This window comes from Streptomyces sp. NBC_00691, from assembly GCF_036226665.1.
GTDB lineage: Bacteria > Actinomycetota > Actinomycetes > Streptomycetales > Streptomycetaceae > Streptomyces.
Map to the genome: position 1 here is coordinate 2187317 of NZ_CP109007.1, position 229427 is coordinate 2416743.

The 229427-nt window shown below is 72.4% G+C and carries 205 protein-coding genes, 1 pseudogene and 2 riboswitches (1 of these 208 cut by a window edge); of the genes and pseudogenes, 81 read left to right on the top strand and 125 right to left on the bottom strand.

Annotated features, from left to right (window positions below):
- The 6 genes from OG392_RS09825 to OG392_RS09850 all read right to left on the bottom strand — a co-directional run.
- Positions 1–494 carry the 5' end (the start) of a lysine N(6)-hydroxylase/L-ornithine N(5)-oxygenase family protein gene (locus OG392_RS09825; protein ID WP_329277660.1) on the bottom strand. It extends 919 nt beyond the left edge of the window, so the window shows 494 of its 1413 coding nt (coding positions 1–494); the start codon lies at positions 492–494; the stop codon falls past the left edge of the window.
- A complete protein-coding gene (locus tag OG392_RS09830; RefSeq protein ID WP_329277662.1) occupies positions 491–1879 on the bottom strand; it encodes a pyridoxal phosphate-dependent decarboxylase family protein in 1389 nt (462 codons plus the stop codon). Before OG392_RS09830 ends, OG392_RS09825 begins: the two co-directional genes overlap by 4 nt.
- A 134-nt stretch (positions 1880–2013) precedes the next feature.
- Complete coding sequence (gene pepN, locus OG392_RS09835; protein ID WP_329277664.1) at positions 2014–4497, bottom strand: aminopeptidase N; 2484 nt, start codon at positions 4495–4497, stop codon at positions 2014–2016.
- Between the two features lie 93 nt (positions 4498–4590).
- Positions 4591–5577 carry an asparaginase gene (locus OG392_RS09840; protein WP_329277666.1) on the bottom strand — a complete coding sequence of 329 codons (987 nt, stop codon included), beginning with the start codon at positions 5575–5577 and terminating at the stop codon, positions 4591–4593.
- On the bottom strand, positions 5577–5918 hold the full coding sequence (locus OG392_RS09845) for a chorismate mutase (RefSeq protein WP_329277668.1): 342 nt from the start codon (positions 5916–5918) through the stop codon (positions 5577–5579). The genes OG392_RS09840 and OG392_RS09845 overlap by 1 nt, the downstream gene beginning before the upstream one ends.
- A gap of 11 nt (positions 5919–5929) precedes the next feature.
- The gene (locus OG392_RS09850) at positions 5930–6817 is read right to left on the bottom strand and encodes an AraC family transcriptional regulator (RefSeq protein WP_329277670.1); all 888 of its coding nucleotides are present in this window, start codon (positions 6815–6817) and stop codon (positions 5930–5932) included.
- A gap of 118 nt (positions 6818–6935) precedes the next feature.
- Between OG392_RS09850 and OG392_RS09855 the strand changes: the two genes are divergently transcribed.
- Positions 6936–8696, top strand: a complete 1761-nt coding sequence (locus OG392_RS09855) for a glycoside hydrolase family 35 protein (protein ID WP_329277672.1) — start codon at positions 6936–6938, stop codon at positions 8694–8696.
- 163 nt (positions 8697–8859) lie between these two features.
- Here OG392_RS09855 and OG392_RS09860 read toward each other — a convergent pair whose 3' ends face one another.
- Complete coding sequence (locus tag OG392_RS09860; RefSeq protein ID WP_329287178.1) at positions 8860–9627, bottom strand: S1 family peptidase; 768 nt, start codon at positions 9625–9627, stop codon at positions 8860–8862.
- Positions 9628–9797: 170 nt separating this feature from the next.
- Here OG392_RS09860 and OG392_RS09865 point away from each other — a divergent pair, with 170 nt between their 5' ends.
- Positions 9798–10682 carry a hypothetical protein gene (locus OG392_RS09865; RefSeq protein ID WP_329277674.1) on the top strand — a complete coding sequence of 295 codons (885 nt, stop codon included), beginning with the start codon at positions 9798–9800 and terminating at the stop codon, positions 10680–10682.
- A 10-nt stretch (positions 10683–10692) separates the two neighbouring features.
- Here OG392_RS09865 and OG392_RS09870 read toward each other — a convergent pair whose 3' ends face one another.
- The gene (locus OG392_RS09870) at positions 10693–11208 is read right to left on the bottom strand and encodes a GNAT family N-acetyltransferase (protein ID WP_329277676.1); all 516 of its coding nucleotides are present in this window, start codon (positions 11206–11208) and stop codon (positions 10693–10695) included.
- A gap of 160 nt (positions 11209–11368) precedes the next feature.
- Here OG392_RS09870 and OG392_RS09875 point away from each other — a divergent pair, with 160 nt between their 5' ends.
- Positions 11369–12916, top strand: coding sequence for an ankyrin repeat domain-containing protein (locus tag OG392_RS09875; protein WP_329277678.1), 1548 nt, complete (start codon positions 11369–11371; stop codon positions 12914–12916).
- A gap of 15 nt (positions 12917–12931) precedes the next feature.
- On the opposite strand, the gene OG392_RS09880 is transcribed toward OG392_RS09875, so the two are convergent.
- The 3 genes and pseudogenes from OG392_RS09880 to OG392_RS09890 all read right to left on the bottom strand — a co-directional run.
- The gene (locus OG392_RS09880; protein ID WP_329277680.1) at positions 12932–13351 is read right to left on the bottom strand and encodes a ribonuclease; all 420 of its coding nucleotides are present in this window, start codon (positions 13349–13351) and stop codon (positions 12932–12934) included.
- Positions 13352–13644: 293 nt separating this feature from the next.
- Positions 13645–14520 carry an SDR family oxidoreductase gene (locus OG392_RS09885; protein WP_329277682.1) on the bottom strand — a complete coding sequence of 292 codons (876 nt, stop codon included), beginning with the start codon at positions 14518–14520 and terminating at the stop codon, positions 13645–13647.
- A 202-nt stretch (positions 14521–14722) separates the two neighbouring features.
- Positions 14723–15475: pseudogene (locus OG392_RS09890) on the bottom strand (SDR family oxidoreductase); the annotation flags it as partial.
- A 66-nt stretch (positions 15476–15541) separates the two neighbouring features.
- On the opposite strand from OG392_RS09890, the gene OG392_RS09895 reads away from it, so the two are divergent.
- The 5 genes from OG392_RS09895 to OG392_RS09915 are packed head-to-tail and all read left to right on the top strand — an operon-like array spanning position 15542 to position 19906.
- The gene (locus tag OG392_RS09895; protein WP_329277684.1) at positions 15542–16291 is read left to right on the top strand and encodes an enoyl-CoA hydratase family protein; all 750 of its coding nucleotides are present in this window, start codon (positions 15542–15544) and stop codon (positions 16289–16291) included.
- Positions 16288–17154, top strand: a complete 867-nt coding sequence (locus OG392_RS09900) for a CoA transferase subunit A (protein WP_329277686.1) — start codon at positions 16288–16290, stop codon at positions 17152–17154. Before OG392_RS09895 ends, OG392_RS09900 begins: the two co-directional genes overlap by 4 nt.
- Positions 17151–17897 carry a CoA-transferase subunit beta gene (locus OG392_RS09905; RefSeq protein ID WP_329277688.1) on the top strand — a complete coding sequence of 249 codons (747 nt, stop codon included), beginning with the start codon at positions 17151–17153 and terminating at the stop codon, positions 17895–17897. Before OG392_RS09900 ends, OG392_RS09905 begins: the two co-directional genes overlap by 4 nt.
- A complete protein-coding gene (locus OG392_RS09910) occupies positions 17897–18949 on the top strand; it encodes an NAD(P)H-dependent flavin oxidoreductase (protein WP_329277690.1) in 1053 nt (350 codons plus the stop codon). Before OG392_RS09905 ends, OG392_RS09910 begins: the two co-directional genes overlap by 1 nt.
- A 54-nt stretch (positions 18950–19003) precedes the next feature.
- Positions 19004–19906: a tyrosine-protein phosphatase gene (locus tag OG392_RS09915; protein WP_329277692.1), complete on the top strand. Its 903-nt coding sequence runs from the start codon at positions 19004–19006 to the stop codon at positions 19904–19906.
- Here OG392_RS09915 and OG392_RS09920 read toward each other — a convergent pair.
- The 5 genes from OG392_RS09920 to OG392_RS09940 form a co-directional block, all read right to left on the bottom strand.
- Positions 19831–21564 (bottom strand): DEAD/DEAH box helicase, encoded by a 1734-nt coding sequence (locus tag OG392_RS09920; protein ID WP_329277695.1) that lies wholly within the window; start codon positions 21562–21564, stop codon positions 19831–19833. The two genes, OG392_RS09915 and OG392_RS09920, sit on opposite strands and share 76 nt — an antisense overlap.
- A 256-nt stretch (positions 21565–21820) precedes the next feature.
- Positions 21821–22978 (bottom strand): acetyl-CoA C-acetyltransferase, encoded by a 1158-nt coding sequence (locus OG392_RS09925; RefSeq protein ID WP_329277697.1) that lies wholly within the window; start codon positions 22976–22978, stop codon positions 21821–21823.
- A gap of 58 nt (positions 22979–23036) precedes the next feature.
- Positions 23037–23666 carry a TetR/AcrR family transcriptional regulator gene (locus OG392_RS09930; RefSeq protein WP_329277699.1) on the bottom strand — a complete coding sequence of 210 codons (630 nt, stop codon included), beginning with the start codon at positions 23664–23666 and terminating at the stop codon, positions 23037–23039.
- 15 nt (positions 23667–23681) lie between these two features.
- Positions 23682–24509, bottom strand: coding sequence for an SDR family oxidoreductase (locus OG392_RS09935; RefSeq protein WP_329277701.1), 828 nt, complete (start codon positions 24507–24509; stop codon positions 23682–23684).
- On the bottom strand, positions 24506–25642 hold the full coding sequence (locus OG392_RS09940) for an acyl-CoA dehydrogenase family protein (protein ID WP_329277703.1): 1137 nt from the start codon (positions 25640–25642) through the stop codon (positions 24506–24508). Before OG392_RS09940 ends, OG392_RS09935 begins: the two co-directional genes overlap by 4 nt.
- 57 nt (positions 25643–25699) lie before the next feature.
- Here OG392_RS09940 and OG392_RS09945 point away from each other — a divergent pair, with 57 nt between their 5' ends.
- Positions 25700–26845 (top strand): acyl-CoA dehydrogenase family protein, encoded by a 1146-nt coding sequence (locus OG392_RS09945; protein ID WP_329277705.1) that lies wholly within the window; start codon positions 25700–25702, stop codon positions 26843–26845.
- On the top strand, positions 26845–27888 hold the full coding sequence (locus tag OG392_RS09950; RefSeq protein WP_329277707.1) for an acyl-CoA dehydrogenase family protein: 1044 nt from the start codon (positions 26845–26847) through the stop codon (positions 27886–27888). The genes OG392_RS09945 and OG392_RS09950 overlap by 1 nt, the downstream gene beginning before the upstream one ends.
- A gap of 96 nt (positions 27889–27984) precedes the next feature.
- Here OG392_RS09950 and OG392_RS09955 read toward each other — a convergent pair whose 3' ends face one another.
- From OG392_RS09955 to OG392_RS09970, 4 genes are all read right to left on the bottom strand, one after another.
- Positions 27985–28500, bottom strand: a complete 516-nt coding sequence (locus tag OG392_RS09955) for a pyridoxamine 5'-phosphate oxidase family protein (RefSeq protein ID WP_329277709.1) — start codon at positions 28498–28500, stop codon at positions 27985–27987.
- Between the two features lie 90 nt (positions 28501–28590).
- Positions 28591–29019 carry a VOC family protein gene (locus tag OG392_RS09960; protein WP_329277711.1) on the bottom strand — a complete coding sequence of 143 codons (429 nt, stop codon included), beginning with the start codon at positions 29017–29019 and terminating at the stop codon, positions 28591–28593.
- A 114-nt stretch (positions 29020–29133) separates the two neighbouring features.
- Positions 29134–29853: a VWA domain-containing protein gene (locus OG392_RS09965; RefSeq protein WP_329277713.1), complete on the bottom strand. Its 720-nt coding sequence runs from the start codon at positions 29851–29853 to the stop codon at positions 29134–29136.
- Positions 29844–30437 (bottom strand): PadR family transcriptional regulator, encoded by a 594-nt coding sequence (locus tag OG392_RS09970; RefSeq protein ID WP_329277715.1) that lies wholly within the window; start codon positions 30435–30437, stop codon positions 29844–29846. Before OG392_RS09970 ends, OG392_RS09965 begins: the two co-directional genes overlap by 10 nt.
- A 96-nt stretch (positions 30438–30533) precedes the next feature.
- On the opposite strand from OG392_RS09970, the gene OG392_RS09975 reads away from it, so the two are divergent.
- Genes OG392_RS09975 through OG392_RS09985 form a run of 3 tightly spaced genes read left to right on the top strand, consistent with a single transcriptional unit; the run spans position 30534 to position 33282 of the window.
- The gene (locus tag OG392_RS09975) at positions 30534–31661 is read left to right on the top strand and encodes an LLM class flavin-dependent oxidoreductase (RefSeq protein WP_329277717.1); all 1128 of its coding nucleotides are present in this window, start codon (positions 30534–30536) and stop codon (positions 31659–31661) included.
- Positions 31658–32380 carry a glucose 1-dehydrogenase gene (locus tag OG392_RS09980; protein WP_329277718.1) on the top strand — a complete coding sequence of 241 codons (723 nt, stop codon included), beginning with the start codon at positions 31658–31660 and terminating at the stop codon, positions 32378–32380. Before OG392_RS09975 ends, OG392_RS09980 begins: the two co-directional genes overlap by 4 nt.
- Complete coding sequence (locus tag OG392_RS09985; RefSeq protein ID WP_329277720.1) at positions 32377–33282, top strand: alpha/beta hydrolase; 906 nt, start codon at positions 32377–32379, stop codon at positions 33280–33282. The genes OG392_RS09980 and OG392_RS09985 overlap by 4 nt, the downstream gene beginning before the upstream one ends.
- 124 nt (positions 33283–33406) lie before the next feature.
- Here OG392_RS09985 and OG392_RS09990 read toward each other — a convergent pair whose 3' ends face one another.
- The 3 genes from OG392_RS09990 to OG392_RS10000 all read right to left on the bottom strand — a co-directional run bounded on the left by OG392_RS09990 (position 33407) and on the right by OG392_RS10000 (position 40693).
- Complete coding sequence (locus OG392_RS09990; RefSeq protein WP_329277722.1) at positions 33407–34867, bottom strand: glutamate synthase subunit beta; 1461 nt, start codon at positions 34865–34867, stop codon at positions 33407–33409.
- The gene (gltB, locus tag OG392_RS09995; RefSeq protein ID WP_329277724.1) at positions 34860–39425 is read right to left on the bottom strand and encodes a glutamate synthase large subunit; all 4566 of its coding nucleotides are present in this window, start codon (positions 39423–39425) and stop codon (positions 34860–34862) included. Before gltB ends, OG392_RS09990 begins: the two co-directional genes overlap by 8 nt.
- Positions 39426–39964: 539 nt before the next feature.
- Positions 39965–40693 (bottom strand): VIT1/CCC1 transporter family protein, encoded by a 729-nt coding sequence (locus OG392_RS10000; protein WP_329277725.1) that lies wholly within the window; start codon positions 40691–40693, stop codon positions 39965–39967.
- A gap of 253 nt (positions 40694–40946) precedes the next feature.
- Between OG392_RS10000 and OG392_RS10005 the strand changes: the two genes are divergently transcribed.
- Genes OG392_RS10005 through OG392_RS10035 form a run of 7 tightly spaced genes read left to right on the top strand, consistent with a single transcriptional unit; the run spans position 40947 to position 48877 of the window.
- On the top strand, positions 40947–41942 hold the full coding sequence (locus OG392_RS10005) for an ADP-ribosylglycohydrolase family protein (RefSeq protein ID WP_329277727.1): 996 nt from the start codon (positions 40947–40949) through the stop codon (positions 41940–41942).
- Positions 41942–43309, top strand: coding sequence for an ADP-ribosylglycohydrolase family protein (locus tag OG392_RS10010; protein ID WP_329277729.1), 1368 nt, complete (start codon positions 41942–41944; stop codon positions 43307–43309). Before OG392_RS10005 ends, OG392_RS10010 begins: the two co-directional genes overlap by 1 nt.
- Positions 43266–44444, top strand: a complete 1179-nt coding sequence (locus OG392_RS10015; RefSeq protein WP_329277731.1) for an ADP-ribosylglycohydrolase family protein — start codon at positions 43266–43268, stop codon at positions 44442–44444. Before OG392_RS10010 ends, OG392_RS10015 begins: the two co-directional genes overlap by 44 nt.
- Positions 44441–45823, top strand: coding sequence for an ADP-ribosylglycohydrolase family protein (locus OG392_RS10020; RefSeq protein WP_329277733.1), 1383 nt, complete (start codon positions 44441–44443; stop codon positions 45821–45823). The genes OG392_RS10015 and OG392_RS10020 overlap by 4 nt, the downstream gene beginning before the upstream one ends.
- The gene (rbsK, locus tag OG392_RS10025; protein WP_329277735.1) at positions 45820–46758 is read left to right on the top strand and encodes a ribokinase; all 939 of its coding nucleotides are present in this window, start codon (positions 45820–45822) and stop codon (positions 46756–46758) included. The genes OG392_RS10020 and rbsK overlap by 4 nt, the downstream gene beginning before the upstream one ends.
- A complete protein-coding gene (locus OG392_RS10030; RefSeq protein ID WP_329277737.1) occupies positions 46755–48026 on the top strand; it encodes a CaiB/BaiF CoA transferase family protein in 1272 nt (423 codons plus the stop codon). Before rbsK ends, OG392_RS10030 begins: the two co-directional genes overlap by 4 nt.
- Before the next feature lie 5 nt (positions 48027–48031).
- On the top strand, positions 48032–48877 hold the full coding sequence (locus OG392_RS10035; protein ID WP_329277739.1) for an HpcH/HpaI aldolase/citrate lyase family protein: 846 nt from the start codon (positions 48032–48034) through the stop codon (positions 48875–48877).
- Positions 48878–48978: 101 nt separating this feature from the next.
- On the opposite strand, the gene lgt is transcribed toward OG392_RS10035, so the two are convergent.
- The 11 genes from lgt to hisI all read right to left on the bottom strand — a co-directional run bounded on the left by lgt (position 48979) and on the right by hisI (position 58248).
- Positions 48979–49983 (bottom strand): prolipoprotein diacylglyceryl transferase, encoded by a 1005-nt coding sequence (lgt, locus tag OG392_RS10040; protein WP_329277741.1) that lies wholly within the window; start codon positions 49981–49983, stop codon positions 48979–48981.
- Between the two features lie 88 nt (positions 49984–50071).
- Positions 50072–50929 carry a DsbA family protein gene (locus OG392_RS10045; RefSeq protein WP_329277743.1) on the bottom strand — a complete coding sequence of 286 codons (858 nt, stop codon included), beginning with the start codon at positions 50927–50929 and terminating at the stop codon, positions 50072–50074.
- Between the two features lie 63 nt (positions 50930–50992).
- The gene (gene trpA / locus OG392_RS10050) at positions 50993–51811 is read right to left on the bottom strand and encodes a tryptophan synthase subunit alpha (RefSeq protein WP_329277745.1); all 819 of its coding nucleotides are present in this window, start codon (positions 51809–51811) and stop codon (positions 50993–50995) included.
- Complete coding sequence (gene trpB / locus OG392_RS10055; RefSeq protein ID WP_329277747.1) at positions 51808–53103, bottom strand: tryptophan synthase subunit beta; 1296 nt, start codon at positions 53101–53103, stop codon at positions 51808–51810. The genes trpA and trpB overlap by 4 nt, the downstream gene beginning before the upstream one ends.
- A gap of 300 nt (positions 53104–53403) precedes the next feature.
- Positions 53404–53664 carry a tryptophan biosynthesis modulator TrpM gene (trpM, locus tag OG392_RS10060; protein ID WP_329277749.1) on the bottom strand — a complete coding sequence of 87 codons (261 nt, stop codon included), beginning with the start codon at positions 53662–53664 and terminating at the stop codon, positions 53404–53406.
- 7 nt (positions 53665–53671) lie between these two features.
- A complete protein-coding gene (trpC, locus tag OG392_RS10065) occupies positions 53672–54481 on the bottom strand; it encodes an indole-3-glycerol phosphate synthase TrpC (protein WP_030314603.1) in 810 nt (269 codons plus the stop codon).
- Positions 54482–54636: 155 nt separating this feature from the next.
- Positions 54637–55194, bottom strand: a complete 558-nt coding sequence (locus OG392_RS10070) for a DUF2752 domain-containing protein (protein WP_443054734.1) — start codon at positions 55192–55194, stop codon at positions 54637–54639.
- Positions 55195–55298: 104 nt separating this feature from the next.
- Positions 55299–55547 (bottom strand): HGxxPAAW family protein, encoded by a 249-nt coding sequence (locus OG392_RS10075; RefSeq protein ID WP_266890799.1) that lies wholly within the window; start codon positions 55545–55547, stop codon positions 55299–55301.
- Between the two features lie 159 nt (positions 55548–55706).
- On the bottom strand, positions 55707–56357 hold the full coding sequence (locus OG392_RS10080) for a TIGR02234 family membrane protein (RefSeq protein WP_329277752.1): 651 nt from the start codon (positions 56355–56357) through the stop codon (positions 55707–55709).
- Positions 56358–56371: 14 nt separating this feature from the next.
- The gene (locus OG392_RS10085; RefSeq protein WP_329277753.1) at positions 56372–57862 is read right to left on the bottom strand and encodes an anthranilate synthase component I; all 1491 of its coding nucleotides are present in this window, start codon (positions 57860–57862) and stop codon (positions 56372–56374) included.
- A gap of 11 nt (positions 57863–57873) precedes the next feature.
- Positions 57874–58248: a phosphoribosyl-AMP cyclohydrolase gene (gene hisI, locus OG392_RS10090; RefSeq protein ID WP_329277754.1), complete on the bottom strand. Its 375-nt coding sequence runs from the start codon at positions 58246–58248 to the stop codon at positions 57874–57876.
- Between the two features lie 84 nt (positions 58249–58332).
- Between hisI and OG392_RS10095 the strand changes: the two genes are divergently transcribed.
- Positions 58333–58968 carry a TIGR03085 family metal-binding protein gene (locus OG392_RS10095; protein ID WP_329277755.1) on the top strand — a complete coding sequence of 212 codons (636 nt, stop codon included), beginning with the start codon at positions 58333–58335 and terminating at the stop codon, positions 58966–58968.
- Between the two features lie 31 nt (positions 58969–58999).
- Here OG392_RS10095 and OG392_RS10100 read toward each other — a convergent pair whose 3' ends face one another.
- The 10 genes from OG392_RS10100 to hisD all read right to left on the bottom strand — a co-directional run bounded on the left by OG392_RS10100 (position 59000) and on the right by hisD (position 66696).
- Positions 59000–60250, bottom strand: a complete 1251-nt coding sequence (locus OG392_RS10100; protein ID WP_329277756.1) for an MFS transporter — start codon at positions 60248–60250, stop codon at positions 59000–59002.
- Positions 60247–60834 (bottom strand): ArsR/SmtB family transcription factor, encoded by a 588-nt coding sequence (locus OG392_RS10105; protein ID WP_329277758.1) that lies wholly within the window; start codon positions 60832–60834, stop codon positions 60247–60249. The genes OG392_RS10100 and OG392_RS10105 overlap by 4 nt, the downstream gene beginning before the upstream one ends.
- 118 nt (positions 60835–60952) lie before the next feature.
- The gene (gene hisF, locus OG392_RS10110; RefSeq protein WP_329277760.1) at positions 60953–61708 is read right to left on the bottom strand and encodes an imidazole glycerol phosphate synthase subunit HisF; all 756 of its coding nucleotides are present in this window, start codon (positions 61706–61708) and stop codon (positions 60953–60955) included.
- Entirely contained in the window at positions 61705–62103 is a 399-nt protein-coding gene (locus OG392_RS10115) for a RidA family protein (protein ID WP_329277761.1), read from the bottom strand. The genes hisF and OG392_RS10115 overlap by 4 nt, the downstream gene beginning before the upstream one ends.
- The gene (priA, locus tag OG392_RS10120; RefSeq protein ID WP_329277763.1) at positions 62100–62831 is read right to left on the bottom strand and encodes a bifunctional 1-(5-phosphoribosyl)-5-((5-phosphoribosylamino)methylideneamino)imidazole-4-carboxamide isomerase/phosphoribosylanthranilate isomerase PriA; all 732 of its coding nucleotides are present in this window, start codon (positions 62829–62831) and stop codon (positions 62100–62102) included. Before priA ends, OG392_RS10115 begins: the two co-directional genes overlap by 4 nt.
- Before the next feature lie 2 nt (positions 62832–62833).
- Positions 62834–63481 (bottom strand): imidazole glycerol phosphate synthase subunit HisH, encoded by a 648-nt coding sequence (gene hisH, locus OG392_RS10125; RefSeq protein WP_329277765.1) that lies wholly within the window; start codon positions 63479–63481, stop codon positions 62834–62836.
- Positions 63478–63642, bottom strand: coding sequence for a hypothetical protein (locus OG392_RS10130; RefSeq protein WP_329277767.1), 165 nt, complete (start codon positions 63640–63642; stop codon positions 63478–63480). Before OG392_RS10130 ends, hisH begins: the two co-directional genes overlap by 4 nt.
- A 2-nt stretch (positions 63643–63644) precedes the next feature.
- Complete coding sequence (gene hisB / locus OG392_RS10135; protein ID WP_015032911.1) at positions 63645–64238, bottom strand: imidazoleglycerol-phosphate dehydratase HisB; 594 nt, start codon at positions 64236–64238, stop codon at positions 63645–63647.
- Complete coding sequence (locus OG392_RS10140; protein ID WP_329277769.1) at positions 64235–65347, bottom strand: histidinol-phosphate transaminase; 1113 nt, start codon at positions 65345–65347, stop codon at positions 64235–64237. Before OG392_RS10140 ends, hisB begins: the two co-directional genes overlap by 4 nt.
- The gene (hisD, locus tag OG392_RS10145; protein WP_329277771.1) at positions 65344–66696 is read right to left on the bottom strand and encodes a histidinol dehydrogenase; all 1353 of its coding nucleotides are present in this window, start codon (positions 66694–66696) and stop codon (positions 65344–65346) included. The genes OG392_RS10140 and hisD overlap by 4 nt, the downstream gene beginning before the upstream one ends.
- A gap of 214 nt (positions 66697–66910) precedes the next feature.
- Between hisD and OG392_RS10150 the strand changes: the two genes are divergently transcribed.
- From OG392_RS10150 to ybaK, 4 genes are all read left to right on the top strand, one after another.
- Positions 66911–68515, top strand: coding sequence for an oxidoreductase (locus OG392_RS10150; protein ID WP_329277773.1), 1605 nt, complete (start codon positions 66911–66913; stop codon positions 68513–68515).
- Positions 68516–68626: 111 nt separating this feature from the next.
- Positions 68627–69661, top strand: coding sequence for a hypothetical protein (locus OG392_RS10155; RefSeq protein WP_329277774.1), 1035 nt, complete (start codon positions 68627–68629; stop codon positions 69659–69661).
- A gap of 10 nt (positions 69662–69671) precedes the next feature.
- A complete protein-coding gene (locus OG392_RS10160; RefSeq protein ID WP_329277776.1) occupies positions 69672–70409 on the top strand; it encodes an LON peptidase substrate-binding domain-containing protein in 738 nt (245 codons plus the stop codon).
- Positions 70410–70423: 14 nt separating this feature from the next.
- Positions 70424–70921: a Cys-tRNA(Pro) deacylase gene (gene ybaK, locus OG392_RS10165; protein ID WP_329277778.1), complete on the top strand. Its 498-nt coding sequence runs from the start codon at positions 70424–70426 to the stop codon at positions 70919–70921.
- Between the two features lie 84 nt (positions 70922–71005).
- Here the strand turns inward: ybaK and OG392_RS10170 are convergent, their stop codons facing one another.
- From OG392_RS10170 to OG392_RS10185, 4 genes are all read right to left on the bottom strand, one after another.
- Positions 71006–71647 (bottom strand): DUF2567 domain-containing protein, encoded by a 642-nt coding sequence (locus OG392_RS10170; RefSeq protein WP_329277780.1) that lies wholly within the window; start codon positions 71645–71647, stop codon positions 71006–71008.
- Positions 71648–71681: 34 nt separating this feature from the next.
- Positions 71682–72488, bottom strand: coding sequence for an ABC transporter permease (locus tag OG392_RS10175; RefSeq protein WP_329287184.1), 807 nt, complete (start codon positions 72486–72488; stop codon positions 71682–71684).
- Between the two features lie 121 nt (positions 72489–72609).
- Positions 72610–73581 (bottom strand): ABC transporter ATP-binding protein, encoded by a 972-nt coding sequence (locus tag OG392_RS10180; RefSeq protein ID WP_329287187.1) that lies wholly within the window; start codon positions 73579–73581, stop codon positions 72610–72612.
- 20 nt (positions 73582–73601) lie between these two features.
- Positions 73602–74963, bottom strand: coding sequence for an NYN domain-containing protein (locus tag OG392_RS10185; protein ID WP_329277782.1), 1362 nt, complete (start codon positions 74961–74963; stop codon positions 73602–73604).
- 216 nt (positions 74964–75179) lie between these two features.
- Here OG392_RS10185 and OG392_RS10190 point away from each other — a divergent pair, with 216 nt between their 5' ends.
- Positions 75180–75353, top strand: a complete 174-nt coding sequence (locus OG392_RS10190) for a hypothetical protein (RefSeq protein ID WP_167346844.1) — start codon at positions 75180–75182, stop codon at positions 75351–75353.
- A gap of 103 nt (positions 75354–75456) precedes the next feature.
- Here OG392_RS10190 and dnaE read toward each other — a convergent pair whose 3' ends face one another.
- Entirely contained in the window at positions 75457–78996 is a 3540-nt protein-coding gene (gene dnaE / locus OG392_RS10195; RefSeq protein ID WP_329277784.1) for a DNA polymerase III subunit alpha, read from the bottom strand.
- 158 nt (positions 78997–79154) lie between these two features.
- Between dnaE and OG392_RS10200 the strand changes: the two genes are divergently transcribed.
- From OG392_RS10200 to OG392_RS10220, 5 genes are all read left to right on the top strand, one after another.
- Entirely contained in the window at positions 79155–80480 is a 1326-nt protein-coding gene (locus tag OG392_RS10200) for a DUF2252 domain-containing protein (RefSeq protein WP_329277786.1), read from the top strand.
- A gap of 119 nt (positions 80481–80599) precedes the next feature.
- Positions 80600–81286 (top strand): hypothetical protein, encoded by a 687-nt coding sequence (locus tag OG392_RS10205; RefSeq protein ID WP_329287189.1) that lies wholly within the window; start codon positions 80600–80602, stop codon positions 81284–81286.
- Positions 81287–81346: 60 nt separating this feature from the next.
- The gene (locus OG392_RS10210; protein ID WP_329277788.1) at positions 81347–82162 is read left to right on the top strand and encodes a DsbA family protein; all 816 of its coding nucleotides are present in this window, start codon (positions 81347–81349) and stop codon (positions 82160–82162) included.
- A 311-nt stretch (positions 82163–82473) separates the two neighbouring features.
- Complete coding sequence (locus OG392_RS10215) at positions 82474–84123, top strand: alkaline phosphatase D family protein (RefSeq protein ID WP_443054736.1); 1650 nt, start codon at positions 82474–82476, stop codon at positions 84121–84123.
- Positions 84124–84459: 336 nt separating this feature from the next.
- Positions 84460–85434, top strand: coding sequence for a zinc metalloprotease (locus tag OG392_RS10220; RefSeq protein ID WP_329277790.1), 975 nt, complete (start codon positions 84460–84462; stop codon positions 85432–85434).
- Positions 85435–85500: 66 nt separating this feature from the next.
- On the opposite strand, the gene OG392_RS10225 is transcribed toward OG392_RS10220, so the two are convergent.
- The 6 genes from OG392_RS10225 to OG392_RS10250 form a co-directional block, all read right to left on the bottom strand.
- Positions 85501–86070, bottom strand: a complete 570-nt coding sequence (locus OG392_RS10225; protein ID WP_329277792.1) for a dienelactone hydrolase family protein — start codon at positions 86068–86070, stop codon at positions 85501–85503.
- 157 nt (positions 86071–86227) lie between these two features.
- A complete protein-coding gene (locus OG392_RS10230; RefSeq protein WP_329277793.1) occupies positions 86228–87814 on the bottom strand; it encodes a Na+/H+ antiporter in 1587 nt (528 codons plus the stop codon).
- A 109-nt stretch (positions 87815–87923) separates the two neighbouring features.
- Positions 87924–88391, bottom strand: coding sequence for a GNAT family N-acetyltransferase (locus OG392_RS10235; protein WP_329277795.1), 468 nt, complete (start codon positions 88389–88391; stop codon positions 87924–87926).
- The gene (locus tag OG392_RS10240) at positions 88388–89329 is read right to left on the bottom strand and encodes an RluA family pseudouridine synthase (protein WP_329277797.1); all 942 of its coding nucleotides are present in this window, start codon (positions 89327–89329) and stop codon (positions 88388–88390) included. Before OG392_RS10240 ends, OG392_RS10235 begins: the two co-directional genes overlap by 4 nt.
- A 51-nt stretch (positions 89330–89380) precedes the next feature.
- Positions 89381–90004 (bottom strand): signal peptidase II, encoded by a 624-nt coding sequence (gene lspA, locus OG392_RS10245; protein ID WP_329277799.1) that lies wholly within the window; start codon positions 90002–90004, stop codon positions 89381–89383.
- 174 nt (positions 90005–90178) lie between these two features.
- Positions 90179–90964 carry a TraR/DksA family transcriptional regulator gene (locus OG392_RS10250; RefSeq protein WP_329277801.1) on the bottom strand — a complete coding sequence of 262 codons (786 nt, stop codon included), beginning with the start codon at positions 90962–90964 and terminating at the stop codon, positions 90179–90181.
- A gap of 539 nt (positions 90965–91503) precedes the next feature.
- On the opposite strand from OG392_RS10250, the gene ileS reads away from it, so the two are divergent.
- Positions 91504–94647 carry an isoleucine--tRNA ligase gene (gene ileS, locus OG392_RS10255; RefSeq protein ID WP_329277803.1) on the top strand — a complete coding sequence of 1048 codons (3144 nt, stop codon included), beginning with the start codon at positions 91504–91506 and terminating at the stop codon, positions 94645–94647.
- Between the two features lie 190 nt (positions 94648–94837).
- On the opposite strand, the gene OG392_RS10260 is transcribed toward ileS, so the two are convergent.
- The 16 genes from OG392_RS10260 to rsmH all read right to left on the bottom strand — a co-directional run bounded on the left by OG392_RS10260 (position 94838) and on the right by rsmH (position 112554).
- The gene (locus OG392_RS10260; RefSeq protein WP_329277805.1) at positions 94838–95956 is read right to left on the bottom strand and encodes a DivIVA domain-containing protein; all 1119 of its coding nucleotides are present in this window, start codon (positions 95954–95956) and stop codon (positions 94838–94840) included.
- A 55-nt stretch (positions 95957–96011) separates the two neighbouring features.
- Positions 96012–96302: a YggT family protein gene (locus OG392_RS10265; protein ID WP_017238790.1), complete on the bottom strand. Its 291-nt coding sequence runs from the start codon at positions 96300–96302 to the stop codon at positions 96012–96014.
- Between the two features lie 81 nt (positions 96303–96383).
- Entirely contained in the window at positions 96384–97007 is a 624-nt protein-coding gene (locus OG392_RS10270) for a cell division protein SepF (RefSeq protein ID WP_329277807.1), read from the bottom strand.
- A gap of 140 nt (positions 97008–97147) precedes the next feature.
- Positions 97148–97867, bottom strand: coding sequence for a YggS family pyridoxal phosphate-dependent enzyme (locus OG392_RS10275; protein WP_329277810.1), 720 nt, complete (start codon positions 97865–97867; stop codon positions 97148–97150).
- 8 nt (positions 97868–97875) lie between these two features.
- Positions 97876–98604 carry a peptidoglycan editing factor PgeF gene (gene pgeF / locus OG392_RS10280; RefSeq protein WP_329277813.1) on the bottom strand — a complete coding sequence of 243 codons (729 nt, stop codon included), beginning with the start codon at positions 98602–98604 and terminating at the stop codon, positions 97876–97878.
- Complete coding sequence (gene ftsZ / locus OG392_RS10285) at positions 98601–99815, bottom strand: cell division protein FtsZ (RefSeq protein ID WP_329277815.1); 1215 nt, start codon at positions 99813–99815, stop codon at positions 98601–98603. The genes pgeF and ftsZ overlap by 4 nt, the downstream gene beginning before the upstream one ends.
- Positions 99816–100093: 278 nt before the next feature.
- The gene (locus tag OG392_RS10290; RefSeq protein WP_329277817.1) at positions 100094–100909 is read right to left on the bottom strand and encodes a cell division protein FtsQ/DivIB; all 816 of its coding nucleotides are present in this window, start codon (positions 100907–100909) and stop codon (positions 100094–100096) included.
- Positions 100910–100937: 28 nt separating this feature from the next.
- Complete coding sequence (gene murG / locus OG392_RS10295) at positions 100938–102032, bottom strand: undecaprenyldiphospho-muramoylpentapeptide beta-N-acetylglucosaminyltransferase (RefSeq protein ID WP_266890857.1); 1095 nt, start codon at positions 102030–102032, stop codon at positions 100938–100940.
- A 6-nt stretch (positions 102033–102038) separates the two neighbouring features.
- On the bottom strand, positions 102039–103379 hold the full coding sequence (ftsW, locus tag OG392_RS10300) for a putative lipid II flippase FtsW (protein ID WP_329277820.1): 1341 nt from the start codon (positions 103377–103379) through the stop codon (positions 102039–102041).
- Between the two features lie 55 nt (positions 103380–103434).
- Entirely contained in the window at positions 103435–104874 is a 1440-nt protein-coding gene (gene murD / locus OG392_RS10305) for a UDP-N-acetylmuramoyl-L-alanine--D-glutamate ligase (RefSeq protein WP_329277822.1), read from the bottom strand.
- Positions 104856–105926 carry a phospho-N-acetylmuramoyl-pentapeptide-transferase gene (gene mraY / locus OG392_RS10310; RefSeq protein WP_329277824.1) on the bottom strand — a complete coding sequence of 357 codons (1071 nt, stop codon included), beginning with the start codon at positions 105924–105926 and terminating at the stop codon, positions 104856–104858. Before mraY ends, murD begins: the two co-directional genes overlap by 19 nt.
- Positions 105923–107347, bottom strand: coding sequence for a UDP-N-acetylmuramoyl-tripeptide--D-alanyl-D-alanine ligase (locus OG392_RS10315; protein ID WP_329277826.1), 1425 nt, complete (start codon positions 107345–107347; stop codon positions 105923–105925). The genes mraY and OG392_RS10315 overlap by 4 nt, the downstream gene beginning before the upstream one ends.
- A gap of 4 nt (positions 107348–107351) precedes the next feature.
- A complete protein-coding gene (locus OG392_RS10320; protein WP_443054738.1) occupies positions 107352–109040 on the bottom strand; it encodes a UDP-N-acetylmuramoyl-L-alanyl-D-glutamate--2,6-diaminopimelate ligase in 1689 nt (562 codons plus the stop codon).
- Between the two features lie 16 nt (positions 109041–109056).
- Positions 109057–111039: a peptidoglycan D,D-transpeptidase FtsI family protein gene (locus tag OG392_RS10325; protein ID WP_329277830.1), complete on the bottom strand. Its 1983-nt coding sequence runs from the start codon at positions 111037–111039 to the stop codon at positions 109057–109059.
- 7 nt (positions 111040–111046) lie between these two features.
- Entirely contained in the window at positions 111047–111601 is a 555-nt protein-coding gene (locus OG392_RS10330) for an FtsB family cell division protein (RefSeq protein WP_443054739.1), read from the bottom strand.
- Complete coding sequence (gene rsmH / locus OG392_RS10335) at positions 111598–112554, bottom strand: 16S rRNA (cytosine(1402)-N(4))-methyltransferase RsmH (protein WP_329277832.1); 957 nt, start codon at positions 112552–112554, stop codon at positions 111598–111600. Before rsmH ends, OG392_RS10330 begins: the two co-directional genes overlap by 4 nt.
- Before the next feature lie 328 nt (positions 112555–112882).
- On the opposite strand from rsmH, the gene OG392_RS10340 reads away from it, so the two are divergent.
- The 4 genes from OG392_RS10340 to OG392_RS10355 all read left to right on the top strand — a co-directional run bounded on the left by OG392_RS10340 (position 112883) and on the right by OG392_RS10355 (position 118386).
- Positions 112883–113446, top strand: a complete 564-nt coding sequence (locus OG392_RS10340; protein ID WP_329277834.1) for a beta-class carbonic anhydrase — start codon at positions 112883–112885, stop codon at positions 113444–113446.
- Positions 113447–113591: 145 nt separating this feature from the next.
- Positions 113592–114608: an AAA family ATPase gene (locus tag OG392_RS10345; RefSeq protein ID WP_329277836.1), complete on the top strand. Its 1017-nt coding sequence runs from the start codon at positions 113592–113594 to the stop codon at positions 114606–114608.
- On the top strand, positions 114608–115960 hold the full coding sequence (locus OG392_RS10350; protein ID WP_329277837.1) for a DUF58 domain-containing protein: 1353 nt from the start codon (positions 114608–114610) through the stop codon (positions 115958–115960). The genes OG392_RS10345 and OG392_RS10350 overlap by 1 nt, the downstream gene beginning before the upstream one ends.
- Complete coding sequence (locus OG392_RS10355; protein WP_329277840.1) at positions 115957–118386, top strand: transglutaminase TgpA family protein; 2430 nt, start codon at positions 115957–115959, stop codon at positions 118384–118386. Before OG392_RS10350 ends, OG392_RS10355 begins: the two co-directional genes overlap by 4 nt.
- 334 nt (positions 118387–118720) lie before the next feature.
- On the opposite strand, the gene OG392_RS10360 is transcribed toward OG392_RS10355, so the two are convergent.
- The 3 genes from OG392_RS10360 to OG392_RS10370 all read right to left on the bottom strand — a co-directional run bounded on the left by OG392_RS10360 (position 118721) and on the right by OG392_RS10370 (position 120826).
- Positions 118721–119131: a DUF3040 domain-containing protein gene (locus OG392_RS10360; protein WP_030314489.1), complete on the bottom strand. Its 411-nt coding sequence runs from the start codon at positions 119129–119131 to the stop codon at positions 118721–118723.
- A 272-nt stretch (positions 119132–119403) separates the two neighbouring features.
- Positions 119404–120192 (bottom strand): class I SAM-dependent methyltransferase, encoded by a 789-nt coding sequence (locus tag OG392_RS10365; RefSeq protein ID WP_329277843.1) that lies wholly within the window; start codon positions 120190–120192, stop codon positions 119404–119406.
- 115 nt (positions 120193–120307) lie between these two features.
- Positions 120308–120826 (bottom strand): SAV_6107 family HEPN domain-containing protein, encoded by a 519-nt coding sequence (locus OG392_RS10370; RefSeq protein ID WP_329277845.1) that lies wholly within the window; start codon positions 120824–120826, stop codon positions 120308–120310.
- Between the two features lie 165 nt (positions 120827–120991).
- Between OG392_RS10370 and OG392_RS10375 the strand changes: the two genes are divergently transcribed.
- The 5 genes from OG392_RS10375 (at position 120992) to OG392_RS10395 (ending at position 127139) form a co-directional block, all read left to right on the top strand.
- Positions 120992–122014 carry an ATP-binding cassette domain-containing protein gene (locus OG392_RS10375; RefSeq protein WP_329277847.1) on the top strand — a complete coding sequence of 341 codons (1023 nt, stop codon included), beginning with the start codon at positions 120992–120994 and terminating at the stop codon, positions 122012–122014.
- Positions 121986–124082 (top strand): YhgE/Pip domain-containing protein, encoded by a 2097-nt coding sequence (locus tag OG392_RS10380; protein WP_329277848.1) that lies wholly within the window; start codon positions 121986–121988, stop codon positions 124080–124082. Before OG392_RS10375 ends, OG392_RS10380 begins: the two co-directional genes overlap by 29 nt.
- 43 nt (positions 124083–124125) lie before the next feature.
- On the top strand, positions 124126–124734 hold the full coding sequence (locus tag OG392_RS10385) for a TetR/AcrR family transcriptional regulator (protein ID WP_329277851.1): 609 nt from the start codon (positions 124126–124128) through the stop codon (positions 124732–124734).
- A gap of 272 nt (positions 124735–125006) precedes the next feature.
- Positions 125007–125654 (top strand): DUF4126 domain-containing protein, encoded by a 648-nt coding sequence (locus tag OG392_RS10390; RefSeq protein WP_329277853.1) that lies wholly within the window; start codon positions 125007–125009, stop codon positions 125652–125654.
- A gap of 42 nt (positions 125655–125696) precedes the next feature.
- Positions 125697–127139 carry a phytoene desaturase family protein gene (locus tag OG392_RS10395; protein ID WP_329277855.1) on the top strand — a complete coding sequence of 481 codons (1443 nt, stop codon included), beginning with the start codon at positions 125697–125699 and terminating at the stop codon, positions 127137–127139.
- 42 nt (positions 127140–127181) lie between these two features.
- On the opposite strand, the gene OG392_RS10400 is transcribed toward OG392_RS10395, so the two are convergent.
- The 5 genes from OG392_RS10400 to OG392_RS10420 form a co-directional block, all read right to left on the bottom strand.
- On the bottom strand, positions 127182–128018 hold the full coding sequence (locus OG392_RS10400) for a hypothetical protein (protein ID WP_329277857.1): 837 nt from the start codon (positions 128016–128018) through the stop codon (positions 127182–127184).
- Between the two features lie 54 nt (positions 128019–128072).
- Positions 128073–128987, bottom strand: a complete 915-nt coding sequence (metF, locus tag OG392_RS10405) for a methylenetetrahydrofolate reductase [NAD(P)H] (RefSeq protein WP_329277859.1) — start codon at positions 128985–128987, stop codon at positions 128073–128075.
- A gap of 149 nt (positions 128988–129136) precedes the next feature.
- Positions 129137–129796: a thiamine phosphate synthase gene (gene thiE, locus OG392_RS10410; RefSeq protein ID WP_329277861.1), complete on the bottom strand. Its 660-nt coding sequence runs from the start codon at positions 129794–129796 to the stop codon at positions 129137–129139.
- 141 nt (positions 129797–129937) lie between these two features.
- Entirely contained in the window at positions 129938–130303 is a 366-nt protein-coding gene (locus tag OG392_RS10415) for an Rv2175c family DNA-binding protein (RefSeq protein WP_266965117.1), read from the bottom strand.
- A 43-nt stretch (positions 130304–130346) separates the two neighbouring features.
- Positions 130347–131573: an NAD(P)/FAD-dependent oxidoreductase gene (locus OG392_RS10420; protein WP_329277866.1), complete on the bottom strand. Its 1227-nt coding sequence runs from the start codon at positions 131571–131573 to the stop codon at positions 130347–130349.
- Positions 131574–131655: 82 nt separating this feature from the next.
- Positions 131656–131769: riboswitch (TPP riboswitch) on the top strand.
- On the opposite strand from OG392_RS10420, the gene thiO reads away from it, so the two are divergent.
- From thiO to OG392_RS10450, 6 genes are all read left to right on the top strand, one after another.
- Positions 131767–133041 (top strand): glycine oxidase ThiO, encoded by a 1275-nt coding sequence (gene thiO / locus OG392_RS10425; RefSeq protein WP_329277868.1) that lies wholly within the window; start codon positions 131767–131769, stop codon positions 133039–133041. (Overlaps the previous riboswitch by 3 nt.)
- A complete protein-coding gene (gene thiS, locus OG392_RS10430; protein WP_329277870.1) occupies positions 133038–133238 on the top strand; it encodes a sulfur carrier protein ThiS in 201 nt (66 codons plus the stop codon). The genes thiO and thiS overlap by 4 nt, the downstream gene beginning before the upstream one ends.
- A gap of 5 nt (positions 133239–133243) precedes the next feature.
- On the top strand, positions 133244–134038 hold the full coding sequence (locus tag OG392_RS10435; RefSeq protein ID WP_329277872.1) for a thiazole synthase: 795 nt from the start codon (positions 133244–133246) through the stop codon (positions 134036–134038).
- 110 nt (positions 134039–134148) lie between these two features.
- A complete protein-coding gene (gene pknB, locus OG392_RS10440; RefSeq protein ID WP_329277873.1) occupies positions 134149–136068 on the top strand; it encodes a Stk1 family PASTA domain-containing Ser/Thr kinase in 1920 nt (639 codons plus the stop codon).
- Positions 136069–136074: 6 nt separating this feature from the next.
- Complete coding sequence (locus OG392_RS10445) at positions 136075–136926, top strand: deoxyribonuclease IV (RefSeq protein WP_329277875.1); 852 nt, start codon at positions 136075–136077, stop codon at positions 136924–136926.
- A gap of 83 nt (positions 136927–137009) precedes the next feature.
- Entirely contained in the window at positions 137010–137582 is a 573-nt protein-coding gene (locus OG392_RS10450; protein WP_329277877.1) for a DUF4396 domain-containing protein, read from the top strand.
- 34 nt (positions 137583–137616) lie between these two features.
- On the opposite strand, the gene OG392_RS10455 is transcribed toward OG392_RS10450, so the two are convergent.
- A complete protein-coding gene (locus OG392_RS10455; RefSeq protein ID WP_329277879.1) occupies positions 137617–138261 on the bottom strand; it encodes a sulfite oxidase-like oxidoreductase in 645 nt (214 codons plus the stop codon).
- Between the two features lie 177 nt (positions 138262–138438).
- On the opposite strand from OG392_RS10455, the gene bfr reads away from it, so the two are divergent.
- On the top strand, positions 138439–138915 hold the full coding sequence (gene bfr / locus OG392_RS10460; RefSeq protein WP_329277881.1) for a bacterioferritin: 477 nt from the start codon (positions 138439–138441) through the stop codon (positions 138913–138915).
- Between the two features lie 10 nt (positions 138916–138925).
- Here the strand turns inward: bfr and OG392_RS10465 are convergent, their stop codons facing one another.
- Together OG392_RS10465 and OG392_RS10470 are read right to left on the bottom strand one after the other, a co-directional pair.
- Complete coding sequence (locus OG392_RS10465) at positions 138926–139165, bottom strand: (2Fe-2S)-binding protein (RefSeq protein ID WP_329277883.1); 240 nt, start codon at positions 139163–139165, stop codon at positions 138926–138928.
- Between the two features lie 132 nt (positions 139166–139297).
- On the bottom strand, positions 139298–140650 hold the full coding sequence (locus tag OG392_RS10470) for a class II 3-deoxy-7-phosphoheptulonate synthase (RefSeq protein ID WP_443054740.1): 1353 nt from the start codon (positions 140648–140650) through the stop codon (positions 139298–139300).
- 153 nt (positions 140651–140803) lie between these two features.
- Here OG392_RS10470 and OG392_RS10475 point away from each other — a divergent pair, with 153 nt between their 5' ends.
- The 3 genes from OG392_RS10475 to OG392_RS10480 all read left to right on the top strand — a co-directional run bounded on the left by OG392_RS10475 (position 140804) and on the right by OG392_RS10480 (position 145729).
- The gene (locus OG392_RS10475) at positions 140804–143584 is read left to right on the top strand and encodes an N-acetylmuramoyl-L-alanine amidase (RefSeq protein WP_329277888.1); all 2781 of its coding nucleotides are present in this window, start codon (positions 140804–140806) and stop codon (positions 143582–143584) included.
- Between the two features lie 100 nt (positions 143585–143684).
- Positions 143685–143741 carry a trp operon leader peptide gene (locus OG392_RS37520; RefSeq protein ID WP_073917353.1) on the top strand — a complete coding sequence of 19 codons (57 nt, stop codon included), beginning with the start codon at positions 143685–143687 and terminating at the stop codon, positions 143739–143741.
- A gap of 104 nt (positions 143742–143845) precedes the next feature.
- Positions 143846–145729 (top strand): anthranilate synthase family protein, encoded by a 1884-nt coding sequence (locus OG392_RS10480; RefSeq protein WP_329277889.1) that lies wholly within the window; start codon positions 143846–143848, stop codon positions 145727–145729.
- 151 nt (positions 145730–145880) lie between these two features.
- Here the strand turns inward: OG392_RS10480 and OG392_RS10485 are convergent, their stop codons facing one another.
- From OG392_RS10485 to OG392_RS10500, 4 genes are all read right to left on the bottom strand, one after another.
- The gene (locus OG392_RS10485; RefSeq protein ID WP_329277891.1) at positions 145881–146891 is read right to left on the bottom strand and encodes a 2-hydroxyacid dehydrogenase; all 1011 of its coding nucleotides are present in this window, start codon (positions 146889–146891) and stop codon (positions 145881–145883) included.
- 121 nt (positions 146892–147012) lie between these two features.
- Complete coding sequence (locus tag OG392_RS10490) at positions 147013–147687, bottom strand: response regulator transcription factor (RefSeq protein WP_329277894.1); 675 nt, start codon at positions 147685–147687, stop codon at positions 147013–147015.
- Positions 147684–148898, bottom strand: coding sequence for a MacS family sensor histidine kinase (gene macS / locus OG392_RS10495; protein WP_329277896.1), 1215 nt, complete (start codon positions 148896–148898; stop codon positions 147684–147686). Before macS ends, OG392_RS10490 begins: the two co-directional genes overlap by 4 nt.
- Before the next feature lie 47 nt (positions 148899–148945).
- Positions 148946–149677 carry a lysophospholipid acyltransferase family protein gene (locus OG392_RS10500; protein ID WP_443054741.1) on the bottom strand — a complete coding sequence of 244 codons (732 nt, stop codon included), beginning with the start codon at positions 149675–149677 and terminating at the stop codon, positions 148946–148948.
- A 200-nt stretch (positions 149678–149877) separates the two neighbouring features.
- Between OG392_RS10500 and OG392_RS10505 the strand changes: the two genes are divergently transcribed.
- Together OG392_RS10505 and OG392_RS10510 are read left to right on the top strand one after the other, a co-directional pair.
- A complete protein-coding gene (locus tag OG392_RS10505) occupies positions 149878–150660 on the top strand; it encodes an alpha/beta hydrolase (protein ID WP_329277900.1) in 783 nt (260 codons plus the stop codon).
- Positions 150653–151330 (top strand): hypothetical protein, encoded by a 678-nt coding sequence (locus OG392_RS10510; RefSeq protein ID WP_329277902.1) that lies wholly within the window; start codon positions 150653–150655, stop codon positions 151328–151330. The genes OG392_RS10505 and OG392_RS10510 overlap by 8 nt, the downstream gene beginning before the upstream one ends.
- Before the next feature lie 66 nt (positions 151331–151396).
- Here OG392_RS10510 and OG392_RS10515 read toward each other — a convergent pair whose 3' ends face one another.
- The 6 genes from OG392_RS10515 to OG392_RS10540 form a co-directional block, all read right to left on the bottom strand.
- Positions 151397–152143 carry an endonuclease/exonuclease/phosphatase family protein gene (locus OG392_RS10515; RefSeq protein WP_329277904.1) on the bottom strand — a complete coding sequence of 249 codons (747 nt, stop codon included), beginning with the start codon at positions 152141–152143 and terminating at the stop codon, positions 151397–151399.
- A 72-nt stretch (positions 152144–152215) separates the two neighbouring features.
- Complete coding sequence (locus tag OG392_RS10520) at positions 152216–153157, bottom strand: ROK family glucokinase (protein ID WP_266890944.1); 942 nt, start codon at positions 153155–153157, stop codon at positions 152216–152218.
- 66 nt (positions 153158–153223) lie between these two features.
- Positions 153224–153745 carry a DUF5304 domain-containing protein gene (locus tag OG392_RS10525; protein WP_329277906.1) on the bottom strand — a complete coding sequence of 174 codons (522 nt, stop codon included), beginning with the start codon at positions 153743–153745 and terminating at the stop codon, positions 153224–153226.
- Positions 153746–153788: 43 nt separating this feature from the next.
- Positions 153789–154928: an ArsA family ATPase gene (locus OG392_RS10530; RefSeq protein ID WP_329277908.1), complete on the bottom strand. Its 1140-nt coding sequence runs from the start codon at positions 154926–154928 to the stop codon at positions 153789–153791.
- Positions 154929–154959: 31 nt separating this feature from the next.
- Complete coding sequence (locus OG392_RS10535) at positions 154960–155403, bottom strand: SRPBCC family protein (protein ID WP_329277910.1); 444 nt, start codon at positions 155401–155403, stop codon at positions 154960–154962.
- A gap of 89 nt (positions 155404–155492) precedes the next feature.
- Positions 155493–156260, bottom strand: a complete 768-nt coding sequence (locus OG392_RS10540) for a metallophosphoesterase family protein (protein WP_329277912.1) — start codon at positions 156258–156260, stop codon at positions 155493–155495.
- 256 nt (positions 156261–156516) lie between these two features.
- On the opposite strand from OG392_RS10540, the gene OG392_RS10545 reads away from it, so the two are divergent.
- The gene (locus OG392_RS10545; RefSeq protein WP_329277914.1) at positions 156517–158313 is read left to right on the top strand and encodes an AMP-dependent synthetase/ligase; all 1797 of its coding nucleotides are present in this window, start codon (positions 156517–156519) and stop codon (positions 158311–158313) included.
- Positions 158314–158395: 82 nt separating this feature from the next.
- Here the strand turns inward: OG392_RS10545 and OG392_RS10550 are convergent, their stop codons facing one another.
- A complete protein-coding gene (locus tag OG392_RS10550) occupies positions 158396–159538 on the bottom strand; it encodes a glycosyltransferase family 4 protein (RefSeq protein ID WP_329277916.1) in 1143 nt (380 codons plus the stop codon).
- A gap of 88 nt (positions 159539–159626) precedes the next feature.
- Here OG392_RS10550 and OG392_RS10555 point away from each other — a divergent pair, with 88 nt between their 5' ends.
- Together OG392_RS10555 and OG392_RS10560 are read left to right on the top strand one after the other, a co-directional pair.
- The gene (locus OG392_RS10555; RefSeq protein ID WP_329277917.1) at positions 159627–160892 is read left to right on the top strand and encodes a glycosyltransferase family 87 protein; all 1266 of its coding nucleotides are present in this window, start codon (positions 159627–159629) and stop codon (positions 160890–160892) included.
- 196 nt (positions 160893–161088) lie between these two features.
- Positions 161089–162438, top strand: a complete 1350-nt coding sequence (locus tag OG392_RS10560) for a DUF2079 domain-containing protein (RefSeq protein WP_329277919.1) — start codon at positions 161089–161091, stop codon at positions 162436–162438.
- Positions 162439–162540: 102 nt separating this feature from the next.
- Here the strand turns inward: OG392_RS10560 and OG392_RS10565 are convergent, their stop codons facing one another.
- The 5 genes from OG392_RS10565 to OG392_RS10585 form a co-directional block, all read right to left on the bottom strand.
- Positions 162541–163770, bottom strand: coding sequence for a hypothetical protein (locus OG392_RS10565; protein WP_329277921.1), 1230 nt, complete (start codon positions 163768–163770; stop codon positions 162541–162543).
- Positions 163771–163852: 82 nt separating this feature from the next.
- Positions 163853–164863, bottom strand: a complete 1011-nt coding sequence (locus tag OG392_RS10570; RefSeq protein ID WP_329277923.1) for a C40 family peptidase — start codon at positions 164861–164863, stop codon at positions 163853–163855.
- Between the two features lie 199 nt (positions 164864–165062).
- Positions 165063–166112: a C40 family peptidase gene (locus OG392_RS10575; RefSeq protein ID WP_329277925.1), complete on the bottom strand. Its 1050-nt coding sequence runs from the start codon at positions 166110–166112 to the stop codon at positions 165063–165065.
- Positions 166113–166379: 267 nt separating this feature from the next.
- A complete protein-coding gene (locus OG392_RS10580; RefSeq protein ID WP_329277927.1) occupies positions 166380–167744 on the bottom strand; it encodes an NYN domain-containing protein in 1365 nt (454 codons plus the stop codon).
- Positions 167745–167777: 33 nt separating this feature from the next.
- Positions 167778–168020 carry a hypothetical protein gene (locus OG392_RS10585; protein ID WP_030314394.1) on the bottom strand — a complete coding sequence of 81 codons (243 nt, stop codon included), beginning with the start codon at positions 168018–168020 and terminating at the stop codon, positions 167778–167780.
- Between the two features lie 157 nt (positions 168021–168177).
- Between OG392_RS10585 and OG392_RS10590 the strand changes: the two genes are divergently transcribed.
- Both OG392_RS10590 and OG392_RS10595 read left to right on the top strand, forming a co-directional pair.
- The gene (locus tag OG392_RS10590) at positions 168178–168921 is read left to right on the top strand and encodes a rhomboid family intramembrane serine protease (protein ID WP_329277929.1); all 744 of its coding nucleotides are present in this window, start codon (positions 168178–168180) and stop codon (positions 168919–168921) included.
- Positions 168918–169199: an Lrp/AsnC family transcriptional regulator gene (locus OG392_RS10595; RefSeq protein WP_015033007.1), complete on the top strand. Its 282-nt coding sequence runs from the start codon at positions 168918–168920 to the stop codon at positions 169197–169199. The genes OG392_RS10590 and OG392_RS10595 overlap by 4 nt, the downstream gene beginning before the upstream one ends.
- Positions 169200–169269: 70 nt before the next feature.
- Here OG392_RS10595 and OG392_RS10600 read toward each other — a convergent pair whose 3' ends face one another.
- The 6 genes from OG392_RS10600 to ctaE all read right to left on the bottom strand — a co-directional run bounded on the left by OG392_RS10600 (position 169270) and on the right by ctaE (position 176519).
- Entirely contained in the window at positions 169270–170691 is a 1422-nt protein-coding gene (locus tag OG392_RS10600; RefSeq protein ID WP_329277932.1) for an aminotransferase class V-fold PLP-dependent enzyme, read from the bottom strand.
- 253 nt (positions 170692–170944) lie between these two features.
- Positions 170945–171061: riboswitch (SAM riboswitch) on the bottom strand.
- Positions 171062–171148: 87 nt separating this feature from the next.
- Positions 171149–172213: an anthranilate phosphoribosyltransferase gene (trpD, locus tag OG392_RS10605; RefSeq protein WP_329277934.1), complete on the bottom strand. Its 1065-nt coding sequence runs from the start codon at positions 172211–172213 to the stop codon at positions 171149–171151.
- A gap of 132 nt (positions 172214–172345) precedes the next feature.
- Positions 172346–173968: a cytochrome bc1 complex cytochrome b subunit gene (qcrB, locus tag OG392_RS10610; RefSeq protein WP_329277936.1), complete on the bottom strand. Its 1623-nt coding sequence runs from the start codon at positions 173966–173968 to the stop codon at positions 172346–172348.
- Positions 173965–175017 (bottom strand): cytochrome bc1 complex Rieske iron-sulfur subunit, encoded by a 1053-nt coding sequence (gene qcrA, locus OG392_RS10615; RefSeq protein ID WP_329277938.1) that lies wholly within the window; start codon positions 175015–175017, stop codon positions 173965–173967. Before qcrA ends, qcrB begins: the two co-directional genes overlap by 4 nt.
- A complete protein-coding gene (qcrC, locus tag OG392_RS10620) occupies positions 175014–175823 on the bottom strand; it encodes a cytochrome bc1 complex diheme cytochrome c subunit (protein ID WP_329277941.1) in 810 nt (269 codons plus the stop codon). Before qcrC ends, qcrA begins: the two co-directional genes overlap by 4 nt.
- 75 nt (positions 175824–175898) lie before the next feature.
- Positions 175899–176519, bottom strand: coding sequence for an aa3-type cytochrome oxidase subunit III (ctaE, locus tag OG392_RS10625; RefSeq protein ID WP_189830686.1), 621 nt, complete (start codon positions 176517–176519; stop codon positions 175899–175901).
- Between the two features lie 202 nt (positions 176520–176721).
- On the opposite strand from ctaE, the gene OG392_RS10630 reads away from it, so the two are divergent.
- Positions 176722–177123, top strand: coding sequence for a hypothetical protein (locus OG392_RS10630; protein ID WP_073916676.1), 402 nt, complete (start codon positions 176722–176724; stop codon positions 177121–177123).
- A gap of 5 nt (positions 177124–177128) precedes the next feature.
- On the opposite strand, the gene OG392_RS10635 is transcribed toward OG392_RS10630, so the two are convergent.
- The 4 genes from OG392_RS10635 to ctaC form a co-directional block, all read right to left on the bottom strand.
- Positions 177129–178382: a L,D-transpeptidase gene (locus OG392_RS10635; RefSeq protein ID WP_329277947.1), complete on the bottom strand. Its 1254-nt coding sequence runs from the start codon at positions 178380–178382 to the stop codon at positions 177129–177131.
- 119 nt (positions 178383–178501) lie between these two features.
- Entirely contained in the window at positions 178502–178900 is a 399-nt protein-coding gene (locus OG392_RS10640; protein WP_329277949.1) for a cytochrome c oxidase subunit 4, read from the bottom strand.
- Positions 178897–180633 carry an aa3-type cytochrome oxidase subunit I gene (gene ctaD / locus OG392_RS10645; RefSeq protein WP_329277951.1) on the bottom strand — a complete coding sequence of 579 codons (1737 nt, stop codon included), beginning with the start codon at positions 180631–180633 and terminating at the stop codon, positions 178897–178899. Before ctaD ends, OG392_RS10640 begins: the two co-directional genes overlap by 4 nt.
- Positions 180630–181595, bottom strand: a complete 966-nt coding sequence (gene ctaC, locus OG392_RS10650) for an aa3-type cytochrome oxidase subunit II (RefSeq protein WP_329277953.1) — start codon at positions 181593–181595, stop codon at positions 180630–180632. Before ctaC ends, ctaD begins: the two co-directional genes overlap by 4 nt.
- 682 nt (positions 181596–182277) lie before the next feature.
- On the opposite strand from ctaC, the gene OG392_RS10655 reads away from it, so the two are divergent.
- Positions 182278–183675: a cysteine desulfurase/sulfurtransferase TusA family protein gene (locus OG392_RS10655; RefSeq protein ID WP_329277955.1), complete on the top strand. Its 1398-nt coding sequence runs from the start codon at positions 182278–182280 to the stop codon at positions 183673–183675.
- Positions 183676–183947: 272 nt separating this feature from the next.
- Here OG392_RS10655 and OG392_RS10660 read toward each other — a convergent pair whose 3' ends face one another.
- On the bottom strand, positions 183948–184922 hold the full coding sequence (locus tag OG392_RS10660; protein WP_329277957.1) for a carbohydrate kinase family protein: 975 nt from the start codon (positions 184920–184922) through the stop codon (positions 183948–183950).
- 133 nt (positions 184923–185055) lie between these two features.
- Between OG392_RS10660 and OG392_RS10665 the strand changes: the two genes are divergently transcribed.
- Complete coding sequence (locus OG392_RS10665) at positions 185056–185262, top strand: hypothetical protein (RefSeq protein ID WP_148004440.1); 207 nt, start codon at positions 185056–185058, stop codon at positions 185260–185262.
- 66 nt (positions 185263–185328) lie between these two features.
- Positions 185329–186855 (top strand): hypothetical protein, encoded by a 1527-nt coding sequence (locus tag OG392_RS10670; protein ID WP_329277959.1) that lies wholly within the window; start codon positions 185329–185331, stop codon positions 186853–186855.
- Positions 186856–186940: 85 nt separating this feature from the next.
- Here OG392_RS10670 and OG392_RS10675 read toward each other — a convergent pair whose 3' ends face one another.
- Positions 186941–187297 (bottom strand): HesB/IscA family protein, encoded by a 357-nt coding sequence (locus tag OG392_RS10675; RefSeq protein ID WP_015033024.1) that lies wholly within the window; start codon positions 187295–187297, stop codon positions 186941–186943.
- A 271-nt stretch (positions 187298–187568) separates the two neighbouring features.
- Between OG392_RS10675 and nadA the strand changes: the two genes are divergently transcribed.
- Entirely contained in the window at positions 187569–188777 is a 1209-nt protein-coding gene (gene nadA, locus OG392_RS10680; RefSeq protein WP_329277960.1) for a quinolinate synthase NadA, read from the top strand.
- A 72-nt stretch (positions 188778–188849) separates the two neighbouring features.
- Here the strand turns inward: nadA and OG392_RS10685 are convergent, their stop codons facing one another.
- The 5 genes from OG392_RS10685 to OG392_RS10705 form a co-directional block, all read right to left on the bottom strand.
- Positions 188850–191978: an efflux RND transporter permease subunit gene (locus OG392_RS10685; protein ID WP_329277962.1), complete on the bottom strand. Its 3129-nt coding sequence runs from the start codon at positions 191976–191978 to the stop codon at positions 188850–188852.
- Between the two features lie 189 nt (positions 191979–192167).
- Positions 192168–192857, bottom strand: coding sequence for a response regulator transcription factor (locus OG392_RS10690; RefSeq protein ID WP_329277964.1), 690 nt, complete (start codon positions 192855–192857; stop codon positions 192168–192170).
- A complete protein-coding gene (locus tag OG392_RS10695; protein WP_329277966.1) occupies positions 192854–194095 on the bottom strand; it encodes a sensor histidine kinase in 1242 nt (413 codons plus the stop codon). Before OG392_RS10695 ends, OG392_RS10690 begins: the two co-directional genes overlap by 4 nt.
- Before the next feature lie 114 nt (positions 194096–194209).
- Complete coding sequence (pspAA, locus tag OG392_RS10700; protein WP_329277968.1) at positions 194210–194488, bottom strand: PspA-associated protein PspAA; 279 nt, start codon at positions 194486–194488, stop codon at positions 194210–194212.
- A 74-nt stretch (positions 194489–194562) separates the two neighbouring features.
- A complete protein-coding gene (locus OG392_RS10705; RefSeq protein WP_329277970.1) occupies positions 194563–195360 on the bottom strand; it encodes a PspA/IM30 family protein in 798 nt (265 codons plus the stop codon).
- 272 nt (positions 195361–195632) lie between these two features.
- On the opposite strand from OG392_RS10705, the gene OG392_RS10710 reads away from it, so the two are divergent.
- The 3 genes from OG392_RS10710 (at position 195633) to OG392_RS10720 (ending at position 198236) form a co-directional block, all read left to right on the top strand.
- The gene (locus OG392_RS10710; protein WP_055599508.1) at positions 195633–196235 is read left to right on the top strand and encodes a DUF3043 domain-containing protein; all 603 of its coding nucleotides are present in this window, start codon (positions 195633–195635) and stop codon (positions 196233–196235) included.
- 65 nt (positions 196236–196300) lie between these two features.
- Positions 196301–197077, top strand: coding sequence for a class I SAM-dependent methyltransferase (locus OG392_RS10715; RefSeq protein ID WP_329277973.1), 777 nt, complete (start codon positions 196301–196303; stop codon positions 197075–197077).
- 91 nt (positions 197078–197168) lie between these two features.
- Positions 197169–198236 carry a S1C family serine protease gene (locus OG392_RS10720; protein WP_329277975.1) on the top strand — a complete coding sequence of 356 codons (1068 nt, stop codon included), beginning with the start codon at positions 197169–197171 and terminating at the stop codon, positions 198234–198236.
- A gap of 106 nt (positions 198237–198342) precedes the next feature.
- Here OG392_RS10720 and OG392_RS10725 read toward each other — a convergent pair whose 3' ends face one another.
- Complete coding sequence (locus tag OG392_RS10725; RefSeq protein ID WP_329277977.1) at positions 198343–198549, bottom strand: hypothetical protein; 207 nt, start codon at positions 198547–198549, stop codon at positions 198343–198345.
- A gap of 91 nt (positions 198550–198640) precedes the next feature.
- Here OG392_RS10725 and OG392_RS10730 point away from each other — a divergent pair, with 91 nt between their 5' ends.
- From OG392_RS10730 to OG392_RS10745, 4 genes are all read left to right on the top strand, one after another.
- Positions 198641–199843 (top strand): bifunctional adenosylcobinamide kinase/adenosylcobinamide-phosphate guanylyltransferase, encoded by a 1203-nt coding sequence (locus tag OG392_RS10730; RefSeq protein ID WP_329277979.1) that lies wholly within the window; start codon positions 198641–198643, stop codon positions 199841–199843.
- Positions 199844–199888: 45 nt separating this feature from the next.
- The gene (gene cobT, locus OG392_RS10735; protein ID WP_329277981.1) at positions 199889–200965 is read left to right on the top strand and encodes a nicotinate-nucleotide--dimethylbenzimidazole phosphoribosyltransferase; all 1077 of its coding nucleotides are present in this window, start codon (positions 199889–199891) and stop codon (positions 200963–200965) included.
- 106 nt (positions 200966–201071) lie between these two features.
- Positions 201072–202850, top strand: coding sequence for a phosphatidylglycerol lysyltransferase domain-containing protein (locus tag OG392_RS10740; RefSeq protein WP_329277983.1), 1779 nt, complete (start codon positions 201072–201074; stop codon positions 202848–202850).
- Positions 202847–203557: a hypothetical protein gene (locus tag OG392_RS10745; RefSeq protein WP_329277985.1), complete on the top strand. Its 711-nt coding sequence runs from the start codon at positions 202847–202849 to the stop codon at positions 203555–203557. The genes OG392_RS10740 and OG392_RS10745 overlap by 4 nt, the downstream gene beginning before the upstream one ends.
- Here OG392_RS10745 and OG392_RS10750 read toward each other — a convergent pair.
- Positions 203497–204261 (bottom strand): hypothetical protein, encoded by a 765-nt coding sequence (locus tag OG392_RS10750; RefSeq protein ID WP_329277987.1) that lies wholly within the window; start codon positions 204259–204261, stop codon positions 203497–203499. The genes OG392_RS10745 and OG392_RS10750 overlap by 61 nt on opposite strands.
- Positions 204262–204328: 67 nt before the next feature.
- Between OG392_RS10750 and cobS the strand changes: the two genes are divergently transcribed.
- Entirely contained in the window at positions 204329–205093 is a 765-nt protein-coding gene (gene cobS, locus OG392_RS10755; protein ID WP_329277989.1) for an adenosylcobinamide-GDP ribazoletransferase, read from the top strand.
- 52 nt (positions 205094–205145) lie between these two features.
- On the opposite strand, the gene OG392_RS10760 is transcribed toward cobS, so the two are convergent.
- Genes OG392_RS10760 through OG392_RS10775 form a run of 4 tightly spaced genes read right to left on the bottom strand, consistent with a single transcriptional unit; the run spans position 205146 to position 210951 of the window.
- Positions 205146–205763 carry a spherulation-specific family 4 protein gene (locus tag OG392_RS10760; protein ID WP_329277991.1) on the bottom strand — a complete coding sequence of 206 codons (618 nt, stop codon included), beginning with the start codon at positions 205761–205763 and terminating at the stop codon, positions 205146–205148.
- A 12-nt stretch (positions 205764–205775) separates the two neighbouring features.
- A complete protein-coding gene (locus OG392_RS10765; RefSeq protein WP_329277993.1) occupies positions 205776–207263 on the bottom strand; it encodes a hypothetical protein in 1488 nt (495 codons plus the stop codon).
- Positions 207260–208819, bottom strand: coding sequence for a GT4 family glycosyltransferase PelF (pelF, locus tag OG392_RS10770; RefSeq protein ID WP_329277995.1), 1560 nt, complete (start codon positions 208817–208819; stop codon positions 207260–207262). Before pelF ends, OG392_RS10765 begins: the two co-directional genes overlap by 4 nt.
- Before the next feature lie 26 nt (positions 208820–208845).
- On the bottom strand, positions 208846–210951 hold the full coding sequence (locus tag OG392_RS10775; RefSeq protein ID WP_329277997.1) for a hypothetical protein: 2106 nt from the start codon (positions 210949–210951) through the stop codon (positions 208846–208848).
- A 316-nt stretch (positions 210952–211267) separates the two neighbouring features.
- Between OG392_RS10775 and OG392_RS10780 the strand changes: the two genes are divergently transcribed.
- From OG392_RS10780 to OG392_RS10805, 6 genes are all read left to right on the top strand, one after another.
- Positions 211268–212782, top strand: coding sequence for a leucyl aminopeptidase (locus tag OG392_RS10780; RefSeq protein ID WP_329277999.1), 1515 nt, complete (start codon positions 211268–211270; stop codon positions 212780–212782).
- A 298-nt stretch (positions 212783–213080) separates the two neighbouring features.
- Positions 213081–214469, top strand: coding sequence for a dihydrolipoyl dehydrogenase (gene lpdA, locus OG392_RS10785; protein WP_329278001.1), 1389 nt, complete (start codon positions 213081–213083; stop codon positions 214467–214469).
- A gap of 62 nt (positions 214470–214531) precedes the next feature.
- Positions 214532–216361 (top strand): 2-oxoglutarate dehydrogenase, E2 component, dihydrolipoamide succinyltransferase, encoded by a 1830-nt coding sequence (sucB, locus tag OG392_RS10790; RefSeq protein ID WP_329278003.1) that lies wholly within the window; start codon positions 214532–214534, stop codon positions 216359–216361.
- Positions 216362–216491: 130 nt separating this feature from the next.
- Positions 216492–217115 (top strand): GntR family transcriptional regulator, encoded by a 624-nt coding sequence (locus tag OG392_RS10795; protein ID WP_030314321.1) that lies wholly within the window; start codon positions 216492–216494, stop codon positions 217113–217115.
- Positions 217116–217418: 303 nt separating this feature from the next.
- Positions 217419–220124, top strand: a complete 2706-nt coding sequence (aceE, locus tag OG392_RS10800; RefSeq protein WP_329278008.1) for a pyruvate dehydrogenase (acetyl-transferring), homodimeric type — start codon at positions 217419–217421, stop codon at positions 220122–220124.
- Positions 220125–220164: 40 nt separating this feature from the next.
- Positions 220165–221124 carry a helix-turn-helix transcriptional regulator gene (locus OG392_RS10805; RefSeq protein WP_329278010.1) on the top strand — a complete coding sequence of 320 codons (960 nt, stop codon included), beginning with the start codon at positions 220165–220167 and terminating at the stop codon, positions 221122–221124.
- A gap of 3 nt (positions 221125–221127) precedes the next feature.
- Here OG392_RS10805 and OG392_RS10810 read toward each other — a convergent pair whose 3' ends face one another.
- On the bottom strand, positions 221128–222111 hold the full coding sequence (locus tag OG392_RS10810; protein ID WP_329278012.1) for an SDR family oxidoreductase: 984 nt from the start codon (positions 222109–222111) through the stop codon (positions 221128–221130).
- A 99-nt stretch (positions 222112–222210) separates the two neighbouring features.
- Here OG392_RS10810 and OG392_RS10815 point away from each other — a divergent pair, with 99 nt between their 5' ends.
- A complete protein-coding gene (locus OG392_RS10815) occupies positions 222211–222732 on the top strand; it encodes a DUF4240 domain-containing protein (protein WP_329287192.1) in 522 nt (173 codons plus the stop codon).
- A 55-nt stretch (positions 222733–222787) separates the two neighbouring features.
- Here OG392_RS10815 and OG392_RS10820 read toward each other — a convergent pair whose 3' ends face one another.
- On the bottom strand, positions 222788–223582 hold the full coding sequence (locus tag OG392_RS10820) for an SDR family NAD(P)-dependent oxidoreductase (RefSeq protein WP_329278014.1): 795 nt from the start codon (positions 223580–223582) through the stop codon (positions 222788–222790).
- Between the two features lie 111 nt (positions 223583–223693).
- Here OG392_RS10820 and OG392_RS10825 point away from each other — a divergent pair, with 111 nt between their 5' ends.
- Positions 223694–224437 (top strand): TetR/AcrR family transcriptional regulator, encoded by a 744-nt coding sequence (locus tag OG392_RS10825; RefSeq protein WP_329278016.1) that lies wholly within the window; start codon positions 223694–223696, stop codon positions 224435–224437.
- Here OG392_RS10825 and OG392_RS10830 read toward each other — a convergent pair.
- Complete coding sequence (locus OG392_RS10830) at positions 224409–224912, bottom strand: GNAT family N-acetyltransferase (RefSeq protein WP_329278018.1); 504 nt, start codon at positions 224910–224912, stop codon at positions 224409–224411. The two genes, OG392_RS10825 and OG392_RS10830, sit on opposite strands and share 29 nt — an antisense overlap.
- A 39-nt stretch (positions 224913–224951) precedes the next feature.
- Between OG392_RS10830 and OG392_RS10835 the strand changes: the two genes are divergently transcribed.
- Together OG392_RS10835 and OG392_RS10840 are read left to right on the top strand one after the other, a co-directional pair.
- The gene (locus tag OG392_RS10835; protein WP_329278020.1) at positions 224952–225872 is read left to right on the top strand and encodes a TIGR01777 family oxidoreductase; all 921 of its coding nucleotides are present in this window, start codon (positions 224952–224954) and stop codon (positions 225870–225872) included.
- Between the two features lie 237 nt (positions 225873–226109).
- Positions 226110–227462 (top strand): NAD(P)/FAD-dependent oxidoreductase, encoded by a 1353-nt coding sequence (locus OG392_RS10840; RefSeq protein ID WP_329287194.1) that lies wholly within the window; start codon positions 226110–226112, stop codon positions 227460–227462.
- Between the two features lie 285 nt (positions 227463–227747).
- Here OG392_RS10840 and OG392_RS10845 read toward each other — a convergent pair whose 3' ends face one another.
- Entirely contained in the window at positions 227748–229265 is a 1518-nt protein-coding gene (locus tag OG392_RS10845) for a regulator (protein ID WP_329278022.1), read from the bottom strand.
- Positions 229266–229427 lie beyond the last annotated feature (162 nt).

The following is a 229427-nucleotide window of genomic DNA, read 5'->3' on the forward strand; positions in this document are numbered from 1 at the left end:
ACGTTGCGGGTGTACGCGCGGCCCAGGGCCTCGGCCTCGCCCTCCGGGTCGAGCTGGGTGAAGTCGACTTCGAACAGGCGCCGTTCGGGGTTCCAGCGGACCGAGTCGACCTGGTGGCCGAAGTGCAGGCCGGGGAGCCGCTCGCTGACCCAGCGGCAGTAGGCGTCGTACTCGGCGCGCTGGATGTGGAACTTCTCGGCGAAGTAGAACGGGAAGAGGCGCTCACGGCTCTTCAGGTAGTTGAGGAAGGTCCACGGGCTGGCCGGGTCGGCCAGGGTCACCAGGTCGGCGAGGAACGGGACCTGGAGCGTGGCTCCCTCGATGAGGAGGCCCGGGTGCCAGTGGAAGGCCGGCTTCTGCTCGTAGAAGGCGGTGGCGATGCCGCCGGGGACCCCGTGCGCGAGGGCGGCGAGCGAGAGGTTGAAGGGGCCGATGCCGACGCCCACGAGATCGAGGGGGCGGTCGAGGTCGTCCTGGGGGGTGCTGCCGGTCATCGCTGCGCGCTGCCTTCCACGAGGGTGATGAGCTGAGCCAGGTCGCCGGGGGTGGCGTGGGGGTTGAGCAGGGTGGCCTTGAGCCAGAGGCGGCCGTCCGCCTCGGCGCGGCCGAGGACGGCGCGGCCCTCGGCGAGCAGGGTGCGGCGGACGGCGGCGACGGTCTCGTCGGTGACGCCGGGGCCGTTCGGCCGGAACAGGACGGTGGTGAGGGTGGGCCGGGCCCGCAGGTCGAGCTCCGGTGCCTTCTCGACCAGGTCGGCGAGGTCCTGGGCTCGGTCCATGCAGGCGTCGACGAGCGCGCCGAGGCCGTCGCGGCCGAGGGCCCGGAGGGTGACGGCGGTCTTGAGGACGTCGGGACGGCGGGTGGTGCGCAGGGAGCGGCCGAGGAGGTCGGGCAGGCCGGCCTCGGTGTCGTCGTCGGCGTTGAGGTAGGCCGCGGTGTGCCCGAGGGCGGCGAGGTCGGCCGCGTCCCGGACGGCGAGGAGTCCGGCGGCGGCCGGCTGCCAGCCCAGTTTGTGCAGGTCGACGGTGACGGTACGGGCGCGGGCCAGGCCGTCGAGGAGGGAGCGGTGGGTACGGCTGAAGAGGACGGGGCCTCCGTAGGCGGCGTCGACGTGGAGGTCGGCGTGCCGCTCCTCGCAGAGGCCTGCCAGGGCCGGGAGCGGGTCGATAAGGCCCTCGTCGGTGGTGCCGGCCGTGGCCGCGACGAGGACCGGGCCGGTGAGGCGGGTCAGGTCTTCGCGCAGGGCGGCCGGGTCCAGGGTGCCGCGCGGGGTGGGCACCACGACCGGCTCCGGGAGGCCGAGGAGCCAGGCGGCCCGCCGGAAGGAGTGGTGGGCGTTCGCGCCGACGACGGTGCGGACGGCGGGGCCGAGGCGCTCCCTCGCGAGCAGCAGGGCGAGCTGGTTGGACTCGGTGCCGCCGGTCGTGACGAGGGCGTCGGGGTGGGTGGCGTCGGGGTAGACCTCGGCGGCGAGGGCGGCCGTGATCCGGTCCTCGATCGCGGAGGCGGCGGGGGCCTGGTCCCAGGAGTCCATGGACGGGTTGAGCGCGGAGGCCGCGAGGTCGGCGGCGGCGGCGAGGGCGAGGGGCGGGGTGTGGAGGTGGGCGGCGCAGAGGGGATGGGCGGGGTCGGCGGCGCCGGCCGCCAGTGCGCGGACGAGGGTGGTCAGGGCCTCGTCGGGTCCTCGTCCCGTCTCGGGGAACGGGTCCCCGAGGGCCTCTCGCACGTGGCGCGCCACGGTGTCCGGGCCGCCGGCCGGGAGGGGGCCGCCGCGGTCCTCCGCCCCTGCTCTGAGGGCGTCGAGGACGGTACGGAGGAGGGGCGCGAGGGCGTCGGAGCCGGGGGCGCCTCCGGCGAGGGGTGGGGGTTCGGCACGCATGGACGACAGAGTGCCGGGGGTTGTGGGGGTATGTCCGAGGAGTCTGCGGCTGTAACCCGAACGGGTTACGTGGGCCGGCGGGTCGCGGCCCGGCCGGTGCGGGCACCGGTCGGGCGCGGACCCACGGCGGGGCGTCAGGCCTCGCGGGCCTTCAGGGCTCGGCGGAGGTCGTCGAGCTGGTCCACCAGTCTGCGGTGGAGGGCCGGGGTCATGTCGTCCGTCAGGTGTCGCTCGCCCAGGGCCAGGGACTCCTGGTCGATGGCGTACGACGGGAAGGCGTACCGGCCGGCCGCCTCGGCCATGGCCGCGCCCCGGCGTCCGGCGAGGGCGATGGCCGCCGGGTAGAAGCGGGGGACGTACGCGCCGACGAGTTCCGCCTGCTCCGGCTGCCAGAAGCCCTGGGCGGTGGCCGTGAAGAGGTAGTTGGAGAGGTCGTCGGTGTCGAAGAGGGCGGACCAGGCCGTCGCCTTCGCCTCCGCCGTGGGGAGCGCGGCCCGGCAGCGGGCCGCGCCCTCCTGGCCGGTGGCGCTCGGGTCCCGCTCCAGTTCGGCCGCGATCGCCGGCTCGTCGGTGGCGCCGAGGACGGCGAGCCGGGCCAGGATGCGCCAGCGCAGTTCCGGGTCGAGTTCGGGGCCGCCGTGGACGGTGCCCTCGTCGAGCCAGGAGGTGATCTGGTCGGGGGTGGTGGCGCTGTCGATGAGGGCGCGGACGGCGGTGAGGCGCAGACCGGGCGCCTCGCCGTCCTCGGTGCGGCGCAGCAGGGCGCGGGCGATCTGCCGGATCGTGGAGAGGGCCGCGGGGCGCGCCTCCCCGGTGACGTACCGGTCGGCGATCTGGGCGCGGGCGAAGCCGAGGACGCCCTGGACGAGGGCGAGTTCGGTCTCCTGGGTGAGGTGCGCGAGGGCGACCTCGAGGTAGTCGGCGGGGAGGAGGTCGCCGTCGCGGACCATGTCGCGCATCGCGTTCCAGATCACCGCGCGGGTCAGCGCGTCGGGGATGCGCGAGAGGCCGCGCAGGGCGGACTCCTGGGACGTCTCGTCGAAGCGGAGCTTGGTGTAGGTGAGGTCCTGGTCGTTGAGGACGACGAGGGCCGGGCGCGGGCCGGTGAGTTCGGCGGGTTCGGTCTGGGGTACGTCGAGTTCGCGGCGCTCGCGGAGGACGAGTTCGCCGGAGGGGTCTCGGTCGTAGAGGCCCGCGGCGACCCGGTGCGGGCGGCTGCCCGCGCGGTCGACCGTGAGCTGCCAGCGGAGGCCCTCGCCGGCGAGGGCCGGGGTGAGGGTGTCGACGCCCGTCGTGCGGAGCCACTGCTCGGCCCAGGCGTGGACGTCGCGGTCGGTGGCGGCGCCGAGGTTGTCGATGAAGTCGGCGAGGGTGGCGTTGCCGAACTTGTGGCGCTTGAAGTGGATGTTGATGCCGGCGAGGAAGTCCTTCTCGCCGAGCCAGGCGACGAGCTGGCGGAGGGCGGAGGCGCCCTTGGCGTACGAGATGCCGTCGAAGTTGAGGAGGGCGGAGGCGGTGTCGGGGACGGCCTCCGGGTCGGGGGCGACGGGGTGGGTGGAGGGCCGCTGGTCGGCCTCGTACCCCCAGGCCTTCCTGGTGACGCCGAAGTCGACCCAGGTGTCGGGGAAGAGGTCGGAGCAGGCCTCGTTGACGGTCTGGTAGCCCATGTACTCGGCGAAGGACTCGTTCAGCCAGATGTCGTCCCACCAGCGCAGGGTGACGAGGTCGCCGAACCACATGTGGGCCATCTCGTGGGCGATGACCATGGCGCGGGTCTGCCGCTCGGTGACGGTGACGGCGGAGCGGAAGACGAACTCGTCGCGGAAGGTGACGAGGCCGGGGTTCTCCATGGCGCCCGCGTTGAACTCGGGGACGAAGGCCTGGTCGTACGAGTCGAAGGGGTACGGCTCGTCGAACTTCTCGTGGAAGCGGTCGTAGCAGGCCTTGGTGACGGCGAGGATCTCGTCGGCGTCGGCGTCGAGGTGGGCGGCGAGGGAGCGGCGGCAGTGGATGCCGAAGGGGAGCCCGGCGTGCTCGGTGCGCACCGAGTGCCAGGGGCCCGCGGCGACGCACACGAAGTAGGTGGAGAGCGGCGGGGTGGCGGCGGAGCGCCACCGGCCGTCGGGCTGCTGCTCGGTGATGCCGTTGGCGAGGACGGTCCAGCCCTCGGGGGCCGTGACGGCCAGCTCGAAGACGGCCTTGAGGTCGGGCTGGTCGAAGGCGGCGAAGACGCGCTGGACGTCCTCCATGAAGAGCTGGGTGTAGACGTACGACTCGCCGTCGCTGGGGTCGGCGAACCGGTGCATGCCCTCGCCGGTACGGGAGTACCGCATGGTCGTACTGATCCGCAGGACGTGCTCGCCCTCGCTCAGGCGCAGCGGGAGGCGGTTGCCGTCCAGGGCGGTGACGTCGAGGGGTTCGTCGTCCAGGAGGGCGGAGTGCAGGGTTTCGGGCTTCAGCTCGACGAAGGTGTCCCCGGCGGTGCGGGCGGTGAACCTGATGAGGCTGGTCGACTCGAAGGTCTCGTCGCCGGTGGTGAGGTCGAGGTCCACGCTGTAGTGCTGGACGTCGAGGAGCTGGGCACGGGTCTGCGCTTCGTCGCGCGTCAGTACGGACATGGCCCTATGCTGCCCGATGCCTTCGGCCTCGGGCAGGGGTGGTGGGGTCCGGACCTGCTCCGGGTCCGTCCGGTGGGGTGTTTCCCGCCGTCGTCAGGCGAGTCCCGAGCCGTTCAGGTGGGCGAAGGCGGCGGTGATCCGGGGGCGGTCGTAGCCGGCCGGGCCGGCAGCTCCGCTGGACAGCAGGGTGTGGAGCAGGATCCGGGCCTTGGCGGGGTCGAGGGGGCCGGCCGGGATCAGTCCGCGGTGCAGGAGGTCGTACTCCGAGCCTGGGCCGCGGTAGGTGTCCGAGAGGGTCGCGCCGCTTCCCGTGCGGGAGGCGAGGACGACCGGGATGCGGTGGGCGAGTTCGGCGAGGGGTTCGACGAGCGGGGCGGGGACGTGACCGGCGCCGAAGGCGGCGACGACGAGGCCCTGGAAGCGGTGGTCGACGGCGTCGAGGAGTTCGCCGCGGTCGCCCAGGGAGAGGGTCACCAGGGCCACCCGTACCTCGGGGTCGAGCGTCAGCGGGCAGAACGCGGCCTGCGCGGCGGGGCGGAGCAGGATGCGGGGTTCGCCCTCGACGACCGTGCCGAGCGGCCCGGCGCCGGGTGAGGCGAAGGTGGCGACCGAGGTGGTGTGGGTCTTGCGGGCGAAGCGGGCGGCGTGGATCTCGTCGGCGAGGACGACGAGGACGCCGAGGTTCCGGCCGGCCTGGTGGGCGGCGACCGCGAGCGCGGCGGCCAGGTTGGCGGGGCCGTCGGCGCCCGGCAGGTCGGGGCGGCGCATGGCGCCGGTGACGACGACCGGCTGCTCGGTGGTGCAGAGCAGGTCGAGGAGGAAGGCGGTCTCCTCCAGGGTGTCGGTGCCCTGGACGACGACCACGCCGGAGCCCGCCGCGACGGTGGCGCGGACTTCGGCGGCGAGCGCGGCGAGGTCGGCGTGGGTGAGGGTGGAGCTGGGGACGCGGCGGAAGTCGTTCAGGACGACGTCGTGGTCGCCGCCGAGTTCGGCGAGGACCTCCTGGCCGCTCATCCGGGCCGCGTCACCGCCTCGTGCGGAGATGGTCCCTCCGAGGGTGAAGACCGTGACGCGGGCCATCAGCGTGCTCCGTCCGCAATCGTCTCGTGGTGGCGGATGACCTCCGCGATGATGAAGTTCAGCAGTTTCTCCGCGAAGGCCGGGTCCAGTTTCGCGCTCCCGGCGAGTTCCCGCAGCCGGGCGATCTGGCGGGCCTCGCGGGCCGCGTCGGCGGGCGGGAGCTGGTGCTCGGCCTTGAGGACGCCGACCTGCTGGGTGCACTTGAAGCGCTCGGCGAGCATGTGCACGACCGCCGCGTCGATGTTGTCGATGCTTTCGCGCAGTCGGGTCAGCTCGGCCCGTACGGCCTCGTCGACCTGGGCGGGGGCGTCGGCCGGCTGGGCCTCGGTGGAGTCACTCATGATCTGCGAGCTTAGACGGATCTCGGGAGGATCGTGGGCGGGTGTTCGGGATCCGGAACGGTGTTGCTCCAGCCGCCGTGGACCGACCGTCCCTGCTGCTCGCGGAAGCGGATGGGGGCGGTGCCGACCCGGCGGGTGAAGAGCCGGGAGAAGTAGGCCGGGTCGTCGTAGCCGACGCGGCGGGCGACGGCGGCGACGGGCAGCTCGGTGGCGGCGAGGAGTTCCTTGGCGCGGCCGAGGCGCACGGTGAGCAGGTAGTCCTTGGGGCTGCAGCCGGCGGCCCGGCGGACGGCCGTTCGCAGCTCGGCGGCGGTCATGCCGTGCCGGGCGGCGTGTTCGGCGACGGAGAGCGGCTGGAAGGCGTCGCGGGCGAGGGCGGCGAGGACGGGGTCGCCGTCGGCGTTGGTGTCGGCGCGGGCCCGGCGGAGCGCGACGAGGAGTTCGTGGACGGCGGCGCCGGTCTCGACCTCCAGGAGGGGGTTGCCGGCGCGGGCGGCGCGGGCGATCCGGCCGATGGCCGCGCGGGCGGGCGCGGCGTCGGCGAGGGGGACGACCGGCCGGTCGGGTTCGATGTAGCCGAGTTCGGTGTAGGTGGCGGTGGCGGGCCCGGAGAAGTCGACGAAGGCCTCGTCCCAGCCGGTGCCGGGGTCGGCGCCGTAGTGGTGGGGGGTGCCGGGCGTCAGCCAGAGGAGGGCGGGCGCGGTGACGGTGGTGCGGCGCCCGTCGGAGCCCCGGTACCAGCCGCTGCCGGCGGAGACGACGACGGCCACGTGGTGGTCGAGGGTGCGGGGCCCGACGGTGGGCAGGGTGCCGTGCTGGAGTCCGACGCCGAGGCAGACGAGGCCGAGGCGGTGGTGGACGGGGCTGGGCGTGAAGTAGCGCATCCAGGTGTGGTACATGCGGTGGTGCCCCTCCCCAGGCCCCTCCGGCGGATCGGGGCCGGGCGGGCTCTAACGTCCAAACTGCGACGATCTTTGTCCATGGACCGGTTCGCCGCCAGAGGGCGAGGGTGAGGCCATGAGCACGTTCGCTGTGGGTGACGAGGACTTTCTCCTCGACGGTCGGCCGGTACGCCTCCTGTCGGGGGCGCTGCACTACTTCCGGGTGCACGAGGAGCAGTGGGAGCACCGGCTCGGGATGCTGCGTGCGATGGGCCTCGACTGCGTCGAGACGTACGTCCCCTGGAACCTGCACGAGCCGGAGCCGGGGCGGTACGCCGACCCGGACGCCCTCGGCCGGTTCCTGGACGCGGTGGCGCGGGCCGGGATGCGGGCGATCGTGCGCCCGGGGCCGTACATCTGCGCCGAGTGGGAGAACGGCGGTCTGCCGCACTGGCTGACGGGCCCGCTGGGGCGGCGGGTGCGCACGCTGGACCCGGGGTTCCTGGTCCCGGTGGAGGACTGGTTCCGGCGGCTGCTTCCGCAGGTGGTGGAGCGGCAGATCGACCGGGGCGGGCCGGTGGTCCTGGTGCAGGTGGAGAACGAGTACGGCAGCTACGGCAGTGACCGGGGCTATCTGGAATGGGTGGCGGAGCTGTTGCGCGGCTGCGGGGTGAGTGTCCCGCTGTTCACCTCGGACGGTCCCGAGGACCACATGCTGACGGGCGGCTCGGTGCCGGGAGTGCTCGCGACGGCGAACTTCGGCTCGGGGGCGCGGGAGGGTTTCGCGACGCTGCGGCGCCACCAGCCGTCGGGGCCGTTGATGTGCATGGAGTTCTGGTGCGGCTGGTTCGACCACTGGGGCACGGAGCACGCGGTGCGGGACGCGGGGGACGCGGCGGAGGCGCTGCGGGAGATCCTGGAGTGCGGGGCCTCGGTCAACGTCTACATGGCGCACGGGGGCTCGAACTTCGGCGGCTGGGCCGGTGCGAACCGGTCCGGTGACCTGCACGACGGGCCGCTGCGGTCGACGGTGACCTCGTACGACTACGACGCGCCGGTGGACGAGGCGGGGCGGCCGACGGAGAAGTTCTGGCGTTTCCGCGAGGTGCTCGCGGCGTACGCGGACGGGCCGCTGCCTGAGGTTCCGGATCCCCCGGCCCGGCTCGCGGGCCCGGTGTCCGGCATCCTCGACGGGTGGGCTCCGCTGGAGACGGTCCTGGAGGTGCTCGGCGACGAGGAGGCGGTGACGCCGGTGCCGCCGACCTTCGAACAGCTCGGTGTGGACCGGGGCCTGGTGCGCCACCGGGTGGCGGTGCCGGGTCCGCGGCAGCCGTACCCGCTGGGGGTGACGGGGCTGCGGGACCGGGCGGTGGTGTACGTCGACGGGGTTCCGGCGGGGGTGCTCGACACCGCGGACGGCGAGAACGTGACCCTGCCCGGGCCGGTGGCGGGTCCGGCGGTCGTCGACCTGTGGGTGGAGTCGCTGGGCCGGGTCAACTACGGGCCGCGGCTCGCGGAGCCGAAGGGGATCAGCGGGGGCGTACGGCACGAGCGTCAGTATCTGCACGGCTTCCGGTCCCGGGCGCTGCGCCTCGACGCCTTCGAGGCGGCGGCCGTGGACAAGGTGCGCTTCGCGCCGGCGGCGGACCGGGGAGGGCCGGGGCTCCACCGGGGGACGCTGGAGGTGACCGGGGCGGGGGACGCGTGGCTGCGGCTGCCGGGCGGGACCCGGGGCTACGTGTGGGTGAACGGTTTCTGCCTGGGCCGGTACTGGTCGGCCGGTCCGCAGGAGTCGCTGTTCGTGCCGGGCCCGGTGCTGCGGGAGGGCGCGAACGAGGTGTGGGTGCTGGAGCTGGAGGGGGCCGGGGTGCCGGGCGTCGAGCTCGGCGTCCTCTGAGTCCCGCGGAGAGGAGTCGGCGGCCGCTGGGTCCCCCGGAGAACGCGGCACCCGCCGGGTCCCGCGGAGAGAATGCGGCGGCCCTTGAACCCCGCGGAGAGAGCGGGCACACGACGGTGCCCCGGAGCCGAGGCCGCTCCGGGGCACCTGGTCGTACGGTCCGCTACAGCGTGGCCGCGGCCGACTTGATCGCGGCGGCGAAGGTCGAGACCTCCGTGTAGACGCCCGGGTAGCCGGCGCGGGCGCAGCCCTCGCCCCAGCTCACGATGCCGACCTGGACCCACGCTCCGGCGTTGTCCTTGCGGAACATGGGGCCACCGGAGTCACCCTGGCAGGTGTCGACGCCGCCCTGGCTGTAACCGGCGCAGATCTCCTCGGCGGGGACGAGGTCGCTGCCGTACGAGTTCTGGCAGGAGGCGTCCGAGACGAAGGGCACGTTCGCCTTGAGCAGGTAGCGCTGCTGCCCGCCGCCCTCACGGGCGGCGCCCCAGCCGGCCACCGTGAAGGTGCCGCTGTTGTACGCCGTGGTCTCGGCGATCTTCAGGTTGGGCAGCGAGGTGATCGGGCTGGCGAGCTTGATCAGCGCCCAGTCCTTGCCCTTGCCGTTGTATCCGGGGGCCTGGAGGACCTTGGTGGACTTGACCTTGATCGCGCTGCTGCTCTGCAGGTCCACGACTCCGGTGGTGGCGGTGATGCTGGTGTTGTTGCCGGAGCCGTTCACACAGTGGGCGGCGGTGAGGACGACCTGCGGGGTGATCAGCGAACCGCCACACCCCATGGAGAGCCGGACCATCCAGGGGAACTCGCCCTGGGCGGCACGGGTGCCTCCGACGACGGGGGCGGGGGCGGCGGAGGCGGTGGTGGGCTGGAGGCTGACGGCCGCCAGGACGACGGCGCCGGCCGCGGCCAGCTTCTGGAGCGCACGGACCATACGGTTCTGATTCACGTGTCTGCCTTCTCTCATGGGGGGTTGCCTCGACGAGTGATGACATGCGCCCGTCAAGTCATGTCCGGATTATGGACAACTCTCAACTGCCGCCACAAGGAAGCCTTTTCGGCCACGCCGCACCGGACCGTAAAATACGCCGGAGGGGGTCCTGTATGCCGAACCGTCAGGAGGGCGACCGCGTCGCCCACGGCTTTCCGCACCGCACCGCCGTCGGGGCCTCGCTCACGGCGCTCTACCAGCGCCTCTCCCCCGACGGCGTCCACCGCTACCCGACGAGCGTCGCGCCCGCCGACGTCGCCCTCGGGGACGACGAGGACCTGCACCTCGGCACCCAGCGGGTGGCCGGCGCCCTGGTCCGGCACCTGCGGCTGCCCGAGGCGCGCCTGGTGGTGAGTTTCCGCCGGATGGAGCACGCGGCGGCCGTGGAACTCGCCGCGGGCCCCGAGTACTTCGTGGAGCTCAACGAACGCTTCCGGACCCGCCGCCGGGACATCGGCGCGGCCCTCGCCCACGAGATCACCCACGTCCTGCTGCACCGCCTCGGCCTCGGGTTCCCCGGGACCGCGGAGAACGAGATCCTCACCGACGTGGTCACCACGTACCTGGGCGCGGGGTGGCTGCTGCTCGACGCCTACCGCCGGGACGGCGTGGAGAGCCAGAAGCTCGGCTATCTGACACCGGAGGAGTTCGGCTACGTCCTCGCCAAGCGGGCCGAGGTGTTCGGCGAGGACCCGTCACCGTGGTTCACCAGCGCGGTGGCGTACGAGGCCTGGGTGCGCGGCCGGGCCGAGGCCGACCGGGAGCGGGCGGCGCCGCCGCTCGCCGGGGCGGGCTGGGCCGAGCGCCGGCGGTACGGCTGGGAGCGGCGCCGGGGCCGGGCCGGCGAGGGCGCCCCGTACGCCTTCCAGGGCGGGGCGCCGGCGACCGGGGTCGCGTTCCTCTGCCCGGTCTGCCGGCAGCGCCTGAGGATCCCGGCGGGCCGGGCGCTGAAGGCCCGGTGCGGGGTATGCCGGACGGTGCTGGAGTGCGCGGGTTAGCTAGGGCCCGTCAGACGGGGCCTGGGGTCCGAAGGGGCCTGGGGTCCGAAGGGGCCTGGGGTTCCGAAGGGGCCTGGGCCAGGCTCTTGTGGAGGTGGACGTCCTCGGCGCCGCCGGGGATGCCGAGCGCCCGGCCGGTCTCGACGTAGCCGTGGCGCCGGTAGAAGTCCGGGGCCTGGAAGGTGAACGACGAGACGTTGGCGCGGTCGCAGCCACGCCGCCGCGCCTCGTCCTCGGCGGCGCGCAGGAGCCGGCTCCCCCAGCCGTCCTGCCGGCTGTCCTCACGGACCCACAGCAGGTCGATGGCGAAGAGGCCGCTCCAGGTCGAGCCGGTGAGTCCGCCGATCAGCTCGCCGTCCTCGTCGACCGCCTTCACGGACAGCTCGCCCCGGTCCTCGGGGGTGGTGTTCGTCGCCGCGGAGTTGAAGGCCTCGAGCCCCTGCTCCAGGGCCTCGGCGAGGGCGGTGTCCCCGTGGCCGACGCTGAGCGTCGGGCCGTTCTGAGGGTGATCCTGATGGCGCGTCATGCGGTCCGATTCTGGCACAGGCGTACGAGCGGGTCACGGCACCGGGAACGGGTGGGGAGCAGGGCCGGGCATGGCCCGGGAAGGGGGGCGAGGACCGGGGCGGCGCGCGGGGGTGGGAATCGATTTGCGCCAGGACCGGACGGCGGGTCAGGGTCGGCGCATGAGCACGCTGTTCGACGCCATCCGTGACGGGGACGAGGACAGGGCCGTACAGGCCCTGCGGGACGGGGCCGACCCCGAGGGCCGGGAGGACGGGGAGACTCCGCTGTACCGGGCGGCGGTCGGCAACGCGGCCGGAATCGTACGGGTGTTGCTGGCCGCCGGGGCGGATCCCGGCCGGGGCAGCGGCGAGGGGGGCGACGATCTGCCCCTGTGCGGGGCGGCCGTCGGCGGGCACGCCGAGGTGGTGCGGGCCCTGCTCGCGGCGGGCGCCGCGCCCGACCAGGAGGAGGCGTACGGCTTCACGGCCCTCGCCTGGGCCCTGCGGCTGGGCCACACCGCCACGGCGCGGCTGCTGCTCGAACACGGCGCCGATCCCGACCGGCGCGGACCCGACGGGATCCTGCCGCTGGTGGCCGCCGCCCGGCGCGGGTCCACCGGCTGCGTACGGGCGCTGCTCGACCACGGGGCGGACTCCCGGGAGGCCGCGCTGCGGGAGGCCCGGCGCTGGATCGGCGTCGACATGGCGGCCGAGCTGCGGCGCGGGCTCGTCGCGGGGAACGAGGGCGGCCAGACGTACGAGGCGGTGGTCCGCCGGGTCCGCGAGGACGGCGGGGTGACGGTGGTCGTCGAGCTGCTGCGGGAGGACGGCGCGCCCGGCCGCGGCGACGACCGGCAGACCGGGCACGCGGCGATCGCCACGCTCGTCGAGGCGGCGCTCGGCCTGCACACCCCGCACGAGGAGCTGGCGGCGCGGGCGCTGCGCTGCGGCGATCCGGAGCTCGACGACTGGACGACGGCGGTGACCGAACTCGCCGGCCGGGCGGACGAGGAGACCTTCGTGGCGGCGGCCGCGTGGTGCGCGTACCGCGATCCGCTGCGCCGGGCGCTGGGTGCGCGGGTGCTCGGCGCCCTGCCGGGCTTCGCGCCGAGCGCGGTCCCGGTGCTGCGCCGGCTCGCGGCGGAGGTGACGGCGCCGGAGCCGCCACGGGGGCCCGGAGCCGCGGGGCGCCGCCTGGTCCCGGCCGCCCGGGAGCCGGGTCCCGGACCGGTGCCGGCGCGGGAGCCGGTCCTGTCGGTGGTGTCGGCGCTCGGGGAGTGCGGGTCACCGGCCGCCGTGCCCGAACTCCTCGCCGCGGCCGGGCATCCCGACGCGGCCGTGCGGCGGGCGGTGGCGGGTGCCCTCGCCGGGATCGTCCCGGCCGGGCACCGGGAGGCGCTCGGGGTGCTGCTCGCGCTCAGCCGGGACGGGGACGCGCGGGTGCGGGACTGGGCGACGCTCGCGCTCGCCGAGCTGCCCGACGACACCCCTCTGGTGCGGGAGGGGCTCGCCGAGCGGCTCGGCGACACCGATCCGGAGACGGCGGCGGAGGCGGCGCGGGGACTGGCGATCCGTCAGGATCCGCGCGCCGTGGACGCGCTGGCCTCCGCCCTTGCGGACGGCGACCCGGAGGGCGCGGCGCGGGAGACGGCGCTCGCCGCCCTGGAGTACGTCCACGATCCCCGGGTCAGGACCCGTCTGGAGTGGACGTCCCCGCGCCGTGCCTGACCTTTTCGGACGGGCTCAGCAGCCGTAGTCGACCAGGTCGAAGGACGCGTAGTGGTCGGCCGTGTAGTAGTCCTCCTGCGCCGAGTCGCCGGTGACGATCCGGCGGGCGCCGCGGGTGGAGGAGCCGGGGGTCTCGACCGTGTACTCGTGGTAGTAGCCGAGCGAGTGGGCGGGCAGGACCTGCTCGCGGTTCTGGAAGACGGAGCCGTCCTGGCTGTACGGGAAGGGGCCGCCCGCGTCGATCAGGCGCAGGGTCGTGTACGCCTGGCTGGGGAGGTCGGAGTAGCAGATGTCCCCGACGGCCGCGGTGGCCGCGACCGAGGTCACGACGGTGGCGGCCGGGGCGGCGGCGGTGGCCGGAGCGCCGAGGAGGAGGGAAGAGACGAGGGCGGCGGCAACACCGCCGGCGAGGGTGAATCGAGGGGGGATTCGCATGGCTGCGATTTTGACGCGCGTAGATCCGGCCGGGAAGGCCAACTCCCTTCAATTCGCCGGACGTTAACTCCTTGCCCGCGAACGTGCGGATCCCGTGTACGTGGGAGTGCCCGCGGTTCTTCGGGGAACGGGGTCCGCCCGCCGCGGAGTTCACGGCCGACGGCCCTCACGAAGGGATCGGGGCGGCGGCGCCGTACGGCCGGGGGCTGCGTACGGCCGGGGGTGCCGTACGGCCGGGGGTGCCGTACGGCCGGGGGTGCCGTACGGCCGGGGGTGCCGTACGGCACCGCCGCTCAGGCTCCGTACACCGGGTGCGGCGGCTCAGCCTCCGACAGGAGGCGCCGGGCGGTCTCCCCCGCCTCCGCCGGGGTCCGCCGCGCACCCTTGTCCGCGGTCGGGCCCGGCCGCCAGCCCTCCATGACGGTGAGGCGGCCGCCCTCGGCCTCGAAGACCCTGCCGGTCACGCCGTCCGAGGCGGCCGATCCCAGCCACACCACGAGCGGCGACACGTCCTCGGGCAGGGCGTCGAGACCGTCGAAGACCTGCTCGGTCATCCGGGTCCGGGCCGCCGGGGCGATCGCGTTGACCTGGACTCCGTACCGGGCGAGTTCCGCCGCCGCGACGAGGGTGAGGCCGACGATCGCGGCCTTGGCCGCCGCGTAGTTGCCCTGACCGACGCTGCCGAGGAGTCCGGCGCCCGAGGTGGTGTGGACGACCCGCGCGACCGGTGTGCGCCCGGCCTTCGCCTCGGCCCGCCAGTACGCGCCCGCGTGCCGCAGCGGCAGAAAGTGGCCCTTGCCGTGGACCCGCATGACGGCGTCCCAGTCGTCCTCGTCGAGGTTCACGAGCATCCGGTCGCGCAGGAAGCCGGCGTTGCTGACGAGGGTGTCGAGTCGGCCGAACGTGCCGAGGGCGGTCGCGACCAGTGAGGCGGCGCCCTCGGTCGTCGCGATGTCGCCGCCGTGGGCGACGGCCTCGCCGCCGGCCGCCCGGATCTCCTCGACGACCGCGGCCGCCGGGCTGTCCGGCCCGGGGCGGCCGTCCAGGCCGACCCCGAGGTCGTTGACGACGACCCGGGCGCCCTCGGCGGCGAAGGCGAGCGCGTGCGCCCGGCCGAGTCCCCGGCCCGCTCCGGTCACGATCACCACTCGTTCGTCACACAGACCCATCTCGGCTCTCCTTGTCGGCGGTCTCGACATCGGCGGTCGCGACATCAGCGGGCGCGACATCAGCGGTCGCGGAAGAAACGGTCGCGGCGTGGCCAGGCGCGGCGTGGCCAGGCGCGGCGTGGCCAGGCGCGGCGTCGGCGGTCGCGGTGACGGTCGCGGTGACGGCGGTCGCGGTGGCGGTCGCGGCCCTGACCGTCGCGGAATTCACGGTCGCCGCGTCCAGGAAGGCGGGGCGCTCCCCGCCGCCGTGCACGAGCAGCGAGGCGCCCGTGACGTAGGCCGCCCGGTCGGAGGCGAGGAAGACGGCGGCCTCCCCGATCTCGTCCGGCGCGGCGAGCCGGCCCAGGGGTACCGTCCGGCCGACGGCGGCGATCCCGGCCTCGTCGCCGTAGTGGAGGTGGGACAGTTCGGTCTCCACCATGCCGAGGACCAGGGTGTTGACCCGTACCTCGGGGGCCCATTCGACGGCCATCGAGCGGGCGAGGTTCTCCAGGCCCGCCTTGGCCGCGCCGTAGGCGGCCGTGCCCGGGGAGGGCCGGGTGCCGCTGACGCTGCCGATCATGACGACGGCGCCGCGTGAGGCCCGGAGGAGCGGGTGGGCGGCGAGGCTGACGGTGAGCGGGGCGGTGAGGTTCAGCTCGACCACGCGCGCGTGGCGTTCGGCGCCGTCCTCTCCCAGGAGGCGGTACGGGGTGCCGCCCGCGTTGTTGACGAGGGCGTCGAGCCGTCCGTACTCCCTGGCGAAGCCGGTGAGGAACTCCCGTACGGCGGCGGGTTCCCGCAGGTCGACGGGGTGGAACGCGGCGGTGCGGCCGGCCGCTTCGACCGGTGCGTCCGGGTGTCTGCGGGCGCAGACGGCGACCCGGGCGCCGGCCCGCAGGAAGGCGCGGGCGATGCCCGCGCCGACGCCGCGGGTTCCGCCGGTGACGAGCACGACCCTCCCGTCCAGCTCCATCGGCTGCTACCTTCCTCCCCAGAGGGTACCTAACAAACGTTTGGTGGAAAGGTAGCTGATCCACTCATGGGTGTCTGCACCTCGCGCCCCACTCCGGGCGTGGCCCTGGTCACCGTCGACTTCCCGCCCGTCAACGCCCTGCCCGTGAAGGGCTGGTACGCGCTCGCCGACGCCGTCCGCACCGCGGGCCGCGACCCCGAGGTCCGCTGCGTCGTGCTCACCGCCGAGGGCCGCGGCTTCAACGCGGGCGTCGACATCAAGGAGTTGCAGCGCGACCAGGGACACACCTCCCTGATCGGCGCCAACAGCGGCTGCGCCGAGGCCTTCGCCGCCGTCTACGAGTGCGAGGTGCCGGTCGTCGCCGCGGTCGCCGGACACTGCCTGGGGGGCGGCATCGGGCTCGTCGGCAACGCCGACGCGATCGTCGCCGCCGAGGACGCCGTCTTCGGACTGCCCGAGCTGGACCGGGGCGCGCTCGGCGCCGCCACCCATCTGGCGCGGCTCGTGCCCCAGCACCTGATGCGGACGCTCTACTACACCTCGCGGACCGCGACCGCCGCCGAACTGCAGGCCCACGGCTCGGTCTGGCAGGTGGTGCCGCGCGCCGGACTGCTCGACGCGGCCCTCGGGCTGGCGGGCGAGATCGCCGCCAAGGACGGCAGTCTCCTGCGGCTCGCCAAGGCCGCGCTCAACGGCATCGACCCCGTGGACGTCCGGCGCAGCTACCGCTTCGAACAGGGCTTCACCTTCGAGGCCAATCTCAGCGGTGTCGCCGACCGGGTCCGCGACACCTTCGGGAAGGAGAGCTCCCCGTGAACCGGCGGACAGCGAGGACGGACAAGGTACTGACCCCCGAGGACGTGGTGGCCGGGCTCCGCTCCGGCATGACGATCGGGATCGGCGGCTGGGGCTCGCGGCGCAAGCCGATGGCCCTGGTCAGAGCGGTGCTCCGGTCCGGGATCGGCGATCTCACAGTGATCTCGTACGGCGGCCCGGACGTCGGACTGCTCGCGGCCGCCGGCCGGATCCGGCGGCTCGTCACGCCCTTCGTGACCCTGGACTCCATCCCCCTCGAACCCCACTACCGGGCCGCGCGCGAGCGCGGTGCCTTCGAACTCACCGAGCTCGACGAGGCGATGTTCATGTGGGGGCTGCACGCCGCCGCCAACCGGCTGCCCTTCCTGCCGGTACGGGCCGGCCTCGGCTCCGACGTGATGCGGGTCAACCCCGGCCTGCGGACCGTCACCTCCCCCTACGAGGACGGCGAGGAGTTCGTCGCCGCGCCCGCACTGCGGATGGACGCCGCCCTGGTCCACCTCAACCGCGCCGACCGGCTCGGGAACGGCCAGTACCTCGGCCCCGACCCGTACTTCGACGACCTGTTCTGCGAGGCGGCCGACACGGCGTACGTCTCCTGCGAGCGGCTGGTGGACTCTTTCGGGGCCGACACCGTCCCCCAGACCCTCCTCGTCAGCCGCCACAGCGTCACCGGCGTCGTCGAGACCCCGAACGGGGCCCACTTCACCTCCTGCGTCCCCGACCACGACCGCGACGAGCCGTTCCAGAGGCTCTACGCGACCACCCCCTGGCCCGAGTTCGCCGAACGCTTCCTCTCGGGCAAGAACGAGGACGACTACCAGGCGGCCGTCCAGGCCTGGCACAAGGAGCAGCGGAAGTGACGACCGACGCGACGACGACGGCGACGGCGACGGCGACCAGCCGGGCCGAGTACTGCGTGATCGCCTGCGCCGAGGCCTGGCGCGACAACGGCGAGGTGCTCGCCAGCCCCATGGGCCTGATCCCCTCCTTCGGCGCCCGCCTCGCCCGGCGCACCTTCTCCCCCGACCTCCTCCTCACCGACGGCGAGGCGCTGCTCGTCGGCCTCGACGGGCGGCCCGAGGGCTGGCTGCCGTACCGCAGGCACCTCACCATGGTCACCGGCGGCAAGCGGCACGTGATGATGGGCGCCAGCCAGATCGACCGGTACGGCAACCAGAACATCTCCTGCGTCGGGGACTGGGAGCGGCCGACCCGGCAGCTCCTCGGCGTGCGCGGCGCGCCCGCCAACACCCTGAACAATCCGGTGAGTTACTGGATCCCCAGGCATTCGACCCGGGTCTTCGTCGAGCGGGTCGACGTGATCTGCGGTGTGGGTTACGACCACGCCGTCGGGCCGTACCACCGCCTCCCCCGGGTGGTGACGGACCTCGCCGTCCTGGACTTCGAGACGCCCGGGCACGCGATGCGGCTCGCGTCCGTGCATCCGGGCGTCACCGTCGACGAGGTCCGTGCGGCCACCGGCTTCGAGCTGGTGATCGGCGAGGACGTGCCCTGCACCCGCGAGCCCACCGCCGAGGAACTCCGGCTGATCCGGGAGGTCATCGACCCGGGCGGGCTGCGCGACCGCGAGGTCAGGTCCTGATGGAGACCGCTCTGACCACGCTGGTCGGGGTCCGCCACCCGCTCGTGCAGACCGGTATGGGCTGGGTCGCCGGACCCCGGCTCGTCTCCGCCACCGCGAACGCGGGCGCGCTCGGCGTCCTCGCCTCCGCCACGATGACCGTGGAGGAGCTGCGCGCCGCCGTCCGCGAGGTGCGGTCCCGCACCGACCGGCCCTTCGGCGTGAATCTGCGTGCCGACGCCGGGGACGCCCGCGAACGGGTCCGGATCATCGTCGACGAGGGCGTACGGGTCGCCTCCTTCGCCCTCGCGCCGTCCCGGGACCTGATCGCCGAGCTCAAGGACGCCGGGGTCGTCGTGATCCCCTCGGTCGGCGCCCGGCGGCACGCCGAGAAGGTGGCCGGCTGGGGCGCGGACGCGGTGCTCGTCCAGGGCGGCGAGGGAGGCGGCCACACCGGCGAGGTCGCGACGACCGTCCTGCTGCCGCAGGTGGTGGACGCCGTCGACATCCCGGTGATCGCGGCGGGCGGCTTCCGCGACGGACGCGGACTGGTCGCCGCCCTCGCCCACGGCGCGGCGGGCATCGCCATGGGCACCCGCTTCCTGCTGACCTCCGACTCGACCGTGCCGGAGGCGGTGAAGGCCCGGTATCTGGCGGCCACCGTCAAGGACGTCACCGTGACCACGGCCGTCGACGGGCTGCCGCACCGGATGCTCCGCACCGAACTCGTCGCCTCCCTGGAGCACGCCGGGCGGGTACGGTCCCTGGCCCGGGCGCTGCGCCGGGCGGCCGGCTTCCGCAGGATCTCCGGACTGTCCTGGCCCGCGATGATCCGTGACGGCCTGGCCATGCGCCACGGCAAGGACCTGTCCTGGAGCCAGGTCCTGCTCGCCGCGAACACCCCGATGCTGCTGCGGGCGTCCATGGTCGAGGGCCGCACCGACCTCGGCATCATGGCCGCCGGCCAGGTCGCGGGGGTGATCGACGACCTGCCCAGCTGCGAGGAACTGGTCACCCGGATCATGGCGGAGGCCGCGCAGGTCCTGCGGACGCTCCCGCACCCCGAGAAGTGACCCACACGCCGCACCGCAACCCTCAACCCCCCTGAGCCGCAAAGGAGTCCGGCCGTGCACCTGTCTCGACGCGCGCTGCTCACCGCCACCGGCGCCACCGCCCTGCTCGGCGCCCTGCCCACGGAGGCGGTCGCCCGCCCCCGGTTCCCGCAGACGCCCCCGATCCGGCGGATCCCGCTCCAGGGCGCCGTCAACGTCCGCGACCTCGGCGGCTACCCCACGTACGACGGGAGCCGGGTCCGGTACGGCCTCGCCTACCGGGGCGACCACCTCGCCAAGCTGACCGACGCGGACGTGACCACGCTCGCCGGGCTCGGCCTCGGCACCGTGGTCGACCTGCGGATCCCCCTGGAGGTCGGCTACGACGGCGCCGACCGGCTGCCGGCCGGTGCGGTCCCGGTCCCCCGGCCCGTCACCGACAACGGCCTGTTCGGGCAGCTGCTCACCGCGATCGGCTCGCGCGACCCGGTACGGCAGGAGGAGATGCTGGGCGGCGGACGGGCCGCCGCGTTCATGCGCGAGGTGTACCGGACGTTCGTCACCGACCCGGCGAACCGGGCCGCCTTCGCGGCGACCCTGCGGGACCTGGCCGATCCCCGGCGGGGGCCGCTGCTCCTGCACTGCACCTCGGGCAAGGACCGCACGGGCTGGACCGGCTGGCTGCTGCTCACGCTCCTCGGCGTGCCCGACGCCTTCGCCCGCGCGGACTACCTGGCCTCCAACACCTTCCGCGCCGCGTCCGACGCACGGGTGCGGGAGGGATTGAAACAGGCCGGGCTCATGCAGAACCCGGCCCTGATCATTCCGCTCCAGGAGGTGCGGGCGGAGTACCTCGACACCGCCCTGGAGCAGCTGCGCTCCTCGTACGGGAGCGTGTTCCGCTACGTGTCGGACGGCCTCGGCCTGGAGTTCCGCGCGCTGCTGGCGCTGCGCGAACGGCTGGTGCCCGCGGCCTGACGCCCGGAGCGGCCCGCACCGGCGCCCGCGGCGGCGGCACGTCCGCCGCCCGTGCCGGAGCCGGCACCCCGGCCGCCGCCGGACGCGCGGCCCGAGCCACCGGCGGAGCCGGCGGTGCGGCCCGCGGAGCCCGACGCACGGCCCGAGGAGCCCGCGGCGCGGCCCGAGGCCGTGCCCGTGGCTCCGGAACGGCCCGCGCCCGTGCCCGTACCGGCCGTGCCCCCGGCCGGGGCGGAACGGCGACGACGACCGGAGGAGGAACGGCCACCGGCGGCACCGGACCCGGCCGGCTTGCGCGGCTGGGTCGGCTGCGGGATCTCGACGACGACCGGGACGCCCGAGGGCTCCCGCGCGCCGGTCAGCTCGGCGAGCTGCTCGTCGCTGGACTTGATCTGCGCCGTGCGGGGGCTGATGCCCGCGTGCGACATCAGTCGGCCCATGTCGCGCTTCTGCTCGGGCAGCACCAGGGTGAAGACGCTGCCGGACTCACCGGCGCGGGCGGTGCGGCCACCGCGGTGCAGGTAGTCCTTGTGGTCCATCGGCGGGTCGACGTTGACGACCATGTCGAGGTCGTCGACGTGGATGCCTCGGGCGGCCACGTTCGTGGCGACGAGCGTGGTGACCTGGCCGCTCTTGAACTGGTCCAGGGTCCGGTTGCGCTGCGGCTGCGAGCGGCCGCCGTGCAGGCCGGAGGCCCGTACACCGTTGGCGAGGAGCCGCTTGACCAGCCGGTCCACGGACCGCTTGGTGTCCAGGAAGAGGATCGTGCGGCCGTCGCGGGCCGCGATCTTCAGCGTGACGGCCTTCTTGTCGGTCTCGTCCATCACGTACAGGACGTGGTGCTCCATCGTCGTGACCGCGCCGGCCGACGGGTCGACGGAGTGGACGACCGGGTCGTCGAGGAACATCTTGACCAGCCGGTCGACGTTCCGGTCGAGGGTGGCCGAGAACAGCAGGCGCTGCCCGCCCGGCTCGACCTGCTTCAGCAGCTTGGTGACCTGCGGCAGGAAGCCCATGTCGGCCATCTGGTCGGCCTCGTCGAGGACGGTGACGGAGACCTGGTCCAGGCGGCAGTCGCCGCGGTCGATGAGGTCGTGGAGCCGGCCGGGCGTGGCGATGAGGATCTCGGCGCCGCGCCGCAGCGCGGACGACTGCCGGCTGATCGACATGCCGCCGACGACCGTGGTGATGCGCAGCCGCAGCGCGGAGGCGTACGGGGTGAGCGCGTCGGTCACCTGCTGGGCGAGCTCGCGGGTGGGCACCAGGACGAGCGCGAGCGGCGCGCCCGGCTCGGCGCGGCGGCCGGCCGAACGGGCCAGGATCGCGAGTCCGAACGCGAGGGTCTTGCCGGAGCCGGTACGCCCCCGGCCGAGCACGTCACGGCCGGCCAGCGAGTTCGGAAGGGTCGCGGCCTGGATCGGGAACGGCTCCGTGACGCCCTGCTCGCCCAGGGTCCGCAGCAGGCCCTCGGGCATGTCGAGGTCGGCGAAGGCGGCCACCGCGGGCAGGGCGGGCGTCACCGTCTCCGGCGGCGTGAACTCGCTCGGCGGCGGGGGCGCGGAGGGACGGCGCCCTCCGCGGGAGGCCTTCGGCTGTGACGTGGACTTCGCCTGGGCGGTGCGGGGGCTGCGCTTGTGAGGGCGTTCGGAGCGGGTCATGCGTGCCTTTCTGGCCGGTGCTCGCGGCACAGCCAGGGCCCGCACCTGCACGGTGCGGGCCCCGGCTGCTCTACCCGGAACACGCGATACGGGCCCCGGCTGTTTCTCCCGGAACGCGCGGTACGAGCCCCGGATGTCTCTACCGGAACAATAGTGCGCCCCGGAACCTTCCCGCCCCTCCCGACCGATGCCCGGACGGATCAGACCTGCCCAGCGCGGTGCGACGTGGTCGACCTCACAGCGGAACGGTGCCGGATCAGAGCCTTTCGATGATCGTGACGTTCGCCTGGCCGCCGCCCTCGCACATGGTCTGGAGGCCGTAGCGGCCTCCGGTGCGCTCCAGCTCGTGGAGGAGGGTCGTCATCAGCTTCGCGCCGGTCGCGCCGAGCGGGTGGCCCAGGGCGATCGCGCCGCCGTTGACGTTGACCCGGGCCGGGTCGGCGCCGGTCTCCTTCAGCCAGGCGAGGACGACCGGCGCGAAGGCCTCGTTGATCTCGACGAGGTCGATGTCGTCGATGGTCAGACCGGTCTTCTTGAGCGCGTGCGCGGTCGCGGGTATCGGCCCGGACAGCATCCGGATCGGATCCTCGCCGCGCGCCGAGAGGTGGTGGATCCGGGCCCGGGGGGTGAGCCCGTGCTCCCGTACGGCCCGCTCGCCGGCCAGGAGCAGTGCCGCCGCCCCGTCGGAGACCTGGGAGGAGCAGGCGGCGGTGATGGTGCCGCCCTCGACGACGGGCCGGAGCCCGGCCATCTTCTCGGCGCTGGTGTCGCGGCGCGGCCCCTCGTCGACGGTGACGTCGCCGTACGCCACGGTCTCCCGCGCGAAGCGGCCGCCGTCGATCGCGCGGAGCGCCCGCTCGTGCGAGCGAAGGGCGAATTCCTCCTGGTCGTGGCGGGTGATCCGCCATTTCTCGGCGATCAGCTCGGCGCCGTGGAACTGGTTGACGGGCGCGTCGCCGTACCGGGCGCGCCATCCCTCGCTGCCGTGGAAGGGTCCGCCGGTGAGGCCGAGGGGCTCGGCGGCCTGCCGGGAGGCGAAGGCGATGGGGATCATCGACATGTTCTGGACGCCGCCGGCGACGACGAGGTCCTGGGTGCCGGACATCACCGCCTGGGCGGCGAAGTGCACGGCCTGCTGGGACGAGCCGCACTGGCGGTCCACGGTCACCCCGGGGACCTCCTCGGGGAGGCCGGCGGCCAGCCAGGCCGTCCGGGCGATGTCGCCGGCCTGCGGCCCGACGGTGTCGAGGCAGCCGAGGACGACGTCGTCGACGGCGGCCGGGTCGATCCCCGACCGGATGACGAGGGCCTTGAGGGCGTGGGCGCCGAGGTCCGCCGGGTGGACGGCCGAGAGGCCGCCTCCTCGGCGCCCCACGGGTGTGCGGACCGCTTCGACGATGTAGGCCTCGGGCATGGCGACTCCTCCGGTGGGTCGGGTGGGGCGCACGGGCCGGTGCCGGGACCGTGCGTGGTCACGTGCGTACGGCGATCCCGTCCAGGACCATCGAGAGGTACTGGCGGGCGATCTCCTCGGGGCTGTGCAGGCCGCCGGGCCGGTACCAGGACGCGGCGACCCAGACGGTGTCGCGGACGAACCGGTAGGTCAGGCGGACGTCCAGGTCGGTGCGGAAGGCCCCGGCGGCGACCCCGCGCTCCAGGGTGCCGAGCCAGGCCTTCTCGAACCTGCGCTGCGAGTCGGTCAGGTAGTGGAAGCGGGGCTGGTCGGTGAGGTGCCGGGACTCCTTCTGGTAGATGGCGACGGCGGCGCGGTGCCGGTCGATCTCGCGGAAGGACTCGGTGACGAGGGCCTCGATGGTCTCGCGGGGCCCGAGTCCGGCGTCGAGGACGGCGTCGTACCCCTCCCACAGCTCGTCGAGGAAGGTGGAGAGGATCTCGTCGAGCATCGACTCCTTGGAGTCGAAGTGGTAGTAGAGGCTGCCGGCGAGCATGCCGGCGGCGTCCGCGATCTTGCGGACGGTGGTGGCGTTGTACCCCTGGGCGGCGAACACCTCGGCCGCCGTGTCGAGGAGTTCACGGCGCCGCTCGGGCCCGCCGCTCACCGGGGTCTTCTTCTTGCTGGAGCTCTGGGGAGTGTTCGGCACGCGTCCATTCTGGTCCTACGGGTGCTGGCTGCTGACGGAGACCGTCTCGCCGGTCATGTAGGAGGAGTAGTCGCCCGCGAGGAAGACGATGACGTTGGCGATCTCCCAGGGCTCGGCGTAGCGGCCGAAGGCCTCGCGTGCGGTCAGCTCGTCGAGGAGTTCGGTGGTGGTGACCTTGGCCAGGTGGGGGTGCATGGCGAGGGAGGGCGAGACGGCGTTGACGCGGACGCCGTACGCGGCGGCCTCGACGGCCGCGCAGCGGGTGAGGGCCATGACCCCGGCCTTGGCGGCGGCGTAGTGGGCCTGGCCCGCCTGGGCGCGCCAGCCGACGACGGAGGCGTTGTTGACGACGACGCCCCCGGTACGGGTGCCGTCGCCGGTACGGGTCCCGTCGCCGGTGCCCGCGGCGCGGAAGTGGCGGAGGGCCGCGCGGGTGCAGCGGAAGGTGCCGCCGAGGGTGACGTCGAGGACCCGGTCCCACTGCTCGTCGGTCATGTCGGCGAGTTCCGCGGTGCCGCCGAGGCCGGCGTTGTTGACGGTGATGTCCAGGCGTCCGTGGAGCCGGACGGCCGTGTCGTACAGCGCCTGGACCTGGGCGTCGTCGGTGACGTCACAGGGCTGGGAGGCGACCGCGTCCGCGCCGAACTCCGCGGCGAGCGCGGTCTCGGTCTCCTTGAGGCGCCGGGTGTGGGCGTCGCTGACGAGGACGCGGGCGCCCTCCTCCAGGAAGCGTCGGGCGGTGGCGCCGCCGATGCCGGCCCCGGCGGCGGCGGTGATCACGGCGGTCCGCCCGGCGAGGAGTCCGTGGCCCCGCACGTAGGGCGGCGCGGGGGGACGGCTCATGGGCGCGGCTCCTTCGGCAGGCCGAGCACCCGCTCGGCGATGATGTTCCGCTGGATCTCACTGGATCCGGCGTAGACGGTGTCGGCGCGGGAGAAGAGGAACAGCCGCTGCCAGTCGTCGAGTTCGTACGGGGCTCCGGCGGCCAGCGTGGCGGCGGGGCCGCACACCTCCAGGGCGAGTTCGCCGAGGTCGCGGTGCCAGTGGGACCAGTACAGCTTGGCGGCGGAGGGGTCGGTGCCGCGCAGGGCGCCGGCCCGGAGCGCCTCCAGGCCGGACCAGGCGCGGGTGAGGCGGTCGCGGATGTCGGGGTCGGCGGCGGCGCCGTTGCGGCGGGCCAGGGCGACGAGGGCGTCGAGTTCGCGGCGGAAGCCGACCTGCTGGCCGAGGGTGGAGACGCCGCGTTCGTAGCCGAGGGTGGCCATGGCGATCCGCCAGCCGTCGCCGGGCGCGCCGACGACGTTCGCGGCGTCGGTGACGGCCCCGTCGAAGAAGACCTCGTTGAACTCGCTGGTGCCGGTGAGCTGGACGATGGGCCGGATCTCGACGCCGGGCTGGTCGAGGGGGACGAGGAGGTACGAGAGCCCGGCGTGGCGCCGCGAGCCCGGTTCCGTCCGGGCCAGGACGAAGCACCACTGGGACTCGTGGGCGAGGGAGGTCCAGATCTTCTGCCCGTGGACCACCCACCGGCCGTTCTCCAGGGCGGCGCGGGTGCGGACGGCGGCGAGGTCGGAGCCGGCGCCGGGTTCGCTGTAGCCCTGGCACCAGAGTTCCTCGACGGCGCGGATCGGGGGCAGGAAACGGGCCTTCTGCTCCTCGGTGCCGTGGTCGACGAGGGTGGGGCCGAGGAGCTGCTCGCCGATGTGGTTGACGCGGGCGGGGGCGTCGGCGAGGGCGTACTCCTCGTGGAAGGCGATCTGCTCCTCGACGCTCGCGCCGCGCCCGCCGTACTCCTCGGGCCAGCCGACGCAGGTCCAGCCGTGGGCGGCCAGGTGCCGCTCCCAGGCGAGGCGTTCGGCGAAGGCCTCGTGCTCGCGGCCGGGCCCGCCGCGCCCCTTGAGGGCGGCGAAGGAGCCGCTGAGGTGGGTCTTCAGCCAGCCCCGTGTCTCCGCCCGGAACTCCTCGACGCTGCTCATGGCCGTACGTTAACCTACCAAACACTTGTTAGGGAACGGGTGAGGGCGGGGCGACCGATGGATCTCTCGTACACACGGACCGAGGAGGCCTTCCGGGCGGAGGCCCGGGAGTGGCTGCGGGACCATGTCCCCGCCGAGCCGCCGCCCTCGCTGGAGACGGCCGAGGGCTTCGCCGCCCACCGCGCCTGGGAGGCCGAACTGGCCGCCGCCCGCTGGTCGGTGGTCTCCTGGCCCGAGGAGTACGGGGGCCGGGGCGTCGACCTCGCCCGATGGCTGGTCTTCGAGGAGGAGTACTGGGCGGCCGGGGCGCCCGGCCGGGTCTCGCAGAACGGCGTCCAGCTCCTCGCGCCCACCCTCTTCGACCACGGGACGGCCGAGCAGCGGGCCCGGATCCTCCCGCCGATGGCGACCGGGGAGACGATCTGGGCGCAGGCCTGGTCCGAGCCCGAGGCCGGCTCCGACCTGGCGTCCCTGACCTCCCGGGCGGTCCGCACGGACGGCGGCTGGCTGCTCTCCGGACTGAAGACCTGGTCCTCACGGGCCGCCTTCGCCGACCGGGCCTTCGGCATCTTCCGCAGCGACCCGGAGGCGGACCGGCCGCACCGGGGCCTGACCTACCTCATGTTCGACCTGCGGGCGCGGGGGGTGACCGTCCGGCCCATCGGCCGGCTCGACGGGAAACCGGCCTTCGCCGAGCTGTTCCTCGACGAGGTGTTCGTCCCGGACGAGGACGTGATCGGGGAGCCGGGCCAGGGCTGGCGCATCGCGATGTCCACGACGGGCAACGAGCGCGGACTGATGCTCCGCTCGCCCGGCCGCTTCCTGGCCGCCGCCGACCGACTCGTACGGCTCTGGCGGTCGGAGGGCGACCCGGGGGACCCGGCGCTGCGGGAGCGGGTGGCGGACGCGGTGATCGGGGCGCGGGCGTACCAGCTGTTCACGGCGGGCGCGGCCGCCCGGCTGGCGGCGGGGGCGCCGTCGGGGGCCGAGTCCAGCCTCAACAAGGTCTTCTGGTCGGAGTACGACCTGGCCCTGCACGAGACCGCGCTCGACCTCCTCGGCCCGGAGGGCGAGCTGGCGGACGGCGCCTGGGCGGAGGGATACGTCTTCTCCCTCGCGGGCCCCCTCTACGCGGGCACGAACGAGATCCAGCGCGACATCATCGCCGAGCGGCTGCTCGGCCTCCCGAAGGGGCGCCGCTGATGACCTTCCTGCCGACCGGCGAGCAGCTCGCCTTCGCCCGCTCCCTGGACGCGATGCTCGCCGCCGCGGACACTCCGGCGGCCGTACGGGCCTGGGCGGGCGACGACCCGGACCCGGGGCGGGCCCTGTGGGGACGGCTCGCGGAGGCGGGGGTGTGCGCGCTCGCGGTTCCGGAGGAGTACGAGGGCATGGGCCCGCTCCCGGTCGAACTCGCTCATGCCTTCGTCGCGTTGGGCCGCCACGCGGTGCCGGGCCCGGTGGTGGAGACGGTGGCGGCGGCGGTGCTCCTCGGGGAGCTGGCGCGCCTGGGCGACCGGGGCCCGGCGAAACGCCTGCTGCCGGCCCTGGCCACGGGCGAGCGGACGGCGACGCTGGCACTCGCCGGAGCGGAGGACGTACGAGGGGGGACGGAGGACGTACGAGAGCGTGCCCTCCCGTACGCCCTGGACGCCGACCGGGCCGACACGGTGCTCGTCGTGCGGGGTGAACGGCTGTGGCGGGCGCCCGGTCACGGCCCCGTCCGGGCCTCCGCCGACCCCGCGCGACGGCTCGCCCGTCCGGCATCCGGCGGGGAGCTGCTCGCCGAGGGCCCCGCGGTGGCCGTCGCGGCGGAGCGGGCCCGGCGCTGGGCCATGCTGGCGACGGCGGCCCAGTCGCTGGGCGTGGGCCTGGCCCTGCTCGACCGGACGGTGGCGTACGCCCGGCAGCGCTCCCAGTTCGGTACCCCGATCGGCGCGTTCCAGGCGGTCAAGCACCGCCTGGCGGACACGTTGCTGGCCCTGGAGTTCGCGCGCCCGCTGCTGTTCGGGGCGGCGGTGGGACTGGCGGACGGGCACGCGCCGGACGGCGACCTGGCCGCGGCGAAGGTGACGACCGGTGAGGCCGCGTACACCGCGGCCCGCACCGCCCTCCAGATCCACGGCGCGATCGGCTACACGGAGGAACTGGCCCTGTCGCTGTGGCTCCGCAAGGCCCGCCCCCTCAGGGACGCCTGGGGCGACCCGGCCACCTGCCGGGCGGCCGTGCTGCGCGCCTGCTCCTGACCGGGGGCGCGGCGCGGGAACGGCAGCCGGGCCGGTGCGGGTCGACAGGACCTAGGGCCAGGCGTCGCGGGGCAGACGGGAGTGTGACGACAGGCCCTAGGAGACCTGCCGGGGCGGGCTGTCGTCGTTGCCGCGCCGGAAGGTGCGGGCCGGGCGGCCGGCGGACCAGGTGCGGACGACCAGCTCGTCACCGTCCACCCAGGTCCGTACGACCTCGGTCGGGTCCACCCGGAAGAGGTGGAACGGCTGGGGCTCGCCCGCGTCGGCGACGTACCGGGCGACGGTCTCCGGGTCGGTCACCTCGACAGCCCGCCCCGAGACACGGACGTCCCCGCCGCCCATGCCGGTGCCCGCGCCCAGGTTGGCGAGGAGGGTGAGCCGGGGGTCGCGGCGCAGGTCGCGGGCCTTGCGGGAGCCGGGCATCATGCCGAGCCACAGCTCGCCGAAGCGGAAGCCCACCTCGATGCCGCTGAGCCGGGGCGAGCCGTCCTCGCGCACGGTGGCCAGGGCGTGGTGGGTGTACTGCCCGAAGCGCTCGCGCACGGTCTCGGCGAAGGCGGGTTCGGCGGCCTCGAAGGCCGACCAGGTGGTTCCGGTTCCGGTGTCTCCCATGCGTCCAGGAAACACCGGATACCCGACATCTACTGTCCGGATTACTCCGGATCACTCCGGATCACTCCGGATGCCGGATGCCGGATGCCGTCAGGAGTCGGTGGAAACGGCGGACGCGGCGGCCGCATCGGTGGAAGCGGCGGACGTGGCCGCACGCTCCGCCTCGCTGCGCTCGACGCAGAACTCGTTGCCCTCCGGGTCGCCCAGGGTCGCCCAGCCGGTGCCGTCCGGGTTCCGGCGGTCGTCGAGGAGGGTCGCTCCGAGGCCCAGCAGCCGCTCGATCTCCTCGTCGCGGGTACGGTCCTGCGGCTGGAGGTCCAGGTGGACGCGGTTCTTGACCGCCTTCGCCTCGGGGACCTGGATGAAGAGGAGGCCGGCCCCGGGCGTCTCGACGAGTGCCTCCTCGTCGCCCGGCCGGTCGTCGTCGGAGACCTTGGAGTCCAGGACCTGCGCCCAGAAGGTGGCGAGGGCGTAGGCGTCGGAGCAGTCGATGGTGACGTGTCGTACGAGAGAGGTCATGCGGCCATGTTCCACCGGAGGTCCGGCCGAGGGCCAACGCTTTCCGGCGCAACAGGCCGCCCGCTCGGCCGAGTCGAACGAGCCCCACGGGCTCGACCGGTGGGTCTCTCCTGTTCAGGAGCGGACGATTCCCTGCCGCCGCGCCGCCGCCAGCCATACCGGGAACTCCGCGACGAGCCTGTCGTACAGCTCCGCGTCCGGGACCCGGCTCGGATCCTGCCCCGCGTGGAAGAACCCGGAGTTGTCCACGGGCCGCCTCGCCGGCACGTCCAGCTCGTCGAGCCGGCGCAGGAACTCGAACTGCCGGCTTCCGGGGTCGCCGAAGCCGATGAACTGCCAGAAGATCGGCAGCCGGGCCGCCTTGCACACGTACCGCTCGGCCGCGAGCTTGTTGACCGGCCCGCCGTCGGTCTGGAAGACGACGAGCGCGGGTGCGGTGGAGCCGCTGTCGAGGTAGTGGTCGATCACGGCGTCCATGGCCAGGTGGTAGCTGGTCCTGCCCATGTGCCCGAGCCCGGCGACGATGCGGTCGATCCGGCCGGCGTGGTCGTCGAGCCGGATCTCGGTCTCGGCGTCGATGTCGGTGGAGAAGAAGACGACGGGCACCCGACCGTCGTCGTCGAGCTGCGCGGAGAGCCCCAGCACCCGGTCGGCCAGGGCCTGGACGGCGCCGGAGGCGTAGTACGGCTTCATCGACCCCGAGTAGTCGACGACGAGGTAGACGGCGACGTGCTGCCCGTCGATCCCGTGCCGCCGCAGCGACTCGCCCGCCTGCCGGTAGAGGCTCACCAGCGCGGGCGCGGTCTCCTCGACCTTCCGCAGACTCAGTGCCATGGCCCCTCTCCCTCCGGACGCTCCAGCCGGTCGATGTCCGCGAGCATGGCGTCGGCCAGGTCGCGCTCGGCGGCGTAGTACCGCTCGGCCCAGGTGAGGGTGAGCCGGGGGTACGTCCAGGCCTCGTCCGCCGCCGCGTCCGCCACGTCCGCCTCGGCGCGCAGCCGCATGCCCTCGGCGTGCTCCCGGTGGGTGGCGAGGACCTCCCGCATCCGCTCGGGTTCGAGGAGATGGCCGAGCCAGAGCCGGAGCATCGGCCCGTGCTTGAGGACGGGCGGGTCGAGCGGGGCGGTGCGGGCCCAGAGACGGACGGCGGCGAGGCCCTCGCCGGTGATCCGGTAGACGCGCTTGTCGCGCGAGCCCGCCTCGGGGGCGACCAGCCGCGAGCCGGCGTATCCGGCCTTCTCCAGGCGCTTGAGCTCGCTGTAGATCTGACTGAACGACGGGCTCCAGTAGAAGAGCCCCAGCGACCGGTCCGACCACTTCTTGAGGTCGTAACCCGACAACTCCCGCCCGAAGGACAGCAGTCCGAGCACGGCCCAGCTGGTCGCCGGAAGCGCCGGCACGATCTCTTCGTCCGCCACGGTCGGCAGTCTACGGCCCTTCCCTCCCCTACCTATGCCTGCTAGAAGTATTTCGATTAGGCATAGCTGCCGTATCCCTCCGGGAGGAGCGCCCCCGTGAAGTTCTCCATGATCTTCGAAGCACAGCTCGTCGACCCGACCCCCGCCCGCGAGCACCGCGTCATCCACGACTGCGTCGAACAGGCCGTCCTCGCCGAGGAGATGGGCTTCGACCGGATCTGGGCGGTCGAACACCACTCCCTCACCCAGTACGCCCACATGAGCGCGTCCGAGATCTTCCTGACCTGGGTCGCCGCCCGCACGAGGACGATCCGCGTCGGCCACGGCGTGGTCACCATGCCCTTCGGCTACCAGCACCCCGTCCGGGTCGCCGAGCGCGCCGCCATGCTCGACGTGCTCTCCGGCGGCCGGGTCGACATCGGAGCCGGACGCGGCGCGACACGCCAGGAGATGCGGATGTTCGGGGTGCGCCCCGAGGACACCGCGCCGCAGACGGAGGAGGCCCTGCGGATCCTCGCCGCCGCATGGCGCGAGCCGGAGTTCGAGTGGCACGGCTCGCTCGACATCGGCCCCGGCGCGATCCTGCCCCGCCCGGTCCAGCGGCCGCACCCGCCGCTCTTCATGGCCTGCTCGCAGCACGCCTCGCTCCGGCAGGCGGCCGAACTCGGCATCGGCGCCCTGGTGATGGGGTTCGCGGGCGCCGACGACGTCCGCGCGATGCGGACGGTGTACGACGAGGCTCTCGCCGCACGGGACGGGGCGCGGTTCGTCTCCACCGAGGCCAACGACCACTTCTCCGCCCTCTGCCCGACCGTCGTCCTGGACGACGCCGAGCGCGCGCTCCGGCTCGGCACCCGGGGCCAGCGCTTCTTCGCCGAGTCGATCGCCCACTGGTACGGCGGCGCTCCCGCGCCCACCGGCTACGCGGAGGACGAGGACCACGCCGGCGCCCTCGCCCGCGAACGGGACGAGCTGATCGCCAGGCTGCACGAGGCGAACGTCCCCGCCCGCCCGGTGGACACCGGCACCTACAACACCGACCACGCGTACGGGGACGCCGCCACCGCGATCGCGTACGTCGAACGGCTCCGGGAGATCGGCGTCGACGAGGTGATGTGCCTGATCCAGATGGGAACCGTGCCGCAGGAGGCCTGTCTGGAGACCGTCCGCCAGTGGGGCACGAAGGTCATCCCGCACTTCCGGGCCCTGGACGCCGCCGCGTGAACGCCCTGGACGGCAAGGCCGTGATCGTGACGGGCGCGGCCCGCGGCCAGGGGGCCGCCGGGGCGCGGCTCCTCGTGGCGTCCGGGGCGCGGGTGGTCCTCACCGACGTCCGGGAGGAGGAGGGCCGGGCTGTGGCGGCGGACCTCGGCGGGGCGGCGGTCTTCGTCCGCCACGACGTGACGTCGGCGGACGACTGGCGGAGGGTGACGGACACGGCGGTCACCACGTACGGCGGGATCGACGGCCTCGTCAACAACGCGGCCCTCTGGCGGACGGCCCCGGTGGAGTCGGAGACGTACGAGAACTTCGAGCTCCTCCTCAGGGTCAATCTGCTGGCCCCCTTCCTCGGCATCCAGGCCGTCCTGCCCGCGCTGCGCGAGGCGGGCGGCGGCTCGATCGTGAACGTGTCGTCCACGGCGGGCCGCGTCGGCGTCCCCGGTCACGCGGCGTACGGGGCGGGCAAGTTCGGCCTGCGCGGCCTCAGCCGCTCGGCGGCACGCGACCTCGCCCCGTACGGCGTCCGGGTCAACTCGGTCCATCCCGGCGCCGTCGACACCCCCATGACGGCGGCGGTCGCGGACCGGGACTGGTCGCACATCCCCCTCGGCCGGATGGGCCGGCCCGAGGAGGTAGGGGAACTGGTCGCGTTCCTGCTCTCGGACGCGTCGGCGTACGTCACGGGCGCCGAGTTCACGGTCGACGGGGGCCTCACCGCATGACGACGTCCGACGCACGGCTCCCCGACCCCCTCACCCCGGCGGCCCGCGCGCTCTGCGACGCGATGTCGGCGGGCTTTCCGCCCCCGGAGGCGGGCGCGGAGGCCCTGAGGGCGGCGGCGAGGGCGCGGCTGGGCGAGATCCCGCCGGCGTCGTCCGCCTCGGCGGACGGCGTTCCCGTACGCCTCTACGAGGGGCGGGGGGACCCGGTCGTCGTCTTCGCCCACGGCGGCGGCTGGGTCCTGGGAGACCTGGACACCCACGACCGCACATGCCGCGCGCTCGCCGCCCGCACCGGCGCCACCATCGTCTCCGTCGACTACCGCCGGGCGCCTGAGCACCGCTTCCCGGCGGCCGAGGACGATGTGTGCACGGCCCTGGCGTGGGCGGCCGACCGCCGTCCGGGGCGCCCCCTGGTCCTGGCGGGCGACTCCAGCGGCGGCAGTCTGGCAGCGGCCGCGGCCCTCCGCGCCCGCGACGGAGGCGGCCCCCGCCTGACGGGCCAACTCCTCTTCTACCCGGCCCTCGACCACCGCCTGGAGGGACGCTCGGCCCACGACTTCGCGGAGGGCTACTTCCACACGACGGCGCACATGCGCTGGTACTGGCGGCAGTACGTGGCACCCGGGAGCGACCCGGCGGCGGCCTCCCCCGGTCTGACCCCCGACGTCACGGGCCTCTCCCCGGCCCTCCTCGTCCTCGCCGACTGCGACCCCCTGCGCGACGAGGGCCTCGCCTACGCCCGCCGCCTCTCCGCGGCGGGCGTCCGGACCGAGGTCCACCTGCACACGGGCATGTTCCACGGCTTCCTCGGCGGCACGGGCCTCCTGCCTGAGGCGGACGCGGCGCTGGACGGGGCGGCGGCGTGGCTGAAGGCCCTGTGCCCCAGGGCCGGCCGCCCCTGATCCCCCGCGCGCGTCCGGACGCGCGACAGCGCCCACCCAGTCGTCCGGTCGGGGACATTCGGGGGGCGCCGTGCTCAGTTCCGTACGTCGTTGTACGGGACGTTCTCGGGGTGATCCGGTCGGATCAGACCATCAGCGAACGGTCCGTCGGGCGGATCGGGGCCGGCAGGGAGCTGGCACCGGTCAGGAAGCGGTCCACACCCCGGGCGGCCGAGCGGCCCTCGGCGATGGCCCAGACGATGAGCGACTGACCGCGGCCGGCGTCGCCGGCGACGTACACGCCATCGACGTTGGTGGCGAAGTCCGCGTCCCGGGCGATGTTACCCCGCTCGTCGAGGTCCAGACCAAACTGGGCGACCAGGCCGTTCTCCACGTCCGTGCCGGTGAAGCCCATCGCGAGCGTGACCAGCTGGGCGGGGATCTTGCGCTCCGTACCCGGCTTCTGGGTCAGCTTGCCCTCGACGAACTCGACCTCGACGAGGTGGAGGAACTGGACGTTGCCGTCCTCGTCGCCCTCGAAGTGGGTGGTGGAGACGGAGTAGACCCGCTCGCCGCCCTCCTCGTGCGCGGAGGTGACCTTGTACAGCATGGGGAAGGTCGGCCAGGGCTGCCCCGGGTTCCGCTCCTCGCCCGGCCGCGGCATGATCTCCAGCTGCGTGACCGAGGCCGCGCCCTGGCGGTGGGCCGTACCGACGCAGTCGGCGCCGGTGTCGCCGCCGCCGATGACGACGACGTGCTTGCCCTCGGCGGTGATCGGCGGGGCGACGAAGTCACCCTCGACGACCTTGTTCGCCAGCGGCAGGTACTCCATCGCCTGGTGGACGCCGTTCAGCTCCCGGCCCGGGACGGGCAGGTCGCGGGCGGCGGTGGCGCCGGCGGCGATGACCACGGCGTCGAACCGCTTGCGCAGGTCCGTCGACGTGAGGTCACGGCCGATCTCGATGCCGGTGCGGAACTTGGTGCCCTCCGCGCGCATCTGCTCGATGCGGCGGTTGATGTGCCGCTTCTCCATCTTGAACTCGGGGATGCCGTACCGCAGCAGGCCGCCGATGCGGTCGGCGCGCTCGTACACGACCACGGTGTGGCCGGCCCGGGTCAGCTGCTGGGCGGCGGCGAGACCCGCCGGGCCCGAGCCGATGACGGCGGCGGTCTTGCCGGAGAGGCGCTCGGGCACCTGCGGCTTGACGTCGTTCGCGTCCCACGCCTTGTCGATGATGGAGACTTCGACGTTCTTGATGGTGACGGCCGGCTGGTTGATGCCGAGCACGCACGCGGACTCGCACGGCGCCGGGCAGAGGCGGCCGGTGAACTCCGGGAAGTTGTTGGTGGCGTGCAGGCGCTCCTGCGCCGCCGACCAGTCCTCGCGGTAGGCGTAGTCGTTCCACTCGGGGATCAGGTTCCCGAGGGGGCAGCCGTTGTGGCAGAACGGGATGCCGCAGTCCATGCAGCGGCCGGCCTGCTTGCTGATGATCGGCAGCAGGGAGCCGGGGACGTAGACCTCGTTCCAGTCCCTGACGCGCTCGCCCACGGGGCGGGTCTCGGCGACCTCGCGACCGGTGGTCAGGAAGCCCTTGGGGTCAGCCATGGGTCGCCGCCTCCATCATCTTCTCGGTGGTCTCGGCCTCGGAGAGGCCGGCGAGCTCAGCGGCGTCCTTGGCGGCGAGCACTGCCTTGTACGTGGTGGGGATGATCTTGCTGAACCGGGCCGCCGCGGCGTCCCAGTCGGCGAGGAGCTTCTCGGCGACCGTGGAGCCGGTCTCCTCGAAGTGGCGGCGCACGACATCGTGCAGCCACGCCTTGTCGCTGTCCGACGGGGTCTCGATGGCGCCGAGGTTGCCGGAGTTGACGTTGTCCCGGTCCAGGTCGACGACGTAGGCGACACCGCCCGACATGCCGGCCGCGAAGTTGCGTCCGGTCTCGCCGAGGACGACCGCCGTGCCACCGGTCATGTACTCGCAGCCGTGGTCGCCCACGCCCTCCGAGACGACCAGGGCGCCGGAGTTGCGGACGCAGAAGCGCTCGCCGGTGCGGCCGCGGAGGAACAGTTCGCCGCCCGTCGCGCCGTACCCGATCGTGTTGCCCGCGATGGTCGAGTACTCGGCGAGGTGGTCGGCGCCCCGGTCGGGGCGGACGATCACACGGCCGCCGGAGAGGCCCTTGCCGACGTAGTCGTTGGCGTCGCCCTCCAGGCGGAGGGTGACACCGCTCGGCAGGAAGGCGCCGAACGACTGGCCCGCGGAGCCGGTGAAGGTGATGTCGATGGTGTCGGCCGGGAGGCCGGCGCCGCCGAACCGCTTCGTCACCTGGTGGCCGAGCATGGTGCCGACCGTGCGGTTGATGTTGCGGATGGAGACCTGGGCGCGGACCGGCTGGGCCTCCTCGGCGGAGGCGGCGTTCAGGGCCTCGGCGGCGAGCTGGATCAGCTCGTTGTCGAGGGCCTTCTCCAGACCGTGGTCCTGCTCGATCAGGGCGTGGCGGACCGCGCCCTCGGGCAGCTCCGGCACGTAGAAGAGCGGCTCCAGGTCGAGACCCTGCGCCTTCCAGTGGGTGACGGCGCGGCTGGTGTCGAGCAGCTCGGCGTGGCCGACGGCCTCTTCGAGGGTGCGGAAGCCCAGCTCGGCGAGGAGCTCGCGGACCTCCTCGGCGATGAACTCGAAGAAGTTGACGACGAACTCGGGCTTGCCGGAGAAGCGGTCGCGGAGGACCGGGTTCTGGGTGGCGATGCCGACCGGGCAGGTGTCCAGGTGGCAGACGCGCATCATGACGCAGCCGGAGACCACGAGCGGCGCGGTCGCGAAACCGAACTCCTCGGCGCCGAGCAGCGCGGCGATGACGACGTCACGGCCGGTCTTGAGCTGACCGTCGGTCTGGACGACGATCCGGTCGCGCAGGCCGTTGAGCAGCAGGGTCTGCTGCGTCTCGGCGAGACCGAGCTCCCAGGGACCGCCCGCGTGCTTGAGCGAGGTGAGCGGCGAGGCGCCCGTACCGCCGTCGTGGCCGGAGATGAGGACGACGTCCGCGTGGGCCTTGGAGACACCGGCGGCGACCGTGCCGACGCCGACCTCGGAGACCAGCTTCACGTGGATGCGGGCGACCGGGTTGGCGTTCTTGAGGTCGTGGATCAGCTGAGCCAGGTCCTCGATGGAGTAGATGTCGTGGTGCGGCGGCGGCGAGATGAGGCCGACGCCGGGCGTCGAGTGACGCGTCTTGGCGACCCACGGGTAGACCTTGTGGCCGGGCAGCTGGCCGCCCTCGCCGGGCTTGGCGCCCTGGGCCATCTTGATCTGGATGTCGTCGGCGTTGACCAGGTACTCGCTGGTGACGCCGAAGCGGCCGGAGGCGACCTGCTTGATCGCGGAGCGGCGGGCCGGGTCGTAGAGGCGGTCCGAGTCCTCGCCGCCCTCACCGGTGTTGGACTTGGCGCCCAGCTGGTTCATGGCGACGGCGAGGGTCTCGTGCGCCTCGCGGGAGATGGAGCCGTACGACATGGCGCCGGTGGAGAAGCGCTTGACGATCTCGGCGGCCGGCTCGACCTCGTCGACGGAGATCGCGGGGCGGCCGGAGGTGAAGCCGAAGAGGCCGCGGAGCGTCATGAGGCGCTCGGACTGCTCGTTCACCCGGTCCGTGTACTGCTTGAAGATGTCGTACCGCTTGTTGCGCGTGGCGTGCTGCAGGCGGAAGACGGTCTCCGGATCGAACAGGTGCGGCTCGCCCTCGCGGCGCCACTGGTACTCGCCGCCGATGTCCAGGAGGCGGTGTGCCGAGGCGACGCCGGAGACGGGGTACGCCTTGGCGTGGCGGGCGGCGACCTCCTTGGCGACGACGTCGAGACCGGCGCCGCCGATCTTGGTGGCCGTGCCGTTGAAGTACGTGGCGACGAAGGTCTCGTCGAGGCCGACGGCCTCGAAGACCTGGGCGCCGCGGTAGGAGGCGACGGTGGAGATGCCCATCTTGGACATGACCTTGAGGACGCCCTTGCCGAGCGCGTAGATCAGGTTCCGGATGGCCTGCTCGGGCTCCAGGCCCTCGATGAAGGTGCCGGCGCGGACGAGGTCCTCGACGGACTCCATGGCGAGGTACGGGTTGACCGCCGCGGCGCCGTAGCCGATGAGCAGGGCGACGTGGTGGACCTCGCGGACGTCACCGGCCTCGACGAGCAGACCCACCTTGGTGCGCTGCTTGGTGCGGATGAGGTGGTGGTGGACGGCCGCGGTGAGCAGCAGCGAGGGGATCGGCGCGTGCTCGGCGTCGGAGTGCCGGTCGGAGAGCACGATGAGGCGGGCGCCGCCCTCGATGGCGGTGTCGGCCTCGGCGCAGATGGCGTCGAGGCGGGCGGCGAGGGCGTCGCCGCCCCCGGAGACCCGGTAGAGGCCGGAGAGGGTCGCGGCCTTCATGCCGGGCATGTCGCCGTCGGCGTTGATGTGGATGAGCTTGGCCAGCTCGTCGTTGTCGATCACCGGGAACGGCAGGGTGACGCTGCGACACGACGAGGAGGTCGGCTCGAGCAGGTTGCTGCCGGGGCCGAGCGAGGAGCGCAGCGAGGTCACGAGCTCTTCGCGGATGGCGTCCAGCGGCGGGTTGGTGACCTGCGCGAACAGCTGGGTGAAGTAGTCGAAGAGCAGCCGCGGGCGGGCGGACAGTGCCGCGATCGGCGAGTCCGTTCCCATGGAGCCGAGGGGCTCGCCGGCGGTGCGGGCCATCGGCGCGAGGATGACGCGGAGTTCTTCCTCGGTGTAGCCGAAGGTCTGCTGGCGGCGGGTGACCGAGGCGTGGGTGTGCACGATGTGCTCGCGCTCGGGGAGGTCGGAGAGCTCGATCTCCCCGGTCTCCAGCCACTCCGCGTAGGGGTTCTCGGCTGCGAGGGCCGCCTTGATCTCGTCGTCCTCGACGATGCGGTGCTCGGCGGTGTCGACGAGGAACATCTTGCCGGGCTGGAGGCGGCCCTTGCGGACGACCTTGGCGGGGTCGATGTCGAGGACGCCGACCTCGGAGGAGAGGACGACGAGGCCCTCGTCGGTGACCCAGTAGCGGCCGGGGCGCAGTCCGTTGCGGTCGAGGACCGCGCCGACCTGGACGCCGTCGGTGAAGGTGACGCAGGCCGGACCGTCCCAGGGCTCCATCATCGTGGAGTGGTACTGGTAGAACGCGCGGCGGGCGGGGTCCATCGTCTCGTGGTTCTCCCACGCCTCCGGGACCATCATCAGGACCGCGTGGGGCAGGGAGCGGCCGCCGAGGTGGAGCAGCTCCAGGACCTCGTCGAAGGAGGCCGAATCGGAGGCGTCCGGGGTGCAGATCGGGAAGATCCGGTCCAGCGAGCCCTCGCCGAAGACGGTGGAGTCGAGCTGGGCCTCGCGGGCGGTCATCCAGTTCCGGTTGCCCTTGACGGTGTTGATCTCACCGTTGTGGGCGACGAAGCGGTACGGGTGGGCCAGCGGCCAGCTCGGGAAGGTGTTGGTGGAGAACCGGGAGTGGACCAGGGCCACGGCGGTGGCGCAGCGGCGGTCCGACAGGTCCGGGAAGAAGGGCTCCAGCTGGCCGGTGGTCAGCATGCCCTTGTAGACGATGGTGCGGGCGGAGAGCGACGGGAAGTACGTCGCGGCCTCGCGCTCGGCGCGCTTGCGCAGGACGAAGGCCTTGCGGTCGAGCGCGATGCCGGTGGCTTCGCCCGCGGCGTCCGCGACGAAGAGCTGGCGGAAGACCGGCATGGTGGAGCGGGCGGAGGCGCCGAGCAGTTCGGGGGCGACGGGGACCTCGCGCCAGCCGAGGACGTTCAGGCCCTCGTCGGCGGCGAGCGCCTCGATCGCGGCGGCGGTCTCGTCGGTGCCGTCCTCGGGGAGGAAGGCGATGCCGACGGCGTACGCGCCGGCCTCGGGGAGCTGGAATCCGGCGACCTCGCGGAGGAAGGCGTCCGGGACCTGGAAAAGGATGCCGGCGCCGTCACCGGAGTCGGGCTCGGAGCCGGTGGCGCCGCGGTGCTCGAGGTTGCGCAGTACGGTCAGCGCCTGCTCGACCAGCGCGTGGCTGGCTACACCGGTGAGGGTGGCCACGAACCCGACACCACAGGCGTCGTGTTCGTTACGGGGGTCGTACATCCCCTGCGGAGCAGGGCGACCGTCCATGGGCGACCAGGCGTCGGAACGCATCGGCTCTCCCGTCGTCGTCGTGGCTGGGGGCACCTCCCAGACCACGTCTGGGGGAGCTGCTGCCGAGGGACGACGTTGGCCCTCCGCGAAATTTCGTGCAGGTTACATGATGGCCGGTTTCTCGCTAAGTGGATAGCGCATTCCAACATGCGGACACCACCGATACGGAGCGGTGGTGTGGGTTCACCTGTGGTTTACGAGGTCAGAGGCCTGCCTCGCGGGGACGGATCGAGGCGATCCGGAGGATCTCCGGGCCGTCGGCGACCCGTCACTGTGTGGGCTTCGTTGCCCAGCGACGCTCATGCCTCATTCCCGTTGGTCACGGGTTCGAAACCGCCGAGTAACCGGCTACATATGTGGCGTCGTGCATAGTGTCTCATCGCTTCGGCGGATCCGGCCAGGGATATACGTCACAGCCGAAAGGGGGCTCTTGCCCCGAAAAGGTGACCCGAAAAGACCGAGAGGCCCCTTTCAGGAGCCTCTCGGTCTTCTGTGGGGGTACGGAATCCGCACCCGGCCCCACATCCGTACGGGACCGGCTACAGCGCCGCCCCGAGGAGCATGCCGAGCCCGTACGTGACGGCCGCGGCGGCGCCGCCGAGGACCAGCTGACGCATGCCGCTGAAGAGCCAGCCTCGCGCGGTCACCCGGGCCACGAGCGCGCCGCAGGCGAAGAGCCCGACGAGCGCGAGCAGCACGGCCGGCCAGAGCGCGGTCGCCCCGAGCAGGAACGGGAGGACGGGGAGGAGCGCGCCGAGCGCGAAGGAGGCGAAGGACGAGACCGCGGCGACCGTCGGCGACGGCAGGTCGTCCGGGTCGATGCCGAGTTCCTCGCGGGCATGGATCTCCAGGGCCTGCTCGGGGTCCTTCGACAGCTGCATCGCGACCTCGCGGGCGAGCTCGGGCTCGACACCCCGGGAGACGTAGAGCGCGGCGAGCTCCTCCATCTCGTCGATGGGGTGCTTGCGCAACTGACGGCGCTCGACGTCCAGTTCCGCCTCGACGAGTTCACGCTGCGAGGCGACGGAGGTGTACTCGCCGGCCGCCATGGAGAAGGCACCGGCCGCGAGTCCGGCGAGACCGGTGATGACGACGGTCTGCGTGGAGACCGCGCCGCCGGCGACACCGGTCATCAGGGCGAGGTTGGAGACGAGTCCGTCCATCGCGCCGAACACCGCCGGACGCAGCCAGCCTCCGTTCACATCACGGTGCGTGTGGTTGTCACGGTGGGCCTCGTGCAGTGGCGCCTGAGCTTCGATGATGGACATGGCTCTCCCCTCGTTCCGGCGGGCCGGGTTGCTCCCGCCACCCCCAACACCCTCGAAAATACGCGCTATGTAAGGGGCGTGCCAGCAAGGCAGGCCGTACTTACTAAGGCGTGCCTTGCTGCGTGAACCACTTCTGGCGAGGTGTCAGGCGGGTGACAGAGACGTTTCTTCTGCGAGTTCGCGGCCCGCCGTGGCACAGATCCAGGCATCGGGGCGCCATCGACGCGCCCCCACCGAGGAAGGGGCCACGGAGATGGCGACCACCACGGCATGCGATACGCGCGAACGGGCGAGAGGGGCGCTCCTCGGCCTCGCCGTCGGTGACGCGCTCGGCGCGCCCGCCGAGAACATGCGCCCCTCCGAGATCCGCCGCCGCTGGGGCCGGATCGAGGGCTTCGTGACGGACAGCCCGGCGGGCACGGACGACACCGAGTACGCCATCTTCTCGGCGCTGCTGCTCGCCCGGCACGGCTCGGCCCTCACCGTCCACCATGTCGAACGGGCCTGGCACCACTGGATCGCGGACCTCGACGAAGGCCCGTTCCGCGGCGCGGGCTTCTCGGAGCGCGGCACCCTGGAGAACCTCCGCCGCGGTCTCGCCGCGCCGATCTCCGCCCAGCACCGGCACGCCTGGAGCGACGGTCTCGCCATGAGGGCGGCGCCGTTCGGGGTGTTCGCGGCGGGCCGCCCCGCGGAGGCGGCCCGGCTGGTCGCCATCGACGGCAGCGTCAGCCACGACGGCGAGGGCATCTACGGCGGCCAGGCCGTCGCAGCCGGCGTCGCGGCGGCGATGGCGGGCGCGGGGGTGACCGCGGTGATCGCGGCGGCCCTCTCCGCCGTCCCGATGGACTCGTGGACGGCCCGGTCGCTGCGCCGCGCGGTGGTCGCCGCCCAGCGCGTCCAGCCCGACGCACAGACCCGCGAGCGCCAGGTCCGCTCGGCGGTCGTCATCGGCGGCTACCCGTGGACGGATCTGGCGCCGGAGGCGGTGGGCCTGGCGTTCGGCGCCTTCGCGGCGGCACGGGGCGACTTCCGTACGGCGGTCCTGACGGCCGTCAACATGGGCCGCGACGCCGACACCACGGCGGCGGTGGCGGGCGCGCTCGCGGGCGCGGCCGGCGGACTGCGGTCGATCCCCGAGGAATGGGCCTCGGCCATCACCCCGGTCACGGGCAGCTGCCTCCCGTCGATGCGCGGCTACCACGTCCTGGACGTGGCGGACCTTCTCACCCCGGAGGGGGAATCCTGATGAGCGGCGACGACCCGAGGAACACCGCGGTGGGCGAGCGCCCCGCGGGGCGGGGCGGCTGGGCACAGCAGACGGTGCCGGGTTCCGGCTTCCTGGCCGGTGCCGCGCCCGAGGACCCGGCCGGTTCCGGCTTCCTGGCCGGTGCCGCGCCCGAGGACCCGGCCGCGGCACCGGCCCCGCGCACACCGCCCCACGCACCGGCGGCTCGCGACGCGGTCGAGGGCCTCCTCCTCGGCCTCGCCGCGGGCGACGCCGCCGGCTGGCCGGCCGCCCGGCACCGTGCCGCCCGGATGCCCGAGTGGACCCGCCGTCTCACCCGCGAGCTCGACACCTTCGCCGAGCAGAACGCCACGACCACCCTCCCCGTCCCCATCGCCCTCAACCAGCCCCCCGAGCCGCTCCGCCTCGGCCCCTCCGACGACGCCGAATGGGCGGCCTTCACGGCCGAGGCGATCCTCACCGCCGCGGGCCCGGTCTTCACCGGCCTCCCCCGGGAGCGCCGGCTCCGGGCCGCCGTCGACCTCGCCTGGAACTCCCTCGCGGGGCAGGTCGCCGCCGCGGCGGACCGCGCACCCGAAGTCGAGTCCGCCGTGCTCCCGCTGCGCGCCCGGATCTCCGTCCGTGCGGGCCTCGGCAATCTCGCCACCGGTCTGCGTCCGCCGGCGACCGGCCACGACAACCCGCACTTCTTCGACGACGCGGCCTGCGTCCGGGCCGTGGTCCTGGCCGTGGTGCACCCCGGCGACCCCCGCGCCGCCGCCGAACTCGCCGAGTTCGACGCCCGGTACACCCAGGACGGCGACGGCGTCCACGGCGCCCGCGCGATGGCGGCGGCCGTCGCCGCGGCCCTCGGCGGGGCGACGGTCGACGAGGCCGTCGAGGCGGCGCTCGCCGAACTCCCGCCCGTCACCGAGATCGGCCGCAACGCCCGGTACGCGGTGAAGCTGGCGCAGACCGCCGCCTCGGCCTTCGAACTGGTCCCCCTCCTGGAGCACCAGATCGTGGACCACGTCTACAGCTACGGCATCGCCGCCGCCGAGACCGTCCCGGTGGCGCTGGCCCTCACCACCGCCGCCCGGGGCGAGATGACGGCCGCGGTCCCGGCCGCCGTCTGCCTGTCGCGGGTCGCCGACTCCGCGCCCGCGCTGGCCGGAGCGCTCACCGGGGCACTGGGCGGGGGCCGTTCGGTGCCGGCGACGTGGCGCGAGGCGTGCAGGACGCTGGCGGGCTGCGCGCTGCCGCGGCTCGCGGGCACGGATCTGGTCGAACTCGCCGGGCTGCTCGCAGCCACGGAACCACCCACCCCGGGTGGACAATCCAGACATGAAACCCACAACGCCCTCGCAGGTGACGCCCCCACTGGATGACCGGATCATCGGAAGTCTCCTCGGGGCCGCCGTCGGCGACGCGCTCGGCGGCCCCGTCGAGGGCTACACCCCCCAGCAGATCCTGGAACGCCACGGCGGCCGCGTCAGCGGGATCGTCGGCCCGTGGAACGGCGACGAGTGGCGCACCGCCCGCCCCATCGCCCCGTACCACAAGGGCGACGGACACGTCACCGACGACACCTTGATGACCCATGCGCTGATCCGGGTCTACGAGAAGGTCCGCGGTCACCTCGACGCGTACGCGGTCGCGGACCACCTCGTCCCCGACCTCATGGGCAACCCCGTCTGGATCCCCGAGCTCGAGGCGGAGGCGCTCCCGCTCCAGCGGATCTTCCTGGCGGAGAAGTGGCTGGTGACACGCATCCACTACGCCCATGTGGACCCCCGCGAGGCCGGCGCGGGCAACATCGTCAACTGCGGCGCAGCGATGTACATGGCGCCGGTCGGCCTCGTCAACGCGGCCCACCCGGAGGCCGCGTACACCGAGGCCCTCGACATCGCGGGCGCCCACCAGTCCTCCTACGGCCGCGAGGCGGCGGGGGTGTTCGCGGCCGCCGTGGCGGCGGCGTGCGTCCCCGGCGCCACGCCGGCGACCGTGGTCGACACGGCCCTGTCGCTGGCGAAGGACGGGACGCGGGCGGCGATCGAGGCGGTGGCGGACGTCGCGGACCGGCACCGGGACTTCGAATCGGCCCTGACGCCGCTCCGCAAGGCGGTGGCCCAGTTCGACTCCGTCGGCCCCGACTACCGCTCCCCCTCCCTCGGCGCCCGCCGCCCGTCCCGCCTCCACGCGATCGAGGAACTCCCGATCGCCCTCGGCATGCTGCTCGTCGGGGAGGGCGACTACCGCCGTACGGTCCTGGGCTCCGTCAACTACGGCCGTGACTGCGACTCGATCGCCACCATGTCGGGCGCGATCGTGGGCGCGCTGCACGGGGAGCAGTCGGTGCCGGCGGAGTGGGCGAAGCGGGTGGCGGAGGCGAGCCGCCTGGACCTGCACGCCCCGGCGAGGGCCCTGACGGACGTGGCCCAGGAGATCTTCGCCCGGGACCGGAAGCTCCGTCGGAGCCACGAGCAGGCGTTCGCGGCCCTGACGGGCACGGCCGCCCGGTGAACCTCCGTCTGACCTGGGTCCAGCCGGAGGACCTCCTGGGTCATGAACTCCGCCAGGCCGCGGAGGACGGCCGCGACGCCCGCGCCGTCGCGGCCCGCTGGGCGGCGGCGGGCGGCCCGCCCGCCCCGGACACGGCCGGCGCGTCCGAGGTGCCCCTTCCGGAGCTCCGGCCCCTGGCGGACTCCCTCCTCGCCGCCCTGTCGGCCCTCCCCGCTCCCCTGTCGGCGCGGGAACCGGCTGACCTCGCCGGCATCCACGCCGTGACGACCCCCCGCACCGCCCCGACGCCGCCGGACGGAGCGGCGGGGGCGGGCGGGGACACCGCCCTCCGCGACCGTCTCCACGCCGCCTGGCTCGGCCGGGCCGCCGGCTGTCTCCTCGGCAAGCCCGTCGAGAAGCTCCCCCTGACCGCCATCCGCGCCCTCGCCCGCGCCACCGGCAACTGGCCCCTCTCCACGTGGTTCACCGCCCGCGGCGTCCCGCCCGAGCTGCTCGCCGTCCACCCCTGGAACCGCCGCTCCGCCGCCACCTCCCTCGCCGAGAACATCGACGGGATGCCCGAGGACGACGACCTCAACTACCCCCTCCTCAACCTGCTGCTCCTCCAGCGCCACGGCCGCGGCTTCACCACCGCCGACGTCGCCCGCCTCTGGCTCGACGAGCTTCCCGCCGGCCGTACGTTCACGGCCGAGCGCGTGGCCTACCGCAATCTCCTCGACGGGATCGAACCCCCGCTGACCGCCGTCCACCGCAACCCGTTCCGCGAGTGGATCGGCGCCCAGATCCGGGCCGACGTCCACGGCTGGACCCGTCCCGGCGACCCGGCCGGAGCCGCCGAGCAGGCGTACCGGGACGCGACCCTCACCCACACCGCGAACGGCGTCTACGGCGCCATGTTCGTCGCCGCCACCCTCGCCACGGCCGCGACCGGCAGCGCCGACGTCCACCGGTCGCTCGCCGACGGCCTCGCCGTGATCCCGCCGCACTCCCGCCTGGCGCAGGCCGTCCGCCGCGGGATCGGGCTGGCCCGCGAGACTCCGGACTTCGACACCGTCGTCGACCGCCTGCACGCCGAACTCGGCGGGTACCACTGGGTGCATGCCGTCCCCAACACCGCCCTGCTCGCCGCCGCCCTCACCCACGCCGACGGCGACTTCACCCGCTCCCTCTGCGCGGCGGTCTCCGGCGGCTGGGACACCGACTCCAACGGCGCCACCGCCGGCTCGGTCGCCGGTCTGCTCGCCGGGCACCCCGACCGGCTGCCGGAGCGCTGGACCGCCCCCCTCAAGAACCGTCTCGCGACCTCCGTCCCGTCCTTCGACGGCATCGGATTCGACACCCTGGCCGAACTGACCCACCGGGAGGCAGTACGCCCATGACCAGCATCGTCGTACTCGGCAGCACCAACATGGACCTCGTCGCCTACGTACAGAAGGCCCCGGCCCTCGGCGAGACCGTCACCGGCCGTGCCTTCCGCACGATCCCCGGCGGCAAGGGCGCCAACCAGGCCGTCGCCGCCGCCCGCGCCGGCGGCGAGGTGTCGATGATCGGCGCGGTCGGCGCCGACCACTTCGGCACCCGGCTCCGGGACACCCTCGAACACTGCTCGGTGGACACCGATCTGCTGCGCACCGCCGAGGGCCCCTCCGGCACCGCGCACATCGTCGTCGACGACGAGGGCGGCAACGCGATCGTCGTCGTCCCCGGCGCGAACGGCACCGTCACCTCCCTCGACCACGGCGACGAGGCCCTCATCGGCACCGCCGACACCCTGCTCCTCCAGCTCGAACTCCCCCTCTCCGTCGTCGTGGAGGGCGCCGCGACCGCCCGCCGCCTCGGCGTACGGACCGTCCTCACCCCCGCTCCCGCCCAGCCGCTCCCTCCCGAACTGCTCGCCACCATCGACCTGTTGGTGCCCAACGAGCACGAGGCCGCCGCGCTCACCGGCCTGACGGACCCCCGGGAGGCCGCCCTCGCCCTGCTCCGGGACGTCCCCGAGGTCGTGGTGACCCTCGGAGCGGCCGGCAGCCTGTACGCGGTCCGGGGCGCCGACCCGGTGACGGTGCCCGCACCCCGCGTCCGGGCCGTGGACACCACCGCCGCCGGCGACACCTTCGTCGGTGCGCTGGTGGTCGCCCTCGGCGAGGGCCGGCCCGCTCCCGAGGCGCTCGCCTGGGCGGGGGCCGCCGCCGCGCTCTCCGTCCAGCGCGAGGGCGCGTCGACGTCGATGCCGTACCGCGCCGAGATCGAGGCCGCCTTCGGCTCCCGCGGCGGGACCGAGGGCACGGACGAGAAGGAGACCGACCCCGTATGAGCCCCACTCCTCAGGCCCCGGCGCCGCACACTCCGGCCGGCCCCGCCCCGTCCGCCGCTCCCACCGCCGCCGCCCCCGCGGCCCGGGCGCCTCTCCACGGCCTGCGCGTCCTGGATCTCGCGACCCTCTTCGCCGGCCCGCTCGCCGCCACGATGCTCGGTGACTTCGGCGCCGACGTCGTCAAGGTCGAGCACCCCCGCAAGCCCGACCCGTCCCGCGGCCACGGCCCCGCCAAGGACGGCATCGGTCTCTGGTGGAAGGTCCTCGGTCGCAACAAGCGGGCGATCACCCTCGATCTGTCGTCCCCCGGCGGCCGTGACACCCTTCTCGCGCTCGCCGCCGACGCCGATGTGATCGTGGAGAACTTCCGCCCCGGCACCCTGGAACGCTGGGGTCTCGGCTGGGAGGAGCTCTCCACCGTCAACCCGCGGCTGGTCCTCGCCCGGGTCACCGGCTTCGGCCAGTTCGGCCCGTACGCCCACCGCCCCGGATTCGGCACCCTCGCCGAGGCGATGAGCGGTTTCGCCGCCATCACCGGCGAGCCGGAGGGCCCGCCCACCCTGCCCCCCTTCGGCCTGGCCGACTCGATCGCCGCCCTGGCCACGGCGTACGCGGTGATGACCGCGCTCACCGCGAGGAACACGACCGGGCGCGGCCAGGTCGTCGACATGGCGATCATCGAACCGATGCTCTCCGTCATCGGGCCCCACCCCCTCTGGTACGACCAGCTCGGCTATGTCCAGCCCCGCACGGGCAACCGCTCCCGCAACAACGCCCCCCGCAACACGTACCGCACCTCCGACGGCTCCTGGGTCGCCGTCTCCACCTCCGCCCAGTCCATCGCCGAACGGGTCATGGCCCTGGTGGGCCGCCCCGATCTGATCGACGAGCCGTGGTTCGCCGACGGCACGGGACGGGCCGAGCACGCGGACGTCCTGGACGAGGCGGTCGGCGCCTGGATCGCCCGCCGCACCCGTGACGAGGCGATGGCGGCGTTCGAGAAGGCGGAGGCGGCGATCGCTCCGGTCTACGACATCCGGGACGTCGTCAGCGACCCCCAGTACCGGGCGCTCGGCACCGTCACCGAGGTGCACGACCCCGAACTCGGCCCGATCAAGATGCAGAACGTCCTCTTCCGCCTCTCCGAGACGCCCGGAGCCATCCGCTGGCCCGGCCGCCCGCACGGCGCCGACACCACCGACGTCCTCTCCGAACTCGGCCTCAGCCCCGCCGAGATCGGCAGCCTCCGCGAGCAGGGAGCGGTATGAGAGACATGAACGAGACCCCGGCCCGCACGAACGGCACGACCCGCCGCTCGGCCTTCGCGACCGCCCTCACCTGGCTGTACGCCCCCGGCGACCGCCCCGACGTGGTCCGCAAGGCGCTGGCCTCCGGCGCCGACGTCGTCATCGTCGATCTGGAGGACGCGGTCGCCCCGCACCGCAAGGCGTACGCCCTCGACGCCACGGCCGATCTGCTCGCGGACCCGCTCCCCGTCCCGGTCCACGTCCGCGTCCACACCCCGCGCGACATCCCCACCCTGGCCCTCCTCCCCGGCCTCCACGGTCTTCGTGTTCCCAAGGTGACACACGCCACTGACATCCACCGGCTCGTCGAGCTCGCCCCGGGCCTCCCCCTCTACCCGCTCCTGGAGAACGCCCTCGCCGTGGAGAACGCCTACGCCATCGCCACCGCGCACCCCGCCGTCCGCGGCATCGCGCTCGGCGAGGCCGACCTCCGCGCGGACCTCGGGGTACGGGAGGACTGCGGCCTGGACTGGTCCCGCGGCCGGGTGGTGGTCGCGGCCCGCGCGGCCGCCCTCCCGCCCCCGGCCCAGTCGGTCCATCCCGACATCGGCGACCTGGACGCGCTGGCCGCCGGCTGTGCCCGGGGCCGGGCCATGGGCTTCTTCGGCCGGGCGGCCATCCACCCGCGCCAGCTCCCGGTCATCGAGCGCGCCTACCTCCCCACGCCGCAGGAGGTCGACGCGGCGCGGGAGGTCGTCGAGGCCGCCGGCCCCGAACAGGGCGCCCTCGCCCTCCCGGACGGGCGTTTCGTGGACGCGGCGGTGGTGGCGGGCGCCCACCGGGTCCTCGCCCTCGCGGCCCGGACGGCCTGACGCCCCGGTCCGGGCCCGCGCCCGGCGCCCCTGCCCCGGCACGCGGAAGGGCCGCCGGGACCTCTCGGTCCCGGCGGCCCTTCCGACCGGTTCGGGGGGGATCAGCCCTTGGCGGCCGACCCGGCGCCGTTGCCGGCCCCGTGCTCCACGTCACCGTCCGAGGCGTCCTCAGAGGCCCCGGCGGCCTTCCCGGTGTCCGGGAGGCCGTCCGTGACGGCGTCCTCGGCGGTGTCCGCGGACTCCGCGTCCTCGCCGTCCTTCGTCTCGGCCGCCTTGTCGGCGGCCTCCTTCGCGGCCTTCGGCTCGACGATCTCCTCGCGGCCCGGGCGGACCCGCGCCGAGACGACCATGTAGACCACGGCGAGCACGAAGACGCCGATCGCGGTCCACACGTTCAGCCGCAGGCCCAGGATGTGGTGGGCCTCGTCGACGCGCATGTACTCGATCCAGGCCCGGCCGACGCAGTACGCGGCGACGTACAGCGCGAAGGCGCGTCCGTGGCCGAGCTTGAAGCGGCGGTCGGCCCAGATGACGAGGAAGGCGACACCGACGCACCAGAGCGACTCGTACAGGAAGGTCGGGTGGTAGAGCCCGGCCTCACGGTTCGCGCTCTCGGTGATCTTCAGGGCCCAGGGCAGATCGGTCGGCTTGCCGTACAGCTCCTGGTTGAACCAGTTGCCCCAGCGGCCGATGGCCTGGGCGAACGCGATTCCGGGAGCGATGGCGTCGGCGTACGCCGGGAGCGGGATGCCCCGCCGGCGGCAGCCGATCCAGGCACCCACCGCGCCGAGCGCGATGGCGCCCCAGATACCGAGGCCGCCCTCCCAGATCTTGAAGGCGTCGACCCAGTTCTCACCCTCGCTGAAGTACAGCTGGTAGTCGGTGATCACGTGGTAGAGGCGTCCGCCGACGAGGCCGAAGGGCACCGCCCAGACGGCGATGTCGGCCACGGTGCCGGCGGTGCCGCCCCGGGCGATCCAGCGCTTGTTGCCGTACCAGACGGCGACGAAGACACCGATGATGATGCAGAAGGCATAGCCGCGCAGCGGGATCGGTCCGAGGTTGATCACGCCGGTCGACGGGCTGGGAATGTAGGCAAGGTCCATGGCAGGACCGACGCTACCCTGCCGGGCGGGCGGGACGGCAGCCCACCCGGCAACGTATGGGTAACTAACCCGGGCCGTAGGCGGTGGCTCAGCCCGCCGAGGGAGAGCCCGGGGAGGCCGCCGGAGCGGTCGTCGGAGCCGCCGTGCCGGGCTTCTTGCCCTTGTTGGCCTCGGCGACCCACTTCTTCAGGTTCTCCGGGGAGATCTGCTCGTTCCCCTTCTGCGGGAAGATCGACTCTCCGTTGAGCAGGACGGACGGTGTGCCGCGGAAGCCGCCGTTCTGGAAGGCCTCGTTCGACTTGACCACCCAGCTGTCGTGCGTGCCGTCGTTCACACAGCTACGGAAGGCGGGCGTGTCGAGCCCCGGGACCTTTGCCGCCAGCTCGATCAGCTTGTCGTTGCTGCCGAAGGCGTCATCCGTCTCCTGCGGCTGGTTGACGTAGAGCGTGTCGTGGTACGCCGTGAACTTCCCCGCGTCCTGGGCGCACGCCGCGGCGTTCGCCGCGCGCAGGGAGCCGCTGCCGCCCATGTTCCCGTCGATGAGGGTGGCGAGGTGGTACTCGGTCCTGAGCGCGCCCGCGGCCTCCAGCTCGTGGATGGTGTCCCGGAACGCGTTCTCGAACTGGGCGCACGCCGGGCAGCGGAAGTCCTCCCAGACCGCCAGTGTCGACGGGGCGTCCGCCTTCCCGGCGGGAACGGCGGGCTTGCCGTCCTCCTCGGTCGCCCCGGCGGGCGCGACGACCGGGCCCGCCTTGTCGGATCCACTGTCCTTGTCGCCGCCCGCGGCGATCACCCCGACGACCGCGGCGAGTCCGAGGACACCGACCACCGCCGCCGACACGATCAGGATCCGCCGCTGCTTCTCGCGGGCCTTCTCGCGCTCGCGCTGCTGCTGGAGACGCTCCCGCGCACTCCGATTACCGTCACCACTGTTCTTCTCGCTCACGCCTCGGAAACGAACCGGGGAGGCACGTGCGTGCCTCCCCGGTCGCAGATCCACCCAGATGGGTTACGAGACGCGCCGGACACCCTCGGCGAGTTCGGCCGCCAGTTCCCTTACCGCGGCGAGTCCCGCGGCCTCGTCGCCGTCGGCGTCGAGGATCCGCTTCACGAACGCGGAGCCGACGATCACGCCGTCGGCGAAGACGGCGACCTCCTTGGCCTGGACGGCGTTGGAGACCCCGAGACCGACGCAGACGGGGAGCTCGGAGGTGGCGCGGGTACGGCGGACCAGGTCGGCCGCCTGTTCGCCGACCGACTCGCGGGTGCCGGTGACACCCATGAGGGAGGCCGCGTAGACGAAGCCGGAGCCGGCCGCCGTGATGGTGGCGAGGCGCTCGTCCTTGCTGCTGGGCGCGACGACGAAGACGGTCGCGAGACCGTGCTTGTCGGCGTGCTCGCGCCAGACCGCGGACTCCTGGACCGGCAGGTCGGGCAGGATGCAGCCCGCACCGCCGGCCGCGGCGAGCTCCTCGGTGAAGCGCTCGACGCCGTACCGGTCGATCGGGTTCCAGTACGTCATGACGAGGACCGGCTTGCCGGTGGCCTCGTGGGCCTCGCGGACCGTCCGCATGACGTCGGCGATCTTGACTCCGCCGCGCAGGGCGATGTCGTCGGCGGTCTGGATGACCGGTCCGTCGAGGACCGGGTCACTGTGCGGGAGGCCGACCTCGACCACGTCCGCACCGCCGTCGAAGACGGCCTTGATCGCCGCGATGCCGCCGTCGACGGTCGGGAAGCCGGCCGGGAGGTACGCGATGAGCGCGGCGCGATGGTCGGCCTTGGCCTTGGCCAGGGTGTCGCTGAGGAGCTGGATGTTGCCGCTCACTTGGTGTCCCTCCGGATCTCGCCCGCGCCGTCCTCGGCTGCGACGTCGGCCTCGACGGCGGCCGCGCCGGTGTCGTAGAGCCCGAAGTAGCGGGCGGCCGTGTCCATGTCCTTGTCACCGCGCCCGGAGAGGTTGACGAGGAGCAGGGCGTCCTTGCCGAGCTCCTTGCCGACCTCGATGGCCCCCGCGAGGGCGTGCGCCGACTCGATGGCCGGGATGATCCCCTCGGTACGGGAGAGCAGCCGGAGCGCCTGCATGGCGGCGTCGTCGGTGACGGCGCGGTACTCACCGCGCCCGCTGTCCTTCAGGTACGCGTGCTCCGGGCCGATGCCCGGGTAGTCGAGGCCCGCCGAGATCGAGTAGGGCTCGGTGATCTGGCCCTCCTCGTCCTGGAGGACGTACGACCGCGAGCCGTGCAGGATGCCGGGCTCGCCGGCGGTGAGGGTGGCCGCGTGCTCGCCGGTCTCCACGCCGTGGCCGGCCGGCTCGCAGCCGATCAGCCGGACGTCCGCGTCGGGGACGAAGGCGTGGAAGAGTCCGATGGCGTTGGAACCGCCGCCGACGCAGGCGATCGCCGCGTCGGGGAGGCGGCCGGCGCGCTCCAGGATCTGGCGGCGGGCCTCGACGCCGATGACGCGGTGGAAGTCGCGGACCATGGCGGGGAAGGGGTGCGGGCCCGCGACGGTGCCGAACAGGTAGTGCGTCCGGTCGACGTTGGCGACCCAGTCGCGGAACGCCTCGTTGATGGCGTCCTTGAGCGTCCGGCTGCCGGACTTCACGGCCACGACCTCGGCGCCGAGCATCCGCATCCGGGCCACGTTGAGGGCCTGGCGCTGGGTGTCGACCTCGCCCATGTAGATGGTGCAGTCGAGGCCGAAGAGGGCACAGGCGGTGGCGGTGGCCACGCCGTGCTGACCGGCGCCGGTCTCGGCGATGACGCGGGTCTTGCCCATGCGCTTGGTGAGCAGGGCCTGGCCGAGCACGTTGTTGATCTTGTGCGAGCCGGTGTGGTTCAGGTCCTCGCGCTTGAGGAAGATCCGGGCGCCTCCGGCGTGCTCGGCGAACCGGGACACCTCGGTGAGGGCGCTCGGACGGCCCGTGTAGTCGACCATCAGGTCGTTGAGCTCGCGGGCGAACTCCGGGTCGGACTTGGCCTTGTCGTACTCGACGGCGACCTCGTCGACGGCGGCGACGAGGGCCTCGGGGATGAACTTGCCGCCGTAGGCGCCGAAGTAGCCCTCGGGGGTGGGGACCAGACCCTCCGGGTCCGGAATGAAGAACTCGCTGGACATGCGGATGCTCCTCGCGGGGCGGGTGCCCCGGGTGACGTGTGGTGGATGGTCACGAGATGCGCGCGCCCCACTCCTCGCCGCCGACCCCCGTTGTGGGCATTCGCCCCTGCCCGAACGGAGTCCGGGGAGGGTGGGCACAACGGAACGGCGCCCCTTGCCGGGCCTCGGCTGCCGCGCCCGTACCCGCACCCGCACCCGCACCCCCAGGGTGGACGATCGTCCACGCGGGAGGGCGGAAGGGGCACGGTGTGTGCCACGGCAGGGCCACGGGCCGAAGAGCCCGGTGGCTGAGCGGTCGTGTCAGTTCGTGGAGGTGCGCGCGGGGCGCCGACGCCATCGCATGCCGTTGACCTGGCCCGGCTCGTCCCCGATGACGTACCGCACCCGGCGGCCGTGCACACGGCGGGCGGGTGCGCGGCAGCCACGCGGACGGCAGCCCCGGGCCAGCGGGGCATGCGGCGCGGGTACGGAGGCGGCTGCGACGCGCAGCCTGCCGCCGGGCACGCCGACGGTCCCCCGGGCGGTGCCCGGAGGGGTCGGCGTGGTGCGGCGGCGGGTCATGGCGCGGTCAGCTCCGGCCGTGCCGGAGTGCCGGGTGGGCGCCCGCGGCGACCAGGTCGGCGACGGCGGCCTTCGGGTCGCGGCCGGTGACGAGCGACTCGCCGACCAGGACCGCGTCGGCGCCGGCGTTGGCGTAGGCGATGAGGTCGTGCGGGCCGCGGACGCCGGACTCGGCGATCTTGACGATGTGCGCGGGGATCTCGGGGGCGACCCGCTCGAAGGTGGAGCGGTCGACCTTGAGGGTCTTCAGGTTGCGCGCGTTGACGCCGATGATCCGGGCGCCCGCGTCGACGGCACGCTCGACCTCGTCCTCGTCGTGGACCTCGACGAGCGGGGTGAGCCCGATGGACTCGGCGCGCTCGATGAGGGAGACGAGGGCCTCCTGCTCCAGGGCGGCGACGATGAGGAGCGCGAGATCCGCTCCGTACGCGCGTGCTTCCCAGAGCTGGTACGCGGTGACGATGAAGTCCTTGCGCAGGACCGGGATGTCGACCTTGGCCCGGACGGCCTCCAGGTCCGCGAGCGAGCCGCCGAAGCGGCGCTGCTCGGTGAGGACGGAGATGACGGCCGCGCCGCCCGCCTCGTAGTCCGCGGCGAGTCCGGCAGGGTCGGCGATCGCGGCGAGCGCGCCCTTGGACGGGCTGGAGCGCTTGACCTCGCAGATCACCTTGACGCCGTCGCCGCGCAGTGCGGCGACGCCGTCCTTGGCCTGCGGCGCCTTGGCGGCGCGCTCCTTGAGCTCGTCGAGGGTGACCCGCGCCTGCCGCTCTGCGAGGTCGGCGCGTACGCCTTCGATGATCTCGTCGAGCACACTCACGCGAGGGGCCCCCTTCCGGGACGGTGATGGTGATGATGAACCAGGTTCAGCCACATCGATCCTATCCGCAGGACGGCCCCGGACTCGCATCGGCCGGAGTCGCGTCCCATCTGCTGGGACTCCCGTAGGGGTCCCCGCGGCGCCGCGGGGGGCCCTCAGGGGGCCAGTGCTGCGCCGAAGGGAAGGTTCCGGACCAGGGTGAAGAGGCCGAGGACGGCCCCGATCCCCCACCACACGACCGGGGAGACCGCGAGGCGCATGGGCACCCCGCGGATGGCACGAATCAGCCAGAGAACGATCAGGACGCCGAAGAGTCCGTAGCCGATGACGGCGAGGGCGTTGGCGCCGAGGGCGGCCGGGAGGTCGCCGTGGACGAAGGCGTGGGCGCTGCGGAGCCCGCCGCAGCCGGGGCAGTAGATGCCGGTGAAGCGCAGCAGGGGGCAGACGGGGTAGTGCCCGGGTTCGTTGGGGTCGACGGTCCCGACGTACGCGAAGGCGGCGGCCACCCCGGTGAGCGCGGCGACGGGCGCGAACAGCCGCCGGGCGAGCGACCGGGGCGGCGGCTGTGGGGCCCCGTTCTCCGGCCACGCGTGCGCGTGGCCGCGCGGGGGCGTCCAGGGCTCCGGTGCCGCGGGAGCGGCCTGGCGGGCCTGTGCGGCCGGTCCGGTCGGTGGCAGAGGTTCACCCGGTCGGGTGCTGGATGTGTCGGTCACGGCTCCGGCCGTCGGCTGCGGGTCCACCCGGTGATTCTCGCCCCGGACGCGCGAGAGCGCAGCCCGGCACGGCCGGACTGCGCTCTCGGATGTGGCGTGTCGCGTCAGGAGCGGGCCTGCGCGGTCGCGACCTCGCGGGCGGCGGCGACGGCCGCCGACTCCTTCGGCATGCCGAGGCCCGCGGCCTTCATCGCGCCGCCGACGATGCCGCCGAGCACGATGACACCCATGCCGGCCCAGAAACCGGGCAGGTTGGCGGCCACCATGAAGACTCCGGCGATGCAGAAGCCGATGAAGGAGATGATGACACCGGTCCAGGCGGCCGGGGTGTGTCCGTGGGCGCTGCCCGCCATGAGTTGCTCCTCGTTGCAGTTGCTCGATGGTGAGGTCTCGCGTGCGCGGACTCTCGGCGCTCATTGTCCCGCACGTGGGCGCGCGAGGGTGAATCGGGGGTACCGGGACGATCACGCGTCGCGGCCGGCGACTCCGTCAGGTCCGCCGGTGCGGCGCCGTCAGGAGCCGTGCGTGGGGTCCTCGCCGCGGTCGAGAGCCTTCCACAGGTCCTCGGGCCGGTCCGGGTCGGTGGTCGGGGCCTTGCGGGCGGCCCGCGGGGCGCCGGAGCGCTCGTAGCGGCCGCCCATGGCGGGCCAGCTCTTGCCGAAGCGCAGCGCGAAGAGGCCGGCGAGCAGGATGAGGACGGCTCCCGCGGCGGTCACGTACGGCCAGACGGTGTGGCTCAGCCCCGCCACGGCGGCGGCGGTGTCACCGCTGATGCGGGCGGCCTCGGCGTCGAGGGCGGCGCTGTCGGAGGCGCCGAGGACCGCGGCGAGGGCGGCGCCCGCGCCGCTCAGAGCGAGGAGCGCGGAGACCAGGGTGCGGCCGGTACGGCGCACGGCGAAGACGGCGAAGAGCGCGGCCAGGCCGACGATCGCGAGAGCGGTCGGCACACCGGTGACGGTGCCGCCGTCGGCCTCGACGGGCACGCTGCCGCCACCGACGGACGCGGTGCCCTCCGCCCAGATCTGGCCCGCGGAGAGCAGGACGACGGTGGCACCGAGGGCACCGAGGAAGAGGGCCGCGGCCAGGCTGCGGCGGCCGCCGCCGGAGACGGCCGCGCGGGCGGCCCGGGGCTGGGGTACGGGTACGGCACTCACGTACCCCACTATCCCCTACGTCGTCAGGCGCCGTTCATCCGGTTGGCGGTGTGCACGGCGCGGAGGACGGCCGCGGCCTTGTTCCGGCACTCGTTGTCCTCGGCGACGGGATCGGAGTCGGCGACGACACCCGCTCCGGCCTGCACATACGCGGTTCCGTCGCGGAGCAGGGCGGTACGGATGGCGATGGCCGTGTCCGCGTCGCCGGCGAAATCGAGATAACCGACACATCCGCCGTACAGGCCGCGCCGGGAGGGTTCGAGCTCCTCGATGATCTGCATCGCGCGGGGCTTGGGCGCGCCGGAGAGGGTGCCGGCCGGGAAGCAGGCGGTGAGGACGTCGAAGGCGGTCCTGCCCTCGGCGACCTGCCCGGTCACGGTGGAGACGATGTGCATGACGTGCGAGTAGCGCTCGACGGACATGAAGTCGACGACCTCGACGGAGCCGGGCGCGCAGACGCGGCCGAGGTCGTTGCGGCCGAGGTCGACGAGCATGAGGTGCTCGGCGCGCTCCTTGGGGTCGGCGAGCAGTTCCTCGGCGAGGTCGTGGTCCTCCTGCGGGGTGGCGCCGCGGTGCCGGGTGCCGGCGATGGGGTGGAGCATCGCCCGGCCGTCCTCGACCTTGACGAGGGCCTCGGGTGAGGAGCCGACGACGTCGAAGCCGTTCTCGAAGCGGAAGAGGTACATGTACGGGGACGGGTTGGTGGCCCGCAGGACCCGGTAGACGTCGAGCGCGGAGGCGGCGCAGGGGGTCTCGAAGCGCTGCGAGGGCACGACCTGGAAGGCCTCGCCGGCCCGGATGCGCTCCTTGATGTCCTCGACGGCGTCCTGGTAGGCCGGTCCGCCCCAGAGCGCGGAGAACTCCGGGAGCGCGGAGGCGGGCAGGGCGGTGGGGGCGGTGGCGACCGGGCGGGCCAGGTCGGCCTCCATGGCGTCGAGGCGGGCGACGGCGTGCGCGTAGGCCTCCTCGACGCCGGTCTCCAGGTCGTTGTGGTTGATCGCGTTGGCGATCAGCAGGACCGAACCGTCCCAGTGGTCGAGGACCGCGAGGTCGCTGGTGAGGAGCATGGTCAGCTCGGGCAGTCGCAGGTCGTCCCGGGTGGAGTCACCGATCTTCTCCAGGCGGCGGACGATGTCGTATCCGAGGTAGCCGACCATGCCTCCGGTGAACGGCGGCATGCCGGAGGCCAGGTCACGGGGGGTGTGGAGGGTCTCGACGGTGGCGCGCAGGGCCTGGAGCGGGTCGCCGTCGGTGGGAACGCCGACGGGCGGGGTGCCCAGCCAGTGGGCCTCGCCGTCCTTCACCGTCAGCGTGGCGTCGCTGCGCACCCCGATGAAGGAGTAGCGGGACCAGCTGCGGCCGTTCTCCGCGGATTCGAGGAGGAAGGTGCCGGGCCGTTCGGCGGCGAGCTTGCGGTAGAGCCCGACCGGGGTGTCGCCGTCCGCGAGCAGCCGGCGGCTGACGGGGATGACGCGGCGGTCGGCCGCCAGCTTGCGGAAGGTGTCGAGATCCATGGCGCCAGACCCTACTCGGAGACGGGGTCCGCGTCGGACCCGGATACGGGGAGCACATCGGCGTCGAAGCAGGTCCGGGCGCCGGTGTGGCAGGCGGCACCGACCTGGTCGACCTTGACGAGGACGGTGTCGGCGTCGCAGTCGAGGGCGACGGACTTGACGTGCTGGACGTGGCCGGAGGTGTCGCCCTTGACCCAGTACTCCTGGCGGCTGCGGGACCAGTAGGTGCAGCGGCCGGTGGTGAGGGTGCGGTGGAGGGCCTCGTCGTCCATCCAGCCCAGCATCAGCACCTCGCCGGTGTCGTACTGCTGGGCGATGGCGGGGACGAGCCCGTCGCTGCTGCGCTTGAGCCGGGCGGAGACGGCCGGGTCGAGATTGCTGCTCATGGCGCCATTGTGCCGCCCTCCGGGGCGGTGTCCGGCGGGGCGTCCACTGGGCGGACCGGTGGCACCCGCCGTACGCTGGCGGTCATGTCGACCCATGCCAAACGTGAACGGCTTCTGCTCGCGGACCTGTTGGAGGCGGCGGGCCCCGACGCGCCGACGCTCTGCGAGGGCTGGAGGACCCGGGACCTCGCGGCCCATGTGGTGGTGCGGGAGCGGCGCCCGGACGCGGCGGCCGGTTCGCTCGTACCGTTGCTGAAGGACCGGATGGAGCGGGTGCAGGCGGAGTTCGCCGACAAGCCGTACGTGGAGCTGATCCAGCTCATCCGGACCGGGCCGCCGAGGTTCTCGCCGTTCACCATCAAGCAGGTGGACGAGGGGGCGAACGTGGTCGAGTTCTACGTGCACGCCGAGGACGTACGCCGTGCCCAGCCCGACTGGTCGGCGCGCGAGCTCGACCCGGTCTTCGCCGACGCCCTCTGGTCCCGGCTGGAGCGCACCGCCCGGCTGCTGGGCCGGAAGGTCCCGGTCGGCCTGGTGCTGCGCCGCCCGAACGGCCAGACGGCGGTCGCGCACCGGGGCACCCCGGTGGTGACGGTCTCCGGGGAGCCGGGCGAGCTGACGATGTACCTGTTCGGCCGCCAGGACTCGGCCAAGGTGGAGCTGGACGGGGAGCCGGAGGCGATCGAGCGGCTGCGGGAGACGAAGCAGCTGGGGCTCTGAGCGAGGCGGCGGGGCGGGGCCGGACCGGTGGTCAGCCGGGCAGCTCCGCCCGGCGCACGCCCCTGGACGCGAGGCCGTAGACGCCCGCGAGCGCGCAGACCGCGGCGCTGACGGTGAAGACCGGGCCCACACCCCACAGGCCGATCGCGGCGCCCGTGAGCGGGAAGCTGAGCGGGGCGAGGCCCAGGCTCATCAGGCTGGAGACGGCCGAGACGCGGCCGAGGTAGGCGGGGTCGCACTCGGTCTGGACGAGGGCCCCGGCCAGCGCCCCGGAGAGGCCGGCGAACAGACCGATGGAGAGGGCGACGCCCACCGCCGCGGGCAGCCGCGGGACGAAGGCGAGCGCGCCGATCGAGAGGGCGCCGACGGTCATGGTCCAGCCGAGGACGGCTCCGGCGCGCGGCACCCGCCCCTTGACGCTGAGCAGCAGCGAGGCCCCACCGGCGCCGACGCCGAAGGCGGCCAGGACCCAGCCGATGCCGGAGGCTCCCCAGCCGCGCTGGTCGGCGAGGAGCACGAGGCCGACGTTGAGGGGGCCGACGAAGCCGAGGTCGCTGAGGGCGATGACGATCATGAGCGGCCCGAGGACCCGGTGGCCGCGAAGATACCGCAGTCCGTCCACGAGATCGCCGGACGCGGTGCCGTGCCGCCTCTTCTGGGCCTCGCCGGTGAGCGGGCGGATCCGGAGGGCGAGCAGCAGCGGCAGGGAGAGGGCGAAGAGCGCTCCGGCCACGGCGAAGGCGGCGCCCGGCCCTCCGAGGGCGACCGCCAGGCCGCCGAGCGGGGCGCCGACGACGGCTCCCGAGCGGGAGGCGAGGCCGCGCATGCCCTGGACGCGGGCGAGCTGGTCGTGCGGGGCGATCCGGGGCGGCAGGGCGCCGACGGCGGGCAGGAAGAGCGCGTCGACGATGCCGAAGACGAGGGCGACGCCGGCCAGCGTCCAGAGGGTGGGCGCGGTGACGAGGACCAGTGCGGCGACGCCGAGGACGATGAGGCAGCGGACGGTGTCGGAGGCCATGACGACCCGGCGCGGGCCGAAGCGGTCGGCGACCACTCCCCCGCCGAGCATGAGCAGCGCGCGCGGTACGGCGCTGGTGGCCATGACGAGTCCCGCCTCGGCCGGGGTGCCGCCGCGGACGGCGGCCCAGGAGAGGGCGAGGTGGTAGACGCTGTCGCCGAGGGTGGAGGCGGTGTAGGCGCCGAGCCATCTCAGCACCTGCGGGTCGCGGTGGGCGGGCCGCGCGACGGCGGTGGGCGCCGGGGCGGCGACGGTGGCGGTCATGAGCGGTAGGGGAAGCCGTTGAGATGGATGGCGACGTTCTCGCGGCCTTCGTGGTCACCGGCGGCCTCGGCGGCGCGCGCCCGCTGGTCGTACGCGCGCAGGACCGCGTCGAGTTCGGCGCCCAGGGCCCTGAGCTCGTCCGCGGTGAGGCGGGGCAGCCACTCGGAGCTGAGGGAGGCGGAGCGCCAGCTGTCGGACCAGGTGTGCCGCTCGTCGAGGAAGCGGGCGTACATCCCGGTGCGCTGCTCGTCGACCGTACGGCCGAAGGCGGCGCTCGCGGCGGCCAGCTCGGGGGCGTCGCGGAGGTCCTCGTCGTGGATGCTGAATCCGTAGGAGCTGGGCTGCCACCAGCGCTCACGGCCGTCCGTCGACCGGTTCTCGGCCTCCTCGATGAGGCCGTGCTCGGCGAGCTTGCGCAGGTGGTAGCTGACCAGCGAGACCGCCTCGTCGACCTGGTCGGCGAGCTGGGACGCCGTGGCGGTGCGGGCGACGAAGAGGGCGCGGTAGAGGCGCAGCCGCAGGGGGTGCGCGATGGCTTTCAGGGTGCCGAGATCGGTGATCCGGCGGTGCTCCGGAGAGGTCATGTCCACGACCCTAGGTGCGAAATAAAACTTGCACAATAAAAATTGCGCAACTGATCCTGCGTATCTGGGGAAAGCGAAGGGCCCCCGAAGAGGCCCTGCGCACAAGCGGAACGACGGATCAGCGGACCGGGTGGCCGGCCCCCCGCAGCTCGTCCTTGACCTGCGAGATCCGCAGATCACCGAAGTGGAAGACGGAGGCCGCGAGGACCGCGTCCGCGCCCGCCGCCACCGCCGGCGGGAAGTCGGCGAGCTTGCCCGCTCCCCCGCTCGCGATCACCGGCACGGTCACGTGCTTGCGGACCGCCGCGATCATCTCCGTGTCGTAGCCGTCCTTGGTGCCGTCCGCGTCCATCGAGTTGAGCAGGATCTCGCCCGCGCCCAGCTCGGCGGCCCGGTGCGCCCACTCGACGGCGTCGATGCCGGTGCCCTTGCGGCCGCCGTGCGTCGTCACCTCGAAGGAGCCCGAGGCCGTCCGCCGGGCGTCGACCGAGAGGACGAGCACCTGGCGGCCGAAGCGCTCCGCGATCTCCTGGATCAGCTCGGGGCGTGCGATGGCCGCGGTGTTGACGCCCACCTTGTCGGCCCCGGCCCGCAGCAGCTTGTCGACGTCCTCGGCCGCACGGACGCCGCCGCCGACGGTGAGGGGGATGAAGACCTGCTCGGCGGTGCGGCGCACCACGTCGTAGGTGGTCTCCCGGTTGCCCGAGGAGGCGGTGATGTCGAGGAAGGTCAGCTCGTCGGCGCCCTCGGCGTCGTACAGCTTGGCCATCTCGACGGGGTCGCCGGCGTCCCGCAGGTTCTGGAAGTTCACGCCCTTGACGACCCGCCCGTTGTCCACGTCCAGGCAGGGGATCACGCGTACGGCGAGGCTCATGCGCCCTCACCCCGGTAGGCCTCGACCTCGACCTCGACGACCAGGCTGGGGTCCACGAAGCCCGAGACGATGATCATCGACGCGGCCGGGCGGACGGCGTCGAACAGCTCCTTGTGGGCGCGGCCGACCTCGTCCACGTCCCGGGCGTGGGTGATGTACATCCGGGTGCGGACCACGTCCTCCGGGCCCAGACCGAGCTGCTTCAGGGCGTCGAAGGCCACGCGGAAGGAGTTCACCGTCTGGTCGTACGGGCCTCCGCCGGCGATCTGGCCGCCGACCACCGACGTACAGCCCGCGACGAGGACCAGACCGTTCGGCAGCTCCACCGCGCGGGAGTAGCCGAACTGCTCCTCCCAGGGGGCCCCGGTGACGACCTTCTTCACGCCGTCGGTCATACGGAAGCCACCGCCTCCAGGGCCTCTTCGAGGGTGAACGCCTTGGCGTACAGCGCCTTGCCGACGATCGCGCCCTCGACGCCGAGCGACACCAGGCCGGACAGGGCCCGCAGGTCGTCCAGGGACGACACGCCGCCGGAGGCGACGACGGGCTTGTCGGTGGCCGCGCAGACGTTCTTCAGGAGCTCCAGGTTGGGGCCCTGGAGGGTGCCGTCCTTGGCGATGTCGGTGACGACGTAGCGGGAGCAGCCCTCGGAGTCGAGGCGGGCGAGCGTCTCGTAGAGGTCGCCGCCGTCGCGGGTCCAGCCGCGGCCGCGCAGCGTCGTGCCGCGCACGTCGAGGCCGACGGCGATCTTGTCGCCGTGCTCGGCGATGACCTTCGCCACCCACTCGGGGGTCTCCAGGGCGGCGGTGCCGAGGTTGACGCGGGTGCAGCCGGTGGCGAGGGCGGCGGCCAGGGAGGCGTCGTCGCGGATGCCGCCGGAGAGCTCGACCTTGATGTCCATGGCCTGGGCGACCTCGGCGATCAGTTGCCGGTTGTCACCGGTGCCGAAGGCGGCGTCGAGGTCGACGAGGTGCAGCCACTCGGCGCCGGAGTTCTGCCAGGCGAGGGCCGCTTCGAGCGGGGAGCCGTAGGAGGTCTCGGTGCCGGACTCGCCGTGCACCAGGCGGACGGCCTGGCCGTCGCGGACGTCGACGGCGGGGAGGAGTTCAAGCTTCTGAGCCATGATCAGAGGGTCTCGATCCAATTGGTGAGGAGCTGGGCTCCGGCGTCGCCGGACTTCTCGGGGTGGAACTGGGTGGCCCACAGGGCGCCGTTCTCGACGGCCGCGACGAAGGGCTCGCCGTGGGTGGCCCAGGTGACCTTGGGGGCGCGGATGTTCTTGTTGCCGACCTCGAGGGTCCACTCGCGCACCGCGTAGGAGTGCACGAAGTAGAACCGGGCGTCGGCGTCGAGGTCCGCGAACATCTCGGTGCCCTGCGGCGCGTCGACCGTGTTCCAGCCCATGTGGGGGACGACGGGGGCGTTCAACGGCTCGACCGTACCGGGCCACTCGTCGAGGCCCTCGCTCTCCACGCCGTGCTCGAAGCCGTGCGCGAAGAGGATCTGCATGCCGACGCAGATGCCCATGACGGGGCGGCCGCCGGAGAGCCGGCGGCCGATGATCCAGTCGCCGCGCGCGTCCTTCAGCCCCCGCATGCAGGCGGAGAAGGCGCCGACACCGGGGACGAGGAGTCCGTCGGCGTTCATCGCGGTGTCGTAGTCGCGGGTGATCTCGACGTCGGCGCCGACCCGGGCGAGGGCGCGCTCGGCCGAGCGCACGTTGCCGAAGCCGTAGTCGAAGACGACGACCTTCCTGGGGGTGCTCGAGGTCATGCCCACACGTCCAGCCGCAGCACACCGGCGGTGAGGCACATCGCGGCGCCGAAGGCGACGAGCACGACGAGGCCCTTGGGCATCTGCTGCTTGACGAAGGAGTAGATGCCGCCGAGCAGGAAGAGCCCGACGACGATGAGGATGGTGGAGAGGCCGTTCACGGTCAGAGCGCGCCCTTCGTGGAGGGGAGGATTCCGGCGGCGCGCGGGTCGCGCTCGGAGGCGTAGCGGAGGGCGCGGGCGAACGCCTTGAACTGGCACTCCACGATGTGGTGGGCGTTGCGCCCGTACGGGACGTGGATGTGCAGCGCGATCTGGGCCTGGGCGACGAAGGACTCGAAGATGTGACGGGTCATCGTGGTGTCGTACGAGCCGATCATCGGCGCCATGTTCTCGGGCTCGGTGTGCACGAGGTACGGGCGGCCGGAGAGGTCGACGGTCACCTGGGCGAGCGACTCGTCCAGCGGGACGGTGCAGTTGCCGAAGCGGTAGATGCCGACCTTGTCGCCGAGGGCCTGCTTGAAGGCGGCACCCAGGGCGAGGGCGGTGTCCTCGATGGTGTGGTGCGAGTCGATGTGGAGGTCGCCGTCGGTCTTGACCGTGAGGTCGAACAGACCGTGCCGGCCGAGCTGGTCGAGCATGTGGTCGTAGAAGCCGACCCCGGTCGACACGTCGACCTTTCCGGTGCCGTCGAGGTCGATCTCGACGACGACGGAGGTCTCCTTGGTGGTGCGCTCTACGCGGCCTACGCGGCTCATCGCTGCTGCTCCTTCATCAATTCACGAACCGCGTCGAGGAACGCGTCGTTCTCTTCGGGGGTGCCCGCGGTGACCCGCAGCCATCCCGGTACGCCGTTGTCCCGGACCAGGACGCCCCGGTCGAGGATCCGCTGCCAGGCCTCGTGGGTGTCGGGGAACTTCCCGAACTGCACGAAGTTGGCGTCCGAGTCGGTGACCTCGTAGCCGATCCCCCGCAGCTCGGTGACGAGCCGGTCGCGCTCGGCCTTGAGCTGCTCGACGTACCCGAGGAGGGTGTCGGTGTGCTCCAGGGCGGCGAGCGCGGTCGCCTGGGTGACGGCGGAGAGGTGGTACGGCAGCCGGACCAGCTGGACGGCGTCGACCACGGCCGGGTGGGCGGCGAGGTAGCCGAGCCGCAGTCCGGCGGCGCCGAAGGCCTTGGACATGGTCCGGGAGACCACCAGGTTCGGACGGGCCTCGATGAGGGGCAGCAGCGAGTCCCGGTGGCTGAACTCCACGTACGCCTCGTCCACGACGACCATCGAGGGCTTGGCCGCCTGGGCCGCCTCGTACAGGGCGACGACGGTGTCGGCGGCGACCGCGGTGCCGGTGGGGTTGTTCGGCGAGGTGACGAACACGACGTCGGGCCGGTGCTCGGCGATGGCCGCGGCGGCGGCCTCCACGTCGATGGTGAAGTCCTCGTTGCGCGGGCCCGAGATCCAGCCGGTGCCGGTGCCGCGGGCGATCAGGGCGTGCATCGAGTACGAGGGCTCGAAGCCGATCGCGGTACGGCCCGGGCCGCCGAAGGTCTGCAGCAGCTGCTGGAGGACCTCGTTGGACCCGTTGGCCGCCCAGACGTTCTCGGCGGTGACCCGGTGCCCGCCGGTGCGGGTGAGGTAGCGGGCGAGTTCGGTACGGAGCTCGACCGCGTCCCGGTCGGGGTAGCGGTTGAGGGTACGGGCGGCCTCGGCGACGCGCTCCGCGATGCGGGCGACGAGCGGCTCGGGCAGCGGGTACGGGTTCTCGTTGGTGTTCAGCTGGACGGGGACGTCGAGCTGGGGCGCGCCGTAGGGGGACTTGCCCTTCAGCTCGTCCCGGACGGGGAGGTCGTCGATCCGGATCTCGGTCACTTCTGGGGGACCTTCCATCCGAACCTCGCCTTGATCGCGGCGCCGTGGGCGGGGAGGTCCTCCGCCTCGGCGAGGGTCACCACGTGTTGTGCCACGTCGGCGAGCGCGTCGCGCGTGTAGTCCACGATGTGCACCCCGCGCAGGAAGGACTGCACGGAGAGGCCCGAGGAGTGGCAGGCGCAGCCGCCGGTGGGCAGGACGTGGTTGGAGCCCGCGCAGTAGTCGCCGAGGGAGACGGGCGCCCAGGGGCCGACGAAGATCGCGCCGGCGTTGCGGACGCGGTCGGCGACGGCCGGGGCGTCGCGGGTCTGGATCTCCAGGTGCTCCGCGCCGTAGGCGTCGACGACCTTGAGGCCGTCGGCCAGGTCGCGGACGAGGACGATCGCGGACTGGCGGCCGGCCAGGGCAGGGACGATCCGGTCGTCGACGTGCTTGGAGGCGGCGACCTGGGTCTTCAGCTCGGCCTCGGTGGCGGCGGCCAGCTCGTCCGAGTCGGTGACGAGGACGGAGGCGGCCATCGGGTCGTGCTCGGCCTGGCTGATGAGGTCGGCGGCGACGTGCACGGGGTCGGCGGTGGAGTCCGCGAGAATCGCGATCTCCGTCGGGCCGGCCTCGGCGTCGATGCCGATCCGGCCCTTGAGGAGGCGCTTGGCGGCGGCCACGTAGATGTTGCCGGGGCCGGTGACCAGGTTGACGGGGGCGCAGCCGGACCCGGCGTCGGCGCCGTCCGCGCTGCTCAGGGTCCCGTAGGCGAACATGGCGATCGCCTGGGCGCCGCCGGCGGCGTAGACCTCGTCGACGCCGAGCAGGGCGCAGGCGGCGAGGATCGTCGGGTGCGGGAGCCCGCCGAAGTCCTTCTGCGGGGGCGAGGCGACGGCCACGCCCTCGACGCCGGCCTCCTGGGCCGGGACGACGTTCATCACGACGGAGGACGGGTAGACCGAGCGGCCGCCCGGCACGTACAGACCGACGCGCTCGACCGGGATCCACTTCTCGGTGACCGTGCCGCCGGGGACGACCTGGGTGGTGTGGGTGGTGCGCCGCTGCTCGCGGTGCACCATGCGGGCGCGCCGGATGGACTCCTCGAGGGCGGCGCGGACGGCCGGGTCGAGCTCGTCGAGGGCGCGGTCGATCGCCTCGGTGGGGACGCGCAGGCCCGGGACACGGACGCCGTCGAATTTCTCCCCGTAGTCGATCACCGCGGCCGCGCCATGATGCCTGACGTCCTCGCAGATCGGCCGCACCGTCTCCAGGGCGGCTTCCACGTCGAACTCGGCACGGGGCAGCAGGTCGCGCAGGGCGGAACCCTCGGGGAGGGCCTCGCCGCGCAGATCGATTCGAGAGATCACGGGTCAATTCTCTCAGACGGCCCACAGCGCCGGACGCCCGTATCAATGGCTGATACGGGCCACACTGGCGTCTTGTCGCCACTCCTGACCGTTAGCGTTCAGCCCGTCACTCAGCGGGAAGAACGGCTGTACGAATCCACGGGACCACCGGAGACCGAACGACACCGGAGTCGCGGAATCGTGCGAGCGGATCGTGGACATGAGGGGGGCGGCGGTGACCGAGCCGCACGAGGACGGGATGCCGGACGGTCTCACAGGCCCGGAGCGGGCGGTGTGGCGGGCGTTCGTCGTCGGCAGGACGTGCGATCTCACGGAGGGGATCGCCGAGCGGGACGACCCCTTCGGGGAACGGGACTGGGGGGAGGAGCGGAGCGTCCGCGCCGATGTGGTGGCGCTGCTGCTGCTCGCCGGACCGCCGGCCAGATCCGGGCGGGTGGCAGCGCTGAAGCTGCGCGGCGTGCGGATCACCGGCGTGCTGAACCTGGCGGGCGGGACGATAGGGCCGTACGTGGAGCTGCACGGCTGCCGGTTCGACGGCGAGGTGGTGCTGCCGGAGGCCCGGTTCGGCACACTGCGGATGGTCGAGTGCGCCCTGCCGCGCCTGGAGGCGGCCCGGCTGCACACCGAGGGGGACCTGCACCTGCCCCGCTGCCGGGTGCGGTGGGGCATCCGGCTCACCGACGCGCAGATCGGCACGGACCTGCTCGTCAACCAGATCCAGGTCTGGCCGGACCGGCGCGGCCGGGCCATCACCGCGGACGGGATGGTGGTCGCCCAGGACCTCCAGGCCGAGCTGATCGAGACGTACGGGGAACTGAGCCTGCGCGGGGCGAAGATCGGCGTGTCGCTCAGTCTGCGGGGCAGTGTGCTGCGCGGCGCGCAGGGCCGCCGGGCGTTCAACGCACCGCAGCTGACGGTGGAGCGCTCGCTCTATCTGAACGCGGCCTGGGTGTACGAGGAGTCGGGGACGGCGGGGCAGAGCTCGGCCACCCCGCCCTACGGGGTGACGCCCGCCCAGGGCGCCCACCGCAAGCCGGTCGAGTTCCACGGCGGGGTCCGGCTCGACGACGGGCGCTTCGGTGACGCGGTGGACCTCCACCACGCCCGGTTCCTGCTCAGCGGGGCGCGCCGGGAGGAGGTCTCGCTGCGCCGGATCGTCACCCCGGAGCTCCGGTTCAGCGGCGAGCGTCCGGAGGAGGGACGCGTCGTGCTCAACGGCGCGAAGGTCGTCACCCTGATCGACCTGTCGACCAGCTGGCCGGGGCCCGGCGGGCTCGCGATGGGCGGCTTCGCCTACGAGAACCTCGTGCCGTACGGGCACTTCCCGCTGGCCCGGCGCCTGGAGTGGGTGGCGGCGGCGACCCCGGAGTACGCCCCCGAGCCGTACGAACGCCTGGCGACGGTCCTGCGGGGCAGCGGGGAGGACGCCGACGCCCGCGAGGTGCTGCTGGCCAAGCAGCGGCGCAGACGCGAGACCCTCCCGGTGGCGGGGAAGCTCTGGGGCTACGTCCAGGACTGGACCGTGGCCTACGGCTACCGGCCGGGCCGGGCGGCGCTGTGGATGGCGGTCCTGTGGGCGGCGGGCACGGTGGCCTTCTCCCACTACCGCCCGATACCGCTGAAGGCGGAGGAGGCCCCCGAGTGGAACGGCCCGCTGTACGCGCTCGATCTACTCCTCCCGGTGATCAACCTCGGCCAGGACGGCTACTGGCGCCTGGAGGGGATGTGGCAGTGGGCGGCGGCGGTGCTGATCCTGCTGGGCTGGATCCTGGCGACGACGGTGGCGGCCGGGGCGACCCGGCTGCTGAGCAGGGGGTGAGGCGACGCGGAGGAGGATTGGTGGAGGCGGCGGGCGGCGGCGAAGGTTTGGTGAGCGGGCCGTGAGACCGGCTGCAGCGGAGGCAGGGGCCGGGGGACAATACGTTGCACCATGTCCTTGCTCCGTGCCCTGATGGGCGCCGTCCGTTCGTTCCGGCACAGCCCGCGGCCCGCCGCCGGGTTCGTGCCGGACGACGACGTGCTGCTCGACGCCCCGGACGAGCGGCTCGCACCCGCCCTGGTCGCCGCCGCCCTGGCCGACCCGGAGCCCGCGGCGAAGCTGCTCGCCACCACCCGGGACGCCGGCGAGTGGGAGGACCGCGACCGGTACGTCACCCGGTTCGCCACCTTCGCGTACAGCAGGGACGACTGGCTGACCCACTGGCTCTCCGCCGCGCCCCGCGATCCCGACGCCCTGCTCGTCACCGCGCAGCTCGCCGTCCGCCGGGCCTGGGAGTCGCCCGCGCGTGCCGAGCGGCTGCGCGAACTCACACCGCTGATCCGGGCGATGGCCGAGGAGGCGCCGCACGACCCGGTGCCGTGGCGGCTCGCCCTGGACCACGCGCGCGGGGCGCACGCCGGGCCCACCGTCTTCGAGTCGCTCTGGGAGCAGGCGGTGCGCCGCTCCCCGCACCACTACGGCTGCCATGTCGCGGCGCTCAAATACCTGTCGGCGCAGTGGTACGGCTCGCACCGGGCCGCCTTCGACTTCGCCGAACAGGCGGCCGACGACGCCGCACCGGACTCGCTCGTACGGGCGCTGCCGGTCCGTGCCGCCTACGACCGGCTCCGGGTGGCGCCGGACGCGTCCGTGCCGGACGCGCGGATCGACCGGGCGGCGGACCGGGCCCTGGTCCTGTCGGCGGTCTTCCCGACGGGCGACCCGTGGCCCGCCGAGGTCCGCAACCTGCTGGCGTACGTGCTGGTGGAGCGGGCGCGGTGGGAGGAGGCGCGGGCCGAGTTCGGCCGGATCGGGGTCCACGCGACCTCCTTCCCGTGGGGAGCCGCGCGGGGTGCCGTACGCGAGGATCCGCTGCGCAGGTTCCTCGCCGTGCGGGACATGGCCAGGACCGAGCCGGCCCGTCGTACCCCTCTGCGGGACGCCGGAGAGGGACGGGCCGGACGGGGCGGGCCCGGCGGCCATTAGGCTGACCGCTGTGACCACCGCTCGCCTGCCTCTCTTCCCGCTCAACGCGGTGCTGTTCCCGGGCCTCGTGCTGCCGCTGAACGTCTTCGAGGAGCGTTATCGCGCCATGATGCGCGAGCTGCTCACGATCGACGACTCGGAGCCGCGCCGCTTCGCCGTCGTCGCCATCCGCGACGGCCGCGAGGTCGCCCCGACGGCCCCCGGCATGCCGGACCAGACGGCGCTGCCGGAGAAGGGCCCGGCCGCGGGCTTCGGCTCCGACCCCATCCAGTCCTTCCACCGGGTCGGCTGCGTCGCCGACGCGGTGCAGATCCGGGAGCGCGCCGACGGCAGCTTCGAGGTGACGGCCACCGGCACGACCCGGGTGAAGCTGCTGTCCGTCGACGCGAGCGGGCCGTTCCTGGTCGCCGAGGTCGAAGACATCCCGGAGGAGCAGGGCGAGGAGGCCGGCAGCCTCTCCGAGGGCGTGCTGCGGGCCTTCCGCAGCTACCAGAAGCGGCTGGCCGGGGCGCGGGAGCGTTCGCTGACCACGAGCGAGCTGCCGGACGACCCGTCGGTGGTGTCGTACCTGGTCGCGGCGGCGGCGGTGCTCGACACGCCGTCGAAGCAGCGGCTGCTCCAGGCCCCGGACACGGCGACCCGGCTGCGGGAGGAGCTGACCCTGCTGCGCGCGGAGACGGCGGTCCTGCGGCATCTGCCGTCGCTGCCGGCGGTGGACCTGACGCAGGCCCCGACGTACCCGAACTGAGGAAGAACGCGCGCGTGGCGAAGAAGCAGAAGAAGAACAGCGGGGGCACCCCCGCGACGGTGGCCCTGACGGCGGCCGGCACCCCGTTCACCCTGCACGCGTACGAGCACGACCCGGCCTCCCCCTCGTACGGCGAGGAGGCGGCCGAGGCCCTCGGTGTCTCCCCTGACCGGGTGTTCAAGACCCTGGTGGCGGACGTCGACGGCGAGCTGACGGTCGCGGTGGTCCCGGTCGCCGGTCAGCTCGACCTGAAGGCCCTGGCCACGGCGGTCGGCGGCAAGCGCGCGGCGATGGCGGACCCGGCGGCGGCCGAGCGCACCACGGGCTATGTGCGGGGCGGCATCTCCCCGCTGGGGCAGCGCAAGCGGCTCCGTACGGTCCTCGACGCCTCGGCCTCGGCGCACGCGTCCATCTGCGTCTCGGCGGGCCGACGCGGCCTGGAGGTGGAGCTCTCCCCCGCGGATCTGGCCGCCCTCACCTCGGCGGTCGTGGCGCCGATCGGCCGCGCCTGACGCTCGTCGGACCACGCCGATCGGCCGCGCCTGACACTCGTCGGACCACGCTGGGCGGCGCGGCCGCCGGAGGAGCCGGGGCCGTCAGCTCCGGCCCGGTCCCCGGGTGTACGCCTTCGGCTCGTCCCACGGTTCCGGCTCCGGGTCACGCGGGCCGAAGAGGGCCGTGAGCGCCAGGTGCACGATCATCGCGGCGAGTGGCCAGGCCAGCATCGCGGCGGCCCCCAGGTTCAGTTCGAGCGGCGCCTCGAAGGCCACGTTCGGGCCGACCGCCTTCGCGTGGGCGACGACGTCGCTCGTCGGGCCGAAGTACGTCCCGAGGCCCCAGGCGAGCAGCGAGCCGAGGCCGCCGCCGAGCGCGAGGCCGAGCACCAGCGGGACACCGCCCTTGCGGCGGGCGAGGAAGACGACGAGCGCGGCGACCGCGCCGAAGGCCAGCGCGAGCAGGACAAACGTTCCGTCCGAGCCGATCGCCGCCTCCCCCTCCGAGTTGCGGAGGTAGACGCCCTTGCCGTCCGAGATGAGCAGGATCCGCGAGGCCAGGTTCAGCCACAGCACTCCGAGCACCGCTCCGGCGAGCGCCGAGACGAGGGTCACCAGAACGCCCTGGAGGACCTCGCGCGCCGTGATCGGGTCCCCGGCCGGGCCGAGCATCGGCGGGGGCGGCGGCGGCCAGTCGGGGTCGTGCGGCGATGGCTGGTGAGGCGGAGTCAGGGGTGCGGTCACCCCGCCATCGTGCCAGGTGTGTCCGTGGCCCGCCTCAGCGGACGGCGGCCCGCCGGTACGCCCAGGTGGCGACGGACAGGGAGACCACGCCGACCGCCCCGCACACGGCGAGGTCCAGGGCGACGGCCGCCCAGTCGGGACGGGTGTCGAAGGTGCGGGCCAGGGCCTCCACGCCGTACGTCGACGGCAGCAGGTCCCGGGCCCAGCCGATGGGCCCCGGCAGCCGCTCCGCCGGGAGCACCCCGAGGAGCAGCGCCGCGGACATGCCGAGCTGGCCGAGGAGGGTGGCCAGCTCCTGCCGGGGCGCGAGGAGCCCGAGGGCCGCGCCGAGGCCGGCGAGCGCGGCGCCGGCGAGCGGGACGACGGCGACGAGGATCCAGAGGTGGCTCAGCGGCAGCCCGAAGAGCACGGAGCCGGTCACGGCGGTGACGGCGGTCCCGGGCACGGTGAAGGAGGCGTACGCGCCCGCGGCGCCGAGCACGACGGCGGCGGGCGGCACGGGCAGCGTGGCGTAGTGGTCGAGGCCGCCGGTGGCCCGCAGCTGGCCGAAGTACTGGGCGAGCAGGTTGAGCGCGACGAAGGCGACGACGAGGACGGTGGAGCCGGCCACGACGGCGCGCGCCTCTGATCCCCCGTCGACGACCCCGCGCATCAGGACCATGATCCCGATGGACTGGAAGGTGGCCACGAAGAGGAGCGGGATGCGGGCGACCCGGGCACGGGAGAGCTGCGCCCGGTAGACGGCGGCCAGGGCCGGCAGCAGCCGGGCGCGCGGGGCGAGGGGGGCGGCCTCGTCCTCGGCGGTGGCGCCGGCGCGGACGGAAGGCGCGCCGGTCGGCAGGACCTCTGCGGGCACGGTGCTCACTGCGTACAGCTCCAGGGGGTGACAGGCGGTACGGGCAGTACGTGCGGGAGTCGGTTCCGGTGACGCGCGGCGCGGGCGTGGGGTACTACCGGGAGGGTCATGCCTTCACCAGTCCCTCGGTCGCGCCGCCCAGCGCCAGGTACACGTCCTCCAGGCTGGGCGTGGCCAGGGTGAAGTCGTCGAGCGCGGCGAACGCGGCGCCGCCGGTGACGGTGGCGACGGCGGCGCGGGCCGCGTCGGGGGCGAGCCGGAGGATCCAGCGCCGGCCCGTCTCCTGGGCCCGTTCGCGCAGCGCGGCGACCTCGGGGAGGTGGAGCGGGGCGGATTCGCGCCAGACCAGTTCGACGCGGACCTCGCCGGCGACGCGTTCCTTGAGTCCGGCGGGCGTGTCGCAGGCGATGACCCGGCCGTGCTCGAGGACGGCGACCCGGTCGAGGACGGTCTCGGCCTCGATGACGTTGTGGGTGACGAGCAGCACCGTGGCGCCCTGTTCGGCGCGCCGCCGGTCGACGGCCGCCCAGACGGCGCGGCGGGCGACGGGGTCCATGCCCGTGGTGGGCTCGTCGAGGACGAGGACGGGGCGTTCGCCGACGAGCGCGGTGGCGAAGCAGGCGAGCCTGCGCTGTCCGCCGGAGAGCTTCTTGAGGGGCCGGGAGGCGAGTGCGCCGAGGCCGAGTTCGTCCAGGACGGCGTCGCGCTCGGCGCGCGCGTCGCGGGCGGTGAGGCCGCGCAGCCGGCCGGTGGTCTCGGCGGCGAGGGCGACGGTCAGCTCGTCGAGGGCGGTGGACTCCTGGCCGAGGTAGGCGAGGAGGCGGGACGCCCGCTCGGGGTGCCGCACGAGGTCGTGGCCGAGGAGCCGGACGCTGCCGGAGTCGGGCCGCATGAGTCCGGTGAGCTGGCGGACCAGGGTCGACTTGCCCGCGCCGTTGGGGCCGAGCAGCCCGAAGATCTCGCCGCCGCGCACGTCGAGGCTGATCCCGTCGGTGGCCCGCACCTCGGGAGTCGCCGGCGCACCGCGCCCGCCGCGCGTGGCGGGGTACGTCTTGACCAGATCCCGCACCACGCACACCGTACTCACGGGGGAAGAGCCTACGGGGTCGCCGGGCCCGCTCCGGGCGCGGGGGCGTGTTCGGCGGCGGCCCGGACGTCGATCTCGCGCCAGAATCCCGCCCGGATCGCATAGCGGTCGTGCTCGTCGATCTGGTCGTCCTTGTGGGCGAGCAGACCGAATCGGGCGGCGTAGCGGAGGAGTTCGCCGTCGATGCGGTGCGGGATGCGGGGGTAGAGGGTGGACAGCTTCTGGACGTGGCTCTGCTCGGGGAGCCTTTCCATCCACCGCCGCGCGAACACCTGTCCGACCTCGAAGGGGTCTCCGCCGACGGTGGTGATGTCCTCCTCGCGGTCCGCCCAGCGCTGCTCGGCGCTGGTGAGGGCGGCGAGGGTGGGCAGGGAGGCGGTCTCGGCCGGTTCACCGAGGGGGGTGGCGGCGCGCTCGACCCAGCCCCGGTCGGAGGACCAGCGGAGCGCGCTGGCGCCCTGGGACACGGGACCGCCCGGGGCGGGGGTGGCACCGGGGGCGCGCAGTCCCGCCAGGTCCTTGGGGGTGGGGACGCCCTTGCCGGAGGCCGGGGCGGGGACGCCGCTCCCGTGGCCGCGGTCGTGCTCGTCCTCGCGGAGGTGGCCGTTGGCACCCGCGTGGCCGTTGCCGTGGTGGACGTGGCCGTTGCCGCCGGTGCCGTGACCGTCGGAGCCCTCCCCGCGCGCCCCGGCGGCGGCCGCCGCCTCCGCGGCCCGTTCGGCGGAGGCGGCGAGGGCCGCCTCGGGCAGCGGCGCGGAGAGGATGGCGGCGATCTCGGGGCGCGGGGCGGGCGGGGGCGAGCAGATCCCGGTGAGGTCCTTGGCGCGGACGGCCCGGGTGATCCAGGCCCGGTCGAGGACCCGCCGTTCGTCGGCCTCGGCGACCAGGTCCTCCGACTGGTTGTAGTCGCCGTCGGCGGCCTGGACGGCCCAGAGGTGGACGGCGACGCCGTGCTCCTTGGCGGACATCAGTCCGGGCAGCAGGTCGCCGTCGCCGGTGACGAGCACGATGTCGGAGCAGGCCCGGTTCCTGGCGAGCTCGGTCAGCTCGGTGTGCATCGCCGCGTCGACGCCCTTCTGCGCCCAGCGTCCGTCGCTCCGCGTCAGCGCGCCGAGCCGGACGGTGACCCGGGGCATCACGCGCAGTCTCCGGTGCTCCGGCTGGGGCACCCGGTCGGGCGCCCCGTCGAACCAGTAGATCCGCAGCAGGGGCAGCGCGGTCTCGGCCTCGGCGCGCTGGCGCAGCTGCTGGATGAGCCCGGCGTGATCGACGGTGATCCTGGAGCGGGCCGGTTCCCCGGCGAGAAGACTGGCGGCAGCTCCCAGCAGGTAGCCGGCATCCACCAGGACGACGCAGCGGTCCACGTGTTCCACCCTCTTTCGGGAACCTCGGGATCGGAAGTTGCTTCGGATTTCCTTCGAGTCTGCCCGAAGGGCGGGGGCTCGACGGTCGGAACTGGATCATCGGCGTGGCGGATGTCACGTTCCCCCGGGCCTCACGCTCCGTAATGATCCAAAATGCGGCGGTTCGGACCATATGTGAGTCTGACAGCGGCCCTGGCCCCTAGGACCCTTTGAGGAGGCATCCCCATGGCCAAGAACCGCAACCAGAACCGCAGTCAGAAGCAGCAGTCCCCCGCCGAGCGCGGCGCCCAGCAGGCGCAGCAGTCGGCGATGGAGTCCGAGGCGTCGCAGCGCGCGTCGCAGGTGCTGCCGAGCGATGTCGCCCGCAAGGGCCGTCAGAAGCGCTTCGGCCACAACTGACGGCCTCCGCGTACGGCAAAGGGGCGCGCCCGTGACGACGGGCGCGCCCCTTGCGCGTGCTGCGGGGGTCCCGTCGGGCCGGTCGGCCGGACGGGACGGGTGATCAGCCGGCCAGGCAGGCCGGGCCGAGCAGCACCTTCAGGTCGCCGAAGAGCGCCGGGTCGGCCGTCACCCGGTGCCGGTCGAGACGGAGCACGGTGGTGGTGCGGGGGCCCTGGAGCTTGATCCGTACCTCGGTGTTGCCCTTGTGGTGGCCCAGGATCTCGCCGAGGCGGGTGACCATCGGCGGGGTCACCTTGACGGTGGGGATGGTGAGGATCACCGGCGCGTTGGTCCCGGCGTTCGAGAGGTCGGGGACCATCAGCTCCATGGCGACGAGGCGGGGCACGTCCTCGCGCTTGTCGAGCCGGCCCTTGACGAAGACGACCGTGTCCTCGACGAGCTGGGTGGAGACCAGCTGGTAGGTGGCCGGGAAGAACATGCACTCGATGGAGCCGGCGAGGTCCTCGACGGTGGCGATGGCCCAGGCGTTGCCCTGCTTGGTCATCTTCCGCTGGAGGCCGGAGATGATGCCGCCGATGGTGACGACCGCGCCGTCGGAGTGCTCGCCGCCGGTGAGCTGGGAGATCGCCGCGTCCGTCTTGTCGGACAGGACGTGCTCGATGCCGAAGAGCGGGTGGTCGGAGACGTACAGGCCGAGCATCTCGCGCTCCTGGGCGAGCAGGTAGGACTTCTCCCACTCGACGTCGGAGAACTCGACGTCGAGGCCGAAGCCGGGCTCGTCGGTGGCCTCGTCGCCCATGCCGCCGAACAGGTCGAACTGTCCCTCGGCCTCCTTGCGCTTGACCGCCACCACGTTGTCGATCATCGGCTCGTGGTGGGCGACCAGGCCCTTGCGGGTGTGGCCCATCTCGTCGAAGGCGCCGGCCTTGATCAGCGACTCGACGGTCCGCTTGTTGCAGACGACGGCCTCGACCTTGTCGAGGAAGTCGGGGAAGGAGGAGTACTTCCCCTTCGCCTTGCGCGATTTGATGATCGACTCGACGACGTTGGTGCCGACGTTGCGGACGGCGGAGAGGCCGAAGAGGATCACGTCGTCGCCCTGGGCGGCGAAGTTCGACTCGGACTCGTTCACGTTCGGCGGGAGCACCTTGATGCCCATGCGGCGGCACTCGTTGAGGTAGATCGCGGACTTGTCCTTGTCGTCCTTGACCGAGGTGAGCAGTCCCGCCATGTACTCGGCCGGGAAGTTGGCCTTGAGGTAGGCGGTCCAGTAGGAGACCAGGCCGTACGCGGCGGAGTGGGCCTTGTTGAAGGCGTAGCCGGCGAAGGGGACCAGGACGTCCCAGAGCGCCTTGATGGCCTCGTCGCTGAAGCCCTTGCCCTTGGCTCCGGCCTCGAAGATGACGAAGTTCTTCGCCAGTTCGTCGGGCTTCTTCTTGCCCATCACGCGGCGGAGGATGTCGGCCTCGCCGAGCGAGTAGCCGGCGATGATCTGGGCGGCCTTCTGCACCTGCTCCTGGTACACGATGAGGCCGTAGGTGACCGCGAGCACCTCTTCGAGCGGCTTCTCCAGCTCGGGGTGGATCGGGGTGATCTCCTGCTGCGCGTTCTTGCGCAGGGCGTAGTTCGTGTGCGAGTTCATGCCCATCGGGCCCGGCCGGTACAGGGCGGACACGGCGGAGATGTCTTCGAAGTTGTCGGGCTTCATCAGCCGCAGCAGCGAGCGCATGGGGCCGCCGTCGAACTGGAAGACGCCGAGGGTGTCACCGCGCTGGAGCAGTTCGAAGGTCTTGGGGTCGTCGAGCGGCAGGGCCAGGAGGTCGAGGTCGATCCCCTTGTTGGCCTTCACCATCTTGACGGCGTCGTCCATGATCGTGAGGTTGCGCAGGCCCAGGAAGTCCATCTTGAGCAGGCCGAGCGACTCGCACTGCGGGTAGTCCCACTGCGTGATGGTGACGCCGTCGGTGTGCCGCACCCAGATCGGCGCGTGGTCGACGATCGGCTCGCTGGACATGATCACGCCGGCCGCGTGCACGCCCATCTGGCGGACCAGGCCCTCGACGCCCCGGGCGGTGTCGATGACCTTCTTGACGTCCGGCTCGTTCTCGTACATCGCGCGGATCTCGCCGGCCTCGCTGTACCGCGGGTGCGAGGGGTCGGTGATGCCGTTGAGGTCGATGCCCTTGCCGAGGACGTCGGCGGGCATGGCCTTGGTGAGCCGGTCGCCCATGGCGTACGGGTAGCCGAGGACGCGCGCGGAGTCCTTGATGGCGTTCTTCGCCTTGATCTTGCCGTAGGTGCCGATCATGGCGACCTTGTCGGAGCCGTACTTCTCCGTCACGTACCGGATCACCTCGACGCGCCGGCGCTCGTCGAAGTCGATGTCGACATCGGGCATCGAGATGCGCTCGGGGTTGAGGAAGCGCTCGAAGATCAGGCCGTGCGGGATCGGGTCGAGGTCGGTGATGCCCATGGCGTACGCGACGATCGAGCCGGCCGCGGAGCCTCGGCCGGGGCCCACGGCGATGCCCTGCTTCTTCGCCCACATGATGAAGTCGGCGACGACGAGGAAGTAGCCGGGGAAGCCCATCGAGATGATCGTGTCCATCTCGTACTCGACCTGCTTCATGCGGTCCTCGGGGATGCCCCCGGGGAAGCGGCGGTGCATGCCCCGCATGGTCTCCTCGCGGAACCAGGTGACCTCGGTGTACCCCTCCGGGATGTCGAACTTCGGCATGAGGTTCTTCTCGACGAACATGCCGTCGGTGCTGACCTGCTCGGCGACCAGGAGGGTGTTGCGGCAGCCCTCCTGCCAGGCGTCCGAGGAGTCCACGGCGTACATCTCGTCCGTGGACTTGAGGTAGTAGCCGGTGCCGTCGAAGCGGAAGCGGTCGGGGTCGGAGAGGTTCTTGCCGGTCTGGATGCAGAGCAGGGCGTCGTGCGCGGTCGACTCGTGCGCGTACGTGTAGTGCGAGTCGTTGGTGACCAGCGGCGGGATGCCGAGCTTCTTGCCGATCTCCAGGAGCCCGTCGCGGACCCGGCGCTCGATCTCGATGCCGTGGTCCATCAGCTCCAGGAAGTACCGCTCCTTGCCGAAGATGTCCTGGTACTCGGAGGCCGACTTGAGGGCCTCGTCGAACTGACCGAGGCGGAGCCGGGTCTGCAGTTCGCCGGAGGGACAGCCGGTGGAGGCGATGAGCCCCTCCGACCACTGGGAGATGGTCTCCTTGTCCATCCGGGGCCACTTCTGGAGCCAGCCCTCGGCGTAGGCGTCGGAGGAGAGCTTGAAGAGGTTGTGCAGTCCGGTGTTGTTCGCCGCCCAGATCGTCTTGTGGGTGTAGCCGCCGGAGCCGGAGACGTCGTCCCGCTTCTGGTGCGGCTGCCCCCACTGGATCTTCCGCTTGTTCCGCCGGGACTCGGGGGCGACGTACGCCTCGATGCCGATGATCGGCGTCACCCCGGCCTTCTTCGCCGTGTGGAAGAAGTCGTACGCCCCGTGCAGATTGCCGTGGTCGGACATCGCGATATGGGTCATGCCCATCTCGTTGCACGCGTTGAACATGTCCTTCAGCCGCGCGGCACCGTCCAGCAGCGAGTACTGGGTGTGGACGTGGAGGTGCGTGAAGGGCGGCTTGGTCACGGGGGAGGCCTCCGGCGATGAACTTCTGGGGGGACAGCGTCGAAGTCTACGTCGCCGGACTGACAGCGGCCGGGCACTCGCGGGTACCGTCACGCGTTGGGAGACAGGAACGCCTGTCCCATTTGTCTACGCATGGCTTCGTACCAGGAGGCACCTCGATGTCGGTCCCCCAGCCCACCGCCGCGGAGCGCGGTGAGCACATTCTCGCCGTCTTCGACACCGCCTTCGGCGAGCTCCTCGCCGCCGACCCCGCGGCCTTCCGCGTCAAGTTCCGGAAGATGGCCGGCTCGGCCTTCGCCTTCTACCGGGGCACGGCCTGCCTGTTCTACGCCGACCTGGAGAAGGAGGCCCACGGCGGCCCCTACCTGGACGAGCGCACCGGCCGGGTCTGGATCCACGGCGACCTGCACGCCGAGAACTTCGGCACGTACATGGACGCCAACGGGCGGCTGATCTTCAACGTCAACGACTTCGACGAGGCGTACGTCGGCCCCTTCACCTGGGACCTCAAGCGGCTCGCGGCCTCGCTCGCCCTCGTCGGCTACGCGAAGGCGCTGAGCGACGAGCAGATCAGCCATGTCGTCCGGATCTTCGCGGCCTCCTACCGGGAGCGGATCCACGCCCTGGCGACCGGCGCGAAGAACGACGAGCTGCCCCCGTTCACGCTGGACACGGCCGAGGGCGCACTGCTCGACGCGCTGCGTGACGCCCGCTCCATGACCCGCTTCGGGCTCCTCGACTCGATGACGGAGATCCGGGACTACGAGCGCCGCTTCTCCGCGGGCGGCGGCGCGATCGAGCTGGACGCGGCCGCGCGGTACAAGGTCCTGGCGGCCTTCGACGGCTACCTGGAGACCCTGCCGGAGTCCAGCCTGGCCCGCCCCGACTCGTACCGGGTCAAGGACGTGGTCGGGCGGCGCGGGATCGGCATCGGCTCGGCCGGCCTCCCCTCGTACAACATCCTCCTGGAGGGCAACAGCGACGCCCTGGAGAACGACGTCGTGATCTACCTCAAGCAGGCGCAGACCCCCGCGGTCTCCCGTCATGTGACGGACCCGGCGGTACGGGAGTACTTCCAGCACGAGGGCCACCGCACCGTGATCTCGCAGCGGGCGCTCCAGGCCCACGCCGACCCGTGGCTCGGCTGGACCGAGCTGGACGGCGCCGGTCAGCTGGTCGCGGAGGTCTCGCCGTACGCGGTGGACCTCGACTGGTCGGACATCGACGACCCCCAGGACATCGCGGCCACCGTCGCCGACCTGGGCCGGGCGACGGCGACCATGCACGCGGCGGCGGACGACTCCAGCGGGCACTCGCTGGTGCCGTTCTCGACGGAGCGGGCCATCGACGCGGCGATCGCCGCCGACGAGGACGGCTTCGCGCAGCTCCTGGTGGACTTCGCCCACACGTACGGGGCACGCGCGCGGGCCGACCACCAGATCTTCGTGGACCTCTTCCGCAACGGCCGGATCCCCGGGCTGTAGCGGATTCCCGGGGCGGCCGGGGACTCCCTCGTGACGCCGGGGGTTCCCGGGGCCGCCGGGGCCGTTCACAGACTGTCTTTAAGGGCGTTTTACGGACCGGCATGGCACACTCCACGACGATGGACATGGCAGGGACGCAGCTGAGGACGCTGCGGGCGGCGTTCTTCACGGCACTGGTCGTGACGCTGTCCGTGGCGTCCCACGTGCTGCTCTCACGCGTGCCGCTGCCGCTCGGGACGGTCGTCCCGGTCGCGGTCGGCGTCTTCGCCGTGGCGTACGCCCTGGCGGGCCGCGAGCGGGGCCTCGGCCCGATCGCCGGGCTCCTCGTCCCGCTGGAACTGGCGGCCGACACGCTCTTCACCAGCGGTCAGGCGGTCTGTTACGGCGCCGCGGGAGGCCCCGTCGCCGGATCGCTGCGCGCGGTCGGCGTGGAGATGTTCTGCGGCGGCGCCGTCGGCACCCCGCTGCCCGGCGTGGCCGCGCCCGAGAGCGGCACGGCCGCCGCGCTCCTCGACTCCCCCGCCCCGGCGCTGCCCTGGCTGCTGCTCCTGGCCCATGTGGGCGTCGGGCTCTTCGCGGCGGTCTGGCTGCGCGGCGGGGAGCGGGCGCTGGCCCGGCTGCTCGGCGCGGTGGCGGCGTTCGCGTTCCGGCCGCTGCTCCTGGTGGCGGCCCTCTTCCGTACCGGTGGCCCGGCGCCGCGCCGCGCCGGACGGCCCGCGGGGCGACCCCGGCCCTCCCGCACCCGGCTCCTCACCCACTCCGTGGGACGGCGGGGACCGCCGTGCCCGCGCCTCGCTCTCGTCTGAGCGACGCGCACCCCGGCACGCGGTACCCCTCATTTCCTCACCGTCACGGAGACCACGATCATGAGTGCACGCAACAACCAGGCCAACAAGGCTGCCGCCCGCGAGCGTCTGCGCGTCGAGCGCGAGCGCCAGGAGAAGAAGGACCGGGCCCGCCGCCGGCTCGTCGTCGGCGTCTCGGCCGTGGCCGTCCTCGCCGCCGCAGGCGGCATCGGCTACGCGGTGGTCCAGTCGAACCAGCCCTCGGCGTGGGAGTCGGCGGCGAAGGCGACCACGGTGACCGCCCCGAAGAACACCTCGGGCACGAACGGCACGACCGTCGTGGTCGGGAAGCCGGCCGCGAAGAAGACCCTGGAGCTGTACGAGGACTCGCGCTGCCCGGTCTGCTCGACCTTCGAGCAGTCCGTGGGCTCCACGGTGGAGAAGGACGTCGAGGCCGGCAAGTACAAGATCAGGTACGTCGGTGCCACGTTCATCGACGACGCGGCCACGGGCGAGGGCTCGAAGAACGCCCTCTCGGCGCTGGGCGCGGCCCTCGACGTGAGCCCCGAGGCCTTCCTGAAGTACAAGGCGGCGCTCTACTCGGCGAAGTTCCACCCGGAGGAGAACGACGACAAGTTCGCCAAGGACTCCTACCTCCTGGAGGTGGCGGACTCGGTGCCGGCCCTGAAGGGCAACGCCGCGTTCAAGAAGAACGTCGAGGACGGCACCTTCGACGCCTGGGCGATGAAGATGTCGAAGGCCTTCGACGACAGCGGGGTCACCGGCACCCCGACGCTCAAGATGGACGGCAAGGCCGTGACGGTGGCGGGCAGCGACAACCCGCCGATGACCGTGCCGGAGTTCGAGACGGCGATCGCCACGGCCCTCAAGGGCTGACCGCGACCGGGCCGCACGACCTCCCCCGCCCCCTGATCCCCGCCCGCCCGGCGGATCAGGGGGCGAAGGCCGTCCTCGGGGGTGCTCCGCGTCGGGCCCGCTCGACCGCGAGACCCGGTCCCCGCCGTCACGGCGGACGGCCACCCTCCGGAACCGCCCGCAGGAGAGCCCCCTCCTGATCCCGGGTCAGGCCGGCGCGTCCCGGGAGGCGCCACCGCCGCGGGGCCGGATGCGACCTGGGGACGACGATCCGGCGAACATTCCCGCAAGCCCCTCCCCACCCACCGTACCCGCCAGTAATCTGACTGCCCGTGACCAGTCGATTCATATCCTCCGCCCCCACGCGGCGCACGGTCGTCAAGGCCGCCGCCGTCACCGCCGTCACGGCGCCCGCCCTCCTCGGCGCGGCAGGCGCGGCCCACGCGGCCCCCGGGGCCCCCGCGTTCCTCCACGGCGTCGCCTCCGGCGACCCGCTGCCCGACGGCGTCCTGCTCTGGACGCGCGTCACCCCCACCCCCGAAGCCGTGCCCGGCTCCGGCCTCGGCCCCGACGTCCCGGTCGGCTGGGAGCTCGCCGAGGACCGCGGCTTCGCGCGGATCGTGGCCTCCGGCACGACCACGGCGAGCGCGGGCTCCGACCACACGGTGAAGGCGGACGTCCGGGGCCTGCGCCCGGCCACCTCCTACTGGTTCCGCTTCACCGCGGGATCCACCGTCTCCCCCACCGCTCGCACCCGCACCACGCCGGCCGTCGACGCCACCGCGCCCGGCGTCCGGTTCGGCGTGGTCTCCTGCGCCAACTGGGAGGCCGGCCACTTCTCCGCGTACCGCCATCTCGCCGCCCGCGCGGACCTGGACGCGATCCTCCACCTCGGCGACTACGTGTACGAGTACGGCAGCGGCACCTACCCGGAGGCGAAGTACACCGTCCGGCAGCACGAGCCGCGTCACGAGACCGTCTCGCTGGCCGACTACCGCACCCGGCACGGCCACTACAAGACGGACGCCGACCTCCAGGCGCTGCACGCGGCCCACCCGGTCGTCGCCATCTGGGACGACCACGAGTTCGCCAACGACGCCTGGTCGGGCGGGGCCGAGAACCACACCCCCGGCGCCGAGGGCGACTGGGCGGCCCGGGTCGCGGCGGCCAAGCGGGCCTACTTCGAGTGGATGCCGGTCCGTACGTCGACCGAGGGCACGGTCTTCCGGCGGCTGCGCTTCGGCAAGCTGGCCGATCTGCACCTGCTCGACCTGCGTTCGTTCCGCTCCGCCCCGGCGAAGGCCGGCAGCGGTTCGGTCGACGACCCGGAGCGCAGCATCACCGGCCGCGCCCAGCTGGACTGGCTGAAGTCCGGCCTCGCGGGCTCGGACGCGACCTGGCAGCTGGTCGGCACCTCGGTGATGATCTCGCCGGTCGCCTTCGGCGCCCTGCCCGCCCATCTCCTGGAGCCGCTCGCCGAGCTGATGGGCCTGCCGAAGGAGGGGCTCGCGGTCAACGCCGACCAGTGGGACGGCTACACGGACGACCGCAAGGAGCTGCTCGGGCACCTCACCTCCCGGGGGATCCGCAACACGGTCTTCCTGACCGGCGACATCCACATGGCCTGGGCCAACGACGTCCCGGTGAAGGCGGCGACGTACCCCTTCTCGGCCTCCGCCGCGACGGAGTTCGTGGTCACATCGGTGACCTCGGACAACCTGGACGACCTGCTGCACGTGGCCCCGGGGACGCTCTCGGTGGTGGCCGCCGGCGCCGTGAAGGCCGCCAACCGGCACGTGAAGTGGGTGGACATGGACCACCACGGATACGGCGTGCTCGACGTGACCGCCGAGCGCTCGCAGATGGACTACTACACGGTCTCCGACAAGGCGGACCCGGACGCGACGACGTCCTGGGCACGCTCCTACCGGACGCTGAGCGGAACGCAGCGTGTCGAGCGGGTGTACCAGCCGGTGCGCTGAGGTTCCCCTGACACCTCATTAGCGATGCTTTTCAGCCATGATCCCTTCTGTTAACGGGAGATCACATCGCTACGGCGGGTGGCTGATTTCGGAGATCGAATCCGGACACACCACCCGCCTCCGTCACCCCGGCTGTTACGTCGAGATCTCAAACTCCGGAAGCAGCGCAAGATTTTCTTCCCGATGCCCTGAATTGCCCCCTGAATGATTGGGCTTGATCACTCCTCAACAGTGTCTGACATGGACGCGTAATCTCCCCGGCGTGGCGGAGGAAGTTCCTCCCCCCACCCCCCACGAGGAGTCACCATGCGTGCTCTTGTCCGCATATCCCCGCGTATGTCACGTCGGATGCTCGGTACGGCCGTCATGGCCGGAACCCTGGCCCTTGCCCCGCTCTCCGCCCCGGTCGCGAGCGGCACCACCGCGACCCTGGCCGGCGCCTCCGCCGAGAAGTGCGCGGACGACGCCGGCGCCCTCTCCGGCGCCCGCAAGGCGCGCGGCGCCGGCGGCCACGCCGCGGAGCCGAACGAGGTCACGGCCGCCAAGGCCGCGGCCATGGACGCCGATTTCAAGAAGAAGCTGTCCGCGGCCCGTTCCGAGGCCCGCCTCGGCGCCTCCGCCGGCAGAGCCGCCGCGGCGGTGAACATCCCCGTCTACTTCCACGTCATCCACTCCGGAACGACGGGCAAGCTCTCCGCGAGCGCGATCACCGGCCAGATGAACGTCCTGAACGCGGCCTACGCGGGCCAGGGCACCGGCAACGTGAACACCAACTTCCAGTTCACCCTGGCCGGTACCGACTACACGGACAACGCGTCCTGGTACAACCTGTCCTCGGGCTCCACCGCCGAGAAGCAGATGAAGCAGACCCTCCGCAAGGGCGGCGCGGGCGCGCTGAACTTCTACACCGCCAACCTGGGCGGCGGCCTCCTCGGCTGGGCGACCTTCCCGTCCTCGTACGCCTCGCAGCCGTCCATGGACGGTGTCGTCGTCCTCGACGCCTCGCTCCCGGGCGGCTCCGCGGCCAACTACAACCAGGGCGACACCGCCACCCACGAGGTCGGCCACTGGATGGGCCTCTACCACACCTTCCAGGGCGGCTGCAGCGGCAGCGGTGACGGCGTCGCCGACACCCCGGCCGAGAAGAGCCCCGCCTACGAGTGCCCGACCGGCCGTGACACCTGCACCAACAAGGCCGGCGTGGACCCGATCCACAACTTCATGGACTACACGTACGACGCCTGCATGTACCAGTTCACCTCGGGCCAGGTGACCCGGATGAACGACTACTGGACGGCGTACCGCGCCTGATCCGGCCGGACACGGGTGTGGCCCCCGGGGGAACTCCCCCGGGGGCCACACCCGTTCACCGTGGTCCTACAGGCTGTCCAGGAAGGCCAGCGCCACCGACCACGTCCGCTCGGCCGACTCCTGGTCCCAGTCGGGCAGCTCCCGGTCGGTGTACACGTGCCCCGCGCCCGGGTAGCGGTAGATCTCGACGTCCGCCCCGGCCTTGCGCATCTGCAGGTACCAGGAGGACAGCCAGTCGTGCGTCTCGAACGGGTCGGGATCGGCCACGTGCAGCTGCACCGGCAGCTCGTCCACCACGGCCGACTCCGCGAGGTCGGAGGTGCCGTGGAAGAGCAGCAGCCCGCGCGCCTTCTCGTCGCCGAGCGCCAGGGTCTGCGCGATGGAGGCCCCGAGCGAGAGGCCCATGTAGACCAGACCGCGCTCGGAGTACGGGGCGGCGGCGAGGACCGCCCGCTTCAACAGCTCGTCCTTGCCGATCTCGTCCCTGAGCTCCACGCCCTCCTCCACGGTCCCGACCGTCCGGCCCCCGTAGAGGTCCGGGGTCCAGACCCGGTGCCCGGCGGCGCGGAGCCGCTCGGCAGCGGTCTCGACGGAAGGGGTCAGCCCGTAGGCCGAGTGGAAGAGCATGATGTCCATGCGTCCCATCCTGCCACCCGGCCCGCACGACCCCGGCCCCACCGCCCGCCGGTCCACCGGCCGGTCCGCCGACCCACCGCCCGCCGGTCCACCGGGCGATCCGCCGGCCCACCGCCCGCCGGCGCGGCCGTCTTCCCGTCCGCCGCCGCAGGCCCCCTCACCGCATGCTGCGCACGTCCAGCTGCCGCAGCACCCGGTCCACCACCTCCGGATCGGCGCCCGGCTCGCTGCGGGCCGAGAGCACCTCGTGCCGCGCGGCCGACATCAGCTCCCGCTGGATCCGCTGCACCGCCTTGAAGCGCTTCGTCCGCTCGACGAACGCGGCCCGCCGCTCCTCGTCGACCATGTCCGGACTGATCCGCGCCCCGATGTCGTACGCCCCGCGCAGCAGCCGCTCCTGGACCTCCTCGGGCAGCTCCTCGACCTCCTCGATCTCCTTGAGCCTGCGCCTGGCGGCCTTCGCGGCCCGGATGGCGAGATCGCGCTCCAGGACCCGCTCCGCGTCCGCGTCCGCCCGCACGCCGAGCCGCTTCACCAGCCAGGGCAGGGTGAGCCCCTGGACGACGAGCGTGGCGATGATCACGCAGAAGGCGATGAAGACGATCTCGTCCCGCCCGGGGAACGGCTCGCCGTCGTCGGTACGGAGCGGGATGGCCAGCGCGAGCGCCACCGAGGCCACACCCCGCATCCCCGCCCACCACATGACGATGGTCTCCCGCCAGCTGGTCGGGATCTCCTCGTCGACGTCCCGGCGGGTGTGCAGCCGCTTCGCCAGCCAGGTCGCCGGCAGCAGCCACAGCAGCCGGACGCCGACGACGACCGCGACGACGGCGGCGCCCCAGCCGAGCATCTGCAGGCCGCGCCCCTCGGCCACCCCGAAGACGTGCACGAGTTCGAGGCCGATGAGGCCGAAGGCGATGCCGGTGACGAGGGTGTCGACGACCTGCCAGAAGGTCTGCCCGGCGAGCCGGCCCATCACGTCGTCGGCGTCGGCCGCGTGCTCGGCGAGGAAGAGGGCGGTGACCAGGACGGCGAGGACACCGGAGCCGTGCAGCTCCTCGGCGAGGACGTAGCTCACGAAGGGCACGAGAAGGGTGAGGCCGGTCTGGAGGGTGGCGTCGCCGAGCAGCCCGATGAGCTTGTTGGAGAGCCAGCCGAGCGCCAGGCCCACGGCCACCGCGACCACCGCGGAGAGGACGAACTCGCCGAGCGCGTCCGGCCAGGAGAAGGAGCCGCTGACCGCGGCGGCGATGGCCACGTGGTAGAGCACGATCGCGGTGACGTCGTTGAAGAGCCCTTCGCCCTCCAGGATCGACACCAGCCGCCGCGGCAGCCCGAGCGAGCCGGCGACGGCGGTCGCCGCGACCGGGTCGGGCGGGGCGACGAGGGCGCCGAGCGCGATCGCGGCGGCCAGCGGAAGACCGGGCACGAGGGCGTTGGCGACGGCACCGACGGCGGCCGTGGTGACGAACACGAGGGCGACCGCGAGCAGGAAGATCGGCCGCCTGTTGGCCGCGAACTGACGCCAGGAGGTCCGCTGCACCGAGGCGTAGAGCAGTGGCGGCAGCACCAGCGGAAGGATGAGTTCCGGCGGGACCTCGACGTTCGGCACGAAGGGCAGGACTGCCAGCCCGATCCCGATGAGGGTCATCAGGACGGGCGCGGGCAGCCCGAGCCGCTCACCGAGCGGGACCGTGAGCAGCGCGCCGAGCAGCAGCAAGAACAACAGGGCCAATTGATCCACGGGCACACCCTGTCACGTATGTCCGTTTTAAAAGCGACTGCCCCCTGTGTACGCCCGCTCACGGCGGGAGTGACAGGGGGCAGCCGAGCGCTTCCGGTGCCGCGCGGGCCTACAGAGCCCTTCGCATGGCCCGGTGCGGCATGTCCGCGTCCGGGAACTCGGGGCCGTACGCCTCGTAGCCGAGCCGCTCGTAGAAGCCCAGCGCGTGGGTCTGCGCGTGCAGGTCGACGGCGGTCAGGCCGCGCTCGCGCGCCACGTCCTCGATGCCGCGCACGAGCGCCGCGCCGACGCCGAGACCGCGCGCCGACTGGGAGACCGCGAGCCGGCCGAGCGAGCCCACCGAGGCGTCGGCGCCGGTCCTGCCGACCGCGTCCGCCCCGAAGAGCAGCCGGCCGGTGCCCAGCGGCAGCCCGTCCGCGCGCACGGCGAGCACGTGCACCGCGGTGGCGTCGTACGTGTCGTACTCCAGCTCCTGCGGAACGCCCTGCTCCCCCACGAAGACCTCACGGCGGACCGTGAAGCAGGCCTCCCGGTCCTCGGTGCCGAGCGCCTCACGGACGCTGTACGCGCTGCTCACCGGCTCTCCGACGCGATCCGGTCCAGGGCCGTCTGGAGGTCCTCGGGGTACGTGCTGGCGAACTCGACCCACGAGCCGTCGCCCGGGTGCTCGAAGCCCAGCCGGACGGCGTGCAGCCACTGCCGGGTCAGACCGAGGCGCTTGGCGATCGTCGGGTCGGCTCCGTAGGTCAGGTCACCGACACAGGGGTGGCGGTGGGCGGACATGTGCACCCGGATCTGGTGGGTGCGGCCCGTCTCCAGCTTGATGTCGAGCAGCGACGCCGAGCGGTACGCCTCGATGAGGTCGTAGTGCGTGACGGACGCCTTGCCGTCGGCGGTGACCGCCCACTTGTAGTCGTGGTTCGGGTGCCGGCCGATGGGGGCGTCGATGGTGCCGCTCATCGGGTCGGGGTGGCCCTGCACCAGCGCGTGGTAGCGCTTGTCGACCACGCGCTCCTTGAACTGGCGCTTCAGCGAGGTGTACGCGTACTCCGACTTGGCGACCACCATCAGACCGGAGGTTCCGACGTCGAGGCGGTGCACGATGCCCTGGCGCTCGGCGGCGCCGGAGGTGGAGATGCGGTACCCGGCGGCGGCGAGGCCGCCGATGACCGTGGTGCCGGTCCAGCCGGGGCTGGGGTGCGCGGCCACGCCGACCGGCTTCATGATCACGACGATGTCGTCGTCGTCGTGGACGATCTCCATGCCCTCGACGGGCTCGGCGACGATCTGCACGGCCGCGGCCGCGCCCGGCATCTCGACCTCGAGCCACGCGCCGCCGCTCACCCGCTCGGACTTGCCGACGACGGAGCCGTCGACCTGGACCTTCCCTGCGGCGGCCAGTTCGGCCGCCTTCGTACGGGAGAACCCGAACATACGGGCGATGGCGGCGTCGACGCGCTCGCCCTCCAGGCCATCGGGAACGGGCAGCGTGCGGATCTCGGGACTCGTACTCACTCGTCGAGTATGCCTTGCCCCGGGGTGCTCGGGTCTCGCGGCCGGATCGGCTCAGTCCTTGTGGACGGTGCCGTCGGGGTCCAGACCCCGGAACGACAGGATCACGATGAGGATGCCGCCGCACACGATCGCCGAGTCGGCGAGGTTGAAGACGGCGAAGTGCGCGGGGGCGATGAAGTCGACGACCGCGCCCTCGAAGACGCCCGGGGAGCGGAAGATCCGGTCCGTGAGGTTGCCCAGCGCGCCGCCGAGCAGCAGACCGAGCGCGATCGCCCAGGGCAGGCTGTAGAGCTTCCGCGCCAGTCGGATGATCACGACGATCACGGCGGCCGCGATGACGGTGAAGATGATCGTGAAGGCCTCGCCCATGCCGAAGGCGGCACCGGGGTTCCGGATGGCGTCGAAGCGCAGCAGATCGCCGACGACCTCGATCGGCTCGTGGCCCTCCAGCTTGGCGACCACGAGCATCTTGCTGCCCAGGTCGAGCAGGTAGGCGAGGACGGCCACGACGAACAGGGCGAGGATCCTGCGCCTGCCCCTCGGCCGCTCCTCGGGAGCGGCCGACCCGTCGTCGGGCGTGGCCGAAGCGTCGGCGGCCACCGTCTCGTCGGAGGCGGCCGGCTCCTCGGCCCCTGCTGAATCCGGCGTACCGATGATGCGCTCCGCCTCTGCCACGTGAGTGAGTCCCTCGACCTCGATGCCTGACCGTGCACCGAGGGTACGGCACAGGCGTGCGAGACCGGCAGCCGAGATCACCGGCCGCGCGGCGCCCGGCCGGCGGCCGCGCGGCACCGGTTCGTCACGCGCTCCGCTCCTCGGCCGCGGGGCCGCGCCGCGCCCGGCCGGCCGTCAGCCGCGCCGCTCCTGGCGCTGTTTGTCCTCGACGCAGAGCGTGGCCCGGGGGAAGGCCTGCATCCGCGCCTTGCCGATCGGCTTCCCGCACACCTCGCAGAGGCCGTACGTGCCCGCGTCGAGCCGTTCCAGGGCGTGCTCGGACTGTTCCAGCATCTCCCTGGCGTTGGCGGCCAGGGCGAGCTCGTGCTCACGCGTGATGTTCTTGGTGCCGGTGTCGGCCTGGTCGTCCCCGGCGCCGTCGCCCGAGTCCCGCATGAGGCCGGTGAGCTCCTCCTGGGAGTGCGCGAGCTCGCTGCGGAGCCGCAGCACCTCGGACTGCAGCTCGTTGCGGGCCTCGGTGACCTCGGCCGGGGTCCATGGGTCCTCCCCGGGACGCACCGCGAGCTCACCGGTCCGGGCGGGAGGCACGGCGGCCTCGTCCCCGGCGGTCGTGACGCCACCCGCCGTCTTCTTCGCTGCCACCGTTCTGGCTCCTGTCTGCTTCTTCGCGGGCGCCTTGGCGGCCGCCTTCTTCGCCGCGGCCTTCTTGGCGGGCGTCTTCCTGGCGGCGGCCTTCGGGGCAGCCGTCTCCTCGTCGACCGCGTCCTCCGCGCTCTTCTTCCCGGCGGTCTTCTGCCCGGCGGCCTTCTTCGCGGTGGTCTTCCTCGTGGGGGTGCTCTTCGCGACCGTCGGCGGCTCCGCGACCGTCGTCTTCTTCCCGGCCACGTCCTTGGCGCCCTCCGCCGAACCGGTGGAACCGGCGGCCGAGGGCTTCTTCGCGGCGGTCTTCTTCGCCACCATGTCGCGGCCCCTTCACATTTTGTGATCTTGCTCGCGAATCGTGCTGGGACGATAAATCGGCCCAAGGCCCGCGGCAACGGGGCACGCCGCCGTTCCCACCCGCCCCCGCACCCCTCGGGGCAGGCCTGCCTCCGTTGTGCCCAGCTCCCCGCCGGGTAATCCGTCCCGCCCTTCCCCCACATGGCCGCACCCCAAGTCCGCACCGCCCCGTATGGCCATTCGGGTCACGGAAAACCGGTCTGCCGCCCCACCCCGGGGCCCGTACACTGGTCCTGGCGAAAGGCTTGGATGGGGACGAGTAGCGTCGTACGCAGCCATGAGCGACCCGGGGACGGTGAGAGCCCGGGGGCGAGCCCGATGTGAAGCATCACCCCGGAGCCGTCGGAAGAAAGCCGCAGGGCACTGCGGTGACTAGACCCGGCGTCGCGACCCCAATGAGGGGGCTCAGGGCGTCCGCGCCCCGGGCCAAGGAGGGTGGTACCGCGGGAGCAGCGCTCTCGTCCCTCCGACGGAACACGACAGTCCGCCGGAGGAACTCGATGACACCGCCGCAGTACCGCCAGGTGCCCGCCCAGGTAGACCTGCCCGCTATGGAGCACGCCGTGCTCGATCTCTGGCACGAGAACAAGATCTTCGCCAAGACCCTCGAACAGTCCGAAGGGCGCCCCGAGTGGGTCTTCTACGAGGGCCCGCCGACCGCCAACGGCATGCCGGGCGCGCACCACATCGAGGCCCGCGTCTTCAAGGACGTCTTCCCCCGCTTCCGGACCATGCGCGGCTACCACGTGGCCCGCAAGGCCGGCTGGGACTGCCACGGCCTCCCGGTGGAGCTCGCCGTCGAGAAGGAGCTCGGCTTCTCCGGCAAGAAGGACATCGAGGACTACGGCATCGCCGCGTTCAACGACAAGTGCCGTGAGTCCGTGACCCGGCACACCGACGCGTTCGCCGAGCTCACGACCCGCATGGGCTACTGGGTCGACCTGGACGACGCGTACCGGACGATGGACCCCTCGTACATCGAGTCGGTCTGGTGGTCGCTGAAGCAGATCTTCGACAAGGACCTGCTCGTCCAGGACCACCGGGTCGCCCCCTGGTGCCCGCGCTGCGGCACCGGCCTCTCCGACCACGAGCTGGCCCAGGGCTACGAGACGGTCGTCGACCCCTCGGTGTACGTCCGCTTCCCGCTGACCTCCGGCCCGCTGGCCGGCAAGGCCGCCCTCCTGGTCTGGACGACGACCCCGTGGACCCTGGTGTCCAACACGGCCGTCGCCGCCCACCCCGAGGTCACCTACGTGGTCGCCACCGACGGCGACGAGCGGGTCGTCGTCGCGCAGCCGCTGGTCGAGAAGGCGCTGGGCGAGGGCTGGGTCACCACCGGCGAGTCCTTCACGGGCGCCGAGATGGAGCGCTGGACCTACCAGCGCCCCTTCGAGCTCGTCGAGTTCCCGGCCGAGGCGCACTACGTCGTCAACGCCGAGTACGTGACGACCGAGGACGGTACGGGTCTGGTCCACCAGTCCCCCGCCTTCGGTGAGGACGACCTCAAGGTCTGCAAGGCGTACGGCCTGCCGGTCGTGAACCCGGTCCGCCCCGACGGCACCTTCGAGGAGGACGTGCCGCTGGTCGGCGGCGTCTTCTTCAAGAAGGCCGACGAGGCGCTCACCGCCGACCTGGACGCCCGCGGGCTGCTCTTCAGGCACATCGCGTACGAGCACAGCTACCCGCACTGCTGGCGCTGCCACACGGCGCTGCTGTACTACGCGCAGCCGTCCTGGTACATCCGCACGACCGCGGTCAAGGACCGCATGCTCGCGGAGAACGAGCGGACGAACTGGTTCCCGGACTCGGTCAAGCACGGCCGCTTCGGCGACTGGCTGACCAACAACGTCGACTGGGCGCTCTCCCGCAACCGCTACTGGGGCACCCCGCTGCCGATCTGGCGCTGCGAGGACGACCACCTGACCTGTGTGGGCTCGCGCGCCGAGCTGTCCGAGCTGACGGGCACGGACCAGTCGCAGCTCGACCCGCACCGCCCGTACATCGACGCGGTGACGTTCGCGTGCACCGCCGAGGGCTGCTCGCTCGAGGCCGTCCGCGTCCCGGAGGTCATCGACGCCTGGTACGACTCGGGCTCGATGCCGTTCGCGCAGTACGGCTACCCGCACGAGAACAAGGAACTCTTCGAGTCCCGGTACCCCGCCCAGTTCATCTCCGAGGCCATCGACCAGACGCGAGGCTGGTTCTACACGCTGATGGCCGTCGGCACGCTGGTCTTCGACAAGTCGTCCTACGAGAACGTGGTCTGCCTGGGCCACATCCTCGCCGAGGACGGCCGCAAGATGTCCAAGCACCTGGGGAACACCCTCCAGCCGATCCCTCTGATGGACCAGCACGGCGCCGACGCGGTCCGCTGGTTCATGGCGGCCGGCGGCTCGCCGTGGGCGGCCCGCCGCGTGGGCCACGGCACGATCCAGGAGGTCGTCCGCAAGACCCTCCTGACGTACTGGAACACGGTGGCCTTCCAGGCGCTGTACGCCCGTACGTCCGGCTGGGCCCCCTCGGCCGCGGACCCGGCCCCGGCCGACCGCACCGTCCTCGACAAGTGGCTCCTCTCCGAGCTGAACACGCTGGTCGCCGAGGCGACCGAGGCGATGGAGTCCTACGACACCCAGCGCACCGGCAAGCTGATCTCGGCCTTCGTCGACGACCTCTCCAACTGGTACGTACGCCGCTCGCGCCGCCGCTTCTGGCAGGGCGACAAGGCGGCCCTGCGCACCCTCCACGACGTGGTGGAGACGGTCACGCGGCTGATGGCCCCGCTGACCCCGTTCATCACCGAGCGGGTCTGGCAGGACCTCGTGGTGCCGGTGACGCCGGACGCCCCCGAGTCGGTCCACCTGTCGACCTGGCCGGAGGCGGACACGACGGCGATCGACAAGACGCTCTCGGAGCAGATGCTGCTGGTCCGGCGTCTGGTGGAGCTGGGCCGGGCGACGCGCGCGGAGTCGGGCGTGAAGACCCGCCAGCCGCTCTCCCGGGCCCTGGTGGCGGCGACGGGCTTCGCGGCCCTCTCCGCCGACCTCCAGGCCCAGATCACGGAGGAGCTGAACGTCTCGTCCCTCGCCTCCCTCTCGGAGGTCGGCGGCTCGCTGGTGGACACCACCGCCAAGGCGAACTTCCGCTCCCTGGGCAAGCGCTTCGGCAAGGGCGTCCAGGACGTGGCGAAGGCGGTGGCGGCGGCGGACGCGGCGGCGCTGTCCCTGGCGCTCCGGTCCGGGGAGGCGACCCTCTCGGTGAACGGCGAGGACATCACCGTCACACCCGAGGAGGTCATCATCACGGAGACCCCCCGCGAGGGCTGGTCGGTGGCCTCCGACGCGGGCGCGACGGTCGCCCTGGACCTGGAGATCACCCCCGAGCTCCGCAAGGCGGGCCTGGCCCGTGACGCCATCCGCCTGATCCAGGAGGCCCGCAAGAACAGCGGCCTGGACGTGGCGGACCGGATCGCGCTGCGCTGGGTGACGGACTCGCCGGAGACGGCGGAGGCGCTGACGGCCCACGCGGGCCTGATCGCGGACGAGGTCCTGGCCACGGACCACGCGCAGGGCGAGGCGGACGCCTCGTACGGAAACCCGTTCACGGACGAGTCCCTCGCCCTGACGTTCCGCCTCCGCAAGGCATAACCCCCGCCGAAGGGCCCGACACCACCAGGGTGTCGGGCCCTTCGCCGTTGTGGGCGGCTGTTCCGCGATGCGGGCGCCACGGCCCGGACGGCGGAAGGCGCGGGCACGGCAAAGGGCCGGGCCCCGGTTTCCCGGGGCCCGGCCCTTCAGCCTGCCGACGGCTACGCGCTCATCGCGCGACCACGCGCCGTCAGTTGTCGTCCTCGTCGATCAGGAAGCCGCGCATCGGCGCCGGCGCCTGCTGCATCGGCTGCGGAGGCTGCGGACGGACCGGAGCCATCGGCTGGGTCATCGCCGGGGACATCTGCTGCTGGCCGCCGTAGGACGGGGCACCGCCCATGGACGGGCCGCCACCCATCCCGCCGTTGCCGCCGTAGGACGGCGCACCGGCGCCGGCCGAGGCCATCGACGGGGCCGGCGGCAGCGAGGCCGTGGCCGGGGTGCGCGGCGGGGCGAGCGAGTCGTCGGCCTGGGTCTCCAGCTGACGCAGCTGCGACTCCAGGTACGACTTCAGACGCGTGCGGTACTCGCGCTCGAAGCCGCGCAGGTCCTCGACCTTGCGCTCCAGCGTCGCGCGGGCGGACTCCAGGGAGCCCATGGCGACGCGGTGCTTCTCCTGCGCGTCCCGCTCGAGAGCGTCCGCCTTGGCGCGGGCGTCCCGCTCCAGGCCCTCGGCGCGCGAGCGCGCCTCGCCGACGATCTTGTTGGCCTCGGAGCGGGCCTCGGCGATCGCCTGGTCGGCGGTCTGCTGGGCCAGCGAGAGGACACGCGCGGCACTGTCGCCACCGGGGCCCTGCTGCGGCTGCTGCATCTGCGGCGGCATCTGCTGCTGCATCTGCTGCTGCATCTGCTGCTGCGGGTGACCCATGGGGCCGCCCTGCATGGGGCCGCCCTGCATCGGACCACCCTGCATGGGGCCGCCCTGCATCGGACCACCCTGCATGGGGCCGCCCTGCATCGGGCCGGCGGGAAGCTGCGGGGCTCCGGACGGAAGCTGCGGCGGGCCCATCTGCGGCGGCTGCTGCTGGACCGGCGGTCCGGATATGGCGGCGGGCACGGGCGCGCCGGGACCGACGGGACGATCCTGCTGCTCCGGGGGCTTGCGCATCCCCTGCTGCTGCTGGTTCTGCGCGGCGGCACGCGTCGCGGCGGCCAGCTTGGCGCGCAGGTCCTCGTTCTCGCGGAGCAGGCGGGTCAGCTCGGCCTCGACCTCGTCGAGGAAGGCATCGACCTCGTCCTCGTCATAGCCTTCTCGGAGGCGGACGGTCGTGAACTGCTTGTTCCGCACGTCCTCGGGGGTCAGCGGCATCTCTTCTTCACCTCTACGTAGTCGTCGGCAGTCGGCAAGACCGTATCGTCCACATTCACCTCGCGAAGCTGCTCACGATGGAGATCAGGATGTAGACGATGATCATCAGAACGAAGAAGGACAGGTCGAGTGCCACGCCCCCGAGACGCAGCGGCGGGATGAGTCGCCGCAGAAGCTTGAGCGGTGGATCGGTGACAGTGTAGGTGGCCTCAAGGACGACCACCATCGCCTTACCGGGTTGCCATGAACGGGCGAACTGGAAGACGTAGTCCATGACAAGTCGGACGATCAGGAGGACGAGGAAGCACATCAGCACGATGTAGACCACCTGTAGTGCGACGCCCATCCCGCGTTTCCCTCTCCCCTGACTTACGTGCTCTCACTTGTTCCGGCCGCTTCGCGACCAGTCCGTCCGGTTCTTGTGTTCTCAGCTCTGGTTGAAGAATCCGCCCTCTGCGATCCGGGCCTTGTCCTCCGCCGTGACATCGACGTTAGCAGGCGACAACAGGAACACCTTCTGCGTCACGCGCTCAATGCTGCCATGGAGCCCGAAGACGAGTCCGGCGGCAAAGTCGACAAGTCGCTTCGCGTCCGTGTCGTCCATCTCCGTGAGGTTCATGATCACCGGGGTGCCCTCACGGAAGTGTTCCCCGATGGTACGGGCCTCGTTGTAGGTCCGGGGGTGCAGCGTGGTGATGCGGTAGGGCTCCCGCTCGGACACGACCTTGGGCATGATCACGGGTGCGTTCTTCTCCATGCTGGGACGTTCGGGTGTGATGGATGCCACGGGGGCAATTCGGGCCGGACGTCCACTTTCGGCGAGTACCGGAACAGAATGGGACATCGGCTCACGGGGCGCCGGAGGCTGCACCACTCGTACCGGTTCCTCACGCTCAGCCTGTCGCGGGGGGGCGATGTGGCGCCGGTCGCGCTCGGGCTCCGGCTCCAGCTCGGGTTCGAAGTCGTCGTCGGGGTCGAAGCCCCGGCCGTCGTACCCATCGTCCTCCACGAGGCCGAGGTAGACCGCCATCTTGCGCATCGCGCCGGCCATTCTCTGAGTCCTCCGCTCTGTGGTGGATCGCCATACTGGCCGAATGTCGCAGCGTCACCAAGTGCCCGCGATCCACGGGTCGTCCCGCCGTTCTGCGGAATGACCATATTTTCTGCTGTGGTCCGACTTGCTTCGCGACGTTACCCGAGCTTCGGGCGGACTCCGAGTACCGCCGTACCGACGCGTACGTGTGTCGCCCCGGCAGCGACGGCCTCCTCGAGGTCCGCACTCATCCCTGCTGACACCATGTTCGCAGCCGGACGGGTCGCGCGCAGGGCAGTCGACAAATCCATCAGCCGGTCGAAGGCGGCGCGTTGCCGCCCCGCGTACGGACCGGAGAGCGGGGCGACGGTCATGAGCCCGTCGAGCCGGAGTCCCGGGGCCGCGTCCACCGCGGCCGCCAACTCCTCGATCCCGTCGGGCGCGACGCCACCGCGGTCGCCCCGCTCGCCCGACTCGGCGTCGAGTGCGACCTGGAGGAGGCAGCCGAGCTCGCGACCCTCCTTCTCCGCCGCCGCGGAGAGCGAGGAAACGAGCCTCAAGCGGTCGACAGACTGCACCACATCGGCATAACCCACCACGGACCTGACCTTGTTGGTCTGCAACTGACCCACGAAGTGCCAGGTCAGATCAAGGTCGGCACAGGCGGCCGCCTTCGGGGCGGCGTCCTGGTCCCGGTTCTCGGCGACGTGCCGTACGCCGAGGCCGTGGAGGATTCTCACATCGCTCGCGGGGTAGGTCTTGGTGACCACGATGAGCGTCACCTCTTCCCGCGGGCGCCCGGCGGCGGCACAGGCGGCGGCGATACGCGCCTCCACCCGGGCCAGATTCTCGGCGAGTTCCGACGTGCGGTCCGTCATGTCTCTTCTCAGTCCAACCAGACATATCCCGCGAGTCGCCCCGTGGTGCGATCGCGGCGGTACGAGTAGTGGTCACCGGATTCCCGGGTGCAGACCGTACTGGCCTGCCGGTCCGTGACGCCGAGCCGGTCGAGCTGGGCGAGGACTCCGGCCGCGACGTCGACGGCCGGGGTGCCCCAGCTGGTCTCGGCCCAGGCGGCCGGCTCGGTCGCGGCGACCTCGGCCCGCATGGCCTCGGGCACCTCGTAGCAACGCCCGCAGACGGCGGGGCCGGTGCGGGCGACGATACGGGCGGGGTCGGCGCCGAGATCGATCATGGCCGCGACCGCGGCGGGAACGATGCCGGCCACCATCCCGGGCCGCCCGGCGTGGGCGGCGGCCGCGACCCGGGCGACCGGATCGGCGAGGAGGACGGGGACGCAGTCCGCGGTGAGGACGGCGAGGGCGAGTCCGGGTCGGGCGGTGACGAGGGCGTCCACCGACGGAATCCCGTCGGTGCCCCACGGCCCCTCGACCTCGGCGACGTCGGCGCCGTGCACCTGGTTCATCCAGACCACCGACGCGGGGTCGAGCCCGAGGGCGCCGGCCGCGAGCGCCCGGTTGGCCAGCACCGCCTCGGAGGTGTCCCCCACCGCGCCGCCGAGGTTGAGCTCCTCGTACGGAACGGCGCTCACTCCGCCCCACCGGTCGGTGAAGGCGAAGTGCGCGCCGTTCGCGTCGAAGCGCTGTCCTATCACTTCAGGAAGTCCGGGACGTCCAGCTCTTCGGCCTGGCTGTCCGCGTACGGACGGGCCGGCGGGACGACCGGAGGTGCCGGCGACAGCGGGGTCTCGTTGACCGCCGGCGCCGGCTCGGCCGGAGGCTGGGCCTGCTCCTCGCGCGGGGCGACCGTGCCGAGGCCGCCCAGCGGGCGGGAGGTCTCGACGTGGCGGGGGGCCGGGGCCGGCTCCTCGCGCTTGGCCGAGACCGAGCCGATGATGTTGTCCCGGCGGGCCGGCGGCTGGCCGCCGTCGAAGCCGGCCGCGATGACGGTGACCCGGACCTCGTCGCCGAGGGCGTCGTCGATGACGGCACCGAAGATGATGTTGGCCTCGGGGTGGGCGGCCTCGCTGACCAGCTGCGCGGCCTCGTTGATCTCGAAGAGACCGAGGTCGCTGCCGCCGGAGATGGAGAGCAGCACGCCACGGGCGCCGTCGATGGAGGCCTCGAGGAGCGGCGAGGAGATCGCCATCTCCGCCGCCGCCACCGCGCGGTCGTCGCCGCGGGCGGAGCCGATGCCCATCAGGGCCGAACCGGCCTCGGACATGACCGACTTGACGTCGGCGAAGTCGAGGTTGATCAGACCCGGGGTGGTGATGAGGTCGGTGATGCCCTGCACACCGCTCAGCAGCACCTGGTCGGCCGACTTGAAGGCGTCGAGCACGGAGACCTGGCGGTCCGAGATCGACAGGAGCCGGTCGTTGGGGATGACGATGAGGGTGTCGACCTCTTCGCGGAGCTCGGCGATGCCGTCCTCCGCCTGGTTGGCGCGACGGCGGCCCTCGAAGGTGAACGGCCGGGTGACCACACCGATCGTGAGGGCGCCGAGCGAACGCGCGATGTTGGCGACGACGGGTGCGCCGCCGGTGCCGGTGCCGCCGCCTTCTCCGGCGGTGACGAAGACCATGTCGGCCCCCTTGAGGACCTCCTCGATCTCCTCACGGTGGTCCTCTGCCGCCTTGCGACCGACGGCCGGGTTCGCCCCGGCGCCGAGGCCGCGGGTGAGTTCACGGCCGACGTCGAGCTTGACGTCGGCGTCGCTCATCAACAGCGCTTGCGCGTCGGTGTTGATGGCGATGAACTCGACGCCCTTGAGACCGACCTCGATCATTCGGTTGATGGCATTGACACCACCGCCGCCGACACCGATGACCTTGATGACTGCGAGGTAGTTCTGCGGTGCTGCCACGTCGAAGGCCTCTCGCCTCGAGTTACGTGTCGTCGCTGCGCGGTTGTTCGCGCGGCTCCGACGGATGCCGATTGGGACGGTCCGAAACGCCGACCCAAACCCTAACGTTGAAGTTTAGGGTTACCAGTGTCTCTGTTCGCTGGACTCTTCCGAACAGGACACTAAGTCGACAAGTGGCGCACGTTCAACGAACACGCCGAACCTCCCGTTTTTCTTTTCACCCTATGTGATCACCCGTAGCGCTGGCCAACCAGGGGGCTGGCCAGGGGTGATTCCCGTCAACTCCCGGACGAGGCGGGCGCCGTGGGGGCACTTACATCGAAGTGCCCCGCTTTGGGAGTGGCTTTCAGGAGCGCGGTGAGGACGCGGGCCTTGACGGGACCGTGTTCGCCGCTGCCCCAGAAGACGGTCCGCCCCCTGGTCAGCTCCAGAGTGACGGAGTCGTACGAGGTGACGCGTACGACACGAGTGCTCCGGGCGATTTCCGCCGGGAGTTCACCCCGGACGCGCACCGCCTCCAGGAGCAGGCGGTCCGCGTCGAAGCGGCGCAGGCTCGGCGAGGAGGCGCTGTCGAGGACGAGCCGGGGTACGCCGCGGGGAGCGGTGTCCACGGTGGCGAACCGCATTCCGGTTCCGTCCACTTCGGTGAACTTTCCGCCCTTTTCCATCAGGAGAACAGGCTTCCGTTCCGTCACTTTCAGCCCGATTCCGTGCGGCCAGGACCGTACGACCTCCACCGACTCGATCCGCGGGAATCCCTCCCGCAGCCGCGCCGCGATGGCATCGGTGTCGACCGTGACGAGCGGGGCGCCCATCGGGACGGCGGCGACGGCCTCGACCTCACGCGGGGTCAGGACCGAGGTGCCGGAAGTCTTCACACGTTCTACACGGAACCAGTTCGAGCCGTAGAACGCCCAGATCCCGCCGGACACGAGCAGGAGAACGGCGAGGACGGCGAGGAGCACACGGGTGCCGGGCACCCGGAACCTGCGATTCCGGGTGCCCGCGCGGGACGGACCGTCCGGCGAGCCCTTCGACGACCTCTTCGATTCGCTCGCGCCGCTCTTCTCCGCGGTCGTCGGTCCGGCTGCCACGTGGCGTCTCCTGCCCTCAGCCGCCGCGCTACGCCTGTCGGCGCGCGGCGATCGCCTCGTACACCATGCCGACGAGCAGATCGTCGGCGTCCCGGCGGCCGAACTCGGCCGCCGCGCGGGACATCTCGTACAACCGGTGCGGATCGGCCAGTACGGGCAGGACGTTGCCCTGCACCCACTGCGGCGACAGCTCCGCGTCGTCGACGAGGAGGCCACCGCCCGCCTTGACCACCGGCTGGGCGTTGAGCCGCTGTTCGCCGTTGCCGATCGGCAGCGGCACGTACGCGGCGGGCAGCCCGACGGCGGAGAGCTCGGCGACGGTCATCGCGCCCGCGCGGCAGAGCATCATGTCCGCGGCGGCGTACGCGAGATCCATCCGGTCCACGTACGGTACCGGCACGTAGGGCGGCATTCCGGGCATGTTGTCGACGCGCGGCATTTCGTTCTTCGGGCCGACCGCGTGCAGGATCTGGATGCCGGAGCGCTGGAGCACCGGGGCGATCTGCTGGACCACCTCGTTGAGCCGCCGGGCGCCCTGGGAGCCGCCGGAGACGAGGAGCGTCGGCAGGTTCGGGTCGAGCCCGAACGCGGCGCGCGCCTCGGGGCGCACCCGCGCCCGGTCGAGGGTCGCGATGGTGTGCCGCAGCGGAATGCCGATGTAGCGGGCGTTGCGGAGCTTGCTGTCCGGAGTCGCGACGGCGACCCCGGCCGCGTACCGCGAACCGATCTTGTTGGCCAGGCCGGGCCGGGCGTTGGCCTCGTGGACCACGATCGGCACTCCGAGGCGCTTGGCCGCCAGATAGCCGGGCAGCGCCACATAACCGCCGAAGCCCACCACGCAGTCCGCCTTGGTGCGCTCCAGGATCTGCTCGGCCGCCTTGATGGTGCCGCGCAGCCGCCCGGGAACGGTGATCAGCTCGGGGGTGGGCTTGCGGGGCAGCGGTACGGCGGGGATGAGGGCCAACTCGTAGCCCCGCTCGGGCACGAGCCGGGTCTCCAGACCCTTCTCCGTGCCGAGCGCCGTGATTCCCACGCTGGGGTCCTGCCTGCGCAGGGCGTCCGCGAGGGCCAGCGCGGGCTCGATGTGGCCGGCGGTCCCCCCGCCGGCGAGTACGACATGCACCGAAATTCACCGCTCTCCGGACGGGCGCTTCTTGACGCGCCGTCGCATCGACTTCCATCTCACACCGGCCCGCTTGCCCCATCCGGGGCGACGCATGGCCAGGGCCGCTTTCGCGGCGGGTTCCTGTCGCGCGAAGGCGATGAGGAGCCCGACGGCGAACATGGTCGGCAGCAGGGCCGACCCACCGTAGGAGAACAACGGGAGCGGGACACCGGCGATCGGCAGCAGACCGAGCACCGCACCGATGTTGATCACGGCCTGAGCCGTGATCCAGGTGGTCACACCTCCCGCGGCGAACCTCACGAAGGGGTCCTCCGTGCCTCCGGCCACGCGGATACCCGCATAGCCTAGAGCCGCGAACAGGGCGAGTACCGACAGCGTCCCCGCGAGACCCAGTTCCTCACCGGTGACCGCGAAGATGAAGTCGGTGTGCGCCTCGGGCAGTTGGCCCCATTTCTCGACGCTCGCACCGAGTCCGGAACCGAACCATCCACCCGACGCCAGAGCATAGATTCCGTGCGCGGCCTGCAGACAGGGGGCTCCCTCGCCGCCCGGGTCCGAGGCTCCGATGCACTGGAACCGGTCCATGCGGTGCGGGCTCGTCCTGATGAGCAGCACACCGAGGGCGCCGGCCACCGCGAGCACCCCGACGAAGAGCCGGGTGGGCGCTCCGGCGGTCCACAGCAGGCCGAAGAGGATCGCCGTGAGGATGATCGCGGTGCCCATGTCGCCGCCGAGCATGATCAGTCCGAGCAGCATGAAGGCGCCCGGGACCAGCGGCACCAGCATGTGCTTCCACTGGGTGAGCAGCCGCATGTCGTTCTTGCGGGCGAGCAGGTCCGCGCCCCAGAGGATCAGCGCCAGCTTGCCGAACTCGCTGGGCTGGAGCATGAACGGGCCGCCCAGCGAGATCCAGTTCTGGTTGCCGCCGACGGAGTGCCCTATCCCCGGGATCTGCACGAGCACCATCAGGAAGACCGCGCCGACCAGGATGGGGTAGGCGAGGGCCCGGTGCAGCTTCACGGGCATCCGTGAGGCGACCAGAAGCAGTCCGGTGCCCAGGAGCGCGGCGAAGAACTGCTTCCGGAAGAAGTAGGACGGCACCAGCTCGTAGCGGAGTGCCGTGATCATGGAGGCGGAGTAGACCATCACGAGGCCCAGCGCGGTGATGAGCATGCCCGCGCCGATGATCACGTAATACGCCGTGAGCGGCCGGTCCCAGGCCTTCCGCGCCCGCTCGTGGAGCCCTCGCAGACCGCCGCCGCGGGGTCGCCGCGGGGACGCGGGGGCCCGCCCTCCGCCCCGTACGGCGGAGGGCCCGCGTGTCCCTGCGATCTTGCTCGGCATGGTCGCTGCCCCCTCCGGTCGTGCCCGGTCCTGCCGGACCCTCCCACGGGTCGGGTCAGGCGTCCCCGGTGGCGGCGAGGGCGCGGACCGCGTCCGCGAAGGCCTCGCCGCGCTTGTTGTAGTTGGTGAACATGTCCATCGAGGCACAGGCCGGGGCGAGGAGCACCGTGTCCCCCGCGTGGGCGAGCCGGGTCGCCTCGCGGACCGCCTCGGACATCGCCCCAGTGTCGGTCCGGTCGAGGTCCACCACCGGTACCTCCGGGGCGTGTCGCGCCAGGGCTTCGCGGATCAGGGCCCGGTCCGCGCCGATCAGGACGGCACCGCGCAAGCGCTTCGCCGACTTCTGGACCAGCTCGTCGAAGGCCGCGCCCTTGGCGAGGCCGCCGGCGATCCAGACGATCGGGTCGTATGCCGCCAACGAGGCTTCCGCGGCGTGGGTGTTGGTGGCCTTGGAGTCGTCGACGTACGCGATCCCCTGGACCTCCTCGACCAGTTCGATGCGGTGCGGGTCGGGCCGGAAGGCCTTCAGGCCGTCGCGTACGGCCTTGGCGTCGACGCCGAAGGCGCGGGCCAGGGCGGCCGCCGCCAGGGCGTTGGCGATGTTGTGCGGGGCCGGCGGCTGGACGTCGGAGACCTCGGCGAGCTCCTGGGCGTTCTTCTGCCGGTTCCCGACGAAGGCCCGGTCGACGAGGATGTCCTCGACGACACCGAGTTCGGACGGGCCGGGGGTGCCGAGGGTGAAGCCGATCGCGCGGCAGCCCTCCTCGACGTCGGCCTCGCGGACCAGGTCCTCGGTCGCCCTGTCGGCGACGTTGTAGACGCAGGCGACCTGGTTGCCCTCGTAGATCCGGCCCTTGTCGGCGGCGTACGCCTCCATGGAGCCGTGCCAGTCGAGGTGGTCGGGCGCCAGGTTGAGCACGGCGCCCGAGTGGACGCGGACGGACGGCGCCCAGTGGAGCTGGTAGCTGGAGAGCTCGACGGCGAGCACGTCGTACGGCTCCTCGCCGAGGACGGCGTCGAGGAGCGAGACCCCGATGTTGCCGACGGCGGCGGTCCGCAGGCCGGCCGCCTCCAGGATCGAGGCGAGCATCCGGACGGTCGTGGTCTTGCCGTTGGTGCCGGTGACGGCCAGCCAGGGGGCCGCTCCGGGCCCCCGGAGCCGCCAGGCGAGTTCGACGTCGCCCCAGATCTCCACGCCCGCCTCGGCGGCGGCCGTGAAGAGCGGCTTGTCGGGCCGCCAGCCGGGGGTGGTGACGATCAGCTCGGTGCCGGACGGCAGGGTGGCCCCGTCGCCGAGGCGGACGGTGATGCCGTCCGCCTCCAGCTCGGCGGCCTGCGCCCGGGAGCGCTCGTCGTCGCCGTCGTTGACGACGGTCACGAGCGCGCCGAGACCGTGCAGGACGCGGGCTGCCGGGATGCCGGACACCCCCAGTCCCGCGACGGTGACCCTCTTGCCGTTCCAGTCGAGCTGTTCCGTCACTTGTCCGCTGCCCATCCCGCGTAGAAGAGACCCAGGCCCACGATCACGCACATGCCCTGGATGATCCAGAACCGGACGACGACCAGGACCTCGGACCATCCCTTGAGTTCGAAGTGGTGCTGGAGTGGCGCCATCCGGAAGACGCGCTTGCCGGTCATCTTGAACGAGCCGACCTGGATGACCACGGACATCGTGATCAGTACGAACAGGCCGCCGAGCAGGGCGAGCAGCAGCTCCGTACGGGAGCAGATGGCGAGACCGGCGAGGGCGCCGCCGAGGGCGAGCGAGCCGGTGTCGCCCATGAAGATCTTGGCGGGTGAGGTGTTCCACCACAGGAAGCCGAAGCAGGAGCCCATGAGCGCGGAGGCGACGACGGCGAGGTCGAGCGGGTCGCGCACCTCGAAGCAGGCGTTGGGGTTGGTCAGGGTCATGGCGTTCGCACAGGACTCCTGGAACTGCCAGAGCCCGATGAAGGTGTACGCGCCGAAGACCATCACCGAGGCGCCGGTGGCGAGGCCGTCCAGACCGTCCGTCAGGTTCACGCCGTTGGACATGGCCAGGATCATGAAGAGCGCCCAGACCACGAACAGCACCGGTCCGATGGCCCAGCCGAAGTCCGTGATGAAGGAGAGCTTCGTGGAGGCCGGGGTGAGTCCGCGCAGATCCGCGAACTGCAGCGAGAGCACGGCGAAGGCGATGCCGACGATGAGCTGGCCGGCCATCTTCGCCTTGGCCCGCAGGCCCAGCGAACGCTGCTTGACGATCTTGATGTAGTCGTCGAGGAAGCCGACGAGGCCCATGCCGGCCATCAGGAACAGCACCAGGGCGCCCGAGTACGTCGGGTCCTCACCGGTGATGACCTTCGCCAGGGCGTACGCGATGAGCGTGGCCAGGATGAAGGAGATGCCGCCCATGGTGGGCGTGCCCTTCTTCCCGGCGTGGCCGCGCGGGCCGTCGTCGCGGATGAACTGCCCGTACCCCTTGCGGGCGAGGAGCTTGATCAGCAGCGGGGTGCCGATCAGGGTCAGGAAGAGCCCGATGGCCCCCGCGAAGAGGATCTGCCTCATCGGACGGCGACCTCGCCCTCGGTGTCGAGGAGCGCCAGGGCGACCTTCTCGAGGCCGACCGACCTGGACGCCTTCACAAGGACGACATCCCCCGGGCGCAGCTCACTGCGCAACAGATCGACAGCCGCCTGCGCGTCGGACACGTGCACCGACTCCTCACCCCACGAACCCTCGTTATATGCGCCCAGTTGCAGCCAGGACGCTTCCCTGTCCCCGACCGCCACGAGCTTGCTGACGTTGAGCCGGACGGCGAGCCGTCCGACCGCGTCGTGCTCGACGAGCGATGCGTCACCGAGCTCGGCCATCTTGCCGAGCACCGCCCACGTACGAGCCCCTCGGGCCTGTGCGGCCCTGCCCATGGCCGCGAGCGCGCGCAGGGCGGCTCGCATGGACTCGGGGTTCGCGTTGTAGGCGTCGTTGACGATCGTCACGCCGTCCGGACGCTCGGTGACCTCCATGCGCCAGCGCGACAGGGTGCCCGCCTCGGAGAGCGCGGTGGCGATCTCTTCGACAGGCATGCCCAGCTCGTGCGCGACGGCGGCCGCTGCGAGCGCGTTCGACACGTGGTGCTCACCGTACAGGCGCAAGGTCACGTCACTGCACCCGGTGGGTGTGTGAAGCCTGAAAGAAGGCTGTCCGGACTCTGTGAGGCGGACGTTCTCGGCCCGTACGGCCGCTTCGTCCGCTTCGCCGAAGAAGGTCACGCGGGCCTTGGTGCGGCTCGCCATCGCGCGGACCAGCGGATCGTCGATGTTGAGGACCGCGACACCGCCCTCCTCGGCCGACGGAAGCGCTTCGACGAGCTCGCCCTTGGCCTGGGCGATCTGCTCCCGGCCGCCGAACTCGCCGATGTGGGCGGTGCCCACGTTGAGGACGAGGCCGATACGGGGCGGGGTGAGGCCCGTCAGGTAGCGGATGTGCCCGATGCCGCGGGCGCCCATCTCCAGGACCAGGTGCCGGGTCTCGTCGCTCGCGCGGAGCGCCGTGAGCGGCAGGCCGATCTCGTTGTTGAGCGAGCCGGGCGTCCAGACGGTGGGCGCGTGCCGGTCGAGGACCTGGGCGATCAGGTCCTTGGTGGAGGTCTTGCCCGCGGAGCCGGTGAGGGCGACGACATCGGTGCCGAGCCGTTCGACGACGGCTCGGGCGAGGGCCCCGAGCGCCGCCTGGACGTCGTCGACGACGAGGGCGGGGACGCCGACGGGGCGGACGGCGAGGACGGCCGTCGCGCCCGCCGCGACGGCGCGTTCCGCGTAGTCGTGGCCGTCGACGTGCTCACCGGCGAAGGCCGCGAACAGGCTGCCGGCCCGCACCTCGCGGGAGTCGATGACGACGGGCCCGGTGATCCGGGCGGCCGGATCCGGTATGTCGTGCGCCTGCCCGCCGACGATTTCGGCGATCTCGGCGAGGGAGAGGGCGATCACTGCTTCATCCCTGACTGTTCTGGTGGCCGGCTGTTCCGCTCGGCGCGGAATCCCGGGTGTGCGAGCGGTCGGCGATGGCCTCGCGCAGGACCTGGCGGTCGTCGAAGGGGCGTACGACCCCGGCGATCTCCTGGCCCTGCTCGTGGCCCTTGCCCGCGACGAGGACGGTGTCGCCCGGCTGTGCGCGGGCGACGGCGGCGGCGACGGCCGCGGCACGGTCGGCGAGGAGGAGCACCTCGCCGCGTTCCTCCGCGGGCACCTCGGCGGCGCCCGCGAGCATGGCGGCGAGGATCTTGAGCGGGTCCTCGGAGCGGGGGTTGTCGGAGGTCAGGACGGCGGTGTCGGCGAGCCGGGCCGCGGCGGCGCCCATCGGGCCGCGCTTGGTGGTGTCCCGGTCGCCGCCGCAGCCGATGACCACGTGCAGCTTGCCCTCGGTGACCTCGCGCAGGGAGCGCAGGACCGATTCGACGGCGTCCGTCTTGTGCGCGTAGTCGACGACGGCGAGGTACGGCTGGCCCGCGTCGACCCGCTCCAGGCGCCCCGGTACGCCGGGGACGGCGGCGACGCCCTCGGCGGCGCTCTTCGGGTCGATGCCCGCGGTGGCGAGGGTGGCGATCGCGGCGAGGGTGTTGGCGACGTTGAACGGGCCGGGCAGCGGGGCCGTGGCGGAGATCCGTTCCCCCGCGGGGCCGACGGCGGTGAACGTCGAGTCGTGGGAGCCGAGGACGAGGTCCTCGGCGCGCCAGTCGGCGTCGGCGCGGCCCTCGGCGGAGAAGGTGACGACCGGTACGGTCGCCTCACCGGTGAGCCTGCGGCCGTAGGCGTCGTCGAGGTTGACCACACCGAGGCGGCTGCGTTCGGGCGTGAAGAGCCCGGCCTTCGCCCGGTAGTAGTCGTCCATGTCGGAGTGGAACTCCATGTGCTCCGGGCTGAGGTTGTTGAAGACGGCGACGTCGAAGACGCAGCCGTCGACCCGGCCGAGCACGAGGGCGTGGCTGGAGACCTCCATGGCGACCGCGTCGACGCCCCGCTCCCGCATGACGGCGAAGAGCGCCTGGAGGTCGGTGGCCTCCGGCGTGGTGCGCTCCGACTTGATGCGTTCGTCGCCGATCCGCATCTCGACGGTGCCGACGAGCCCGGTGTGGTGTCCGGAGCCGCGCAGGCCGCCCTCGACGAGGTAGGCGGTGGTGGTCTTGCCGGAGGTGCCGGTGATGCCGATCTGCAGGAGGTCGGCGCCGGGTCGTCCGTAGATCTCGGCGGCGAGTTCGCCCATCCGGCCGCGCGGGTTCTCCACGACCAGGACCGGCAGGCCGGTGGCGGCGGCGCGCTCGGCGCCCGTCGGGTCGGTGAGGATCGCGGCGGCTCCGAGTCCGGCGGCCTGGGCGACGAAGTCGGCGCCGTGGGCGCGGGCGCCGGGCAGGGCCGCGTACACGTCGCCGGGTCGCACGGCCCGGGAGTCGTGGGTGATGCCCGAGATCTCGGCGGTTCCGGGGGCGTCGACCCCGAGCTGCGCGGCCAGGTCGCCCAGGGGTGTCGGGCGGGCCTGCTCCGGCCGGGGCGGGGCGGTTCGGTACTGATCAGCGTGTGGCACGGCGGTGAGCGTACCGGGCGCACCCTGCGGGGGGCCAAAAGAGCCCGGGGCCTCGCCGGAGTTCGATTTCCGGTTCCCGGAATGGGGGGTGATCGTTGTCACTGGTGCTCCCGGAGTGTCACGGGGTGGGTTCGAAGATGACCGGCAGTCGGGCGGGTTCGCTGCCCGTGGGGGCGACGTGGAGGGTCTTGAGGGCGAACTCCATGACCTTCTTGTAGATGGGGCCACAGATCTGGCCGCCGAAGTAGCTGCCCTTGGTGGGGTTCTGGATGGCGCAGTAGACGGTGATCTGCGGGTCGTCGGCGGGTGCGAAGCCGGCGAAGGAGGCGGTGTAGCCCTTGTAGCGGCCGAGTTCGGGGTCGACCCGGTTGGCGGTGCCGGTCTTGCCGGCGACGCGGTAGCCGGGGATGGCGGCCTTGTTGCCGGTGCCCTCCCGGTCGTCGACGACGGACTCGAGCATCTGGGCGAGGGTCTTGGCGGTCTTCTCGCTGACGACCCGGGACTCCTCGGGCTTGGGCGCCGGGGTGAAGCGTCCGTCGGGTCCCTTGGTGCCGCGGACCAGGGTCGGCTCGACGCGTACTCCGCCGTTGGCGATGGTCGAGTACACGGACGCGGCCTGCATGGCGCTCACCGAGAGGCCCTGGCCGAAGGGGATCGTGTACTGCTGCGAGGTCGACCAGTCCTCCGGCTTGGCCAGGATGCCGGGGGTCTCGCCGGGGTAGTCCAGGCCGGTGGGGCTGCCCATGCCGAACTTGCGCAGGTAGGAGTGGAGCACCTTGTTCGAGTCGGCCTGCGTCGCGCCGAGCCGGCCGGTGGCGAGGATGGTGCCGATGTTGCTGGACTTGGCGAGGACGCCGTTGAGCGTCAGATACCAGGTCGGGTGGTCGATGTCGTCCTTGAAGAGCCGGTCGCCGCGGTGGAGCCGGTTGGGGACGGTGACATGGGTGTCGGGGGCCGCCTTGCCCTCCTCCAGGACCGCGGCCATGGACATGATCTTGCTGGTGGAGCCGGGCTCGTAGGCGTCCTGGAGGGCCGCGTTGCCCATGGAGGCGGCGTTGGCGGCGGAGAGGTCGTTGGGGTCGAAGCCGGGGGCGTTGGCCATGGCGAGGACCTCACCGGTCCTCGTGTTCTGCACGACGACGTAGCCGCGGTCGGCCTTGGACTTCGTCACCTGCTCGGTGATGGCCTGCTGGGCGGCCCACTGGATGTCCCGGTCGATGGTCAGCTCGATGTCGGAGCCGGGGACGGCGGGGCTGCCCTGGGAGCCCGCGGTGGGCACCTGACGGCCGCCGGACTGGGTGAAGCGGATCTTGCCGTCCTGCCCGGCGAGCTCCGGGTCGAGCATCGACTCCACGCCGCCGGCGCCCTTGCCCTCGGCGTTGACGTAACCCAGTATCCCGGCGGCGAGCTCGCCGTTCGGGTACACGCGCTTGGTGCTGGGCTCGCTGAGGACGCCGCCGAGGAGGTTGACGCCGGTGCCGCCGGCGGAGCGCTGCGCCTTCTGCCCGTAGGCGCGCCGCAGGTCCTTGATCTGGTTCCAGACCTGCGGGGTCTGCTTGCGGGCGAGCAGCGTGTACCGGGACTTGGGGGTACGGAGCTTCTTCACGAGCTCCGCGGGCTCCTTGCCGAGGAGGGGGGCGAGGAGGGCCGCGGCCTGCTCGGGCGCGTCCGGGATCTTGGCCACCTCGGGCGTGAAGAGCTGCGGGTCGGCGGTGATGTCGTACGCGTCGACGCTGGCGGCGAGCGCGATGCCGTTGCGGTCGGTGATCTCGCCCCGCTCGGCGGAGAGCGTGTACTCCTGGAAGCGGTACTTGTCGGCCTTGGCCGCGTACGCGCTGGCGTCGACGGCCTGCACCTGGAGCAGCCGCACCACGAAGGCCGTCATCACCAGGGTCAGACCGAGGGAGACCAGCCGCAGCCGGGGCCGGGGGCTGCCGAGCCGGATGGTGCGCGGCCGGCGGGCCGGCGGCCGGGGCGCGGGCCGCTTCGCGGCCGGGCGCGGGGCGGGGCGGGACGTGCGGGCCCCGGCGGAGGCGGGCCGGGGGCGCGCGGGCCGGGCGGGTCCGGGGACGCGGCGGCGCGGGGGCTCCTTGGGGGGCACTTGCGGGTCACCTGCCGGAGTTCGTCGGGGTGGGTGGCGGTGCGGGGGCGCGTGCGGGCGCGTTCTGCGCGGGGGTGGCGCCGGTGGTCGTCCCCGGCTTCGGGAAGCCGGCCGTGTCGGCGGTGGAGCCGGCGGGCGGCACGGGCTTCTCACCCGGCGCCGGCTTCCGGCTCGGGGTCGGGGTCGGCTTCGGGGCGACGGCCTCCGTGGGCTCGCCGAGCACCTTGCCGTCCGGGTGCAGGAAGGCCGGGCTGCCGCCCGGGACCATGCCGAGCTCGCGGGCCCGCCGCTCCAGGGCGTCGGGGGCCGCGTAGTCGTCGACGTCGCGCTGGAGCGCCTGCTCCTCGTCGGTCAGCTCGGTGGTCCTGTCCTTGAGCTCGTTGAGCTGGAAGGAGCCCTGGTTGAGGGCCGAGTTGAGCAGGAGCAGGCTGATCAGACCGCCGCCGAGCAGCACGACGACGAGCAGGACGAAGGGGGTGCGGGCGGCCGAACTCGGCCCCGACGGCATGAGCCGTCCGAGCCGCGCGGCCCGCCCTTTGAGCGGCCCCTTCGCCGTGCTCACAGGACGTCTTCCCGGATCCGCTCGGCGCCCCGGAGCCGGGCCGGGGCGGCGCGCCGGTTCTCGGCGACCTCCTCCTCGGTGGGCAGCTCGGCGCCACGGGTGAGCAGCTTCAGCCGCGGCTGGTACTTCTCGGGGACGACCGGCAGGCCGGGCGGGGCGGTGGTGGCCGCGCCGGCCGCGAAGACCTGCTTGACGATCCGGTCCTCCAGGGACTGGTACGAGAGGACGACGACCCGGCCGCCGACGCCGATGGCCTTCACGGCCGCCGGCACGGCCTTCTCGACGCTGTCGAGTTCGCGGTTGACCTCGATGCGCAGGGCCTGGAAGGTGCGCTTGGCCGGGTTGCCACCGGTGCGCTTGGCGGCCTGCGGCAGGGAGTCGCGGATGAGCTCGACGAGCCGGGCGCTGTTGCTGAACGGCTCCTTGTCGCGCTCGCGCACGATCGCCGAGACGATCCGCTTGGCCTGCTTCTCCTCGCCGTACGCGCGAAGGATGCGGACCAGCTCGCCGGGTGCGTAGGTGTTGAGGACCTCGGCCGCGCTGATGCCGGTCGTCTGGTCCATGCGCATGTCGAGCGGGGCGTCCTGCGCGTAGGCGAAGCCGCGGTCGGCCTCGTCGAGCTGCATGGAGGAGACGCCCAGGTCGAAGAGGACCCCGTCGACGGTGGGGAGGCCGAGCCTGTCGAGGACCTCGGGCAGCTCGTCGTACACGGCGTGGACGAGGGTGGCGCGGTCCCCGTACGGGGCGAGCCGCTCGCCGGAGAGCCGCAGGGCCTCCTTGTCCCGGTCGAGGGCGACGAGACGCACCTCGGGGAACTGCTGCAGGAGTGCCTCACTGTGGCCGCCGAGGCCCAGGGTGCAGTCGACGACGACCGCGCCGGGGCGCCGCAGGGCGGGGGCCAACATGTCCAGGCACCGCTGGAGCATGACCGGGACGTGTCGGTCGTTGCTCAATGCGCCCTCTCAGATCCGGCGCGGAGGTACGGGCGAGCGGGTAAGAAGGCCGAGCCGTAGGTACCGCCGCACACACGGGGGGAGAAACCGCGGAAGTCGCTCGTTGTCTCCGTGAACTTCGCGTCACTTTAGTCCACGGGACCCGCCGGTCAATCAACCGGCTGGCGCGTCGCACGGCGCCGGAGAGCCGGCGGGACATTCCGGACGCCTCACCCGTTCGGGGCCGGACCGTCCAGGCCTGTGGGTTAGCTCACAACAGGGCTCCTTGAGGTTCTTTGTCCCCTCTCACAGCAGGCCCGGAAGGCCCGTGACCATTAACGTCGGAACCATGTCGACCTCCGCGCAGCCCCCTGCCGACGCCATACGCACCGGCGGCACGGTCACCGACCGTCTCGTCGACGCGAACGCCCGTTACGCCGCCGAGTTCACCGACCCCGGAATGGACGCGCGTCCCGTGCTGCGCGTCGCCGTCGTCGCCTGCATGGACGCCCGTCTGGACCTGCACGCCGCGCTCGGCCTCGAGCTCGGCGACTGCCACACCATCCGCAACGCGGGCGGCGTCGTCACGGACGATGTGATCCGGTCGCTCACCATCAGCCAGCGCGCCCTGGGCACCCGCAGCGTGATGCTGGTGCACCACACCGGCTGTGGCCTGGAAGCGCTGACCGAGGACTTCCGGCACGAGCTGGAGGACGAGGTCGGCCAGCGCCCGGCCTGGGCGGTCGAGGCCTTCCGTGACGTCGACCAGGACGTACGGCAGTCGATGCAGCGGGTGCGGACCTCCCCGTTCCTGCCGCACTCCGACGACGTCCGCGGCTTCGTCTTCGACGTGACCACCGGCCTCCTGAGGGAGATCGACCCCCGGTCCGAGGCCGAGACCGACCCGGCTTAAACACCCAAAGCCCGGCATTTCCCTCGCACTTGTCCGCGGGCAAGTGACACAACCCGGCCATGCGAACAAGAATGCTGGGGTGCGACACCCTCCGACGTTTCCACGGGGGCAGGTGTCCGTGTTCCGGAAGGCCGAGGAGGGCCGGGTGACGACCTATGACGATCGAGCGAGCCTCACAGATCTGACCACCACTGTGGAGCGGGTGCGCAGATCGGTGGAGAGTGTGATCGAGGGCAAGCCCGAGGTCGTACGGCTTTCGCTGACCGTGCTGCTCGCCGAGGGACACCTCCTCATCGAGGATGTCCCCGGCGTCGGCAAGACCATGCTGGCCAAGACCCTGGCGCGGTCCATCGACTGCTCGGTGCGCCGCATCCAGTTCACCCCGGACCTGCTGCCCTCGGACGTCACGGGCGTGTCGATCTTCGACCAGCAGCGCCGGGACTTCGAGTTCAAGCCGGGCGCGATCTTCGCGCAGATCGTGATCGGCGACGAGATCAACCGCGCGTCGCCGAAGACCCAGTCCGCGCTCCTGGAGTCCATGGAGGAGCGCCAGGTCACCGTCGACGGCCAGACGTACGAGCTGCCCAGCCCGTTCATGGTGGTCGCCACGCAGAACCCGGTCGAGATGGAGGGCACCTACCCGCTGCCCGAGGCCCAGCGCGACCGTTTCATGGCCCGGGTCTCCATCGGCTACCCGAGCGCCGAGGCCGAGCTCCAGATGCTCGACGTGCACGGCGCGGCCTCCCCGCTGGACGACCTCCAGCCGGTCGCCCACGCGCACGACATCCTCAAGCTGATCGAGGCGGTCCGCGCGGTCCACGTCGCCGACGCCGTACGCCGCTACGCGGTCGACATCGTCTCCGCCACCCGCACCCACACCGACCTGCGGCTCGGCGCCTCCCCGCGGGCCACCCTGCACCTGCTGCGGGCCGCCAAGGCCTCCGCCGCGCTCAGCGGCCGCGAGTACGTGCTGCCCGACGACCTCCAGGCACTCGCCGCGCCCGTCCTCGCCCACCGGCTGCTCCCGACGGCGCAGGCCCAGCTGAACCGGCGCACCGCCGAGCAGGTCGTCCAGGACATCCTGCAGCGCACCCCCGTCCCGGCCGCGGCCCCGCCCGCCGGACCGCTCTACGGCCAGCAGCCCGGCGCCCGGCGGCTGTGATGACCACCGCTGCCGTGCCGGACGGACAGCGGGGCGACGAGGACGACCGGGGCGGTCTGCGGGCCGCCCTCGGCGGTCTCACCACCCGTGGCCGTTCCTTCCTGGCCGCCGGAGTGGCCGCCGCCGCCTGCGCGTACGTCCTCGGCCAGGCCGATCTGCTGCGCGTCGGGTTGCTGCTCGCCGCGCTGCCGCTGATCTGCGTCCTCGTGCTGCACCGCACCCGCTACCGGGTCGCGGCCTCCCGCCGGCTCACCCCACAGCGGGTGGAGGCGGGCTCCGAGGCCCGGGTCCAGCTGCGGATGGAGAACGTCTCCAAGCTCCCCACCGGGCTGCTGATGCTCCAGGACCACGTGCCGTACATGCTGGGGCCCCGCCCCCGCTTCGTCCTCGACCGTGTCGAGGCGGGCGGCCGGCGCGAGGTGTCCTACCGGGTCCGTTCCGACCTGCGCGGCCGCTTCCCGCTGGGCCCCCTCCAGCTGCGGCTCAACGACCCCTTCGGCATGTGCGAGCTGACCCGCTCCTTCAGCGCGTACGACACGCTCACCGTCGTCCCGCGGACCGAGGCGCTGCCGCCGGTCAAGCTCGCCGGCGAGGCCTCGGGGTTCGGCGACGGACGGCAGCGCTCGCTCGCCCTCGCCGGTGACGACGACATCATTCCGCGCGCCTACCGCCACGGTGACGACCTGCGCCGGGTGCACTGGCGCTCCACCGCCCGCTACGGCGAGCTGATGGTCCGCCGCGAGGAGCAGCCGCAGCGGGCCCGCTGCACCGTCCTCCTCGACACCCGCCGGATCGCCTACCAGGGCTCCGGCCCCGACTCGGCGTTCGAGTGGGCGGTCTCCGGGGCCGCCTCCGCCCTCGTCCACATGCTGGAGCGCGGCTACGCGGTCCGGCTCGTCACCGACACCGGCAGCTCGGTGCCCGGCGAGGGCACCGAGGGATTCGCCGGCTCGGCCCATGACTCGGCGGAGTCGGCCGGTCTGATGATGGACACCCTCGCGGTCGTCGACCACTCCGACGGCGGCGGGCTCTCCCGCGCCTCCGACGTCCTGCGCGGCGGCGACGAAGGACTGCTCGTCGCCTTCGTCGGCGATCTCGACGAGGAGCAGGCCGCCCTCACCGCCCGGATGCGGAACCGCACCGGCGCGGCCGTGGCCTTCGTCCTGGACTCCGGGACCTGGCTGACCGGCGGCGCGGTCGCCGGGGCCGTCGAGGACCGGGTACGGCAGCTGCGCGAGGCGGGCTGGACGGCGCTGGCCGTCCCGCCCGCGGCCAAGCTCGCCGAGCTGTGGCAGCAGGCGGCCGGAGTCCGCGCGGAGTCCGCCGCCGACACTTACGGAGGATGGTCATGAGCGGGCGCGCACGGCTGACCCTGGCCGCCTGGGGCGCCACCCTGATGGCATCCGGAGCGCTGCTTCCCCTGGTGAAGCCGGCCACCTGGATCTTCACGGCCGCCTTCGTCCTCGCCCTGGTCAGCGCGGCGGGCACGCTGGCCCGGCGGGCACCGCTGGCCCGGCCGCTGACCCTGCTCGCCCAGCTGGCCGTCGCGCTCCTCGCGCTGACCGTGATCTTCGCCCGCGAGCAGGCGATCCTCCTGTTCCTGCCGGGCCCGCAGGTCTTCACGCACGCCGCCGACCTGTTCGCGGCGGGAGCCGAGGACGTCGGCCGGTACGCGATCCCCGCCCCGGACACCGAGGGCATCCGGCTCATGCTGGTCGGCGGCGTGGTCGCCATCGGCCTCATGGTGGACACCCTCGCGGTCACCTTCCGCAAGGCGGCCCCGGCCGGCCTGCCGCTGCTCGCCCTGTACTCGGTGGCGGCCGGTCTCTCCGGTGGCGGCGCCGGCTGGCTCTGGTTCCTGCTCGCCGCCTCCGGGTACCTGCTGCTCCTCCTCGCCGAGGGCCGCGACCGGCTCTCGCAGTGGGGCCGGGTCTTCGGCGGTGCTCAGCGCTCCGCCCGGGCCGGCTCGTCGGTCGCGGCCGGCGGCGGTCCCACCTTCGCCCCGGCCCGCACCGGGCGTCGTATCGGCGCGGTGGCCATGGGCGTCGCCATGGTCGTCCCGTTCGCGCTGCCCGGCTTCACCGGCGGCCTCATCGGCAACGGCGACGGGGAGGGAACCGGCGGCGAGGGCCGGGGCGGCACGATCTCGGCCGTGAACCCGCTGGTCTCCCTCCAGGACAACCTCCGCCAGCCGGAGGACCGGGAGGTGCTGCGCTACCGGACCAACTCCCGCGACACCTCCGACCTGTATCTGCGGCTCGTCGCGCTCGACCAGTTCGACGGCACCTCGTGGAAGTCCTCGGTCCGCCCGATCGAGGCCGTGCCCAAGCAGCTGCCCTGGCCGGACGGGCTCTCCCAGAGCGTCCGGATCACCGAGGTGACCAGCAACTTCGTCGCCTCCGAGGGGTACGAGCAGAAGTGGCTGCCGATGCCGTACCCGGCGGGCCGCGTCGACATCGACGGCCGCTGGCGGTACGAGCCGGCCGGCCGGATGCTCGTCGGCGACGACAAGCAGACCACCAGGGGCGCCCGCTACACCGTCGCCAGCCTGGAGGTGCGGCCGACGCCCGCGCAACTGGCCGCGGCCGGGGACGCGCCGCGGAAGCTCCGTCAGGAGTACACCAAGGTCCCGGCCTCGCTGCCGGCCGATGTGAAGGCGACCGCGCTCCAGGTCACCAAGGGCGCGCGCAACGACTACGAGCGGGCGGTGAGGCTCCAGGAGTGGTTCGCCCGGGACGGCGGCTTCCGCTACGACGTGGAGGTCGAGTCCGGCACCGGCGTGCAGGCGATCTCCCGCTTCCTGAAGGACAAGGAGGGCTTCTGCGTCCACTTCTCCTTCTCGATGGCGGCGATGGCCCGCTCCCTCGGCATCCCGGCCCGGGTGGCCGTGGGCTTCACACCCGGCACGACGCAGACCGACGGCTCGATCTCGGTCGGCATCCGGGACGCGCACGCGTGGCCCGAGCTGTACTTCGAGGGTGTCGGCTGGACGCGGTTCGAGCCGACCCCCTCGCGGGGCTCCACCCCCTCGTACACCCAGGACAACACGCCCTCGGGTACGGCCACCGGCCCCGCCCAGCCCGAGCAGAGCGCCTCGGCGCAGCCGTCCGCCGCGCCCAGCGCCTCGGCGAGCTGCACGCCTCAGGAGCGGCGGCTCGGCGACTGCGGCCCGGAGGAGGCGGTGGCCGGCGCGGACGCGTCCGGCGGCGGCCCGGACCCCCTGACGGTGATCCTGATCGTCGTCGGAGTCCTGGCGGTCCTCTCCGTCCCCCTGCTCCCCCTCCTGTGGCGGACGCGGGTACGGGCCCGTCGGCTGGGTCCGGCCGGGGCCCGCGGCCCGGACGGGACGGCGGTGCGGACGCTCGCGGTCTGGCAGGAGATCGTCGACACGGCCTGGGACCACGGGGTCGAACCGGACGAGTCGCAGACCCCGCGGCGCACGGCTGCCCGGATCGTCCGCCTGGGCGAGCTGGGCGATGAGGCCGCGGACGCGGTGCACCGGGTGGCCCGGGCGGTGGAGGAGGCGCTCTACGCGCCGAACCCGCAGCCGGCTTCGGGTCTGGCGGAGGAGGCGGCCCGGATCCGGGCGGGCTTCCACACGGCGGCGGACCGCCGGACGCGCCTCCGCGCGCTGCTGGCGCCGCGGTCGGTGGCGCGGCTGCGGTGGTCGGTGGCGGGGCGCTGGTCGGAGACGACCACGAAGTGGTCGGTCCAGCGGCACGCGACGACGACCCGCGCTCTGACGGCTCTCCGCCGGACCCCCCGCGAATCCCCGTAACCCACCCGGCCCCTCGGGGCACGGCGACGCGCCCGCCGCCCCCGCCCGTGGGGGCAGTCGCCCCTCCCCCTGGTTCCGTCCGGGGGGGGGAGGAACGACTGCCCCCCACGAGGCGGGCGGAGGCACCGGGGGATGGGCTCCGCCAGGGGGCGACGCATGGCCAGGGCGGCGGTGGTGGTTCCGGACCGGCCGGGCGCGGGCCCGCCACGTGATCCGGGGCGAGCGACCACGACGGGCGCGGCGGGGGCATGGCGAAGGCCCGCGGGCCGGCTTGCGCTCGGGTTCCGCAGGGCTTCGTCTCAGGCGTTGCGCGGGGCCTCCGCTCAGGGGGCCGTCAGTGGCCGCCACCCTGCTGCTCGTCGCGGCGGCGCTGCCACCGCTCTTCCATCCGGTTCATCATGGAGCGTCGCTGCCGGGTCTGACGGCCACCGGCCGTCGTCCCACCCCTGGTGGCCTGCTGCTGCTCACCCGGCTTCGGCGCCTTGCGCCATCCGGTGACCGCCAGGACCGCGCAGCCCAGCATGACGAGGAATCCCACCACGCTGATCCAGATCTGCTGTGCGACCATTCCGGCCATGAGGAGCGCGATACCCACCAGGAAGCCGGCGACTGCCTGGTAGACCCGTCGCCGGGTGTACGTACGCAGTCCGCTTCCCTCGAGCGCTGTCGCGAACTTGGGATCTTCGGCGTACAGCGCTCGCTCCATCTGCTCGAGCATTCGCTGCTCGTGCTCCGAGAGCGGCACGGAGTCCTCCTAGTCGTCGGTCGCGGGGGCGACCGGTTTGCGGCCCTTTCAGGATAGGCAGGGAATCGCCCCCGTGAAACCCGCCCTCAATGCCGAATAGCCAATCCGGGCCGCCATGCGGATCGGTTGCTGAGGCGTTGATTCCCCAGGCCCTCCTCCGTCATGCCGGATGCTGTCCCCCGATCATACGGGGCAGAGCCCGTTATCGGGCGGGCTGTGGCGTACTCCATGGAGTGCCGCGCCCCGCACCGCCGAACGGGTGGCCGTCCAGCTCAGGCCCGCTTCTCGCCCAGTACGTGCAGCTGGGTGGCGATGGCGTGGAAGGAGGGCAGCTCGGCGGCGGCCGCCTCCAGCTTGAGCAGGGCCTCGGCCGCGCCGGGTTCGGTGTCGACGAGAACGCCCGGAACGAGGTCGGCGAAGACCCGGACACCGTGGACCGCTCCGACGTCCAGACCGGCCCCGTCGGCCAGTTCGGTGAGCTGCTCGGCGGTGAAGCGCCGGGGGACGGGGTCGCCCGCTCCCCAGCGGCCCGCCGGGTCGGAGAGCGCGTTCCGCGCCTCGGTGAAGTGTCCGGCGAGGGCGCGGGCCAGGACCGCGCCGCCGAGCCCGGCGGCGAGCAGGCTGAGGCTGCCGGCGGGCCGGAGCGCGGCGACCGCGTTCCGTACGCCCTCGGCGGGGTCGTCGACGTACTCCAGGACCCCGTGGCAGAGCACCGCGTCGTAGCTCTCGCGTCCGGCCACGTCGAAGAGGCCGCTGATGTCGCCCTGGACGCCGGTGACGAGGTCGGCGACCCCGGCCTCGGCGGCCCTGCGCTCCAGCGCGAAGAGCGCGTTGGGGCTGGGGTCGACGACGGTGACGCGGTGGCCGAGGCGGGCGACCGGCACCGCGAAGTTCCCGGAGCCGCCGCCGGTGTCGAGGACGTCGAGGCTGTCCTTCCCGGTGGCCTCGACCCGGCGGTCGAGGGCGTCCTTGAGGACGTCCCAGACGACGGCGGTACGCAGGGAGGCGCGCGACGGGCGCGAGGTCGCCTCTCGACCGAAGACAGGGGAAGGGTCCGGCACGGCTGTTGACTCCTCGGTGACGGGTACGGACGCCCCCACCCTATGGCCTGGGGGGTGCCTTGCCGATCACGCCGCGAACCCGGCCCCATCACGACGCCCCCGGCCCCCGCCGCGGTCAGCCGCCCGCCTCCTCCGCGCCCGGCTGCCGGGGCAGCACCGGCTGGAGGACGAGCAGCCGCTCGACCAGGCGCAGGAAGTACGCGGCGTCCCGCAGCAGGTCGTCGGCCTCGCGCCGGGTCGCCGCGCCGGCGATCCCCGCCTCGGCGCGTGCCCTGCGCTCGGCGCCGGAGGCGAAGAGGGCGCTCCACTCCGTCAGCTCGGGCGCCAGCTCGGCCAGGAGCTCCCAGGCGCTCCGTATCCGCTGTCTGCGGCGGGATCCGGGCTCGGGCCTGGCCCGGGCGGCCAGCACGGCGGCGGCGGCGCGCAGGGCGGCGAGGTGGGCCGCCGCGTACCGCTCGTGGGGGCGGTCGAGCGCGGCGGCCTCGGCGAGTCCGGCGCGCGCCTTGGCGAGGAGGTCGAGTGCGGCCGGCGGGGCGGCGGCGGCGCGCCGGACGGGGTGGATGTCGGAGGCGGGTCCCGCCTGCGCGGGGGTGGGGCGTCGGCGGGGCGCGGCTGCTGCGGAAGGGCTTGCCATGACGAGTCCTCCTGTCGTCGCGTGACGGCTTCGTGGCCGTATGTGTCCATCGTGCCCGCCCCCACTGACAATCCACCTGACCTGGGATTTTGCCTGAAAACCCCACTCGGGGGTAGCTTTTGCACTGACCAGTCAGTTCAAAAAGGGGAATCGGGGGGTGGATCCGTGGGAGCGGAAGCCGAGGAGCGACCGCACGGCGCCGCCGTCGTCGCGGACGGATTCGGGCTGAAAGGGCCGCGCGGCTGGGCATTCCGGGAGGTCTCGTTCCGGGCCGAGCCGGGCACGCTGGTGGCGATCGAGGGGCCCTCGGGCTCGGGCCGCACCTGCCTGCTGCTCGCGCTCACCGGCCGGATGAAGGTCAAAGAGGGCACCGCCGAGGTCGGCGGCCTGCCGCTGCCCAAGAGGATGGCCGCGGTCCGCCGGATCAGCGCCCTGGCGCACGTCCCCGGGGTCAGCGAGCTCGATCCCGCCTTCACGGTGGCCGAGCACCTGGGCGAGCGGGCCCTGCTCCAGCGCCGTTTCGACGGCTCCGTCCGGACGTTCCTGCGGCGCCCGTCCGAGCGGCGCGCGTCAGCCCGGGTCCGGATCGACGAGGCCGTGACGGCCGCGGGGCTCGACCTGTCCGCACTGCCGAAGGGCGAGCGGACCTCCGTACGGGATCTGGAACGGCTCGAAGCCCTCCGGCTCTCGATCGCCCTGGCCCTGATCGGCCGGCCCCGGCTGCTCGCCGTGGACGACACGGACCTGAAGCTCTCGGACGCCGACCGCGCCGAGGCCTGGGCGCTGCTGCGCTCGGTGGCCGACTCGGGGACGACCGTCCTGGCGGTCTGCAGCGAGGCCCCCGAGGACGCCCTGCGGATCACCACGCTCGACGCCGCCACGGCCGCCGTCTCCGCCGAGCCGACGGCGGACACCGCGCCCGGCACCGAGGCGCGCCCGGACGGCACCGCGGCCGGGACCGCCGACACCGACACCGCCGCTGGCACCGACACCGCCGACGCAGACGCAGACGCAGACGCCGACCGCAAGGCGCCCGGGGCCCAGGCACCCGGCAAGCACGGCAAGCACGGCGAGGCCGACAGCGCCGATGCCGCCGGCGAGGCCGACGGCGGCCTCGCCGGGCACTCCACCGAAGACACGACCGAGGAGGGGGCGGCCGATGCGCTCGCCGAAACTGGCCGCGCTTGAGCTGAAGCGCTTCGGCAGGGGAAAGCTGCCGCGCGCCGCGCTCGTCGCGATCCTGCTGCTGCCCCTGCTGTACGGCGCCCTGTACCTGTACTCGTTCTGGGATCCGTACAGCAGGCTCGACAAGATCCCCGTCGCGCTCGTCAACGAGGACCGGGGCGCCACCACCGACGGCAAGAAGATCAACGCCGGTGACGACATCACCAAGGGGCTGCTGGACAGCAAGACCTTCGCCTGGCACCGGGTGAGCGACGCCGAGGCGCGCAAGGGCGTCGAGGACGGCACGTACTACCTGTCCCTGACCATGCCGGGCGACTTCAGCTCGCGCATCGCCTCCAGCTCGGGCGACTCCCCCGAGACCGGCGCCCTGCGGGTGCGGACGAACGACGCCAACAACTACATCGTCGGGCAGATCTCCCGGACGGTGTTCTCCGAGGTCCGCACCGCGGCCTCCACCAAGTCCTCCCGCACCTTCCTCGACAAGATCTTCATCTCCTTCTCCGACATCCACGACGCCACCGCGAAGGCCGCCAAGGGCGCGGGCGACCTCAAGCAGGGCGTGGACAAGGCGAAGAAGGGCTCGAAGGACCTGGCGAACGGCCTCAAGGACGCCAAGGCCGGCAGCGGTGACCTGGCCGCGGGAATGAAGAAGCTCGACAAGGGCGCCAAGGACCTGCAGAGCGGCTCCCGCAAGGTCGCGGACGGCACGCAGCGGCTCGCCGACAAGGTGAACGGCAACGCCGACAAGGTCCGCCCCTATCTGGCGAACAACGGCCGGTCGATCCGCGACACCGCGCGACTCGTCTCGGACTCCGCCACCGCGGTCCGCCACAACCTCGACGACCTGGTGAAGCGCGCCCCGGTGATCCGCAGCGCGGCGCACGTGGCCGACGACAAGCTGGCCAAGGCCCTCCAGGAGGAGTGCGTGGCGAAGCCGGAGGCCGCCACCGAGTTCCCCGCCCTCTGCGCCGCGCTCAAGGACGCCTCGGTCACGGCCGGCGACGTCGCCACCATCGCGGACGACGTCCACGAGCTGACCAAGGGCGGCGACGGCGACCTCAAGACCCTCGACGCGCGGCTCGCGAAGCTCACACGGCAGGCCGACGAGCTGGCCCGCCGCGCCCCGCACCTCGACGAGGACGTCGAGGACGCCATCCGGAAGATCAACGAGCTCAACGCGGGCGCGAAGAAGGTCTCCGCCGGCGCGGAGAAGCTGCACACCGGCATCAGCGGCGCCAGGACCGGCTCCGTGAACCTCGACACCGGCGTCGGAAAGCTCAAGAAGGGCGCGGGCGACCTCGACGGCGGCCTGTTCAAGCTGGCCGACGGTTCGGGCACCCTGGCCTCCGGCCTCAAGGACGGGGTCGACCGGATCCCCGACTACGACGAGCAGGACCGCGACCGGCGTACGGAGGTCATGGCAGACCCCGTGCAGCTGGCCTCCCAGTCGCTGCACAAGGCACCGAACTACGGCACCGGTTTCGCCCCGTACTTCATCCCGCTCTCCCTCTGGGTCGGCGCGATGGTCGCGTACATGATCATCCAGCCGCTCAACCGGCGTGCGCTGGCCGCCGGCGGCTCCGCCTGGCGGATCGCCCTCGCGGGCTGGCTCCCGGTGGCGGCGATCGGCGTCCTCCAGGTCGCGGCCCTCATGTCGGTCCTGCACTGGGGCCTCGGACTCCAGATGGACCGCGCCGCGGGTACCGTCGGCTTCCTCGCCCTGGTCACCTGCTGCTTCTCCGCGATCATCCAGTGGCTCAACGCCCGCTTCGGCGCGGCCGGCCGGATCCTCGTCCTCGCGGTCCTGATGCTCCAGCTGACCTCGGCGGGCGGCACGTACCCCGTCCAGACCAGTCCGGGCTTCTTCAACGCCGTCCACCCCTTCCTGCCGATGAGCTACGTGGTCGAGGCACTGCGCCGGCTGATCTCCGGCGGCGGGATCGGGCCCGTCTGGCAGGCCTGCGCGGTGCTCGCCGCGTTCACCGTGGGCGCCCTGGCGCTGACCGCGGTGTCGGCCCGCAGGAAGCAGGTCTGGACGCTCGACCGGCTCCACCCCGAACTGACCCTGTGAGACGGGGCCTGTGAGACCCGCGACACCTGTGAGAATCGACCCCATGGACAGCAGCAGCACCCGACGCCAGGCCACGCGCGCGAAGCTCTACGAGGCGGCCGTCACCCTCATCGCGGAGCAGGGTTTCTCCGCGACGACGGTGGACGAGATCGCCGAGCGGGCCGGCGTGGCCAAGGGCACGGTCTACTACAACTTCAAGAGCAAGACCGAGCTCTTCGAGGAGCTGCTGCGCCACGGGGTGTCGCTGCTCACCGCCTCGCTGCGGACGGCGGCCGAGGAGACCGCCGGGCGCGGCGGGAGCCGGGTCGACGCTCTGGACGCGATGATCCGGGCGGGCCTCGTCTTCATCGACCGCTACCCGGCCTTCACCCAGCTCTACGTGGCCGAGCTCTGGCGCACCAACCGCGCCTGGAACTCCACCCTCCTGGTCGTCCGCCAGGAGGCGGTCGCGGTGGTCGAGGGGGTGCTGCGGGAGGCGGTCGCGGGCGGTGAGCTGAGCGAGGAGATCGACGTCCAGCTGACGGCGGCGGCACTGGTCGGGATGGTGCTCGTGGCGGCCCTCGACTGGCAGGCCTTCCAGAGCGAGCGTTCCCTCGACGACGTGCACGCGGCGCTGTCACGGCTGCTGCACGGCCGGGTGGGCGGGCGTTAGCCCCCGCACCGCGTACGGCGAAAGGCCGGTCCGTCGAGGCTCGATCCCCCCGAGCCTCGCCGGACCGGCCTTCGCCGTACGTCCCCCGTGACACCCCCGTGCCCCGTTGCGGCAGGCACGCGACCCCGGTTCCGCCGCCCCGTGTCGGCGGTTCCCGGGGCCGCGCCCCTTCCGTGGACTCCACTCTTCCGTCTCGGCGGCCTCCGCTCATCCGCGTACCTACTCATCTCGCCCCCTAGGTACGGATACTCAGACTGGTTACGATCGCGGGCGTGTCCGTACTCCCCCTGGTGTTCACCAGCGGCTGGGCGAGCGGGATCAACGCGTACGCGGTGGTTCTGCTGTTCGGCGTATTCGGCGCGACCGGGCTCACCGACGAGGTGCCCGAGTCCTTGCAGCGCACCGATGTCCTCGTCGCGGCCGGCGTGCTCTTCCTGTGCGAGGCGGTGGCGGACAAGATCCCGTACGTCGACTCGATATGGGATTCCGTCCACACGGTGATCCGGCCGATCGCGGGGGCCGTGGTCGGCGCGCTGCTCGCCGGGCAGAACGGCTCGCTGCCGGAGCTGGCGGCGGGCGCGGTCGGCGGTTCGACGGCCCTGCTGAGCCACTTCGTCAAGGCCGGGACGAGAATGGCGGTCAACACCACGCCCGAGCCGTTCTCCAATGTCGCGCTGAGCCTGGCGGAGGACCTCGGGGTGGCGGCCATCGTCACCTTCGCGCTCTTCCATCCGGTGGCGGCGGCGAGCATCGCGGGCGTGCTGCTCATCGGCGGCCTGGTGATACTGATCTTCCTCGCCCGGCGGATCCGCCGCTTCCTGCGCCGCCGGTCGCAGCGGCGCGAGGAGCGACGGCTCGCCGACGGGGAGGCCCGGGCCCGCGCCCGGCCGCCGTCCGGCGACGGTTCGGAACACTTCTGAGCCCGTTCGGGACGGTCCGACGCGCCGGATAAGGTCGCTGGCATGGCACGGATTGTGGTGATCGGCGCGGGACTCGGCGCCATGGCGGCGGCGGCCCGGCTGGCCGTGGCGGGCCACCGGGTGACGGTGTACGAGCGGGGGGCGACGTACGGCGGGGCGGTCGGCCGCTTCGCGCGCGACGGCTTCGCGTTCGACACGGGCCCGGGGCTGCTGCATCTGCCGGCGGTCTACCGGGACCTGTTCGTGAAGACCGGCAAGGAACCGCTGGAGGAGTGCGTCACGCTGACGCAGGTCGACCCGGCGAGCCGTCATGTCTTCGCCGACGCCACCCGCGTGGACCTGCCGAACGCTTCCCGGGCCGGCACGCTCGCCGCCCTGGACGCCGCGCTCGGCGCGGGCGCGGGCGAGCGCTGGGGCGACTTCCTGGTCCGCGCCCGCGAGGCCTGGGACCGCACCCGCCGCCCGCTCCTGGAGGAGCCGCAGCCGGCCGACCCCGCGCCCCTGGGCCGCGAGCCGTACCCGGCCCTGAAGGCGGGCCTGTTGCGCCGCCCGACGACGACGCTCGCGCAGGTCGGGGCCCGCGAGCTGCGCGACCCCCGGCTCGCCGCCCTCCTCGACGCGTACGCGTGGTCGTACGGCTTCGACCCGGCGACGGCCCCGGCCTCGGCCGCCGTCCTGCCCTACATGGAGCAGACCTTCGGCAGCTGGTACGTGGGCGGGGGCCTGCGGGCGCTCGCCGACGCGGTGTACGAGCGCTGCCGGAAGCGGCGTGTCGAGTTCGTCTTCGACACGCCCGTGGAGGACGTCCTGGAGAAGGACGGCCGGGCGGTCGGGGTGCGCCTGGCGGGCGGCGACAGCGTCGAGGCCGACCATGTCGTCTCCGGGGCCCCGGTGCCGGCGCTCTACCGCGATCACGTCGTCGCGTGGGGCCACGGCGACGAGTGGCCGCACCACCAGGTCACCGGGACCGGCCGGGTGACGGTCTGTCTGGCGCTGCGCGGCGCCCGGGAGGCGGAGGCGGTCCACCGCACCGTCGTCCACGCGGCGGGCGAGCGGCCGACGGTGACGGTGCTCCGCCCGGACGACCCGGCGCTGCGCCCGGACGCGGACCACGAGTCGGTGACGGTCACGGCGACCGTCCGTACGTCCCCGGAGTGGGACGCGGCCGCGGGGGAGGCCTTCGCGGGACGGATGGTCGAGGCGGCGGGACACGCGGTTCCGGGGCTGCGGGAGCGGCTGTTGTGGCAGCACGTGCGCACCCCGGAGGACGTGCGGCGGGACACGGGCGTCGCCGAGGTGCCGGGGCCCGCGCTCGCCGGGGCGGATGGGCGGCTGCTTCCGGCCGGCAACCGCTCGCCGCTGCCGGGCCTCTGGTTCGCGGGCGGCTGGTCGCACCCGGGCGGCGGGCTCGCCCACGCGGGCATGTCGGGCGCCCTGGTTGCGGGCTTCATCGTGGAGGGCGCGGACTTCCGCGGCTCCCGGTAGACGGACGTGGGGCCCGGCGCGTGCGCCGGGCCCCACGGTCGGTCAGTAGCGGTACTGCTGCTGGTCGTCCGGGTAGGGCTCGTAGCCGTACTGGCCGGGTCCCTGCGGCTGCTGCTGCGGCTGGTCGGTGTCGCGCTGCTGCGGGACCCAGACCCCGCCGGGCGGGGTGTCGTAGCTGTACGAGGGGGCGTACGGGTCGCCGTAGTACGAGCCGTACTGCTGGCCGTCCGTACCGGGGCCGATGTACGGGTCGGAGTAGGCGGCGTACTGCTGCTGCCCGGCGGGCTGGCCGTAGTCGTAGGCGGGCTGCTGCTGGTCGTACCCGGGCGCGTAGGGGTCGTACCCGCCGGTCGCGTAGCCCGTCTCGTAGCCGGTGCCGGGGGTCGGGGAGGCGTCGCCGTGGGGGGTCTGGCCCTGGCCCAGGTCGTAGACGCCGTACTGGCCGGTGTCCTCGGGCATCGGCAGGGGCTCGTAGACCGCGGTGCTCCCGGCGGCGGACGGAGCCTCGGCCTCCTCCGGTCCGGCGTACGGGGTCTCCTCGGACTCGTAGGAGAGCTCGGTGACCTCAAGAGTGGGGCCGGCCTGCGCGGGGGCGGCGGACCTGCGGCGACGGCTCGCGCCCGGGCTGCCGCCGAGCGCCCAGCCGGTGGAGAAGCCGCGGCGGAAGGAGAGCGTCACATAGGTCTGGCCGACGGCGAAGGCGACCGCGCCGACGATGATGACCGCCACCATGGACGTCAGGACGCCGAGGACCACGCCGAGGAAGCCGCAGAAGGCGAGCACACGCCAGCGGAGTCGCGCCTTGTACTGCAGGAGCACCTCCCCCAGCAGCCACAGCGCGACCACGCCGAATGCGATGTAGAGGACCGTCCACCCCATGCCCCGCCGCCCCTCTCCACGGTCACCGCCGCGGGTCGGGGCGGGTACGACCGGTCACGACTGCTGGTGCAGTCCGAGATTCTCGTAGATCTCGATCGCGGTGGAGCTGTTCAGCGTGATGAAGTGCAGTCCGGGGACACCCTCGGAGAGCAGCCGCGCGCAGAACTCCGTCGCGAACTCGATACCGATGGAGCGTACAGCGGCGGGATCGTCCTTGACGGCGAGGATGCGCTCTTTCACATCCGCGGGGAAGTGGGCGTTGCTCAGCTGGGGCAGCCGGCCGAGCGTCTTCACGTTCACAACGGGCATGACTTCGGGGATGATCGGGGTCTCGCAGCCCGTCTTGGCGACGCTGTCCCGCAGCCGCAGATAGTTCTCGGGGTCGAAGAACATCTGGGTGATGGCGTAGTCGGCGCCCGCGCGGCACTTGTCCACGAAGTGCCGGATGTCCGTGTCCCAGTCGAGGGAGCGGGGGTGCATCTCGGGGAAGGCGGCGACGCCCACGCAGAAGTCGCCCGATTCCTTGATCAGCCGGACGAGGTCGGCGGCGTACTTCACGCCCTCCGGGTGCTCGACCCAGTCCCCCAGCGGGTCGCCCGGCGGGTCGCCGCGGACGGCGAGCATGTTGCGGATGCCGGCGTCGGCGTACTGGCCGAGGACGTTGCGCAGCTCGGCGACCGAGTGGTCGACGGCCGTGAGGTGGGCGACCGGGGTGAGCGTGGTGTCTGAGGCGATCTTCTGGGTGGCCTTGACGGTGCCGCCGCGGGTGGAGCCGCCGGCGCCGTAGGTCACGGAGACGAAGCTGGGGCCGACCGCCTCGACGCGTCGCATCGCGTTCCAGAGGACCTGCTCGCCCTTCTCGGTCCGGGGCGCGAAGAACTCGAAGGAGTACGACGTGCCGCCGGAGGCGAGGATCTCGCGGACCGTGCGGGCGCGGTCCGAACGGACGGAAGCGGTACCAAGGGCCATACGGGCAGGTTAGACGGGCTGCGCGGAGGTGCGTGAACGGCGTCCGAGTGGTGGACACAGTTTTGGACAGCCGGCGGGGCGGATCGCTGGACGAACCTCCGACGGCCGAACGGGTCGCGCGGGAAGCCCCGAGCCGCCGGGCGGAGGCCCTACTCCCCCGCGCGCTCCCGCACCCGCTTGGCGAGGGCGGCCGTCGCGGCGGCCGGGTCGTCGGCCTCGGTGATCGCCCGGACGACGACGATCCGGCGCGCGCCCGCGTCCAGGACTTCGTCCAGATTCGTCTCGTCGATGCCGCCGATCGCGAACCAGGGGCGGTCCTGGGCCAGGCCCGCCGTGTACCGCACGAGGCCGAGGCCCGGCGCGTACCGGCCGGGCTTGGTGGGGGTGGGCCAGCAGGGTCCGGTGCAGAAGTAGTCGACGCCGGGCTCGACGGCGGCCGCGGCCGCCTCGGTCTCGGCGTGGCAGGAGCGGCCGATCAGGACCTCGTCGGAGCCGCCGAGGATCGCCCGGGCGGCCGGCACGGGCAGGTCGCCCTGGCCCAGGTGCAGCACGTCGGAGCGGATGGCGTGGGCGACGTCGGCCCGGTCGTTCACCGCGAGGAGCTTGCCGTGCCGGCGGGCGGCCTCGGCGAAGACGGCGAGGTGCTCCAGCTCCTCACCGGCCTCCATGCCCTTGTCGCGGAGCTGCACGATGTCCACGCCGGAGGAGAGCACGGCGTCGAGGAAGGCGGGCAGGTCGCCCTGGCGCTTCCGGGCGTCGGTGCACAGGTAGAGCCGGGCGTCGGCGAGCAGCTCACGAGGCGTGGGCATGGGTGGTTCCCCCCGTCGGTGGCACGGGGGCGTTCCCCGTGGGTGGCGCGGGGTTCCCCGCGCCGGTGGCACGGGGCCGCGGCGGACCGGCCGTGGGGCCGGTCGCCGCGACACCCGCTCATGGTGTCCTTCGGTGCCGCGTCAGAGGGCGAGCGCCTGGGCGCGGCGCTTCACCTCCGTGCCGCGGTTCTCGTTGAGCGCCTGCGCGGGCGTGCCCGGCAGGCTCTCGTCCGGAGTGAAGAGCCACTCCAGCATCTCCTCGTCGGTGAAGCCGTCGTCCCGCAGCACGGTCAGGAGCCCGACGAGGCCCTTGACGATCTTGTCGCCCTGGATGAAGGCGGCGGGGATCTGCAGGGCGTTGTTCTCTCCACGGCGCACGGCGATGAGCTGACCGTCCTTGATCAGCTGCCGCACGCGCGTCACCTCGACATCGAGCATCTCCGCGATGTCGGGCACATAGAGCCAGGCGGGGACGAGCGCATCGATCTTTACGTCAATCTCGGTCACAGGACAAGCCTGCCATCCCGGACTGACAGCCGGTAGTCGGGCCCTAGAGGACGGCCGTCTTCAGGGGGACGGAAGGGTCCGCCGCGCGCACGGGGTCGACGGCGGTGGCCGTCTCGATGAGCTTGCGGCCCTGGGCCAGGTCGCGCGGGCGGCCGACCGCGAGCAGCGCCACCGGGACGCCGGCGCGCAGCCACAGCACGGACCAGGTCTTCTCCGCCGGGTCGCCGCGCCAGAGGAGCTCGTCCGCGTCCGCGTGGTGTCCGGCGTACTGGACGAAGCGGCCGAACTGCTCGGACCAGAAGTACGGGACGGGGTCGTACGGCCCGGACTCCTCCTCCGCGCCGGTGCCGGTGATCGCCGCGGCGACCGTGCGGGGGCCCTGGAGGGCGTTGTCCCAGTGGTGGACGAGGAGGCGTCGCCCGTAGCGGGCGGAGGGGAAGGAGGCGCAGTCCCCGACGGCGTACACATCGGGCAGATCGGTGCGCAGCCGCTCGTCGGCGGTGACGGCGCCGCTCGGGTCGAGGGCGATCCCGGAGCCGGTGAGCCATCCGGTGGAGGGGAGGGCGCCGATGCCGACGACGACGGCGTCGGCGGGCAGCTCGCGGCCGTCGGCGAGGACGACCCTGCCCGCTTCGACGGTGTCCACGCGCGCGTGGGTGAGGAGTTCGGCGCCGTTCTCGCCGTACCACTCGGCCATGGGGGTGGCGACCTCGGCGGGCAGGGCTCCGGCGAGGGGGCGGTCGGCGGCCTCGACGACGGTGACGGCGCAGCCGGCCTCGCGGGCGGCGGTGGCGAACTCCGCGCCGATCCAGCCGGCGCCGACGACCACGACGCTGTGCCGGCGCTCCAGGACGGGGCCGAGGCGGACGGCGTCGTCGAGGGTCCGCAGCAGATGGACCCCGGGGACGCCTTCGGTGCCGGGCAGGGTGATCGGGTGGGCGCCGGTGGCGATGACCAGGGTGTCGTACGCGACGGGCCCGGCCTCGGTGTCGATCTCGTGGTCGCCGGCGCGCAGCCCGGTGACGTCGAGGCCGAGGCGGAGCTCGATGCCGAGTTCCTCGAAGTCGATGTCGAAGGCGGAGCCCTCGGCCTTGCCGAGGAGGACGGCCTTGGAGAGCGGGGGCCGGTCGTACGGCTGGTGGGGCTCGGCCCCGATGAGGGTCACCGGGCCGCCGAAGCCCCGTTCACGCAGGGCGACGGCGGTCTGGACGCCCGCCATCCCGGCGCCGACGATCACGACGTGGTGCTGTGCCTGCTTCTGCTCGCTCACCCGGCCAGCTTACGCATCTGACGAACCGTCAGGAAGGGAGGGGTCTGCGGCCCACCGGAGGCGGAAGCTAGGGTGTCGGGCGTAAAGCACTCGCGGGAGCCCGGACGCACCGGGCTGAGAGGGAGGCTGGGACGGCCTCCGACCGTACGAACCTGATCCGGGTCATGCCGGCGAAGGGAGGGGCTGGACGCCCATGCGTTCTTCCGAAGTCCATGTGTCCGAGGGCCACGCGTCCGGGGCGGACGTGCCGGAGCCCGGCTCGTCCGACGTCCGCGGGGACGGTGCCCACGCCGCCGACGTCCGCGGGGCAGGCGGTCACACCGCCGACGTCCTCGTCGTCGGCGGCGGCATCATCGGCCTGGTCACGGCCTGGCGGGCCGCGCGCCGCGGCCTGCGCACCGCCGTCATCGACCCGGCACCGGGCGGCGGCGCCGCACACGTCGCGGCCGGGATGCTCGCCGCGGTCACCGAACTCCACTACGGCGAGGAGACCCTCCTCGGGCTCAACCTCGCCTCCGCCGCCCGCTATCCCGCGTTCGTCGCCGAGCTGGAGGAGGCCACCGGCCACGACGTCGGCTACCGCGCCTGCGGCACCCTCGCCGTCGCCCTCGACGCCGACGACCGGGCGCATCTGCGCGAACTGCACGCCCTGCAGTCCCGCTGCGGGCTCACCTCGGAGTGGCTCAGCGGCCGCGAGTGCCGCCGCCTCGAACCGATGCTCGCCCCGGGAGTGCGCGGCGGGCTCCGGGTGGACGGCGACCACCAGGTCGATCCGCGCCGGCTCGCCGCCGCGCTCCTCGTCGCCTGCGAACGGGCCGGCGTGGTCTTCCACCGCGACCTCGCGCAGCGCCTGACGGTGGCACGGGACCGGGCACGCGGTGTCGTGCTCGCGGGCGGCGGGGAACTGCGGGCCGACCAGGTCGTCCTCGCCGCCGGCAGCCTGAGCGGCCGACTCGCGGGCGTGCCGGACGAGGTGCTTCCGCCGGTGCGCCCGGTGAAGGGGCAGGTGCTGCGGCTGCGCGTACCGGCCCCGTACGCCCCCTTCCTCTCCCGGACGGTCCGGGCCGTCGTCCGCGGCAGTCACGTCTACCTGGTGCCCCGCGAGAACGGCGAACTCGTCGTCGGCGCCACCAGCGAGGAACTCGGCTGGGACACCACGGTGACGGCCGGCGGGGTGTACGAGCTGCTGCGCGACGCCCATGAGCTCGTCCCCGGGCTCACCGAGCTGCCGCTGACCGAGACCCTGGCGGGCCTGCGCCCCGCGTCGCCCGACAACGCGCCGCTGCTCGGCCCCACCGCCCTGCCCGGCCTGCACCTGGCCACCGGCCACTACCGCAACGGGGTCCTGCTCACCCCGGTCACCGGCGACGTCATGGCCGAGGTGCTCACCACCGGGGCCCTCCCCGACGAGGCCCGCCCCTTCACCCCCCGCCGTTTCTCCCCCGTACGTCAGGAGCAGCCCGCATGAACGTGTCCGTGAACGGTGAGGCCCGCGTGCTCTCCGGCCCCCTCTCCCTCGACGCTCTCGTGGCGACCCTGACCACGGCCCGCTCCGGGGTCGCCGCCGCCCTCAACGAGACGGTCGTACCGCGCGGCGAATGGGAGACGACGCTCCTCGGCGAAGGCGACCGGGTGGAAGTCCTCACCGCGGTCCAGGGAGGCTGAGCGCGATGTCCGACGACGTGTTCACCCTCGGCGGTACGGAATTCTCCTCGCGGCTCATCATGGGCACCGGCGGGGCGCCCAGCCTCGACGTCCTGGAACGCTCGCTGGTCGCCAGCGGCACGGAACTCACGACGGTCGCGATGCGGCGGCTGGACCCGACCGTCCAGGGCTCGGTCCTCTCCGTCCTGGAGCGGCTCGGCATCCGGGTCCTGCCCAACACGGCGGGCTGCTTCACGGCGGGCGAGGCGGTCCTGACCGCCCGTCTGGCCCGCGAGGCCCTCGGCACGGACTGGATCAAGCTGGAGGTCGTCGCCGACGAGCGGACGCTGCTGCCGGACGGGGAGGAGCTCCTCGTCGCGGCCGAGACGCTGGTCGACGACGGCTTCACCGTCCTCCCCTACACCAACGACGACCCGGTCCTCGCGCGGAAGCTGGAGGACGTGGGCTGTGCGGCGATCATGCCGCTCGGCTCCCCGATCGGCTCCGGGCTCGGCATCCGCAACCCGCACAACTTCCAGCTGATCACGGAACGGGCCGGGGTGCCGGTGATCCTCGACGCGGGGGCCGGCACGGCGTCGGACGCGGCGCTCGCCATGGAGCTGGGGTGCGCGGCGGTGATGCTGGCCTCGGCGGTGACGCGGGCGCAGGAGCCGGTCCTGATGGCTTCGGCGATGCGGCACGCGGTGGAGGCCGGGCGGCTGGCGTGGCGGGCGGGGCGGATCCCCCGCCGCCACTTCGCGGAGGCGTCGTCCCCGCGGGAAGGCCGCCCGGCCCTGGACCCGGAACGCCCCGCCTTCTGACCGAGGGGCCGCACCGGAGGCGGGCGGGTTCGTGCGGGGCTCGTCACAGGTGGGTCGCAGTCGGGGGCGTACGGACCGACCCCCACCTGCCCCCTCGTAGACTCGACGCCGTGGACACGACCCTTCAGGACCCCCTCGTCGGGCGGCTGCTCGACGGCCGCTACCGCGTCGACGCGCGCATCGCCGTCGGCGGGATGGCCACGGTCTACCGGGCCGTGGACACCCGCCTCGACCGCGTTCTCGCGCTCAAGGTGATGCACCCCGCCCTCGCCACCGACGCCGCGTTCGTCGAGCGTTTCATCCGCGAGGCGAAGTCCGTCGCCCGCCTCTCGCATCCCAACGTCGTCGGCGTGTTCGACCAGGGCGCCGAGGGCGCGTACGTCTATCTGGCGATGGAGTACGTCGCCGGCTGCACCCTCCGTGACGTCCTGCGCGAGCGAGGCGCACTCCCGCCCCGGGCCGCCCTGGACATCCTGGAGCCGGTGCTCGCCGCGCTCGGCGCCGCGCACCGGGCCGGGTTCGTGCACCGGGACATGAAGCCGGAGAACGTCCTGATAGGGGACGACGGCCGGGTCAAGGTCGCCGACTTCGGTCTCGTCCGGGCCGTGGGCTCGGCGACCGCCACCACCGGATCGGTCCTCGGGACCGTCTCGTACCTGGCGCCGGAGCAGATCGAGCACGGCACCGCCGACACCCGTGCCGATGTGTACGCCTGCGGCGTCGTCCTCTACGAGATGCTGACCGGCGGCAAGCCGCACTCCGGCGACACGCCGGCCCAGGTGCTCTACCAGCACCTCAGCACCGACGTGCCCGCCCCTTCGGCGAACGTTCCCGGGCTCGCGGTGGAGCTGGACGAGCTGGTCGCGGCGGCCACCGCCCGTAACCCCGAGGTCCGCCCGTACGACGCCGTCGCCCTGCTCGCCCTGCTGCGGGAGGCCCGCGCCGCGCTCCGCGAGGAGCAGCTGGACGCCGTGCCCCCACAGGCCAGGTCCGGGGCCCGGGACACCACGGACGACCGGACCAGCGTGATCGCCCGGGCGGTACCGGCCGGCACCGGGGACGAGCCCGACGCGCACCAGGTCCTGCACACGAACCGGCTGCCGGCCCCCGAGCCGCCCGCACCCGGCCGCCGCCGCCCGCGGCCCCCGCGCGGCCCCCTGCTCCTCGTCGTGGGCGTTCTGCTCGCCCTCGGTCTGGGCGCCGGTGTCTGGTACATCAACTCCGGCCAGTTCACCCGGGTCCCCGCCGTGCTCGGCCAGACGGAGACCGAGGCGACCCGGCGGATCACCGACGCGGGTCTCGAGGTCGGCACGACGAAGCGCGCGTTCAGCGACGTGTACGAGCGCGGCAGCGTCATGGCCGTCGACCCGGCCCCCGGCGAGCGCCTCCGGGGCAACGGCACGGTCACCCTGACCCTCTCCCGCGGTCCCGAGATCGTGAAGGTGCCCAACCTCAAGAACAAGCCGCTCGCCGAGGCGAAGCGCGTCCTCGCGGACGAGGGCCTGGTCGCCGGGGTGATCACGCGGAAGTTCAGTGACACCGTCGCCCAGGGGGCCGTCATCGGCTCCGACCCCGAGCCCGGCACCGAGCGGGCTCCCGACTCGGCCGTCGCCCTGGTCGTCAGCAAGGGCGCCCCGATCGACGTCCCCGACGTCACCGGCGAGACCGTCGCCGACGCCACGGCCCTGCTCCAGGGCGAGGGGCTCAAGGTGGTCCTCGCCCCGGAGCGGATCAACTCCCCCGAGGCCGCCGGATCCGTCGCCGCCCAGTCGCTCGCCGAGGGCAGCCGGGCCGCCGAGGGCGACACCGTCACGCTCACCGTCTCCAAGGGCCCCCGGCTCGTCGGGGTACCTGACGTCGTCGGCGAGACGGTCGACGACGCCCGTACGGCCCTGGAGGACGAGGGCTTCACGGTGGAGGTCAAGAAGTCCTTCCCCTACCTGGGCAACGAGGTCACGGGCCAGTCCGTGAAGGGCGGCTCGACCGCGCCCGAGGGCTCCACCGTCACGATCACGATCAAGGGACTGTAGAAACTGATGCGCAACCCCGTCGGCGGCCATGTCCCGGTGGCCGGTGGCCTCGCCAAGGTCGGCCTCGGCTACGCCCGTGAGCTCGGTGCCGAGACCGTCCAGGTCTTCGTCGCCAACCCGCGCGGCTGGGCCACCCCGCCCGGCAACCCCGCCGAGGACGAGCGGTTCCGCGCCGAGTGCGCCGCCGAGTCGATCTCCGCCTGGGTCCACGCCCCGTACCTGATCAATTTCGGTTCCCACACCGAGGCCACCGCGGAGAAGTCGGTGGAGTCGATGCGGCACTCGCTGCGGCGGGGCCGGGAGATCGGCGCCAAGGGCGTGGTGGTGCACACCGGCTCGGCGACCGGCGGCCGCCCGCGCGCGGAGGCGCTCGCCCAGGTCCGGGAACTGCTGCTGCCGCTCCTCGACGAGCTGACGCACGACGACGACCCGGATCTGCTTCTGGAGTCGACGGCCGGCCAGGGCTTCTCGCTCTGCTCGCGCGCGGAGGACTTCGGCCCGTACTTCGACGCGCTGGACCGGCATCCGAAGCTGGGGATCTGCCTCGACACCTGCCACATCTTCGCCGCCGGCCACGACCTGACCGGTCCGGACGGCGCGGCGCGGACGCTCGACCAGCTGGTGGCGACCGTGGGCGAGGGACGGTTGAAGCTGATCCACGCCAACGACTCCCAGGACGTCGTCGGCGCCCGCAAGGACCGGCACGCGAACATCGGCGTGGGCCACATCGGCGAGGACGCGTTCCGCAGCCTCCTCCGTCACCCGGCGACCGAGGGCGTGCCCCTGATCATCGAGACGCCCGGCGGCACGGCGGGGCACCTCGCGGACGTGGAGCTGCTCAAGAAGCTGAGGCCCTGAGACGATTCCCCGTTGAGGAATACCCCTGGGGGGTATACGGTTCCTGTAATGGCAGGACCCGCTACCCGACCCTGGGGGCACCCATGCAGCACGACGCGCACACCCAGCACGACCACGGCGATCACGGCACCCACACCGGCCACGAGGGACACCACGGGCACCAGGAGCAGCACGGCGGCGGGCACCACGAGGGTCACGCCGCTCACCACGCCCCCGGCAAGGCCTCCTGGTCCATGGCCGCCAAGGCCACGCTGCACTGCCTCACCGGCTGCGCCATCGGCGAGGTCCTCGGCATGATCATCGGCACCGCGCTCGGCTGGGGCAACACGCAGACGATGATCCTCGCGATCATCCTGGCCTTCTTCTTCGGCTATGCGCTGACCCTGCGCGGAATCCTGGCTTCCGGAGTCGATTTCAAGACAGCTTTCAAGGTCGCGCTGGCCGCCGACACCCTGTCCATCGCGGTCATGGAGATCATCGACAACGGCGTCATCGCCCTCTGGCCCGGAGCCATGGACGCCCATCTGTCCGACCCGGTCTTCTGGATCGTGCTCGCCATCGCGCTCGCCGCCGCCTTCGTGGTCACCACACCGGTCAACAAGTGGATGATCGGCCGCGGCAAGGGGCACGCGGTGGTCCACCAGTACCACCACTGACTCGCGGCACCACACCGAAAGGCGGTCCGGGGCGCTACAGCTCCGGGCCGTCCCCGGGTTCCTCCTGGTACGAGTACCGCTGCTCCGTCCAGGGGTCGCCGAGGTTGTGGTACCCGCGCTCCTCCCAGAAGCCCCGCCGGTCGGCGGCCATGTACTCCACGCCGCGGACCCACTTCGGGCCCTTCCAGGCGTACAGGTGCGGGACGACCAGGCGCAGCGGGAATCCGTGCTCGGCGGTGAGCAGCTCGCCGTCCATGTGGGTGGCGAAGATCGAACGGTCGTCGGCGAAGTCGGCGATCCGCATGTTGGCGCTGTAGCCGTACTCGGCCCAGACCATCACATGGGTGACCTGCGGCGCGGGCGGGGCGAGCTCCAGGACCGTGCGGGCCGGGACGCCACCCCATTCGGCCCCGAGCATGCTGAATTTCGTGACGCAGTGCAGATCGGCCACGACCGAGGAGAACGGCAGGGCCGAGAACTCCTCGTGGTTCCAGCACCGCTTGTCGCCGTCGGCCGTCGCGCCGAAGACGCGGAACTCCCAGCGGTCCGGCTTGAACTTGGGGACGGGCCCGTAGTGGGTGACCGGCCAGCCGCGCTGGAGCCGCTGACCCGGCGGAAGGTCCGGCGAACGATCGGGCTGCCCCGCTTCCCGGTGTACTCCGCTCTCCGTCCGACCCATGCCATCCATGGTGACAGACGGCGAGGGGTGGTCATGACCAGGAGACCTCCGGCCTGGCCCGATTCGGGCAACTCCCACTAAGCCTGCACTTACTGGACGCCCCCCATTCGGGGTGCGAGGATGCGGCCATCCTGCCCAGTGACGGCGTAGACACGCAACGTGGAAGGAGCCTCTGCAATGCAGGGCGACCCCGAGGTCCTCGAGTTCCTCAACGAGCAGCTGACCGGCGAGCTGACGGCCATCAACCAGTACTGGCTGCACTACCGCATCCAGGACAACAAGGGGTGGACGAAGCTCGCCAAGTACACGCGCGAAGAGTCCATCGATGAGATGAAGCACGCGGACAAGCTGACCGAGCGCATCCTGATGCTCGACGGCCTGCCCAATTACCAGCGCCTCTTCCACGTTCGGGTCGGCCAGACCCTCACCGAGATGTTCCAGGCGGACCGCCAGGTCGAGGTCGAGGCCATCGACCGCCTGAGGCGCGGGATCGAGGTCATGCGGGCCAAGGGGGACATCACGTCCGCCAACCTCTTCGAGGAGATCCTGGCCGACGAGGAGCACCACATCGACTACCTGGACACGCAGCTCGAACTGATCGAGTCCCTGGGTGAGGCCCTCTACATCTCGACGCTCATCGAGCAGCCGAGCTGAGGCTCCCCCCTTAAGCGGCTTCCCCGAGTTCAGTGACGGTCTCCGCCGCCAGCGCGGGCATCCCCTGGTCCAGGAGGTCGCGCCGCGGGCAGTTGCCCCGGCCGAGGATGGCCTGGATGCGGCGGACGCAGGAACCGCAGTCCGTGCCGGCCTTGCAGGCCGAGGCGATCTGGCGGGGCGTACAGGCGCCCGCGTCGGCGTGCGCCCTGACCTGCTTCTCCGTCACGCCGAAGCATGAGCAGACGTACATCGCGGTTCACCTCCCGCCGTGATCGATAAGGCTAACCTAACCTTACCCGGCGCCGGGGGACCGCAAAAGCCCTGGATGCGACGATGGGGCGCGGATCACATGGATCCGCGCCCCATCGTCGTAGGTACCTACTTACTGATCGCGGTACATCTCCGCCACCAGGAAGGCCAGGTCCAGGGACTGGCTGCGGTTGAGACGCGGGTCGCAGGCCGTCTCGTAGCGCTGGTGCAGGTCGTCGACGAAGATCTCGTCGCCGCCGCCCACGCACTCGGTGACGTCGTCACCGGTGAGCTCGACGTGGATGCCGCCCGGGTGGGTGCCCAGAGCCTTGTGGACCTCGAAGAAGCCCTTGACCTCGTCGAGGACGTCATCGAAGCGGCGGGTCTTGTGGCCGGAGGCGGCCTCGAAGGTGTTGCCGTGCATCGGGTCGGTGACCCAGGCGACGACCGCACCGGAGGCGGTGACCTTCTCGACCAGCTCGGGGAGCTTGTCACGGACCTTGTCGGCGCCCATGCGGACGATGAAGGTCAGCCGGCCGGCCTCGCGCTCGGGGTCGAGACGGTCGATGTACGTCAGCGCGTCGTCCACCGAGGTGGTCGGGCCCAGCTTGATGCCGATCGGGTTCGCGATCCGCGAGGCGAACTCGATGTGGGCGTGGTCGAGCTGGCGGGTGCGCTCGCCGATCCAGACCATGTGGCCGGAGGTGTCGTAGAGCTTGCCGGTGCGCGAGTCCGTACGGGTCAGAGCGCCCTCGTAGTCGAGCAGCAGCGCCTCGTGGGAGGCGTAGAACTCGACGGCCTTGAACTCGGCGGGGTCGGTGCCGCAGGCCTTCATGAAGTTGAGAGCGTTGTCGATCTCCCGCGCCAGCTGCTCGTAGCGCTGGCCCGAGGGGGACGACTTCACGAAGTCCTGGTTCCAGGCGTGCACCTGGCGCAGGTCGGCGTAGCCACCGGTGGTGAAGGCGCGGACCAGGTTGAGCGTCGAGGCGGAGGCGTTGTACATCCGCTTGAGGCGCTCGGGGTCCGGGACACGGGACTTCTCGTCGAAGCCGAAGCCGTTGACGGAGTCGCCGCGGTAGGTCGGCAGGGTCACCCCGTCGCGGGTCTCGGTGCCCTTGGAGCGCGGCTTCGAGTACTGGCCGGCGATACGGCCGACCTTCACGACGGGCACGGAGGCCGCGTAGGTGAGGACGGCACTCATCTGGAGCAGCGTCTTGAGCTTGGCCCTGATGTGGTCGGCGGACACGGCGTCGAAGGCCTCGGCGCAGTCGCCGCCCTGGAGCAGGAACGCCTCGCCACGGGCGACGGCTCCCATCCGGGCACGCAGCTGGTCGCACTCGCCGGCGAAGACGAGCGGAGGATACGACTCGAGGTCCGCGATCACATCGCGCAGAGCCTCGGCATCGGGGTACTCGGGCTGCTGCGCCGCGGGCAGGTCTCGCCAGGTCGCCTTGGCGACGGCGTGGGAATCAGCGTTCACGGTCACACGCACCACATTACGGGGTTCTTCGTCCTGTCCTGTCCCCCTGCCCAGTGACTGAGACGCGCGCCCGTAATGTCCGCCGTCGATCTTCATACCATCGGGTGGTGTTACCCTCTGCCCCGTTTCACTTTAAACAGTCGAATCACAGGGGTGGGTGTGACCCAGAGGCACCGCAGGGACCGTAAGAAGAAGAGACTCTTGTACGGCGCGGCGGCCGCTGTCGTGGCCACGGCCACGATCGGCAGCATCGCGATCGCCTCGCCCGGCCTCCTCGGCACGGCGGGCGACGAGAAGACTGCTGGTGAAGCTTCCCTCCAGTCGCAGTTCGCAAACGCGGCGCGCGAGTTCGATGTGCCGCAGAACGTGCTGATGGCGGTGTCGTACCAACAGACCCGCTGGGAGTCGCACGACGGCGAGCCGAGCACGACGGGCGCGTACAACGTCATGGGTCTGACGAAGGTCGACCCGGAGGATGTGCCGCAGAAGGTCACCGACGAGCAGATCGATCACTTCAACGGCTCCGGCCGGGCGGAGATCGAGAAGACCTTCGACCGCGCGAAGGTCCGGCAGATCCTGGAGAAGGCGCTCGTCGACACCGACGACCCCCGGCTCCACACCCTGGACAAGGCCGCCGAGCTGATCGACAGCTCCAGCGAGGCCGTCCAGAACGACACCGCCGCCTCCATCCGGGCCGGTGCGGCGCTGCTCGCCGACTACCAGAAGCAGGCCGGCGCCGAACTGTCCGACGACGCGGGCGACTGGTACCCGGCCGTGGCCCGCTACAGCCAGTCCCCCGAGAAGAAGGGCGCCGACCTCTTCGCGAAGCGCGTCTTCGACTCCATCCAGGAGGGCGAGCGGGCGGTCACCCTCGACGGCGAGCGGGTCGCCCTGCCGGCCGACCCCTCCGTCGAGCCGGTCAAGCCGTCGAACGTGCCGCTGGCGGCGACCTTCGCGAGCACCAGGGCGGCCGCCGCGGTCCCCGAGTGCCCCGCCAGTCTGAACTGCGACGCCAAGCTCGCCGTCCCCCCGTCCACGGCGAAGAAGAACTACACCGCGGGCGACCGCCCCAATCAGGGCACGGACATCCGCCAGATCGTGATCCACGACACCGAGGGCCCCTACGAGGGCTCACTCAGCGTGCTGACCGATCCGAACGGCGTGGGCAGCGCCCACTACCTGATCAGGGCCCAGGACGGCCAGGTCACCCAGATGCTCGAGAACAAGCATCTCGCGTGGCACGCGGGCAACTGGACCCACAACATGCACGCCATCGGCGTGGAGCACGAGGGCTACGCCATCAAGGAGGGGAGCTGGTACACCGAGCAGCAGTACCGTTCCTCCGCCGAACTGGTGAAGTTCCTGGCGAACCAGTACGGCGTGCCGATCGACCGTGAGCACATCATCGGTCACGACGAGGTGGCGCTCCAGACGGACACCGGCGTCGCCAACCTCCACTGGGACGCCGGCCCGTACTGGGACTGGAACTACTACATGTCCCTCCTGGGCGCCCCGCAGGGCGACAAGGGCGCGGGCGGCCTGCTCCGGGCCGGCCAGGTGGTCCGTGTCGTGCCGCCGTTCACCACGGCCAACCAGCCGAAGCTGACCACCGGCGGCACCGCCGTGTCCGCTCGTCCGGCCAACTTCGGCTACCTGTACACGACGCCGTCGGCCAGTGGCACGACGCTGAAGGACCCGTACTTCACCTCGGGGGCGAACGAGGGCTCGAACTACGGCAACAAGGTCCGCGCCGGCGGCACGTACGTCGTCGCCGACGTCCAGACGGACTGGACGGCCATCTGGTACGCGGGCGTGAAGGCCTGGTTCTACAACCCCGGCGGTCAGTACACGGCGCCGGTGGCCGGTGCCACGACGGTGAAGCTCAAGTCGCCGCTGACCTCGACCAAGGTCTTCGGCCGGTCCTTCCCGGAGACCGCCGCCTACACCGCGGCCGGGCTCGAGGCGCCGGGTGACGAGAACGCCCCGCTGTCGAAGTTCACGTTCGCGACGGGCCAGTCGTACGTCAAGGCCGGTCCGGCGGTGAAGGGCGACGACTGGTTCGGCTCCGCCCAGAAGAACGTCGTCGGCAGCACCCTGTTCGTGCCGATCCGCTTCCACCACAAGATCGTCTGGGTGAAGCAGTCCGACATCGTGGAGGCGCCCGGCGCCGCCCCCGTCGCCACGAACAACCGCTACAACCTGCTCGCCCGGGACGCCTCCGGTGTCCTCTGGCAGTACCAGGGCAAGGGCGGCGGCGCCTTCCTCACCCGGTACCAGGCGGGCACCGGGTGGAACGCGTACAACGCCGTCACCCCGATGACCGCGCTCCGCGCCGACGGCACCGGTGACGCCGTCGCCCGCGATGCCTCCGGCGTGCTCTGGTACTACCAGGGCAGCGCGAACCCGTCCTCGCCGTTCAAGGGCCGCCTTCGGATCGGCACCGGGTGGCAGGCCTACGACCAGATCATCGGCGTCCGGGACGTCACCAACGACGGCAGGCCCGACCTGATCGCCCGCGAGAAGTCGGGTGTGCTGTGGCTCTACAAGGGGACCGGCGTCCCGTCCGCCCCGTTCGCCACCCGTTCCAAGGTCGGTGCCGGATGGCAGGCCTACAACGCCATCGTCAGCACCGGTGACCTGTCCGGCGACGGCAAGGCCGACCTCGTCGCCCGCGACGCCTCCGGGACCCTGTGGTCGTACAAGGGCACCGGCAGCGTGACGCAGCCGTTCGCCACCCGCGCCAAGGTCGGCGCCGGATGGCAGGCCTACAACTCCATCGTGGGTCCGAGCGATCTGGACGGTGACGGCAAGGTCGACCTGATCGGCCGCGACGGAACCGGGACCCTGTGGTCGTACAAGGGCACCGGCAGCCTGACGGCGCCGTTCGCCACGCGCGCCACGGTCGGCTCGGGCTGGCAGATATACAACCTGATCTTCTGATCGGGTAGAGGGTCGTCCCACGGCTCCTGGGGTCCGGCTCGCACCGTCCACGGTGCGGACCGGGCCCCGCTTCCGTGTCCGGCTGGGCTACAGTGCTCGCGTGTACGCCTCCCAGATCCAGAACTGGTGGTGGACCGCTCATCCGGCGGCCCACTGATCGCGCGTACACCGAAAGACACGCGAAGGCCGCCCGAGGGGCGGCCTTTCTCGTACCCGGGGCCGTTCCTCTCCGCACTCCACTCGGAAGGAACGACACACCTCATGGACCTCTCCCGTCTGCTCGACCCCTCCTGCCCGCCCTTCGCCCTGCTGCGCCGCCGTACCCCCGGCCGTGACCACGACACCGTCGAGGTCCTGATCGGCGCGGTCCACGAGGCCGAGCGCCTGGCGGAGCTGCCCGTGGGACCGCGGCCGACCCTCGCCCTGGTCCCCTTCCGGCAGATCCGGGAGCGCGGCTTCGACGTCCACGACGACGGCACCCCGCTCTCCGTGCTGGTCGCCGAGGAGTCCCACGAACTGCCGCTCGCCGAGGCCCTGGAGCAGCTGCCCGCACACGACGTGGCCGTCGAGAACGGCGGGTTCGACGTCTCCGACGACGAGTACGCCGGGATCGTGCGGCGGGTCATCGACGAGGAGATCGGCTCCGGCGAGGGCGCGAACTTCGTCATCCGGCGGACGTACACCGGCGAGATCCCGGGCTTCGGGCGGGCCGACGCGCTCGCCCTGTTCCGGCGGCTGCTCGCCGCGGAGCGGGGCGCGTACTGGACCTTCGTCGTGCACACCGGCGACCGGACCCTGGTCGGGGCGAGCCCCGAGGTGCATGTGCGGATGTCGGGCGGCACGGTCGTCATGAACCCGATCAGCGGCACCTACCGCTACCCGGCCGGAGCCGCCCCCACCACCGAGGGCCTGCTCGCCTTCCTCGCCGACCGCAAGGAGACCGAGGAGCTGTCGATGGTGGTCGACGAGGAGCTCAAGATGATGTGCACGGTCGGCGACATGGGCGGGGTGGTGATCGGTCCGCGGCTCAAGGAGATGGCCCATCTCGCGCACACCGAGTACGAGTTGCGGGGCCGGTCCAGCCTGGACGTGCGGGAGGTGCTCCGCGAGACGATGTTCGCGGCGACGGTGACCGGCTCGCCGGTGCAGAACGCCTGCCGGGTGATCGAGCGATACGAGCCCCTCGGGCGGGACGGCGTCGGCCGCGGCTACTACGCGGGGGCCCTCGCCCTCCTCGGTACGGACGCGAGCGGCGCCCAGACCCTCGACTCCCCCATCCTGATCCGTACGGCCGACATCGCGGCGGACGGACACGTCAGGGTGCCGGTCGGCGCCACGCTCGTCCGGCACTCGGACCCCGCGGGCGAGGTCGCCGAGACCCACGCCAAGGCGGCCGGGGTGCTCACCGCGCTCGGGGTACGGGAGGGCAGGCCGGCCGGCGCGGCCCCGGCCTCCGCGCCGCTCGCCGACGATCCCCGGGTACGGGCCGCCCTGGACGCCCGCCGGGCCGATCTCGCGCCGTTCTGGCTCAAGATGCAGGTCCGGTCCGCCGAACTGGCGGGCCACGCCCTGGTGATCGACGCCGAGGACACCTTCACGGCGATGCTCGCGCACGTCCTGCGCTCCTCGGGCCTCGACGTGTCGGTGCTCCGCTACGACGAGCCGGGACTGCGCGGGCTCGCGCTCGCCCACGAGGGTCCGGTGGTCCTCGGCCCGGGTCCCGGAAACCCCTCGGACGCCGCCGACCCCAAGATGCGCTTCCTGCGCACGCTGACCGCCGAGCTGGTCCGGGAGCACCGGCACGGGCTGCTCGGCGTCTGCCTCGGGCACGAGCTGATCGCCGCCGAGCTGGGCCTGGAGATCGTCCGCAAGCGGACCCCGTTCCAGGGGGCCCAGATGCGGATCGACCTCTTCGGGCAGCAGCGGAGGGTGGGCTTCTACAACAGCTTCACCGCCCGCTGCGACGACCGGACGGCGACGGAGCTGGCCCTGCACCGGATCGAGGTGAGCCGGGACGCGGAGACGGGCGAGGTGCACGCCCTGCGCGGGCCGGGCTTCGCCGGGGTCCAGTTCCACCCCGAGTCGGTGCTGACGACGGACGGGGCGGCCCTGACGGCCTCGCTCCTCGCCGGTGTGCTGGTCTGAGAGACCCGGCCCGCCCGATCCCCCCCATAACACCTGTGGTCCCCACCAGAGGTCGGCGCGCGGCCGCGGACGGCCGCGCTGCCCGATCACGTCACAGGGGGGGCAGGGCATCGGACGAGGTCGCCCGGCGGGCCGGGCTCCAGCGATTCGGTCACACGGCCGGCGTCGGGGTGCGGGGGACGAGGACGTTCACGCCGCGCCGGCCGGCGGTGTAGTCGAGGACGTTCTGGACGGTGGTGTCGATGATCTGGCCGACGGCGTCCTCGGTGTAGTACGCCTGGTGCGAGGTGACCACCACGTTCGGGAAGGTCACCAGACGGGCCAGGGTGTCGTCCTCGACGACCTCCAGGGACTTGTCGAGGAAGAAGAGCCCGGCCTCCGCCTCGTACACGTCGAGGCCCACGCCCGCGAAACGGCCGGCCCGGAGTTCCGCGACGAGCGCCTCGGTGTCGACGAGTCCGCCGCGGCTGGAGTTCACCAGGATGGCGTCGTCCTTCATCGACCGGAGGGCGGCGGCGTCGATGAGGTGCTGGGTGGACGGGAGCAGCGGCACGTGGAGGCTGATGAGGTCGGCCTCGGCGAGGAGGCGTTCCTTCTCGACGTACCTCATGCCGAGGTCGGTACAGGCGGCGTTCTCGGCGACGTCCCAGCCGAGGAGGTTCATGCCGAAGCCGTGCGCGATCCGGGTGAAGGCCTCGCCGATCTTGCCGGTGCCGAGGACGCCGACGGTACGGCCCCGCAGGTCACGGCCCATCAGTCCGTCGAGCCGGAAGTCGAAGTCGCGGGTCCGGTTGGAGGCGCGGACGATCCGGCGGTTCACGGCCATGGCGAGGGTCCAGGCGAACTCGGCGACGGAGTACGGCGAGTAGTACGAGACACGGGCGACGGTGAGGCCGAGGCGCTCCGCGACCTCCAGGTCGATGTTGTTGAAGCCCGTGGACCGCTGGGCGATCATCTGCGTCCCGCCGGCGGCGAGGGTCTGCAGGACGCGGTGGTCCAGGCTGGCGTTGACGCTGGTGGAGATGATCTCGTAGCCGGCGGCGATGGGCGCGGTGTCCTCGGTGAGGAAGACGCCGAGACAGCGGACGTCGTGGTGCCCCGCGAAAGCCTTCTCGATGAGGGGCTTCTCGTCCGCCTGCACGCCGAATGCCAGGATTTCCACGGGATTCCCCTCAGCACGATGAATGGGCCATACATCCGCGATGCGCGCTCCGCGCGATATCGGCGAATATACGGCCCTTCGTGTCACCGCGCCCGGCACCCGGGCGCACCGCCCCGGCGCGTCAGGCGTCGTCGAGGCCGCGCTCGATGGCGTACCGGACGAGTTCCACCCGGTTGTGCAGCTGGAGCTTGCCGAGGGTGTTCTGGACGTGGTTCTGGACCGTGCGGTGCGAGATCACCAGACGCTCGGCGATCTGCTTGTAGCTGAGGCCCTTGGCGACGAGCCGCAGGACCTCCGTCTCGCGCTCGGTCAGCTGCGGGGCCTTCGGCTCGTCGGCGCCGGCCGCCGGGGCGGGCTCGGTCGCGAGCCTGCGGTACTCGCCGAGGACCAGCCCGGCGAGGCCGGGGGTGAAGACGGGGTCGCCGACCGCCGTCCGCCGCACGGCGTCGATCAGCTCCTCCGTGCTCGCCGACTTGAGGAGATAGCCGGTGGCGCCGGACTTGACCGCCTCCAGGACGTCGGCGTGCTCGCCGCTGGCCGAGAGGACCAGGACCCGCAGCCCCGGCCGGCCGCCGACGAGCTCCTTGCAGACCTGGACGCCCGGCTTCACCGGCAGGTTCAGGTCCAGGACGAGGACGTCGGGCAGGACCGCGAGGGCACGGCGCACCGCCTGCTCGCCGTCGCCGGCCGTGGCGACCACGTCCAGGCCCGCTTCGGCCAGATCGCGGGCGACCGCGTCCCGCCACATCGGATGGTCGTCGACGACCATCACCTTGATCCGCTGCTGCTCGCTCATCTTCCTTGTCCCGCCTTCCCCCGTGGAACCTTCAACTCGACTTCCGTGCCCTGGCCGGGGACCGAGATCAGCTCGGCCGTGCCGCCCAGATCCCGCAGTCTCCCCCTGATGGAGAGGGCGACGCCCATCCGGCCCTCGCCCTCCGCCTGCGCGAGGCGGCCCTCCGGGATGCCGGGGCCGTCGTCCCGGACGGTGACGATCACCTCGTCGGGCCAGTCCTCGACGAGGATCCAGGCCTGAGCCTCGTCCCCCGCGTGCACCCGCACATTGTCCAGGGCGGCGCCGACGGCGGCGGCCAGCTCACGGGCGGCGGGCGGTTCGAGGAGCACCGGCGCGCCCGGCTCGGAGAGGGTGACCTTCGCCCCGGCGCGCGGGGCGAGCAGCAGCCTCAGGTCCACGGACGAGCCGCCGTCGTGGTCCTCCTCCACCTCGACGACCCGGACGACGGCGCCCTCGGACTCGTCCTCGGAGACCAGGCTGGGGCGGATGAGACCGCCGGCCACGAGGGTCCGGAGGGCCACCTCCTGCTCCCCCGCCATCCGCCCGAGGTCGGCGGCCTCGCCGCCGAGGGCGGTACCGCGCCGCTGCACCATCGCGAGGACCTGGAGGACGCTGTCGTGGATGTCGCGGGCGAGCCGCTCCCGCTCGCGGGTCGCGGCCTCGATCTCCAGGGCACGGGCGAGGGTGCGTTCGGAGGCGCGGGCGACCTCGACGACGTATCCGATGGCGATGGAGGCCACCCAGACGAGGAGGACGTTGTGGAGGGTGTCCCGGCTGGGGTGGCCGCGTTCGACGATGTTGGCGACGGCGACGAGGGAGGAGGCGGCGCCGGCCCAGCGCCAGCCGCCCTTGATCGCGTACGCGAGGACGGATCCGGCGGTCCATATCGAGGGCAGGGTGGGGCCCTCGATGGACTGGGCGTGGGCGTCGGCGAGCGGGGTGAGGAGGATGCCGACGAGGGCGACGGCGAGGTCGGCGCCGAGGAAGCGCTTGGTGCAGCTGGCCGCGTTCGCCACCTTGGGCAGGGTCGCGAGGGTCCAGACGCACATCACCGCCAGGAAGGCGACGGCGATCCAGGGCCGCTCGTACCGGTCACGGCCGAAGGCGAACAGCAGGACCGCGTAGATCATGGTCAGGACGCGGTAGCCGGTCAGCGCCCGCCACAACGGCTGCTCGACCGACATGCGCACGACCCGCTCGCGCTTGGCCATCTCCCCCACCCCCGGACGTCCCGAACGGGACGTCTACCGCCGGACGCCTACGCGCCGGACTCTTCCCGAGCGGCGATCTCGGCCTTCACGGCCTCCTTGGCCGCCTTCTCCGCGTCCGCGATCTGCCGCTTGGCGGCGGTCGCGTAGATGTCGACGTACTCCTGGCCGGACAGCTTCATGATCTCGTACATGACCTCGTCGGTCACCGAGCGGAGGATGAAGCGGTCCCCCTCCATGCCCTGGTAGCGGGTGAAGTCCAGCGGCTTTCCGATCCGGATCCCCGGGCGCATCAGCTTGGGGACGACCTTGCCGGGCGGCTGGATCTTCTCGGTGTCGATCATGGCGACCGGGATCACCGGCGCACCGGTGGCCAGGGCCACGCGCGCGAGGCCGCCGGGCTTGCCGCGGTAGAGACGGCCGTCGGGCGAGCGGGTGCCCTCGGGGTAGATGCCGAAGAGCCCGCCGTTCTCGATGACCTGGATACCGGCCTTGATCGCCGCCTCGCCCGCGCCGCGCGCACCCGAACGGTCCACCGGAAGCTGACCGACGCCCTTGAAGAAGGCGGCCGTGAGCTTGCCCTTCACACCCGGCGAGGTGAAGTACTCCGCCTTGGCGATGAAGGTGACCTTGCGGTCGAGCACGGCGGGCAGGAAGAAGGAGTCGGAGAACGACAGGTGATTGCTCGCCAGGATCGCGGGCCCCTCGGCGGGAATGTTCTCCAGACCCTCCACCCAGGGCCGGAAGGCAAGCTTCAGGGACCCTCCGAGGGAGAACTTCATTGCGCCGTAGATCAACTCGCCATGCCTTCCGTGTGCCGTGGCGACGACTTTATCCCGTACCGGCGTACGCCCCCCGCTACGGCCCTGGTCGGTGTCGGTCCGGTCGCGTACCGTGAAGGTCCTTCCCCATTTTCCGTCGCTTCGGCGCACCCAGGGCGCACCCGAAGGCGAACGCGAAGTCGAGCGAACAGGAGACCCCGGTGCCGGTCCTTCCCGGAGCCGAGCCGTACCGCCATGACGGCGGAGAGGTCGGCGTCCTTCTCTGTCACGGATTCACCGGTTCCCCGCAGTCGCTGCGTCCGTGGGCCGAGTATCTGGCCGCGCGCGGTCTGACGGTGTCGCTGCCGCTGCTGCCCGGCCACGGCACCCGCTGGCAGGACATGCAGCTGACCACCTGGCAGGACTGGTACGCCGAGGTCGACCGGGCGCTGGGCGAGCTCCTGGAGCGGTGCGCGACCGTCTTCGTCTTCGGCCTCTCCATGGGCGGGGCGCTGACCCTGCGGCTCGCGGCGCGGCACGGGGACGCCGTGAAGGGCATCGTCCTGGTCAACCCGGGCAACAAGGTGCACGGACTGGCGGCGTACGCGCTGCCGGTCGCCCGTCATCTGGTCCCCTCGACCAAGGGCATCGCCAGCGACATCGCCAAGGAGGGCGTGACCGAGGTCGGCTACGACCGGGTGCCGCTGCACGCGGCGCACTCCCTGCGCCGCTTCTTCCAGACGGTTGACGCGGAGCTTCCGCAGGTCACGCAGCCGGTGGTGCTGCTCCACAGCCCGCAGGACCATGTCGTGCCGCCCGTCGACTCGGCCCGGATCCTCTCCCGGATCTCCTCGACGGACGTCCGGGAGATCCTGCTGGAACAGAGCTACCACGTGGCGACGTTGGACCATGACGCGGAGCGGATCTTCGACGAGAGCCTGGCCTTCGTCGAGCGTCTCGCGCCGGGTCTGGTCGACGAACAGGGGAGCAGGAGCGGTGGCTGAGGAGCAGGACGGCGGCGGGTTGGAGCCGCAGCCCATCGACGAGGAGGCGGCCTGGGCCGCGATCGTCGCGGGATACGGCGAGGAGCCGGCGGACCCGCCGGGTGCGAAGCCGTACCGGACCGTCGAGAACCTGTCGCTGCCGGAGCCGGAGGCCGACGGCGACGAGGACGGCAGGGAGGTCCGGCCGGTGAAGCCGGCGCCGGGGAAGGGCACGCCCTGGAAGCCGAGGCCGGAGACCGGCGGGGCACCGCCGGCGGCCTCGGAGGAGCCCGGGACGGATGCGGAGGAGGAGCCGGAGTCGGGTCCCGAGCGGCCCGCGCTCGGCAGCTCTGTCGTCTTCGCGCCCGGCGTGCGCCCCGCCGGTCCCCGTGACTACTCCCCGGCCGACCCGGAGGACGCGCCGGGCGGCTCCGACGAGGGCCACTTCGTGCCGCCGGAGCCGCCCCCGCTGCCCGAGGCGGACGTGACGACCAGATTCGCCTGGCTGGCCGTGGTCGGCGGCCCGGTGCTGATGCTGGTCGCCGTGCTGCTCAGCTGGGACATGACCTGGTGGCTGACGACGCTGTGCATCGGCGGCTTCCTGGGCGGCTTCGCGACCCTGGTGGGCCGGATGAAGCACGACGACGAGGACGACGGCTTCGACGACCCGGGCCGCGGCGCGGTCGTCTGATCGCCCTGACGCCTGACTCCGTCCGTCGGCCGGTGGCTCGCCGCCCGGCCGACGGCGGTGGGGGCCTCAGGTCGCGGCGGGCACCCGCACGGCGGCCAGCACCGGAAGGTGGTCGGTGGCGGCCCGCAGATCCGCCGGGTCGAGGTCGTCCGGCACCCCGCAGCCGAGGAACTCGACCCCGGGGGTGGCGAGGATCGCGTCGATCCGCTGGTGCGGATCGGCGGGGGTCGAGGTGTACGCGCCTCCCCAGGGACTGACCTCCCAGCCGTCCTGGAGTTCCTTCGCGAGCCGCCGGAAGGCGGGCCCGTCGGGCTGTTCGTTGAGGTCCCCCGCCACCAGGGTGTACGGGGTCCCCAGGGCGGCGACCCGGTCGAGGACCAGTCCGGCCTGGGCGTACCGCTCGTCCTTCCGCAGGCTCAGATGGCAGCTGACGAGGCCGACCCGGGCCCCGGCGAAGCGGACGACGGCGGTCGCGAGACCGCGCCGGTGCAGGCCGGGGGTGAGCGGCAGCAGGACGTCCTCGGTGCGTTCCACGGTGGCCCGCAGGGAGCAGAGCAGCATCGGTCCGGCCGCGGTGGCGCCACCGCTCAGCATGACGAGCTCGCTCTTGGCGGCGAGCCGGGCGGCGTGTTTGCGCCAGCGGAAGAAGCGCGGGGCCTCCTGGACGAAGACGAGGTCCGGGTCGCAGGCCCGGATGACCCGGGCGAGGGCGTCCTCGTCGTCGCGCATCGAGCGCACGTTGTAGCTGAGGACCCGGAGGACGGCCGAACCGTCCTCCTCGGTGCGGGAGTTGGGCAGCTCACTGATCGCCATGACACGTAACGTACGACAACCGCCCGCCGCGTCCACAGGGACGCGACGGGCGGTCGTCGTAGGAGGGTCGGCTCAGCCCTGGCGGGCGAGGTCCGCCGCGCCGACCAGACCGGCCTTGTTGCCGAGCTGGGCCGCGAGGACCTGCGCGTGCGGGCGCCACTGGCCGCCGATCAGCCAGCGTCGGAAGGACTTCCGGATCGGGTCGAGGACCAGATCGCCCTCGTCCGAGACGCCGCCGCCGACGATGAACGCCGAGGGGTCGAACAGCGAGGCCAGGTCCGCGAGGCCGGCACCGGCCCAGCGGGCCAGTTCGCGGAAGGAGTCGACGGCGACCGGGTCGCCGGCGCGGGCGGCCTGGCTGACGTGCCGGCCCTCGATGCCCTCGGGGGTGCCGTCGCCGAGTCCGAGGAGGACCTCGGCCCGCTCGGGGGTGGCGTTGGCGCGCTGCTTGGCGTAGCGGACGAGCGCGCGGCCGGAGGCGTACTGCTCCCAGCAGCCCTGGCTGCCGCAGCCGCAGAGCAGACCGTCCGGGACGACCCGGATGTGGCCGAATTCGGCGGCCACGCCGAAGCGTCCGCGGCGCAGCTTGTTGCCGATGATGATGCCGCCGCCGAGGCCGGTGCCGAGGGTGATGCAGATGACGTCCTCGTGGCCCTGGCCGGCGCCGAACCTGTACTCGCCCCAGGCTGCCGCGTTGGCGTCGTTCTCGACGACGACGGGCAGGCCGACCCGCTGCTCGACCTTGTCCTTGAGCGGCTCGTGCCGCCAGTCGATGTTCGGCGCGAAGAGGACGGTGGCGCGCTTGTCGTCGACGTAGCCCGCGGCACCGATGCCGACGGCCTCGATCGTGTGGCCCTTGCCGGCCTCGGACACGGCGGCGCAGATCGCGTCGACGATGCCTTCGGGGGTCGGCGGGGTGGGCACCTTGTGCGTGTCGAGGATGTTGCCCTCCTCGTCGACCACGCCGGCCGCGATCTTCGTGCCGCCGATGTCGACGCCGATGGTGAGTCCCATGTGTCCCTCAGTTTTCGGTCGAGCCCCGCTAAGGCCCACCGTACCCGAGGGGGACGGGCGTCCCGATCAGTCGAGGTCGATGTGCTGGCCGGTTCCGGGCCCCTCGTCGTCCTTGCGGTCGTCCGCGCCGGCGTCCCCGCCGGTGCCCTTCGTGGCGTCCCCGCCTGCGCTCCCGGCGGTGTTCCCGCCCGGGTGGTCCGCGTCCCGGCGCGGATCGCGCGGGTCGTCGGGGGTCACCTTCTCGTCACGCGTCCAGCGGCTCTCGTGGGACTCGACGGCGGAGCGGTAGGCGGCGAGCAGCTCGTTCCCGGCGGCGGCGAGGTGGTCGAAGACCTGCGGGTTGCGCTCGATGACGGGCTCGACGACGGCCTTCGCCTGGCTGACGAGCTGCTGCACGGTCTGTGCGGCCTGGCCTGCGAGCAGCGGGTTCCCGAGGCCTCCGGAGACCTTGCCGGCGACGGCCTCGAAGAGCTTGCGGAACTCGTCGGCGGCGGAGCCTGTCTCCGCCCCGCGCTCTGCCCGACGACGGGCCTTCTCCGCCTCCAGGTCCTCGGCGCACGCCTTGGCCCAGGCGTCCGAATCGCTCATGGCGTACTCCTCACTGGCTGGTACTTCGACGGTACACGCCCCCTCAGGGGGTACGGGGCCAGAGTCCGGGGTCGGGGGTGAAGCGCACCCGGAGGTCTCCCTCGACGAGTCCCGCGCCGGTGACGGTGCAGCGGCGCAGGGCGGCCGGCAGGGGCACGTTGCGGCGGAAGGCGCCGACGGTCAGGAGCAGTTCGTCACCCCTGCGGACGAGGGACAGATCCTCCTTGACGGCCCCGGGGAGGGCGATGTGCCAGACGAGGACGCCGTCCTCCTCCCGGCGGTCCTCGACGGACCACGCCGGTACGGGGTCGGGGACGGCCGCCGGGCGGCGGGCGGGCGCGAGCGGCACGAGGTCGTCGGGGCCGCGGGGGTCCCGGCCGAGGTGCGGCAGCTCGTCGACGCCCGCGGCGCCGGAGGCGGTACGGAGTTCCGCGAGGTGCCGGTGCTGCTGGGCGGTCAGTCCGGCGAGCCAGGGGTCCTCGGAGCCGGCGGGCAGCAGCCGGTTGGCGACCACGGAGTCGAGGGCGAGTCGCTGGAGGGCGAGGCCGAGCCGGGCGGTGCGCAGGGCGCGGGCGGCGGCGGGGCCGGGTTCGAGGACCAGCCGGACGCTGGTGGTGGGGGCCTCGACGACGGCCTGGACGGCGGCCAGCTCGGTCTCCCAGCGCCCGGTGGTCTCGTACAGCCACTGCGCGGGCATCGGGACCCCGGCGAGCTGGGCGAGCATGGGGCGCAGGGCGCGGGCGGCCTGCCGTTCCGGCGGCAGGAGGCGGCGCAGATAGCGGCGGAGCTGCTCGGGCAGGGCGAGGAGGGCGAGGGCCTCGGTGAGCGGCGGCAGGTCGACGACGGCGAGCTCGTGGTCGCCCTCGGCGGCGTCGCGCAGGGCGCGGAGCAGGGCGAAGTGGCCGCTGCCGGGGAGTGCGGTGAGTTCGGCGTCCTCGAAGGGCGCGGCGCCCAGCAGGTCGAGGGCGGTGGAGGAGCGGGCCTGGAGGGCGAGGAACTCACGGCGGAAGTCACCGGCCGGGTCGGGGCGCAGGACCCGGAGGCCGTCGCCGCTCAGGAGCGGGTCGGCGTCCGCGGAGACGAGCAGGACCCGGCGGCCCGCCCGCGCCTCGGCGAGGGCGGTCGCGGCGGCGACGGTCGTGCGCCCGGCGCCGCCGAGGCCGGTGACAAGGATGATCCGCATGCGGAGGACGTTACCCGCGCCCTCCGGGGGCTCACGCGCCGGATTCGACGCGCTTCTTCAGGCCGGCGAGGGCACGGTCGATGATGACCTTCTCCGCCTTGCGCTTGATCATGCCGAGCATCGGGATCTTGACGTCGACGGTCAGCTGGTAGGTGACCTCCGTGCGGTCGCCGCCGCCCACGGCCGCCAGCCGGTACGACCCGTCGAGCGATCGCAGCATCTGCGACTTGACCAGCGTCCAGCTGACCTCGTCGCCCCCGGTCCAGGTGTACGCCAGGGTGTGGTCGTCCTTGATCGCTCCGGCGTCGAGAAGAAGGCGCACCTTCTCGGCGCGGCCTGCGGCGTCGGTCTCCAGGACCTCGGCCTCCTTCACCTCGCCCGTCCACTCGGGGTAGCGGGCGAAGTCGGCGATCACGCCCATGACGTCGGCCGGCGCCGCCTCGATGGTGATGCTCGAGCTGGTGTGTTCGGCCATCGTGGTGGCTCCTCCACTGTGCGGTCCGGCGGAAGTCAAAGGGCACAGACGTGCCGACGGCAGGCTATCGCGCTGCGACGCGGCGCCCGTCACCACTCCAGGGCGAAGGGCCTGCCCGTCGAGGCGAAGTGGCCGACGTTCACGCACTCGGTCGACGCGATCCGCATCCGCCGGACGAGCGGCTGGTGGACGTGGCCGAAGAGGGCGTAGCGGGGCCGGGTGCGCCGGATGGCGTCGAGCAGGGCCCGGCTGCCGCGCTCGAAGCGGCGGGCGACGGTGTCGTACGTCAGGTCCGGCACGTCGGGCGGGATGTGGGAGCAGAGGACGTCGACGTCGCCGAGCGCCTCGACCTTCGCCGCGTACTCCTCGTCGGAGATCTCGTACGGCGTGCGCATCGGGGTGCGCAGACCGCCGCCGACGAAGCCGAAGACGAGACCGCCGACCTCGACCCGCTCGCCGTCGAGGACGGTCGTCCCCGGCTGGGCGAACTCGGGCCAGAAGCGGGGGATGTCGACGTTGCCGTAGGTGGCGTACGTGGGGGTCGGGAAGGCGGCGAAGAGTTCGGCGTACTGGCGGCGGACCGCGCCCTCGATCGCGGTCTCGCGGTCGACGTCGAGCTCGGCCCAGAGACGGCGCCCCAGGTCACGGGCCTCGTCGAAGCGGCGGGCGGTGCGCAGCTCGACCAGCCGGTCGGCGTTCTCGACGCCGAAGAGGTCGGGGAAGATCCCGCGGCTGTGGTCGGCGTAGTCGAGGAAGAGGACCAGGTCCCCCAGGCATATCAGGGCGTCGGCCCCGTCCCCCGCCCTGGCGAGGTCTCCGGCGTTGCCGTGCACGTCACTGACCACATGGACTCGCATGGGCCCCACCTTAGGGGGTGTCACCTGCGGTTACTTCCGAGTCGGGAATCCTGTGGATTACTGTGCGGAGAGCACCGCCACACATGTGTGACGCACGGAACATCTGGCCGGAACCCCCTATCCGGAACCGTGTACTGATGGGTAACGTCCGGGCAGTCCAGTCGTGCTCTCCCCCACGGAGCACCCGCCAGTTCTTGGACTTCACCGGTGCATCACACAGAGCCGTGGCGCCGGCGCCCGATGAGGAGCAGCAGTCTTGCGCGAGTTCAGCCTTCCGGCCCTGTACGAGGTCCCCGCGGACGGCAACCTGACGGATCTCATCCGCCGCAACGCCTCCCAGCACCCAGACGTCGCCGTCATGGGCCGCAAGGTCGACGGCGTGTGGACGGATGTGACCGCGACGCAGTTCCTCGCGGAGGTCCGCGGGGCCGCCAAGGGCCTGATCGCGGCCGGTGTCGAGCCGGGCGACCGGGTCGCGCTGCTCTCCCGCACGCGCTACGAGTGGGTGCTCCTCGACTTCGCGATCTGGAGCGCGGGCGGCGTGACCGTCCCCGTGTACGAGACCAGCTCGCCGGAGCAGATCCAGTGGATCCTCGGCGACTCGGGCGCGAAGCTGGTGCTCGTCGAGAGCGGCGCGCACCAGGAGTCGGTGGAGTCCGTACGGGCTGACCTGCCGGAGCTGAAGGGCGTCTGGCAGATCGAGGACGACGCGGTCGCGGGCCTCACCACCGCCGGCGCGGACGTCTCCGACGAGCTGCTCGACGCGCGCATGTCGGCGGCGAACGCGGACGACCCGGCGACGATCGTCTACACCTCGGGCACCACGGGCCGCCCCAAGGGCTGTGTCCTGACCCACCGGGCCTTCTTCGCCGAGTGCGGCAACGTGGTGGCGCGGCTGAAGCCGCTCTTCCGCACGGGCGAGTGCTCGGTGCTGCTGTTCCTGCCGGCCGCGCACGTCTTCGGACGACTCGTCGAGGTCGCCTCCGTGATGGCGCCGATCCGTCTCGGCTGCGTCCCCGACATCAAGAACCTCACGGACGAGCTGGCCTCGTTCCGGCCGACGCTGATCCTGGGCGTGCCCCGGGTCTTCGAGAAGGTCTACAACTCGGCACGGGCCAAGGCGCAGGCCGACGGCAAGGGCAAGATCTTCGACAAGGCCGCGCACACGGCCATCGCGTACAGCAGGGCGCTCAGCACCCCGCAGGGCCCGTCCTTCGGACTCAGGCTGAAGCACAAGATCTTCGACAGGCTGGTCTTCAGCAAGCTGCGGGCGGTGCTCGGCGGCCGTGGCGAGTACGCGATCTCGGGCGGCGCGCCGCTGGGCGAGCGGCTGGGCCACTTCTTCCGGGGCATCGGCTTCACGGTCCTGGAGGGCTACGGCCTGACGGAGTCGTGCGCGGCGACCGCGTTCAACCCCTGGGACCGGCAGAAGATCGGCACGGTCGGTCAGCCGCTGCCCGGGTCGGTGGTGCGGATCGCCGACGACGGCGAGGTGCTGCTGCACGGCGAGCACATCTTCACGGAGTACTGGAACAACCCGACGGCGACGGCCGAGGCGCTGGCGGACGGCTGGTTCCACACGGGCGACATCGGCACCCTCGACGAGGACGGTTACCTCGCGATCACCGGCCGGAAGAAGGAGATCCTGGTGACGGCGGGCGGCAAGAACGTCGCCCCGGCGGTCATCGAGGACCGGATCCGGGCGCACGCGCTGGTCGCGGAGTGCATGGTGGTCGGCGACGGGCGCCCGTTCGTGGGCGCGCTGGTCACGATCGACGAGGAGTTCCTGGGCCGCTGGGCCTCGGAGAACGGCAAGCCGGCGGGCTCGACGGCGGCCACCCTCCGCGACGACACGGACCTGATGGCGGAGGTCCAGCGCGCGATCGACGACGGCAACGCGGCGGTCTCCAAGGCGGAGTCGGTGCGCAAGTTCCGCATCCTCCCGGCGCAGTTCACGGAGGAGGCGGGCCACATCACCCCGTCCCTGAAGCTGAAGCGGAACGTGGTGGCGAAGGACTTCGCGGACGAGATCGAGGCGATCTACCGGGCCTGATCCGGTCCGGCGTGCGTACGGCCGGAGGCCCGGGGCGGTGTCGCCCCGGGCCTCCGGCCGTTCCCTTTCCGCACCGCGCTCGCTACAGCAGCTCCTTGAGGCGCTCCGCGAGGAGGTCCCAGCGCCACTTCTCCTCGACCCAGGCACGGCCCCGCTCGCCCATGCGGGCACGGAGCTCGGGGTCGAGGAGGAGGGTGCTGACGCGGTCGGCGGCGTCCTCGGCGGACTCGCCGCGGACGACCCAGCCGGTCTCGCCGTCGAGGACCGCGTCGGGGGCGCCGCCCGAGTCTCCCGCGACGACGGGGAGGCCGGTCGCGGAGGCCTCCAGGTAGACGATGCCGAGGCCCTCGACGTCGAGGCCGCCGCGCCGGGTGCGGCAGGGCATGGCGAAGACGTCGCCGGCCCCGTAGTGGGCGGGCAGCTCCGACCAGGGGACGGCGCCGGTGAAGCGTACGGACCCGTCCACCCCGGTCTCGGCGGCGAGCCGGCGCAGATCCTTCTCGTACGGGCCGCCACCGACGATCAGGAGGACCGCGTCCGGCACGCGGCGCAGGATCTGCGGCATGGCCCTGATCAGGGTGTCCTGGCCCTTGCGCGGGACGAGCCGGGAGACGCAGACGACGACGGGGCGGTCGGTCAGCCCGAGACGGGCGCGGACCTCGGCGCCGCCCGAGTCGGGGTGGAAGGTCTTCTCGTCGACGCCCGGCGGCAGCTGCCTCATGCGGTCCGCGGCGGCGGGCGTGAGGGCGGCCGCGATCCGGGAGCGGGTGTACTCGCCGAGGTAGGTGATCGTGTCCGTGCCCTCGCCGATCCGCCGGAGCAGTCGCCGGGAGCCGGGCAGCTGGGCCCAGCCGGCCTCGTGCCCGTGCGTGGTGGCGACGAGTCGCCGCGCGCCGGCCCCGCGCAGCGCGGGGGCCATCAGGCCGAGGGGCGCGGCCGCGCCGAACCACACGGACTCGCAGCCGTGCTCGCGCAGCAGCGCGGTGGCACGGGCCGTGACCCGAGGTGTGGGCAACAGCATGGTGGTGCGATCCCGGACGACCGTGAAAGGCTGTTCGGCGTCGAACGCGGCCGTCGCCTCGATCCCTTCGCGGCTGCGCTTCCAGGTGGAGGCGTACACCACGATCTGCTCGGGATCCAGGCGGAGGGCCATGTTGTGCAGGAAGGCCTGGATTCCGCCCGGACGCGGCGGGAAGTCGTTGGTTACGATCAGGGTCTTGTGCATCGTGGCCGACAGTACCGCGCGCGCACCCACCGCCCAGCACCACCATCCCCCGCGGCAGCGGGCCGACAGGACAAGGAACAGGACAGGTATGACGGGCGCAGTGGGCATCGGATCACGCACGCGTCTCCGCCTCCCGATCGGCCTCTGGGGCCTGACCCGGATCATCCTCCTGTTGTGTGTGTTCAAGGTCGTGGTGGTCCCCGGTCCGGACGCGACGCTCGAGGTCGAGCAGATATACCAGGGCTGGTACGACGTCCTGCGGACCGGTGAGTACCCCCGGTCCGACGTGACCTGGCAGTACCCGCCGGCTGCCGCCCTCGCGATCCTCTCTCCCGTGCTGCTGCCCTTCCTCGGCTACGCGGCGGCCTTCTTCGTCCTGGCGTTCCTCTGTGACGCCTTCGTCATGGGCCTCCTCCTCTACACCGGCCGCCGCGCCGGCCGGTCGACGCGGGGTGCCTGGCTCTGGCTGGCGGCGGTGCCCCTGCTCGGTCCGACCGCGTACGCCCGTTACGACGTCATGGTGACCGCCGTCGCCGTGGCCGCCCTGCTGGCCGTCGGCCGCGATCCGCGCGTCCTCGGTGTGCTCGCCGGTTTCGGCGCCGTCCTCAAGGTGTGGCCGGCGCTGCTGCTCGTGGGCACCCGGAAGGGCGGGGCGACCTGGCGTTCCTGGCCGGTGGCGGCGGGGGCGGCGGCCGCGGTGCTGCTGCTGTGCGCGGCCTGGATGCCGGGGTCGCTGGCTTTCCTCTCGTACCAGAGCGAGCGGGGCACGGAGGTCGAGTCGATGGGGGCGATGGTGTTCCACGTGGCCCGGCACTTCGGCTGGGAGGGCGAGGCCCGGATGAACTACGGCTCGATGGAGTTCCTCGGCCCCTACGTCTCGTGGGTGTCGTCCGGTGCGATGGTGCTGACGTTCCTCGCGTTCGGATGGCTGGCATGGTGGCGGTTCAAGGCGCGCCGGTTCTCCTCGTCGACGACGGCGGACGCGGCCTTCGTCGCCGTACTGCTCTTCACCGTGACGAGCCGGGTGATCTCACCGCAGTACATGATCTGGCTGTTCGGCCTCGCCGCGGTCTGTCTCGCCTACCGTTCGAGCAGCATGCGGCGGCCCGCCCATCTGGTGCTGTGGGCGACGGCCGTGACGCAGTTCGAGTTCCCCGTCTGGTTCTTCCATGTGACGCAGAGCGATCCGCTGGGCATCGGGGTGCTGTTCCTGCGCAACGGCCTCCTGGTGGTCGCCGCCCTCTCCGCCTGCCGCGCCCTGTGGCGGCACACGGTGACCGAGGCCGGCGTCGTGCGCATCCCCGGGCAGACGCGTCGGCCCGAGCGCGAAAAGGCCCTGGCCGGTTCGGCCTGATCAGGAGTGGCCCGAACACCGATACGCACTGGTGCTACCCTGGGGCACCTTTGCCTTCCCGTTAGGTTCTTCTGCTGACATGAACAACTCGATTCTCTCGGTCGACACGCTTCAGCGGCACGGGACGGGCGGCGGGGCGACCACCGCAGAGGATGCGCCGAAAGCCCCGGCAGGTATATCCGGGAAGTCACTCCTCATGGTTTCCGGCGGTTTCTTCCTGCTGTATCTCCTGCTGTCGACGCGACGTCACGCAGCGAACCTCACGACAGGGTACGACCTGGGCATCTTCACCCAGATCGTCAGATCCTACTCCGAGTTCTCGGCCCCCTACTCGAATCTCAAGGGGCCCGCGTACAACACACTCGGGGACCATTTCCACCCGATACTCGCGCTCCTCGCACCCGTCTACAAGGTATTCCCTTCGAGCTATACGCTGCTGGTCTGCCAGGCAGCTCTGGTGGCGTTCTCCATAATTCCCCTGATGAAGTGGGCACACAAAGCGAGGGGACAGAAATTCGCCTATTGGGTCGGAATTTCCTACGGCGCCTCGTGGGGAATCGCCGCACTCATCTATTTCGACTTCCACGAAGTCTCCTTCGCGGTGCCGCTCCTGTCCCTCTCCCTCTGCGCCGCCGGTCGGAAGAACTGGCGCGCGGCCGCTCTCTGGGCCCTGCCGCTGGTGCTGGTCAAGGAGGACCTGGGGCTCACGGTCGCCGCGATCGGGGCCTATGTGGCCTGGAAGGGGCCGCGGGTGACGGGGCTCGCCGTCGCCGCCTTCGGGGCCGGCGCGACGGCGCTGCAGATGCTCGTCGTCCTTCCACACTTCAACCCCCTCGGGCAGTTCGCCTATCTGCCGCCCGAGACCGCCGAAGAGGTCGGCATGCTGGCGCAGGCCGCCGGAGCCCTGTGGCCTCCGGTCAAGTGGCTGACGCTCTTCATGATCGTCGCGCCGACCGGCTTCCTGGCCCTCCGGTCTCCGATCCTGCTCGTCGCGCTGCCGACGCTGGCCTGGCGCTTCACGGGATCGAACCCCTTCTACTGGGGGATGGAGTTCCACTACAGCGCGGTCCTCATGCCCATCGCCTTCGCGGCCGCCGTTCACGCGGTCGCGAACGGCGTGACCCCGCGGCGGGTCGTGCCCGCCTGCGTCATCGGCGCGGTGGCCACGAGCGTCACCCTCTTCACCCACCCTCTGCACGAGGTCGTGCTGCCACGGACCTGGAGCGACTCCGCCTACGTCAGGACGTCGGACGCGCTGCTCGGGAAGATCCCCGACGGCGCCACCGTGGCCGCGTCGAACCGCCTGGCCGCCCAGCTCGCCGACCGGGCCGCCGTCAGCGAGGTATGTCTGTTCCCCCGCTCCTTCCCTCCGAAGGAGCGCCCCGAGTGGATGATCTACGACGCCGCCGACACCTCCGACCCGGAGTGCGCGACCGGCAAGGCGCTGGAAGCCGCCGACCCGGAGGTCCCCGGATACCGGGTCGTCGAGACGCGGGACGGCATCACCCTGCTCAGGCGTGCGGACGACGCGCGGAGTTCCCGGTAGGCCTCCCCCGGGACGGCGGGTGCCGGGTGGGTGAGCGGCAGCCGGACGAGGACGCCCGCGAGCGTGAGATCCGGGCGCGGTACGGACTGCCGCGGGCCCGGCCTATGCCAGCCGTCTCCCCAGGTACTCCCGCCAGTCGGCGGTGAACTCCTCGGGGGTGGTGTCGAGCACCTCGTGGAGGGCCGTCTCCACGGCGCCCTCCCGGCCCGGGTGCGCGCCCACCGCGCGATAGAAGTCGGTCAGCCTGGTCTCGCCCCAGCGGTCCGCGATCAGCTCACAGGCAAGCCAGCCGCCCTCGTACGCCCTGGCCAGCGCCTCCGCGTCCGCGCCGAAGGCGAAGTCGGGATCCTCCGGGAGCCGGGCGGGCAACCGGCCCGCGCGGACCGCGCGGCGCAGCTCGGGGGCGGCCTGGGCGGCGGTGCGGTCGGTGTCCCGGTAGGCGACCCGGTCGGCGAATCCCTCGGAGAGCCAGACCGGGGTCGACGGGGTGGTGGCGGCGCGGGTGGCGACATGGACGGTCTCGTGGGTGAGGACGAGCTGCCGGCCGAACTCGCCGAGAACCCCGTACGCCTCCGGGTTCACGATCACCCGGTCCGCGGGGGCGTCCGCGCCGGCCCGCGTCTCCCCCGTGGTGACGGCGGCGATGCCCCGGTAGGAGGTCCCCGGCGCCCCGAGGAGCTCGCCCATCCCCGCCAGCGACCCGGGGACGAGGACCACCACGTCACGGGCCCACTCGACGGGCCACGCGGCGGAGACGACGGGAACGGCCCGGTCCGCCGCCGCGGCGATCTCCCGCAGCCGCTCGGGCTTCTGTCCGACGCCGAGGACGAGCGAGCGGGCGCCCCGGACGGTCGCCACGTCGCCCTGCTCCCAGAGCTGCCGGGGCGCCCCCGGCGCCGGGCGGTCACCGGTCACGTACCAGCGCCCGTCCCGCTCCGTCAGATCGAGGACCCGGGCGCCGGTGACGGGCCGGCGGTCGTGGCCCGCCAGCCGGTGGCCGAGGTCGGCGCGGACGGTGACGCGGTCGGCGGCCGTGCGGTCGACCCCGTTGAGCCGGTAGCTCCAGCCATCGACGGGAACCGTTGCGAGCCGCCGGAAGACGGTGAGGGCGGCCGGGGCGTACGAGGGATCGACCGCGGCGAGGTAGCCGGGCTGGTCGCGGTCGAGGAGCGCCCTGGCGTGCCGGTCGAGGAGCGCCTGTATCTCCCGGGCGGCCGTGTCGGCGGGTCGGTCGGCGCGCCCACCGCAGCCGACGAGCCCCGCGAGCAGGAGCAGCAGGACCGCCAGGCAGGCCGTAGCCGGCCTCCGCGCTCCACACCCCTGACCCGCCACGCCTCCGATCGTACGGTCCGATCGGCGGGAACCGCGTCCGGTACGGTCCTGACCCCGGTGCGGGGCTCTGCCGCGGGCGGGCTCAGACCCGGGTCACCGTCACGTGCGACATCATGTTCACCGGGTCGTAGCGGACCCGCGCGCCCGGATACGGGGCATGGATGACCTGGCCGTTTCCGGCGTAGATCCCCACATGGCTGGCGTCGCCGCGGTACGTGACGAGGTCACCGGGCTGCGCCTGCGAGAGCGGCACCTGCCGGCCCGCGTACCGCTGCGCGGAGGAGGTCCGCGGCAGGCTGATCCCGGCCCTCCCGTACGACCAGACCATCAGGCCCGAGCAGTCGAAGGCGGAGGGGCCGGTCGCCCCCCACACGTACGGCTTCCCGACCGCGCTGCGGGCGGCGATCACCGCGGCGGCAGCCCGTGAGGAGCCGGGGGCGGCCTCGGGCATCGGAGGCAGCTCCTCCGCGCGGCCGCCGGAGCGCGAGGCCCGGTCGAAGTCGGCGCGCTCCTCGACGGTGAGGGTGGCCAGGACCCGGCGGGCCTCGGCGAGCTTGCCCTCGACGACGCGCTTGTGGCGGGCGACCTCGGCCCGGCTGCGCTCCAGCTCGACCAGGGCGGTCCGGGCCTCGGACCGCTTCTGGCCCAGCCGGCGCTGCTCCCGCCGGAGTTCGCCGAGAGCGACCCCCTGGCGGGCGGTGATCCGGTCGAGCGCGGAGGCCCGGTCGAGGTAGGTGTCCGGGTCGGAGGAGAGCAGCAGGGCGAGGGCGGGGTCGATGCCGCCGGAGCGGTACTGGGCGCCGGCGACCGAACCGAGCGCGCCCCGCATGTGGTTGATGCGCTCCTGGCCCCTGGCGAGGCTGTCCTGGGCCTGGGAGACCGTCCGGCGCAGCGCGTCCGCCTTCTCGTCCGCCCGGTTGTAGCCCTCGGTGGCCTTCTCGGCCTCCTCGAAGAGGCGGTCCACCGTGGCACGGGTGGCCTCGGACCCGGCACCGGGCTCGGCGCTCGCGGGGACGGCCCCGAGGGTCGCGGCGGCGGTGGCCGCGGCGGCGGTGAGGACGGTGACCCTGGCGGGTCGGCGGTGGGACGCCACGGATCGCGCTCCGTTCGGCTCGACGCTGACTGGCGCGGCAGACAGTAGCCGTTGATCAGTCCGCGTCCAACGAAGGCGCCGGGCACACAAAGTGACGCCCCGCCGGAGATCACAGGTCACCGGCGGGGCGTCAGGTCAGCTCGCGTCGCTGCGAACCACCCGATTGGGCGGTACGGCTGCGCGGGTCGCGTCGGGCGGGTCAGCCGCCGATGCGGACACCGAACTGGAACGTGCCCATGTAGCTCATGGACTCGTAGCGGACGTTGGCGCCCGGCTTGGGTGCGTGGAGGATCGTGTTGTTGCCCGCGTAGAGACCCACGTGCGACAGGTTGTTGAAGAAGACCAGGTCGCCCGGCTTGAGCTGGCTGCGGCCGATCTTCGTGCCGTCGTTCTGCTGGGTGTACGTGACGCGGCTGAGGTCGACGCCGGCCTGGCCGTAGGCCCACTGGGTCAGACCGGAGCAGTCGAACGACGAGGGGCCCTCGTGACCGGACTGGTACGGCATGCCGATGCGGGTGGCGGCGGCGCTGAGCGCGGCGGCACCGAAGCCGGACGCGGCGGCCTCGTTGCCGAGGTCGATGCGCTCGCCGGCGTCGCGGCTCGCGCGCTGCTCCTTCGCGCGCTCCTCCTGCTCCATCTTGGCGCGCTCGGCCTGGGTCAGCGTGTTGAGCAGCTTGCGGGCGTCGGCCAGCTTGCCCTGGTACATCTTCTTCTTCTCGCCGAGCGTCTTGCGGACGTCCTCGAGGTCGCCGAGCTTCGTGGTGGCCTCGGCGCGCTGCTGCGCGAGGCTGCGCTGCTTGGCCTGGATCGAGGTGAGGACGTCGGCCTGCTGGGCGCTCAGCTGGTCGATCGCGGACGCCTTGTCGAGGTAGGTGTCCGGGTCGGCGGAGAGGAAGAGCTGGAGGGCCGGGTCGATGCCGCCCGAGCGGTACTGGGCGCTGGCGACCGAACCGATCTGGTCGCGCAGGGTGTTGAGCTCCTGCTGGCCGCGAGCCACCTTGTCCTGGAGGTTGCCGATCTCCTGCTGCAGCTTGCCGCGGCGCTCCTCGGCGAGGTTGTACTGCTCCGTGGCCTCCTCGGCCTCGTGGTGCAGCTTGTCGACCTTCGACTTGACCTCGTCGATCTTGGGCTTGGCGGGGGCCGCCTGGGCGCCCGTCTGGGCGGTGAGCGCTACGGCGGCGGCCGCGGTCGCGGTGAGTACGGTCACGCGCATGCGGCTCGGCTGCTTGGGTCGACGGTGGGACGCCACGAAGGCGAGCTCCTTCTTCCTCAGAGCCGCCCAACCGGTAAGGGGCAGGCGGTTCCTCCGCCGCCACCCCGGATGGGTGATCAACCGCGCGAAGGTTCGAGCCCCGACCCTAGTGACCAACTTGTGATCAGTTCAAATCCCACTGGCAAAAATATCGCTCACGGACCACTTAATTTACACAGACCGCACAGGCAGTGATGGGCACTTGACGGTCCGCCCTCCAGAATTCGGGCATACGACACAAGAGTTGCGATGTGTACCGATGCCTCAGGAGAGCCGCGAAAGCCGCTTCAGCAACAAGGCGGACGCCACGGGGCGCGCTCCTGCCTTCGCCACTCCGTCGGCCACCTCGCGGTCCGTGGAGACCACCACGACCGGCCGGCCCGGCGGCTCGGCCCGCACCAGCTGACGGATCAACTCGTCGGCGGTCACACCGGGCTTGGAGAACAGCACCCGCACCCCGCGCGGCGGCGCGAGGAGCACCGGGGCCGCCAGCTCCGCCCCGTCGAAGACACAGGTGACCTCCGCGCCCGAACGGGCCGCGAGGGCCGACAGGCTGCCGAGGAGCCGCAGCCTCTGCTTCTCCAACGGCATCGTGGGATAGCCGGTCTTGGTGACGTTGTAGCCGTCGACGACCAGATGGGCCTGCGGCAGCGCGAGGAGCTGGTCGAGCAGCGCCGGGTCGGTCTCGGAGAGCGCCCGGGCGGCGATGTCCTTCGGCGACATCCGCCCCGGCTCCACCGCGTCCACGGTGTCCGCCGGGTGCACCGACACGGGGGGCAGCGCGAGTTCGCGGCGCAGCCCCTGGGCGGCGTCGAGCACGGTGTCGAGCAGCAGCCGCAGCCGCATGTCCTCCACCGAGCGCCCCTCGCGGGCGGTCCTGCGGCTCGCCTCCAGAGCGGCCTCGACCTCGCCGAGCCGGGCCTTGAGCCGTCTGCTCTCGCTCTCGGCGGACGACACCTGGGCGGCCGCCTCCGCCTTCGCGGCGTCGATCTCGCCCTGGACCCGGCGCAGCGCGGCCTCGCCGCGCTTCACGTCGCTCTGGGCGCTGCGCAGCTTGCGGTGAAGCGATTCCGTTTCCTTCCGGGCCGCCTCCAGATCGTGGCGCAACTGCTCCGTCTCACCGCGCGAGCGGTCCCGGGCGGCGACGAGTTCCTCGCGCAGCCGCTCCAGTTCACGCCGGCCCGCCTCGTCGGCCCGCTCGGCGTCGACGCGCTGGGCCTCCTCGCCCGCGGCGGCCACCAGCTTGACCCAGCCCGGCGGACGCAGCACATAGGCCGCGGCCGCCACGTCGACGGGGTCGGCCGCGGCGGGCGGGGTGCCGGTCTCGACGGCTCCGGCCAGCTCGGGCTGGCCCTGCTTGAAACGCTCGCCGATCCGCTGCCGGAACAGCGGGTCGCTCTCCAGGGCCGCCGCCATGGCGTTCCCGGCGAACTTGGCGCGCCGGCTCGCGGTGAACCGGGCGTACTGCCTCAGGGGTGCGGGCAGCTCCGCGACGGTCAGCCCGCCGAAGGCGTCGGCGACCAGCGCGACCACCCGCCGCCGTACGCCTTCCGGCAGTGGGTGGTCGAGCGTCTCGGCAGCGTCACCTGCCGCGCCGGCCGGCTCTCCACCGTGCGCGGGCTGCTCCACGATCCGTCACCCCTATGTCGTCCGCGCCGTCCCTCAGGAGGCGGCGCCCGGCCTGTCCACCAGTTCGATCTGATCCACCGCGTTGCACCAGCGGCAGCGGACCGACTCGATGGTCTCACTGACCACCTGCCGCTCCTCGACCGTCGGGTCTCCCGCGAGGTCCAGATGGACGTACTCCACGACCTTGGAGGAGCGCGTCACGTCGAAGCGGGTCAGGTTGCCGCAGAGCGTGCAGCGCCACCGGGTGTCGGCGGTCGGCAGGGGAACCGTCGTCATCGTGCCGTCCTTCTTCCTGTTGCTGGTACCAGGTGCGGGAGCCGCGGTGCGCCGTCGAACTGCGGTCGTACTGCCCGTTACCCTACGGCCTCGCCGGTACGCGGGGGCACGGCGAGGCACTCTGTCCAGTTCGACCCCGGTACGCCATGATCTGTCCATGATCGACTGGCGAGGTGCGGTCCGTGCTGTCCTGGGGTCCCGGCGCGGCACCCGCGGTGGCCCCACCGTGACGTACGGACTGATCGCCGCCTGCTGCGTGCTCTTCGTGATCGGCCCGGTCTCCGGGCTCAACCCGGTGTACGGGACGGGGGACGAGCTCCTCGCGGCCCAGGGCGCGTACTTCCGGCGCTGGGGTGTCGTCCCCGCCGAGCTGATGAGCGGCGAGCCCGGAGCCCTGCTCACCCCGCTCACCGCGCTCTTCGTCCACGGCAGCTGGCTCCACCTGCTGGGAAACATGCTGTTCCTGTACGTCTTCGGGGCGATGGCCGAGGAGCGCATGGGTCCCGTCGAGTTCGCCCTCTTCTACCTGGGCACGGGCTACCTCGCGCTGCTCGGCTACGCGGTGGCGCACGCGAACAGCGAGCAGACCCTGGTCGGGGCGTCCGGGGCGATCTCCGGTGTGCTCGGGGCCTTTCTCTTCCTCTTCCCGCGCTCCCGGGTCACCAGTCTCTTCCCGTTCCTCTTCTTCCTGCCGCTGCGCTTTCCGGCCTGGATCGTGCTGATCTTCTGGTTCGCGCTCCAGTGGCTGGCCGCGCAGGCGGCGGGCGCCGGTCCCGGCGTCGCCTATCTGGCCCATGTGGTGGGCTTCTCCGTCGGCTTCCTCTACGCCTGGGGGCGCTACCGGGGTGGGGATAGAGTGAAAGCCCAAGCCGCGGCGACCGAGGGAGAAAGCCAGCCGTGATCACCGCGATCGTGCTCATCAAGACCAGCGTGGACCGCATCCCCGAGATCGCCGAGTCGATCGCCGGGCTCGACAGCGTCAGCGAGGTCTTCTCGGTGACCGGCACCTACGACCTCATCGCCATGGTCCGCGTGCCCCGCCACGACGACCTGGCGGACGTCATCCCCGGCAGCATCAGCAAGATCCCGGGCGTCGAGGCCACGGACACGCATGTCGCCTTCCGTACGTACTCCCAGCACGATCTGGAGGCGGCCTTCGCCATCGGCCTGGAGTCCTGAACCTCGTTCACGGCACGGGTGAAGGGGGCCTCCCGAACGGGAGGCCCCCTTCACCCGTACGAGTGAGTGATCAGCCGCGGTCCGGGACGCAGCGGCCGTCCTCGGTACGGTACTTCCACTGCGCGCCGTCGCGGACGAGCTCCTTCACGGCGCCGACGAACCGCTCCACGTGCTCGTCCGGCGTGCCGGCGCCGAAGCTCACCCGGATGGCGTTGAGCGACCGCTCCCCCGGGGCCGCCTCGGGGGCGCCGCACTCGCCGGGGTCCTGCGGGTCGCTGCCGAGCAGGGTACGGACCAGCGGGTGGGCGCAGAAGAGACCGTCCCGGACGCCGATGCCGTACTCGGCGGAGAGCGCGGCGGCGAAGTGGGAGCTGTTCCAGCCGTCCACGACGAAGGAGATGACGCCGACGCGGGGCGCGTCGTCGCCGAACAGCGAGAGCACCTTGACCTCGGGAACCTCGGCGAGTCCCGCCCGGACCGTGGCGATGAGGTGCCGCTCGCGCTCGACGAGCGAGTCGAAGCCGGCCTCGGTGAGCGCCTTGCAGGCGGAGGCGATGGAGTAGACGCCGATGACGTTCGGCGAACCGGCCTCGTGCCGGGCCGCGGTGGTGTGCCACTCCACGTCCACACCACCGTCGGCCCGACGGGCCACCTTGCGGGAGGCGCCGCCGCCCGCGAGGTAGGGCTCGGAGTCCCGCAGCCAGTCGGCGCGGCCCGCGAGGACGCCGGAGCCGAAGGGCGCGTACAGCTTGTGCCCGGAGAAGGCGATCCAGTCCACGTCGAGTTCCTGGACGGAGACCGGGTGGTGGGGCGCGAGCTGGGCGGCGTCGAGCACGATCCGGGCGCCGTGCGCGTGCGCGGCGGCGGCGAGTTCCCTCACCGGCCACAGCTCACCGGTGACGTTGGAGGCGCCGGTGACGCAGACCAGGGCGGGGCCGTAGGGGGCGCGGTCGGCGAGGGCCCGCTCCAGGGTGGCGACGGCCTGCTCCGGGGTGCGCGGCGCATTGAGGTAGGTCACGCGGGCGTCGCGCCAGGGCAGCAGCGAGGCGTGGTGCTCGGTCTCGAAGACGAAGACCTGGCAGTCGGCCGGCAGCGTGGCGGCGAGCAGGTTGAGCGAGTCGGTGGTGGAGCGGGTGAAGACGACCTGGTCGTCGGGGCGGCAGTCGAGGAACTCGGCGACGGTGACGCGGCTGTTCTCGAAGAGGTCGGTGGAGAGCTGGGAGAGGTACCCGGCGCCGCGGTGGACGCTGCCGTAGTAGGGGGCGTACGCAGCGACGTCGTCCCAGACCCGCTGGAGGGCCGGTGCGCTGGCCGCGTAGTCGAGCGCCGCGTAGGTCACCTCGCCGCCGGTGACGAGCGGGACGGTGACGTCCCGGCCGAGCACGGGGAGCGGGGCGGCGCAGCAGGGGTCGGCCGATTCGGCGGCGGTCTCGGCGAGGGGGACGGCGGCGGTCTCGACGGTGGCGACGGCGGCGTCAGGGCGTGCGGACATGGCGGTATCTCCCGGCGGGCGGTGCGGAATGGCTTCGGTGAACCCGCACACGGCCGGACGCGCCGGGGTACGGGGTGATGCCTCGGAAGACACGGGTGCGCAGAGGGTGCAGGGGCACTCAGGGGTACACGGGGTACGCGGAAGTGACCCTGATCCGGTGATCCGAGGGTGAAGAAGGGGCGTACTCGCCCTATCGCATTCGCTTGCTCACGGAAAACGCTCCTCGAGAGACCAGGACCCCTGGTGTTCGAGGGGTCCGCGCTTGCCGTAGACCTCGCTGCCTACGGCCTGGTCATCACCCGGGGCACCCCGCCACGGACGGAGGGTTGCCGGACAGCAAGCCGGGGCCAAAACGCTGTCACTCGTGACCTGTAGAGCATCCTGCCACATGATCGCCGAAGCGCAAGACCCCGGTCCGCATACTGGACCGGGGTCGTGGGCGTACGAGGTGCGGGGGTCAGGCGTTGCTGGCGGCCACCCAGCGCTCCAGGGCCCGGCGGGCCTCGCCGGAGTCGATCGACTCCGCGGCCTTCTCGATGCCGGCGCGGATCTGCTCCACCAGGGTGCTGTCCCCCGGTGTGAGCGCGGTCAGCGCCGCCGCCGAGTTGAGCAGCACCGCGTCCCGTACCGGACCGGTCTCCCCCGCGAGCAGCCGGCGGGCCACGTCGGCGTTGTACGAGGCGTCGGCGCCCCGCAGCGCCTCCACGGGCACGAGGTCGATGCCGACGTCCCGGGGGTCGAAGGCCTCCTCCCGCACCGCGCCGTCGCGGACCACCCAGACCCGCGAGGTGGCGGTGGTGGTCAGCTCGTCGAGGCCGTCGTCACCGCGGAAGACGAGCGCGGAGGAACCGCGCTCGGCGAGCACCCCGGCGACGATGGGAGCGACCCGGGCGTCGGCGACACCGGTCGCCTGGGACCGGACGCGGGCCGGGTTGGTGAGCGGACCGAGGAAGTTGAAGACGGTCCGGATGCCCAGCTCCTTGCGGGCCATCGCCACATGGCGCAGCGCCGGGTGGAACTTCACGGCGAAGCAGAAGGTGATCCCGGCCTCCTCGGCGACCTCGACGACCCGCTTCGGGGTCAGGTCCAGGTTGACGCCGAGCTTCTCCAGGACGTCGGAGGCGCCGGAGGCGGAGGAGGCGGCCCGGTTGCCGTGCTTGACGACCTTGGCTCCGGTGCCGGCCACGACGATCGCCGACATCGTGGAGATGTTGACGGTCTTGGCGCCGTCGCCGCCGGTGCCGACGATGTCGACGGTGGCGCCGGGCACCTCGATCGTGTTCGCGTGCTCGTACATGGTGCGGACGAGGCCGGTGATCTCCTCCACGGTCTCGCCCTTGGCCCGCAGGGCCACGACGAAGCCGGCGATCTGGGCGTCGGTGGCCTCGCCGCGCAGGATCCGGTCCATGGCCCAGGCGGTGTCCTCCGCGCTCTGGTCGCGGCCGGACAGCAGACCGTCCAGGACGACGGGCCAGGAGCGGCCCGCCGACGTAGGTCCTCCAGCGGGGGTCGCAGCGCTCATGGCAGCTCCTGGTCGGTCACGTGACGGCTAGGACTCCACCCTATCGACCCCCGGGGACGGCAAAGAGCCCCGTCCATCGAATGGACGGGGCTCTCACCGTGGCGACTTGTCGAAAGTCAGGAGTTCAGGCGATCAGTGGTGGCCGTGGCCGCTCTGGATCTCCTTGTACTCCTCGACCGTGGGCTTGGCGATCTGGCTGTCGTCGCCGTAGTAGCCCTTGTTGAGCTTGACCCGGAGCTTCTCGATGCGGCCGACCTTGCGCTCCACACCGTTCTCGTCGACGGCCGGCGGCAGCGCCGCGGCGTCGTACTGCTCGTGCGCGGTGAGGCGGTGCAGCTCGCCCTGGCTGAGCGGCTCGTGGATCTCGACGAACTCACCGTGCGGCAGGCGCTTGATGATGCCGGACTCGCGGCCGTGCAGCACCTTGTCCTTGTCGCGGCGCTGGAGGCCGAGGCAGATCCGCTTGGTGACGACGAACGCGATGACCGGGCCGACGAAGAAGAAGATCCGCACGAACCAGGTGATCGAGTTGAGCGACAGGTGGAAGTGGGTCGCCCAGAGGTCGTTTCCACCACCCACGAGCATGATCATGTACGCGGTGATCCAGGCGACACCGAAGCCGGTGCGCGTCGGAGCGTTGCGCGGGCGCTGCGCGATGTGGTGCTCGCGCTTGTCGCCGGTGATCCACGACTCGATGAACGGGTAGACCGCGATCGCCGCGAGGACCGCCGGGAAGATCGCCAGCGGGATCATCACGCCGAGAACCAGCGTGTGGCCCCAGAGGTTGATCTCCCAGCCCGGCATGACACGGATCAGACCCTCGGCGAAGCCCATGTACCAGTCGGGCTGGGCGCCGGTGGACACCTGGTCCGGGCGGTACGGGCCGATGGCCCAGATCGGGTTGATCGAGGCGATCGCCGCGACGATGGCGATGACACCGAAGACCAGGAAGAAGAAGCCTCCGGCCTTGGCCATGTAGACCGGCAGCAACGGCATGCCCACGACGTTCTTGTTCGTACGGCCGGGGCCGGCGAACTGCGTGTGCTTGTGGAAGAACACCAGGATGAGGTGGGCCACCACGAGGCCGAGCATGATGCCGGGCAGCAGCAGGACGTGGGCCGAGTAGAACCGGGCCACGAAGTCGCCGCCGGGGAACTCCCCGCCGAACAGGAACATCGACAGGTAGGTGCCGATGACCGGGACGGACAGGATCGCGCCCTGCATGAAGCGGACACCGGTGCCGGAGAGCAGGTCGTCCGGGAGCGAGTAACCGGTGAAGCCGGTGAACATGCCCAGGAAGAACAGCAGGAAGCCGAACAGCCAGTTGATCTCACGCGGCTTGCGGAACGCGCCCGTGAAGAACACGCGCATCATGTGCACGAACATGCCGGCCAGGAAGATCAGCGCCGCCCAGTGGTGGATCTGCCGGATGAGCAGACCACCGCGGACCTCGAACGAGATGTGCATCGTCGAGTTGAACGCCTCGGACATCAGCTGCCCCTGGAGCGGGACGTACGGTCCGACGTACTCCACCTCGTTCATCGACGGGTGGAAGAACATCGTCAGATAGACGCCCGTCAGGATGATGATGAGGAAGCTGTAGAGGCAGATCTCGCCCAGCATGAAGGACCAGTGGTCCGGGAAGATCTTCCGCATGTTGGACTTGGCCAGCGTGTAGATGCCCAGGCGTCCATCGGCCCAGTCGGCGACCCGCTCACCGGCGGGGGCCTTCTTCGTATCGGTCACGGTGCTCATCCGCGCTCCCAGAAGGACGGACCGACGGGCTCGTCGAAGTCGCCGAGCGCCTCCAGGAAGCCCTTGTCGTTCACGCCGATCCGCAGCTGCGGGAGGGCGTGACCGGCCGGGCCGAAGATGACGCGGGCGCCGTCGGAGAGGTCGAAGGTGGACTGGTGGCACGGGCAGAGGACGTGGTGCGTCTGCTGCTCGTACAGGGAGATCGGGCAGCCCACGTGGGTGCAGATCTTCGAGAAGGCGACGATGCCCTCGTGCGACCACTCGAGCTCGCGCTTGTCCTTGATGTCCTCCGGCTGGATCCGGACGATCATCAGGGCGGCCTTGGCGATCTCGGTCTGGAAGTGGTGGTCGTGCTCCGAGAGGCCCTCGGGCATCGCGAAGGTCAGCGAACCGACCGCGACGTCCTCGGGACGCAGCGGCTCGTGCGTGTTCATGTTGATGAGCTGAAGACCCTTGGCCCACATCGTGGACCGGAGCTTCTTCTCGGGCAGCGGGCCCATGTCACGCAGCAGCACGATGCCGGAAAGCGGAACGAGCGACAGCGCACCGAACATCGTGTTGCGGATGAGCTTGCGGCGGCCCATGCCCGACTCGGCGGCACCGGCCGCGAAGTCCGACATGACCTTCGCCTTGGTCTCGGCGTCGGCCGCGATCGGGTGACGCTCGTCCGCGATCTCGACGTCGGACATCAGGGTGCGGGCCCAGTGGACCGCGCCCGCTCCGATGAAGAAGAGCGCGAGACCCAGGGTCCAGCCCAGGGCGAAGTTGAGCGCGGACACCCGGCCGAAGGGCCAGATGTACACGATCTTGTCGACCGGGAAGATCACGTACGAGGCGATGAAGCCGATCGTGGCCAGCATCGACAGCGTGAACATGAACGCCACCGCGCGCTCGGACCGACGCGCGGCCCGCTCGTCGATGTCCTGGATGCGGGGCTTGTGGGGCGGGAGGCCCGGGTCGGCGAACGGGTCGTCGGCGACCTTCACCGCGCCGTGCGCGGTGTCCTGCCCTGCCGGCAGGTTCTCTTCTGGAATCTCTTGGCTACTCATGACTTCTTGGCCTTAGCGGTGTGGGCCGCGACCCAGATGGCAACTGCGATCAGCGCACCCAGGCCGAAGACCCAGGCGAACAGGCCCTCGGAGACGGGGCCGAGGCCACCGAGCGAGAGACCGCCCGGGCTGTCGGCCTTGTCGCCGTTGACGGCCTGGACGTACGCGATGATGTCCTTCTTCTCCTTCTCGGGCATCGTCGTGTCCGGGAAGGAGGGCATGTTCTGCGGGCCGGTCTGCATGGCCTCGTAGAGGTGCTTCGGGCTCACGCCTTCGAGGTTCGGGGCGTACTTGCCGTAGGTCAGCGCGCCGCCCTCACCGGTGAAGTTGTGGCACTGGGCACAGTTGGTGCGGAACAGCTCGCCACCCTTGGCGATGTCGGCACCGTCAGGGCTGTACTGGCTCTCGGTCGGCGTGATCGGACCGGCGCCGAGAGAAGCGACGTACGCCGCGAGCTGATCGATCTCAGCCTGCGAGTAGATGGTCTTCTTCTTCGGGACCTGGGCGCCCGGCTGCTGGGCCGGCATGCGACCCGTGCCGACCTGGAAGTCGACGGCGGCCGAACCGACGCCGACGAGGGAGGGGCCGTCAGTGGTGCCCTGACCGCCGGTTCCGTGGCAGCTGGCGCAGCCGACGGAGTAGAGCTTCTTCCCCTCCTCGATGGCGAGGGACTGGGCGGTTTCATCGGCCTTCGCCGTGCCCGCGGGCGCGAACGCGGCGTACAGCCCCCCAGTGGCCGCCAGCGCGAGAAGTAGGACGACGACCGCCGCCAGCGGATGGCGTCGTCGTGCGGAGAGCTTTTTCACGGATTACCCCGGTGTCAGGATCTTCTGCGTCGATGCTTGCTGGATGTCTCGGTCCGCCGTGTGCGGCGGTGCCGACTACTTGATCATGTAGATCGTGGCGAAGAGGCCGATCCAGACGACATCGACGAAGTGCCAGTAGTAGGACACGACGATGGCGGCGGTTGCCTGCTCGTGAGTGAACCTCTTGGCGGCGTACGTCCGGCCGAGGACCAGCAGGAAGGCGATGAGACCGCCCGTCACGTGCAGGCCGTGGAAGCCGGTGGTCAGGTAGAACACGGAGCCGTACGGGTCCGACGAGAGCGAGAGGCCCTCGTGCTTCACCAGCTCCGTGTACTCGAAGACCTGTCCGCCGATGAAGATCGAACCCATCACGAACGTGATGATGAACCACGACCTGAGCTTCTTCACGTCGCCCCGCTCAGCGGCGAAGACGCCGAGCTGGCAGGTGAGTGAGGAGAGCACCAGGATCGTGGTGTTGGTAGCCGAGAACGGGAAGTTCAAGGCATCTGCCTTTTCCGCCCAGAACTCGGCCCCCATCACGGATCGCAGGGTGAAGTACATCGCGAAGAGGGCCGCGAAGAACATCAGCTCGGAGCTCAACCAGATGATGGTTCCGACGCTGGTGAGGTTCGGTCGATTGACCGACGGGTGCGCGTGCCCTGTTTCTACTGTCGTTACTGTCGCCACGACCGACATTATGTCGGTCGCTTATCCCGCCCTCACTCCGGGGGGTGCCGTTCGGAGTGTCAGAGGGGTGTGTCCAGCCCGAACGGCCCAGTGCGAGGGCTCCCCGGCACCCTTCGAACAGGTGTTGAACGGGTGTTGACGGGGTGTGGACCGGAGTAGCATCCGCGCATCGGTCGACGACGACCCACCCGCCTTCCCAGCCGGAGGAACGATGCAGTCGAGTGCCACGGTCCTGGTCTACAGCGACGACGCGAACACCCGCGAGCAGGTACGGCTGGCGGCGGGGCGCAGGCCCGCGTCGGACGTTCCCCCGGTCGAGTTCGTGGAGTGCGCGACCCTGCCGGCGGTGCTGAAGCGCCTGGACGAGGGCGGCATCGACGTCTGCGTCCTGGACGGCGAGGCGGTGCCCGCGGGCGGGATGGGCGTCTGCAGGCAGATCAAGGACGAGATCTTCCACTGCCCGCCGGTGCTGCTGCTCATCGGGCGGCCTCAGGACGCCTGGCTGGCCACCTGGAGCCGCGCGGACGCCGCGGTCACCCTTCCGGTGGAACCGGTCGAGTTCGCGGCGTCCCTGGCCTCCCTGATCCGCTCGCGCCTGTCGATCGACGCGTGAGCTGATCAGATCGAGGGCCTGAGGCGGGCCTTCTCCGTGGGGGCCACCGGGTTTCCGGCGGCCTCCACCAGGGCGCTGCCCTCCCGCCACTTGGCCCACGGCAGGTTCCAGTCGCCGAAGCCGTTGCCGAAGGTGTCCATCGTGTCGCCGTAGCTGTTGACGACGCGGACGATGTCGCCGGGGCGGACGGTCTCGTAGAACCAGGCCGCGTTCCCGGTCGACATGCCGACACAGCCGTGGCTGACGTTCGCCACGCCCTGCGAGCCGACCGACCAGGGCGCGGCGTGGACGTACTCGCCGCTCCAGGTGACCCGGGTGGCGTAGTAGACGGGCAGGTCGTACGACTCGGAGCTGCCTTCGGCGATGCCGATGCTGGTGCCGCGCATCCTGACGTAGTACTCCTTGCCGAGCACCACTTTGATGCCGTTTCGGGTGGAGAAGCCCGGTTTGCCGGTGGTCACCGGAATGGTATTGATCACTTCTCCGTTGCGCCGCACGGTCATGTAGTGCGACCCGGCGTCCGCGACGGCCTCGATCCGGTCGCCGATCGTGAGCTTCAGCGACTTGGACGCGCCGCCGTAGAGCTTGTCGCCGACCTTGAGTCCGTCCAGGTTCCCGGTGACCGTGACCTGTGCGCCGGCCGGCCAGTACTCCTTCGGGCGGAAGTGCAGCTTCTTGTCGTCCACCCAGTACCAGGTGCCCTCGACGGACGGCGTGGAGCGGACCTTGAGGGCCCGTTCGACGACGGCACGGGCCGTGCGGTCCTTGACGGGGAGGCTGAGCTCGGCCGTGATGGGCTGTCCGACGCCGTATGTGCCCGCCTCGGGGCCGAATGCCACGGTGAGCGCCCGTTTGGCCGGTGCCGTCTCGAACGTGAACGTACGGGCGCCTGGAGCGCCGTCCTCGTCCTCGGTGGCGACGCGGACCGTGTAGCGGGCGCCGGCCGCCAGGGCGGCCGTGGAGCGCCAGCGCCGTCCGTCGGCGGTGAGTTCGCCCGCCAGATGGTGGCCGGAGGCGTCTATGGCGGTGACGTCGGTGATCCTGCCGTCGTCACCCTTGGCGGTGACTTCCAGAGGCTTCTCGGGGTCCGCCTTGGCGCCGTCCGCGGGAGCGCTGACCGCGAGCTGATCCGCCGCGTCGTACGCCCTCGCCGACAGCGGATGGCCGTCGGAACCGGCACACGACGTGGCGGCCGCGGTGACGCTGACGGCCAGAAGAGTGCAGCTCAGAACAGTCCGAATGCGCGGCGTGTCGTTCATGACCTCACGCTAAGGACTGTCCTCCGCACCAGCGCGTCGAGTGCGGCAAAAGAGGGGCCCGGACACTTCGATGACGAAGTGTCCGGGCCCCTCGGGCGCTCCGGTGGAGCGGGGTACCGCTACTGGTTCTGGTTCTCACCGCGGTAGAACTCGAAGACCCAGCCGAACAGGCCGACGAGGATCAGCGGGGCGGAGAAGTACAGGATCCACCAGCCCATCGCGATGGCGAGGAAGGCGAGCGCGCCACCGACGGCCAGCGACAGCGGCTGCCAGCTGTGCGGGGCGAAGAAGCCCACTTCACCGGCCTCGTCCGCGACGTCGGCCTCCTTGTCGTCCTGCGCCATCGCGTCGACACGCCTGGCCGTGAAGGCCAGGTAGTAGCCGATCATGATGGAGAGGCCGAACGCCAGGAACAGCGCCGTCGTGCCGACCGGCTCCTTCGACCACACGCCGTACAGGACGGCCATGGCGAGGATGAAGACGCTCAGCCAGATGAACATCTTGCCCTGGATCTTCACTTGCCGGCCTCCTTGCCGCCCGTGAGGGCCTCGGCCACGTGACCCTTGTTCTCGAGCTGGTCGAGAGCCGCGATCTCAGGGTGGTGCAGATCGAACGCCGGGGATTCCGAACGGATCCGCGGCAGGGTGAGGAAGTTGTGCCGCGGCGGCGGGCAGGACGTCGCCCATTCGAGCGAACGGCCGTAGCCCCACGGGTCGTCGACCTCGATCTTCTTGCCGTACTTGGCGGTCTTCCAGACGTTGTAGAGGAACGGCAGGATCGACAGACCGAGCAGGAAGGAAGAGATCGTCGAGATCGTGTTCAGGGCCGTGAAGCCGTCGGCGTCGAGGTAGTCCGCGTAACGACGCGGCATGCCCTCGGCACCGAGCCAGTGCTGCACGAGGAAGGTGCCGTGGAAGCCGATGAACAGCGTCCAGAACGTCATCTTGCCGAGCCGCTCGTCCAGCATCTTGCCCGTGAACTTCGGCCACCAGAAGTGGAAGCCGGCGAACATCGCGAAGACCACGGTGCCGAAGACGACGTAGTGGAAGTGCGCGACGACGAAGTACGAGTCGGAGACGTGGAAGTCCATCGGCGGCGAGGCCAGGATGACGCCGGTCAGACCACCGAAGGTGAAGGTGATCAGGAAGCCGATCGTCCAGAGCATCGGTGTCTCGAAGGACAACGAGCCCTTCCACATCGTTCCGATCCAGTTGAAGAACTTCACGCCCGTCGGCACGGCGATGAGGAACGTCATGAAGGAGAAGAACGGGAGGAGCACGCCACCGGTGACGTACATGTGGTGGGCCCACACGGTCACGGACAGGCCGGCGATCGCGATGGTCGCGGCCACCAGACCGATGTAGCCGAACATCGGCTTGCGGCTGAAGACCGGGATGACCTCGGAGATGATGCCGAAGAAGGGCAAGGCGATGATGTACACCTCTGGGTGTCCGAAGAACCAGAAGAGGTGTTGCCACAGCAAGGCGCCGCCGTTGGCCGCGTCGAAGACATGGGCACCGAACTTGCGGTCCGCCTCCAGGGCGAACAGCGCGGCCGCCAGGACCGGGAAGGCGAGCAGGACCAGAACACCGGTCAGCAGCACGTTCCAGGTGAAGATCGGCATGCGGAACATCGTCATGCCCGGAGCGCGCATGCAGATGATCGTGGTGATGAAGTTGACCGAACCGAGGATCGTGCCGAAGCCGGAGAAGGCCAGACCCATGATCCACATGTCGGCGCCGACACCCGGCGAGCGGACGGCGTCCGACAGCGGGGAGTAGGCGAACCAGCCGAAGTCGGCCGCACCCTGCGGGGTGAGGAAGCCGGCCACCGCGATGATCGAGCCGAAGAGGTACAGCCAGTACGCGAACATGTTCAGCCGCGGGAACGCCACGTCGGGCGCGCCGATCTGCAGCGGCATGATCCAGTTCGCGAAACCGGCGAACAGCGGCGTCGCGAACATCAGCAGCATGATCGTGCCGTGCATCGTGAACGCCTGGTTGAACTGCTCGTTCGACATGATCTGCGTACCCGGACGGGCCAGCTCGGCGCGCATGAAGAGCGCCATGAGTCCGCCGATGCAGAAGAAGACGAACGACGTGACCAGGTACATCGTCCCGATCGTCTTGTGATCGGTGGTGGTCAGCCACTTGATCACGACGTTGCCGGGCTGCTTGCGCCGTACGGGCAGCTCGTTCTCGTACGAGTCCTCAGCTGCGGCGGCACCCTGGGTTTCGTTGTGGATGCTCACAGTTGGTTCTTCTCCGCATTCCTGGCCGGGTCCGTCTGCTCGATGCCAGACGGGATGTAGCCGGTCTGCCCCTTCTCGGCCAGCTCCTTCAGGTGCTGCTGGTAGCGCTCCGGGGAGACCACCTTGACGTTGAAGAGCATCCGGGAGTGGTCGACACCGCACAGCTCGGCGCACTTGCCGAGGAAGGTGCCTTCCTGCGTCGGGGTGACCTCGAAGGAGTTCGTGTGACCCGGGATGACGTCCTGCTTCATGAGGAAGGGGACCACCCAGAAGGAGTGGATGACGTCACGGGAGGTCAGGACGAACCGGACCTTCTCGCCCTTCGGCAGCCACAGGGTCGGACCCGGGTTGCCGGTCTGCGGGTTGCGGTCACCCGGGACACCGGCGTCGTAGACGCCGCCGGCGTTGTCCGGGAAGTCGTCCTGGAACTTGTCCGGGATGGCCGCGAGGTTCTTGTCCGTCTTGGCGTCGCCCTTCACACCGGGCACGTTCTCGACGTAGTTGAAGCCCCAGCTCCACTGGTAGCCGACCACATTGACCGTGTGGGGCGGCTTCGGGGTGAGCTCGAGGAGCTTCGACTCGTCGCGCGCGGTGAAGTAGAAGAGCACCGAGACGATGATGAGGGGGGTGACCGTGTACAGCGCCTCGATGGGCATGTTGTAACGGGTCTGCGGAGGTACCTCGACCTTGGTCCTGCTCCGCCGGTGGAAGATGACGGACCAGATGATCAGGCCCCACACCAGGATTCCGGTGATGAGCGCGGCAGCCCACGAGCCCTGCCACAGGGAGAGGATCCGAGGCGCCTCTTCCGTGACGGGGGTGGGCATACCAAGGCGGGGGAAGTCTTCCCAGTTGTACGAGCAGCCCGTGGCTGTCGCCAGGATCAGGCCCGCAGTCAGCACCTGCGGCAGCTTCCGCCGCATCGGGCGCCGCGACGAGCGGTCGGAGCCGTTGGGACTCACGTAGCGCCTTCCCGAGAGTCTCGGCCCGCGTTGGTCGGCCACGGCCGTCCGTCTCGCTGGTCGGTCGCCGCCCCGGCCGCGGGCAGGGGTTTGGATGTTTATGCGGACCAAACCCTACTGGACGCTATTTGGGGTCGCGCGGGGAGGGTGCCCAACGCGCCGTCCGAGTCCCCGAAGGGGTGGACTCCGGGGTTCCGCAGGGGGGTCGGACGCGTCCGTTCGGCGGTCTGCCGGTGTACGGCGAGGCGGTTCTGACGAGGGCTCACGGGGGTGGGGCGGACGGGCGCGGCGGCGGGCTCGGCGGGGGCCGGTGCGGGCGCGGGGCCGGATGGACCGGGGCTTCGGTCCGGGCGCGGCGCGGGGGTGCCCGGGGGCGGTCGGTCCTGGTCTGGTGCGGGCGGCGCGTGCGAGGGGCTCGGGCGGGGGGCGCGGCCTGGGGCGGGCGGTCGGGTGGGCGGCTCGGGGTGAGCGGCGTGGGGTGAGCGGCGTGTCATGGCCCGGGGGCCGCTGGTCAGGGGGGTGGCATGGCCCCAGCCGGTCCGTGCGGCGTGGCCCGGGCGGGCGGCCGGCATGGCCCGGGCGGCCTGGCGTGGCGCGGGTGCGGCGCGGTGTGGCCCGGGTGCGGCGTGGCGTCGCGCCGGGTGGGCGAAGGCCGTCCGGGGCCAGGCCCTACCGTGGGCGGATGCCGTACTTCGACGCCGCGTCCGCCGCCCCGCTGCACCCCGTCGCCCGCCAGGCGCTGCTCGCCTCCCTCGACGAGGGCTGGGCCGATCCGGCCCGGCTGTACCGGGAGGGGCGGCGTGCCAGGCTGCTGCTCGACGCCGCGCGGGAGGCGGCGGCGGACTCCGTGGGGTGCCGACCCGACGAGCTCGTATTCACTCCTTCGGGGACGCGCGCGGTTCACGCGGGAATCTCGGGATCTCTCGCGGGGCGTCGGCGTGTCGGAAGCCGGGTCGTGGTCTCCGCGGTCGAACACTCCTCCGTACTGCACGCGGCCGAGAGCCACGCGGCGGCGGGCGGAGCGGTGACGGAGGTCCCTGTGGGGCGGACGGGAGCGGTGGACGCGGACGGGTTCGCGGCCGCGCTCGACTCCGGGGACGCGGGCCCGGCCGCCCTGGCGTGCCTCCAGTCGGCCAACCACGAGGTGGGGACCGAGCAGCCGGTGGCGGAGGTGGCCGAGGCCTGCCGGGCGGCGGGCGTGCCGCTGCTCGTGGACGCGGCCCAGTCGCTGGGCTGGGGACCGGTGGAGGGCGGCTGGTCGCTGCTCGCGGCGAGCGCGCACAAGTGGGGCGGGCCGGCCGGTGTGGGGCTGCTCGCGGTGCGGAAGGGCGTGCGGTTCGCGCCGCAAGGCCCTTCGGACGAGCGGGAGTCGGGCCGGGCGCCCGGTTTCGAGAACCTGCCGGCGATCGTGGCGGCGGCGGCCTCGCTGCGGGCGGTACGAGCGGAGGCGGCGGCCGAGGGGGCCCGGCTGCGGGCCCTGGTGGACCGGATCCGGGCGAGGGTGCCGGAGCTCGTCCCGGACGTGGAGGTGGTGGGAGACCCGGTGCGGCGACTGCCCCATCTGGTGACGTTCTCCTGTCTGTACGTCGACGGGGAGACGTTGCTGCACGAGCTGGACCGGGAGGGGTTCTCCGTCTCGTCCGGTTCCTCGTGCACGAGCTCGACGCTGACGCCCAGCCATGTGCTGCGCGCGATGGGGGTGCTGAGCGAGGGGAACGTCCGGGTGTCGCTGCCCGCCGGCACGGCGGAGGAGGACGTGGACCGCTTCCTGGAGGTGCTGCCGGGGGTGGTGGCGGGGGTACGGGAGCGGCTCGGCGCGCCGGTGACGTCACCGGCGGTCGCGCCGGGACCGGACTCCCTCGTGGTGGACGCGCTCGGCCGGCGCTGCCCGATCCCGGTGATCGAACTGGCGAAGGTCATCGGGGACGTGCCGGTGGGCGGGACGGTGACGGTCCTGGCGGACGACGCGGCGGCGCGGCTGGACATTCCGGCCTGGTGCGAGATGCGGGGGCAGGAGTACCTGGGCGAGTCGCCTGCGGCGGGGGGCGGGGTGGCGTACGTGGTACGCCGGGTGAGCTGACGCTCCGGCGCCGTGCCGGTCCGCGACCGCGGGGCTCGCGGAGCCGCGTCGCGCAGTCCCCGGTCGCGCGGCCCGTCCGCCTGCCGCGCGCGCACGCCTCGTGGGGGTGCCGCCCGCGCCACCCTCACGCCTGCCGGGGCCGCGCTCCCGTCGCCGACCGCCGTGTGGACCGTCGTCCCTCCCCCAGACTTCGTCCGGGGGTGCCCCCAGGGCGGGACGACCGCCCACGACGACGGCGGCGAGGGCGGCGAGGGCGGCGAGGGCGGCGAGGGTCAGGACAGGTGGGACTGGACCTCTGTCGCCGCTTCTTCGCCGTACGCCTTCTTGAAGCGGTCCATGAAGTTCGTCCGCCGCAGCGTGTACTCCTGCGTTCCCAGCGTCTCGATCACCAGCGTCGCGAGCATGCACCCGACCTGCGCCGCACGCTCGTGGCCCACACCCCAGGACAGGCCCGTCAGGAAGCCCGCGCGGAACGCGTCGCCGACGCCGGTCGGGTCGACCTTCGCCGTCTCCTCCGCGCACGCGACCTCGATCGGCGTGTCGCCGACGCGCTCGATGCGCACGCCGCGCGAGCCGAGCGTGGTGACGCGGTGGCCGACGCGGGCGAGGATCTCGGCGTCGGTCCAGCCCGTCTTGGACTCGATGAGGCCCTTCTCGTACTCGTTGGAGAAGAGGTACGTGGCGCCGTCCAGGAGCGTGCGGATCTCGTCGCCGTCCATCCGCGCGATCTGCTGCGAGAAGTCCGCGGCGAAGGGGATGCCGCGCGTCTTGCACTCCTCCGTGTGGCGGAGCATCGCCTCGGGGTCGTCGGCGCCGATGAGGACGAGGTCGAGCCCGCCCACCCGGTCGGCGACGGCCTTCAGCTCGATCAGCCGGGCCTCGCTCATCGCGCCCGTGTAGAAGGAGCCGATCTGGTTGTGGTCCTTGTCCGTGGTGCAGACGAAGCGGGCCGTGTGCAGGACCTCGGAGATGCGGACCGAGCCGGTGTCGACGCCGTGGCGGTCGAGCCAGCCGCGGTACTCGTCGAAGTCGTAGCCGGCCGCGCCCACCAGGATCGGGGTGCCGCCGAGCTGGCCCATGCCGAAGCAGATGTTGGGGCCGACGCCGCCGCGCCGGACGTCGAGGTTGTCGACGAGGAACGAGAGGGACACCGTGTGCAGCTGGTCGGCCACCAGCTGGTCGGCGAACCGGCCGGGGAAGGTCATGAGGTGGTCGGTGGCGATGGAGCCGGTGACTGCGATACGCACGGCGGGGTGCTCCTGCGGGAAGGCGGCAATGACGGACTTTCACGCTACCGGCTGGTGGCCTCACTGCCGAACAGTGGAAACTACCCCAGAGTAGGTCTTTTCCCCGGGGGCGTGCGGTGCATACGGTGCGCCCATGACCATCTACCCCGCTTCACGTGAGCGACACGAGTCCGAGCCGAGCCTCGCCGACCTGCGGGGCGACGGCGCGCGGATGGCTCCGCACTGGGTGACTCCCGCCGCTCCGGCGCCCGCTCCGGTCTCCCCCGCGCTGATCCACGGGGTCGTCGTCCCGGCGGCCTCGGCACGGCTCATCGACGCGACCGCCGAATACGGCGGCTGAGGGACGGAACCGTCCGCGCACCCGCTCCGTCCCATCGGCGTCCGGTCGAGACGAGGGAGCGTTGCGGTGAGCGGAACGGAGAACGTACAGAGGCGGCGGAGCGTCATCGCGGCCTCGGTGGCGGCGGGTGTGCTGCTCGCCGGGGGCGGTGGCGTCTACCTCGCCACCACGGCATCCGGTGACGGAACCGGCGCGGCCGCCAGGGCCGCCGAGGCGACCGGTCCGCCGCCCCCGCTGCGCCTGGAGGGCGACAGCGGCGATGCCACCACCGGTGGCGACACACGGGGCGGTCCGGGCATCGCGCCCGGCGAGCCCGACCCCGGAGGCGGCCCGAACGGGACCGTCTACACAGCCAAGGGCCCACTCCCCCAAGGGCCCTCCTCGGCCGCGGTCCACCGGCCCGAGGGCCTGGTCACCTCGGCGGAGGTGACCAGGCTGGCCGAAGCGCTGGGCATCTCCGGGAGTCCCTCACTGGTGGGTGAGGTCTGGACGATCCGGCCCGAGAAGGACGGTTCGGGAGCCCGCCTCGACGTGGCACGGAAGGCGCCCGGGAACTGGACGTACTCCTGGTACGACGGCGGTCCGGCCGGCGACGCCTGCCTCAAGGGCAAGGCCTGCCCGCCGCCGGGCGAGTCGAAGCCCGCGCCGGGCGGCACACCGCTCAGCGAGGCGGCGGCGAAGGCGGCGGCCGCGCCGATCCTGAAGGCGCTGGGCCAGGACGATGCCAAGGTCACCGCGACCGGTGTGGTGAACGGTTCGGTGCGGGTGGTCAACGCCGATCCGGTGGTGGGCGGGCTGCCGACGTACGGCTGGTCGACGGGGCTGCACATCGCCCGGGACGGCCGCGCGGTCTCCGGGAGCGGGACGCTCAAGGATCCGGCCGAGGGCGCCACGTACCCGGTGATCGGGGCGGCGAAGGCGCTCGCCGCGCTGAACGAGGACTCGAAGGGCACCGGCCCGATCGGTGTGGGGCGCTGCCCCACGGCCCCGCCCGGCGTGGACGGGAACGGGAGGACGGAGGACGCCCGGACCGGCGGGAAGCCCGCGCCGGGGCACGTCGAGCCCACTCCGCCCTGCCAGACGATCGTGGACAGGGCCGCGCCCGACCAGGTGCCGGTGACCGCCGCGGTCTTCGGGCTGGCGGCGCGGGACGTGGCGGGTGAGCGGGTGCTCGTACCGTCGTGGCTGTTCACCGCGGACCCGGCCGAGGGCGCGCCGTACACGGTGGTGCGGACGGCGGTGGCTCCGGAGTACCTGGTACCCCCCGAGAAGCCCTCCCAGGAACCGACGCCGGCGCCCACGCCCCCTCCCGGTGACGGTGCGCAGGCCGCGCGGGTCGTCGAGTCCGTCCGAGTCCAGGGGGGCGGCAAGGAGCTGGCCGTCACCTTCTGGGGCGGGGTGTGCAGCACGTACACCGTGAAGGCCGACGAGCAGCCGGACCGGGTGACGGTGCGGATCGTGGAGAAGACCGATCCCGACCGGGTCTGCATCATGATCGCCAAGGACTTCACGACGACGGTGACGCTGGGGAGCCCGCTGGGCGACCGGCCGGTGGTCGACGCGGCGAGCGGCGAGGCGGTGCCGCGCCGCTGAGAACGGGCGGGCGGGTACGACCGAGGGCGGCGGCCCGGGATCTCTCCCGGGCCGCCGCCCTCGGACATGTACAGCCGTGCGCGGCTTAGCTGAACGAGTCGCCGCAGGCGCAGGAACCCGTGGCGTTCGGGTTGTCGATGGTGAAGCCCTGCTTCTCGATGGTGTCGACGAAGTCGATCGAGGCGCCGCCCAGGTACGGGGCGCTCATGCGGTCGGTGACGACCTTGACGCCGTCGAAGTCCTTCACGACATCGCCGTCGAGCGAACGCTCGTCGAAGAACAGCTGGTAACGCAGGCCGGAGCAGCCGCCGGGCTGAACGGCGACGCGCAGGGCCAGGTCCTCGCGGCCTTCCTGGTCGAGGAGGGCCTTGACCTTGGCCGCGGCGGCGTCGGACAGGAGGATGCCGTCGCTGACAGTGGTCTTCTCGTCCGATACGGACATCTGCTTCTCTCCCGGTGTGTACGGAGACTGCTTGCCGACGGTTGCAACCGACGGTGCCCCGGATTCATTCCGGGCCGTGTGGGGTCTTTCTCTCTTCATGCTCGCACACCCTGTCCCGAAGCGGGGACGGCCGAGGTCACCGGTGGGGGCGACGGAGCCCGGCGTCGGCGACCGCGAATTCGTCACATCGACACTATGGACATCGTCAACGTGACGTGAAGCGGTTATGATAGATAGCGTCATTTCGACGAAAAGGTTCTCCGAAGAAAGGGTGCGTGACGTGACCACGGCCCAAGCCCGTCATGATCTCGACGTCCAGCCGTCGCCGCTCGCCCTGCTTCTGCTCGGTCGCGAGGCCGACCCGAAGAGCGAGCGCGGCGTGGAGTGTCCCGGCGATCTGCCGTCGCCCTCCGACCCGGACCTGGTGGCGCGCGCCCGCGCTGCCAAGGAGAAGCTCGGGGACAAGGTCTTCGTGCTCGGCCACCACTACCAGCGCGACGAGGTCATCCAGTTCGCCGATGTCACCGGCGACTCGTTCAAGCTCGCGCGTGACGCGGCGGCCAAGCCCGAGGCCGAGTACATCGTCTTCTGCGGCGTGCACTTCATGGCCGAGTCGGCCGACATCCTGACCGGCGACGAGCAGAAGGTCGTCCTGCCCGACCTCGCGGCCGGCTGCTCGATGGCCGACATGGCCACCGCCGAGCAGGTCGCCGAGTGCTGGGACGTGCTGACCGAGGCCGGCATCGCCGACCAGGTCGTGCCCGTCTCGTACATGAACTCCTCGGCCGACATCAAGGCCTTCACCGGCAAGCACGGGGGCACGATCTGCACCTCGTCCAACGCCGAGCGCGCCCTGGACTGGGCCTTCGAGCAGGGGGAGCCCGGCACGACCAAGGTGCTGTTCCTGCCGGACCAGCACCTGGGCCGCAACACGGCCGTCCGCGACATGGGCATGTCCCTCGACGACTGCGTCCTGTACAACCCGCACAAGCCGAACGGCGGGCTGACCGTCGAGGAGCTGCGCGCCGCCAAGATGATCCTGTGGCGGGGTCACTGCTCGGTGCACGGCCGCTTCTCGCTGGACTCGGTCAACGACGTCCGCGAGCGCGTCCCGGGCGTGAACGTGCTCGTCCACCCCGAGTGCCGGCACGAGGTCGTCGCCGCCGCCGACTACGTGGGCTCGACCGAGTACATCATCAACACCCTGGAGGCGGCCCCGGCCGGTTCCAAGTGGGCGATCGGCACGGAGCTGAACCTGGTCCGCCGTCTGGCGAACCGATTCGCCGATCAGGACAAGGAGATCGTCTTCCTCGACAAGACGGTCTGCTTCTGCTCGACGATGAACCGCATCGACCTGCCGCACCTGGTGTGGACCCTGGAGTCGCTGGCCGAGGGCAACCTCGTCAACCAGATCCAGGTCGACAAGGAGACGGAGAGCTTCGCGAAGCTCGCGCTGGAGCGGATGCTCGCTCTGCCGTAACGGTCCTCCGGTCCGTACGCCGAAGGGGCGCCCCGCGTGATCGCGGGGCGCCCCTTCCTCGTGCCGTACGGGTCAGACCGCGGCCGGCTCCTTCGCCTGCGGCGGGACGGACGCGTCGCCCGCCGTGGCGTCCCTCTTCGCCGCCTTCTTCTTCGCGCGGCGCTCCTTGCGGAGCTCCACCATCGCGTAGAGCGTCGGGACGAGGAGCAGCGTCAGCAGCGTCGACGTGATCAGACCGCCGATCACCACCACGGCCAGCGGCTGGGCGATGAAGCCGCCCTCACCGGTGATGCCGAGCGCCATCGGCAGCAGGGCGAAGATCGTCGCCAGGGCGGTCATCAGGATCGGGCGGAGCCGGTGCCGGCCACCCTCGATCACCGCTTCGACGACGCCGAGACCCTGTGCCCGGTACTGGTTGATCAGGTCGATCAGGACGATCGCGTTCGTGACGACGATGCCGATGAGCATCAGCATGCCGATCATCGCCGGGACGCCCATCGCGGTGTCGGTGACCACCAGGAGACCGATCGCGCCGGTCGCGGCGAACGGGATCGAGACCAGCAGGATCAGCGGCTGGATCAGCGACCGGAAGGTCGCGACGAGCAGCATGAAGACGATCGCGACGGCCGCGAGCATCGCCAGGAACAGGTTGAGGAAGGCCTCGGACTGGTCCTCGGAGACACCGCCGATGCTGGCGGTGGCGCCCTCGGGCAGGTCGAGCGCGTCGATCTTCTGCTGCAGGGTGGCGCTCACCGCGCCGGTGTTGTCGCCGACCGGCTTGGCCGTGATCGTCGCGGCGCGGGCGCCGTCGATCCGGGTCATGGACACCGGGCCGGGGACGAGCTCGACGGTGGCGATGTCGCCCAGCTTCACCGGGCCGAGGGGCAGCGCCTTGAGCCCGGCCAGGGTGGTGACCGGCTTCGCCGAGGTGATGAGGACGTCCCGCTCGCTGTCGTCGAGGATCGCCTTGGCGGTCGGGGCGCCCCGGACCGCCTGGCCGACGATCATGCCGAGCGAGGCGGAGTCGAAGCCGGCGTCGGCCGCCTCGGGCTTCGCCTTGACCGAGATGCGCGGCACGGACTGCGAGAGGTCGCTCTGGACGTCGGTGACGTCCTTGATGCCCGCGATGGCGGCCCGGACCTGCTCCGAGGCCTTCTGGAGGACCTCGGCGTCGGCGGCCTTGACGACCACGCTCAGGTCCTGGCTGCCGAAGCCGTCACCGGCGGAGAGCTTGGTGTCGCCGATGCCGTCGAGGGCGGCGAGGCCCTTCTCGATGGCGTCACGGGTCTTCTCGAAGGAGGCGGACTCCTCCAGGCTGACCTGGTAGGTGGCCTGGTTGGTGCCGGTGCCGCCGCCGAAGGCCGCCATGAAGCCGGACGAGCCGACGTTGACCTGGTAGTCCTTCACGCCGTCGGTGTCCGCGAGGAGCTTCTCGACCTTCTTCGCGGCCGCGTCGGAGGCGTCGAGGGCGGTGCCGGGCGCCAGCTCCTGCTGGATGCTGAGCACCTCCTGCTCCCCCTGGTCGAAGAAGTTCGTCTTCAGGAGCGGAGCCATGCCGAAGGTGACGATCAGGACGGCGAACGCGATGGCGAGGCTGGTGAGCCGGCGCCGGGTCGCGAACTTCAGGACCGGCACGTACAGACGCTGGAGACGGCTCTTCTCCTCCTTCTCCTCGGCCAGCCTGCGGGCCTCCGCCAGGTCCTCCGGGGTGCCCTTGGGGGCGCGCAGGAACCAGAACGACAGGACCGGGACGACCGTCAGGGAGACGAGCAGCGAGGCCAGCAGGGCCGCCGTGACCGTCAGCGAGAACGAGCCGAACAGCTCGCCGATCATGCCGCCGGTCAGACCGATCGGCAGGAAGACGGCGACGGTCGTGAGCGTCGAGGAGGTGACGGCGCCCGCCACCTCGCGGACCGCGGTGAGGATGGCGGCCTGCCGCTCCTCGCCGTAGCCGAGGTGACGCTTGATGTTCTCCAGGACCACGATCGAGTCGTCGACGACCCGGCCGATGGCGATGGTGAGCGCGCCTAGGGTCAGCATGTTGAGCGAGAGGTCCCGGGTCCACAGCACGATGAGCGCGAGGACGACCGAGAGCGGGATGGAGACCGCGGTGACCAGGGTGGACCGGATCGACGCGAGGAAGACCAGGATCACCAGGACGGCCATGACGAGGCCGAGGGCACCCTCGGTGGTCAGGCCGGAGACGGCCTTGGCGACGGCCGGGCCCTGGTCGGAGACGACGGTCAGCTCGGCGCCCGCGCCGAGGTCGGCGCGCAGCTCGGGCAGCTTCTCCGCGACGGCGTCGGAGATCGCGACGGCGCTGCCGTCCTTGTCCATGGTGGCCATGACGGCGAGGCTGGCCTTGCCGTTGGTCCGGGTGAGGGAGACGCGCGGCGACTCCTCCTGCCGGACGGTGGCGACGTCCCCGAGGCGGACCGCCTTGCCCTTGCCGGGGGTGGCCGCCGGGATCCGGAGGTCCTCGATCTGCCGCAGCGAGGTGAAGCCGCCGCCGACCTGGATGGTGCGGCTCTTGCCCGTCTCGGAGAAGGAGCCGGCCGGGAGGGTGCCGCCGCCGGAGCGGAGGGCCTCACCGAGCTTCATGGTCGTGAGACCGGCCGCGGCGAGCTTGCGCTCGTCCGGGGTGACGGAGACCTGGAGGTCCTGGACGCCGGTGACGGAGACCTGGCCGACGCCCTCGATGCCTTCGAGGGCGGGCACGACGGTGCGGTCCAGCAGGTCGGCGAGCGCCTGCGGGTCCTGGTCGGAGGCGGCGGCGAGGACGACGGTCGGGATGTCGTCCGTGGAGCCGGCCACGACCTGCGGGTCGACCGTGTCGGGCAGTTCGGCGCGGGCCCGGTTGACGGCCTGCTGGACGTCGGCGACCAGCTGCTTCGTCGACTCGTCGCCGTAGTCGAAGGAGGCCATGATGAGCGCCATGCCCTCGGAGGCCGTGGAGGTGACCGACTTCAGGCCGTCGACGGCCTTGAGGTTGTTCTCCAGGGGCTCGACGACCTGCTTCTCGACCACATCGGGAGAGGCACCCTGGTAGGGGGCGAGGACCGAGACCATGGGCAGCTCGATCGAGGGGAACAGCTGCTGCTTCAGCTGAGGTATCGCGATCGCCCCGAACAGCAGGGCGACGATGGAGATCAGCCCGATCAGGGCCCTTTGCGCGAGGCTGAACCTGGACAGCCAGGACATGGGGTCTCTCTTCTTTGGCGTACTCGTCGACAGGCGGGAGCAGCCAAGACCCCGGCCCGGATCCGCTGGATCCGCCGGGGGTGCCCCACCGTTCTCTACGATCTGCCATCGAGGGCCGGAAGTCCTCGCCCCCCGGGTCCACATCCTTATCCCGCGCATACCGCGTCTGGAGTACGCGGGAACCTCAGGTCACTCCACCCGTGGACGTACCAGTCCCGATTCGTAGGCGGTGACGACCAGCTGGGCCCGGTCGCGGGCGCCGAGTTTGGCCATGGCCCGGTTGACGTGGGTCTTGACGGTGAGCGGGCTGACGTCGAGCCGCTCGGCGATCTCGTCGTTGGAGAGACCGCCGGCCACGAGGACGAGGACCTCGCGCTCACGGGCGGTGAGGGCGGCGAGTCGCTCGGTGCGGCCACGGCCGCCCTCGCCCACCATGTCGGCGCCGGGGCCCTGGGCGAGGAACGTGGCGATCAGGCCCTTGGTGGCGGCCGGGGAGAGCAGCGCCTCTCCGGCGTGGGCGATCCGGATCGCGCCGAGCAGCTCCTCGGGTTCGGCGCCTTTGCCGAGGAAGCCGGAGGCGCCGGCGCGCAGCGACTGCACGACGTACTCGTCGACCTCGAAGGTGGTCAGCATGACGATCCGTACGTCGGCGAGCTCCGGATCCGCGGTGATCATGCGGGTGGCCGCGAGGCCGTCGGTGCCCGGCATCCGGATGTCCATCAGGACCACGTCGGCCCGCTCGGACCGGGCCAGGGCCACGGCCTGCGCGCCGTCGGCGGCCTCGCCGACGACCTCCATGTCCGGTTCGGAGTTCACCAGGACCTTGAAGGCGCTGCGAAGCAGGGCCTGATCGTCGGCCAGCAGTACCCGGATCGTCATGTGTCCTCCCCCGTACGGGACGTCACCGGCAGTATCGCCTGGACACGGAACCCGCCGCCGTACCGGGGGGCGGCGGTCAGGGTGCCGCCGAGCGCGCCGACCCGCTCGCGCATGCCGAGCAGACCGTGGCCGCCGTTGGGCACGGGCTCGGGGGCGGAGGAGGAGGTGCCGTTGTCGAGGACGGTGATCTCGACCGTGCGGCCCACGCGGACGACGCTCACCTCCGCCTCGGCGTCCGGACCCGCGTGCTTGCGCACATTGGTCAGCGCCTCCTGCACGATCCGGTACGCGGCCAGGTCGACGGCCGCGGGCAGCGGCCGCTCCCCGTCGGTACGGGCCAGGGCGACCGGCAGCCCGGCGTTGCGGAAGCTCTCGAGCAGCCCATCGAGGACGGCGAGGCCGGGGGCGGGCTCGGTGGGGGCCTCCGGGTCGCCGGACTGCCGCAGCAGACCGACGGTGGCGCGCAGCTCGTCGAGCGCGGACCGGCTCGCGTCCCGGACGTGCGCGAGGGCCTCCTTGGCCTGGTCGGGACGCTTGTCCATGACGTGCGCGGCGACCCCGGCCTGGACGTTCACCAGGGCGATGTGGTGGGCGACGACGTCATGGAGGTCGCGGGCGATCCGCAGCCGCTCCTCCGCGACCCGGCGGCCCGCCTCCTCCTCGCGGGTGCGCTCGGCCCGCTCGGCGCGCTCCCTGATGGCGTCGACGAAGGCCCGGCGGCTGCGGACGGCGTCTCCGGCGGCCGCCGCCATGCCGGTCCAGGCGAAGAGGCCGACGTTCTCCTGGGCGTACCAGGGAGTGGGGCCGAAGGCCATGGCCGCGGCCGTCAGCAGGGCCATGGTGACGAGGCCGACGCGCCAGGTGGTGGGCCGGTCGGTGCGGGAGGCGACCGTGTAGAGCGCGATGACGGCGCTCATGGAGACGGTGGCGGGCCGGGTGTCGTTGACCAGCTCCAGGAGGCTGACCGCCACGGTGAAGCAGAGCACGTGGAAGGGGTGGCGCCGGCGCAGCACCAGGGCGCTGGCCGCCAGCACCATGAGCAGCACGCTCGTCACGCTGGGCACACGGTCGCCGAAGGTCGGCCCGGTCGGACTGCCGTGCGGGTCGGTGAAGGACCCGGCGATCATCGCGACGAGCACGCCGAACGCGAGCGTCGCGTCGAAGGCGAGCGGGTGCGCGCGGAATCCGTCGCGGAGGCGGGCGAAGAGGGTGCCGGGGGCTGGTCCGGTGGGCGTCACGGGGAACAACGGTACGGGGCGGGACGGGACGGCCGTACCCGCCGCGACCCGGCCCCGGCGGGAAACACCCGGTCCCGCCACCCCTAGGGGTGGCGGGACCGTCGTTCGGGGTCGTCAGCCGGGGATGAGGCCGTCGTCGGAGAGCATCTCCCTGACCTCGTCCAGGCCCGCGTCCGGGGCGGGGAGGATCAGCTCCGAGGGTTCGAGCGCGTCGTCCGGCAGGGGCGAACCGATCCGCCGGACAGCGTTCAGGAGGGCGTTCAGCGTGCGCCGAAAACCGTCCTCGTCCCCCGACTCCATCTCTTCGAGCAGCTCGTCGTCGAGTCTGTTCAGCTCGACGAGGTGGCTGTCGGCCAGCTTCCACTGGCCCTCCCCCATGATCCGTACGATCATGACGCGTCCTGTCTGTTCGCGGGCTCTCGCCTACGTGACGTCGCCGATCTGCCGTCGCCGACGGGTGGTGCCGCCTACTTCTCGAAGCGCGGGTGGGACTGCTGCTGCGCGGCGTCCTGCGGTGCGGCCGTGCCGCCGCCCTCGAGCGCCTGCTGCTGCGCCGACGGGCCGCCGGCCAGCTCCGCCTTCATCCGCTGGAGCTCCAGCTCGACGTCCGTACCGCCCGAGAGCCGGTCGAGCTCCGCCTGGATGTCGTCCTTCGCGAGCCCGGACTGGTCGTCCAGGGCGCCCGAGGCGAGCAGCTCGTCGATGGCGCCGGCGCGCGCCTGGAGCTGGGCGGTCTTGTCCTCGGCCCGCTGGATCGCGAGACCGACGTCGCTCATCTCCTCCGAGATGCCGGAGAAGGACTCGGCGATCCGGGTCTGCGCCTGGGCCGCCGTGTAGGTCGCCTTGATGGTCTCCTTCTTGGTGCGGAAGGCGTCCACCTTGGCCTGCAGACGCTGGGCGGCGAGGGTGAGCTTCTCCTCCTCGCCCTGCAGCGTCTGGTGCTGCACCTCCAGGTCGCTGACCTGCTGCTGGAGCGCGGCGCGGCGGGACAGCGCCTCGCGCGCCAGGTCCTCGCGGCCGAGTGCCAGCGCCTTGCGGCCCTGGTCCTCCAGCTTGGCCGACTGGCCCTGCAGCTGGTTCAGCTGGAGTTCGAGCCGCTTGCGCGAGGTGGCGACGTCGGCGACGCCCCGTCGCACCTTCTGCAGCAGCTCCAGTTGCTTCTGGTAGGAGTAATCGAGCGTCTCGCGCGGATCCTCGGCCCGGTCAAGGGCCTTGTTCGCCTTCGCGCGGAAGATCATCCCCATACGCTTCATGACACCGCTCATGGGCTTCGCGCGCCCCCTTCTGACGGACTTCGGCTCCAGCTTTTCGACAGGATCCACAGTACGGGCCCTGTCTCCATTACCGCACTGTTCGGAGCCGGATGCGCTCCTCCCAAAGGACGACTACGCCCGGCGTCCCCTCCCGCGCAGGGAGTAGATGGATCTAGGGGAAACCACGGCTGTCCCGCGTACGTACCGCCGTAGACGCACTCTGTTAGCGGATCGTTCCCGCCCGGCATGGGGTTCATGCCCGCCACCCCGTACCCTTGGGTTTTGTGTTCCGTAGCCGTTCGAAGGACGAGAAGGCCCCCACCGACAAGGTGACGGCGGACCTTTCCAAGCAGCCCCGCGACCCCGAGGCCCCCAAGGGCCGCCCGACGCCGAAGCGGAGTGAGGCGCAGACCCAGCGCCGTCGCGCCGCGACGGTGCCGACCGACCGCAAGGAGGCCGCCAAGCGCCAGCGCGAGGCCCGCCGCTCGGACCTGGCCCGCCAGCGCGAGGCGCTGGCCAGTGGCGACGAGCGTTACCTGCCGGCCCGCGACAAGGGTCCGGTCCGGCGCTTCGTGCGCGACTTCGTCGACTCGCGGTTCGCGATCGCCGAGTTCTTCCTGCCGATGGCCGTGGTGATCCTCGTGCTGTCGCTGTTCGGCAACGCCAACCGGTCGCTGCAGAACATCTCGCTGCTCCTCTGGCTCGGTGTGATCATCCTGATCGTCATCGACTCGGTCGGCATCTGGATCCGGCTCCGGAAGCAGCTCAACGAGCGCTTCCCGAACGAGCCGAAGCGCGGCGCCATCGCCTACGGTCTGATGCGTACGCTCCAGATGCGCCGACTGCGACTGCCGAAGCCGCAGGTCAAGCGCGGAGAGCGGCCCTGAGCGCCGACAGTTCGGAGCCCGTCGAGCGCGCCTTCGGCGCCGCGACGTCGGAATCGGGTGGCCCCGTGCTGCCCGCGGTCGTGCACTGGCCCGCCGGTTCCGGCGGGCTCCGCGACACCATCCGTCAGGAGATCGTCGCCCGCCAGCTCGACGAGCAGATATCCGGCCGCTATCCCGTGGGACAGCGACTCCGGATCCTCGACGCCGGCATGGGCCAGGGCACGCAGGCGCTGCGCCTCGCCCGTGCGGGCCACACGGTGACCGGCCTCGAAGCCGATCCCGATCTCCTGAAGGCCGCCCGTGAGTCGCTGGCGACCGAGCCCGCCGGGATCCGTGAGCGGGTCCGGCTGATCGAGGGCGACGGCCGCGAGACCGGGGTGCACTTCCTTCCCGGCAGCTTCGACGTGGTCCTCTGCCACGGCGTCCTCATGTACGCGGACGAGCCCGACGCCCTGCTCGCGGGCCTGGCCCGGATGCTCGCCCCCGGTGGTCTCCTCTCCCTGGTCGTACGGAACGCGGAGGCCCTCTCCATGCGCCCGGGGCTCGCCGGGGACTGGTCGGGCGCGCTCTCCGGCTTCGACTCCGACGTGTACACCGACGACAACGGCGTGAAGGTACGGGCCGACCGCCTCGACGCGCTGACCTCGACGCTCGCCGGGATCGCGGCGCCGCTGCACGCCTGGTACGGGGTACGGGTCTTCACCGACAGCGTCCCCGCCGAGGCGGGCCTGCCGGCCGCCGGGGAACTGGAGCGGCTGCTCGCCGCCGAGGACCGGGCGGGGCGGACGGAGCCGTACCGACGGGTCGCGGCACTGCTGCACCTCTGCGGCGTACGGGGCTGACGGCCGGCCGACCGGCGGGAGCGGCGGCCGGGCACCCCTGATCGGGTGCGCTCGCCGGGCCCGGGTCAGGGCCGAAACGGATACTCCGGACATGGACGTATCCCGTGCCCGCGTTCTCCCTCCCCTGCTGCCGCTGACCGCCGCCGTGTGCGCCGTCGCGCTCGTCGGCGGCTGCTCCGGCGGCGGAGCCACGCCCGCGCCGGAGCGGTCCACGCAGGCGGCGGCGCCGCTCGCCGCCAACGACCTCGAGGACGACTACAAGGCCGTCATCAAGAACGTGCTGCCGTCGGTCGTGCAGATCGACGCGTCCGAGAGCCTCGGGTCCGGGGTCGTCTACGGCGACAAGGGTCACGTCGTCACCAACGCGCATGTCGTGGGCCGGGAGAAGTCCTTCCAGGTCACCGCCGCGACGGGCGGGCAGCCGGTCACCGCCCGGCTCGTCTCCTCGTACCCCGAGCAGGACCTCGCGGTGATCAAGATGGATACGCTGCCGCAGGGGCTGAAACCGGCGAGGTTCGGCGATTCGACGGTCGTCGACATGGGACAGATCGTGCTCGCGATGGGCTCGCCGCTGGGCCTGTCCGGCAGCGTGACCCAGGGCATCGTCTCGGCGACCGGCCGCACGGTCAGCGAGGGGCAGACGGGCGGCGGCACGGGCGCGACCATCGCGAACATGGTCCAGACGTCGGCCGCGATCAACCCCGGGAACAGCGGGGGCGCGCTGGTGAACCTGGACGGCGAGGTGATCGGCATCCCGACCCTCGCGGCGATCGACCCGGAGATGGGCGGAGGGTCGGCCGCCGGCATCGGCTTCGCGATCCCCGCGTCGACGGTGCGCACGATCGCCGACCAGATCGTCGAGGACGGCAAGGTCACCGACTCGGGCCGGGCGGCCCTGAACATCACCGGGCGCACGGTCCTGAACGACGCCTACGAACCGGCGGGCGTGGCGGTGGTCGATGCTCCGGCGGACGGGGCGGCGGGGAAGGCGGGGCTGAGACCTGGGGATGTGATCACGCGGCTGGGCGACACGGAGATCACGACGATCACGTCGCTGTCGGAGGCGTTGGCCTCGCTGGGGCCGGGGGACGTGGTGACCGTGACGTACGTCCGGGGGACGGCGACACAGAAGACCGAGGTCACGCTGGGCGAGATGTAGCCCCCGGTCCCCCGGAGCGGCGCCCGGGGCGGGGGCTCGGGACGGGGCCCGGAGCGGGGGCCCGGAGCGGCCGGCCCCGGACCCCGGTCCGGGCCCCCGCGGTGTCCTAGCCCTCCGCGTTCAGGGGCATCGGGCCGTAGATCTTCGCCCCGTCCTCCGACAGCGTCACCTGGTCCGCGCCGCCGCCCAGCAGGTCCCGCCAGTTCTCGCCGATCCAGCTTTCCGCGTCGCCCTGGGTCGTGAACTCCTCAGGCGTCACCACCGGCTCGACCTCCGTGCCGTCGGACTTCTCGAACCGCCACGTCCATGCCATGTCCGCCTCCTGGCGCTCACCGGATGATCGGTTTCCTGCCCGCAGAGTAGCCGGGCGCGCACGGCTCGCGGTGGCGCGGGAGGATCTGAGGGTGGAACTGACTCTGCTCGGCACCGGCGCCCCGCTCGGACTGCCCCGTCCCGACTGCTCCTGCGCCGTGTGCGCGCTCTCCCGCGGGCCACGGGTGCGCGCCGCGACGGCGCTGCTCGTGGACGGGGCCCTGCTGCTCGATCTGACCCCGGGGGCCGCTCTGGCCGCCGCGCGGTCCGGGCATTCGCTGGTGGGTGTGCGGCAGGTGCTGCTGACCCATCCGCACGACGGGCCCGCGGTGGAGGTGCCCGCGGGGCTGCCGACCGCCGGGAGGGTGCCGGACGGACGGGAGTTGACGCTGATCTCCGGGCACCGGGTGCGGGCGGTGCCGATGGACTCACCCGGCACGGGGTACGAGGTGACCTCGGCCGAGGGCGAGACGCTGCTGTATCTGCCGCCGGGCGGGTCCCCGGCGGGGCTTCCGGAGGATCACCGGGTGCCGTACGACATGGTGGTCGCCGATGTGACCGGGCGGCCGGACGCGCTGGCCCGGTTGCGGGCGACGGGGGCCGTCGGGCCCGCGACCGATGTGGTCGCGGTCCACCTGGACCACGACGCACCGACCGGTGCCGAGCTGGACCGGCGACTCGCGGCAGCGGGTGCGCGGGCGGTGCCGGACGGGACGACGCTGTACGTGGGCGAGTACCACGAGGTGCCGGACGTGCCCCGGCGGACGCTGGTGACCGGCGGGGCGCGGTCGGGGAAGTCCGTGGAGGCCGAGCGGCGTCTGGAGACCTTCCCCGAGGTGCTGTACGTGGCGACGGGCGGGAGCCGGGAGGGCGATCCGGAGTGGGCGGAGCGGGTGGGCCTGCACCGGGATCGGCGGCCGGGGTCCTGGCGTACCGCCGAGACCTGTGATCTCGTACCGCTGCTCGAAGGGGACGGGCCGGCGCTGCTCGTGGACTGTCTGTCGTTGTGGCTGACGGACGCGATGGACCGGGTGGGCGCCTGGGACGACGCGACGTGGGCGGCCGGCGGGCAGGGCGCGCTGCGCGAGCGGACCGCCGAGCTGGTGGCGGCGGTGCGGGCGACCCGTCGTACGGTCGTCGCCGTGACGAACGAGGTCGGCTCGGGCGTGGTGCCGGCGACGGCGGCGGGGCGCCGTTTCCGTGACGAGCTGGGGCGGCTGAACGCGGCCTTCGCGGACGAGTGCGAGGAGGTCCTCCTCGTGGTCGCCGGTCAGGCGTTGGTGCTGCGCGGGTAGGGTGCGAGCACCGATGGCCCTCGCTGATTCACAAGGCGGAAATCCGTGAACCTGGACGACTTCTCCGATCTGATCGAGCGCCCCGACGGGGGGATCCGGCGTGACGCCGAGGAGCGCCGTGAGCGGCTGGCAGTGCCGCCGGGGGCGCTCGGTCGGCTCGACGAGCTCGGTGAGTGGCTGTCGGCCGCGCAGGCCTCGGTCAAGGTGCGGGCGATCGAGCAGCCGAAGGTGGTGCTCTTCGCGGGCGACCACGGGGTGGCCTCGCTGGATGTGTCGGGGCGCCCCGCGGGCACCGCGCACGAGCTGGTGCGCGCGGTCCTGGAGGGGGCGAGCCCGATCGCGGTGCTGGCCCGGTCGACGGGCGTGCCGGTCCGGGTCGTGGACGCGGGTCTGGACTGCGACCCGGAGCTGCTGCCCGCCGAGGTGGTGCGTCACCGGGTGCGGCGCGGCAGTGGCCGGATCGACGTCGAGAACGCGCTGACGGTCGAGGAGACCGAGGCGGCGGTCCGGCTCGGGATCGCGTTGGCCGACGAGGAGGCGGACTCGGGTACCGATCTGGTGGTGCTCGGGGATCTGAGCGTCGGCGGGACGACGCCGGCGGCCACGCTGATCGCGGCGCTCTGCGGGACGGACGCCTCGGTGGTGACGGGCCGCGGCGGCGCCGGGATCGACGATCTGGCGTGGATGCGGAAGTGCGCGGCGATCCGGGACTCGCTGCGGCGTGCCCGGCCGGTCCTGGGTGACCAGCTGGAGCTGCTCGCCGCGGTCGGCGGGGCGGATCTGGCGGCGATGACCGGCTTCCTGCTGCAGGCGTCGGTGCGGCGGATGCCGGTGATCCTGGACGGTGTGGTGGGCGCGGCGTGCGCGCTGGTGGCGCAGCGGGCGGCGTTCCGGGCGCCGGACTGGTGGCTCGCGGGCCAGGTGAGCGGGGAGCCGGCGCAGGCAAAGGCGCTGGACCGGATGGCGCTCAACCCTCTGCTCGACCACGGCGTCCATGTGGGTGAGGGAACCGGGGCCTTGCTCGCACTCCCCCTCGTCAAGGCCGCGGCGGCGTTCGCCGCGGAGCTGCCCGAGCGTCCGGATCCGACCACTCCGGACGACGAGGGCGCTGCGGAGGCCTGAGAGCGGGGGGCGGGAACGATCGACTCCGAGGCGGTCACGCGCGACGCGCGCGTGGCCGTCTCCGGCGTCTCCGCGCAGCAAGTACTGCCCCATATGATCGCTTTTCATGGGAGAAGTCCGCTTGTCTGCCGAAGCAGCACCCCGGGGCACGACCGCCCGATCACGGCGCAGCGCCGCGTTCGCCGTCTGGTACCTGCGCGTCGTCACGTTCATCAACTTCCTGAGTGCCGTCTGGGTCTCCTTCGGGCAGGACCTGCGCCGCCACAACGAGGACAACTACTTCACCCCGTACATGCTCACGGCGGGCTTCGCCTCGGGGGTCTTCACCCTCTTCCTGGCGATCACCATGCGGCGGCGCAAGAGGGCCGCGTGGATCCTCAACATGGTGCTCGGCGGGCTCTTCCTGCTGCTCTTCGCGCTGGTGATGTTCTTCCCGGAGATCCGGCAGCACGCCCAGAACTGGATCTCGCTGGCCCTGACCGCCGCGTTCGTCCTCGCGCTGCTGCTGGGCCGCAAGGAGTTCTACGCGAAGGGCGACCGCTCCAACCCGTGGCTCGCCGCGATCGTCGCGGTCGGCGGACTGCTCGTCACCTCACTGCTGGCGGCGGTCCTGGTCACCGTCACCAACACCTCCACCGCCCACTCCACCTTCCTGGAGCGCTGGCGCTACGGCGTGATGCGGCTGATCACACTGGCCTCGGACGACTCCCGGTTCGCCGGGATCACCACCCCCGGCTGGGTCGACGTCACCATCAACGTCCTGTCCACGCTGCTGCTGTTCGCGGTGCTCTTCGCCGCCTTCCGCTCCCGTCGGGCCACCGACCCGCTGACCGAGGAGGACGAGGAGCGGCTGCGGGCCCTGCTCGACAAGCAGGGGGACCGCGACTCGCTCGGCTACTTCGCGCTGCGCCGTGAGAAGAGCGTCGTCTGGTCGCCGAGCGAGAAGGCCGCCGTCACCTACCGGGTGGTGGGCGGGGTCTCGCTGGCCTCCGGCGACCCGATCGGAGACCCCGAGGCCTGGCCCGGGGCGATCGAGCCGTGGCTGGCCGAGGCGCGCGAGCACGGCTGGATCCCGGCGGTGATGGGCGCGAGCGAGGAGGCCGGGGTCATCTACGCCCGGCACGGTCTGGACGCCCTGGAGCTGGGCGACGAGGCGATCGTGGAGACCGACGAGTTCACCCTGGACGGGCGGGCCATGCGGACGGTCAGGCAGGCCTTCAACCGGGTGAAGCGGGCCGGGTACGAGGTCCGGATCCGGCGCCACGAGGACATCCCCGCCGAGGAGATGGCGGAGCTGCTGCGGAAGGCCGACGACTGGCGGGACGGGGCGACCGAGCGCGGCTTCTCGATGGCGCTCGGCCGGCTCGGCGACCCGCGGGACGGTCGGTGCGTGATGCTGGAGTGCAGGGACGGCGGCGACGGGGAAGGGGAGGGCGAGCTGCGGGCGGTGCTGTCCTTCGTCCCGTGGGGGCCGAAGGGACTGTCGCTCGACCTCATGCGCCGGGACCGCGAGTCCGAGAACGGCCTGATGGAGTTCATGGTCATCGAACTCCTGCAGCGCGCCGAGGAGATCGGGATCACGCAGGTCTCACTGAACTTCGCGATGTTCCGGTCCGTCTTCGAACGTGGCTCGAAGCTCGGGGCGGGACCCGTGCTGCGCATGTGGCGTTCGCTGCTCAGCTTCTTCTCCCGCTGGTGGCAGATCGAGTCGTTGTACCGCGCCAACGCCAAGTACCGACCGATCTGGGAGCCCCGATTCATGCTCTTCGAGAAGAGTGCGGACCTGCTGCGCATCGGCCTCGCCGCCGGTCGCGCGGAGGGGTTCCTGGAGGCCCCCGGGCTGCCGAAGTGGATGCACCGCCGGCATCTGGAGAGCGGCCGTTGACCCGCTCGCTCCGGGAGTTCGCCCGCCGCGAGTGGGGCCCGCTGTTCCTCACCGTACGGACGGCGCTCGTCACGAGGAAGTGGCGGGCGGCCCCCATGACGCTCGCCGCCGTCTGTCTCACCGCCCTCTTCCAGCTGGTGCAGAACCAGGACTGGGGCTATCAGCCGGTCCAGGACATCGGCTCCGTACGGGCCGAGGACCCGTTCTGGCTGGCGCTGCTCCGGACACCGCTCTCGCTGTTCGTTCCCGCCCTCGACCTGCCCGTGTGGGGCGCCCTCGCACAGGTCCTGCTGGTGTTCGGGATCGCCGAGATCTGCCTCGGGCGGTGGCGCACCCTCGCCGTCGCCTATCTGGCGACCCTCTGCGGGACGCTGTACGCGCGGGTGGGCATCGCGCTCGGCCCTGACAACCCCTTCGGGCTGCCCGCCACGGACGCGCAGGTCCACGACACCGGGCCCTCGGCGGCCGTGGTCGGTCTCGCGGTGTACGTCTGCTGGCGGTACGGGGCGCGGTGGACCGGCACGCTCGTCGTCGTGGCGATGGTCGTCGAGGTGATCGTCAAGCCGAACCTGGCGGGCAAGGAGCATCTCGCGGCCATCGCCGGCGTTCTCGTCCTGATGGGGATCCAGGCCTGGCGCGAGCGCGGTCAGGAGGGCGTGGAGCCCCGTCCGGGGACCCGCTCCTGGAAACCGCCGATCAAGTCCTGAGCGCGGCGCCGGATCTTGGTCCAGCGCTTGTCGTGGCGGTACGTACGGATCCGGGAGCGTGCCCTGGCCCGGTGGCGGCGCCCGTAGAACCGGCGGGCCCACCAGGAGCCGGGGCGGGCGAGGCGGACGGCGCCGACGATCGCCACGAACGGGACCAGGGTCCCGATCACCGCCATCCGGAACTTCCCCTTCACCAGGGTGATCAGGATGAGGAGGAAGTTCAGCGCGAGGGTCAGGAGGAAGGTGACCCGGTCCTGGCGTTCGTCGGCGGTCATGTCGTCGACGCCGAGCGGCGAGAAGCCGCTCAGGGCGAGCCCGACCAAAGCGGCGGTGAGGACGACCACCTCGACGCTCTTGCGGCCCTCGTCGGACCAGTACACGTCATCGAGATGGAGGATCAGGGCGAACTCGTCCAGGACGAGCCCCGCGCCGATCCCGAAGACCACGGCGAAGAGGCCGGCGCCGAAACCGTGCCGGTCGCTGCCCACCGCGCCGAACCCGCCGATGACCGTGAGCACCACACCGGGGACGACGTGATGGATGTGGAGCCCGCCGGAGGAGACGTTCCCGAAGGGCCCCTTCCCCGCCCGGATGAGCCGGACGATGGTGCGGGTGACCAGGAACGTCACGATGAACGAGGTCAGCGCGAGAAGCATCGGCAGCTTGCCCGGCTCGACGATGTTGCGGGAGAACCAGTGACCCATGCCACCCCGTTCCGATATGCGCGGTATGCGCAATCTACCGTCCGGAGGCGGCGATTACCCTGCCCGGATGGACGGCCTGCGTTTCGCCTTCGGCACCCTCACCGTGTTCCCCGCCCGCATCACCCGCTGGGACCGGGACGCGGCGCGCGCCGGCATGCTCTGCGCCCCGCTGGCCGGTCTGGTCGTCGGACTCTTCGCCGCCGGGCTCGGCGGGGCGTTCCTCGCGCTCGACTCCGGCCCGCTGCTCGCCGCGGTCGTCTCCACCGCCGTCCCCGCCGCCCTCACCCGGGGCCTCCACCTCGACGGCCTCGCCGACACCGCCGACGGCCTCGGCAGCGCCAAGCCCGCCGAGGACGCGCTGCGCATCATGAAGCAGTCGGACGTCGGCCCGTTCGGTGTCGTCGTGCTGCTCCTCGTCCTGCTCGCCCAGGTCGCCGCGCTCTTCGAGCTGTACGGGGAGAGCTGGGCGCACGGCGCCGTCGGCACCGCCCTCGCCGCGACCGTCGCCCGCCTCGCCCTCACCCACGCCTCCCGGCACGGCGTCCCCGCGGCCCGCCCCGAGGGCCTCGGCGCGATCGTCGCCGCGACCGTCCCGGTCCGGTCCGCGACCCTCTCGACGGCGGTCGTCCTGGTCCTCTGCGCCGCTTCCGGTCTGCTGTTCTCGCCCTACGACGCGCTCCACAACGTCCTGGCGGCGGGGGCCGCCCTGGGCGCCGCGGCGGCCCTTCTGCGCCGCTGCGTTCGGCGGTTCGGCGGCGTGACGGGAGACGTCTTCGGCGCGGTGGAGGAGACGGCGGCGACGACGGCGCTCGTGGCACTCGCCCTCGGGTGACCGTGCCGCGCGGCCCTTGGGCCTGTCGTCGAACGACAGGCCCTAGGGCGGCTCAGCGGGCGGGCTCCGGCAGGTGCGGGAGGGTGCCCCAGGGGTGCGCGCCCGTGCCGGGCACGGCGCAGTGCACCGGGGTGGCCGGCCGGAAGCCGGGCGGCGCCGCGTACACGAGATGGCAGTAGTGGGCGGCGACCGGCAGGTCGAGCGTCCGGTACGTGTCCCAGGGGCCCTCGAAGGTGACGAGGAGGTCGGCGAACTCCTCGTAGCCCGGGTCCGGATGGGCCCCGTGGTTGAGCACCAGCGTCACCGCCCCGGCGGACCGGGCCGCGACCGCGAGCCGGCGGTAGTGGGCGAGGGCGGCGGGCGCGGTGGACACCTGGTCGAGGAAGGCTCCGTCGGTGCCGTACCAGTCGCGGTGGCGGAGCAGATCGGTGACGACCTCGGCGTGCGGACGCCGCGCGTAGTCGGTGTCCGCGTAGCCGAGGAGCCGTACCCCGGCCGCCCGTAGCCGGTCCGCGGCCGCCGCGAACGCCGGGTCGGGAGCCTCCCCCGCGCCGCTCGCCGGGTTGACGACGACGCCGTACAGGGAGGGCGCCGCGTCGACGAGGGCCGACCAGGCCGCGGGCCGTTCGGCCGGGTGCTCGTAGAACGGCACGATGAGGAGACGATTCACGGGACGGGTTCCCTAGACGCGGTGGGCGGTCGGTCGTACCAGGAGGACACAGGTCAGGACGGCGAGCACGGCCGCCGCCGCCCCGGCCGCCACCGGGCCCGCCGCCGGTTCCAGCGACTGCGTCGCCGCCGCGAGCAGACAGACCGCGGCCGCGCTGAGCACCGCCCCGAAGGCCTGGAGCAGCAGCCCCAGCCAGAGCACGGTCCCGATCAGGAGCAGGGTGACGAGCCGCGCCGGCGTCGGCCAGGGCGCCCCGGGCCAGGCCAGGGTCACGGCGACGGTGAGTGCGACGAGGACGGCGAGGTATCCGCCGAGGCAGAGCACGAGGGTGCCGGTGACCGCGCGGCGGAACTCGCGCGCGGTGGCCAGGGTCCGCAGCCGGGTCAGGCTCTCCCCCCGGAAGCGGTGCAGCAGCCACTCGGCGGGCCCCATGGAGAGGGTGAGGGCGATGACGGCGCCCGCAGCGCTGACCAGGGTGTCGCCGATGCCCGCGTGGAGCACGAGCAGACCGCTGCCGAGGCCGAAGAGGCCGTACGGGAGGGAGGCCGCGCGCGGGGGTCCGCCGCGTCCCGCCGCGCCCCGGCGCGCGCCCGGCCGGAGGACGAGCCCGGCGAAGGCGACGCTCGCGGTGAGCGCGGCGAGCAGGAGGCCGGCGCGCAGGAGGTCGGGCAGGTCCCAGCGGAAGGCGGGGACGGCTCCGGCGAGCGGTGCCAGGGCGCAGAGCAGGGCCCGTTCCCGGCCGAGGACCAGGAGCACGGTCGCGGCGGCGAGGTAGACCGACTGGCCGGCGGCGAACAGGGCCGCCGGGGTCTCGCCGGGTGCGGCCGCCACGAGGGCGACGAGCGCACCGGCGAGGGCGCCCGCCGGGGCCCCGAGGAGCAGGGCGCGGGCGGCGGCGGGCCGGTCGCCGAGACCCAGCCAGGTGTACGCGCGGTGGGCGAGGGCCTGGTTCCAGACCCAGCCGGTGACGGCGCCCGCGAGCAGCGGAACCGTTCCGCCCGGGAGCCCGAAACGGCCCTGTTCCCCGGCGAGCAGGGGCGCGGCGAGGACGTACGCGAGGCCGGGCAGGGCGAAGACGAGTCCGCGCAGGAGACAGCCCGCGAGCCCGGTGTGCCAGGAACCGCCGGGCGGCGCCTCCGGAGCGGGGTGACGCCGCTCCACGCGCGCGTAGAGGTCCTCGGCGAGCGCGAAGGAGTCGGCCCGGCCGTAGGTGAGCCGGATGTGGTCGTCGGTCATGCCGTCGGACTCCAGGACGGCGGCGATCTCGTCGGGGTGCACGGCGACGGCGACGAACCCCCCGAGCCGCTCGGCGAGTTCGCCGAGCGGATCGTCGGCGAGTCCGTCCGCGGCGGTGTGCGGCGGGGTGCCGGGGGCGGCCGGCGCGGCGGCCGCGGCCTGGACGCCGGGGGGCCGGCCCGGCGCGCTCTCCCGCCGCGGGCGCGGGATCCCCGGCAGCGGGGTCTCGGTGCTCGGGGGTTTCAGCCACAGGGAGCCGCTCATACCGGGGTGCCTCCCGCTACCAGGGTCGGGGTGATGCGGTGCGGAGCCGGAAGCCGGGCCGGCCAGGGCTTGGGCCGGACCTGGACGCGCGGCGCGGGGCGGGCCCGTTCACCGGCGAGTTCGCGGTAGATCTGGCGGAAGCCGTCCACCGAGCGGTGCAGGGTGAACCGGTCGACGACCCGCTGCCGGGCCTGGCGGCCGAGTTCGGCGCGACGGGCCCCGTCGAGGAGGAGGGCGGTGACGGCGGCGGCCATCACGGCCGGTTCACGGGGCGGGACGACGATCCCGGCGTCGCCGACGGCCTCCCGTACCCCGCCGACGTCGGTGGAGACGGTGGCGCGGCCGCACGACATGGCCTCGATGAGGGAGAACGGGAAGCCCTCGCTGATGGAGGAGAGCATCACCACGCTGCCGGCCGCGTAGGCGCTGGGCACGTCGGAGATCCGGCCCTCGAAGGTGATCCCGTCGGCGACGCCGAGTTCGGCGGCGAGCTTCTCCAGCCGGGTGAGGTAGTCCTCGTTCCCGGCGGGCACCGGGCCGAACAACCGGAGCCGCAGTTCGGGAAGTTCGGCGCGGCAGATGGCGTACGCCCTGATCAGGGTCTCGAGGTCCTTGATGGGGTCGACGCGGCCGCACCAGCTGAGCGTCGGGGTCTCGGGTTCGGGCCCGGCCTCGGGGAAGAGGGCCGGGTCGACGCCGTTGTACACGGTGCGGATGCGGTCGGCGGGGGCGCCGCCGCGCTCCTCCCAGCGCCGGTTGTACTGGTTGCAGGGGGTGATGAGGTCGGCCTTGCGGTAGCCGAGGGTGTTGAGCTCACGGTAGAAGCCGAGCATGAGGGCCTTGACGGGCCAGCGTTGCGCCTCGGTGCGGTAGCCGAGGTAGCGCTCGCGGAGGTAGATGCCGTGTTCGGTGAGCAGGAAGGGCACCCCTTCGAAGTGCTGCGCGGCGAGTGCCGGAAGGGTGGCGAGGCCGCTGGAGACGGCGTGGGCGACGCCGTCGGTGGATATCCGGGCGGCCAGCGGCCGCAGGGCGTGTTCGAGCAGGTCGGTGGCGGTGAGCGCGTCGTGGACCGTGGGCCGGGCCGCGAGCGTCGGCAGATGCGGCATGGTCCAGATCCACATCAGGGAGCGCAGCGCGGTCTCGGAGCGCAGGGCGTTGGTGAGGCGGCCCTGCCGGGCGAGTTCGGCGAGTTCGTACAGGCTGGTGCCGAAGTCGCAGCCCGCCTCCGGGTCGAGGAGGGCGAGCAGCAGGCGCTCGTAGGTGTCGAGGAAGCGGCGTCGCTCACGCCCCCGCAGGGGCCGGCGCGCTCCGGCGAACAGGCCCGGAGCGGTCGGCCCCTGCGGGAGTCCCCAGAGGGGATAGGCGGTGTGCCGGGTGACGTTGGGCGGCAGCTCCCAGGTGACGGGTTCGCGGCCGCTGCCGGTGAGGGCGAGGATCTCGAAGTCGACCTCGGGCATGCCGCGGACGAGCTGGTCGCACCAGGTGCTGACGCCGCCGTGGACATGCGGGTAGGTGCCTTCGGTGAGCATGGTGACATGACGGCCACTGCTCGGCATGTGCGGTTCCCCCCAGAACGTGCTGGTCAGGCGGTCGGGAGCGTGAGTGTGACGCTGGTCTGGAGCGGCTCGGGCGCGGTCCAGGCGGAGCGGGTCCCGGCGTACGGCGTGCCGAAGACCGCGGTGCCGAGGAGGAGGCGCTTGCGGGTGCCCTCGGGCACGGTGACGGGCGCGGTAAGGCCGGCGGGGGCCTTCACGGTGACCGCGGTGCCGATGCGGTAGGCGGTGACCTTCCCGGTGGCGAGGGCCTGGTCCCAGGCGGCGCGGCGGGTCAGTTCGGTGCCGACGTCCCGCTGGGCCGGGTTGACCAGGGGCGCGCTGGGCGCGAACAGGCCACGGTAGTCGGCGAGCACCCGGTCGAGGACGGGGTAGAGCAGGCGTTCCTCGGCGAGGTTCGACTGGTGCACGTAGTGCGGCCGGGGGTCGTTGCCGAGGACGTGGGAGAGGGCGGTGCGGGCTTCCTGCGGCACGATGTGGTCGGCGTAGCCGGTGGCCGTGGGGAGCGGGGCGGGCAGGCAGGTGGAGGCCGGGTTGGACTCGCAGATGCCGCTGCCGCCGTCGGCGCGGGAGGTGTAGATCCAGTTGTACTCGTCGGCCATCTCGGCGGCGGTGCCCACGTTGTAGTACACGTTCATGGGGTGGCGGGGCACGGTCTTCGCGGCGCCGGACGTGGTGCCGACCGCGCGCTGCTGCGGCTCGCGGGAGTTGTCGCTGCCGGTCCACTTGACGCCGTTGTCGGCGAGGGCGCCGGCCAGGTTCGGGTTGTCGACGGGCTGCTGGGGCAGGGTCCTGAGGCCGGAGTGCTCGCCGGTGACGAGTTCGGAGCGGTCGACGGAGATGCCCTTGCGGACGGCCCAGTCGTGGTTGTCGCGGATCTGGGCGGACAGCTCGGCGCGGCTGACCCAGAGGGTGTTGCCCTTGGTGTCCTTGGCGCACTGCCAGGGGACGACGGCGTTGTCCTGGACGCAGCCGAGGAAGGGATGGGTGTACGTGTGGTTGATCCACCGGTACTGGGCGCGGTCGGCGACGAGCCGGTCGGTGAGCGGGTCGGAGCCGGCGTGCTCGGTCTTCCACTGCTCGCCCTGGCCGCCGTTGTAGACCATGTCGAGGGTGAAGCCGGAGGACTTCTGCCAGGCGGCGGCGTACTGGGCGTCGGCGACCGTCATCCGGATGGGGTCGGCGCCCTCGCCGTCGTCGCCGACGCAGTCGAAGTCGCCGGGCGTGCAGTCGAGTCCCGTGTCCCAGCGGGCGTCGGGGGCGAAGACGTCGTCGACGTGCACGGAGAGGTAGTTGCGGCTCTGGCCGAGGTGGACGCCCTGGGTGAGCCATTCGACGATGCCGCGGGCGAGGGCCCGGAACTGCCGCTGGTACTGGTTGTAGGCGAAGGTGACGACCAGTTCGCGGCGCCCGTCGGCGGTGTACTCGCCGACGAGGCTGGCCCGGCCGCCGCCGGGCGTTCCGTCGACGGGTACGTCCACGTAGCTGGTGTAGCCGGCCCGGGGGCGGCCGGCGTAGCCGTAACTCTCGGCGATCGAGGGGTCGTTGTCCTCGAAGGTGAGCGACCCGGCCAGGTACTGGAAGGGGCCCGCCTTCCCGGCGGCGGTGATCCCGGCGGTGGTCCCGTCGAGGACGCCGGACCAGCCGCCCTCGTTGGTGTAGTCGAGCCCGACGCCGGGGTGCGACCAGGTGTAGGCGTCGACCTGCGGGATCCCGAAGGTCCGCTCGTACGTCTGGAGGGCGGTGCGCTCGGCGGAGTCGGTGCCGAAGGCGCTCTCGTGGGGCAGGACGACGCCCTGGTACTTGGCCCGGGGGCGGCCGTCGAGCGTGTCGCTGAGGAAGGCCGTGTCGAGCACCGGCCGGTTCGGGTCGTTCAGGTCGATCCTGCGGTACGGGACGCCGGAGCCCTTCAGCTCGGCGGTGATCGCCCCGACCGCGCTGCCGCCGTCGTCCACGACCAGGACGGTGAGGTCGACCCGGGGCGCGGGGGCCGCGAGGGCCTGCGCGGACGGGACGACGGTGGCGAGCAGCGCGGCGGCGGCGAGGGCCGCGACGCGGGCGGTACGGGGCGCGGTGCGGGCGCCGCCACGGGTGCGCGGAGTGCTTCTGGGCGTACGGATTCGGCCGGAGTCCATCAGGTGGTGTCCCCCCTCGGCAGGCCCCCGCGCACCGGGGGGCCGGGGCGGCGAACCTGTGGAGATGATGCAGATGATGCGAAGACGAGTGGGTCGTCCTTGCGTGACTGAGGCGAGTGTGGACGAGCGCTCCGAGCCTGAACGGTAAACATGAAAGAGACACCACGGATGAGTGAATCAACGCCGCCGTGAGCGAACAGGGTGAGCGAGCGTAGGCTCGTTCTCGGCGCTCTCCGGGCCGAAATACGATGCGGCGGGCACGGTCGGCCCATCCCTCGACCGCCACAGAACTCAATGGAAGCGAGATTTCACCACCGTGACTGCTCTCACTCTCAGCACTGCCGGCGCGGCGACGCTCCGCGCCGACGCCCTCGTCATCGGCGTCGCGAAGTCCGGGAAGGCGCTCGTCGTCGCGCCGGGCGCCGAGGCCGTCGACAAGGCCTTCGACGGTCGGCTCGCCGCCGTCCTGGAGACGCTGGGTGCCTCGGGTGCCGAGGGTGAGGCGACCAAGCTGCCCGCCCCCGCCGGCATCAAGGCCCCCGTCGTCCTGGCCGTCGGCCTGGGCTCCGCGCCCGAGGACGGCGAGTCCTACGCCGCGGAGACCCTCCGCCGCGCCGCCGGTGTCGCCGCCCGCGTCCTGACCGGCTCGAAGAAGGCCGCGTTCGCGCTGCCGATCGACGACGCCGAGGACGCCGCCGCCATCGCGGAGGGCGCCCTGCTCGGCGCGTACGCCTTCGACCAGTACCGGACGTCGGGGGACGCCAAGGACGCCAGGAAGCCGCTGGGCGAGGTCGCCCTCCTCGGTGCCAAGCCGCGCGACAAGGCCCACAAGGCCGCCGCCGAGCGCGCCCAGGCCGTCGCCGAGGAGATCAACCGCGCCCGCGACCTGATCAACATGCCGCCGAACGACCTGACGCCGGCCGCCTTCGCCACCGCCGCCCAGGCCGCCGGCAAGGAGCACGGCCTCAAGGTCCTGGTCCTCGACGAGAAGGCGCTCGCCAAGGGCGGCTTCGGCGGCATCCTCGGCGTCGGCGTCGGTTCGCAGAACCCGCCGCGCCTGGTCCGGATCGGCTACACCCACCCGAAGGCGGAGAAGACCCTCGCCCTGGTCGGCAAGGGCATCACCTACGACTCGGGCGGCATCTCCCTGAAGCCGGCCGGCCACAACGAGACGATGAAGTGCGACATGAGCGGCGCCGCCGCCGTGTTCTCCACCGTCGTCGCCGCGGCCCGCCTCGGCCTCGAGGTCAACGTCACGGGCTGGCTCGCCCTCGCCGAGAACATGCCGTCCGGCTCCGCCACCCGCCCGGGTGACGTGCTGCGCATGTACAGCGGCAAGACCGTCGAGGTCCTGAACACGGACGCCGAGGGCCGGCTCGTCCTCGCCGACGCGCTGACCAAGGCGTCCGAGGAGCACCCGGACGCGATCGTCGACGTGGCGACCCTGACCGGCGCGATGGTCCTGGCGCTGGGCAACCGCACCTTCGGGATCATGGCCAACGACGACGACTTCCGCTCCACGATCCACGAGATCGCGGAGGAGGTCGGCGAGGCGTCCTGGCCGATGCCGCTCCCCGCGGACCTGCGCAAGGGCATGGACTCCCCCACCGCCGACATCGCCAACATGGGCGAGCGGATGGGCGGCGGCCTGGTCGCCGGTCTCTTCCTCCAGGAGTTCGTGGGCGAGGGCATCACCTGGGCCCACCTGGACATCGCGGGCCCGGCCTTCCACGAAGGGGCCCCGTACGGCTACACCCCCAAGGGCGGCACCGGCTCCTCGGTCCGCACCCTGGTGCGGCTGGCCGAGCTGACGGCGGCCGGCGAGGTCTGAGCAGCGGTGTGACCGAGACGGCCCCGGGCTGCGCGCCCGGGGCCGTCTCCTGTTCGCCCGCGACGAAATCCGTAGGTTCGTACGCTCTGGTCCGCCCCCCGTACGGACGATCGGCCGTCTCAGAGCACGGCCCCGCGTCCCGCCATCCGTCAACAAGTGCGAAGATGGGTTCTCGGCAGGACAGGGCCCCCACCACAGGGCCGAAAATAAGCGGCCGAACACCAGCCGACCGACCGGTCCTCACCCGAAAGGGGAACGAGGGGACCGGCGACGAGCGCACATGCATGGAGGACGTGACGTGGCGAACGACGCCAGCACCGTTTTCGACCTAGTGATCCTCGGCGGCGGTAGCGGCGGTTACGCCGCGGCGCTGCGCGGAGCGCAGCTGGGCCTGGACGTCGCACTGATCGAGAAGAACAAGCTCGGCGGCACCTGCCTGCACAACGGCTGCATCCCGACGAAGGCCCTGCTCCACGCCGGCGAGGTCGCCGACCAGACCCGCGAGGCGGAGCAGTTCGGTGTCAAGGCCTCCTTCGAGGGCATCGACATCAAGGCCGTGCACAAGTACAAGGACGACGTGATCTCGGGCCTGTACAAGGGTCTGCAGGGTCTCGTCGCCTCCCGCAAGGTGACCTACATCGAGGGCACCGGCCACCTGTCCTCCCCGACCTCCGTCGATGTCGACGGTCGTCGTGTCGAGGGCCGTCACATCCTCCTGGCGACCGGTTCCGTGCCGAAGTCCCTCCCCGGCCTGGAGATCGACGGCAACCGGATCATCACCTCGGACCACGCGCTGACCCTGGACCGGGTCCCGGAGTCCGCGATCATCCTCGGCGGCGGTGTCATCGGCGTCGAGTTCGCCTCCGCGTGGAAGTCCTTCGGCACCGACGTCACGGTGATCGAGGGCATGAAGCACCTCGTCCCCGTGGAGGACGAGAACAGCTCGAAGCTTCTTGAGCGCGCGTTCCGCAAGCGCGGCATCAAGTTCAACCTCGGCACGTTCTTCCAGTCCGCCGAGTACACCGACAACGGCGTCAAGGTCACCCTGGCCGACGGCAAGACCTTCGAGGCCGAGGTCCTCCTGGTCGCCATCGGCCGCGGCCCGGTCTCCGCCGGTCTCGGTTACGAGGAGCAGGGCGTCGCGATGGACCGCGGCTACGTCCTGGCCGACGAGTACATGCGTACCAACGTGCCGACGATCTCGGCCGTGGGCGACCTCGTCCCGACGCTCCAGCTCGCGCACGTCGGCTTCGCCGAGGGCATCCTCGTCGCGGAGCGCCTGGCCGGCCTCAAGGCCGTCCCGATCGACTACGACGGCGTGCCCCGGGTGACGTACTGCCACCCCGAGGTCGCCTCCGTCGGCATCACCGAGGCCAAGGCCAAGGAGATCTACGGCGCGGACAAGGTCGTCGCCCTCAAGTACAACCTGGCGGGCAACGGCAAGAGCAAGATCCTCAAGACCGCGGGCGAGATCAAGCTCGTCCAGGTCAAGGACGGTGCCGTGGTCGGCGTCCACATGGTCGGTGACCGCATGGGCGAGCAGGTCGGCGAAGCGCAGCTGATCTACAACTGGGAGGCGCTGCCGGCCGAGGTCGCGCAGCTCATCCACGCCCACCCGACGCAGAACGAGGCGCTCGGCGAGGCCCACCTGGCCCTGGCCGGCAAGCCTCTGCACTCCCACGACTGACGCTCACGTCATCACAGGGCGCGACGACCACTTCCCGCAATTCGTTAGGAGCAACTGAAACCATGTCGGTTTCCGTAACCCTGCCGGCGCTCGGCGAGAGCGTCACCGAGGGCACCGTCACCCGCTGGCTCAAGGCCGAGGGTGAGCGTGTCGAGGCCGACGAGCCGCTGCTCGAGGTCTCGACCGACAAGGTCGACACCGAGATCCCCGCCCCCGCCTCGGGCATCCTGGCCTCCATCAAGGTCGCCGAGGACGAGACGGTCGAGGTCGGCGCCGAGCTGGCCATCATCGACGACGGCACGGACGCCCCGGCCGCTGCCGAGGCTCCGGCCGCCGAGGCGCCGGCCGCCGAGGCCCCGGCCGCCGAGGCCCCGGCCGCCCCGGCGCCGGCCGCCGAGGCCCCGGCCGCCCCGGCGCCGGCCGCCGAGGCCCCGGCCGCTCCGGCCCCCGCGGCCGAGGCTCCCGCCGCCCCGGCCGGCGGTGCCACCGGCACCGACGTCGTGCTGCCCGCGCTCGGCGAGTCCGTCACCGAGGGCACCGTGACCCGCTGGCTGAAGTCGGTCGGCGAGACCGTCGAGGCCGACGAGCCGCTGCTCGAGGTCTCCACGGACAAGGTCGACACCGAGATCCCCGCCCCGGCCTCCGGCGTTCTCCTGGAGATCGTCGTCGCCGAGGACGAGACCGCCGAGGTCGGCGCCAAGCTCGCCGTCATCGGTGCCGCGGGTGCGGCTCCGGCCGCCGCCCCGGCCCCGTCCGCCCCGGCTCCGGCCGCCGAGGCCCCGGCCCCCGCGCCGGCCCCCGCCGCCGCCCCGGCCCCCGCCGCCGCTCCGGCTCCGGCCGCCCCGGCTCCGGCTCCCGCGCCGGCCGCCCCGGTCGCCGCTCCGGCTCCGGCCGCCCAGGCCCCGTCGATCGCCCCGGCCGTCGTCACCCCGGTTCCGGCGACCCCCGCGGCCGCCCCCGCGGAGGACGGCGCGTACGTGACCCCGCTGGTCCGCAAGCTCGCCACCGAGAACGGTGTCGACCTCGCGGCCGTCAAGGGTTCGGGCGTCGGTGGCCGGATCCGCAAGCAGGACGTCCTCGCGGCCGCGGAGGCCAAGAAGGCCGCCGCCGCTGCCCCGGCCGCGGCCGCTCCGGCCGCCGCCAAGGCTCCGGCCCTGGAGGCCTCCCCGCTGCGCGGTCAGACCGTCAAGATGACCCGCATGCGCAAGGTCATCGGCGACAACATGATGAAGGCGCTGCACGGCCAGGCCCAGCTGACCTCGGTCGTCGAGGTCGACATCACCAAGCTGATGAAGCTGCGCGGCCGCGCGAAGGACGCCTTCGCCGCCCGCGAGGGCGTCAAGCTCTCCCCGATGCCGTTCTTCGTGAAGGCGGCGGCCCAGGCGCTGAAGGCCCACCCGGTCATCAACGCCCGGATCAACGAGGACGAGGGCACGATCACCTACTTCGACACCGAGAACATCGGTATCGCGGTGGACTCCGAGAAGGGTCTGATGACCCCGGTCATCAAGGGTGCGGGCGACCTCAACATCGCCGGTATCTCCAAGAAGACCGCGGAGCTGGCCGGCGCCGTGCGCGCCAGCAAGATCACCCCGGACGACCTGGCCGGCGCGACCTTCACCATCTCCAACACCGGTTCGCGCGGCGCGCTCTTCGACACGATCATCGTGCCCCCGAACCAGGTCGCCATCCTGGGCATCGGCGCCACCGTGCGCCGTCCGGTCGTCATCAACCACCCGGACCTGGGTGAGACGATCGCGATCCGCGACATGACGTACGTCGCGCTGTCCTACGACCACCGTCTGGTGGACGGCGCCGACGCCGCCCGCTACCTGACCTCGGTCAAGGCGATCCTCGAGGCCGGCGAGTTCGAGGTCGACCTCGGTCTGTAGGCCTACGCCGAAAGGCATACGCCGAGGCAACGTAACGAGCCTCACCTGCGGCGCCCCCGCCCGGATGTGTTTCCGGACGGGGGCGCCGCCGTATTGTCTTGAGAGTCAACACTCCCGGAGGAGCCGCTTCATGACCGTCCCCGTCGTCCACTCGCTGCGCGAGCAGATCCGCGAGCACATCGTGGAGGGGATCGTCAGCGGCCGCTGGAAGCCGGGCGAGCGGATCGTGGAGCGCCGGATCGCGACCGAGCTAGAGGTCAGCCAGACGCCCGTGCGCGAGGCGCTGCGCGAGCTGGAGTCGCTGCGGCTGATCGAGTCGGCGCCGAACAAGGGCGTCCGGGTCCGCAACCTGACCGCCGCCGACCTGGAGGAGAGCTATCCCGTACGGGCCGGTCTCGAGCAGATCGCGGCCGAGCTGGCGGCCGGCCGGCTCGCGGCCGACTGCTCGGCCCTGGAGCCCCATGTGGCGGCCCTGTACGAGGCGGACGCGACCTCCGACGGCACGGCCCAGGTGCGGCACACGGTGGCCTTCCACCGGGAGCTGGTGAAGGCGGCGGGGAACGCCGTCCTGCTGCACACCTGGGAGACGCTCGGCATCGAGGTCTTCACGGCCCTGTCGATCCGCTGGCTGGGCACGGTCCAGAAGTCGTACGCGGAGGAGCACCAGGAGCTGGTGGAGGCCTTCCGGCGGGGTGATCCGAACATCGGCGCGCTGGTGAAGGCGCACGTGCTGGGTTGCGCGCCGCGCGCCTGACCTCTTTTCTCGTCACGGACAGTGAGCGGGTCCACCCTTCGGGTGGGCCCGCTCATTCGTGCGCGCATCCCCTCAGAAAGCCGCCCTTCCGGGCTCTCACCTGCGAAAACAAGGCACCGGGTGCCCTGTTTCGCGGCACCCTGTGCCGACTTTCTCGATCTGAAGAGGTTTTCCCCTTCAACCCTTTGATCGATCATCGATCGCCGGTTTACAGTCTTCGGCGGGCCGCTACCCGGCCCTTCGCCCTGTCCTGCCAGACAAGGCACCCCTTCTCCACCCCCACCTGTCCGGAAGGCGGCGATCATGACCGATCCCGTAGGCAAGATTCCGAGCGAGCTCGACCAGCTCCCGGACCGTGACACCGAGGAGACCGCCGAGTGGGCGGCCTCCCTGGACGCCGTCACCAAGGCCGCCGGCCCCCACCGGGCCGCCTACCTGATGCGCCGCACGCTCCAGCACGCCGAGGGCGCGGGCCTCGCCCTGCCCAAGCTGCTGGAGACGGACTACGTCAACACCATCCCGACCTCCGCAGAGCCGACGGGCGCCGCGTTCGACGGCGACGAGGACATGGAGCGCCGGATCACCGCCTGGAACCGCTGGAACGCGGCCGCGATGGTCACCCGCGGCTCGAAGTACGGCGTCGGCGGTCACATCGCCACCTTCGCGTCGGCCGCCTGGCTGTACGAGACCGGCTTCAACCACTTCTTCAAGGGCAAGGAAGCCGACGGTTCCGGCGACCAGCTCTACATCCAGGGTCACGCCGCGCCCGGCATCTACGCCCGCGCGTTCCTGGACGGGCGCCTCGACGAGGCCCACCTCGACAACTTCCGGCAGGAGTCCGGCGGCAACGGTCTGCCCTCCTACCCGCACCCGCGCCGCCTGCCCTGGCTGTGGGAGTTCCCGACCGTCTCCATGGGTCTGGGCCCGCTCTCCGCCATCTACCAGGCGCGCTCCAACCGTTACCTGACCAACCGCGCGATCAAGGACGTCTCCGCCTCGCACGTGTGGGCGTTCCTCGGTGACGGCGAGATGGACGAGCCCGAGTCGACCGCGGCCCTCGCCCTGGCCGCCCGCGAGGGTCTGGACAACCTGACCTTCGTCATCAACTGCAACCTGCAGCGCCTCGACGGCCCGGTCCGCGCCAACTTCAAGATCGTGCAGGAGCTGGAGGCCCAGTTCCGCGGTGCCGGCTGGAACGTCGTGAAGTCGCTGTGGGGCAACGCCTGGGACGAGCTGTTCGCGCTCGACACCACCGGTGCCCTCGTCCGCCGCCTCCGCGAAGTGCCGGACGCGCAGGTCCAGACGTACCAGACCCGCGACGCCGCCTACATCCGCCAGGACTTCTTCGGCAAGGACCCGGCGCTCGTCGCGATGGCGCAGCTGCTGAGCGACGACAAGATCCTGGAGTGCTTCCACCTCTCGCGCGGTGGCCACGAGCCGCGCAAGGTGTACGCCGCGTACAAGGCCGCCGTGGAGTTCAAGGGCGCGCCGACGGTCATCCTCGCGCAGACCGTCAAGGGCTTCACCCTCGGTGAGGGCTTCGCGTCGAAGAACGCGAACCACCAGATGAAGAAGCTCTCGAACGACGAGTTCAAGAACATGCGTGACCTTCTCGAACTGCCCATCTCGGACGCGCAGTTCGCCGACGGTCAGGTGCCCTACGGCCACCCCGGCGCCGACTCCCCCGAGGTCCGCTACCTGCAGGAGCGCCGCGCGGCGCTCGGCGGTCCGGCCCCGGCCCGTCGTACCCACGCGATCGCCCCGCTGCCGGCCCCGGCCGAGAAGGCCTTCACCGCCTTCGACAAGGGCTCCGGCGCGCAGTCGATGGCGACCACGATGGCCTTCGTCCGCCTGGTCAAGGACCTCATCCGCGACAAGGAGACCGGCAAGCGCTGGGTCCCCATCGTCCCGGACGAGGCCCGTACCTTCGGTATGGAATCGCTGTTCCCGTCGCTCGGCATCTACTCGCCGAAGGGCCAGACGTACGAGCCGGTCGACCGCGACCAGCTGATGTACTACAAGGAGGCCGTCAACGGCCAGATCCTCAACGAGGGGATCACCGAGGCCGGTTCGATGGCCGACTTCATCGCCGCTTCCACCGCGTACTCCACGCACGGCGAGGCGATGATCCCGTTCTACATCTTCTACTCGATGTTCGGCTGGCAGCGGACCGCCGACCAGATGTGGCAGCTCGGCGACCAGCTCGGCCGCGGCTTCCTCATCGGTGCCACCGCGGGCCGTACGACCCTGACGGGTGAGGGCCTGCAGCACGCCGACGGCCACTCGCCGGTGATCGCGGCGACCAACCCGGCGGCGCTGACGTACGACCCGGCGTTCGCCTACGAGGTCGCGGCCATCGTCAAGGAGGGTCTGCGCCGGATGTACGGCGAGGCCGCCGAGGGCGAGGACCAGAACGTCTTCTACTACCTCACCGTCTACAACGAGCCGATGCCGCAGCCCGCGAAGCCGGCCGGCATCGACGAGGGCATCGTCAAGGGCCTCTACCGCTTCAACACGGCGGAGTCCGCGGGCCTCGACCTGCCCGCGAACGCCTCTCGCATCCAGCTCCTCTCCTCCGGTACGGCCATCCACTGGGCCCTGGAGGCGCAGAAGCTGCTCGCCGCCGAGTGGGGCGTGGGCGCCGACGTGTGGTCCGCGACCTCCTGGACGGAGCTGCGGCGCGACGCGCTGGAGTCCGACGCGGCGCTGCTGCGCGGCGAGGAGCAGGTGCCGTACATCCGCCGGGCCCTGGAGGGCGTCGAGTCCCCGGTCCTCGCGGTCTCCGACTACATGCGCCAGGTCCCCGACCAGATCGCGCAGTGGGTCGAGCAGGACTGGTCCTCGCTCGGCGCGGACGGCTTCGGTCTCTCGGACACCCGTGACGCGGCCCGCCGCCACTTCGGCGTCGACGCCCAGTCGATCGTCGTCGCCGCCCTCGCTCAGCTCGCCCGCCGCGGCGAGGTCCCGGCCTCGGCCGTGAAGGAGGCGCGCGAGCGCTACGGCCTGTAGGCCCTGCCCGGTTGTCGGTGCGGGCGCGCATGATGGGTTCATGCGCGCCGCCCGGCTGATCAAGATGGTCCTTCTCCTCCAGTCCCGTCCTTCGATGACGGCGGCCGAGCTCGCCACCGAGCTGGAGGTGTCGGAGCGCACCATCACCCGCGATGCCCTCGCCCTCTCCGAGGCGGGGGTTCCGGTGTATGCGGACCGGGGCAGGGCCGGTGGGTACCGGCTCGTCGGCGGCTACCGCACCCGGCTGACGGGCCTGGCGCGGGGCGAGGCCGAGGCGCTGTTCCTGTCCGGACTGCCCGGCGCGCTGCGGGACATGGGCCTGGACGACGCGGCCTCGGCGGCCCGCCTCAAGGTGTCCGCGGCGCTGCTGCCCTCGCTGCGGGACGCCCCGGACTCGGTGGCGCAGCGCTTTCTGCTCGACGCGCCGGGCTGGTACCAGGAGCCGGAGACCCCGGAGCTGCTGCCGCCGATCGCGGAGGCGGTCTGGGACGACCGGATGGTCTCGGCCCGCTACCGGCGCGGTGACCGTGAGGTGGAGCGCGAGCTCGCCCCGTACGGCCTCGTCCTGAAGGCGGGCGTCTGGTACCTGTGCGCGCGGTCCGGTACGGCGTTCCGCACCTACCGGGTGGACCGCTTCGCCTCCGTCGCCCTCTCCGTGGAGCGCTTCGACCGGGACGGGGCCTTCGACCTGTCCGCCTTCTGGGCCGAGCGCGCGGCGGAGTTCGCCCGGTCGATCCTGCGCGCCGAGACCGTCGTCCGGCTCACGGAGGAGGGCGCCCGCCGGCTGCCGTACGTGACGGACCGCGCGGCCGCCGAGAAGGCCCTGGCGGCGGCGGTGACCGAGGAGGGCGGGCTCCGGGTGGTGCTTCCGGTGGAGAGCGAGGAGGTCGCCTTCTCCCAGCTCCTCACCCTCGGGCCGGAGGCCGAGGTGCTCGCCCCGGCCTCCTTGCGCGAGCGCTTCGGCGCGGCCGCCCGTGCGATGGCCGCGCGGTACGCGTGAGGGTCACCGGTAGTCGTTCACGTCCGGGCTGCCCTTCTCGTCGGCGAGCATGAAGCCCCAGGCGTCCGGCCGTGAGCCGTCCGCGTCGGTGAAGCCGTACTCCCCCGCGAGCTGACCGCTCGACAGCGACCGGCCGTTCCAGCGGTGCCGGCCCGGGTCGGCGGCGAGTGCGGCGATCGCCCTCCCCACGTACACCGGGGACTCGGCGACCGCGAAGCCGGGGATCTTCTCGGCGGCCTCGCGCCAGTTCTCCTCGGTGACGCCGAACGTGGCGAGCATCTGCTCGGACCTGAGCCATCCGGGGGTGACGCAGACCGCCGTGCCGCCGTACTCCGCGAGCTCCTCCCCGAGGCCGAAGGCCATCCGGATCGGGGCGTTCTTGGCGAGGTCGTAGAAGAGGTTCTCGCGGTAGCGGGTGCCGTTGTACTCGGAGGTGCCGTCGGTGATCTCGACGACGAGTCCGCCCCGGTTCCGGATGAGCAGCGGGATCGCCGTGTGGGAGGTGATGGCGTGGGTCTTCACCCCGAGTTCCAGCATCCGCAGACCGCCGGTGAGGTCGCTCTCCCAGGTCTTCCTGCCGAAGACGAGCAGGTGCTCGCCGCCCCACACGTCGTTCACGAGGACGTCGAGCCGCCCGTGCTCCCGGTCGATCCGGTCGACCAGCGCCTTCACCTGCTCGACCTCCAGGTGGTCGGTGGGGACGGCGATGCCCACGCCGCCGGCGGCCGTCACCAGTTCGGCGGTCTCCTCGATGGTCTCGGTGGCCCGGCCCACCTCGCTGAGCCTCTCCCGGGTGGTCCGCCCGGTGACGTACACCGTCGCCCCGGCCGCGCCGAGCTGGACGGCGATGCCCCGGCCCGCGCCCCGGGTGGCCCCGGCGACCAGGCAGATCCGTCCGCGCAGGCTCTTCTCCGGGTGCGCCGCGCTCGCCCCGCCGGCTTCGTTCGTCTCGTTCGTCGGGTTCGTCTCGTTCGTCTCCGTCGTCATGCACATCAGATTCGCAGGCAAGTACGACATCTTCTGTCTGGATTCATTTCGGGCTTTCCGGGTGCGTCGCACTCCCCGAACCAGGATGCTGGTCCCGTGATGGACGAGACGGAGTTCTGGGAGATCATCGACGCCAGCCGCGAGGACGCCGAGGGCGACCCCGAGGAACAGGCCGACCTGCTCGTGGAACGGCTGACCCGGCTGGACCCCGACTCCGTGCTCGACTACGCGCGCCACTTCGAGGCCCGCTACAACCGCGCGTACCTCTGGGATCTGTGGGGTGCGGCGGCGGTGCTCTTCGACGGGGCGGGCGACGAGACCTTCGACTCGTTCCGCTGCTGGCTGATCGGCCAGGGCCGGGAGGTGTACGAGGGCGCGGTGCACGATCCCGACGGGCTCGCGGAACTGCTCGGCGACTTCGACGTGGAGATCGACGGGGACGGCGAGGAGATCGGTTTCGCGGCGGACGAGGCGTACGAGCAGCTGACCGGCGCGGAGACCCCGGACCTGGGCATTCCGATGCCGGGCGGGGAGCCGCTGGGGGCCCCGTTCGACCTGGAGGACGACAAGGTCCTCGCGGCCCGCTTCCCCCGGCTGTGGGAGCGCTTCGGGAGCGTGTAGCGCGGGCCCGGTCCCGGTCGGCAGCCCCGCCGCCGACCGGGGAGACCGTCGTCCGTCAGAAGTGCGTGCCGCCGTCGATGCGGACCTCGGTGCCGGTGATGAACCGGCCGTCCTCGGACGCCAGCATCGCGACGACGCCCGCGACGGTCTCGGGGCCGGCGAAGCCCTGGCCGAGGGCGGGGGCGAGCTTCCCGAAGAGGGACCAGTCGGCGTCCTCGGGGATGCCGGGGCCGACACTCTGGCGGCTGGCGCCGGTGCCGTCGGTCATGCCGGAGGAGATGGAGCCGGGCTGGACGGCGGTGAAGCGGATGCCCTGCTTGGCGTACTCGGCGGCGAGCGCGTGGGTCATGGACTGGATGCCGCCCTTGCTGGCCGCGTAGGCCGCCATGTAGGGGTGCGCGAACATGGCGGAGGTGGAGGAGAAGTTCACGACGGCGGCGCCGTCGCCCTCCAGGAGCGCGGGGACCGACTCGCGGATCATCAGGAACGTGCCGGTGAGGTTGATCCGTATCACCTGCTCGAAGGAGTCGAGGCTCGTCTCACGGGTGTGCGAGGAGCGCAGGATGCCGGCCGCGTTGACCAGGACGTCCAGGCCTCCGAGCGCCTCGACGGCGGTGGCGACGCCGGCACGCACGGAGGCCTCGTCGGCGACGTTCAGGACGACGGTGGTGAGGCGGTCGGCGGCGTCGCCGGCCTTGGCGACGGTGTCCTGGAGTCCGTCCTCGCTGATGTCGGCGGCGACGACCCGGCCGCCTTCGGCGAGCACGCGCAGGACGGTGGCCTGGCCGATGCCGGAGCCACCGCCGGTGATGAGCGCGCGGCGTCCTTCGTAACGGGTCAGCTGGTTCATGGTGGCAACCTCTCGATGTCGAGCTTCCGGGAATCCTGCTTCCGGGACGTCTGAGGGTCCCGGGATGCTGCCACCGTACGCCCAGGTGGCACGCTTTGCCACACCTGCACAATGTGCATCATCGGCAGTCGCAGGCGTACGCTTCGTACGGTGAGCACCAAGCCCGAGGGCGCCACGCCCCCCACCCGGACGCTGACGGAGCGCCGCAAGGCCGCCACCCAGCTGGACATCGCGCGCGCCGCCGCCGAGCTCTTCACCGAGCACGGCCCGGACGGCACCACGGCCGAGGACATCGCCCTGCGGGCCGGGGTCGCGCTGCGCACCTTCTACCGGTACTTCCGCTCCAAGCAGGACGCCGTGGCCCCGCTCCTCGCGGGCGGCGGCGACCGCTGGCGGGAACACCTCGCCGCGACGGCCGCGCCGGTCACGGGTGCCGCCGAGCCGGGCGCGGGACTGCCCGAGGCCCTGGAGCGCTCGATCGCCGCCTCCCTGACCCCGGCGGACGCGGCGGCCGAGGAGGGCCTGCGCTGGACGCGCGGACTGCTGCGCGCCGCCGCCGAGGACCCGGCCCTGCGGGCCGTCTGGTACCGGGTCAACCAGGAGTCGGAGGAACGCCTGCGCGAGGTCGTCGCCGGCCTCGCCGGGCCCGGCGCGGACCCGCTGGAGGTACGGCTCGCGGCGGCGGCCGCCACGGACGCCATCCGGATCGCCCTGGAGAGCTGGGCGGAGACGGACGCGCCGGTTCGGGGCGGAGGCGCCCCGGCGGAGCTCGCGGTCCGGTGCCTGCGTGAACTGATGGGCGGGATGCGGCTGCTGAACCCGGACGTCAGCGAAGGGTCAGCGACCGGCCCATGAGGACGTCGTCCACGTACTCCCCGGCCAGGAACATCTCCCCCGGCAGCACGCCCTCCACCGCGAAGCCCTCGGAGGCGTAGAGCGCGCGGGCCGGGGCGTTGTGGCCGAGCACCCGGAGGGTCATGCGGACGGCGCCGTCCGCCCGGGCCCTGTCCATCGCGGCCCGCAGCAGCGCCCGCGCCACGCCGTGTCCCCGCGCCGCCTCGGCGACCACGAGGCCCTGGATCTGCCGCACGTGGGCGGTGGCGGCGAGCGGGGTCGGCGGCACCACCCGGATGTACCCGACGATCACACCCTCGCGCACGGCGAGGAGGTAGTCGCCGGGCAGGTGGCGCTCGTCGAAGAAGGGCTCGTACGGCGGGACCGGGGCGGGCAGCACCGCGTGCAGCGTTGACCAGGCGGACCGGTCGAGTGCCGCGAGTGCGGCGTCGTCCGCGCGTTCGGCGGTACGTATCAGCGTCTCCGGCACGATCATGACCGCCACTGTGCCACGCACCCCGCCCGGGAGGGCAGGATGGTGTCCATGCAGCGTTCCGCCTCTCGCAAGCGCGTCGCCGTCACCGGTGCCTCCGGGCTCATCGGCTCCGCCCTCGTCCACTCCCTGCGCGCCGACGGCCATGACGTGGTCCGGCTCGTCCGCCGACCCGCCCGGACCGCCGACGAGGTCGAATGGGACCCGAAGCGGCTGTACGTGGACGCCGCCGGGCTCGTCGGCGTGGACTCCGTCGTGCACCTGGCCGGCGCCGGGGTCGGCGAGCGCCGCTGGACCGAGGCGTACAAGAAGGAGATCCGCGACAGCCGCGTCCTCGGCACGACGGCGATCGCCCAGGCCCTCGCCTCCCTCGCGGAGCCGCCGGAGAGCCTGGTGTGCGGCACGGCGCTCGGCTGGTACGGGGACACCGGCAGCCGCGCGGTCGACGAGAGCGCCCCGGCGGGCACGGGCTTCCTGCCCGAGGTCTGTGTGGAGTGGGAGGCCGCCGCGGCCCCCGCCGAGGAGGCCGGCATCCGGGTCGCCTACGCCCGTACCGGCCTGGTGGTGGCACGGGAAGGAGGGGCGTGGGGACGGCTGTTCCCCCTCTTCCGGGCCGGCCTCGGCGGACGGATGGGCGACGGCCGCCAGTACTGGTCGTTCATCTCCCTCCACGACGAGGTGGCCGCCCTGCGCCATCTCGTCGACACCCCGGCGCTCTCGGGCCCGGTGAACCTGACCGCCCCCGAGCCGGTCACCAACCGCGAGGTGACGGCGGCGATGGGACGGGTACTGCGCCGGCCGACCCTCTTCACGGTGCCCGCGTCCGCCCTGAGGACGGTGCTCGGGGACTTCGCCGAGGATGTGCTGGGGAGTCAGCGGGTGCTGCCGGGGAGGCTGTTGGAGACGGGATTCGACTTCGCCTTCCCGACGATCGACGACGCGATCCGGGCGGCCGCGCGCTGAACTCCGCGCCGCTCCTCCTCCTGCGCTCCCCCTCCGTGCTCCCCCGTGCCGCACGCACCCCGGTGCGCGCGGCTGGCACCCGTGGGAGCGCTGCCTAGGCTCGACGAGAACGGCGAACTCGGGCATTCCGGAGGCTCGTTGGGGGCATAGGCCTCCCACCGGCCGCGCCGACCTGGGGAGGGGCACGTGCTCAACAGCGCAGACAGCGCAAGGACCGCACAGCGTACGGACGTCGACGTGGATGCCGACGTCGACCTCGGCATCGCGCACACCGTCGATGTCGTCATCGTCGGAGCCGGGGTCGCGGGACTCGCCGCGGCCCGCCGGCTGACCGACGCCGGGCTCTCCGTGGCCGTCCTGGAGGCGGAACCCCGCGTCGGGGGCCGGATGGCGACCGAGGCCGTCGACGGCTTCCTGCTCGACCGGGTCGGGCCGCTGCTCACCCTGTCGTACGAGGAACTCCGGGCCGTCCCGGGGCTCGACGGCCTGGTGCTGCGGCCGTTCGCACCGGGGGTGCTCGTGCACAGCGACGGCCGGTACGCGCGGTGGGGCGCCCCGCACCCGCGCCGGACGGCCGCCGGGCCCCGGAACGCGGGGCACCGGAGCGTGGGGGGAGCGTTCAGCGTGGCGCGCGCCCTCGCGAGCGCCCCCCGGCATCCGGCCGCCTCGCTCGACCAGGCGCGGCTCGGCGCGTCCCTCGTCCGGCTCGCGGCGACCCCGACGCAGCGGATCCTGGCCCGTCCCGAGCGGACCGCGCGCGAGGCGCTGACCGCGCGGCTGCCCGTCCGCACCGTCCAGGGCGTACTGCGGCCGCTGCTCGCGGCGCTCCTCGGCGACCCGGACCTCGGCATGTCGAGCCGTCGCGCGGACCTGGCACTGCGCGCCTTCGCCCGGGGCCGGCTCGCGGTGCCCGAGGGCGGAGCGGCCGCGCTCCCCGAGCGGCTCGCGGCGGCGCTGCCGCCGGGCACGGTCCGGACGGGGGTCCGGGTCACGGAGGCGTCGATCTCGCGGGTGACGACGGCGGAGCACGGGGTGTTCCGGTGCCGGTCGGTCGTCCTCGCGACGGGGGCGCGGACGGCCGCCGAGCTGCTGCCCGGTCTGCGCCGGCCCGCCTTCCACTCCGTGACGGTGCTGCACCACACGGCGCCGGTGGCCCCGACGGCGGACCCGACCCTGCTCCTGGAGGCCGACCCGGGCGGGCCGGTGGCCCACACGGCGGTGATGAGCGCGGTGGACCCGGGGCGGGCGCCGGAGGGCCGGACGCTGATCACCTCGACGCTGATCGGGACGCCGCCGGACGACACGGAACGGCGGGTCCGCAAGCACCTCGCGACGCTGTACGGCACGTCGACGGACGAGTGGGAGCTGCTGGCCATGCGCCACACACCGGACGCGGTCCCGTCGATGCCCCCGCCGCACGACGCGCACCGCCCGGTCCGCCTGCTGGCCGGCCTGTACGTCTGCGGCGACCACCGCGCGACGGGCACCCCCCACGGCGCCCTCACCTCGGGCCACCGGGCGGCCACGTCCCTCCTGACGGACCTGGGCCTGCGCCGGGGGACGGAGGAAGGCGGGGTGGAGGCGGCGTAGGGGCCGCCGCCCCCTCATTGTGGGCAACTGTTCCGCTGGGGCGGAACGGGTGGGCACAACGGACGGTGCCCCGTGCCGGGCCTAGGCTTCCGGGCCTGGACCCGCACCCCGGGTGCGACGCGCAAGGGTGCGGGCCGGGTACAAGGGGCGGAGGCGCCGCCAAGCGCGCCGTCCCATGTGCCCACCCGTCCCGCCCCGCGGGACGATTGCCACACGGAGGGGCTGTCGGCCGCGGGCTGCGCCGAGTGAGGGCGGGGCAGGGCCCCGGGGTGGGGCCCCGTGGGGTCAGCCGATGGCGGCCACTCGGTCCCTGTACGTGCGGGCCGCCGCCGCGTCGCGGTACGGCTCCAGGCGGCGTTCGAAGTCGCGGACGTACTCCACCGCCCTCGCCGACCGCATCTCCGACGCCTGCTGCGCCGCCTCCGCCCCCAGCGCGCACGCCTGGTCCAGTTCCCCCAGGGCCAGTCGTGAGGTCGCCAGGACCACCCGGCAGAAGAGGCGGCTGCGGGCGAACCCGGGGGCCCGGAGCTGGAGGGCGCGTTCGGCGTGCTGGGCGGCCGGCCGGTACTGCTGGAGGTCGCGGTGGCAGTGCCCCAGCTCGTCGGCCAGCTGCGCCTCGTCGAACATCCGGGCCCAGTACGGCACCTCGTCGCCCGGCCGCGCCGCCTCCAGGGCCCGCTCGGCCCGTACGAGCGAGGCGCTGCACGCCCGCGCCTCGCCGAGCACCGCGTGCCCCCGCGCCTCGACCGCGTGCAGCATCGCCTGGACGACCGGCGGCGCGGCCGGACCGACGCCCTGCTGGGCGACCCGGGCGAGCTGTACGGCCTCCCGTCCGTGGCCGAGGTACACGGCCTGGCAGCTCATGGTGAGGAGCACGTACGAGCCGTACGCCCGGTCACCCGCGGCCTGGGCGAGCCGGAGCGCCTGGACGAAGTAGCGCTGGGCGAGGCCGTGCGCGGCGATGTCGTACGACGTCCAGCCGGCGAGCCGGGTGAGGTCGGCGGCCGCGGCGAAGAGGCGCCGCCCCACGGACTCGCCGTACGTGCCGCGCAGCATCGGCTCGGCCTCGTGCTCCAGGTAGCGGACGAGGGCCTGCCGGGCGTGCCCGCCGCCGTAGGCGTGGTCGAGCGCGCGGAAGAGTTCGCCGACGGACCGCAGGGCGGCGATGTCCCCGCTGGAGACCCGCTGGCCGGGCCCCCGGTCCGTACCGCGCTGCCGGGGCACGGAGAAGCGGCCCTGGGGCGGCACCCGGGGGTCGTGGACGAGCCGGGGGTCGTGGGCCGTGCGGCCCTCGGCCATGCCGGCGGCCGCGGCCGCCGTCGCGGACCGGGGGCCCTGCGGCGCGTCCCCCCGCGCCACCCGGTCGTCGGCGCGGCCGATCAGCCAGTCGCGGCTGGGCACGACCAGACCCGCCGGGGTGAAGGCGATCTTGCGGAGTTCGGCGTGGCTGCCTGAGTCCTTCCGCCAGAGTCCGCTGACGATGTCGACCGCTTCCTCGGGGGTCGCCGCGAACTCCAGGCCCGCGTAGACGGGCGCGCAGGCGTCGAGGCCGAGATCCTGGGCGGAGAGCCGGCGGCCGAGGCGACGGGTGAAGACCTCGGCGATCAGCGCGGGCGTGGTGCCGCGCGGCTGCTGGCCGCGGAGCCAGCGGGTCACCGAGGTCTTGTCGTACCGCAGGTCGAGTCCGTGTTCCAGACCGAGCTGGTCCACCCGTCTCGCCAGGCCCGCGTGGGAGAACCCGGCTTCGGCGATGAGCGCGGCGAGCTGGCGGTTCGGGATGCGCTGCGGTGGTCGTTCCGTCATCAGCTGTGCGGTCTCCTGCCTTCCGGGTCCCGGCGGCAGCCCCGTCGGACCCTCATGGAACGGCGTGAATTTAGCGGTCCTCACGGCCCGTACCGCCACCTTCGCCCCACATTCATCCGATCGTGTGAGGATTGACGGCATCGCTGACGTAGGCGTCCCCGG

Coding starts and splice junctions, on each gene's coding strand:
- OG392_RS10500 (WP_443054741.1), bottom strand. CDS start 149,677: ATGAAGTTCTCCCTCGGAGGGTCCCTGAAGCTTGCCTTCCGGCCCTGG.
- OG392_RS10085 (WP_329277753.1), bottom strand. CDS start 57,862: ATGGATCTCGACACCTTCCGCAAGCTGGCGGCCGACCGCCGCGTCATC.
- OG392_RS10075 (WP_266890799.1), bottom strand. CDS start 55,547: ATGGCGGGCAGCGCCCACGGACACACCCCGGCCGCCTGGACCGGTGTC.
- OG392_RS10435 (WP_329277872.1), top strand. CDS start 133,244: ATGTCCGACGACGTGTTCACCCTCGGCGGTACGGAATTCTCCTCGCGG.
- lgt (WP_329277741.1), bottom strand. CDS start 49,983: ATGGACCTTGCCTACATTCCCAGCCCGTCGACCGGCGTGATCAACCTC.
- OG392_RS09990 (WP_329277722.1), bottom strand. CDS start 34,867: ATGGCTGACCCCAAGGGCTTCCTGACCACCGGTCGCGAGGTCGCCGAG.
- OG392_RS09910 (WP_329277690.1), top strand. CDS start 17,897: ATGGAGACCGCTCTGACCACGCTGGTCGGGGTCCGCCACCCGCTCGTG.
- OG392_RS10030 (WP_329277737.1), top strand. CDS start 46,755: ATGAGCCCCACTCCTCAGGCCCCGGCGCCGCACACTCCGGCCGGCCCC.
- OG392_RS10585 (WP_030314394.1), bottom strand. CDS start 168,020: ATGACGACGGTTCCCCTGCCGACCGCCGACACCCGGTGGCGCTGCACG.
- OG392_RS09955 (WP_329277709.1), bottom strand. CDS start 28,500: ATGGGAGACACCGGAACCGGAACCACCTGGTCGGCCTTCGAGGCCGCC.
- OG392_RS09940 (WP_329277703.1), bottom strand. CDS start 25,642: ATGAGCAGCGTCGAGGAGTTCCGGGCGGAGACACGGGGCTGGCTGAAG.
- OG392_RS09865 (WP_329277674.1), top strand. CDS start 9,798: ATGCCGAACCGTCAGGAGGGCGACCGCGTCGCCCACGGCTTTCCGCAC.
- OG392_RS10805 (WP_329278010.1), top strand. CDS start 220,165: ATGCGCGCCGCCCGGCTGATCAAGATGGTCCTTCTCCTCCAGTCCCGT.
- OG392_RS10655 (WP_329277955.1), top strand. CDS start 182,278: ATGCCGTACTTCGACGCCGCGTCCGCCGCCCCGCTGCACCCCGTCGCC.
- OG392_RS10355 (WP_329277840.1), top strand. CDS start 115,957: ATGAGCGGGCGCGCACGGCTGACCCTGGCCGCCTGGGGCGCCACCCTG.
- sucB (WP_329278003.1), top strand. CDS start 214,532: ATGTCGGTTTCCGTAACCCTGCCGGCGCTCGGCGAGAGCGTCACCGAG.
- OG392_RS10765 (WP_329277993.1), bottom strand. CDS start 207,263: ATGAGCGGCTCCCTGTGGCTGAAACCCCCGAGCACCGAGACCCCGCTG.
- OG392_RS10635 (WP_329277947.1), bottom strand. CDS start 178,382: ATGAACGACACGCCGCGCATTCGGACTGTTCTGAGCTGCACTCTTCTG.
- OG392_RS10450 (WP_329277877.1), top strand. CDS start 137,010: ATGCAGCACGACGCGCACACCCAGCACGACCACGGCGATCACGGCACC.
- OG392_RS10155 (WP_329277774.1), top strand. CDS start 68,627: ATGTCCTTGCTCCGTGCCCTGATGGGCGCCGTCCGTTCGTTCCGGCAC.
- OG392_RS10525 (WP_329277906.1), bottom strand. CDS start 153,745: ATGAGCGATTCGGACGCCTGGGCCAAGGCGTGCGCCGAGGACCTGGAG.
- OG392_RS10250 (WP_329277801.1), bottom strand. CDS start 90,964: ATGGTGGCGAAGAAGACCGCCGCGAAGAAGCCCTCGGCCGCCGGTTCC.
- OG392_RS10350 (WP_329277837.1), top strand. CDS start 114,608: ATGACCACCGCTGCCGTGCCGGACGGACAGCGGGGCGACGAGGACGAC.
- OG392_RS09880 (WP_329277680.1), bottom strand. CDS start 13,351: ATGCGAATCCCCCCTCGATTCACCCTCGCCGGCGGTGTTGCCGCCGCC.
- trpD (WP_329277934.1), bottom strand. CDS start 172,213: ATGAGCGCTGCGACCCCCGCTGGAGGACCTACGTCGGCGGGCCGCTCC.
- OG392_RS09830 (WP_329277662.1), bottom strand. CDS start 1,879: ATGCGTGCCGAACCCCCACCCCTCGCCGGAGGCGCCCCCGGCTCCGAC.
- OG392_RS10400 (WP_329277857.1), bottom strand. CDS start 128,018: ATGGGGTGGACGGTCCTCTACATCGCATTCGGCGTGGTCGCGCTGTGG.
- thiS (WP_329277870.1), top strand. CDS start 133,038: ATGAACGTGTCCGTGAACGGTGAGGCCCGCGTGCTCTCCGGCCCCCTC.
- gltB (WP_329277724.1), bottom strand. CDS start 39,425: ATGCGTTCCGACGCCTGGTCGCCCATGGACGGTCGCCCTGCTCCGCAG.
- OG392_RS10190 (WP_167346844.1), top strand. CDS start 75,180: ATGGCCAAGAACCGCAACCAGAACCGCAGTCAGAAGCAGCAGTCCCCC.
- OG392_RS10535 (WP_329277910.1), bottom strand. CDS start 155,403: ATGGCCGAACACACCAGCTCGAGCATCACCATCGAGGCGGCGCCGGCC.
- OG392_RS10035 (WP_329277739.1), top strand. CDS start 48,032: ATGAACGAGACCCCGGCCCGCACGAACGGCACGACCCGCCGCTCGGCC.
- OG392_RS09895 (WP_329277684.1), top strand. CDS start 15,542: ATGGGTGTCTGCACCTCGCGCCCCACTCCGGGCGTGGCCCTGGTCACC.
- OG392_RS10820 (WP_329278014.1), bottom strand. CDS start 223,582: ATGAACCAGCTGACCCGTTACGAAGGACGCCGCGCGCTCATCACCGGC.
- OG392_RS10515 (WP_329277904.1), bottom strand. CDS start 152,143: ATGGCGATCAGTGAGCTGCCCAACTCCCGCACCGAGGAGGACGGTTCG.
- OG392_RS10465 (WP_329277883.1), bottom strand. CDS start 139,165: ATGTACGTCTGCTCATGCTTCGGCGTGACGGAGAAGCAGGTCAGGGCG.
- OG392_RS10740 (WP_329277983.1), top strand. CDS start 201,072: ATGGGAGAAGTCCGCTTGTCTGCCGAAGCAGCACCCCGGGGCACGACC.
- pelF (WP_329277995.1), bottom strand. CDS start 208,819: ATGCCGAGCAGTGGCCGTCATGTCACCATGCTCACCGAAGGCACCTAC.
- OG392_RS10200 (WP_329277786.1), top strand. CDS start 79,155: ATGTCGGTCCCCCAGCCCACCGCCGCGGAGCGCGGTGAGCACATTCTC.
- OG392_RS10385 (WP_329277851.1), top strand. CDS start 124,126: ATGGACAGCAGCAGCACCCGACGCCAGGCCACGCGCGCGAAGCTCTAC.
- OG392_RS10370 (WP_329277845.1), bottom strand. CDS start 120,826: ATGGCAAGCCCTTCCGCAGCAGCCGCGCCCCGCCGACGCCCCACCCCC.
- OG392_RS10520 (WP_266890944.1), bottom strand. CDS start 153,157: ATGGGACTCACCATCGGCGTCGACATCGGCGGCACGAAGATCGCGGCC.
- OG392_RS09985 (WP_329277720.1), top strand. CDS start 32,377: ATGACGACGTCCGACGCACGGCTCCCCGACCCCCTCACCCCGGCGGCC.
- thiE (WP_329277861.1), bottom strand. CDS start 129,796: ATGCCCACGCCTCGTGAGCTGCTCGCCGACGCCCGGCTCTACCTGTGC.
- ftsW (WP_329277820.1), bottom strand. CDS start 103,379: ATGCCGAGCAAGATCGCAGGGACACGCGGGCCCTCCGCCGTACGGGGC.
- priA (WP_329277763.1), bottom strand. CDS start 62,831: ATGGCTCAGAAGCTTGAACTCCTCCCCGCCGTCGACGTCCGCGACGGC.
- hisF (WP_329277760.1), bottom strand. CDS start 61,708: ATGAGCCTCGCCGTACGCGTGATCCCCTGCCTGGACGTGGACAACGGG.
- OG392_RS10205 (WP_329287189.1), top strand. CDS start 80,600: ATGGACATGGCAGGGACGCAGCTGAGGACGCTGCGGGCGGCGTTCTTC.
- OG392_RS09860 (WP_329287178.1), bottom strand. CDS start 9,627: ATGGTCCGTGCGCTCCAGAAGCTGGCCGCGGCCGGCGCCGTCGTCCTG.
- pspAA (WP_329277968.1), bottom strand. CDS start 194,488: ATGATCGTACGGATCATGGGGGAGGGCCAGTGGAAGCTGGCCGACAGC.
- OG392_RS10630 (WP_073916676.1), top strand. CDS start 176,722: ATGCAGTCGAGTGCCACGGTCCTGGTCTACAGCGACGACGCGAACACC.
- OG392_RS10105 (WP_329277758.1), bottom strand. CDS start 60,834: ATGACCTCTCCGGAGCACCGCCGGATCACCGATCTCGGCACCCTGAAA.
- OG392_RS10270 (WP_329277807.1), bottom strand. CDS start 97,007: ATGGCCGGCGCGATGCGCAAGATGGCGGTCTACCTCGGCCTCGTGGAG.
- OG392_RS09945 (WP_329277705.1), top strand. CDS start 25,700: ATGGATCTCTCGTACACACGGACCGAGGAGGCCTTCCGGGCGGAGGCC.
- OG392_RS10480 (WP_329277889.1), top strand. CDS start 143,846: ATGGACCTCTCCCGTCTGCTCGACCCCTCCTGCCCGCCCTTCGCCCTG.
- OG392_RS09840 (WP_329277666.1), bottom strand. CDS start 5,577: ATGGCCCGCGTCACGGTCTTCACCCTCGGAGGGACCATCTCCGCACGA.
- OG392_RS10100 (WP_329277756.1), bottom strand. CDS start 60,250: ATGACCGCCACCGTCGCCGCCCCGGCGCCCACCGCCGTCGCGCGGCCC.
- OG392_RS10830 (WP_329278018.1), bottom strand. CDS start 224,912: ATGATCGTGCCGGAGACGCTGATACGTACCGCCGAACGCGCGGACGAC.
- cobS (WP_329277989.1), top strand. CDS start 204,329: ATGGACGGCCTGCGTTTCGCCTTCGGCACCCTCACCGTGTTCCCCGCC.
- OG392_RS10775 (WP_329277997.1), bottom strand. CDS start 210,951: ATGGACTCCGGCCGAATCCGTACGCCCAGAAGCACTCCGCGCACCCGT.
- qcrA (WP_329277938.1), bottom strand. CDS start 175,017: ATGAGTAGCCAAGAGATTCCAGAAGAGAACCTGCCGGCAGGGCAGGAC.
- OG392_RS10750 (WP_329277987.1), bottom strand. CDS start 204,261: ATGGGTCACTGGTTCTCCCGCAACATCGTCGAGCCGGGCAAGCTGCCG.
- OG392_RS09965 (WP_329277713.1), bottom strand. CDS start 29,853: ATGGCACTGAGTCTGCGGAAGGTCGAGGAGACCGCGCCCGCGCTGGTG.
- OG392_RS09855 (WP_329277672.1), top strand. CDS start 6,936: ATGAGCACGTTCGCTGTGGGTGACGAGGACTTTCTCCTCGACGGTCGG.
- OG392_RS10810 (WP_329278012.1), bottom strand. CDS start 222,111: ATGACGACGGAGACGAACGAGACGAACCCGACGAACGAGACGAACGAA.
- OG392_RS10725 (WP_329277977.1), bottom strand. CDS start 198,549: ATGGCATGGACGTGGCGGTTCGAGAAGTCCGACGGCACGGAGGTCGAG.
- mraY (WP_329277824.1), bottom strand. CDS start 105,926: ATGAGGCAGATCCTCTTCGCGGGGGCCATCGGGCTCTTCCTGACCCTG.
- OG392_RS10095 (WP_329277755.1), top strand. CDS start 58,333: ATGTCGACCCATGCCAAACGTGAACGGCTTCTGCTCGCGGACCTGTTG.
- OG392_RS10555 (WP_329277917.1), top strand. CDS start 159,627: ATGACGGGCGCAGTGGGCATCGGATCACGCACGCGTCTCCGCCTCCCG.
- OG392_RS10720 (WP_329277975.1), top strand. CDS start 197,169: ATGGACGTATCCCGTGCCCGCGTTCTCCCTCCCCTGCTGCCGCTGACC.
- OG392_RS10685 (WP_329277962.1), bottom strand. CDS start 191,978: ATGTCCTGGCTGTCCAGGTTCAGCCTCGCGCAAAGGGCCCTGATCGGG.
- OG392_RS09920 (WP_329277695.1), bottom strand. CDS start 21,564: ATGACCCGCTCCGAACGCCCTCACAAGCGCAGCCCCCGCACCGCCCAG.
- OG392_RS10690 (WP_329277964.1), bottom strand. CDS start 192,857: ATGACGATCCGGGTACTGCTGGCCGACGATCAGGCCCTGCTTCGCAGC.
- OG392_RS09885 (WP_329277682.1), bottom strand. CDS start 14,520: ATGGGTCTGTGTGACGAACGAGTGGTGATCGTGACCGGAGCGGGCCGG.
- OG392_RS10395 (WP_329277855.1), top strand. CDS start 125,697: ATGGCACGGATTGTGGTGATCGGCGCGGGACTCGGCGCCATGGCGGCG.
- aceE (WP_329278008.1), top strand. CDS start 217,419: ATGACCGATCCCGTAGGCAAGATTCCGAGCGAGCTCGACCAGCTCCCG.
- trpM (WP_329277749.1), bottom strand. CDS start 53,664: ATGACCCGCCGCCGCACCACGCCGACCCCTCCGGGCACCGCCCGGGGG.
- murD (WP_329277822.1), bottom strand. CDS start 104,874: ATGGGCAGCGGACAAGTGACGGAACAGCTCGACTGGAACGGCAAGAGG.
- OG392_RS10795 (WP_030314321.1), top strand. CDS start 216,492: ATGACCGTCCCCGTCGTCCACTCGCTGCGCGAGCAGATCCGCGAGCAC.
- OG392_RS10275 (WP_329277810.1), bottom strand. CDS start 97,867: ATGACGGACCGCACGTCGGAACTCGCCGAGAATCTGGCCCGGGTGGAG.
- OG392_RS10260 (WP_329277805.1), bottom strand. CDS start 95,956: ATGCCGCTGACCCCCGAGGACGTGCGGAACAAGCAGTTCACGACCGTC.
- hisH (WP_329277765.1), bottom strand. CDS start 63,481: ATGACCTCGAGCACCCCCAGGAAGGTCGTCGTCTTCGACTACGGCTTC.
- OG392_RS10010 (WP_329277729.1), top strand. CDS start 41,942: ATGAGCGGCGACGACCCGAGGAACACCGCGGTGGGCGAGCGCCCCGCG.
- OG392_RS10590 (WP_329277929.1), top strand. CDS start 168,178: ATGATCGACTGGCGAGGTGCGGTCCGTGCTGTCCTGGGGTCCCGGCGC.
- OG392_RS10220 (WP_329277790.1), top strand. CDS start 84,460: ATGTCACGTCGGATGCTCGGTACGGCCGTCATGGCCGGAACCCTGGCC.
- OG392_RS10265 (WP_017238790.1), bottom strand. CDS start 96,302: ATGGGCGTCGCACTACAGGTGGTCTACATCGTGCTGATGTGCTTCCTC.
- OG392_RS10455 (WP_329277879.1), bottom strand. CDS start 138,261: ATGGGTCGGACGGAGAGCGGAGTACACCGGGAAGCGGGGCAGCCCGAT.
- OG392_RS09935 (WP_329277701.1), bottom strand. CDS start 24,509: ATGAGCCGTCCCCCCGCGCCGCCCTACGTGCGGGGCCACGGACTCCTC.
- OG392_RS10845 (WP_329278022.1), bottom strand. CDS start 229,265: ATGACGGAACGACCACCGCAGCGCATCCCGAACCGCCAGCTCGCCGCG.
- hisI (WP_329277754.1), bottom strand. CDS start 58,248: ATGAGCAGCAATCTCGACCCGGCCGTCTCCGCCCGGCTCAAGCGCAGC.
- OG392_RS10000 (WP_329277725.1), bottom strand. CDS start 40,693: ATGTCCATCATCGAAGCTCAGGCGCCACTGCACGAGGCCCACCGTGAC.
- OG392_RS09850 (WP_329277670.1), bottom strand. CDS start 6,817: ATGTACCACACCTGGATGCGCTACTTCACGCCCAGCCCCGTCCACCAC.
- OG392_RS10210 (WP_329277788.1), top strand. CDS start 81,347: ATGAGTGCACGCAACAACCAGGCCAACAAGGCTGCCGCCCGCGAGCGT.
- OG392_RS10835 (WP_329278020.1), top strand. CDS start 224,952: ATGGTGTCCATGCAGCGTTCCGCCTCTCGCAAGCGCGTCGCCGTCACC.
- ileS (WP_329277803.1), top strand. CDS start 91,504: ATGACACCGCCGCAGTACCGCCAGGTGCCCGCCCAGGTAGACCTGCCC.
- OG392_RS09925 (WP_329277697.1), bottom strand. CDS start 22,978: ATGCCCGAGGCCTACATCGTCGAAGCGGTCCGCACACCCGTGGGGCGC.
- OG392_RS10115 (WP_329277761.1), bottom strand. CDS start 62,103: ATGACCGACGGCGTGAAGAAGGTCGTCACCGGGGCCCCCTGGGAGGAG.
- OG392_RS10530 (WP_329277908.1), bottom strand. CDS start 154,928: ATGCGGATCATCCTTGTCACCGGCCTCGGCGGCGCCGGGCGCACGACC.
- OG392_RS10380 (WP_329277848.1), top strand. CDS start 121,986: ATGCGCTCGCCGAAACTGGCCGCGCTTGAGCTGAAGCGCTTCGGCAGG.
- OG392_RS10600 (WP_329277932.1), bottom strand. CDS start 170,691: ATGTCCGCACGCCCTGACGCCGCCGTCGCCACCGTCGAGACCGCCGCC.
- OG392_RS10705 (WP_329277970.1), bottom strand. CDS start 195,360: ATGAGCGGTGTCATGAAGCGTATGGGGATGATCTTCCGCGCGAAGGCG.
- OG392_RS10815 (WP_329287192.1), top strand. CDS start 222,211: ATGGACGAGACGGAGTTCTGGGAGATCATCGACGCCAGCCGCGAGGAC.
- OG392_RS10340 (WP_329277834.1), top strand. CDS start 112,883: ATGTCGACCTCCGCGCAGCCCCCTGCCGACGCCATACGCACCGGCGGC.
- OG392_RS10665 (WP_148004440.1), top strand. CDS start 185,056: ATGACCATCTACCCCGCTTCACGTGAGCGACACGAGTCCGAGCCGAGC.
- OG392_RS10550 (WP_329277916.1), bottom strand. CDS start 159,538: ATGCACAAGACCCTGATCGTAACCAACGACTTCCCGCCGCGTCCGGGC.
- OG392_RS09875 (WP_329277678.1), top strand. CDS start 11,369: ATGAGCACGCTGTTCGACGCCATCCGTGACGGGGACGAGGACAGGGCC.
- OG392_RS10005 (WP_329277727.1), top strand. CDS start 40,947: ATGGCGACCACCACGGCATGCGATACGCGCGAACGGGCGAGAGGGGCG.
- OG392_RS10445 (WP_329277875.1), top strand. CDS start 136,075: ATGCGCAACCCCGTCGGCGGCCATGTCCCGGTGGCCGGTGGCCTCGCC.
- ctaE (WP_189830686.1), bottom strand. CDS start 176,519: ATGTCGGTCGTGGCGACAGTAACGACAGTAGAAACAGGGCACGCGCAC.
- macS (WP_329277896.1), bottom strand. CDS start 148,898: ATGGCCAAGCGCGAGCGGGTCGTGCGCATGTCGGTCGAGCAGCCGTTG.
- OG392_RS10540 (WP_329277912.1), bottom strand. CDS start 156,260: ATGCGAGTCCATGTGGTCAGTGACGTGCACGGCAACGCCGGAGACCTC.
- bfr (WP_329277881.1), top strand. CDS start 138,439: ATGCAGGGCGACCCCGAGGTCCTCGAGTTCCTCAACGAGCAGCTGACC.
- qcrB (WP_329277936.1), bottom strand. CDS start 173,968: ATGAGCACCGTGACCGATACGAAGAAGGCCCCCGCCGGTGAGCGGGTC.
- pepN (WP_329277664.1), bottom strand. CDS start 4,497: ATGTCCGTACTGACGCGCGACGAAGCGCAGACCCGTGCCCAGCTCCTC.
- rbsK (WP_329277735.1), top strand. CDS start 45,820: ATGACCAGCATCGTCGTACTCGGCAGCACCAACATGGACCTCGTCGCC.
- OG392_RS09845 (WP_329277668.1), bottom strand. CDS start 5,918: ATGAGTGACTCCACCGAGGCCCAGCCGGCCGACGCCCCCGCCCAGGTC.
- OG392_RS10490 (WP_329277894.1), bottom strand. CDS start 147,687: ATGAGCGAGCAGCAGCGGATCAAGGTGATGGTCGTCGACGACCATCCG.
- metF (WP_329277859.1), bottom strand. CDS start 128,987: ATGGCCCTTGGTACCGCTTCCGTCCGTTCGGACCGCGCCCGCACGGTC.
- OG392_RS10560 (WP_329277919.1), top strand. CDS start 161,089: ATGGTTTCCGGCGGTTTCTTCCTGCTGTATCTCCTGCTGTCGACGCGA.
- hisB (WP_015032911.1), bottom strand. CDS start 64,238: ATGAGCCGCGTAGGCCGCGTAGAGCGCACCACCAAGGAGACCTCCGTC.
- OG392_RS09870 (WP_329277676.1), bottom strand. CDS start 11,208: ATGACGCGCCATCAGGATCACCCTCAGAACGGCCCGACGCTCAGCGTC.
- thiO (WP_329277868.1), top strand. CDS start 131,767: ATGCGTTCTTCCGAAGTCCATGTGTCCGAGGGCCACGCGTCCGGGGCG.
- trpB (WP_329277747.1), bottom strand. CDS start 53,103: ATGTCCAGCGAGTTCTTCATTCCGGACCCGGAGGGTCTGGTCCCCACC.
- OG392_RS10675 (WP_015033024.1), bottom strand. CDS start 187,297: ATGTCCGTATCGGACGAGAAGACCACTGTCAGCGACGGCATCCTCCTG.
- OG392_RS09950 (WP_329277707.1), top strand. CDS start 26,845: ATGACCTTCCTGCCGACCGGCGAGCAGCTCGCCTTCGCCCGCTCCCTG.
- OG392_RS10225 (WP_329277792.1), bottom strand. CDS start 86,070: ATGGACATCATGCTCTTCCACTCGGCCTACGGGCTGACCCCTTCCGTC.
- OG392_RS10015 (WP_329277731.1), top strand. CDS start 43,266: ATGAAACCCACAACGCCCTCGCAGGTGACGCCCCCACTGGATGACCGG.
- OG392_RS09960 (WP_329277711.1), bottom strand. CDS start 29,019: ATGACCTCTCTCGTACGACACGTCACCATCGACTGCTCCGACGCCTAC.
- OG392_RS10825 (WP_329278016.1), top strand. CDS start 223,694: ATGTGCATCATCGGCAGTCGCAGGCGTACGCTTCGTACGGTGAGCACC.